The organism is Pseudomonas caspiana, from assembly GCF_002158995.1.
GTDB classification, from domain to species: Bacteria; Pseudomonadota; Gammaproteobacteria; order Pseudomonadales; family Pseudomonadaceae; genus Aquipseudomonas; species Aquipseudomonas caspiana.
In genome coordinates, this window is record NZ_LOHF01000002.1 from 321,231 (window position 1) to 521,080 (window position 199,850).

Annotated in this window: 184 protein-coding genes and 1 other RNA gene; 73 read left to right on the forward strand and 112 right to left on the reverse strand. The window is 56.7% G+C overall.

Translation table 11 applies throughout. The annotated features are described in order from the left end of the window. Window positions 1–157: 157 nt before the first annotated feature. Both AUC60_RS27960 and AUC60_RS03865 read left to right on the forward strand, forming a co-directional pair. Window positions 158–328 (forward strand): hypothetical protein, encoded by a 171-nt coding sequence (locus tag AUC60_RS27960; protein ID WP_167384306.1) that lies wholly within the window; start codon window positions 158–160, stop codon window positions 326–328. Between the two features lie 126 nt (window positions 329–454). Further along, on the forward strand, window positions 455–1,972 hold the full coding sequence (locus tag AUC60_RS03865; protein ID WP_087264769.1) for an MDR family MFS transporter: 1,518 nt from the start codon (window positions 455–457) through the stop codon (window positions 1,970–1,972). Between the two features lie 183 nt (window positions 1,973–2,155). On the opposite strand, the gene AUC60_RS03870 is transcribed toward AUC60_RS03865, so the two are convergent. The 3 genes from AUC60_RS03870 to AUC60_RS03880 all read right to left on the reverse strand — a co-directional run bounded on the left by AUC60_RS03870 (window position 2,156) and on the right by AUC60_RS03880 (window position 5,147). Then, the gene (locus AUC60_RS03870) at window positions 2,156–3,010 is read right to left on the reverse strand and encodes a cache domain-containing protein (RefSeq protein ID WP_238599513.1); all 855 of its coding nucleotides are present in this window, start codon (window positions 3,008–3,010) and stop codon (window positions 2,156–2,158) included. Window positions 3,011–3,105: 95 nt separating this feature from the next. Further along, window positions 3,106–4,239, reverse strand: a complete 1,134-nt coding sequence (locus AUC60_RS03875; protein ID WP_405623531.1) for a type VI immunity family protein — start codon at window positions 4,237–4,239, stop codon at window positions 3,106–3,108. Between the two features lie 275 nt (window positions 4,240–4,514). Beyond that, a complete protein-coding gene (locus AUC60_RS03880) occupies window positions 4,515–5,147 on the reverse strand; it encodes a TetR family transcriptional regulator (protein ID WP_087264771.1) in 633 nt (210 codons plus the stop codon). Window positions 5,148–5,396: 249 nt separating this feature from the next. Here AUC60_RS03880 and AUC60_RS03885 point away from each other — a divergent pair, with 249 nt between their 5' ends. Genes AUC60_RS03885 through adeC form a run of 3 tightly spaced genes read left to right on the forward strand, consistent with a single transcriptional unit; the run spans window position 5,397 to window position 11,173 of the window. Further along, window positions 5,397–6,551: an efflux RND transporter periplasmic adaptor subunit gene (locus AUC60_RS03885; RefSeq protein WP_087264772.1), complete on the forward strand. Its 1,155-nt coding sequence runs from the start codon at window positions 5,397–5,399 to the stop codon at window positions 6,549–6,551. A 3-nt stretch (window positions 6,552–6,554) separates the two neighbouring features. Then, complete coding sequence (locus AUC60_RS03890; RefSeq protein ID WP_087264773.1) at window positions 6,555–9,716, forward strand: efflux RND transporter permease subunit; 3,162 nt, start codon at window positions 6,555–6,557, stop codon at window positions 9,714–9,716. Beyond that, window positions 9,713–11,173 (forward strand): AdeC/AdeK/OprM family multidrug efflux complex outer membrane factor, encoded by a 1,461-nt coding sequence (gene adeC, locus AUC60_RS03895; RefSeq protein WP_087264774.1) that lies wholly within the window; start codon window positions 9,713–9,715, stop codon window positions 11,171–11,173. Before AUC60_RS03890 ends, adeC begins: the two co-directional genes overlap by 4 nt. Window positions 11,174–11,250: 77 nt before the next feature. On the opposite strand, the gene AUC60_RS03900 is transcribed toward adeC, so the two are convergent. From AUC60_RS03900 to pcaR, 5 genes are all read right to left on the reverse strand, one after another. Next, window positions 11,251–12,540 carry an MFS family transporter gene (locus AUC60_RS03900; RefSeq protein WP_087264775.1) on the reverse strand — a complete coding sequence of 430 codons (1,290 nt, stop codon included), beginning with the start codon at window positions 12,538–12,540 and terminating at the stop codon, window positions 11,251–11,253. A 191-nt stretch (window positions 12,541–12,731) separates the two neighbouring features. Then, entirely contained in the window at window positions 12,732–13,934 is a 1,203-nt protein-coding gene (gene pcaF / locus AUC60_RS03905) for a 3-oxoadipyl-CoA thiolase (RefSeq protein ID WP_193441839.1), read from the reverse strand. Beyond that, entirely contained in the window at window positions 13,931–14,710 is a 780-nt protein-coding gene (locus tag AUC60_RS03910) for a CoA-transferase subunit beta (RefSeq protein WP_087264777.1), read from the reverse strand. The genes pcaF and AUC60_RS03910 overlap by 4 nt, the downstream gene beginning before the upstream one ends. Beyond that, window positions 14,710–15,567, reverse strand: coding sequence for a CoA transferase subunit A (locus AUC60_RS03915; RefSeq protein ID WP_087264778.1), 858 nt, complete (start codon window positions 15,565–15,567; stop codon window positions 14,710–14,712). Before AUC60_RS03915 ends, AUC60_RS03910 begins: the two co-directional genes overlap by 1 nt. Window positions 15,568–15,710: 143 nt before the next feature. After that, the gene (pcaR, locus tag AUC60_RS03920; protein WP_087264779.1) at window positions 15,711–16,553 is read right to left on the reverse strand and encodes a pca regulon transcriptional regulator PcaR; all 843 of its coding nucleotides are present in this window, start codon (window positions 16,551–16,553) and stop codon (window positions 15,711–15,713) included. 879 nt (window positions 16,554–17,432) lie between these two features. On the opposite strand from pcaR, the gene AUC60_RS03925 reads away from it, so the two are divergent. Then, window positions 17,433–17,630 (forward strand): hypothetical protein, encoded by a 198-nt coding sequence (locus tag AUC60_RS03925; protein ID WP_087264780.1) that lies wholly within the window; start codon window positions 17,433–17,435, stop codon window positions 17,628–17,630. A gap of 238 nt (window positions 17,631–17,868) precedes the next feature. Then, window positions 17,869–19,341: an inorganic phosphate transporter gene (locus AUC60_RS03930; protein WP_087264781.1), complete on the forward strand. Its 1,473-nt coding sequence runs from the start codon at window positions 17,869–17,871 to the stop codon at window positions 19,339–19,341. A 103-nt stretch (window positions 19,342–19,444) separates the two neighbouring features. Here AUC60_RS03930 and AUC60_RS03935 read toward each other — a convergent pair whose 3' ends face one another. Next, entirely contained in the window at window positions 19,445–20,935 is a 1,491-nt protein-coding gene (locus AUC60_RS03935) for a helicase HerA-like domain-containing protein (protein WP_087264782.1), read from the reverse strand. Between the two features lie 359 nt (window positions 20,936–21,294). Here AUC60_RS03935 and AUC60_RS03940 point away from each other — a divergent pair, with 359 nt between their 5' ends. Next, on the forward strand, window positions 21,295–22,290 hold the full coding sequence (locus AUC60_RS03940; protein WP_087264783.1) for a glucosaminyl phosphatidylglycerol flippase: 996 nt from the start codon (window positions 21,295–21,297) through the stop codon (window positions 22,288–22,290). Between the two features lies 1 nt (window position 22,291). Here AUC60_RS03940 and AUC60_RS03945 read toward each other — a convergent pair whose 3' ends face one another. Both AUC60_RS03945 and purU read right to left on the reverse strand, forming a co-directional pair. Then, the gene (locus AUC60_RS03945) at window positions 22,292–22,477 is read right to left on the reverse strand and encodes a hypothetical protein (protein ID WP_087264961.1); all 186 of its coding nucleotides are present in this window, start codon (window positions 22,475–22,477) and stop codon (window positions 22,292–22,294) included. 155 nt (window positions 22,478–22,632) lie between these two features. Continuing rightward, window positions 22,633–23,484 (reverse strand): formyltetrahydrofolate deformylase, encoded by an 852-nt coding sequence (purU, locus tag AUC60_RS03950; protein ID WP_087264784.1) that lies wholly within the window; start codon window positions 23,482–23,484, stop codon window positions 22,633–22,635. Between the two features lie 356 nt (window positions 23,485–23,840). Between purU and mvaT the strand changes: the two genes are divergently transcribed. After that, a complete protein-coding gene (mvaT, locus tag AUC60_RS03955; RefSeq protein WP_087264785.1) occupies window positions 23,841–24,218 on the forward strand; it encodes a histone-like nucleoid-structuring protein MvaT in 378 nt (125 codons plus the stop codon). 93 nt (window positions 24,219–24,311) lie between these two features. Here the strand turns inward: mvaT and sbcB are convergent, their stop codons facing one another. Next, on the reverse strand, window positions 24,312–25,742 hold the full coding sequence (sbcB, locus tag AUC60_RS03960) for an exodeoxyribonuclease I (RefSeq protein WP_087264786.1): 1,431 nt from the start codon (window positions 25,740–25,742) through the stop codon (window positions 24,312–24,314). Window positions 25,743–25,923: 181 nt separating this feature from the next. On the opposite strand from sbcB, the gene AUC60_RS03965 reads away from it, so the two are divergent. From AUC60_RS03965 to AUC60_RS03990, 6 genes are read left to right on the forward strand one after another with little or no spacing between them, the layout of a single operon-like run. Continuing rightward, window positions 25,924–26,649 carry an RDD family protein gene (locus tag AUC60_RS03965; protein ID WP_087264787.1) on the forward strand — a complete coding sequence of 242 codons (726 nt, stop codon included), beginning with the start codon at window positions 25,924–25,926 and terminating at the stop codon, window positions 26,647–26,649. Then, the gene (locus tag AUC60_RS03970) at window positions 26,646–27,626 is read left to right on the forward strand and encodes a stage II sporulation protein M (protein WP_087264962.1); all 981 of its coding nucleotides are present in this window, start codon (window positions 26,646–26,648) and stop codon (window positions 27,624–27,626) included. The genes AUC60_RS03965 and AUC60_RS03970 overlap by 4 nt, the downstream gene beginning before the upstream one ends. Continuing rightward, on the forward strand, window positions 27,613–29,187 hold the full coding sequence (locus tag AUC60_RS03975; RefSeq protein ID WP_087264788.1) for a DUF4129 domain-containing protein: 1,575 nt from the start codon (window positions 27,613–27,615) through the stop codon (window positions 29,185–29,187). The genes AUC60_RS03970 and AUC60_RS03975 overlap by 14 nt, the downstream gene beginning before the upstream one ends. Beyond that, window positions 29,184–30,404 carry a DUF4350 domain-containing protein gene (locus tag AUC60_RS03980; RefSeq protein WP_087264789.1) on the forward strand — a complete coding sequence of 407 codons (1,221 nt, stop codon included), beginning with the start codon at window positions 29,184–29,186 and terminating at the stop codon, window positions 30,402–30,404. The genes AUC60_RS03975 and AUC60_RS03980 overlap by 4 nt, the downstream gene beginning before the upstream one ends. Further along, window positions 30,401–31,462 (forward strand): AAA family ATPase, encoded by a 1,062-nt coding sequence (locus AUC60_RS03985; protein WP_087264790.1) that lies wholly within the window; start codon window positions 30,401–30,403, stop codon window positions 31,460–31,462. The genes AUC60_RS03980 and AUC60_RS03985 overlap by 4 nt, the downstream gene beginning before the upstream one ends. After that, window positions 31,459–32,802, forward strand: coding sequence for a DUF58 domain-containing protein (locus AUC60_RS03990; protein ID WP_087264791.1), 1,344 nt, complete (start codon window positions 31,459–31,461; stop codon window positions 32,800–32,802). Before AUC60_RS03985 ends, AUC60_RS03990 begins: the two co-directional genes overlap by 4 nt. A 162-nt stretch (window positions 32,803–32,964) precedes the next feature. Here AUC60_RS03990 and AUC60_RS03995 read toward each other — a convergent pair whose 3' ends face one another. Next, the gene (locus tag AUC60_RS03995; RefSeq protein ID WP_087264792.1) at window positions 32,965–33,324 is read right to left on the reverse strand and encodes a PilZ domain-containing protein; all 360 of its coding nucleotides are present in this window, start codon (window positions 33,322–33,324) and stop codon (window positions 32,965–32,967) included. Window positions 33,325–33,558: 234 nt separating this feature from the next. Beyond that, window positions 33,559–33,933, reverse strand: coding sequence for a tetratricopeptide repeat protein (locus tag AUC60_RS04000; RefSeq protein WP_087264793.1), 375 nt, complete (start codon window positions 33,931–33,933; stop codon window positions 33,559–33,561). 175 nt (window positions 33,934–34,108) lie between these two features. On the opposite strand from AUC60_RS04000, the gene pyk reads away from it, so the two are divergent. After that, window positions 34,109–35,560: a pyruvate kinase gene (gene pyk, locus AUC60_RS04005; protein ID WP_087264794.1), complete on the forward strand. Its 1,452-nt coding sequence runs from the start codon at window positions 34,109–34,111 to the stop codon at window positions 35,558–35,560. Window positions 35,561–35,787: 227 nt separating this feature from the next. Here pyk and AUC60_RS04010 read toward each other — a convergent pair whose 3' ends face one another. Together AUC60_RS04010 and AUC60_RS04015 are read right to left on the reverse strand one after the other, a co-directional pair. Beyond that, on the reverse strand, window positions 35,788–36,726 hold the full coding sequence (locus AUC60_RS04010) for an iron-sulfur-binding ferredoxin reductase (RefSeq protein WP_087264795.1): 939 nt from the start codon (window positions 36,724–36,726) through the stop codon (window positions 35,788–35,790). Next, window positions 36,719–37,810, reverse strand: a complete 1,092-nt coding sequence (locus tag AUC60_RS04015) for a GGDEF domain-containing protein (protein WP_087264963.1) — start codon at window positions 37,808–37,810, stop codon at window positions 36,719–36,721. The genes AUC60_RS04010 and AUC60_RS04015 overlap by 8 nt, the downstream gene beginning before the upstream one ends. A gap of 413 nt (window positions 37,811–38,223) precedes the next feature. Here AUC60_RS04015 and AUC60_RS04020 point away from each other — a divergent pair, with 413 nt between their 5' ends. After that, the gene (locus tag AUC60_RS04020; protein ID WP_087264796.1) at window positions 38,224–39,747 is read left to right on the forward strand and encodes a fumarate hydratase; all 1,524 of its coding nucleotides are present in this window, start codon (window positions 38,224–38,226) and stop codon (window positions 39,745–39,747) included. A 178-nt stretch (window positions 39,748–39,925) separates the two neighbouring features. On the opposite strand, the gene AUC60_RS04025 is transcribed toward AUC60_RS04020, so the two are convergent. From AUC60_RS04025 to AUC60_RS04050, 6 genes are all read right to left on the reverse strand, one after another. Further along, a complete protein-coding gene (locus tag AUC60_RS04025) occupies window positions 39,926–40,612 on the reverse strand; it encodes an RES family NAD+ phosphorylase (RefSeq protein ID WP_087264797.1) in 687 nt (228 codons plus the stop codon). Beyond that, window positions 40,612–41,016 (reverse strand): antitoxin Xre-like helix-turn-helix domain-containing protein, encoded by a 405-nt coding sequence (locus AUC60_RS04030; protein ID WP_087264798.1) that lies wholly within the window; start codon window positions 41,014–41,016, stop codon window positions 40,612–40,614. The genes AUC60_RS04025 and AUC60_RS04030 overlap by 1 nt, the downstream gene beginning before the upstream one ends. Window positions 41,017–41,374: 358 nt before the next feature. Further along, entirely contained in the window at window positions 41,375–42,532 is a 1,158-nt protein-coding gene (locus AUC60_RS04035; RefSeq protein WP_087264799.1) for a phospholipase D-like domain-containing protein, read from the reverse strand. 1 nt (window position 42,533) lies between these two features. Next, complete coding sequence (locus AUC60_RS04040; protein WP_087264800.1) at window positions 42,534–43,115, reverse strand: YceI family protein; 582 nt, start codon at window positions 43,113–43,115, stop codon at window positions 42,534–42,536. Window positions 43,116–43,195: 80 nt separating this feature from the next. After that, window positions 43,196–43,528: an amidase gene (locus AUC60_RS04045; RefSeq protein WP_087264801.1), complete on the reverse strand. Its 333-nt coding sequence runs from the start codon at window positions 43,526–43,528 to the stop codon at window positions 43,196–43,198. Between the two features lie 31 nt (window positions 43,529–43,559). Beyond that, window positions 43,560–44,603 carry a serine hydrolase domain-containing protein gene (locus AUC60_RS04050; protein WP_087264802.1) on the reverse strand — a complete coding sequence of 348 codons (1,044 nt, stop codon included), beginning with the start codon at window positions 44,601–44,603 and terminating at the stop codon, window positions 43,560–43,562. Between the two features lie 297 nt (window positions 44,604–44,900). Between AUC60_RS04050 and olsB the strand changes: the two genes are divergently transcribed. Together olsB and AUC60_RS04060 are read left to right on the forward strand one after the other, a co-directional pair. Continuing rightward, window positions 44,901–45,656 carry an L-ornithine N(alpha)-acyltransferase gene (gene olsB, locus AUC60_RS04055; protein ID WP_087264803.1) on the forward strand — a complete coding sequence of 252 codons (756 nt, stop codon included), beginning with the start codon at window positions 44,901–44,903 and terminating at the stop codon, window positions 45,654–45,656. Next, window positions 45,656–46,495: a lysophospholipid acyltransferase family protein gene (locus AUC60_RS04060; RefSeq protein ID WP_087264804.1), complete on the forward strand. Its 840-nt coding sequence runs from the start codon at window positions 45,656–45,658 to the stop codon at window positions 46,493–46,495. Before olsB ends, AUC60_RS04060 begins: the two co-directional genes overlap by 1 nt. On the opposite strand, the gene AUC60_RS04065 is transcribed toward AUC60_RS04060, so the two are convergent. Then, on the reverse strand, window positions 46,456–47,052 hold the full coding sequence (locus AUC60_RS04065; RefSeq protein WP_087264805.1) for an acyl carrier protein phosphodiesterase: 597 nt from the start codon (window positions 47,050–47,052) through the stop codon (window positions 46,456–46,458). The genes AUC60_RS04060 and AUC60_RS04065 overlap by 40 nt on opposite strands. A 161-nt stretch (window positions 47,053–47,213) precedes the next feature. Between AUC60_RS04065 and AUC60_RS04070 the strand changes: the two genes are divergently transcribed. The 3 genes from AUC60_RS04070 to AUC60_RS04080 all read left to right on the forward strand — a co-directional run bounded on the left by AUC60_RS04070 (window position 47,214) and on the right by AUC60_RS04080 (window position 49,899). After that, window positions 47,214–47,528, forward strand: a complete 315-nt coding sequence (locus AUC60_RS04070; protein WP_087264806.1) for an ArsR/SmtB family transcription factor — start codon at window positions 47,214–47,216, stop codon at window positions 47,526–47,528. 133 nt (window positions 47,529–47,661) lie between these two features. Beyond that, window positions 47,662–48,828, forward strand: a complete 1,167-nt coding sequence (locus tag AUC60_RS04075; protein ID WP_087264807.1) for an MFS transporter — start codon at window positions 47,662–47,664, stop codon at window positions 48,826–48,828. Window positions 48,829–48,849: 21 nt separating this feature from the next. Next, the gene (locus tag AUC60_RS04080; RefSeq protein ID WP_087264808.1) at window positions 48,850–49,899 is read left to right on the forward strand and encodes an alkene reductase; all 1,050 of its coding nucleotides are present in this window, start codon (window positions 48,850–48,852) and stop codon (window positions 49,897–49,899) included. 98 nt (window positions 49,900–49,997) lie between these two features. Here the strand turns inward: AUC60_RS04080 and AUC60_RS04085 are convergent, their stop codons facing one another. From AUC60_RS04085 to AUC60_RS04095, 3 genes are all read right to left on the reverse strand, one after another. After that, window positions 49,998–50,852 carry an ATPase gene (locus AUC60_RS04085; RefSeq protein ID WP_087264809.1) on the reverse strand — a complete coding sequence of 285 codons (855 nt, stop codon included), beginning with the start codon at window positions 50,850–50,852 and terminating at the stop codon, window positions 49,998–50,000. 78 nt (window positions 50,853–50,930) lie between these two features. Beyond that, window positions 50,931–51,923 (reverse strand): NAD-dependent epimerase/dehydratase family protein, encoded by a 993-nt coding sequence (locus AUC60_RS04090; protein WP_087264810.1) that lies wholly within the window; start codon window positions 51,921–51,923, stop codon window positions 50,931–50,933. 161 nt (window positions 51,924–52,084) lie between these two features. After that, a complete protein-coding gene (locus AUC60_RS04095) occupies window positions 52,085–52,984 on the reverse strand; it encodes a LysR family transcriptional regulator ArgP (RefSeq protein ID WP_087264811.1) in 900 nt (299 codons plus the stop codon). A gap of 128 nt (window positions 52,985–53,112) precedes the next feature. On the opposite strand from AUC60_RS04095, the gene AUC60_RS04100 reads away from it, so the two are divergent. The 13 genes from AUC60_RS04100 (at window position 53,113) to AUC60_RS04155 (ending at window position 70,625) form a co-directional block, all read left to right on the forward strand. Then, window positions 53,113–53,715: a LysE/ArgO family amino acid transporter gene (locus tag AUC60_RS04100; RefSeq protein WP_087264812.1), complete on the forward strand. Its 603-nt coding sequence runs from the start codon at window positions 53,113–53,115 to the stop codon at window positions 53,713–53,715. A gap of 361 nt (window positions 53,716–54,076) precedes the next feature. After that, window positions 54,077–54,658, forward strand: coding sequence for a superoxide dismutase [Fe] (gene sodB, locus AUC60_RS04105; RefSeq protein ID WP_087264813.1), 582 nt, complete (start codon window positions 54,077–54,079; stop codon window positions 54,656–54,658). Between the two features lie 302 nt (window positions 54,659–54,960). Further along, window positions 54,961–57,012: a putative bifunctional diguanylate cyclase/phosphodiesterase gene (locus AUC60_RS04110; RefSeq protein WP_087264814.1), complete on the forward strand. Its 2,052-nt coding sequence runs from the start codon at window positions 54,961–54,963 to the stop codon at window positions 57,010–57,012. Window positions 57,013–57,334: 322 nt separating this feature from the next. Beyond that, a complete protein-coding gene (locus AUC60_RS04115; protein ID WP_087264815.1) occupies window positions 57,335–58,693 on the forward strand; it encodes an imelysin family protein in 1,359 nt (452 codons plus the stop codon). Between the two features lie 212 nt (window positions 58,694–58,905). After that, window positions 58,906–59,349: a thiol-disulfide oxidoreductase DCC family protein gene (locus AUC60_RS04120; RefSeq protein WP_087264816.1), complete on the forward strand. Its 444-nt coding sequence runs from the start codon at window positions 58,906–58,908 to the stop codon at window positions 59,347–59,349. Window positions 59,350–60,016: 667 nt separating this feature from the next. Further along, the gene (locus AUC60_RS28320) at window positions 60,017–60,475 is read left to right on the forward strand and encodes a hypothetical protein (RefSeq protein ID WP_338014011.1); all 459 of its coding nucleotides are present in this window, start codon (window positions 60,017–60,019) and stop codon (window positions 60,473–60,475) included. A 275-nt stretch (window positions 60,476–60,750) separates the two neighbouring features. After that, window positions 60,751–61,947: an S-type pyocin domain-containing protein gene (locus AUC60_RS28325; protein WP_338014012.1), complete on the forward strand. Its 1,197-nt coding sequence runs from the start codon at window positions 60,751–60,753 to the stop codon at window positions 61,945–61,947. Beyond that, window positions 61,947–62,216 (forward strand): immunity protein, encoded by a 270-nt coding sequence (locus tag AUC60_RS04130; RefSeq protein ID WP_087264817.1) that lies wholly within the window; start codon window positions 61,947–61,949, stop codon window positions 62,214–62,216. The genes AUC60_RS28325 and AUC60_RS04130 overlap by 1 nt, the downstream gene beginning before the upstream one ends. A gap of 300 nt (window positions 62,217–62,516) precedes the next feature. Continuing rightward, complete coding sequence (locus AUC60_RS04135) at window positions 62,517–63,944, forward strand: di-heme oxidoreductase family protein (protein ID WP_087264818.1); 1,428 nt, start codon at window positions 62,517–62,519, stop codon at window positions 63,942–63,944. Between the two features lie 33 nt (window positions 63,945–63,977). Continuing rightward, the gene (locus AUC60_RS04140) at window positions 63,978–65,042 is read left to right on the forward strand and encodes an imelysin family protein (protein ID WP_087264819.1); all 1,065 of its coding nucleotides are present in this window, start codon (window positions 63,978–63,980) and stop codon (window positions 65,040–65,042) included. A 15-nt stretch (window positions 65,043–65,057) separates the two neighbouring features. Beyond that, on the forward strand, window positions 65,058–66,155 hold the full coding sequence (locus AUC60_RS04145) for a DUF1513 domain-containing protein (protein WP_087264964.1): 1,098 nt from the start codon (window positions 65,058–65,060) through the stop codon (window positions 66,153–66,155). A 242-nt stretch (window positions 66,156–66,397) separates the two neighbouring features. Then, window positions 66,398–67,549 carry an efflux RND transporter periplasmic adaptor subunit gene (locus tag AUC60_RS04150; RefSeq protein WP_087264820.1) on the forward strand — a complete coding sequence of 384 codons (1,152 nt, stop codon included), beginning with the start codon at window positions 66,398–66,400 and terminating at the stop codon, window positions 67,547–67,549. A 13-nt stretch (window positions 67,550–67,562) separates the two neighbouring features. Beyond that, the gene (locus AUC60_RS04155) at window positions 67,563–70,625 is read left to right on the forward strand and encodes a multidrug efflux RND transporter permease subunit (RefSeq protein ID WP_087264821.1); all 3,063 of its coding nucleotides are present in this window, start codon (window positions 67,563–67,565) and stop codon (window positions 70,623–70,625) included. A gap of 64 nt (window positions 70,626–70,689) precedes the next feature. Here AUC60_RS04155 and AUC60_RS28090 read toward each other — a convergent pair whose 3' ends face one another. The 10 genes from AUC60_RS28090 to AUC60_RS04205 form a co-directional block, all read right to left on the reverse strand. Next, the gene (locus AUC60_RS28090) at window positions 70,690–70,917 is read right to left on the reverse strand and encodes a hypothetical protein (RefSeq protein WP_087264822.1); all 228 of its coding nucleotides are present in this window, start codon (window positions 70,915–70,917) and stop codon (window positions 70,690–70,692) included. Continuing rightward, window positions 70,917–71,633 carry a lipopolysaccharide kinase InaA family protein gene (locus AUC60_RS04165; protein WP_087264823.1) on the reverse strand — a complete coding sequence of 239 codons (717 nt, stop codon included), beginning with the start codon at window positions 71,631–71,633 and terminating at the stop codon, window positions 70,917–70,919. The genes AUC60_RS28090 and AUC60_RS04165 overlap by 1 nt, the downstream gene beginning before the upstream one ends. Window positions 71,634–71,637: 4 nt before the next feature. Then, on the reverse strand, window positions 71,638–72,318 hold the full coding sequence (locus AUC60_RS04170; protein ID WP_087264824.1) for a class I SAM-dependent methyltransferase: 681 nt from the start codon (window positions 72,316–72,318) through the stop codon (window positions 71,638–71,640). A gap of 212 nt (window positions 72,319–72,530) precedes the next feature. Continuing rightward, window positions 72,531–73,811 (reverse strand): sensor histidine kinase, encoded by a 1,281-nt coding sequence (locus AUC60_RS04175; protein WP_087264825.1) that lies wholly within the window; start codon window positions 73,809–73,811, stop codon window positions 72,531–72,533. Further along, window positions 73,801–74,484, reverse strand: coding sequence for a two-component system response regulator ColR (gene colR, locus AUC60_RS04180; protein ID WP_087264826.1), 684 nt, complete (start codon window positions 74,482–74,484; stop codon window positions 73,801–73,803). The genes AUC60_RS04175 and colR overlap by 11 nt, the downstream gene beginning before the upstream one ends. A gap of 485 nt (window positions 74,485–74,969) precedes the next feature. Next, window positions 74,970–76,616 (reverse strand): chaperonin GroEL, encoded by a 1,647-nt coding sequence (gene groL, locus AUC60_RS04185; RefSeq protein WP_087264827.1) that lies wholly within the window; start codon window positions 76,614–76,616, stop codon window positions 74,970–74,972. 51 nt (window positions 76,617–76,667) lie between these two features. Further along, on the reverse strand, window positions 76,668–76,961 hold the full coding sequence (locus AUC60_RS04190) for a co-chaperone GroES (RefSeq protein ID WP_087264828.1): 294 nt from the start codon (window positions 76,959–76,961) through the stop codon (window positions 76,668–76,670). Window positions 76,962–77,220: 259 nt separating this feature from the next. Continuing rightward, entirely contained in the window at window positions 77,221–77,703 is a 483-nt protein-coding gene (locus tag AUC60_RS04195) for an FxsA family protein (RefSeq protein ID WP_027900277.1), read from the reverse strand. A gap of 66 nt (window positions 77,704–77,769) precedes the next feature. After that, window positions 77,770–78,501 (reverse strand): HugZ family pyridoxamine 5'-phosphate oxidase, encoded by a 732-nt coding sequence (locus AUC60_RS04200; protein ID WP_087264829.1) that lies wholly within the window; start codon window positions 78,499–78,501, stop codon window positions 77,770–77,772. A 298-nt stretch (window positions 78,502–78,799) separates the two neighbouring features. Further along, entirely contained in the window at window positions 78,800–79,807 is a 1,008-nt protein-coding gene (locus AUC60_RS04205) for a DUF481 domain-containing protein (protein ID WP_087264830.1), read from the reverse strand. A gap of 210 nt (window positions 79,808–80,017) precedes the next feature. On the opposite strand from AUC60_RS04205, the gene AUC60_RS04210 reads away from it, so the two are divergent. After that, window positions 80,018–80,347, forward strand: a complete 330-nt coding sequence (locus tag AUC60_RS04210; protein WP_158099097.1) for an MGMT family protein — start codon at window positions 80,018–80,020, stop codon at window positions 80,345–80,347. A gap of 42 nt (window positions 80,348–80,389) precedes the next feature. Then, window positions 80,390–81,946, forward strand: a complete 1,557-nt coding sequence (locus AUC60_RS04215) for an AmpG family muropeptide MFS transporter (RefSeq protein WP_087264832.1) — start codon at window positions 80,390–80,392, stop codon at window positions 81,944–81,946. Window positions 81,947–82,178: 232 nt separating this feature from the next. On the opposite strand, the gene AUC60_RS04220 is transcribed toward AUC60_RS04215, so the two are convergent. Then, the gene (locus AUC60_RS04220) at window positions 82,179–83,024 is read right to left on the reverse strand and encodes a mechanosensitive ion channel family protein (protein WP_087264833.1); all 846 of its coding nucleotides are present in this window, start codon (window positions 83,022–83,024) and stop codon (window positions 82,179–82,181) included. Window positions 83,025–83,151: 127 nt separating this feature from the next. Then, complete coding sequence (locus AUC60_RS04225; RefSeq protein ID WP_087264834.1) at window positions 83,152–83,637, reverse strand: YajQ family cyclic di-GMP-binding protein; 486 nt, start codon at window positions 83,635–83,637, stop codon at window positions 83,152–83,154. A 158-nt stretch (window positions 83,638–83,795) separates the two neighbouring features. Between AUC60_RS04225 and AUC60_RS04230 the strand changes: the two genes are divergently transcribed. The 3 genes from AUC60_RS04230 to AUC60_RS04240 all read left to right on the forward strand — a co-directional run bounded on the left by AUC60_RS04230 (window position 83,796) and on the right by AUC60_RS04240 (window position 87,418). Then, window positions 83,796–84,716, forward strand: coding sequence for a putative 2-dehydropantoate 2-reductase (locus tag AUC60_RS04230; protein WP_087264835.1), 921 nt, complete (start codon window positions 83,796–83,798; stop codon window positions 84,714–84,716). Window positions 84,717–84,792: 76 nt separating this feature from the next. Further along, window positions 84,793–86,829 (forward strand): sensor histidine kinase, encoded by a 2,037-nt coding sequence (locus AUC60_RS04235; protein ID WP_087264836.1) that lies wholly within the window; start codon window positions 84,793–84,795, stop codon window positions 86,827–86,829. Window positions 86,830–86,842: 13 nt separating this feature from the next. Next, window positions 86,843–87,418, forward strand: coding sequence for a cob(I)yrinic acid a,c-diamide adenosyltransferase (locus AUC60_RS04240; protein ID WP_087264837.1), 576 nt, complete (start codon window positions 86,843–86,845; stop codon window positions 87,416–87,418). 230 nt (window positions 87,419–87,648) lie between these two features. Here the strand turns inward: AUC60_RS04240 and AUC60_RS04245 are convergent, their stop codons facing one another. The 4 genes from AUC60_RS04245 to secA all read right to left on the reverse strand — a co-directional run bounded on the left by AUC60_RS04245 (window position 87,649) and on the right by secA (window position 93,467). Continuing rightward, window positions 87,649–88,593, reverse strand: coding sequence for a Nudix family hydrolase (locus AUC60_RS04245; RefSeq protein WP_087264838.1), 945 nt, complete (start codon window positions 88,591–88,593; stop codon window positions 87,649–87,651). Continuing rightward, the gene (locus tag AUC60_RS04250; protein ID WP_087264839.1) at window positions 88,590–89,222 is read right to left on the reverse strand and encodes a glutathione S-transferase family protein; all 633 of its coding nucleotides are present in this window, start codon (window positions 89,220–89,222) and stop codon (window positions 88,590–88,592) included. Before AUC60_RS04250 ends, AUC60_RS04245 begins: the two co-directional genes overlap by 4 nt. Window positions 89,223–89,384: 162 nt before the next feature. After that, window positions 89,385–90,602 (reverse strand): bifunctional glutamate N-acetyltransferase/amino-acid acetyltransferase ArgJ, encoded by a 1,218-nt coding sequence (gene argJ, locus AUC60_RS04255; RefSeq protein ID WP_087264840.1) that lies wholly within the window; start codon window positions 90,600–90,602, stop codon window positions 89,385–89,387. Window positions 90,603–90,734: 132 nt separating this feature from the next. Then, on the reverse strand, window positions 90,735–93,467 hold the full coding sequence (gene secA / locus AUC60_RS04260) for a preprotein translocase subunit SecA (RefSeq protein WP_087264841.1): 2,733 nt from the start codon (window positions 93,465–93,467) through the stop codon (window positions 90,735–90,737). A gap of 307 nt (window positions 93,468–93,774) precedes the next feature. Here secA and AUC60_RS04265 point away from each other — a divergent pair, with 307 nt between their 5' ends. Next, the gene (locus AUC60_RS04265; RefSeq protein WP_087264842.1) at window positions 93,775–94,230 is read left to right on the forward strand and encodes a DUF721 domain-containing protein; all 456 of its coding nucleotides are present in this window, start codon (window positions 93,775–93,777) and stop codon (window positions 94,228–94,230) included. Window positions 94,231–94,436: 206 nt separating this feature from the next. Here the strand turns inward: AUC60_RS04265 and lpxC are convergent, their stop codons facing one another. From lpxC to rsmI, 18 genes are all read right to left on the reverse strand, one after another. Then, window positions 94,437–95,348 (reverse strand): UDP-3-O-acyl-N-acetylglucosamine deacetylase, encoded by a 912-nt coding sequence (gene lpxC / locus AUC60_RS04270; protein ID WP_027900249.1) that lies wholly within the window; start codon window positions 95,346–95,348, stop codon window positions 94,437–94,439. Between the two features lie 112 nt (window positions 95,349–95,460). Continuing rightward, window positions 95,461–96,648: a cell division protein FtsZ gene (gene ftsZ, locus AUC60_RS04275; RefSeq protein WP_027900248.1), complete on the reverse strand. Its 1,188-nt coding sequence runs from the start codon at window positions 96,646–96,648 to the stop codon at window positions 95,461–95,463. A gap of 67 nt (window positions 96,649–96,715) precedes the next feature. Beyond that, window positions 96,716–97,975 carry a cell division protein FtsA gene (gene ftsA / locus AUC60_RS04280; protein WP_087264843.1) on the reverse strand — a complete coding sequence of 420 codons (1,260 nt, stop codon included), beginning with the start codon at window positions 97,973–97,975 and terminating at the stop codon, window positions 96,716–96,718. 14 nt (window positions 97,976–97,989) lie between these two features. Beyond that, window positions 97,990–98,856, reverse strand: coding sequence for a cell division protein FtsQ/DivIB (locus AUC60_RS04285; protein WP_087264844.1), 867 nt, complete (start codon window positions 98,854–98,856; stop codon window positions 97,990–97,992). Window positions 98,857–98,859: 3 nt separating this feature from the next. Next, window positions 98,860–99,819, reverse strand: coding sequence for a D-alanine--D-alanine ligase (locus AUC60_RS04290; protein ID WP_087264845.1), 960 nt, complete (start codon window positions 99,817–99,819; stop codon window positions 98,860–98,862). After that, window positions 99,816–101,276 carry a UDP-N-acetylmuramate--L-alanine ligase gene (gene murC / locus AUC60_RS04295; RefSeq protein ID WP_087264846.1) on the reverse strand — a complete coding sequence of 487 codons (1,461 nt, stop codon included), beginning with the start codon at window positions 101,274–101,276 and terminating at the stop codon, window positions 99,816–99,818. Before murC ends, AUC60_RS04290 begins: the two co-directional genes overlap by 4 nt. Beyond that, window positions 101,269–102,339, reverse strand: a complete 1,071-nt coding sequence (gene murG / locus AUC60_RS04300; protein WP_087264847.1) for an undecaprenyldiphospho-muramoylpentapeptide beta-N-acetylglucosaminyltransferase — start codon at window positions 102,337–102,339, stop codon at window positions 101,269–101,271. Before murG ends, murC begins: the two co-directional genes overlap by 8 nt. Further along, the gene (ftsW, locus tag AUC60_RS04305) at window positions 102,329–103,543 is read right to left on the reverse strand and encodes a putative lipid II flippase FtsW (RefSeq protein WP_087264848.1); all 1,215 of its coding nucleotides are present in this window, start codon (window positions 103,541–103,543) and stop codon (window positions 102,329–102,331) included. Before ftsW ends, murG begins: the two co-directional genes overlap by 11 nt. Further along, window positions 103,540–104,886, reverse strand: a complete 1,347-nt coding sequence (murD, locus tag AUC60_RS04310; protein ID WP_087264849.1) for a UDP-N-acetylmuramoyl-L-alanine--D-glutamate ligase — start codon at window positions 104,884–104,886, stop codon at window positions 103,540–103,542. Before murD ends, ftsW begins: the two co-directional genes overlap by 4 nt. 5 nt (window positions 104,887–104,891) lie before the next feature. Further along, entirely contained in the window at window positions 104,892–105,974 is a 1,083-nt protein-coding gene (gene mraY / locus AUC60_RS04315) for a phospho-N-acetylmuramoyl-pentapeptide-transferase (protein WP_027900240.1), read from the reverse strand. After that, on the reverse strand, window positions 105,974–107,344 hold the full coding sequence (locus tag AUC60_RS04320) for a UDP-N-acetylmuramoyl-tripeptide--D-alanyl-D-alanine ligase (RefSeq protein WP_087264850.1): 1,371 nt from the start codon (window positions 107,342–107,344) through the stop codon (window positions 105,974–105,976). The genes mraY and AUC60_RS04320 overlap by 1 nt, the downstream gene beginning before the upstream one ends. Further along, window positions 107,337–108,800, reverse strand: coding sequence for a UDP-N-acetylmuramoyl-L-alanyl-D-glutamate--2,6-diaminopimelate ligase (locus tag AUC60_RS04325; protein WP_087264851.1), 1,464 nt, complete (start codon window positions 108,798–108,800; stop codon window positions 107,337–107,339). Before AUC60_RS04325 ends, AUC60_RS04320 begins: the two co-directional genes overlap by 8 nt. Then, the gene (locus tag AUC60_RS04330) at window positions 108,800–110,536 is read right to left on the reverse strand and encodes a peptidoglycan D,D-transpeptidase FtsI family protein (RefSeq protein WP_087264852.1); all 1,737 of its coding nucleotides are present in this window, start codon (window positions 110,534–110,536) and stop codon (window positions 108,800–108,802) included. Before AUC60_RS04330 ends, AUC60_RS04325 begins: the two co-directional genes overlap by 1 nt. Continuing rightward, on the reverse strand, window positions 110,533–110,826 hold the full coding sequence (gene ftsL, locus AUC60_RS04335) for a cell division protein FtsL (RefSeq protein WP_087264853.1): 294 nt from the start codon (window positions 110,824–110,826) through the stop codon (window positions 110,533–110,535). The genes AUC60_RS04330 and ftsL overlap by 4 nt, the downstream gene beginning before the upstream one ends. Then, window positions 110,823–111,764: a 16S rRNA (cytosine(1402)-N(4))-methyltransferase RsmH gene (gene rsmH, locus AUC60_RS04340; protein WP_087264854.1), complete on the reverse strand. Its 942-nt coding sequence runs from the start codon at window positions 111,762–111,764 to the stop codon at window positions 110,823–110,825. The genes ftsL and rsmH overlap by 4 nt, the downstream gene beginning before the upstream one ends. 2 nt (window positions 111,765–111,766) lie before the next feature. After that, window positions 111,767–112,222: a division/cell wall cluster transcriptional repressor MraZ gene (mraZ, locus tag AUC60_RS04345; RefSeq protein WP_025996300.1), complete on the reverse strand. Its 456-nt coding sequence runs from the start codon at window positions 112,220–112,222 to the stop codon at window positions 111,767–111,769. Window positions 112,223–112,529: 307 nt separating this feature from the next. Then, an RNA gene (gene rnpB / locus AUC60_RS04350) (RNase P RNA component class A) lies at window positions 112,530–112,888 on the reverse strand. 72 nt (window positions 112,889–112,960) lie between these two features. After that, window positions 112,961–113,833 carry a 16S rRNA (cytidine(1402)-2'-O)-methyltransferase gene (rsmI, locus tag AUC60_RS04355; RefSeq protein WP_087264855.1) on the reverse strand — a complete coding sequence of 291 codons (873 nt, stop codon included), beginning with the start codon at window positions 113,831–113,833 and terminating at the stop codon, window positions 112,961–112,963. A 286-nt stretch (window positions 113,834–114,119) separates the two neighbouring features. On the opposite strand from rsmI, the gene AUC60_RS04360 reads away from it, so the two are divergent. The 4 genes from AUC60_RS04360 to AUC60_RS04375 all read left to right on the forward strand — a co-directional run bounded on the left by AUC60_RS04360 (window position 114,120) and on the right by AUC60_RS04375 (window position 117,651). Next, the gene (locus AUC60_RS04360; protein ID WP_087264856.1) at window positions 114,120–115,934 is read left to right on the forward strand and encodes a penicillin-binding protein activator; all 1,815 of its coding nucleotides are present in this window, start codon (window positions 114,120–114,122) and stop codon (window positions 115,932–115,934) included. Next, window positions 115,935–116,306 carry a YraN family protein gene (locus AUC60_RS04365; RefSeq protein WP_087264857.1) on the forward strand — a complete coding sequence of 124 codons (372 nt, stop codon included), beginning with the start codon at window positions 115,935–115,937 and terminating at the stop codon, window positions 116,304–116,306. It abuts the gene before it with no gap. A gap of 176 nt (window positions 116,307–116,482) precedes the next feature. Further along, the gene (locus AUC60_RS04370) at window positions 116,483–117,076 is read left to right on the forward strand and encodes a phosphoheptose isomerase (RefSeq protein WP_087264858.1); all 594 of its coding nucleotides are present in this window, start codon (window positions 116,483–116,485) and stop codon (window positions 117,074–117,076) included. Then, complete coding sequence (locus AUC60_RS04375) at window positions 117,073–117,651, forward strand: BON domain-containing protein (RefSeq protein ID WP_087264859.1); 579 nt, start codon at window positions 117,073–117,075, stop codon at window positions 117,649–117,651. The genes AUC60_RS04370 and AUC60_RS04375 overlap by 4 nt, the downstream gene beginning before the upstream one ends. A gap of 63 nt (window positions 117,652–117,714) precedes the next feature. Here the strand turns inward: AUC60_RS04375 and AUC60_RS04380 are convergent, their stop codons facing one another. The 7 genes from AUC60_RS04380 to rplM form a co-directional block, all read right to left on the reverse strand. Further along, window positions 117,715–118,128, reverse strand: coding sequence for a ClpXP protease specificity-enhancing factor (locus AUC60_RS04380; RefSeq protein ID WP_087264860.1), 414 nt, complete (start codon window positions 118,126–118,128; stop codon window positions 117,715–117,717). A gap of 17 nt (window positions 118,129–118,145) precedes the next feature. Then, window positions 118,146–118,763 carry a glutathione S-transferase N-terminal domain-containing protein gene (locus AUC60_RS04385; RefSeq protein WP_087264861.1) on the reverse strand — a complete coding sequence of 206 codons (618 nt, stop codon included), beginning with the start codon at window positions 118,761–118,763 and terminating at the stop codon, window positions 118,146–118,148. Between the two features lie 227 nt (window positions 118,764–118,990). Next, window positions 118,991–119,773: a cytochrome c1 gene (locus AUC60_RS04390; protein ID WP_087264862.1), complete on the reverse strand. Its 783-nt coding sequence runs from the start codon at window positions 119,771–119,773 to the stop codon at window positions 118,991–118,993. Then, window positions 119,773–120,984 (reverse strand): cytochrome b, encoded by a 1,212-nt coding sequence (locus AUC60_RS04395; protein WP_087264863.1) that lies wholly within the window; start codon window positions 120,982–120,984, stop codon window positions 119,773–119,775. Before AUC60_RS04395 ends, AUC60_RS04390 begins: the two co-directional genes overlap by 1 nt. After that, window positions 120,984–121,577 (reverse strand): ubiquinol-cytochrome c reductase iron-sulfur subunit, encoded by a 594-nt coding sequence (gene petA, locus AUC60_RS04400; RefSeq protein ID WP_087264864.1) that lies wholly within the window; start codon window positions 121,575–121,577, stop codon window positions 120,984–120,986. The genes AUC60_RS04395 and petA overlap by 1 nt, the downstream gene beginning before the upstream one ends. A gap of 253 nt (window positions 121,578–121,830) precedes the next feature. After that, entirely contained in the window at window positions 121,831–122,223 is a 393-nt protein-coding gene (rpsI, locus tag AUC60_RS04405; RefSeq protein WP_002555064.1) for a 30S ribosomal protein S9, read from the reverse strand. 14 nt (window positions 122,224–122,237) lie between these two features. Continuing rightward, window positions 122,238–122,666, reverse strand: a complete 429-nt coding sequence (gene rplM / locus AUC60_RS04410) for a 50S ribosomal protein L13 (protein WP_027900224.1) — start codon at window positions 122,664–122,666, stop codon at window positions 122,238–122,240. Window positions 122,667–122,922: 256 nt separating this feature from the next. Between rplM and AUC60_RS04415 the strand changes: the two genes are divergently transcribed. Together AUC60_RS04415 and AUC60_RS04420 are read left to right on the forward strand one after the other, a co-directional pair. Continuing rightward, window positions 122,923–123,960 carry an NADP(H)-dependent aldo-keto reductase gene (locus tag AUC60_RS04415; protein ID WP_087264865.1) on the forward strand — a complete coding sequence of 346 codons (1,038 nt, stop codon included), beginning with the start codon at window positions 122,923–122,925 and terminating at the stop codon, window positions 123,958–123,960. 268 nt (window positions 123,961–124,228) lie between these two features. Further along, window positions 124,229–125,149 carry a GlxA family transcriptional regulator gene (locus tag AUC60_RS04420; protein ID WP_193441844.1) on the forward strand — a complete coding sequence of 307 codons (921 nt, stop codon included), beginning with the start codon at window positions 124,229–124,231 and terminating at the stop codon, window positions 125,147–125,149. A 121-nt stretch (window positions 125,150–125,270) separates the two neighbouring features. Here the strand turns inward: AUC60_RS04420 and zapE are convergent, their stop codons facing one another. From zapE to AUC60_RS04435, 3 genes are all read right to left on the reverse strand, one after another. After that, window positions 125,271–126,365 carry a cell division protein ZapE gene (zapE, locus tag AUC60_RS04425; protein ID WP_087264867.1) on the reverse strand — a complete coding sequence of 365 codons (1,095 nt, stop codon included), beginning with the start codon at window positions 126,363–126,365 and terminating at the stop codon, window positions 125,271–125,273. A gap of 61 nt (window positions 126,366–126,426) precedes the next feature. Continuing rightward, window positions 126,427–127,776, reverse strand: coding sequence for a tryptophan--tRNA ligase (locus AUC60_RS04430; protein ID WP_087264868.1), 1,350 nt, complete (start codon window positions 127,774–127,776; stop codon window positions 126,427–126,429). Window positions 127,777–127,800: 24 nt separating this feature from the next. Continuing rightward, the gene (locus AUC60_RS04435; RefSeq protein WP_087264869.1) at window positions 127,801–128,430 is read right to left on the reverse strand and encodes an alpha/beta hydrolase; all 630 of its coding nucleotides are present in this window, start codon (window positions 128,428–128,430) and stop codon (window positions 127,801–127,803) included. Window positions 128,431–128,575: 145 nt separating this feature from the next. Here AUC60_RS04435 and AUC60_RS04440 point away from each other — a divergent pair, with 145 nt between their 5' ends. Then, window positions 128,576–129,013 (forward strand): Z-ring associated ZapG family protein, encoded by a 438-nt coding sequence (locus AUC60_RS04440; RefSeq protein WP_087264870.1) that lies wholly within the window; start codon window positions 128,576–128,578, stop codon window positions 129,011–129,013. A gap of 339 nt (window positions 129,014–129,352) precedes the next feature. On the opposite strand, the gene AUC60_RS04445 is transcribed toward AUC60_RS04440, so the two are convergent. From AUC60_RS04445 to AUC60_RS04460, 4 genes are all read right to left on the reverse strand, one after another. Next, window positions 129,353–129,841 carry a hypothetical protein gene (locus AUC60_RS04445; protein WP_087264871.1) on the reverse strand — a complete coding sequence of 163 codons (489 nt, stop codon included), beginning with the start codon at window positions 129,839–129,841 and terminating at the stop codon, window positions 129,353–129,355. 289 nt (window positions 129,842–130,130) lie between these two features. Further along, complete coding sequence (gene cysN, locus AUC60_RS04450; RefSeq protein ID WP_087264872.1) at window positions 130,131–132,029, reverse strand: sulfate adenylyltransferase subunit CysN; 1,899 nt, start codon at window positions 132,027–132,029, stop codon at window positions 130,131–130,133. 9 nt (window positions 132,030–132,038) lie between these two features. Continuing rightward, complete coding sequence (cysD, locus tag AUC60_RS04455) at window positions 132,039–132,956, reverse strand: sulfate adenylyltransferase subunit CysD (RefSeq protein WP_087264873.1); 918 nt, start codon at window positions 132,954–132,956, stop codon at window positions 132,039–132,041. 152 nt (window positions 132,957–133,108) lie between these two features. Then, on the reverse strand, window positions 133,109–133,867 hold the full coding sequence (locus tag AUC60_RS04460; protein ID WP_087264874.1) for a Nif3-like dinuclear metal center hexameric protein: 759 nt from the start codon (window positions 133,865–133,867) through the stop codon (window positions 133,109–133,111). A gap of 170 nt (window positions 133,868–134,037) precedes the next feature. Here AUC60_RS04460 and algW point away from each other — a divergent pair, with 170 nt between their 5' ends. Next, window positions 134,038–135,201, forward strand: a complete 1,164-nt coding sequence (algW, locus tag AUC60_RS04465; protein ID WP_087264875.1) for a Do family serine endopeptidase AlgW — start codon at window positions 134,038–134,040, stop codon at window positions 135,199–135,201. Between the two features lie 242 nt (window positions 135,202–135,443). On the opposite strand, the gene hisC is transcribed toward algW, so the two are convergent. From hisC to AUC60_RS04515, 10 genes are all read right to left on the reverse strand, one after another. Then, entirely contained in the window at window positions 135,444–136,496 is a 1,053-nt protein-coding gene (gene hisC, locus AUC60_RS04470; RefSeq protein WP_087264876.1) for a histidinol-phosphate transaminase, read from the reverse strand. Window positions 136,497–136,498: 2 nt separating this feature from the next. Continuing rightward, window positions 136,499–137,827 carry a histidinol dehydrogenase gene (gene hisD / locus AUC60_RS04475; protein WP_087264877.1) on the reverse strand — a complete coding sequence of 443 codons (1,329 nt, stop codon included), beginning with the start codon at window positions 137,825–137,827 and terminating at the stop codon, window positions 136,499–136,501. Between the two features lie 125 nt (window positions 137,828–137,952). Beyond that, entirely contained in the window at window positions 137,953–138,588 is a 636-nt protein-coding gene (hisG, locus tag AUC60_RS04480) for an ATP phosphoribosyltransferase (RefSeq protein WP_087264878.1), read from the reverse strand. A gap of 174 nt (window positions 138,589–138,762) precedes the next feature. Then, window positions 138,763–140,028, reverse strand: coding sequence for a UDP-N-acetylglucosamine 1-carboxyvinyltransferase (gene murA, locus AUC60_RS04485; RefSeq protein ID WP_087264879.1), 1,266 nt, complete (start codon window positions 140,026–140,028; stop codon window positions 138,763–138,765). A 22-nt stretch (window positions 140,029–140,050) separates the two neighbouring features. Further along, entirely contained in the window at window positions 140,051–140,290 is a 240-nt protein-coding gene (locus tag AUC60_RS04490; RefSeq protein ID WP_027897830.1) for a BolA family protein, read from the reverse strand. A 112-nt stretch (window positions 140,291–140,402) separates the two neighbouring features. After that, the gene (locus AUC60_RS04495) at window positions 140,403–140,708 is read right to left on the reverse strand and encodes an STAS domain-containing protein (RefSeq protein ID WP_087264880.1); all 306 of its coding nucleotides are present in this window, start codon (window positions 140,706–140,708) and stop codon (window positions 140,403–140,405) included. After that, window positions 140,705–141,358 carry an MlaC/ttg2D family ABC transporter substrate-binding protein gene (locus AUC60_RS04500; RefSeq protein ID WP_087264881.1) on the reverse strand — a complete coding sequence of 218 codons (654 nt, stop codon included), beginning with the start codon at window positions 141,356–141,358 and terminating at the stop codon, window positions 140,705–140,707. Before AUC60_RS04500 ends, AUC60_RS04495 begins: the two co-directional genes overlap by 4 nt. An 11-nt stretch (window positions 141,359–141,369) precedes the next feature. Continuing rightward, window positions 141,370–141,837 carry an outer membrane lipid asymmetry maintenance protein MlaD gene (gene mlaD, locus AUC60_RS04505; protein ID WP_087264882.1) on the reverse strand — a complete coding sequence of 156 codons (468 nt, stop codon included), beginning with the start codon at window positions 141,835–141,837 and terminating at the stop codon, window positions 141,370–141,372. Next, a complete protein-coding gene (gene mlaE / locus AUC60_RS04510) occupies window positions 141,837–142,634 on the reverse strand; it encodes a lipid asymmetry maintenance ABC transporter permease subunit MlaE (protein WP_087264883.1) in 798 nt (265 codons plus the stop codon). Before mlaE ends, mlaD begins: the two co-directional genes overlap by 1 nt. Then, on the reverse strand, window positions 142,634–143,443 hold the full coding sequence (locus AUC60_RS04515) for an ATP-binding cassette domain-containing protein (RefSeq protein ID WP_087264884.1): 810 nt from the start codon (window positions 143,441–143,443) through the stop codon (window positions 142,634–142,636). The genes mlaE and AUC60_RS04515 overlap by 1 nt, the downstream gene beginning before the upstream one ends. Window positions 143,444–143,732: 289 nt before the next feature. On the opposite strand from AUC60_RS04515, the gene AUC60_RS04520 reads away from it, so the two are divergent. The 10 genes from AUC60_RS04520 to AUC60_RS04565 all read left to right on the forward strand — a co-directional run bounded on the left by AUC60_RS04520 (window position 143,733) and on the right by AUC60_RS04565 (window position 150,831). Next, a complete protein-coding gene (locus AUC60_RS04520) occupies window positions 143,733–144,707 on the forward strand; it encodes a KpsF/GutQ family sugar-phosphate isomerase (protein ID WP_087264885.1) in 975 nt (324 codons plus the stop codon). Between the two features lie 13 nt (window positions 144,708–144,720). Next, the gene (locus tag AUC60_RS04525; protein ID WP_087264886.1) at window positions 144,721–145,245 is read left to right on the forward strand and encodes a KdsC family phosphatase; all 525 of its coding nucleotides are present in this window, start codon (window positions 144,721–144,723) and stop codon (window positions 145,243–145,245) included. Between the two features lie 13 nt (window positions 145,246–145,258). Further along, window positions 145,259–145,831, forward strand: coding sequence for an LPS export ABC transporter periplasmic protein LptC (gene lptC, locus AUC60_RS04530; RefSeq protein WP_087264887.1), 573 nt, complete (start codon window positions 145,259–145,261; stop codon window positions 145,829–145,831). Then, window positions 145,818–146,363: a lipopolysaccharide transport periplasmic protein LptA gene (gene lptA / locus AUC60_RS04535; RefSeq protein WP_087264888.1), complete on the forward strand. Its 546-nt coding sequence runs from the start codon at window positions 145,818–145,820 to the stop codon at window positions 146,361–146,363. Before lptC ends, lptA begins: the two co-directional genes overlap by 14 nt. After that, window positions 146,363–147,088 (forward strand): LPS export ABC transporter ATP-binding protein, encoded by a 726-nt coding sequence (gene lptB, locus AUC60_RS04540; RefSeq protein WP_087264889.1) that lies wholly within the window; start codon window positions 146,363–146,365, stop codon window positions 147,086–147,088. Before lptA ends, lptB begins: the two co-directional genes overlap by 1 nt. Window positions 147,089–147,272: 184 nt before the next feature. Then, on the forward strand, window positions 147,273–148,766 hold the full coding sequence (locus tag AUC60_RS04545) for an RNA polymerase factor sigma-54 (RefSeq protein ID WP_087264890.1): 1,494 nt from the start codon (window positions 147,273–147,275) through the stop codon (window positions 148,764–148,766). Between the two features lie 129 nt (window positions 148,767–148,895). Beyond that, window positions 148,896–149,204, forward strand: a complete 309-nt coding sequence (gene hpf, locus AUC60_RS04550) for a ribosome hibernation-promoting factor, HPF/YfiA family (RefSeq protein WP_087264891.1) — start codon at window positions 148,896–148,898, stop codon at window positions 149,202–149,204. Between the two features lie 13 nt (window positions 149,205–149,217). Next, entirely contained in the window at window positions 149,218–149,682 is a 465-nt protein-coding gene (gene ptsN / locus AUC60_RS04555) for a PTS IIA-like nitrogen regulatory protein PtsN (protein WP_087264892.1), read from the forward strand. Between the two features lie 2 nt (window positions 149,683–149,684). After that, window positions 149,685–150,542, forward strand: coding sequence for an RNase adapter RapZ (gene rapZ, locus AUC60_RS04560; RefSeq protein WP_087264893.1), 858 nt, complete (start codon window positions 149,685–149,687; stop codon window positions 150,540–150,542). Between the two features lie 16 nt (window positions 150,543–150,558). Next, on the forward strand, window positions 150,559–150,831 hold the full coding sequence (locus AUC60_RS04565) for an HPr family phosphocarrier protein (RefSeq protein ID WP_087264894.1): 273 nt from the start codon (window positions 150,559–150,561) through the stop codon (window positions 150,829–150,831). A 23-nt stretch (window positions 150,832–150,854) separates the two neighbouring features. Here the strand turns inward: AUC60_RS04565 and AUC60_RS04570 are convergent, their stop codons facing one another. From AUC60_RS04570 to pmbA, 9 genes are all read right to left on the reverse strand, one after another. Further along, entirely contained in the window at window positions 150,855–151,160 is a 306-nt protein-coding gene (locus AUC60_RS04570) for an XRE family transcriptional regulator (RefSeq protein ID WP_087264895.1), read from the reverse strand. Next, window positions 151,153–151,518 carry a type II toxin-antitoxin system RelE/ParE family toxin gene (locus tag AUC60_RS04575; protein ID WP_087264896.1) on the reverse strand — a complete coding sequence of 122 codons (366 nt, stop codon included), beginning with the start codon at window positions 151,516–151,518 and terminating at the stop codon, window positions 151,153–151,155. The genes AUC60_RS04570 and AUC60_RS04575 overlap by 8 nt, the downstream gene beginning before the upstream one ends. A gap of 178 nt (window positions 151,519–151,696) precedes the next feature. Then, entirely contained in the window at window positions 151,697–152,041 is a 345-nt protein-coding gene (locus AUC60_RS04580; RefSeq protein WP_087264897.1) for a zinc ribbon domain-containing protein YjdM, read from the reverse strand. An 88-nt stretch (window positions 152,042–152,129) separates the two neighbouring features. After that, window positions 152,130–153,014, reverse strand: a complete 885-nt coding sequence (locus AUC60_RS04585) for a ZIP family metal transporter (RefSeq protein WP_087264898.1) — start codon at window positions 153,012–153,014, stop codon at window positions 152,130–152,132. A gap of 28 nt (window positions 153,015–153,042) precedes the next feature. Beyond that, entirely contained in the window at window positions 153,043–153,654 is a 612-nt protein-coding gene (locus AUC60_RS04590; RefSeq protein ID WP_087264899.1) for a superoxide dismutase, read from the reverse strand. Window position 153,655: 1 nt separating this feature from the next. Further along, complete coding sequence (locus AUC60_RS04595) at window positions 153,656–154,117, reverse strand: hypothetical protein (protein WP_087264900.1); 462 nt, start codon at window positions 154,115–154,117, stop codon at window positions 153,656–153,658. Between the two features lie 30 nt (window positions 154,118–154,147). Continuing rightward, window positions 154,148–155,524, reverse strand: a complete 1,377-nt coding sequence (locus AUC60_RS04600) for a class II fumarate hydratase (RefSeq protein WP_087264901.1) — start codon at window positions 155,522–155,524, stop codon at window positions 154,148–154,150. Further along, window positions 155,517–155,915 (reverse strand): FagA protein, encoded by a 399-nt coding sequence (locus AUC60_RS04605; RefSeq protein WP_087264902.1) that lies wholly within the window; start codon window positions 155,913–155,915, stop codon window positions 155,517–155,519. The genes AUC60_RS04600 and AUC60_RS04605 overlap by 8 nt, the downstream gene beginning before the upstream one ends. 224 nt (window positions 155,916–156,139) lie before the next feature. Then, a complete protein-coding gene (gene pmbA / locus AUC60_RS04610; protein ID WP_087264903.1) occupies window positions 156,140–157,486 on the reverse strand; it encodes a metalloprotease PmbA in 1,347 nt (448 codons plus the stop codon). A gap of 107 nt (window positions 157,487–157,593) precedes the next feature. On the opposite strand from pmbA, the gene yjgA reads away from it, so the two are divergent. Then, complete coding sequence (yjgA, locus tag AUC60_RS04615) at window positions 157,594–158,115, forward strand: ribosome biogenesis factor YjgA (protein WP_087264904.1); 522 nt, start codon at window positions 157,594–157,596, stop codon at window positions 158,113–158,115. Window positions 158,116–158,168: 53 nt separating this feature from the next. Here the strand turns inward: yjgA and tldD are convergent, their stop codons facing one another. From tldD to mreB, 8 genes are all read right to left on the reverse strand, one after another. Next, complete coding sequence (gene tldD / locus AUC60_RS04620; protein ID WP_087264905.1) at window positions 158,169–159,608, reverse strand: metalloprotease TldD; 1,440 nt, start codon at window positions 159,606–159,608, stop codon at window positions 158,169–158,171. Between the two features lie 2 nt (window positions 159,609–159,610). Beyond that, entirely contained in the window at window positions 159,611–160,462 is an 852-nt protein-coding gene (locus tag AUC60_RS04625; protein WP_087264906.1) for a carbon-nitrogen hydrolase family protein, read from the reverse strand. 201 nt (window positions 160,463–160,663) lie between these two features. After that, on the reverse strand, window positions 160,664–164,485 hold the full coding sequence (locus AUC60_RS04635; protein ID WP_087264908.1) for a YhdP family protein: 3,822 nt from the start codon (window positions 164,483–164,485) through the stop codon (window positions 160,664–160,666). 175 nt (window positions 164,486–164,660) lie between these two features. Further along, the gene (gene rng / locus AUC60_RS04640; RefSeq protein WP_087264909.1) at window positions 164,661–166,118 is read right to left on the reverse strand and encodes a ribonuclease G; all 1,458 of its coding nucleotides are present in this window, start codon (window positions 166,116–166,118) and stop codon (window positions 164,661–164,663) included. Next, window positions 166,115–166,714: a Maf family protein gene (locus AUC60_RS04645; RefSeq protein ID WP_087264910.1), complete on the reverse strand. Its 600-nt coding sequence runs from the start codon at window positions 166,712–166,714 to the stop codon at window positions 166,115–166,117. The genes rng and AUC60_RS04645 overlap by 4 nt, the downstream gene beginning before the upstream one ends. Before the next feature lie 72 nt (window positions 166,715–166,786). Further along, window positions 166,787–167,278: a rod shape-determining protein MreD gene (gene mreD / locus AUC60_RS04650; RefSeq protein ID WP_087264911.1), complete on the reverse strand. Its 492-nt coding sequence runs from the start codon at window positions 167,276–167,278 to the stop codon at window positions 166,787–166,789. Further along, window positions 167,271–168,353 (reverse strand): rod shape-determining protein MreC, encoded by a 1,083-nt coding sequence (gene mreC / locus AUC60_RS04655; RefSeq protein WP_238599518.1) that lies wholly within the window; start codon window positions 168,351–168,353, stop codon window positions 167,271–167,273. Before mreC ends, mreD begins: the two co-directional genes overlap by 8 nt. Window positions 168,354–168,572: 219 nt before the next feature. Beyond that, a complete protein-coding gene (gene mreB / locus AUC60_RS04660; RefSeq protein WP_020292894.1) occupies window positions 168,573–169,610 on the reverse strand; it encodes a rod shape-determining protein MreB in 1,038 nt (345 codons plus the stop codon). A gap of 208 nt (window positions 169,611–169,818) precedes the next feature. Between mreB and gatC the strand changes: the two genes are divergently transcribed. The 5 genes from gatC (at window position 169,819) to AUC60_RS04685 (ending at window position 174,663) form a co-directional block, all read left to right on the forward strand. Beyond that, a complete protein-coding gene (gatC, locus tag AUC60_RS04665) occupies window positions 169,819–170,106 on the forward strand; it encodes an Asp-tRNA(Asn)/Glu-tRNA(Gln) amidotransferase subunit GatC (RefSeq protein WP_087264913.1) in 288 nt (95 codons plus the stop codon). Between the two features lie 15 nt (window positions 170,107–170,121). Beyond that, window positions 170,122–171,573 carry an Asp-tRNA(Asn)/Glu-tRNA(Gln) amidotransferase subunit GatA gene (gatA, locus tag AUC60_RS04670; RefSeq protein ID WP_087264914.1) on the forward strand — a complete coding sequence of 484 codons (1,452 nt, stop codon included), beginning with the start codon at window positions 170,122–170,124 and terminating at the stop codon, window positions 171,571–171,573. An 11-nt stretch (window positions 171,574–171,584) separates the two neighbouring features. Then, entirely contained in the window at window positions 171,585–173,030 is a 1,446-nt protein-coding gene (gene gatB, locus AUC60_RS04675) for an Asp-tRNA(Asn)/Glu-tRNA(Gln) amidotransferase subunit GatB (protein ID WP_087264915.1), read from the forward strand. A 158-nt stretch (window positions 173,031–173,188) separates the two neighbouring features. Beyond that, window positions 173,189–173,566, forward strand: a complete 378-nt coding sequence (locus AUC60_RS04680; RefSeq protein WP_087264916.1) for a septal ring lytic transglycosylase RlpA family protein — start codon at window positions 173,189–173,191, stop codon at window positions 173,564–173,566. Between the two features lie 29 nt (window positions 173,567–173,595). Next, window positions 173,596–174,663 carry a calcium/sodium antiporter gene (locus AUC60_RS04685; RefSeq protein WP_087264917.1) on the forward strand — a complete coding sequence of 356 codons (1,068 nt, stop codon included), beginning with the start codon at window positions 173,596–173,598 and terminating at the stop codon, window positions 174,661–174,663. Here the strand turns inward: AUC60_RS04685 and AUC60_RS04690 are convergent. From AUC60_RS04690 to ptsP, 5 genes are all read right to left on the reverse strand, one after another. After that, entirely contained in the window at window positions 174,660–175,601 is a 942-nt protein-coding gene (locus AUC60_RS04690) for an AEC family transporter (protein WP_087264918.1), read from the reverse strand. The two genes, AUC60_RS04685 and AUC60_RS04690, sit on opposite strands and share 4 nt — an antisense overlap. A 355-nt stretch (window positions 175,602–175,956) precedes the next feature. Then, window positions 175,957–177,519, reverse strand: coding sequence for an alkaline phosphatase D family protein (locus AUC60_RS04695; RefSeq protein WP_087264919.1), 1,563 nt, complete (start codon window positions 177,517–177,519; stop codon window positions 175,957–175,959). Window positions 177,520–177,703: 184 nt separating this feature from the next. Further along, a complete protein-coding gene (locus AUC60_RS04700) occupies window positions 177,704–179,449 on the reverse strand; it encodes a PTS fructose-like transporter subunit IIB (RefSeq protein ID WP_087264920.1) in 1,746 nt (581 codons plus the stop codon). Window positions 179,450–179,598: 149 nt separating this feature from the next. Then, window positions 179,599–180,540 carry a 1-phosphofructokinase gene (gene pfkB / locus AUC60_RS04705; RefSeq protein WP_087264921.1) on the reverse strand — a complete coding sequence of 314 codons (942 nt, stop codon included), beginning with the start codon at window positions 180,538–180,540 and terminating at the stop codon, window positions 179,599–179,601. Beyond that, window positions 180,540–183,401: a phosphoenolpyruvate--protein phosphotransferase gene (gene ptsP / locus AUC60_RS04710; RefSeq protein WP_087264922.1), complete on the reverse strand. Its 2,862-nt coding sequence runs from the start codon at window positions 183,399–183,401 to the stop codon at window positions 180,540–180,542. Before ptsP ends, pfkB begins: the two co-directional genes overlap by 1 nt. A 328-nt stretch (window positions 183,402–183,729) precedes the next feature. Between ptsP and cra the strand changes: the two genes are divergently transcribed. Together cra and AUC60_RS04720 are read left to right on the forward strand one after the other, a co-directional pair. Further along, complete coding sequence (cra, locus tag AUC60_RS04715) at window positions 183,730–184,725, forward strand: catabolite repressor/activator (protein ID WP_087264923.1); 996 nt, start codon at window positions 183,730–183,732, stop codon at window positions 184,723–184,725. Then, the gene (locus AUC60_RS04720) at window positions 184,722–185,522 is read left to right on the forward strand and encodes a TatD family hydrolase (protein ID WP_158099096.1); all 801 of its coding nucleotides are present in this window, start codon (window positions 184,722–184,724) and stop codon (window positions 185,520–185,522) included. The genes cra and AUC60_RS04720 overlap by 4 nt, the downstream gene beginning before the upstream one ends. A 107-nt stretch (window positions 185,523–185,629) precedes the next feature. On the opposite strand, the gene ampE is transcribed toward AUC60_RS04720, so the two are convergent. The 3 genes from ampE to AUC60_RS04735 all read right to left on the reverse strand — a co-directional run bounded on the left by ampE (window position 185,630) and on the right by AUC60_RS04735 (window position 189,480). Continuing rightward, window positions 185,630–186,466, reverse strand: coding sequence for a regulatory signaling modulator protein AmpE (gene ampE, locus AUC60_RS04725; RefSeq protein ID WP_087264925.1), 837 nt, complete (start codon window positions 186,464–186,466; stop codon window positions 185,630–185,632). Window positions 186,467–186,482: 16 nt separating this feature from the next. Continuing rightward, window positions 186,483–187,031 carry a 1,6-anhydro-N-acetylmuramyl-L-alanine amidase AmpD gene (ampD, locus tag AUC60_RS04730; RefSeq protein WP_087264926.1) on the reverse strand — a complete coding sequence of 183 codons (549 nt, stop codon included), beginning with the start codon at window positions 187,029–187,031 and terminating at the stop codon, window positions 186,483–186,485. Between the two features lie 199 nt (window positions 187,032–187,230). Next, a complete protein-coding gene (locus AUC60_RS04735) occupies window positions 187,231–189,480 on the reverse strand; it encodes a DUF1631 domain-containing protein (RefSeq protein ID WP_087264927.1) in 2,250 nt (749 codons plus the stop codon). Window positions 189,481–189,841: 361 nt separating this feature from the next. On the opposite strand from AUC60_RS04735, the gene nadC reads away from it, so the two are divergent. After that, the gene (gene nadC, locus AUC60_RS04740) at window positions 189,842–190,690 is read left to right on the forward strand and encodes a carboxylating nicotinate-nucleotide diphosphorylase (RefSeq protein WP_087264928.1); all 849 of its coding nucleotides are present in this window, start codon (window positions 189,842–189,844) and stop codon (window positions 190,688–190,690) included. Between the two features lie 453 nt (window positions 190,691–191,143). Here the strand turns inward: nadC and AUC60_RS04745 are convergent, their stop codons facing one another. Both AUC60_RS04745 and AUC60_RS27565 read right to left on the reverse strand, forming a co-directional pair. Further along, window positions 191,144–191,323 carry a hypothetical protein gene (locus tag AUC60_RS04745; protein WP_087264929.1) on the reverse strand — a complete coding sequence of 60 codons (180 nt, stop codon included), beginning with the start codon at window positions 191,321–191,323 and terminating at the stop codon, window positions 191,144–191,146. A gap of 10 nt (window positions 191,324–191,333) precedes the next feature. Next, entirely contained in the window at window positions 191,334–191,612 is a 279-nt protein-coding gene (locus tag AUC60_RS27565; RefSeq protein ID WP_144443225.1) for a hypothetical protein, read from the reverse strand. Window positions 191,613–191,891: 279 nt separating this feature from the next. On the opposite strand from AUC60_RS27565, the gene AUC60_RS04750 reads away from it, so the two are divergent. From AUC60_RS04750 to AUC60_RS04770, 5 genes are all read left to right on the forward strand, one after another. Next, window positions 191,892–192,197, forward strand: coding sequence for a type II toxin-antitoxin system RelB/DinJ family antitoxin (locus AUC60_RS04750; protein ID WP_087264930.1), 306 nt, complete (start codon window positions 191,892–191,894; stop codon window positions 192,195–192,197). Continuing rightward, window positions 192,148–192,465 (forward strand): type II toxin-antitoxin system YafQ family toxin, encoded by a 318-nt coding sequence (locus AUC60_RS04755; protein ID WP_087264931.1) that lies wholly within the window; start codon window positions 192,148–192,150, stop codon window positions 192,463–192,465. Before AUC60_RS04750 ends, AUC60_RS04755 begins: the two co-directional genes overlap by 50 nt. 1,541 nt (window positions 192,466–194,006) lie before the next feature. Next, entirely contained in the window at window positions 194,007–195,776 is a 1,770-nt protein-coding gene (locus AUC60_RS04760; RefSeq protein ID WP_087264932.1) for a hypothetical protein, read from the forward strand. A gap of 187 nt (window positions 195,777–195,963) precedes the next feature. Beyond that, window positions 195,964–197,463 (forward strand): DUF3696 domain-containing protein, encoded by a 1,500-nt coding sequence (locus tag AUC60_RS04765; RefSeq protein WP_087264933.1) that lies wholly within the window; start codon window positions 195,964–195,966, stop codon window positions 197,461–197,463. A gap of 2 nt (window positions 197,464–197,465) precedes the next feature. Then, window positions 197,466–198,377 carry a hypothetical protein gene (locus AUC60_RS04770; protein WP_144443226.1) on the forward strand — a complete coding sequence of 304 codons (912 nt, stop codon included), beginning with the start codon at window positions 197,466–197,468 and terminating at the stop codon, window positions 198,375–198,377. 332 nt (window positions 198,378–198,709) lie between these two features. Here the strand turns inward: AUC60_RS04770 and AUC60_RS04775 are convergent. Continuing rightward, the coding region (locus AUC60_RS04775) for a Y-family DNA polymerase (RefSeq protein ID WP_087264935.1) at window positions 198,710–199,850 on the reverse strand (1,141 nt) is incomplete at its 5' end.

Genomic DNA, 199,850 nt, shown 5'->3' on the forward strand with positions numbered 1-199,850 from the left:
TCCTACGGCAGAAGTGGTTGGTACTTAAGACGCTATAACTTTTAAGGCAATACGCCATACCCCATAGATCAATTCTGTCCTACGTCCCCTGCACGCCTGCCCTACACTCGCTTTAATCCTTCCTGAACTGCCAAGTAGTTGGAATGAGGAAAGCGACATGAACATAAAAATAAAAAAATGCGTCACCGTTCTGAGTATCAGCGCCGTTATCGCGGTGTATGCAGCGGGTGTCTACCGCAACGAACTGGCTCGTCAGGCGCCACAAGTGGCGACATGCAGCTTCGGTCATTGCGTGCCCAGTAACGCGACATTCAGCGCATTGCGATAAGGCTTCGCTGAAGCGTTTAAGTGGCTGGAAATGCATAAGGCAGCTATCGATTAGGGAGCTATCGGCTTAGACTGATTGTGCTCCCCGTCGGCATTCGGCGGAAATCACTGTCGATCAGGTTCTGTCTTGACAAGTATTGCCCAGACCACGCCTTCAATCCGTAGCGTCCTGTACGCGTTGATGATGGCCGTATTTCTCAGCGCCCTTGATCAGACGATTGTTGCCGTCTCGATCCCCGCTATTTCTACCCAGTTCAATGATTTCGACCTGTTGGCCTGGGTGATTTCCGCCTACATGGTTGCACTGACCGTTGCCGTACCCATTTACGGCAAGCTCGGGGATCTTTACGGCCGACGCAAGTTGATGCTGTTTGGCCTGGGGCTGTTTACATTGGCCTCGCTGTTCTGCGGCATAGCGCAGAGCATGGAGCAACTGGTGCTGGCGCGAGTCATTCAAGGTATTGGCGCGGGCGGCATGGTTTCAGTCAGTCAGGCAATCATCGGCGATCTTGTTCCGCCGCGGGAACGCGGACGCTACCAAGGCTATTTCAGCGGCATGTACGCCTTGGCCAGTGTGTCAGGTCCGGTTTTGGGAGGCGTCATGACTCAATACCTTTCCTGGCGCTGGGTGTTCCTGATCAACCTGCCACTGGGCTTGATTGCGTGGTGGTTCGCCAAACGCACGTTACTCGGCCTGCCTGTCCCGCAACGCAAACCGATCATCGACTACCTGGGTACGGTGTTGATGATCGTCGGCCTGACGGCGCTGTTGCTGGGCATAACTGAAATTGGCCAGGGCCATAGCTGGCGGGATCAGCAGGTACTGACGCTGCTCGGTATTGCATTGCTGGCTCTGGTTTGTTTCGTCTGGTACGAACGGCGAGCATTGGAGCCTCTGTTGCCGATGCATTTGTTCACCAACCGCAGCGCAGTGCTCTGCTGGTGCACGATTTTCTTCACCAGCTTCCAGGCGATTTCGCTGATCGTGCTGGTGCCGCTACGATTCCAAACGGTCACCGGTGGCGGTGCCGACAGCGCTGCACTGCACCTTCTGCCACTGGCGATCGGCATGCCCATGGGCGCTTTTTTTGCGGGGCGTCGCACTTCATTGACCGGCCGCTACAAGCCAATGATTCTTACCGGCGCAATGTTGATGCCGATTGCGATTCTCGGCATGGCGTTCACCCCGCCGCAATCCTTGCTGATGACCAGCTTGTTTATGGTGCTGACAGGAATCGCCAGTGGCATGCAGTTCCCAACGTCGTTGGTGGGGACGCAAAACTCGGTGGCGAAACACGACATGGGCGTGGCGACCAGCACCACTAACCTGTTTCGCTCTTTGGGTGGCGCGGTGGGCGTGGCGTTGATGTCGGCATTGTTGCTGGCAATGCTGCAAGGCACTGAATTTGGTGATGCAGGGTTGGCTGGTGCAGGCTCGATCGGCGGTGAAGGTGCGTCCGGCAACGTGCTGATGGACAGCCTCAATGCCGCCAGCGGCCCGGCGCTGCAAATCTTGCGTGATGAGCTGTTACTGACCTTCCGCCACCTGATGATCGTCAGCGCAGCCATTTCACTGCTGGGTCTGGCTGCCGCACTGGCGATGCCCAACAACCTGTTGCGGGGGAGAGAGCATAAAGAGAGCTGATCAACGGGCAACGATCATTTAGCCTGAAATGTTTTCCCGTGGGGGCGAATTCATTCACGAAATAGGCGGCCCCGAAAACAGGGGCTGACACACCGTCTTCGCGAATGAATTCGCTCCCACAGAGCCCCATCTACAGCCCATCGCGCGGAGACAGAGCTATTTCCAGAGTTAACCCCCGCTTAGCTACTGGCTGTAATACCCCACCGCCACCAGATAATCGCCAACCTTGCGCGCATACGCATGCTTGTTTTCTACTTTGCCAGTTACGGGATTGCGCCAGCGGTACTCGTATTCAGCGGTGTCCTGCTTTCCAATCAGCGCCAACATCGGCTCGCCGACCGGTTTGCCTTCCGGGTCTTTGACCTTACGGAAGTCGGTGTTGATCAATCGCAGGTTGGTGCCATGGGCGACATAACGCTTGCTGTTCAGATCGACCACGAACACATAAAGGTCATCCTGCAAAAAACCGCCTCGCAGGCTGTTGATTGCACTGAGGGTCCCTTTCTGGTCGCGACTCAATTCCTTGACTGCTTTGTCCAATAAAGCTCTGGCTTGTTCAGGCGATGCACGAGGGACGTAGTAACCCACCGCCAGAATCCGCTCGCCAACACGCTGAAAGTAAACCCGCTTACGCTCGACTTTACCGTCGGCCCAGTTATGCCAGCGGTATTCAGCCTGCTGTACACCTTTGCTTTCCGGCGTCTGCAAAACATCCTTGAAGGCTTTTTGCAGGTCCGACTCCAGCACCTGAGAGACATCGCGACCAATCAACACAACCGAGGGTCCACCGCTGGCAAGCATGACGCCATGGGTGTCGACGACGAACACATAACGCTCCCCATCAACGAACTCACCCTGACGGCTGAATTCGGCAAACGACTTGTCCCCCGCCTGCTGATAACGGGCAACCGCTTTCTCCAGCAGAGCTCTGGCAGCAGGCCCCTGCTCCGGGCTTTCGACCCCAGCCCACACCTGACCAAGCCAGGCGGAGCATAGAACCCCCAGAACAACACCCATACGTCGTGGTGAAAATTGCATGAACGGCCCCTTTTTTTGTAAGTCTGCACAGAGCTTAGACAAACGCCGGATGATGAAGAATCATTCATGGAAAAGGGGTCGTCAGCGCCGTATCGCTATCCGCTGAAATCAGTCCAGAACCACTGCGTACGCTCGGCCTTAAGGTGCTCGAAAGCAGGCATGACCTCACCTTTGTTGAAGAAACGCCGGGAGCGCGCCATGGCGCTGCTGAACCAGTGGCCGGTCTGCGGGCAAGGCTGACCGGCACGCACCGAAGCCATGGGCTTTTCGTCGAAGCGTGCGTACCACTGCGCAGTGGATTGCTCGGTAAAACCGATGCCCCGCCCCGGGCAAGGATGCAGGCACCCGGTATCCTGCACCCGTATGGGTTTGAGCACTTTATTGACCGCCACGTAAGCACTCGATGGCGCCTCGCTCTTGCCGCCCAACGCGGGTAACACGCCAGCGCGGATCATCAGGCCATTCTCATAAGTATGAAAAACCACATCGCTATGGGTACTGAGCACGCTGCGCAAGCGGTCACTGCCGCCCAACTGATGCACGAACCGGTTCCCCAGAACGCTGTACCAACTGACGCCCTTGATTCGATCAAGTAAACGCAGGCTTTCCATATGAGGCCCGGCATCCACCATCAGACCGATATAGTTTCGCGCCAGCTCATATTCCAGCGGCAAATAACGCAGACCATCTCCTGGCAAGACACACACAAGACCGCCGTAGCCATGCTCGGCCTGAGTCTGATTACATAGATATTTGATCCATCCTTCATAAACCCTGGCGCCGTCTCTCTCCATCAAAAAGGACCAGGGCAGGAGCATTTTCAGACAGGAGTGATCCGTAGCCGCCTGAGATTGCGAGGGGGCCATCACCGACATGCAATGAGTGGCGGCTTCGACTGGCCTGGCGCTGGAAATTGACCACAGCAGCGGCTCGTCTGGCGAGCTTTCAAGCACTTGCCGTCGACAGATAGAGAAACTGCTCGGAGACAGCTTTCGAAGGCGCTGATAGGACTGCCAATCAAGGGCCGAGCGAAACGTGTCGTAAAAATGTGTAAAACATTCCTCGATACGCCGCCTGATCTGCTCAGTGTGACCGTGCTTGAAATACAAAGTGGTCATCAGGCCGAGTCTAGCGGCGGGTCGGCATTGTGCAGCATCAGCCAATAATTGATTGGCCTGGTCCTTGAGTCTTCCCGGAATTCCTACTGCTTCAGGTACGGTTTGCAACACGCTTTTATTCTCCCGGTCATCGAATGCCGCGGAAGAGTGAAGGGAGTTGCCGGAAGGGACAATACTGGAAAATCAATTTGGGAAATCAGCTACACACTTCAAGAAGTGTCCTACTCAATTCCTACAAAAATAGCCTCTGCCGAACGCTTTTGATCGCCGACAGTCATAGTGGCATTGCGCCAACAGCGTAAGGTGTGGGTAAAGTGACTGGGCAGTCACTTCATACTTCGATATAGATGCGGGCTGTGGGGAACGGGAATATTCTGACAAAAGTTTCAGGTGCGTAGCGCGGGGCTGAGGCGCAGCATATCCAAACCGGCGTCAACCCACTTCTCGGCTCTGTCGTTGAGCGAGTAGCTATCAGGAATCAGTAGCCATTGACCCAGCATGCCGTCGATGTAGGCATGAAGGGCGATAGAAGCGCGGACAGTGTCCAGATCTGCGGGCAGTTGACCTTTACGCACGGCGTTACTCAGTGCCAGGCCAATACGGTCGTTGCACTCCAGCGCGTTGGCTTGGCGCTGGAGGCGGAAATCGCACATTTCATCGGTGAATTCGCATTTATGAAACAAGATCTCATTAATGCGACGCGTTTTTGGGTCCAGTGTAATTTCATGAAACAAATGAATAAGCAATTTCTTCATGCAACCCAATGGGTCGACCTCGTCCTCGCTTTCGCTCGCCTTGGCCATCTCTTCCAGTGGCTCCTGAATGCTGTCGAGCATCGCCTGCACCAGATCTGCCTTGTTGCTGAAGTGCCAGTAAATCGCACCGCGAGTCACGCCTGCCAAGGATGCGATATCTGCCAGAGTCGTACGCGCAACCCCCCTTTCATAGAACGCTTTTTCGGCGGCTACAAGGATTTGGCTACGGGTAACCTGAGCTTCCTCTTTGGTACGACGAACCATGGCAGTAAAACCTCATTAAATATGCTACGCGCCACGAATTGCGTGGCCCTGAAGCAAAACCGGGCGGCATTTGTAGCACCTTGTCCCGAACCTTCGATCCCCAGTCAGCACGGCTTGGAGAAGCAATACTGGCTATTTACAAACAACCGTGAATGTAAGTATATTCGTTAGCCTACTACTTATCCAACCAGAATTTTTCACACCCTTTCACTTTTCTTGAGCACCCAGGCTCCTGACCCGAGGATCTTCATGCAATTCAAGCCAGCTGTTACCGTACTGGTCACTGCCGTCGCCCTGGCAACACTGCTCAGTGGATGCAGTAAAAAGGAAGAAGCCGCAGCCCCTGCAGCTGCACCTCCTCAGGTCGGCGTCGTCACCATCAAAGCCCAACCCTACACCCTGACTTCGGAACTGCCGGGCCGCACCACGGCTTATCGCATCGCCGAGGTTCGGCCACAGGTCAACGGCATCATTCTCAAGCGCATGTTTACAGAAGGCGCCGATGTGAAGGCCGGCCAACAGCTGTATCAAATTGATCCAGCGCTTTACGAAGCCACGGCCAACAGCGCGAAGGCGACTTTGCAGTCGGCCAAGTCGTTGGCTGATCGCTACAAGCAACTGGTCAACGAGCAAGCCGTAAGCCGTCAGGAATACGACACTGCCCTGTCTTCCAGCCAGGAAGCACAGGCCACGCTGCAGACCGCTCAGATCAACCTGCGTTACACCAAGGTCATGGCACCGATCTCTGGCCGTATCGGGCGCTCCGATGTGACTGAAGGCGCACTGGTCACCAGCGGTCAGACCAACGCGATGGCAACCATCCAGCAACTTGATCCGATCTACGTTGACGTGACCCAGTCTTCCGCCGAGATGCTCAAGCTGCGTCGCGATCTGGAGAGCGGCAAGCTGCAAAAAGCCGGGGACAACGCCGCGACGGTCAAGCTGACCCTGGAAGACGGCAGCGAGTACAGCAAGCCGGGCAAACTTGAGTTCTCCGAAGTGTCGGTAGACCAGGCGACTGGCTCCGTGACCTTGCGTGCAGTATTCCCGAACCCTGACCACACCCTGCTGCCTGGCATGTTCGTTCACGCCCAACTGCAAGCTGGTGTGAAAAGCGAAGCCATTCTTGCTCCACAGCAAGGCGTGACCCGTGACATGCGCGGCAAGCCATCAGCCCTGGTGGTCAATAAAGACAACAAGGTTGAGCAGCGCGAACTCATCGCCAACCGCACTTCAGGTGCTTACTGGCTGATCGAAAAAGGTCTGGAGCCGGGTGATCGCGTAATCACCGAAGGTCTGCAATTCGTCAAGCCAGGCGCGCAAGTGACGGTCAAGGAAGCGACCAACCTCACGCCAGCCCAGTCCGCTCAGTCCGCCCCTGCCGCCACTGGCAAAGGTGAGTAACCGATGTCTAAATTCTTTATTGACCGCCCCATTTTCGCCTGGGTATTAGCCCTGGTGATCATGTTGGTGGGTACGCTTTCGATCCTGAAACTACCGATCAACCAATACCCGGCCATTGCGCCGACAGCCATCGACATTCAGGTTACCTACCCGGGCGCTTCGGCGCAGACCGTGCAGGACACCGTGGTGCAGATCATTGAGCAACAGCTCAACGGTATTGATAATCTGCGTTATGTTTCCTCGGACAGTAACTCCGATGGCAGCATGACCATCACCGTGACCTTCAACCAGGGTACCAACCCGGATACCGCTCAGGTTCAGGTCCAGAACAAGCTCAACCTCGCCACGCCGCTGTTGCCACAAGAAGTACAGCAACAGGGTCTGCGCGTTACCAAATCGGTGAAGAACTTCCTGCTGGTAATCGGTCTGGTTGCCGAAGACGGCAGCGGTCTGACCCGTGAAGACTTGTCCAACTACATCGTTTCCAACATCCAGGACCCAATCTCCCGGACTTCCGGTGTGGGCGACTTCCAGGTGTTTGGTTCGCAGTACGCCATGCGCATCTGGCTGGATCCGGCCAAGCTCAACAACTTCCAGTTGACACCGGTTGATGTGAGCACAGCGATTTCTGCACAGAACGTACAGATCGCAACCGGCCAACTGGGTGGCCTGCCTGCCCTGCCCGGCACACAACTGAATGCCACGATTATCGGCAAGACGCGTCTGCAAACCCCTGAGCAGTTCGGCAACATTCTGCTCAAGGTCAATACCGACGGCTCGCAAGTACGTCTGCGTGACGTAGCCCGCATCGAGCTTGGTGGCCAGAACTACAGCATCGACGCACAGTTCAACGGTAAACCCGCTTCTGGTATGGCGATCAAACTGGCTTCCGGTGCCAACGCACTCGACACCGCCAAGGCCATTCGCGCCACCGTTGCCAACCTGGAGCCGTTCTTTCCGCCTGGCATGAAAGTGGTTTATCCATACGACACCACCCCGACCGTGACTGAATCGATCTCCGGTGTTGTGCACACCCTGATCGAAGCGATCGTGCTGGTGTTCCTGGTGATGTACCTGTTCCTGCAGAACTTCCGGGCTACCGTGATCACTACGATGACCGTACCGGTAGTATTGCTTGGTACATTCGGCATCCTCGCGGCGTTCGGTTTCACGATTAACACCCTGACCATGTTCGGCATGATTCTGGCCATCGGACTCTTGGTGGACGACGCCATCGTGGTGGTAGAGAACGTCGAGCGGGTGATGGCCGAAGAGCATTTATCGCCCAAAGAGGCGACCAAGAAATCCATGGAGCAGATCCAGGGCGCACTGGTGGGTATCGCCATGGTGCTCTCGGCGGTACTGCTGCCAATGGCGTTCTTCGGGGGGTCTACAGGGGTTATTTACAAACAGTTCTCGATCACCATTGTTTCGGCGATGGCCTTGTCGGTACTGGTCGCATTGATCTTCACCCCGGCGCTTTGCGCCACTATGCTCAAGCCGATCGATCCGGAAAAACACGGCCAACCTAAAAAAGGCTTCTTCGGCTGGTTCAACCGTACCTTTGATCGTGGCGTAGACAGCTACGAGCGCGGCGTGGGACGGATGGTGACTCACAAGCTGCCAGCATTCGGCGTGTACCTGCTCATCGTTGCGGGCATGATCTTCCTGTTCACCCGCATCCCGAGTGCGTTCCTGCCCGAAGAAGACCAGGGCGTGATCTTCGCCCAGGTGCAAACCCCGGCCGGTTCGTCTGCCGAGCGCACGCAGAAAGTCATCGACGAGATGCGTACCTTCCTGCTCGACAAAGAGAACGGCGAAGGCAACGGCGTAAACTCGGTATTCAGCGTCAACGGCTTCAACTTCGCCGGTCGCGGTCAGAGCTCGGGCCTTGCGTTTGTAATGCTGAAACCGTGGGACGAACGTGACTCCGAAAATACCGTTTTCAAAATTGCTGAACGGGCTCAGGCACACTTCGCCAGCTTCCGCGACGCGATGGTGTACGCCGTGGTCCCACCGTCGGTACTCGAACTGGGTAACGCAACCGGTTTCGACGTGTACCTGCAGGACCAGGGCGGTGTAGGCCACGAGAAGCTGCTCGAGGCGCGTAACCAGTTCCTCGGTATGGCGGCGCAGAGCAAGATTCTTGCCGGCGTACGTCCTAACGGCCTGGGCGATGAGCCGCAGTACGAACTCACCGTCGATGACGAGAAGGCCAGTGCCCTGGGCATCACCTTGTCGAACATCAACCAGACCCTGTCCATCGCACTGGGTGGTAGCTACGTCAACGACTTCATCGACCGCGGTCGGGTGAAGAAAGTGTACGTGCAGGGTGAAGCGGCAAGCCGCATGACCCCAGAGGATCTGGGCAAGTGGTATGTGCGCAATGACGCAGGAACCATGGTGCCATTGTCGGCTATCGCCACAGGCGAGTGGATCTACGGTTCGCCGAAGCTGTCGCGTTACAACGGCGTAGCAGCAATGGAAATTCTCGGTACACCGGCTCCGGGCTACAGTTCGGGTCAAGCCATGGCGGAAGTCGAGGCGATTGCCAAGAAGCTGCCATCGGGTATCGGCTATGCCTTCACCGGCCTGTCTTTCGAAGAACGTTTGTCCGGCTCCCAGGCACCTGCGCTATACGCCCTGTCGATGCTGGTGGTGTTCCTCTGTCTGGCAGCACTGTATGAAAGCTGGTCGATTCCGATTGCGGTCATGCTCGTTGTACCGCTGGGTATCATCGGTGCACTGATGGCAACCAGCCTGAGGGGCCTGTCCAACGACGTGTTCTTCCAGGTCGGCTTGTTGACGACGATCGGGCTGGCGGCGAAGAATGCGATCCTGATTGTCGAGTTCGCCAAAGAACTGCATGAACAGGGCAAGAGTCTGGTGGATGCGGCGATGGAAGCCTGCCGCATGCGTCTGCGCCCGATCATCATGACCTCCATGGCGTTTATCCTCGGCGTGGTACCGCTGGCGATCTCCACCGGTGCCGGTTCGGGTAGCCAGCACGCAATCGGTACGGGCGTAATCGGCGGTATGATCACCGCCACCGTCCTGGCAATTTTCTGGGTCCCAATGTTCTACGTTGCCGTGTCGTCGATGTTCAAGAGCAAGTACGACAAGGAACACGAGAAACAAACATCACATGATGAGGCTGGCCAATGAGCAAGTCCCTGATCTCCCTGGCAGTCACTGCGGTCATCCTCAGTGGTTGCTCGCTGATCCCTGAATACAAACAGCCTGCGGCTCCGGTCGCGGCGCAGTACCCGCAAGGTCCGGCCTATTCGCCGACTGAAGCGGCGAACGTCGCGGCGGCTGAGCAGGGCTGGCGTCAGTTTTTCCATGACCCTGCCCTGCAACAGCTGATTCAGACTGCGCTGGTCAATAACCGCGACCTGCGTGTCGCGGCGCTGAACATCGACGCTTACCGTGCGCAGTACCGCATTCAGCGTGCCGATCTGTTCCCGGCTGTTTCTGCTGATGGCAGCGGCAGCCGTCAACGGGTTCCGGCCAACCTGTCGACGACTGGCGAATCGGGCATTACCAGCCAGTACTCCGCCACGCTGGGCGTCAGCGCCTACGAACTGGACCTCTTCGGTCGGGTTCGCAGCTTGAGCGAGCAAGCCTTGCAGACCTACTTCTCCAGTGAAGAAGCCCGTCGCAGCACGCAGATCAGCCTGGTGGCAAACGTCGCCAATGCCTACATGACCTGGCAGGCTGATAAAGAGCTGCTCAAGCTGACCGAAGAAACCCTCAAGACCTACGAGGAAAGTCTGCGTCTGACTTCCCGCAGTAACGAAGTGGGCGTCTCGTCGGCGCTGGATCTGAGCCAGGCACGGACCTCGGTGGAAAGCGCCAAGGTTGCGCTGGCGCGCTACCAGCGTCAGGTCGCTCAGGATCAGAACAACCTGACCTTGCTGCTTGGCACGAACCTGCCGGACAACTTGCCGCCCGCTCAGCCTTTGAGTGCCGACCTGTTGAGCGCTCTGCCAGCAGGGCTGCCTTCGGACCTGCTGCAGCGTCGTCCGGACATTCTGCAAGCCGAGCATTCGTTGCAAGCTGCCAACGCCAATATCGGCGCGGCCCGTGCGGCGTTTTTCCCGAGCATCAGCCTGACAGCCAACGCCGGTACGATCAGCCCGGATCTTTCCGGCCTGTTCAATGGCGGTTCGGGTACCTGGTTGTTCCAGCCAAGCATCAACATTCCGATCTTTAACGCTGGCAGCCTTCGTGCCAGCCTGGATTACTCGAAAATCCAGAAAGAGATCAGCGTTGCCAATTACGAGAAGGCGATTCAAACCGCCTTCCAGGAAGTCTCTGACGGCCTGGCCTCGCGCAAGACTTACAACGAACAGTTGCAAGCCCAGCGTGATTTCGTCAATGCCAACCAGGACTACTACCGTCTGGCCGAACGTCGCTACCGGATCGGGATCGACAGCAACCTGACCTTCCTTGATGCTCAACGCTCGCTGTTCAGCGCACAACAATCGCTGATCACCGACCGCCTCTCCCAACTCACCAGCGAGGTCAACCTGTACAAGGCCCTCGGCGGTGGCTGGTACGAGCAAACCGGTCAGGCCAAACCGATTGATAAAGAGAAGCCATCAGTTCAACTGTTCTAACACTTGTCCTGATAAGCCGTTCAATAAAAAACCCACCTCATCGGTGGGTTTTTTATTGCTTCAGAGAAGACGATCTATCAGTGATCGTGATGCAAATAAGCCGGCTGCTTGGGCAGGCGCAGGCTGAACAGGAAAGCGACGGCCATCATGATCGTCACGTACCAGTAGAAATTGCTCTCCATGCCCTGATTCTTCAGGCTTAGCGCAACAAATTCTGCCGAACCACCAAACACCGCGTTAGCCACCGCATAAGCAAGACCGACACCCAGCGCACGTACTTGCGGAGGGAACATTTCAGCCTTCACCAGACCGCTGATGGAGGTATAGAAACTCACGATTGCCAGCGCAAAGGTGATGAGCAGAAAAGCCAGGAACGGGCTGGTCGTGGTCTTCAGGGTCATCAGGATCGGTACCGTGCAAAGCGTACCCAGTGCGCCGAACCACAGCATCGAGTTACGGCGACCGATCTTGTCCGCCAGCATGCCGAACAACGGCTGCATGCACATGTACAGGAACAACGCGCCGGTCATGATGTAGCTGGCTATTTTAGGGTCCATGCCGCCGGTGTTCACCAGGTACTTCTGCATGTACGTCGTGAAGGTATAGAAAATCAGCGAGCCGCCCGCGGTGTAACCCAGCACAGTGATAAACGCGGCCTTGTGATCGCGAAACAGTGCGCCGATGCTCCCGGCGTCCTTGTCCTGACGCATTTCGGCAGTGGTGGTTTCTTCGAGCGAGCGACGTAACAGCAGCGAGATCACCGCTGCGACGGCACCGATCACGAACGGAATTCGCCAGCCGTACGCACGCAGCTCTTCAGTGCTGAGAAACTGCTGCATGATCACAACAGTCAGTACCGCCAGCAGTTGCCCGCCGATCAACGTCACGTACTGGAACGACGCAAAGAAGCCGCGCTGGCCGCGTAACGCCACTTCGCTCATGTACGTCGCCGTGGTGCCATATTCGCCGCCTACCGACAAGCCCTGAATCAATCGCGCCAGCAACAGCAATGCTGGGGCCCAGACGCCAATCGTTGCGTAAGTCGGTAGACACGCAATCATCAATGAGCCACCGCACATCATCAGTACAGCGATCATCATTGAGTTCTTGCGACCATGCTTGTCGGCTACTCGGCCAAACAACCAACCGCCAATAGGCCGCATCAGAAATCCGGCGGCAAATACGCCTGCGGTATTGAGCAACTGAACGGTGGGATCATCGGAAGGAAAGAAGGCGGGAGCGAAGTAAATAGCGCAGAAGGCGTAGACGTAGAAATCGAACCATTCGACCAGATTGCCCGACGAGGCGCCCACAATCGCAAAGATCCTTTTGCTGCGTTCTTCACCCGTGTAATGCGTGGTTGTCATTATTTTTCCCCATTAAAGCTGAACAGTCATCCAGGACATAACCTGTAACATGTGACAACGCATAAGTCTCTGGAATTCCCATCCCTGCAGGAGCTCGAGGGTGCTCCTGAAAAACAATCACCCAGCCCTCAAATGACCTTTTCGTGGAGGCCATCAAAAAGCTGGGTGACTGTATTCAGTGATGTTCGGTATCAGCGCTCAATAGCCAACGCTAGCCCCTGCCCTACGCCGACGCACATCGTCGCCAGACCTCGACGACCGCCGCTTTTTTCCAACTGGTGCAGCGCGGTCAATACCAGTCGGGCGCCACTCATGCCCAATGGGTGCCCCAAGGCGATAGCGCCACCGTTGGGGTTCACTTGCGGCGCATCATCGGCCAGCCCCAACTCGCGCAGCACTGCAAGGCCTTGGCTGGCGAAGGCTTCATTGAGTTCGATCACATCAAAATCGCTGACCGCCAGGCCAAGGCGCTCCACCAGCTTACGCACCGCAGGCACCGGACCGATGCCCATGACGCGCGGCGCGACACCGGCGCTGGCCATGCCGAGAATTCGTGCACGGGGTGTCAAACCATGTTTCTTGACCGCTTCGGCCGATGCCAGAATCAACGCGGCTGCACCGTCATTGACCCCGGACGCATTACCGGCTGTGACGGTCTTTTCCGGACCATTGACCGGTTTCAATTTGGCCAGGGTTTCCAGGCTGGTATCGGCGCGCGGGTGCTCGTCTTGCTCCACGACCGTTTCGCCCTTTTTATGAACGACGCGCACGGGCGTGATTTCTTCTTTAAAAAAGCCCGCAGCCTGAGCAGCGGCGGTGCGCTGTTGACTGCGCAGGGCGAAAGCGTCCTGATCGGCCCGAGAAATCTTGAAATCATCGGCGACGTTGTCGCCGGTTTGCGGCATCGAGTCGACGCCGTACTGTTCTTTCATCAACGGGTTGATGAAGCGCCAACCAATGGTGGTGTCTTCCAGCTTCATGTTGCGTGAATACGCCGCGTCAGCTTTACCCATGACAAAGGGCGCGCGCGACATAGACTCGACACCACCAGCAATCGCCAGCTCCATTTCGCCAGCAGCAATCGCACGAAATGCCGTGCCAATAGCGTCCATGCCCGAGGCGCACAAACGGTTGAGGGTTACGCCCGGGATCGTCTCCGGGAGGCCAGCCAGCAAAGCAGCCATCCGCGCCACGTTGCGGTTGTCTTCACCGGCCTGGTTGGCGCAGCCGAAAAACACCTCGTCCACTTCGTTCCAATTGACCGAAGGGTTGCGCTCCATCAGAGCCTTGATCGGCACAGCCGCCAGATCATCGGCGCGGACGCTGGACAGACCGCCGCCAAAACGACCAATCGGGGTGCGAATCGCATCGCAGATAAAAACCTCGCGCATCATGCTTCTCCCGGCGCTTGACCATGAGCTTTAGCGGTCCGGGCTTCCAGGTCACGCAAAGCAGCCAGCTCAGTTTCTGTCGGCTCGGCGGAGTACTCGACATTCTCCGCAAAACGCAACTCCCACCCAGTAGCGGCGATCACCTGCTCACGGGTCACACCGGGATGCAGCGTAGTGACGACAAACTCGTTACTGCCCTCTTCCGGCTCCATGATGCACAGATCAGTGATAATCCCGACCGGTCCGGCACCGGGCAAGCCGAGGCGCTTGCGTGAATCGCCGCCTTCGCCATGGCCAACGGACGTGATGAAATCCAGCTTGTTCACGAAAGCGCGCGCCGACTGCTTGAGGATGATCAGGACCTGCTTGGCAGACCCGGCAATTTCCGGCGCACCGCCAGCCCCTGGCAGACGTACTTTCGGGTTGTTGTAATCGCCAACAACCGTGGTGTTGATGTTGCCGAAACGGTCGACTTGCGCAGCCCCGAGAAAGCCCACATCCACTCGTCCGCCCTGCAGCCAGTAGCGGAAGATCTCACTGGTGGATACCACTGTGTCGGCTGTTTCCGCCAGCTCGCCGTCGCCAATCGACAGCGGCAGCACAGTCGGTTTGGCCCCAATTGGACCTGATTCGTAAATCAGCACCACATCGGGCGAGGAAGTCAGGCGAGCCAGGTTCGCCGCCTTGGAAGGCAAGCCGATACCGACGAAGCAGACAGCGCCATTACGCAAGCGGCGAGCCGCCGCCACGGTCATCATTTCACTGGTGGTGTAAGTCATTATTTTGCCTCCGAAGCGCTGGCCAACTTGCTCTGGAATTCGCTGAAATCCGCAGTGCCATAAATGTAATCCTTGATCCAGGCATTGAAGCTCTCGCGATCACGGGCAATCGGGTCCCAGGCCTGATAGAAGCGGTTGTCGCGCTCGTAGTAACCGTGGGCGTATGAAGGATGAGCACCACCGGGTACAAGGCATACCGCGCTCAAAGCCCAGGTTGGCAATACGCAGGCGTTCATCGGAGCATTCAGGTCATCAACGATCTCTTCCACGGTAACGATGCAACGCTTGGCAGCCAGTGCGGCTTCCTTCTGCACACCAAGGATGCCCCACAGCAGCACGTTGCCTTTGCGGTCTGCTTTCTGCGCATGAATGACCGTTACATCCGGACGCACGGCAGGCACGGCTGCGAGCACCTCGCCGGTGAACGGGCAAGTGACCGTCTTGATCAGTGGATTGACCTTGGGCAAATCGGAACCGGCGTAAGCGCGCAATACAGCAAATGGAAGACCCGATGCGCCAGCAACATAGGCGTTAGCCAGGTCGGCATGGCTGTGTTCTTCGATTTCCATCGCGTGCGGCCATTGTTTTTCAACGGCGTCACGCAAACGATGCAGAGAGCCGACCCCAGGATTACCGCCCCACGAGAAAATCAGGCGCTTGGCACAGCCCGCGCCGATGAGCTGGTCGTAGATCAGGTCAGGCGTCATGCGCACCAGCGTCAGGTCTTTTTTACCCTGACGAATGATTTCATGGCCTGCGGCCGTGGGGATCAAATGGGTGAAGCCTTCCAGCGCAACGGTGTCGCCATCGTTGACCAATTGCTTCACGGCGTCGCGTAGAGAAAGAATTTCAGCCATGAGGTGCTCCCGAACTCAAATTGCATCCAATGAACAGCGCAGATGGACTACGCTGGAATGGAATTGAGGTTATGCCGGGGCCTGAGGCCAAACAATCCGATAATCGATTATTCGTTCGTTAATCGCACAAATTCAGTGAACGCTCAGGTGAATAACTGGGTGCTCAAATCCCTGCTCGCATCCAGCATGATAGGCAGGAAACGCTGCTCCAGCTCACTTCTGGCGACACGGCCTGCACTGGTACTCACATTCAACGCGGCAAGCACCTGACCGGATGCGTCATAGACCGGCACCGCGATAGAACGCAATCCTTGCTCCAGCTCCTGATCGACAATGCACCAGCCTTGCTGACGAACTTGCTGCAGACATTCGAGCAGGGCTTCAGGTGTGCGAATAGTCCGACTGGTCTTGGGTTGCAGATCGACGTGGTCCAGATATTCGCGTAACGAAACATCGTCCAGTGCCGAAAGCAGAATGCGCCCCATGGACGTGCAATAAGCAGGCAGACGGCCGCCAACAGAAAGATCTACCGAAATCAGGCGCTGGGTTGTCGCGGAGCGCGCAATGTACAGAATGTCTTCTCCCTCCAGAGTCGCCATGTTGCAGGCCTCATGCAACTGGTCACTCATCCGGTCCAGATAGGGCTGGGAAGAAACCGCCAGCGGCGTTGACGACAGGTACGCGTGGCCGAGGGTCAGCACCTTGGGCAACAGCGAGTAGGTTCGCCCGTCCGTCGTTGCATAACCCAGTTTGATCAACGTCAGCAGACAACGCCGCACCGCCGCCCGAGGTATTTCGGTGCGGTGACTGATCTGTGCAATGGTCAAATGCCGTTTGCGCTCCTGGAAGGCATGAATCACAGCTAACCCTCTGGCCAGAGAAGTCATGAAATCCGGGTCTCCAGTCAGCGCCTGAATCCGTTTGGCGGGCGACGCAACGATCGGCGGTGCCAACGAAGCAAAAGAATTTCGTAGTTCATCATTCATTGCCACTACCTCGGTAAACCCTGTCAGGCCATATGAATCGCAGCTTCCACGCTTTTCGAAGGAAAGCGCACAATCCGCTTCGTGCGATTATCGAACGACTGGCCGATAATCGCAATTGACCCACCACAAAGATACTTATACCTTTGCATAGCCTTAAGTGGCTTCTTGGAAATACTGGTCAGGTACCCACGAGAAGTCCAAGGTACGGCCTTGCCCATGAAGCGAGGCCGTTTTTATTCCCGCATGCCCCATTCGGGGAGTGATATCGAAACGCCATAAATCAGCATCTTACAATCGCGGTATGCGCGCCTCGGTCACAAATATCTGCTTCCTTGCACATACATCCCGTTTCGGCTCGAACTATGTCGCCAGAAATTTGTCTGTTGCTGTCAATATTTCGTACATGGAAGTTACGTCGTATGTCACTCACTGAAACTTCGGAACAGTCGTACAAGAAAAACTCCATTGCAGAAGTGTTTCGATAAACCACCTAACATATAGTTGACTGATTCGAAGTTCTTGGAGATAGTGTCTATCACTTGGCCGGGTAATAACGATTCGCAGTGGCTGCAGGACCGAGCGCCATGCTCGGGGCATACCACAGGATCCAGGCACTGTAGCAGTGCTGCAACACCGTTATCCTCGCGATTGAATATGCGGCCAAAGTAGCCATCGCACTTGCAACTCAAACGACTGTCGCTACGACAATTACGTTTTCTGGTGTCCGTAGCCGCGAGCCGCAAGATGTTCAGAACATGGCAATCCAGAGCACGCTGTTTGGCTTACGTCTTTCAGTACCTGCCTGGACGGTTTCATGTGTGGACGGTTAAGCAGCTTAGCGATATCACCAGATTAATTTTGACTTGATCAGGTAACAAAGTGACCAAAGATGAACTGCGCGCGGAACTTGAGCGCCAGGAACAACGCTACAAGGAAGTTTACGGTGGCGAAATCACCACTTACGCCGCTCAACCAGAGCCGGAACGCAAACCTTGGCGCAAGAAAGCCAGCATTCTCGACCAGGCTTTCAAGCAAGAATTGCAAAAAATGGAAAAAGACCTGAACGAAGAGCGGTAAATCTACCGCTCTTGCGAACCGGGCTAATGTGCACTGCCCGGTCGAATCCATTCGGGACAAGCAATCGTCTTATCTGACGGCCGTAAAAAATCGTGAATATCCCCCTTGACTCATGAGTGGGGAGGCTTCGTCGACGATAAAATTTCGACAATCGGTGATACCAGTCGGCAGCCGTTACATCGATCTGTATTTTTTCTGTCATAATCCCGCCCCCTTCAGACCGGGTCAGAAAACCTTCATGATCGATTTATTCAGCGGACTAGATGCCTGGGTGCTTGTGAGCCTGTTGCTCGCCCTCGCTTTCGTCCTCACCTTCGAGTTCATCAACGGCTTTCATGACACCGCAAACGCGGTGGCGACAGTCATTTACACCAAAGCCATGCCGCCTCATCTGGCCGTATTCTTCTCCGGGATCTTCAATTTCCTGGGTGTGCTGCTGGGCGGTGTCGGCGTTGCCTATGCCATTGTTCACCTGCTCCCGGTTGAACTGCTGATCAACGTCAACACTGGCCACGGCCTGGCTATGGTCTTCTCGCTACTCGCCGCCGCCATTACCTGGAACCTGGGCACTTGGTATTTCGGTATCCCGGCATCGAGTTCCCATACGCTGATTGGCTCGATCCTCGGCGTTGGTCTGGCTAACGCGCTGATCAACGATATTCCGTTGGCCGACGGCGTGAACTGGCAGAAAGCAATCGACATCGGCGCGTCGCTGGTCTTCTCGCCACTCGCTGGCTTCCTGGTCGCCGCATTGGTCCTCATCGGTCTTAAGTGGTGGCGACCGCTGTCGAAGATGCACAAGACGCCTGAACAGCGTCGCAAACTCGACGACAAGAAGCACCCGCCATTCTGGAACCGACTGGTCCTGGTGATTTCCGCCATGGCGGTGAGCTTTGTACACGGTTCCAACGATGGTCAGAAAGGCATCGGCCTGATCATGCTGGTGCTGATCGGTATCGTGCCAAGCCAGTTCGTACTGGACTTGAACAGCACTACCTACCAGATCGAACGGACGAAGGACGCAACCCTGCACCTGAGCCAGTTCTATCAGCGCAACAACAGCACACTGGGCGAATTCCTGGCGCTGGGCAAAGCCGAAAAAGGCGACCTGCCGGAAAGCTCCAGCTGCAACCCCGAACAAACCGAGCCAACCATTGCTGCACTGCTCGACAACCTCACGGGCGTTGCCGACTACCACTCTTTGACTCCTGAGCGCCGTATTGAAGTACGCCGCTACCTGCTGTGCCTGGATGACACCGCGCGCAAGGTTGCCAAGCTGCCGAACCTGGGCCCCCGTGAAAAATCAGACCTCGAAAAACTGCGCAAGGACCTGACCGCGACCACTGAATACGCCCCGTTCTGGGTAATTCTGGCGGTAGCGCTGGCGTTGGGTATCGGCACCATGGTTGGTTGGAAGCGCGTTGTTCTGACCATCGGTGAGAAGATCGGTAAGCAGGGCATGACTTACGCACAAGGCATGTCAGCACAGATCACCACCGCCTGCGCTATCGCTGCTGCTAACGTGTTCAGCCTGCCGGTCTCCACGACGCACATTCTGTCGTCCGGCGTGGCAGGCACCATGGTCGCCAACAAGAGCGGCCTGCAAGGTGGCACAGTGCGCACCATCCTCCTGGCATGGGTGCTGACTCTGCCAGCGACCGTTGCCCTCTCGGCTGGCCTGTTCTGGCTGGCGTCCAAAGCGTTGGCTTGATCAATAGCGCCATCGCAGGCATGACCCGCGATGGCGTTATGTAAACCCATTTGAAATACGGCCTAAGGCTGCGAATCAATGGCTGTCACTGACAGTGATGCAACTACCTGCGCTTCTTACCCCCGCCCAGCAACGACCCCAACAACCCTCGCACCAATTGACGCCCCAACTGATTCGCCGCCTGGCGCACAGCGCTTTTCATTGCCTGCCCCGCTACAACGCCCAAAAACTCGCCCGCCATATCACTGAAGGTCTCTTGCTCCTTGGCGCTCTTGGCGGGCGCCTCATCCGACTCTGGGGTCGAGACTTTTCGGGCAATGAGCATCTCATAGGCCGACTCACGATCAACAGGTTTGTCGTAGCGCCCGGCCAGTGGCGACTGGGCGATCAGGCTGGCGCGCTCGGTATCGCTCAAAGGCCCGATTCGCGACTGCGGCGGCGCAACCAACACCTGCTGGACCATTGCTGGCGTCCCCTTGTCCTGCAAAGTACCGACCAACGCTTCGCCGATGCCGAGTTGCGTAAGCAACGCCAGCGTGTCGATATCCGGATTGGGCCTGAACCCATCCGCCACGGCGCGTAGGGATTTCTGCTCTTTCGCAGTAAAGGCACGCAAACCATGCTGAATGCGCAAACCCAACTGCGCCAGTACCTGATCAGGTAAATCACCCGGTGACTGAGTAACGAAATACACCCCGACGCCTTTGGATCGAATCAGGCGTACCACTTGCTCAAGCCGCTCCTGCAGCGCCTTGGGTGTGTCGGCAAACAGCAAATGCGCCTCATCGAAAAACAGCGCCAATATCGGCTTATCTGCGTCCCCTCGCTCCGGCAGTTGCTCGAACAACTCAGCCAAAAGCCACAACAGAAAGGTTGCATAAACTTTGGGAGCCTCATGCACCAGACGACTGGCATCTAGCAAATGGATGCGCCCTCGCCCATCGGCGGTCGGGTGCAGAATGTCTTCCAGTTGCAGCGCAGGTTCGCCGAATAACGCTTCAGCGCCCTGCTGCTCCAGCACTGCCAGACGGCGCTGCAAGGCTTGGCTGGAACCGGTGGTCATCAGCGAGCTATCGTCCCCAAGCAACTGCGGATTGTCCCGCAAGTGATTGAGCAAGGCTTTGAGGTCCTTGATATCGAGCAGTAACAAACCTTCGCGATCAGCCACCTTGAAAGCCGCATATAACGCCGCCTGCTGACTGTCCGTCAGCTCCAGCAGACTGCCGAGCAGCAACGGCCCCATTTCGCTCAAGGTGGTCCGAAGCGGATGACCGGACTGCCCGTGAATGTCCCACAAGGTGACCGGATATCCTTTAGGGGAGTGATTGAGCCAAGGCATGCCAGCGATTCGCTCGGCAATCTTGCCTTGCGGCGCTCCCGGCGCGCCCAGTCCACACAAATCACCTTTGATATCCGCAGCGAAAACTGCGACGCCTGCATCACTGAAAGCTTCAGCCAAGCGTTGCAACGTCACCGTCTTGCCGGTCCCGGTGGCTCCCGCCACCAGACCATGGCGGTTGCCCAGACGCAAGGCCTGAACCACCGGCAGTCCGTCAGGACCCGCACCAATCACTATGTTCTGAGCGTCTGGCATTTCATCACCTGTCTTGATCGTTATCTCAGTGTGGTCCACAAGCTGGAAAACAGCCCGAAAACTTAACGCTTTCGCCGGGATATGGGGAGCACATCCTTGCATCTGTGGCGTTACACAAATTGCTCTCGCGCTTAAAGCCACGCCTGCGAATTAGGTGTCAGCGAACACGCTGCCGACTCCACTTGGCGAACATCCGTCCTGATCGGTGGTCAACGTTAGACTTTTCCGTGATCACCCAGAGCAGTTTCGGCCTGTATCATCAGGCGCGTCGTTACTCACTTGCTCGAACAAGGCCGATAACACCCCATGACCGCATTCATATGCTTGGCTCAACAGTCACAATATTCAGGGCGTCTGGCATGAAGCGTATCGCATGGTTGGCAGTCGGCTTGCTCGCAGCAGTGTTGATCCCGTTATTGCTGGGCGGCGGCGATATTTTTCAGCGCCTGCGCAGTTTCCCCTTTGCACTGCTGATGGGCATGTTCGGCATGATCATCCTGTGCTGGGGCCTGAACACCATGCGCTTGCGAATCTTGCTGGGGGATAGCGCACGACAGCTGACAGTGAACAGAAGCCTTGGCCTCATCATGGCCAGCGAATTCGCCTACTGCGCAACGCCGGGTGGTAGCGGTGGACCGCTGACATTAATGGCGGTGCTCTCGCGAAACGGCATTGGGCCCGCGAAAAGCAGCGCGGTGTTTGCCACAGATCAACTCAGTGATCTGGTGTTTTTCCTCGTCGCACTGGTGGGGATCATGTTTTATGCACTCTTCCACACCCTCAGCGAACGTATGGAATGGCTATTGGGGTTCAGCGCGGCGCTTGTCGTAGGGAGCCTGTGCCTGTTTCTAGGATTCGCACGCTTTCATCGGCAAGTCATCAAGTTCAATGGCCGAGTGTTAAAACGCTTCAACACCAAAGGCACTACCCGCCATCGTTGGGCGCGCAAACTTCTGCATTTTCGCAATGCACTGGCTGAAACCTGGAAGATGCCACGCCATAAACTGATCGCAGTCTTTTTGCTGACCTGCCTGCACTGGGGGCTGCGTTACAGCATCCTGTATCTGGCACTACTGGGTCTGGGCGTTAACGTGCAATGGGCCTGGACGTTTCTGATTCAGATGCTGTCGTTGACCGCTGGACAGTTCAGTCTGCTGCCGGGAGGTGCAGGTACAGCCGAGCTGACTTCGGCGGCGCTGCTGGCGCCGATGGTAGGCAAATCCACAGCCGCAGCGGCCATCCTGATCTGGCGAACAGTGACCTACTACTTCTATCTGGTGGTGGGCGGGCCGATTTTCCTGCTGATGGTCGGGCGACCACTGCTGAACAAACTGATGCGCTTCGATCAAGTCTGAATCACGTGTCGGACTTGTCGTTGAGCAACTTTTCTTTTTCCGCCTGAGTAACGCGCCAAAGCTCGGCTGCGCCCTCGAAATCAGCACCGTCTTCTGGCGTCAGCGCATCAGGGTCATACCGACTGAGACAGCCCTCACCAAGCGTTGGAGGCGCTGTTGAAGTGGCTTTGTCGAGGGGATTTACCATGGAGAGCACCTCATTCATCGAAGCACCATCGAACATCGGAAATGTATCTTCTGCAGCAGCTGCCAAAGGCTGCGAAAGCAATCCGCCTGACACTCAGTCATTCGCAGCCTTCGGCAGCTTCTACAGATTCATAAGATTCATACTTCGACTGGAGCTTAGTCGAACACTACGGTTTTGTTGTCGTGCACCAAAACACGATCTTCCAAGTGGTAGCGCAAGCCGCGGGCCAGTACCATTTTTTCCACGTCGCGACCGAAGCGCACCATGTTTTCAATACTGTCGCTGTGGCTGACGCGTACTACGTCCTGCTCAATGATCGGGCCCGCATCCAACTCTTCGGTTACATAGTGGCAAGTGGCGCCGATCAACTTGACCCCACGCAGAGAGGCCTGGTGATAAGGCTTGGCCCCTACAAATGAAGGCAGGAAGCTGTGGTGAATATTGATCACCTGATGAGCATATTCACGACACAGTTGCGGCGGCAGAATCTGCATGTAACGCGCCAGCACCACTACGTCAGCCTGGTGATGAGCGACCAGACGAGAAACCTCGGCAAATGCCGGCTCCTTGTCAGTCGGGTTTACCGGGACGTAGTAATAAGGAATGCCATGCCATTCCACCATGCTGCGCAAATCCTGGTGATTGGAAATCACGCAGGCGATTTCACAGTCCAGCTCATCGCTGTGCCAGCGATGCAGCAAGTCGGCCAGACAATGGGACTCACGACTGGCCATCAGCACAACGCGCTTCTTCTGCGCTGAGTCAGTGATACGCCAATCCATCGCAAATTCCTCAGCGATGGGGGTGAACGCCTCACGGAAAGCATCCAGATCAAAAGGCAGCGTATCCGCCCGAATTTCATGACGCATGAAGAACCAGCCACTCAGATTGTCAGAGTGATGGCTCGCTTCGGTAATCCAGCCGTTATAGGACGCCAGAAAGTTACTGACTTTGGCAACGATGCCGACACGGTCCGGGCAAGAAATCACCAGACGAAAAGTGCGCATTGGGGAAACTCCAGAACTTCGCAAAGGCCGCTATTCTAGCGACTGTGGGGGAAAACTGCAGTATTCCTGTTGAACTGATTGTTAAGCGCCAAAGGTGCGACGCAGCTAAGCAATCCCGACGCTCTCGTTCCCGGCACAGCTCCCTGCATGACAGCTTATGAGACCGTGACTTAAACGCCTTAAGAGCGACTATATTTGCCGCCCCTGCCAAGCCATCTAGTTATGAAACGTCTGTAGGTCGCAGTATATTTCTGAATAATTCAAATAAAACTTTTATTTAATGTTTACTTGGTCAAGGTGCGTGACTATTATTGCCTCACTGTCTCCCTGCCACCTCTCAACATAAGGTACGCATCATGTCTCTGATCAACGAATACCGCGCTACAGAAGAAGCCATCAAAGAACTGCAAGCCCGTTTGAAGAACCTGTCCCAAGACGACAAACTGCAAACCGAGCTGGAATTCGAAGGCAAACTGCGTACTCTGATGGGCGAATATCAGAAGTCGCTGCGCGACATCATTGCTCTGCTGGATCCAGAAGCTAAAGTTGGCAAGTCTGCACGTGGCGCAGTTAAACCGACCGGCACCAAGCGCGCGCGCAAGGTCAAGCAATATAAAAACCCGCACAATGGCGAAGTCATCGAAACCAAAGGTGGCAACCACAAAACTCTGAAAGAGTGGAAAGCCAAGTGGGGCGGTGATGAAGTTGAAGGCTGGGCTACCCTGCTGGGCTAAATCCCACGCAAGTCCGCTTCACTCGCGTCACCCATAAAAACGCCAGCCACGCTGGCGTTTTTTATTGCCTGAAAAACACCCGTCGCTACGGCCTCAAAGGCCTAACCTATGACGCAGAGCCTCCACATAGTCCTGCCACTCGCGCAGTATTTTGAGCTGTGCGGGGGTAGCACTAAGGGATAGTTCAACAAGGGAATGAGTGAAACTTTTCAGGGTATTAGGCGCGCCTAATTCAGGCGTTGTCAGACGCGCCCTACAAAAGGCAAGCCAACGCTGTTGCTCTTCTGCGCTCAGGGTTTCAGCGAAATTTCGTGCTCGATATCGAAACAACAATTCCGGCAAGCGTGCATCATCAAAAGGCCATGACTGATGGGCTAACTCCTCGGGCTCGGCATTGCGTACTTGCTCACAAAGCCTGCGGTCACGATCCCCGATAAACCCGTCATACAATTGTTGCTCGGGATCTTCGCTGGCAACAAAGTCATCACTGGCATAAATGGCGTCCAGCTTTTCCTGCCAGACTCCCTGACCTTCGGTGAGATTACGCACACGCTCGTCAAATACGGTCATGTCCAGGTTTAAGCGCTGTTGATCTTCAGCGCGTAGCACCTTCAGCGGCGCAATCACCGGACAACGATTTATATGCAAGAGTTTGAGTGGCACTGGCAGCTCGCCCTCCAACATTTCTTCGCGACGGGTATATAACCGTTGTCGCAATATTTGTGCATCTTGTTCCAGTAAGGGCAAATGATCCTGATGTAAATCGCACACAATCAGTGCGTTTCGATTCTGTGGGTGCCAGGCCAGCGGAAGCACTACCCCCAGATAATGGCGTGCCGCAGAAAAGCGCCCGGAAATATGAACCAGAGGCTCCATCAGACGTATCTTTTGCTGGACTTTCTGCTTACTGCGCAGTTCGAAGAGGTAATCGTAAAGACGAGGCTGTTTCTCACGGATCAAACGCGCCAAGGCAATCGTTGCCCGCACATCGGACAGCGCATCATGCGCCTGCCCGTGATCGATGCCATTTGCCGCTGTCAGGCGCTCAAGCTTAAGCGTGACCCGGCCATCTTCTTCAGGCCAGACAATGCCTTCCGGCCGCAGCGCATAGGCCGCGCGAACTACATCGATCAAATCCCAGCGGCTGTTGCCGCCCTGCCACTCACGGGCGTAAGGGTCAAAAAAGTTGCGATAAAGGCTGTAGCGCGTCATCTCATCATCGAAGCGCAACGTGTTATAGCCCGCTCCACAGGTACCCGGCGCTGCGAGTTGAGCATGCACTCGAGTCATGAAGTCGGCTTCGCATAGCCCTTTCTCTGCAAGTGTGGCCGGAGTGATTCCGGTGATCATGCAGGCAGCGGGATGCGGCAGGATGTCATCACTGTGCTGGCAGTGGATGTTGACTGCAGACTCGATTTCATTGAGTTCGGCATCGGTACGGATACCCGCCATTTGTAATGGGCGGTCATTGCGCGGATTGATACCGGTGGTTTCGTAGTCGTACCAAAAGATGGTGGAAGTCACGGACTGATCCTGAACAGAAGACCGGCAAAGTGTAGGGCTTGAGCAGGGCAAAAGGCGAATCAGGGAATATCGGCCTTATAAAGAAACCTTTTCTTACAACACATGTAGAAACAGTCCGGTTGCTTACCGCTGCAACAGTCCCTAGCATCAGGCTTTGCTCTCAGGTGTCACGCTCCCGACAATGCCATCCCCGCACGCTTTGCCAAGGAATGCACCACCCATCGCGCCGCTGGATACCCGCAGCCGAGTCGAGACCCCGGAAGGTATCGACCTGCTCTTGCGACCAGCAGGACTTGTCCCGCGTGGACTGGCCTTCGCCATCGATTTCAGCATTCGTGCCGCGATCATCGGTGCGCTCTTTCTGATTTTCAGCCTGTTCGAATCGTTTGGCGCAGGCTTGAGCGCTATCGCGATGTTCCTCGTGACCTGGTGGTACATGGTGTTGTTTGAAGTACTGAATCAGGGTCGCACACCCGGCAAACAGATCATGGGCCTGCGAGTGATTCACGATAATGGGACCCCGGTGGGCTGGACCGCTTCGCTGATCCGCAACCTGTTGCGCTTCGTCGACATGCTGCCATTCGGTTACAGCCTTGGGGCGCTCAGCTGTCTGCAGCATCCGCAATTCAAACGCCTGGGCGACCTGTCAGCCGGCACTCTGGTGGTCTATCAAGACAAGCCGCCCCGCCGCCCGGTACTGCCTCAAGCAACGCCAATCATCGCCCCGTTCGTACTAACCCTCGAAGAACAACGGGCGATTTTGAGCTTCGCAGAACGACAAGCCGAGCTCTCGTCCGAGCGCACACAGGAATTGGCATCCATTGTTGCCGAACCGTTGAACGTCAGCCCTGCTCTGGCAGTGCCACGACTCAACAGCGTGGCCAGCGGCCTGCTGGGGCCGACATGAAACAGAGCCTTTTCGAACTTCGACATCAGGCTGAGTGGCAGCGATTTGCAGAGCGCCTGGGCCGCCTTGAGAAAGGCCGGACGCCAGACGACTCGAACGAAACCTTCAGCCGCGACTATCGACGCATCTGTAATCAATTGGCCATGGCTCAGGAAAGGGGCTACAGCAGCCATGTGGTCGACCCGCTGCAACAGTTGGCCATGCGTGGGCATCAGCAGCTGTATCGCCACCGTCATCCGTTCGCAGCGCAGTTGCTGGGCTTCGTGCTGGCGGGTTTTCCACGGCTGGTACGTGCAGAATGGCGTCTGGTCACCATCGCCAGCCTGCTGTTTTTCGGCAGCCTGATCGGCATGGGTTTGCTGGTGCACGGTTTCCCCGACCTGATCTACAGCGTCATTGCCCCGGAACAAGTAGCGCAGATGGAGAGCATGTACGATCCGCAGTCCAGCCGTATCGGCCAGACACTGGAGCGCGCCGCCGACGCTGACTGGATGATGTTCGGCTACTACATCATGAACAACATCGGCATTGCCTTTCAGACTTACGCGACGGGCCTGCTGTTCGGGCTTGGCAGCCTGTTCTTCCTGTTCTTCAACGGGCTGACGATCGGGGCAGTCGCCGGACATCTGACCGGCATCGGCTCAGGCCAGACATTCTGGTCATTCGTTATTGGCCACGGTGCATTCGAACTCACCGGCATCGCCCTGGCAGGTGCCGCCGGGCTCAAGCTTGGCTGGGCACTGCTGGCTCCCGGGGCCCTGCGCCGTGGTGAAGCATTACGAGTGGCGGCAAAAGCCAGTGTGCAGCTTATTTATGGCGTCATCCTCTTACTGTTGATTGCAGCCTTTATAGAAGCCTATTGGTCATCCATGACCTGGCCGCGACCGACCATCAAATACGCCGTCGGTGCGGCCCTCTGGATACTGGTTATCGCCTATCTGGTTTTCGCGGGCAGGACACACCATGCGCCTGACTGATGCCAGCGTCGCAATCCACCCGCGAACGCCCTGGGAAGCCATAGACCTTGGCGTATTGTTGGCACAGGAGCATCGAGGCTTGTTGATGGCCAGTTGGGCCATTGTCACCTTGCCGATCTTCGCCCTGCTCAGCCTGTTGCTCTGGAATTATCCGAGCATTGCCTTCTTGCTGTTCTGGTGGCTCAAGCCCGTATATGAACGCTTGCCGCTGCTGATCCTGTCTCAGGCGCTGTTCGATCCCGCGCCAAGCCTGAAGGATTCGCTCAAGGGCTGGCTCAAAACATTACGCCCGAATCTTTTCGCGAGCCTGACCTGGCGCCGATTTAGCCTGAGCCGTAGCTTCATTTTGCCGGTGCAACAACTGGAGCAACTTCGCGCAGAAGCACTCAGCCTGCGCATTGACGTGCTCAGCCAGAAGGATCAATTCGCCGCCCGTTGGCTGATGGCTATGGGCTCCACTCTGGAGTTATGCCTGTGGACCGGTATGGTCGTGTTGTTTTACGCACTGATCCCCAAACAGGTGGAACTCGACTGGAACTGGTTGCTGCTGCTCAACCTGAACAACGAACTGAACTGGCTGAAGCACCTGAGCAATTTTTTCTATGCGCTGATTCTGGTGGTGTGGGGACCGATTTACGTGTCCTGCGGTTTCACTCTTTACCTGAACCGGCGCACGGTCCTGGAAGCCTGGGATATTGAACTGGTCCTGCGTCGACTGCGTCAGCGGCTTACGGGGAGTGCTTATCTATTGCTGGTCGGACTCGGCCTGACCCTGGTCAGTCCTGCGCAAACAGCGTGGTCCGAGCAGCAGGATTACAGCTGTCCGATTCCTTTACTGTCGCAAGAGGGAGAAGCAGGTCCGGACAGTCCGCGCCTGGCCAATCAGGAACTGACCAGCACGGCGGCGCGTCAAGAAATCAAAAATCTGCTGCAGCAACCACCATTCAAGAATCCCAAAACCGTTTCCGGTTGGCGACTGGCAGAAGATCAAAGCACTTCGCAGGAGAAAATCGCAGGCAAGGGCAGCACGTTGTTCGGCTGGCTCAAATGGCTGATGAAATTCGGCAATGTCGCCGCACAGGTCTTCAAGGTTTTGCTATGGGGCATCGTGATCGCGCTGATCGGCGTAGTGATCTGGCGCTACCGGAAATGGCTGGCAGCGTTCGTCAGTCGTCGCGCTCCTCGTGAGAACCAACAGCGCACCCAACCTGAACAATTGTTTGGCCTGCAAGTCAGCGCTGAAAGCCTGCCTGACGACATTGCGGGAAGCGCGGAGCAACTCTGGTCGAGCCAGCCACGTGAAGCGTTGGGGTTGCTGTATCGGGCATTGCTCAGCCGTATGCTCAGCGACTATAGCCTGCCGCTGAAAAACGCTGACACTGAAGGCGAGGTGCTGCAACGAATAGCCACACTTGATCGACCTGATCTTAACGCCTTCAGCCGCGCACTGACGCTGCACTGGCAAAACCTCGCGTACGGTCACCAACTGCCTGCAGCCCAGGTGCAGCAGGAACTTTGCGATGGTTGGCGGCGCCTGTTTGATCGGGAACTACGATCATGACTCGACGCAGCTGGTTACTGATCGCTCTGGCGGTACTGGTCGTGGGCGTCGGAGGAACCTACCTTCTGAAAAATCTCGAGCGCTACGAGGAAACGGTCGATCAAGGCCCGTCCCCCGAAGCCCGAACCAACCCTTGGCTGGCAGCGGAAAGCTTTCTGCGCAGTCGCTCCATCGAGGTAAAAATCGCCGACTCGACCAGCAAGTTGCCCGACGCGAGCCTGGGATCACAAACTTTGCTGCTGCTCGACCATCGCGAAAACATGACCCCATCCCAGGCAGATCAAGTATTGCGATGGGCGCGCTCCGGTGGGCACGTGCTATTCGTCGCAGAGCAACTCTGGGATGAAAAAAAGGGTCGTAGCGGCGACTTGTTGCTGGACCGGTTAAAAATTCATCAGTTGCTCACCAAAGACCTCAAGGCTCAGGATTCCTCGCCAGTCAGCCCGGTCAGCCCGGTCAGCCCAGTGATCCCGCTACGTACTCCGGCCCCCAAAGCACCCAAGTTGCCCTGGCCAGATTTGACCCGCCTGTATCTGGAAAATGAAGAAGCGCCGGCCTACATTGGCTTCGACCCCAGATTTCATCTGGAAGACCCTGAAGATCAAGCGCAGTCATGGGCAAACAGCGCTGGCGCAACACACATGTTGCAACTGATCTATGGCGACGGCTTGATCACGGTAGTGACTGATAGCAATCTGTGGAAATCCCGATCCATCGGTCATTACGACAATGCCTGGCTCCTGTGGTATCTGACCCAGGACAGCGAGGTCACGATGGTCATCAAGACACAGCACGACAATCTGTTCAGCCTGCTGCTGCGGCACTTCCCGCTGTTGTTGCTGATGCTGACGCTGCTCATCGGTGCCGCACTCTGGCGGGCAGGCATGCGCCAAGGGCCCGTAGCAGCACCGGTTGTCGGCGCTCGGCGACAACTGACAGAACACCTGCGCGCCAGTGCCGAGTTTTTGCGTCAACGTAGCGGCCAGCAAACTCTTTTGCGCACTCTGCAAGCGGAAATCCTGCGCCGGGCCCGCATTCGTCACCCAGGTTTTGAAACACTTATGGTCGCCGATCAATGGCAAGTTCTGGCACGCCTGACTCGCCAGCCTACCAGCATCATCAGCCAGGCCTTACGCCCTCGTCCGGCACAGCGCATGTCCGGCTCCGACTTCACTCGTCAGGTTGCCCACCTGCAAACCATCAGGAATGCCCTATGAGCGATCTTCCCATCGAACCCTCTACCGATTCCGAACCGGTCGTCGAGTTCAACATCGACCCTGCCGCAACGCCCGTGGCCCCCGTCAGCAATCAAGCGCAGCAACGCCAGCGAGCCAGTCAGTTGGCCCAGGCACTGCGCAAGGAACTGCAAAAAGCCGTGATTGGTCAGGCTGCGGTCATTGATGACGTACTGACGGCGTTGATCGGCGGCGGCCATGTCTTGCTCGAAGGGGTGCCGGGGCTCGGTAAGACCCTTTTGGTACGGGCGCTGGCCCGTTGCTTTGGCGGGGAACATGCACGTATCCAGTTCACCCCGGACCTGATGCCTAGCGACGTCACCGGCCATGCGGTCTATGACCTGCAAACCGAGCAATTCAAACTGCGCAAGGGTCCGGTTTTCACCAACCTGCTGCTGGCCGATGAGATCAACCGCGCTCCGGCCAAGACCCAGGCCGCGTTGCTTGAAGCCATGCAGGAACGGCAAGTGACCCTGGAAGGCAAGGCAATGCCAATCGCTCAGCCATTCATGGTGCTGGCGACACAAAACCCCATCGAGCAAGAAGGCACCTACCCTCTGCCCGAAGCAGAGCTGGACCGTTTCATGCTCAAACTGCGCATGGACTACCCCGATGCTGAAGAAGAGCTGAGCATGGTTCGTCAGGTCACGCGCTCGACACGCGCCGACATGCTTGATGTGCAACCGTTGCGCGTCGTGCTTCAGGCCCGTGAAGTTCAAGCGCTGCAACGCATCGCCAGTGAGCTGCCGCTGGACGATCAGGTTCTCGACTATGCGGTTCGGCTGGCGCGTGCAACCCGTACCTGGCCTGGCCTGACACTGGGTGCGGGTCCACGAGCCTCGATTGCGCTGGTCCGCGGTGGCCGGGCTCGGGCCTTGTTACGCGGGGGCGAATTTGTCATTCCCGACGACATCAAAGGCTGCGCGCTCGCCGTGCTGCGCCATCGGGTAAGGCTTGCACCGGAACTGGACATCGAAGGCCTGTCGGTTGATCAGGTCCTCGGGCAACTGCTCGATCAGGTCCCGGCCCCCCGCCTATGAAGCAAATGCCGAAACCATCGATTGCACTCCTTGGCTGGCTGGGAGGCCTGGCGGGGATTGCGCTGCTGCTTGGCGTTCTGTCCGCGCTGGCCATTCCTGTAGCCGATGAGGTCAGCACGGTGTTTTGCGGGTTTCTGCTGGCCGTGTTGATACTGGCGCTGGCAGATGCAATACGGCTGAGCCGTGCGCCATCCCCTCGCCTGCAGCGTCAGATTCGCGGCAGTCTGGCATTGGGTCGCTGGGCGGATGTGCAGCTGCAACTGAATCACGATTATCCGAACGAAATCACGGTGCAGGTGTTTGACCACTTGCCTGCGGGCTTTGAAGCAGGGCATCTGCCTCAGGCCGTGACGCTGCAGCCCGGAGAGCAAACCCAAATGGGCTACCGATTGCGTCCGCTGCAACGAGGTTTCTTTAAATTTACGCAGTGTGAAATCGAACTGCCCAGCCCGATGAAGCTATGGCGCACTCGCCGTTATCTGGAATTGCCCGGCAGCACTCGGGTCTATCCGGATTTCGCAAGGATCTATGGCGGCCAGTTGCAGGCTGTTGAGAACTGGCTCAGCCAAATGGGTGTTCGCCAGCGACAGCGCCGCGGTTTGGGGATGGAGTTCAATCAACTACGGGAATTTCGTGAAGGCGACAGTTTGCGGCAAATTGACTGGAAAGCCACTGCACGTCACAGGACGCCCATAGCCCGTGAATACCAGGAAGAAACTGACCAGCAAATCCTGTTCATGCTCGATTGCGGCCGGCGAATGCGCAGTCAGGACGGCGCACTTTCCCACTTTGATCATGCGCTCAATGCCCTGTTGCTACTTGGGCATGTAGCACTACGCCAAGGTGATGCGGTGGGGCTGTCGACCTTTGCCGGTGAGCAGGATCGCTACCTTGCGCCGGTCAAGGGGCAGCGCCAGTTGAATGTCCTGCTCAACAGCGTCTACGACCTGGACAGCACTCGCAAAAACGCGGATTACAGCACTGCCGCGCGTCAATTGCTGGCTCGTCAAAAGCGCCGGACGCTGGTAGTGCTGATCACCAATCTGCGAGATGAAGATGAGGATGAGCTGTTGTCGGCGGTCAAACTGCTCAGCCAGCAGCATCAGGTCCTAGTGGTCAGCTTGCGCGAGGAGGTACTGGACGCCCTGCGGCACACGTCCGTTCAGACCTACGAAGAAGCACTGATGTATTGCGGGACCATCGATTTTTTGAACGCCCGCGCCGGGCTGCATGATCGCTTGAACGCCCACGGCATTCCTGTTCTGGATTCACGCCCGGCAGAACTGGGGCCGGAGCTGATCAGTCGTTATCTGAACTGGAAAAAATCCGGATCATTGTGAAGGCTCCTTCCCGACATCCGCTATCGCGGAGCGAACACTGAGCTGTAGGAGCTGCCCAAGACCGCTATGGCAGTGTGTCAAAAAAATGCTTCGCAGCCTTCGGCAGCTCCTACGGGATTCGCGTGAGCGAGGTGGTTGCGACCACACCGCATCAAGAAATCCTCAGGCCGACGCCTCCATTGGATAAAAGCTGAAGTAGTGCCGCAGCGCACGTATCAACTCCGCGTACTCCGGCGGCGACTCGGTCAGTATGAAGCCCGAGTCGTAGCTACCCGGTGTTTCATCCTCATGACACCACACGCAGGTCGCCATCACTTCAAGCGTGACAGGCATTCCGCGCTCACAAGGGACCTGGAGACGCAGCTGGAAATCGGCACCCACCAACATCGGCAAATCGCTGATTAGCATCAAACCTGTTTCGGATACGTTCCCCAAACACCCTAACTGCTTATTGGTATAGCGGTTGAAAACCCGCAGATAGCCAGGCAATTGATGCCGTTCGATCCTTCGCTCTTTCAACATAGATCAGCCGCCATAGGTGACCATTGAGCATGGTCGCGCTAAAACTCCCTAGGTAACCAACACTGCGTGTCGGCACCGTAAATACGAGCAAATCTGAGTTTGTCGTCGCAGAAACGTGACTCTGACCCGTTACAGGCACCACAAGTCACGTACGTCCGTCTGCTTTTCGAAAGACTAGACCAGCTGTCGCAAATAGCCACTCAAAAACGTTACATAGAATCCAAACGGGTGTAATCAGCGCTTTACAGGGGTTACCTGAGCAGTCTGGACACGGGGATAGTGACCCAACTGCGCCAGGGTCTCCAGGCGGGCCCGCGCCCTGAACGCGTACTCGCTGTAAGGGTACTGAGTAATAATGAACTGATAAGTTTGAGCCGCATCGACGAACAGTTTTTGCCGCTCGAGGCATTGCCCGCGCAGCATTGACACTTCTGGCTGAACGTAACGACGTGATCGGCTTTGGCGATCGACCTTGGACAAGCTCAACATCACGGCCTCGCAGTCACCACGATCATACGACCGGTAGGCGCTGTTCAAATTTGAATTCATGGCCATTCGGGTGCAGCCACTGACGGCTGCCAGCAATACTAAAATCATCACGATTCGCATGGGACTCTCCTGTGCTCTGCAATGTATCGACCTGAAACAAGATTTCTTCAAGTGGTTTTGACACCAATCGTCTGACGTTTACCCGCTCGTAAAATATCGCGACAGTGCAAAGAAACATGACTACAGATCAAGACAGTAGTAGCCTCTCGCTGCGCTTCATATAAGGAGTTTATGCATGACCGTTCGCCGCACTAAAATCGTCGCCACTCTTGGCCCTGCCAGTAACTCGCCGGAAGTCATCGAACAGCTGATCCTCTCGGGTCTGGACGTTGCTCGTCTGAACTTCTCCCACGGCACCCCGGATGAGCACAAGGCACGCGCCAAACTCATTCGCGAAATCGCCGCGAAGCACGGGCGCTTCGTCGCACTGCTGGGTGACCTGCAAGGTCCGAAGATTCGTATTGCCAAGTTTGCCGGCAAGAAAATCGAACTCAAAGTCGGAGATAAATTCACCTTCTCCACCGTTCACCCGCTGACCGAAGGCAACCAGCAAATCGTGGGTATCGACTACCCGGATCTGGTCAAGGATTGCGGCGTAGGCGACGAGCTGTTGCTCGACGACGGTCGCGTGGTCATGCGCGTTGATACCCAGACTGCCGACGAACTGCACTGCACCGTGCTGATCGGTGGCCCATTGTCGGACCACAAAGGGATCAACCGTCGCGGCGGCGGCCTCACCGCTCCGGCTTTGACTGAAAAAGACAAGCTGGACATCAAGCTCGCTGCCGAAATGGAGCTGGACTATCTGGCCGTCTCCTTCCCGCGCGATGCCGCCGATATGGAATACGCCCGTAAACTGCGTGACGAGTCCGGCGGCACCGCCTGGCTGGTGGCGAAGATCGAACGCGCTGAAGCTGTGGCCAACGACGAAGTGCTGGACGCGCTGATCCGCGCCAGTGACGCCGTTATGGTTGCTCGTGGCGACCTGGGCGTTGAAATCGGTGACGCAGAGCTGGTAGGCGTTCAGAAACGCATCATCCTGCACGCACGTCGCCACAACAAAGCAGTGATCGTGGCAACGCAAATGATGGAGTCGATGATCTCCAGTCCGATGCCGACACGCGCTGAAGTATCGGACGTGGCCAACGCCGTGCTCGACTACACCGACGCCGTCATGCTGTCCGCTGAAAGTGCTGCGGGTTCTTACCCGATCGAGGCCGTTCAGGCCATGGCCCGTATCTGCATCGGCGCTGAAAAGCACCCGACAGGTAAGACCTCCAGCCACCGCATCGGTCACTCGTTCACCCGTTGTGACGAAAGCATCGCGCTGGCGGCCATGTACACCGCCAACCACTTCCCTGGCGTGAAAGCGATCATTGCCCTGACTGAAAGCGGCTACACCCCGCTGATCATGTCGCGCATTCGCTCCTCGGTGCCGATTTACGCGTTCTCCCCGCACCGCGAAACCCAGGCGCGCGCGGCAATGTTCCGTGGCGTTTACACCGTGCCGTTCGACCCAGCCAACCTGCCACCAGGCCAGGTCAGCCAGTCTGCGGTCGACGAACTGCTCAAGCGCGGTCTCGTTGAGCAAGGCGATTGGGTCATCCTCACCAAGGGTGACAGCTACCACACCATCGGTGGCACCAACGGCATGAAAATCCTGCACGTCGGCGATCCTCTGGTCTAAGACCGCCCGCGCAGTGAACAAAAGCCCCGACTCGCAAGAGCCGGGGCTTTTTTGTGTTCGGTGACCCAAGGTCCCCCCAGAGCGCACGAGCATTGCGAAGCCGCGATGGCGGTCTGTCTGATAAACCGCTGTCGCGGGCTCGCGATGCTCTTGCCCCCCTACAGTCCCGTGTGTCCTGCGCGACAGTGCAGTGTCAGGGACACCAGGCAATCTTGCGTTTGAATGCCTTACTCGCGCCCCACAAACACATCCGCGAGTACCTGATTGCGCGGGATACCCGCCAGATAAAGCCGCTTGGCAAAAGTCTCGACGCTTTGCGGGTTGCCACAGAGCAAAGCCATAGTCTTGCGCGACAGCATGCGCAGGTCGGCCAGCATTGCATCCAGTTCATCAGCCTTCACCAGCTGCACCTGAACACTGTCATGAGTACTCGCCAACTCCATCAGCTCGGCGCGCAAGTAATGCTCGCCACCATCACGCGCCAAATGAATGAGCCTGATTGGCCCTTCATGCTCCTGACGCAACGCTTCACGCAGCACGCCCCACAATGGGCCTAGCCCGGTACCGGCGGCCAGCAACAACAGCGGCCGCTCCTGCCAATCGGGGTCATATTGCAACGCACCGCCCCGCAACTCGCCAAGCCCGATGAGCTCATCTATGCGCAAATGCCGGGCTATGTCGGCAAAAGCACCGGATTGACGACAATCGATATGAAATTCCAGAAAGCGGTCTTCACCCGGCACACTCGCCAGCGAGTAAGGCCGGGCCACGCCGCTGTCAGTCCACAGCACCAGATGCTGACCAGCGCGATAACGCAGCGGGCGTTCCGGTTCAAGCCGTAAACGCAGCACTGTTGGACTGAGCCAGTCACATGCTGCGACCCGGGCGGGCGTCCCGTCACGCAATGGGTCAAAAGCCTGGACGCTCAAATCCTGCGTCACTCGACATTGGCAAGCCAGCCGCCAGCCCTGCTGACGCTTACCGGCATCAAGCGCCTGCGGAAGCGCATCCGCGGGCTCGCCCTCGATACAGCGCACCAGACAGGCGTGACAACTCCCCGCCCGGCAGCTGTAAGGAACGTTGACGCCAGCCTGATTAAGGCTATCGAGTAAATTACTTCCTGCTGCGACCGTCCAGTGACGCTCGCCTACATGCAGTTCAGGCATCCACGTTTTCCCAGCCAGCCACACAACAATTACGCCCTGCACGCTTGGCGCGATACAACGCCTGATCTGCTCGATGCAGGGCGTCATCAAGATTGTCACTTTGCTGCAACAGGGTCATACCCACCGAGAGACTCAGGTTCAAACCAGGCAACGCAGCCAGCTCAACCCGACTGAACGATTCGCGCACACGCTCGCAACAATCGATCAATTGTTGCTCGTTACATAGCGGTATGAACAACACAAACTCCTCTCCACCGTAGCGCGCCAGCACATCACTTTCACGCAGACACTCTTCAGCGTGGGAGGCAAACGCCTGCAGCACCTGATCGCCCGTTGAGTGACCATGGTTGTCATTAATGCGTTTGAAGTGATCAAGATCGATCAAAGCCAGCCCATGGGAAGCGTCACCGCTCAGTTGATTCACTTCCCGGGCCGCCATACGTAAAAAGTAGCGCCGATTGTACAGATTGGTGAGTTCATCGGTCGCGGCTAACTCCTCAAGCTGGGCCATCATCCCGCGCAACGTGTCTTGGTGAGCCTGCAAGGCGTAGCGGCGCTGACGCATCCGCTGACGCTGGGCATACACATAACCGGCAAACAGACTGAGCCACAGCAACATGACGAACAGGGCACTGATTTGCAGAAGCACAGTTCCGGGCTTGTGCATTGTCCCGTTGAAGAACTCCAACGCGTTAATACCAACAAAGCTCAAAAGCACCAACGCCGAACAGCGAGCAAAGACCATCGGCGTCAACTGGAATAGACCGAACAGCAGGATCGGCGCATACACGACCAAAAACACACCTCGGGCACCATCGAGGCAAGACAGCAGCCAGGCCAGCCAGCAAAGCGCTAGCACTACCTGGAGTTCAGTCAGGCTCGCATCCGTAAAACGCTGGTTGAATTTGCTCAGAAACATTGCCAGCACGACGAGTTGACTGAGCAACACAGATACGCTGCCAATCGCCGCCACATGAAGGGGCTGGTGAAGTTCACCAGCATAGATAGCCAGCCAGCTCAACAGCATGACGACCAGATACGTCGCGGCCGCCAAGCCAAAGCGCTTCAAAAAAAGAGATTGCATGACTGGGGATATTTCCCGCGGGCTGATCGTGCTCAAAAAGGATTCCTTCCCATAGTGGCACCAGGCCAACAACCTTAGACCCGCATCAAAAAGTTTCCAGCCGACAAAAGGATAAATACGTTCAAACTCGTTCAATTGCAACTGACACCAATAGCCCCCGCGTCCACGCAATACGAAGGCTGGAGGGCGTCTGCGTCAGCAATACCTATAAAATCCGGGGGGTAAACCAATCTGCGGGCAAACATGCCTAAAGCGCAAAACCGATGGATGGACCTGCGGGGATGCGGGTTATACTGCCGCGCCTTTTTGTCGCAGCCAGCCGCGCTGGTGCAGCCATCGGACATCATCTGATCAAACATGGCTCAGACTATAATTTTGAATGTTCCCGTCCTAAACAGAGGAGCGCGCCCCACATGACCGTGATCAAGCAAGACGACCTGATTCAGAGCGTAGCCGACGCCCTGCAATTTATCTCCTACTACCATCCGGTAGATTTCATTCAGGCCATGCACGAAGCCTATCTGCGCGAAGAGTCGCCTGCTGCCCGTGATTCGATGGCGCAAATTTTGATCAACTCGCGCATGTGCGCGACCGGTCATCGCCCAATCTGTCAGGACACCGGCATCGTCACGGTATTCGTGCGCGTCGGCATGGATGTGCGTTGGGACGGGGCCACCATGGGCCTGGACGACATGATCAACGAAGGTGTGCGCCGCGCATACAACCTGCCGGAAAACGTTCTGCGCGCTTCGATCCTGGCCGACCCGGCAGGTGCTCGCAAAAACACCAAGGACAACACCCCGGCTGTTATCCATTACTCCATCGTCCCGGGTAACACCGTGGAAGTGGACGTGGCTGCCAAAGGTGGTGGTTCGGAAAACAAATCGAAGATGGCGATGCTCAACCCGTCCGACTCGATCGTCGACTGGGTCCTGAAAACCGTGCCAACCATGGGTGCTGGCTGGTGCCCGCCGGGCATGCTTGGCATTGGTATCGGCGGTACTGCCGAGAAAGCCGCGGTCATGGCCAAGGAAGTGTTGATGGAATCCATCGACATCCACGAGCTGAAAAAGCGCGGCCCATCCAACCGTATCGAAGAGATGCGTCTGGAGCTATTCGAGAAGGTCAACCAACTGGGCATCGGCGCCCAGGGCCTGGGCGGTCTGACCACCGTGCTCGACGTGAAAATCATGGACTACCCGACTCACGCCGCGTCGCTGCCGGTGTGCATGATTCCTAACTGTGCCGCCACGCGTCACGCGCATTTCGTACTTGATGGTTCCGGCCCGGCCTCGCTGGAAGCGCCACCGCTGGACGCCTACCCGGAAATCGTCTGGGAAGCCGGCCCGTCAGCGCGCCGCGTGAACCTCGACACTTTGACCCCGGAAGAAGTGCAGAGCTGGAAGCCGGGCGAAACCGTCCTGCTCAACGGCAAAATGCTCACCGGTCGCGATGCTGCGCACAAGCGTATGGTCGAGATGCTCAACAAAGGTGAAACCCTGCCGGTTGATCTGAAAGGTCGCTTCATCTACTACGTCGGCCCGGTTGATCCGGTGCGCGAAGAAGTGGTTGGCCCGGCTGGCCCTACCACGGCGACGCGGATGGACAAGTTCACCCGGCAGATCCTCGATCAGACCGGCCTGCTGGGCATGATCGGCAAGTCCGAACGCGGCCCAACGGCCATCGAAGCGATCAAGGACTACAAGGCTGTTTACCTGATGGCCGTGGGTGGCGCTGCCTACCTGGTGGCGCAGGCGATCAAGAAATCGAAAGTCGTGGCCTTTGCCGAACTGGGCATGGAAGCGATCTACGAGTTCGAGGTCAAGGACATGCCTGTCACGGTAGCCGTGGACAGCAAGGGCGAATCCGTCCACGTCACCGGCCCGCAGATCTGGCAGAAAAAGATCAGCGACAGCCTGGCGGTGGAAGTGCAGTAAGCACGTCGGCGTCAATAAAAAACCCGCAGAGATGCGGGTTTTTTATTGGAGTTTGAGAGCTATTGCAGGAGCTGCCGAAGGCTGCGAAGCATTCATGCTGATGCACCGCCATCGCAGCCTTCGGCAGCTCCTACAAGTCCAATTTTTACTGCGCGACAGCGCGCTGCCATAAACACAATCAAGCCTTCGAAAGCCGACTCACACTCGTAATCTGCCCACTCCAGATCATTTCGTAATGCGCGGTCTGAACAATCGACTTCACGTGCCTGGGCGTCATCAGTGCCCAGCAATGATTGCCCGGCGAGCGAACGGAGTTGTAGCGAAGGCCTGGGTACCCTTCCCGCTTGGCGGCGTGACCCAACTGGCGAGCATGGGAATAATCATCAGGATCGTAGATCGGGTCTGAAAGTGACAGCCCGGTAGCGTCTCGATTTGCCCCCTCGTTGAAGGTGCAAGACAGGCCACGAAACAGGAAACGCTCATAGTTGAGCCCTGCCACTCTCGACCAATAGTGATTCTGGTGATGCCGCACCTCAGCGATGGCGGTTTCCATCACATCGGCCAGATACAACACTCCGAAATCCCCCGAACTGAAACGCGAGCCCGCCGGATTGACGTGGGTGAACGGCCCTACCGCGTACGAACAGCCAGGAATACCAAATGGAATCTCGGCAACCGGGATCAACGCGATGCGCCCGATTTCATTCTGCAACCGAGGATTGGTCAGCGCCTGTAGCTGGTACAGCCCCTCAAACTCGGCAGCGTCGGCAACGTCGTCAAACAGATCAATGGGCGGAAATCTGGAATTAACCAATCGATACGCCCGCTGCTCTTGCTCAGCAAGGAGTGGCAGGCTGTCGAGCATCACCACTGTGCACCCCGAAGTGCGTCGACGCGGCGGAAGGTTTCATACAAAGAGACAAAGTCGCCCTGAGCCATGATGTCCAGCGGCTTGCGACCATTGAAGAACTCATTGTCGTTATCCATCGACGGGAAGCCGTAGACGTTGTCCGGGTTATCGAAGACCGTGCGCAACGCCGCATGAATATTCAGCACAAAGCTGATTCGCTGCATCTGGTCCATGTCCAGCCCGACTGACCATTCGGAGCCGGTCTGCTTGGCACGCGTGTAGGTGCTGCGGGAGATACGCAGAATCCGACACGCCTGTTCACTGGACGCATCCCACTTATCAAGAATACGCAACGCAGTGCGCAGGCCGGACACGCAGTGTTCTTTAGAGAGCGGCTGGAGTTGTGGGACTGCGGACATGCGAAGCACCTATTGCATCTGTAGAATCAAACATTACCAATTAGAGTCTACAGATGCAAATCGGTTTCTACGCCGTGCATCGCTCCCACTGGATCGCATCCACCCAGACAGAGGTGTGGCGTAAGTGATTCCCAGAATGGCCACAGCCCTGTGGGAGCCGAGCTTGCTCGCGATGAACGATAACGCGGAATACCTGCCACTGCGCTCGGCTTATCGCGGGCAAGCCCTGCTCCCACAGAACCTGCACAATCCCGTAGGAGTGGCTTTAGCCGCGAGGTCGTCGATACATTCGCAACATCTGCATTGCGAGGCATACCGCTCTCCCGGCTAAAGCCAGTCCTACGGTATGAGCAACAGCTCAGCCACGCCGATCCAGCAAGTTCACCACCAACCGATCAACCCATCCCCACAGCCGCTGTTTGACCCTGCTCCACAGTGGCCGGGCTTTCCAGTCGGCCAAGGTGATTTGCTTGCTCACGGCAAAGTCTTTTTCGAAGCTGGCAACCACGTCCCGCGTCAGGCCGACGTCGAGGGCTTCCAGGTTGGCTTCCAGGTTGAAGCGCAGGTTCCAGTGATCGAAATTGCACGAACCAATGCTGACCCAGTCATCGATCAAGACCATCTTCAAATGCAGAAAGCACGGCTGGTATTCAAAGATTTTGACGCCCGCACGCAGCAACCGCGGGTAATAGCGATGCCCGGCGTAACGCACTGAAGGGTGATCGGTGCGCGGCCCGGTAAGGAGCAAACGCACATCAATGCCTTGGGACGCTGCCTTGCGCAATGAACGGCGGACTTTCCAGGTTGGCAAAAAATAAGGCGTCGCCAGCCAGATGCGTTTGTGGCCGCTGTTCAGCGCCCGCACCAAGGACTGCAGAATGTCACGGTGCTGGCGGGAATCCGCATAGGCAACACGGCCCAATCCGTGACCTGAAACAGGAACCTTGGGCAGCCGTGGCAAACCGAAATTCTCCGCAGGGCGCCATGCTGTGCGACGCGGGTTGGCGTGAAACTGGCGATCAAACAACGCCTGCCAGTCGATGACCAGCGGCCCGGTGATTTCCACCATCACTTCATGCCACTCGCTGACCTCCTCGGCAGGCTGCCAGAATTCATCGGTGACGCCCGTACCGCCAACCACTGCGAGCTTCTTATCCACCAGCAGCAATTTGCGATGGTCGCGGTAAAAGTTGCGCACACCGCGCCGCCAGTTAATGCGGTTGTAGAACCGCAGGATCACGCCCGCATCAGTCAGTCGCTTGCGCAGCCCCAAGGTAAAAGCCTGGGAGCCGAAGTCATCAAACAGGCAGCGCACGATCACGCCGCGTTGAGCCGCATCCACCAAGGCGCGCACGACCGCATCAGCACACGCGCCTGCCTCGACCAGATAAAGCTCCAGCTCGACTTGCTGCTGAGCGCCGTCAATGGCGGCGATCATGCGCGGGAAGAACGCTGGGCCGTCGATCAACAGTTGAAACTGGTTGTTTTCACGCCACGGAAAAATCGCCCCGGCCATATCAGCGCGCCGTGAAAATCAAAACAGCACCCACCGGCACCGCGAGGCTGACGGCCGACAAGCCAGCCGCATTGCGCAGGGTCGTGAAGCCGGGCACCAGATCGAAATCCTGCGCATTCACCACCAACGGCTCAAGGGTCACGACCTGAAAACGTCGTTCATCAAGACGCGTGGCGAGCAGTTCGGCTCGATAGCTGTGGGATTTGCCATGCAGTTGCACCACCAGCGGCAGGCGCAATTCCAGCTGCGCACCGGGAGCCAGATCATTGATCGGTCCCAAATCCAGCTGAGCATTGATTTTCGCTCTGGGGAATTTATCGATGTTGAAGACTTGCTCGCGAATGCGCTCATCACGCAGGGCGATGCCGGTGCTGACCGACTCCAGCTCGACTTCAAGCTCAGCCGCGCCTTTACGATCAACTTTCCCGTGCAAGGTCAAAAAGCGATGCACTTCAGCAATGTTGGCGTTTTTAGTCGAGGTGAACGACAGCCTCGAGGATTCGTTATCCAGATACCAGTTCGCCTGAGCGGGCAACGCTGTCAGCGCCAGCAAGGCCAGCAGCAGGCGGGTTGTGATGGGCATGCAAACTCCAGATGCGCATTAAGGGGCAACCGTACCGCCTGTCTGACCGCAGGCGAACTGCTACGTTCGCATCCGGTTTTTCATGGCGCTGACGGTAGCAAGCGACAGCCTTGTCGCTCGCCCTGCCAAGTGGCCACATTACTGCGGCCAAGACCTTCGGCAGTTACCCGTTTATTCGCCGCGTCGTCGAGCAAGCTGCTCGGTACGTACTGTTTGACGTAGCCACGGCAATACTCGGCGGAATTAAGCATGACGTAGCGACAGGAGCAATACTCTTTGGCGGTATAAGCGCTAATGATGCTCGGGAACGCTGCCAATGCGACTCGGTTTTGCCAAACCAGCACGCCCAGTGCCACCAGTATCAGTAGCAGCAGACTGCTGAATGGGCGACGGCGAATAAAACCTTTGGTCATGGGTTTCCCCTCATTGAAAGGCATTTTCTGTTTACTGCTTGACGACGGCTGGCTTCTCTTTACCAAACGCCGCCATGGCCAGTTTTAGAAGCTGATCGTGAGAGTAACTACCATCCCGATCATCGGCATAACGCACGATCACCAGCCCGGCACTGGGCACCACATACAACGCCTGCCCCCAATGGCCCAGCGCCGCAAAGGTGTCGGCGGGCGCATCGGGCCATGGGCCTTTGTTGCCGTTTGCGGTGCGATTGAGCCACCACTGGCCGCCAGAAACTTCGGCGTCGGGTTGTGAATTGGCAAAGGGCGTCAGAACAAAGTCGATCCAGGTTTCAGGCACTAACTGCTGGCCATTCCACAATCCTCGACGTTGCATCAGCAAGCCGATGCGGGCCAGATCCCGTGCGGTCATGTAGGCATAGGAAGAACCGACAAAAGTGCCACTGGCGTCGGCTTCCCAGGTAGCGCTGCTAATGCCCAGCGGCTCGAACAACGCCGACCACGGGTACTCCGTGTAGGCCTTTTCCCCGACCATGCCTTTCAACGCCGCAGACAGGACGTTGCTGTCGCCACTGGAATACAGGAACGACGTACCCGGTGGATGAGCGCCGCGATGCTCGGCCGTAAAGCGCGCCATGTCGTCCCGGCCACGGGTGTAAAGCATGGCGACCACCGAGGAATTGAGCGGGGCGTATTCGTAGTCTTCCTGCCAATCCAGCCCGGAGGTCCACTGCATCAGATGCTTGATCTTGATATCGGGATGAGAGCGCAACGGTGGATAGAATTTTGCGGCGGGATAATCCAGCGCAAAACGCCCCTCTCCGAATGCTACGCCCAGCACCGTTGCCATGATGCTTTTACTGATTGACCAGGTCAGATGCGGCGTCTGGGCCGTGGTCACTCCGCCATAGCGTTCGTAAAGCACCTGACCGTCGCGCATCACCAATAAGGCGTCAGTGCGAATGCCTTCTCGGGTTTCGTCGTTGCGGGTCGCGAAGGCGTAATTCTCAAAGTCCTGGAGCGCGTCGGCGTTCGCGTTGACAGCAAATAGCAGAAACAACCAGGCGAATCGCATGGGGTGTATCTCGAATGTGGACCGCCGGACTGTAGCAGTGAGTTGTGACGAATATTCAGACAGAGCAGATTTCCTGGTAGGAGCCAACTTGTTGGCGAGGGGGTTTTACCCGGTGAGTCAGGTCTGACGCCTCGCGAACAAGTTCGCTCCTACCGAGGCATCCTGCACCCCGTCACACAACCATCACCAAACCTTCATGGTCATGACATCGCCTCTCCTTAGCCTGAGTTTGTACAGCAGCGCCAGGCCATTACAGCCAACGCCCGCACTTGCAGGGCAGGCTAACGGAGACTTCGCATGACTCAGATCGCCCGCATTCGCGACACAGCATCCGACCGCCGCCTTCAGGCAGAACGTCTGACCGGCAGCAAAGCCTTGCAGGAAGCACAGGCCCTGCGTTTCAGTGTGTTCAGTGGTGAGTTCAACGCCAAACTCAAAGGCGCTGACCAAGGCCTGGATATGGACGATTACGATGTGCACTGCTCGCACATAGGCGTGCGTGACCTGAATACCGGCAAGCTGGTCGCGACCACGCGCCTGCTGGACCACAAGGCTGCCAACAGCATCGGCCGCTTCTACAGCGAAGAAGAGTTTGCCCTGCATGGCCTTGGCCATCTGCAAGGTCCGATCCTTGAATTGGGCCGTACCTGCGTTGACCCGGATTACCGCAACGGCGGCACCATCGCCGTGCTGTGGAGCGAGTTGGCCGAGATCCTCAATGAAGGTGCCTACAGCTACCTGATGGGTTGCGCGAGCATCCCGATGCAGGACGGCGGCATTCAGGCCCACGCCATCATGCAGCGCTTGCGCGAGCGTTATCTGTGCAACCAGAACCTGCGCGCCGAGCCGAAAAACCCGCTACCAGCCCTGGATCTGCCCAGCAACGTGATCTGCGAAATGCCGCCGCTGCTCAAAGCCTACATGCGCCTGGGTGCGAAGATTTGCGGCGAGCCATGCTGGGACGAAGATTTCCAGGTCGCTGACGTATTCATCCTGCTCAAACGTGACGAGCTGTGCCCGCGTTACGCCCGCCATTTCAAGGCAGCAGTGTAATGAGCCGGTTACGTGGCTACGCCCGAGTCGCACGGGTATTGCTGGTGATTGCGCTGGGGCTGACCATCGCCGGCACGTTCGCCTGCATGGAACGCATGAAGATCGGCAACTCAATGGCCCGTCGTCAGCGCTGGAGCCGTTGGTTCATGGCGCGTCTGACAGCTGCGCTGCCGTTTCGCGTGACCGTCAGCGGCGAGCTGCCACGTCAGCCGATGCTGTGGGTCAGCAATCACGTGTCCTGGACCGACATTCCGCTGCTGGGCATGTTGGCCCCGCTGTCGTTTCTGTCCAAGGCCGAAGTACGCACCTGGCCCGTCGCGGGTTGGCTGGCCCTGAAAGCCGGCACGCTGTTCATCCGTCGCGGTTCGGGTGACAGCAAGCTGATTCAGAAGCAGATGGGCAATCACCTGCAGCAAAACAACGCGCTGGTGATTTTCCCCGAAGGCACCACCACAGACGGCACCAGCTTGCGCACCTTTCATGGTCGCTTGATGTCGAGCGCGATTGATAGCGGCGTGTTGCTGCAACCAGTGGCGATCCACTATTCGCGCAATGGCAAACCGGACCCTATCGCGCCCTTCATTGGCGATGATGATCTGCTGTCGCACTTGCGCCGCCTGTTCGCCAACGAACAAGGCGATGTGCATATCCGGCTGCTGACGCCGATTGCGACCGAGGGCAAGGAACGCGCAGTGTTGGCGTATGAGGCACAACAGGCGGTGCAGATCGCGCTGTTTGGCGAGCCGCCCGTCGTTGCCGAGCCTTTGGTTACTAAAGAAGCCGAAGCAGTGCCAGACGCTCAGACCGCCGAGACCCCACGCTCAGCAAGAGCGGCCTGAGAGAAATCCTGCAAGATCGGATAGAACTCGGCGAAGTCCGCGCTCAAGGGTTGGTAGAGACCGTGCAATTCCTGCATGGCACCTCCTAACCCTTGCGGCCGTGACAAGCGACGCGAAATCCCCGCCAGCACCTGCTCCAGCACCGCAAACTCCTGATATGAACCCAGCCAGTCATGCGCAGCCATGTGCGGTGCGATCCGCGCCAGTCGCTCAGGCAACTCTGGCTCTGCGGCCAACACGCCATAGACCTTGCGCGTGAATACCGCCAGCGGCACATCGGCGTAATGCGTCCAGTCCCGGGCCAGGCAATGATCAAAAAACACGTCCAGCACAATGCCCGCGTAGCGTCGCCGCTCGGCAGGAAAGCGTGCAATGGCTTGTTTGATCAGCGGGTGACTGTCGGTGAATGCATCGATGCTGCGATGCAACTGGATCGCCTGCGCCAACTCGTCCGGAAAGCGCCCAGCGACAGGCCCTTTGACGAAATCGCCATACAGGCTACCGAGGAGTTGTGCCGGGCGTTGGCCGCCCAGATGCAGGTGTGCGAGATAGTTCATGGCGCCCAGCCTACGCCGAATTGCGCCTCCCGCCTATATCGATATAACCCGATATAGCGTTTTTCACTATTCTCAGCAGAAAATCATATTTGTATATCGCGAAATACAAATATAAAGTTCGCCCCATCGCGATATAGCGTTAAACCCATATTGAGAACGACATGCCTATCGACCTCGACGAAATAATAAAAGCCCTGGCCCACCCTGTTCGCCGGGAGATTCTTGTCTGGCTCAAGGACCCGCAAAGTTGTTTTCCGGACCAGACCCACTCGACGGAAAACGGCGTTTGCGCGGGCCAGATCGATCAGCGCGCCGGGCTTTCGCAATCCACGGTCTCTGCTCACCTGGCAACCCTGCAACGCGCTGGCCTGATCACCAGTAAGAAGGTCGGGCAATGGAGCTTCTTCAAGCGTAACGAAGAGGTAATTTCCGCCTTTGTCGATGCGCTGCTGCTGGAGCTACGTCCGCCGTCCTGAATCTATTTCGATCGAAAAATTCCCCGTAGGGGCTGCCGAAGGCTGCGAAAGCTTTCTGTCTGAAACACCGAGGATCGCAGCCTTCGGCAGCGCCTACAGGACCACTTACCCCTTTACTGACAGGAGACGCCCAGTGCCTCTTTCACTGTTTATTCTGGCGCTCAGCGCCTTCGCAATCGGGACGACCGAGTTCGTCATCATGGGCTTGCTGCCCGAAGTCGCCGCCGATCTAGGCGTATCGATCCCCGGCGCAGGCTGGCTGGTAACCGGCTATGCCTTGGGCGTCGCGATCGGTGCGCCGTTCATGGCCATGGCCACCGCTAAATTGCCGCGCAAGGCTGCTTTGGTCACGCTGATGGGCATCTTTATCGTCGGTAATCTGCTGTGCGCCATCGCCGCGGATTACAACGTGCTGATGTTCGCCCGAGTGGTCACCGCGCTGTGCCACGGTGCATTTTTCGGCATTGGTTCTGTGGTTGCTGCCGGTCTGGTGCCCGCCAACCGTCGCGCTTCCGCCGTTGCCCTGATGTTCACCGGTCTGACCCTCGCCAACGTGCTCGGCGTGCCACTGGGCACTGCATTGGGCCAATACGCGGGCTGGCGATCGACTTTCTGGGCCGTCACCGTCATCGGTGTGATCGCATTGATCGGCCTGATGCGCTTCCTGCCAACCAACCGCGAAGAGCTGAAGCTCGACATGCGCGCCGAACTTGCCTCGCTCAAAGGCGCAGGCATCTGGCTGTCGTTGAGCATGACCGCGTTGTTCTCGGCTTCGATGTTCACTCTGTTCACTTACGTCGCGCCACTGCTGGGCGAAGTGACCGGTGTATCACCAAACGGCATTACCTGGACGCTGCTGCTGATCGGCCTGGGCCTGACCGTGGGCAACGTAATCGGCGGCAAGCTGGCTGACCATCGTCTGGCCGCGACGCTGATTGGCGTCTTCGTTGCCATGGCCGTGATCTCCACCGCCTTGAGCTGGACCAGTGTCGCGCTGATCCCGACCGAGATCACCTTGTTCCTCTGGGCCACGGCCGCATTCGCCGCCGTGCCTGCCTTGCAGATCAACGTGGTGACCTTCGGCAAGGCTGCGCCGAATCTGGTATCGACCCTGAACATCGGTGCCTTCAACGTCGGCAACGCACTGGGTGCATGGGTCGGTGGCAGCGTTATCGCTCACGGCCTGGGCCTGACCAGCGTGCCATTGGCCGCTGGCGCACTGGCTGTACTCGCGCTGATCGTGACCTTGATTACTTTTCGCCAGGGCGGCAACGCCGATCTGGCCCCTGCTATCAACTGATCAATTCAAGAGGTTTCACGCATGACAACTATCTTTGACCCGATCACCCTGGGCGATCTGCAACTCGCCAACCGCATCGTCATGGCACCATTGACCCGCTGCCGTGCGGATGAAGGCCGTGTACCGAACGCGATGATGGCCGAGTATTACGTACAACGTGCATCGGCAGGCCTGATCATCAGCGAAGCCACTTCAGTCACGCCAATGGGCGTTGGCTATCCGGATACTCCAGGCATTTGGTCCAACGATCAGGTGCGTGGCTGGAGCAACATCACCAAGGCCGTTCACGGCGCAGGTGGCAAGATCGTTCTGCAACTGTGGCACGTCGGGCGCATTTCCCACCCTTCATATCTGAACGGTGAAACCCCGGTCGCGCCAAGCGCCATCAAGCCTGAAGGCCATGTCAGCCTGGTTCGTCCGCTGTCTGATTACGTCACACCACGTGCGCTGGAACTGGCAGAAATCGCTGACGTTGTAGAGGCCTATCGCACCGGGGCGGAAAACGCCAAGGCAGCTGGTTTTGATGGCGTGGAAATCCACGGAGCCAACGGTTACCTGCTGGATCAGTTCCTGCAAAGCAGCACCAACCAGCGTACCGATCAATATGGCGGCTCTCTGGAAAACCGTGCACGTCTGATGCTCGAAGTAGTCGATGCGGCGATTGACGTGTGGGGCGCAGGTCGTGTGGGCCTGCATCTGGCACCGCGCGCTGACTCCCATGACATGGGCGACGACAATCTGGCCGAGACTTTCGGCTACGTGGCAGCAGAAATGGGTAAACGTGGCATCGCATTCATCTGCTCACGCGAGCGCGAGGCTGGCGACAGCATTGGTCCGCAGCTGAAAAAGGCGTTCGGCGGCGCGTACATCGCCAACGAGAAATTCACCAAGGACAGCGCCAATGCCTGGCTGGCCAACGGTTCAGCCGATGCAGTGGCGTTCGGCGTGCCGTTCATTGCCAACCCGGATCTGCCAGCGCGTTTGAAGCAAGATGCGCCGTTGAACACTCCGCATCCAGAAACGTTCTACGGCAAAGGGCCAGTGGGTTATATCGATTACCCGGCGCTGTAATACATCTGTAGGAGGCAACCTGTTGGCGAGGCTTTGGACCTGAACACTCAGGAAGATCGCCTCGCGAACAAGTTCGCTCCTACCGGGGGATATGACTATTACCGGCGCGCATTCACCTGCTGCGACAAGTTCTGAATCTGGCTCTGCAAGGTGTTGATATTGCGGGTCATCTGCGCACGGAAAGCGTCGAACTCAGCGGTGTTACTACTGGCAGCGGCTGGCGCCGGACGGTTTTCCTGCTCGCTTTTAAGCACGATCAAATCCTGCTCAAGACGCTCAATGGCCGCTGTAGGATTGCCCTGTTTCTTCAGTGCAGCGACATCCGCATTGAGGCTTTTCAACTGAGTGTCGACTTTATCCAGATCGCCCTGAGCCGCTTTGTGATCCGCAATGGAAGCCTTCACTGCCGCCAACTCGGTAGTGACGGTTTTGAGCTGTTCCTGCAACTGTGTATTGCTCGTTTGGAGCTGCGTCGCCTGTGTCGTGATCTGCTCCAGACGCTGCTGCAACTGGGTCTGCTGTCCGGTTGCACCTTCCTGCTGTTTGTCCTGATCAGCCAACTGGTCTTCGATCAGCTTGATGCGTTGCTTGAGCGCCACCCCGTCGACTGCCACCGACTCAGTCGCAACCACTTTGCCGGAAATATCCTGCAAACGACCGGCTGCTTCTTCGCTAATGCGTGCGAAGCTTTCCTGGGTCGCCACCAATTGCTGCTCCATCAGCGATATCTGCTGAAAGCTCCACCAACCCAAGCCACAGAACGCAATGAACAACGCGCCCACCAGGGCCCAGAGAGGCCCGGTGCTTGGCCCTTTGACTTTCACCACAGGCGTATCGCGGGAGTACACCGTTGTGCGTTTGCGTGCCGCAGTCGTCGGCACGAAATCGTCGTCATCGTCCTTGGCGCTGAGATTCGGAACGTCATCGACGTCGTCGTAAGGATCGTTACGCATGAGTAACCCTGTGTAAAACCATGATGAAAACTGCTCGAAGTTCGCGAGTATAACCGCTGATACCGCAGGCTAAAGCGCTCACCTGCCTTGTTGCGTTTGCCACCAATCGCAAAACTCGTCCAATGCCGACCAAAGGCTGACTTGCGGGTCGTAGTCCAGATAATGCCGGGCACTGCTGATATCCAGCGTGAAATCCTTGCTCATGACCTGCATGCCTAACCGCGACAACGTCGGTTCCGGCCTGCCCGGCCAAAGCATGCACGCCGCCTCATTGATCGCGGCCACTGAATAAGCCAGCCCGTACGAACGATAACGCGTGACCTGCGGCAACTGCATGCGACGCATCACGTAATTCACCGCATCCCAAAGCGGCACCGGCGTTCCATTGCTGATGTTGTAGGCCCTGCCCAGTGCCGATCTGTCAGCAAGCAGACTGCTGATCAACGCCTGGTTGAGGTTATGCACGCTGGTGAAGTCCACCTTGTTCAAACCATTGCCGACAATCGACAGACGCTTCTTGCGCTGCATGTGCAGCAGCCGCGGAAAGAGGCTGCTGTCGCCCGCCCCGGTCACGAAACGCGGGCGCAAGGCGATGACTTCCAGACCAAACTCTTGCGCACCGAACACTTTCTGCTCAGCCAGATACTTGCTGGCTGCATAGTGACTCTTGAATCGCTTGGGAACGCGCTCTTCGTTGATGTCCAGGTGTGAAGCGCCATCAAAATAGATTGAAGGCGACGACAAATGGACCAGTCTTCTAACCCTTTGTTTCAGACAGGCCTCAACGACGTTCTCAGTGACCTGCACGTTACCCTGCAAGAAATCCTGCTTGCGCCCCCAGACACCCACTGAACCTGCGCAATGCACAACAGCGTCAACGTCGTCGCACAGCTCTCGAACCAGATCAGGGTCGATCAAGTCGCCCTGAATGAATTCAGCGCCACGCTTGACCAGATGCGCGACACCTTCGGCACGTCGGCCATTGACCCGCACGCTGAAACCCTGCTCCAGGGCGAACCGCGCAAAGCGCCCGCCAATAAAGCCGCTTGCGCCGGTGACCAGAATCTTCATTTACCGCTCCGTTAGAATTTCGTTTTGCGCTTGCTGAACAATGTATTGCCACCTGATTGATGGTGATACTTGTAGGAGCTGCCGAAGGCTGCGAAAGCATCTGTCCTGACACACTGCCATTTGTAGCCTTCGGCAACTCCTGCAAAAGCACTAATTGACGCTCACTTCGTCTGCAGCGGCACCAGCCACTGCCCCGCCTGCTGCGCCAAATGCTCTGTCAGTCGGGTCAACAATTGCCCGCCATTGCGCCAATGATGCCAGTACAGAGGCACGTCTACCGGTTTGTCTGCCGCCAGCTCGACCAGCGAACCGTTTTGCAATTGCTCGCGCACCTGTATTTCCGGAACCAGCCCCCAGGCAACTCCGGCCTCGGTCATGCGCAAGAAGCCTTCGGAGGATGGGCACACGTGATGCTCAAACCCACCTTCGATCCCCAGCGACGCCAGATAGCGATGCTGCAGAAAATCATCCGGGCCGAACACTAACGCCGGGACGCGGGAGAGTTTTTTTGCATCGAAACTTTCGGAAAAATGGCGCGCAATAAAGGCCGGGCTGGCGAGACCACGATAGCGCATCGCTCCCAACAACAGACTGCGCGCGCCGGCAACCGGCCGTTCACTGGCACACAAGCACGCGGCAACGTCGCCAGCGCGCATGCGCTTGAGGCCAACATCCTGATCTTCGACGACCAGGTCCAGCAACAAATTGTTCTGCGCGCAGAAGTCCCCAATCGCATCCGCCCACCATGTCGCCAGACTGTCGGCATTCAATGCGATACGCAGACGCTCAGGCATGCCCTCTTCGTCCAGCGCGGGCACCTGACTTTGCAGATCACGCTCCAGCAGCCGCACTTGCTGCACATGGTTGAGCAGACGACGACCAATGTCAGTAGGGCTCGGCGGCGTGGCGCGCACCAGGACCGGCTGACCTACGCGCGCCTCAAGCAGTTTGATCCGTTGAGATACCGCAGACTGGGACAAACCCAATACTTGCGCAGCGCGTTCAAAACCCGCCTGTTCTATCACCGCTGCCAGCGCTGAAAGCAGTTTGTAGTCGAACATCAGTTTTCCTAATGAGCGATCAGTAAGATTGGTTTTTCTTATACAGCGTCCCCGCCCACAATCGCCAGATAAACCTGTCGGCAGGCCTGTCGAACAGGCAGGTGGTTCAATGCGCGGAGCATATTTTCATGTGGCAAAGTTATCTCAACGGCCTGCTGGTGGCGGGCGGTCTGATCATGGCGATCGGTACTCAGAATGCGTTTGTTCTGGCGCAAAGTCTGCGTCGTGAACACCATTTGCCAGTGGCATTAGTGTGCATTGTCTGCGATGCGATTCTGATTGCAGCCGGTGTATTTGGTCTGGCCAATCTGCTGGCGCAAAACCCGACATTGCTGGCGGTTGCTCGCTGGGGCGGCGTAGTGTTTTTGCTCTGGTACGGCAGCCTTGCATTGCGCCGGGCCTGCTCCAGTCAGAGCCTGCAGAAAAGTGAATTGGTTGGTCTGCGCTCTCGCCGGGCGGTCCTGCTCAGCGCCTTGGCGGTCACGTTGCTCAACCCCCATGTTTATCTTGATACGGTATTGCTGGTCGGCTCTCTTGGTGCTCAGCAAAGTGTGCCGCAGGCTTATGTAGTGGGCGCAGCCAGCGCGTCACTGTTGTGGTTCAGCACCCTGGCACTCGGCGCGGCGTGGCTGGCCCCATGGCTGGCACGCCCGACCACCTGGCGGTTGCTGGACCTGATGGTCGCGGTGATGATGTTCAGCGTCGCGGTGCAGTTGATCAGAGCTGCGTAAATCAGAACACTTAATACAAAAATCTGTGGGAGCCGAGCTTGCTCGCGATAAACGACAACACGGTTTGCCTGCGAGCGGCGACACATGCATCGCGTGCAAGCACCGCTCCCACAAGGTCGTGTTTGCAGCGCAACAGCGCGGTGTCAAAGAAACAAAGCGATCTTACTCAGGAGATCGTTCCCATTAGTCAAAACCTCTGGAACCTCTATCCCACACAGTTGTTGCGTGGTTAACGTGCAGACCCGGTGCTATGATCCTGACCCTGCGCCGCAAAGAGTACAAACTCGCCGGTGCATGTTCTGTCTGGCCGCCCGTGATCGGCCTTGCGCTCACCGCAACTGACCTGATTAGGAGATAAACCATGGCTTTTGAATTGCCGCCGCTGCCGTACGCCAAAGATGCTCTGGTACCGCACATTTCCGCAGAGACACTGGAATATCACCACGACAAGCACCACAACACCTACGTGGTGAACCTGAACAACCTGGTGCCAGGCACCGAGTTCGAAGGCAAAACCCTGGAAGAAATCATCAAGACTTCTTCGGGTGGCATTTTCAATAACGCCGCTCAAGTCTGGAACCACACGTTCTACTGGAACTGCCTGGCACCAAACGCTGGCGGTGAACCTACTGGCGCACTGGCCGACGCTATCAACGCGGCTTTCGGCTCGTTCGACAAGTTTAAAGAAGAATTCAGCAAAACCTCTATCGGCACTTTCGGTTCCGGCTGGGGCTGGCTGGTGAAAAAATCTGACGGTTCCCTGGCTCTGGCCAGCACCATCGGCGCAGGCAACCCGATCACCAGCGGCGACATCCCGCTGCTGACCTGCGATGTATGGGAACACGCCTACTACATCGACTACCGCAACCTGCGTCCGAAGTACGTTGAAGCATTCTGGAACCTGGTCAACTGGGACTTCGTAGCGAAGCAATTCGCTGCCTGATTTCAGATCCAGTCAAAAAACCCGGCATTGCCGGGTTTTTTTTCGTCGATGAAATGTGCTTAATGTGTTGTCAGCAGACGATAGCGGACTAATATCATTCGCTGGAGTTTTTACGATTCCGTTCAAGTTTCAAAGGTTTTTGTCCGACACAGTGAGAATGCCTGACTTTACGATAAGTCAGGACGGAGCAAGGAAGCAGGTGACGAGGAGCAAAATCGCGGTGAGCGATCTCGTTCTGGTTTGACTGTTTTTTGATGGTTGCAAAGGCTTGACGCACCCAGCACGGATTAAGGAATAGCCATTTGAAGCTGGAACTCAAAAACAGCCTGTCTGTAAAACTGCTACGCGTAGTGCTGCTCTCGGCATTGGTCGTGGGCGTCGTGTTGAGTTGTGCGCAGATCGTCTACGACGCTTATAAGACTCGACAGGCCGTAGCCAGCGATGCTGAGCGAATTCTTGATATGTTTCGTGACCCGTCGACTCAGGCTGTGTATAGCCTGGACCGGGAAATGGGCATGCAGGTTATCGAGGGTCTGTTTCAGGACAACGCTGTGCGGCTGGCCTCTATCGGCCATCCGAATGAAACCTTGCTCGCCGAAAAAGAGCGCCCCTTGAAATCCACCTCGACGCGCTGGCTGACCGACCTGATCCTCGGCGAGCAGCGTAGCTTTACCACGCAACTGGTTGGCCGCAGCCCTTACAGCGAGTACTACGGTGACTTGCGCATTACGATGGATACAGCCACTTACGGCGAAGGATTCATCATTAATGCCGTGATTATTTTTATCTCCGGAGTACTGCGCGCACTGGCGATGGGACTGGTGTTGTACCTGGTCTATCACTGGCTGCTGACCAAGCCGCTGTCGCGCATCATCGAACACCTCACCAACATCAACCCCGATCGTCCCAGCGAACACCAGTTACCGCTGCTCAAAGGCCATGAGAAAAACGAGCTGGGCATCTGGGTCAACACTGCCAACCAGTTGCTGGCCTCCATAGAACGCAATACCCATTTGCGTCACGAAGCTGAAATCAGCCTGCTGCGCATGGCCCAGTACGATTTTCTGACCGGCCTGCCCAACCGCCAACAGTTGCAACAGCAACTGGACAAGATTCTGATCGACGCCGGCCGTCTTCAACGCCGGGTTGCGGTGCTGTGTGTCGGACTGGATGATTTCAAAGGCATCAACGAGCAATTCAGCTACCAGACCGGCGACCAATTATTGTTGGCACTGGCTGATCGCCTGCGCGGCCACAGTGGTCGGCTCGGCGCCTTGGCACGTTTGGGTGGCGACCAGTTCGCGCTGGTTCAAGCCGATATCGAACAACCTTACGAAGCTGCAGAGCTGGCGCAGAACATCCTTGATGATCTAGAGGCGCCATTTGCGCTTGGCGATCAGGAAATTCGCCTGCGCGCTACCATTGGCATCACGCTGTTCCCGGAAGACGGTGACAGCACTGAAAAGCTGCTGCAAAAAGCCGAGCAGACCATGACGCTGGCCAAGTCTCGCTCGCGCAACCGCTATCAGTTTTATATCGCCAGTGTGGACAGTGAAATGCGTCGCCGCCGGGAGCTGGAAAAAGACCTGCGCGAAGCCCTGCCCCGCAACCAGTTGTTTCTGGTTTACCAACCGCAGATCAGCTATCGCGAGAACCGCGTAGTGGGTGTTGAAGCCCTGATCCGCTGGCAGCATCCCGAACACGGCATGGTTCCCCCTGATCAGTTCATCCCCTTGGCAGAACAGAACGGCTCGATTATCGCCATTGGCGAGTGGGTGCTGGATCAGGCTTGCCGCCAGCTGCGCGAATGGCATGATCAGGGATTCACTGACTTGCGCATGGCGGTCAACCTGTCGACCGTCCAGTTGCACCACTCGGAATTGCCGAGGGTGGTCAATAACCTGATGCAGATTTACCGCCTGCCGCCCCGTAGCCTGGAGCTGGAAGTCACCGAAACCGGCTTGATGGAAGACATCACTACCGCAGCGCAGCATCTGCTCAGCTTGCGACGCTCCGGCGCGCTGATTGCCATTGACGACTTCGGCACCGGCTATTCGTCGCTCAGCTACCTGAAGAGCTTGCCTCTCGACAAGATCAAGATCGACAAGAGCTTCGTACAGGACCTGATTGATGATGACGACGACGCAACCATCGTACGCGCCATCATTCAATTGGGGAAAAGCCTGGGCATGCAGGTCATCGCCGAAGGCGTGGAAACCGTCGAGCAAGAGGCTTACATCATTTCGGAAGGCTGCCACGAAGGTCAGGGTTATCTTTACAGCAAACCGCTACCAGGCCGGGAGCTGCTGGCCTATCTGAAACAGGCACAGCGCAGTAACGCGGAGGTTTTATAAGTTAAGGCTGCATATGTTGCTGCCTGTGGGAGCCGGGCTCGCCCGCGATAAGAACAACCTGATTTATCTCTCGCACCGCATTGCCTGCATCGCGAGCAAGCTCTGCTCCCACAGAGCGCGAAGTAGCCGCCGTTATCAAGAAGCGCTGTCAAAGAATCCCCATGAATCAGCCTTGTGAATGACACGCTTTGTTACAACCCTTCCCCTGCTCATCTTTCCTCAAAGGCAATAGGCCTTTACACCGAATGCAAATCTTTCGCATTATGTTGCAGCTTTTTTTGGGCGCTTCGCGCCTTGAACCCTCTAGACGCAGGATTCCGTCATGATTCGTATGCCATTGGCAACCGCTAGTCTGCTGGCCATCGCAATTTCCCTCGCCGGTTGCGGCGACGAGAAAAAAGCCGCTGCACCAGCCCCCGCTTCTGCACCGGCTCCAGCACCTGCTGCTGCACCCGCACCTGAAGCGGCTGCTCCGGCACCGGCTGCGCAATCCAATGACGCTGCTGCCAAGGCGGTAGTCGCCAACTACGCGAACATGGTTTACGCCGTATTCAGTGACGCCGAATCCACCGCGAAAACTCTGCAGACTGCAATCAACGAATTTCTCGCTACCCCTAATGACAAAACCCTCAAAGCTGCTCGTGATGCCTGGGTCGCTGCGCGCGTGCCTTACATGCAAAGCGAAGTGTTCCGCTTCGGCAACACCATCATCGACGACTGGGAAGGACAGGTTAACGCCTGGCCCCTGGACGAAGGCCTGATCGACTACGTCGCCAAAGACTACCAGCACGCGCTGGGTAACCCGGGTGCAACCGCCAACATCATCGCCAACACCGAAGTACAGGTCGGCGAAGACAAAGTCGACGTCAAGGAAATCACTCCTGAGAAACTGGCCAGCCTGAACGAGCTGGGCGGTTCCGAAGCCAACGTTGCGACCGGCTACCACGCCATTGAATTCCTGCTCTGGGGTCAAGACCTGCACGGTAACGGTCCTGGCGCGGGTGAGCGTCCAGCCTCGGATTACATCGAAGGCGCAGGCGGCACTGGCGGCCACAACGACCGTCGTCGCGCTTACCTGACCGCCGTGACCGACTTGCTGGTCAGCGATCTGGAAGAAATGGTCAACAACTGGAAGCCAGGTGTTGCCGACAACTATCGCGCCAGCCTGGAAGCCGAAACCGGCGAAAGCGGCCTGCGCAAAATGCTCTTCGGCATGGGCAGCCTGTCTCTCGGTGAGCTGGCTGGCGAGCGCATGAAAGTGGCACTGGAAGCCAACTCCAGCGAAGACGAGCACGACTGCTTCAGCGACAACACCCACAACTCGCACTTCTACAACGGCAAAGGCATCCGCAACGTTTACCTGGGCGAATACACCCGCATAGACGGTACCAAAGTCAGCGGACCAAGCCTGTCGTCGCTGGTCGCCAAAGCCGACCCAGCCACCGACGCTACCCTGCGCGCCGACCTGGACGCCACTCAGGCCAAACTGCAAGCCCTCGTCGATCAAGCCAACAAAGGTCAGCATTTCGACCAGTTGATCGCCGCTGGTAACACCGAGGGCAACCAGATCGTTCGTGACGCCATCGCCGCCCTGGTCAAGCAAACCGGTGCCATCGAGCAAGCCGCTGGCAAGCTCGGCATCACCGACCTGAACCCGGACAACGCCGATCACGAATTCTGATCGACGAGGTTTGGGCGTTTGCTGATGAACGCCTCGAACGGATGAACTAAAAATGCCGGTCGGCTTTGCTGACCGGCATTTTTTTTATCGCTGTTGATTGTCTCTGAAAGCTAACGGGAGCGGGATACCAAGTCGTACCGGGCCGGAGTCCCCATTGTCGACCTGGACGTATGGGAATACTGTGTGGGAAACCGAAACGGGACACACCATCAATGTACGAGACAACAAAGTGGCCACTGACGCTCTATTTTGACGGCGAATGCCCACTCTGCGCTCGAGAAATCAAAATCCTGCGCGCACGCGCTAATCCTGATCGGCTTTGTTTTGTTGATATCAGTGATGATGCTTTCGATACCGGATCTGTGGGATTCACGCTTGCGCAAATGGAGTCATCGCTGCACGCAAGGTTTAACGATGGCACTTGGGTCACTGGCCTGGACGCTACGCTCTGGAGTTGGAGAGCGGCGGGCCTGGGTGTCTGGGCTGCGCCGTTATCATGGCGGTTGACCAGGCCGCTATTCAACATTGGCTATCGTCTCTTTTGCCGCTGGCGCCCGCATTTGGCGTGGCTGCCTCATCCTGATGGCGGAGCTCGCTGCCGGAACGACACCTGTGCAGTTCCAGAAACCGACCGGTCACCGCCTGATAAAAGTTAGGCGTTTCGCTCAATCTTCGAAGAGGCCCGGTCTGGCTCGAACTCAGAGAGCGACACCATCTGGATGGCGGCTCTCAGTTCACCTTTGACTACCGGCTCGCGATTGATCCAGTAGATGCGCACAAGCCCATCGTGCGTAAAAAGTATGAGAACTTACCCTGCGATTTTGTGACAAACACATCGTGTAGCAGCCTGGCTGTGCAGCACTACCGGTATGCTGTTGAAACGAATGAACTGAACATACCAGCTGGCTTCGCTGACTGGCAGTTTTCTATCGCTGTTGCTTGTCATTGAAGCCCGTTGGAGAGGGACAATTCTGCGTCTGTTGTAAGCCCTTGCCCAAACGCACTTTTCAATCTTGTGCCCCCTCTTCCCTCCCCAATATGCGTGCCTTTTTTTAAGCGGTTGAGCAAGAACTGGCTCGATGACATCTCTCGAATACGGCCCGGACGACCTGTCGTGGTCGCAAAATTGCTAGCGACTCTTACGTGACGAAGCTGCGGGCTTATTATTGATGCATTACAGCCTCGGGAGGGGTTTACAAGACAAGAACTGGTCGGGGCTATATTTTGCAAAATGATATACATATGTACCGCACAAACTTATCCGAGACGCTGTTAGCTGAAAAGAATGGAATCCAAAGTTAGCTAAATCTAAAGGATAAGCGCATGCCCCAGAACACCGTAACCTTACCACCTCTTATCATCACACCAGCCCCGCCACCGCCTAAGCCTGCAGCAACTTTCCCAGGAGTGATATCAGCCAGACCACTGCCATGGAATGGCAAGTTACCGTCTAATTCTGAGTTTGACTCATTTTTCAGCCAGAAAGGAATCAAGACGGAACGCTTTACCATGGCAGTTGTAATAACTATTGCCGTCATACAAAGGAATATCGAACAGTCTTACACAGCCTATCGATTGCAATTGCCGGGAGACATTAACTCAGAAATTGCTACCGCATTAGGCTCTGATTTTACTTCGACACTTGATAGGGCAAGGGCTGAAAAGGCGATTGTGGACAGCCTGATTACACACAACACCGCAGAACTGAAAAAAAGTACTGCCGCAGCTCATGCCTTTTTCGGAAGAAATGTGCTCGCAAGAGACATAAAAAAAGCGCGGTAGATTTCGTAAATATCTTTCAATCGAGATCTGGCCGACGTCCCGCGCTTGAAATTTACAAAAGCTGGGAAGCGTCAGCTACGGCAGCCTATCGGGAAAAAATTCTTGAGGAGAAGATTGGAATACTTACGCAAAAATCATCAGCGCTCCTCCAGGTAGTCGCGACAGCCCAAGCGGAGGAGGACGCACGAATCGCGATAGAAGCCGAAGCCCAGCGGGCGGCTGCCGACGCTGCCGAAAAAGCTCGCCGTGCAATAAAAGAAGATGCAGAGCGTCTGGTGCAGCAACAAGCCGCTCGACAAGCCATTTTCATTTCAGCAGGCACTTTCGCTATGCCTGCTAATGCCAACGTTGTCGCGATCGCAGGGCAAGGGCTTATTCAGGTTGCCGAAGGCGCAACTTCTTTAGCTACAGCTATTGCCAAGGCCGTTGCTGAGCTAGGCAAAATCGTCGCGGCTGGTGTAAGCGCACAAGCAGTGACTTTTCTGTCACTGGCGCTCTATTCCAGCTCCACGGCTGACGAATCGCAGGACCGAACGCCTGACCATATCCGCTATGGTTTTGGCACGAGCGCCGATTACTTGGGGCTCCCGCCAGATGCCGACTTGCAAAATATAGCTTTAGCCCAAGGCACAGTAGAAATGCCCATGCGCCTGGCCAGCGAATCTAGAGGTGATCGATCATCCATCTCGGTGATTAGTACAGATGGGGCGCGCGCTCCTAAGGAGGTTCCCGTACGGGCTGCGACGCTGAACCCGACATCAGGTCTGTATGAGGTAGTCATACTCAGCACCATCCCGGATCAACAACCTATCACTTTGACCTGGACGCCTGCGGACACACCGTTGAGCGAAAATCCATCTAGCACAACCCCCGCCATATCCCAGGAAATACCGCTGTACACCGGCGTCACTCTGCAACCCATTGTCATTGAGGCTGAGCCCTACCCTGCATTACTGCCCACGTTAAATGACTTCATCATCTGGTTTCCGGCAGCCTCCGGGATCAAGCCTGCCTATGTGATGCTGAACTCTCCATATGACGGGGCAACCACCAAAGGAAAATATAGTGGACGTATGTACAATCCCGACAAAGCTGGAGGCCCGATTCAGAAGCTGGACTGGACAACAGCGTCGGTTACCCAAGAGGGTATTGAGTTGGTGAAATTGCATACAGGGCGATTTGATCCATCGGACGGTAACAACATAATGATTGATCGCCTGGAAAAAATCCTGCGCGGTGAAATATCTATCAGCGACATTGATAAAAGGTTTTATACACACGAAATTAGAGAGTTGGAACGATATAGGGCTATTGGGTTGAGGGACAGTGAAGAAGGTTCTGTGTGGAACGATACCCACACTGCTACGCTTGAGGATTATGGAATCGACGAAATGCTCACCCCACTCTATACGGAAGACGCTATCAGCGCTGATGAAAAACAAGACTATGCTCGCGCACTTAAGGAAAAATAATGAACCACATCAAAGATATTATCATCAACGAATCCATAGCAGATGTACTAACGGCTTTAGCTCCTATTTCTTCACAGCCTAGAATAGACAGACTCTACACATCCTATAGATTTGAAGCTCTTGGAACAGGTGAGTTATGGAATACCTATGAAAAACTCATAATTGATGGCGTACTAGCCCGCGATGAACGGGGGCGGGCGACCAAAGGTCCAAACTGGAAAGAGCCGGACTTCATCACCCAAGAAAAATATTCGTTAACTGAAGAGTAGAGGAACGTCGAGAAGCCCCGCGTTGGCGGGGCTTTTCAATTAATATCCGATGTAGGTATTCACAAATCTCCCGCAGCCGCCGCAGTCCTTCCCAACCATGTTTTGTCTTGGATCGACTGCAGTAATCAGCGGACAGGCAGTAAAAAGGGGGACTCTAGAGTCGGACCGGGTAAAAAAGCCTAACCGATAATTCGTAACAACACGTTGCACCCACCAAGGCAAACGATAATCCCTCTTATTCAAAAAGGACGAGGCTGTTAAGCTTGCACCCCCTGATTTTGGGCTTGTTGCAGGATGGTTATGGCTACGCGGCTGCGTCCGTTTGTTGTGTTGCTCAGCGCTCTGATGATGGGTGCGTGCGATGACGCCCCGCGTTTCACCCAGGCTGAGCCGGGCGAGGCGCTGGCGGGTGGCAGGGCTACCGTGAACAAGCGGGACGTGAATGCGTTTTCGATGCCGTCGGCGAATCTGTCCCCGGTGCGACGTCTGGACTTCAGCGTGGGCAACAGTTTCTTCCGCAGCCCTTGGGTCATTGCCCCTTCGACCACGACGGCCCGTGACGGCCTTGGGCCTCTGTTCAATACCAACGCCTGCCAGAATTGCCACATCAAAGACGGGCGAGGCCATCCACCCGAGCCGAACGACGTCAACGCCGTTTCGATGCTGGTCCGCCTGTCGATCCCGGACGATCCGGCTCAGGCAGAGCTGATAAAGAAGAATGGCGTGTTGCCCGAGCCGACTTATGGCGGGCAATTGCAGGACATGTCGGTACCAGGTGTCGCACCCGAGGGTCGAGTGCGTATTGAGTACGAGCCCATGCCGGTCAGGTTCCGCGATGGCACGGTGGTCGAGTTGCGCAAGCCGACCTTGAGCATCACTCATCTGGGCTATGGCCCGATGCACCCTGAAACTCGCGCTTCAGTGCGCGTCGCACCTCCGATGATTGGCCTGGGACTGCTGGAAGCGATTCCTGATGCAGCGATTCTGGCCAACGCTGATCCCGATGATAAAGATGGCGATGGTATTTCCGGTCGGCCGAACTGGGTCTGGGACGATGAGCAGCAAACAGTCGTCGTGGGCCGTTTTGGCTGGAAGGCCGGACAACCCAGCCTGAATCAACAAAACGTGCACGCGTTTTCCGGTGACATGGGGTTGACCACCAGCCTGCGCAATTTCGATGATTGCACGCCCGCACAGACCGACTGCCTTGCAGCCCCCAATGGCAACGGGCCAGATGGCGAGCCAGAGGTCAGCGATACCATCCTGCGGCTGGTGTTGTTCTACAGCCGCAACCTGGGCGTACCGGCACGTCGCAATATCGAAAGCCCGCAAGTGCTGGCGGGGAAAAACCTGTTTTACAAGGCTGGCTGCCAGCAATGCCACACGCCTCAGTTCAAGACTCGCCATGACGCTGCCGAACCGGAACTGGCCAATCAGGTTATCCGCCCCTACAGCGACCTGTTATTGCATGACATGGGCGACGAGTTGGCTGACAATCGCACCGAATTTCAGGCGACGGGACGCGAATGGCGCACCCCGCCTCTGTGGGGCATAGGCTTGACGCAAACCGTCAGCGGCCACACCCAGTTTTTACACGATGGACGCGCTCGTAATCTGCTCGAAGCGGTGCTCTGGCATGGCGGCGAAGCACAGGCTGCACAGCGTCAGGTCTTGGCGTTCGACGCCGAGCAGCGCGCAGCATTGCTGGCGTTCCTGAATTCGTTATGACTTCTTTCATTTAAAAACTATAAGGAGCCGGACATGTTCCGTCCCAAGCTGCTCTTCACCAGCCTTGCTGCGCTCGCCCTGGGTGCCTGTGCGCCTTCGGACCCGCAAGCGGTCACTTCGGCGGCAATTGCCAAGCAAGTGATTCTGCCGACCTACAGCCGCTGGGTTGATGCTGATCGCAAGTTGGCGACTAGCGCCTTGGCGTTCTGCGAAGGCAAAACTGATCTGGCTACCGCCCGCGCCGACTTCCTCTACGCGCAAAAAACCTGGGCCGAGCTGCAGCCGTTGCTGATCGGGCCGCTGGCCGAGGGCAATCGTTCCTGGCAGGTGCAGTTCTGGCCAGACAAGAAAAATCTGGTCGGCCGTCAGGTAGAGCAACTGGTGACCGCCCAGCCGCAGATAACGCCCGACGCATTGGCCAAGTCCAGCGTGGTTGTTCAAGGTCTGTCCGCTTATGAATACATCCTGTTCGACGCTGCCATCGACATGGCCAACGCCGAGCAGAAAGCCCGTTATTGCCCGTTGCTGACGGCGATTGGTGAGCGCCAGAAAGCCCTCGCCGAAGAGATCCTCAACAGCTGGAACAGTAACGACGGCATGCTCGCGCAGTTGAGCAAATTCCCCAACCAGCGCTATGCAGATTCTCACGAAGCAATCGCCGAATTGCTGCGTGTACAAGTGACCGCACTGGACACGCTGAAGAAAAAGCTCGGCACACCGCTGGGTCGTCAGAGCAAAGGTCAGCCACAGCCGTTCCAGGCGGACGCGTGGCGTAGCCAGTCATCGCTGAGCAGCCTGGATGCGAGCCTGGCCAGCGCACAGACTGTCTGGGCAGGGGTCGACAACAAGGGCTTGCGTGGCCTGCTGCCCGCCGAGCAGAAACCGCTGGCAGACAAGATCGACGCTGCCTACGCTACCAGCCGTAAACTGCTATCGGACCTCAAACCGCCGCTCGCCGATTTGCTGGCCAGCGAAGAAGGTCGCCAACAGTTGAATGCCTTCTACGACAGCCTTAACGTCGTGCATCGCCTGCATGAAGGTGAGTTGGCCAAGGCACTGGGTATTCAGTTGGGCTTCAACGCCAACGACGGCGACTGATCGGAGGTAAAGATGATGTTGCGACGCCAGGCCCTGGCACTCGGAAGTCTGCTGCTCAGCGCCTGCACCCTGGGTGGCTGGACGCTGTTTCGACAAAAAGGCAAAAGCCCGCTGTTGCTGTCCGCTCGCGATGATGGCGACGGACGACACTACGCCGTGGGTTATCGTCTGGATGGCCAACAGGTGTTTGCAACGCAGGTCGGCCAGCGCTGCCACGACATCATCAATCATCCGACGCTGAATCTGGCGCTGTTCGTTGCCCGTCGACCGGGCACAGAGAGTTATCTGATCGACTTGAGCGACGGACGTCTATTGCAGACCGTTCGTTCGCAGCCTGATCGACACTTCTACGGTCATGCGGTGATCCACAACAGCGGCGAGTGGCTGTACACCACCGACAATGACACCACTGATCCAGGCCGTGGATTGCTTGGCGTGTATCGGTTTGTCGACGAGCGTCTGGTGCATACCGGGGAAATATCCACCCATGGCATTGGTCCGCATCAGGTGTCGTGGATGCCTGATGGCGAAACGTTGGTAGTGGCCAACGGCGGGATTCGGACCGAAGCAGAAAGTCGCGTCGAAATGAACCTCAATGCCATGCAGCCTAGCCTGGTGTTGATGCAGCGCGACGGCACGCTGTTAAGCAAAGAGACCCTGGCGCAGTCCATGAACAGCGTACGTCACTTGGGTATAGCCAGCGACGGTACCATTGTGTCCGGTCAGCAATTCATGGGGGACGCTCACGAGTCTTCTGAGCTGCTGGCCATCAAACGTCCGGGGCAGCCGTTTGTGGCTTTTCCGGTAGAGGAGCAACAACTTGCGTCGATGGGGCATTACACCGCCAGTGTTGCTGTTCACAGCGACCTGCGGCTGGTAGCGCTGACTGCGCCGAGGGGTAATCGGTTTTTCATCTGGGACCTGGACACCGGCGCCACACGCCTAGACACCGCCCTGCCCGACTGCGCCGGTGTCGGTGCAGTTGCAGATGGATTCGTAGTCACCTCAGGCCAGGGCCGTTGCCGTTTTTACGACTGCCGCCAAAACGAACTGCTCGCCAAGCCACTGGATCTGCCTGCCGGGCTTTGGGATAACCACCTGCACTTGGTCTGAGTGCTCCACGTATTTTCTCGCAGGAGCGCCGAAGGCTGCGAACGCTATCGCCAGACACACCGCCATCGCAGCTTTCGGCAGCGCCTACAGGCCCTCTGCTAACGCCAGAGATTTCTTGGCTGTAGGAAAATTCAGCACATACTGACAGCACCTCTTTTGCTGGTACGGTCCAGACCAATCTCGCTGTAATATCCAGCAATGTCGCTCGCCGGGCTCACCCGGTTCTCTCCAAGGAAATGGATATGCTGCGTCGCCGGATGCTGATAATGCTGGGTGTTGTGCTGTTTGTAGTGCTGCTGCTTGCGGCCTACAAGGCGTTTTCTGTCTATCAGCAGATTCAACAGTTCACCGCTCCCAAACCACCCATCAGCGTTGCAGTCGCTACAGCCAGCGAACGTCCATGGCAGAACCGCCTTCCGGCCATCGGATCGTTGAAGGCCCTGCAAGGCGTAGATCTGAGCCTTGAAATCGCTGGTACCGTCAAGGTCGTGCAGTTCGAGTCAGGACAAAAAATCCGCGTCGGCCAGCCCTTGCTGCAACTGGACAGCGATGTCGAAAAAGCCCTGTTGGGTACTGCTGAAGCCGATCTGGGGCTTGCTCAGGTTGAATACGGCCGCGGCAGTCGACTGGTAGGCGATCAGGCCATCTCAAAAGGCGATTTCGACAAGCTGGCAGCGCAGTTCAAAAAGGCCAGTGCCACCGTCGCGCAACTCAACGCCTCATTGGCAAAGAAACGCATCCTGGCGCCATTCAGCGGCACGATCGGTATTCGACAAGTGGATGTGGGCGACTACCTCGCCAGCGGTACCGTCATCGCCACGCTGCAAGACCTCACTAGCCTCTACGTAGACTTCAATGTGCCGGAACAGGCGCTGCCCAAAGTCACGGTTGGGCAGACTGCACTGGTGAGCGTTGCGGCTTATCCCGGTCAGAGCTTCGAAGCCACGATCAGCGCGATCAACCCCAAGGTCGATGAAGCAACCCGCAACGTGCTGATTCGCGCCACATTGCCTAATCCGCAAAGCACATTGCTGCCGGGCATGTTCGCTAATCTCCAGGTGCTGTTGCCGAGCCCGAAAACCCAAGTGGTTATCCCCGAAAGCGCCATCACCTACACGCTTTACGGCAATTCCGTGTACGTCGTCGTCCCAAGGAAAAACGCCGAGGGCGTGCCAGAGAAAGATGCCAAAGGCGAAATACAGCTAATCGTCGACCGTCGTTTCGTCGAAACCGGCGAGCGCCGCGACGGACTGGTCATTATTAGCAAGGGGCTCAAGGCGGGCGAACAAGTGGTCAGCGGCGGACAATTAAAGCTCGATGCTGGCGCTCACGTAGCCATCAGTACCGACCAGACACTGCAAGCCGAACAGAACAGCCAACCCCAGGTTGACTGATCAAGGAATACTCATGGCTTTTACAGATCCGTTCATTCGTCGTCCGGTGCTCGCCACGGTGATCAGCCTTCTGATCGTACTGTTGGGTTTTCAGGCCTTCAGCAAGCTGACTATTCGTCAGTATCCGCAGATGGAAAATGCCCTGATTACCGTCACCACAGCCTATCCTGGTGCCAATGCCGAAACCATTCAGGGCTACATCACTCAACCCTTGCAGCAAAGCCTGGCCAGCGCCGAAGGCATTGACTACATGACCTCGGTGAGTCGCCAGAATTTTTCAGTGATTTCAATCTATGCGCGTATTGGTGCGGACAGCGACCGGCTGTTCACCGAATTGCTGGCTAAAGCCAACGAGGTAAAAAACAAGCTACCGCAGGACTCCGAAGATCCGGTATTGAGCAAGGAAGCCGCCGATGCTTCTGCCCTGATGTATGTCAGCTTCTACAGCTCGGAACTGAGCAACCCGCAAATCACAGACTATCTGTCGCGCGTCATACAGCCCAAGCTGGCCACACTGCCTGGTATGGCGGAAGCGCAAATCCTCGGTAATCAGGTGTTCGCCATGCGCCTATGGCTGGACCCGGTACGCCTGGCCGGCTTTGGCCTGACCGCTGCAGACGTGACCAATGCCGTACGACGCTACAACTTTCTGGCCGCTGCCGGGGAAGTCAAAGGCGAATACGTGGTCACCAGCATCAACGCGACCACCGAGCTGAAATCCGCTGAAGCTTTCGCCGCCATTCCGCTCAAGACGGCGGGCGACAGCCGGGTTCTGCTGGGGGACGTAGCCCGAGTGGAAATGGGGGCGGAAAACTACGACACCGTCAGCTCATTCGATGGCACACCGTCGGTTTATATCGGTATCAAAGGCACGCCCAGCTCTAACCCTCTGGATGTGATCAAAGAGGTGCGGCGCATCATGCCTGAGCTGGAAAGCCAGCTCCCGCCCAACCTGAAAGTCTCCATTGCCTATGACGCAACACTCTTCATTCAGGCGTCAATCAATGAGGTCGTCAAAACCCTGATCGAAGCGGTATTGATCGTCATCGTGGTGGTTTTCCTGTTTTTGGGCGCGCTGCGCTCGGTGATGATTCCCGTCATCACCATTCCACTATCTATGATCGGCGTGCTGTTCTTCATGCAGCTGATGGGCTATTCCATCAACCTGCTGACTCTGCTGGCGATGGTATTGGCAATCGGATTGGTAGTGGACGATGCGATTGTCGTCGTAGAAAACATTCACCGGCACATCGAAGAAGGTAAAACGCCCTTTGACGCCGCGATTGAAGGCGCCAGAGAGATCGCCATGCCAGTCGTGTCGATGACCATTACCCTCGCGGCAGTTTATGCCCCTATTGGCTTTCTGGAAGGATTGACGGGGGCACTGTTCAAGGAGTTTGCGCTGACGCTGGCCGGAGCGGTGGTGATTTCTGGCGTGGTTGCCCTCACCCTGTCGCCGATGATGTGCGCCCTGTTATTAAGACATGACGCGAACCCCAGCGGTCTGGCGCACAAACTCGACCGCGCATTCGACGGACTCAAGCGACGCTACCAGCGCATGCTGCACGGCACACTGAATACCAGGCCGGTAGTGCTAGTGTTCGCAGTCACCGTGCTGTGCCTGATTCCAGTACTACTCAAGTTCACCAAATCGGAGCTGGCGCCAGACGAGGATCAGGGCATCATTTTCATGATGGCGACGTCGCCACAGCCGACCAACCTCAACTACATCAACCGGTATACCGACGAGTTCATCAAGATATTCAAGGAGTTCCCCGAGTATTACTCATCGTTTCAGATCAATGGATTCAATGGTGTTCAGACCGGTATCGGCGGTTTCCTGCTCAAACCCTGGGACGAACGCAGTCGCACTCAGATGGAAATACTCCCCGAGGTCCAGGCGCGGCTGGCGCAGATCAGCGGTTTGCAGATTTTCGGCTTCAACTTACCGTCGCTCCCTGGCACCGGTGAAGGCTTGCCCTTCCAGTTCGTGGTGAATACGGCCAACGACTATGCGTCGTTGTTGCAGGTAGCTGAACGGATCAAGGCGCGAGCCGCCGAGTCCGGCAAGTTTGCGTTCCTTGACATCGACCTGGCCTTTGACAAACCCGAAGTCGTCGTCGACATCGACCGCGCTAAAGCCGCGCAAATGGGCGTCTCCATGCAGGATCTGGGCGGCACGCTGGCCACGCTTCTGGGCGAACAGGAGATCAATCGGTTTACCATCGAAGGGCGCAGTTACAAGGTCATCGCTCAGGTCGAGCGCCCTTACCGGGATAACCCCGGCTGGCTCAATAACTATTACGTGAAGAACAGCGACGGCCAGCTACTGGCCCTTTCTACGCTCATTAAAGTGACCGACCGCGCGCGACCTCGCCAATTGAATCAATTCCAGCAACTGAACTCGGCGATTATTCAGGGATTCCCGATCGTCAGCATGGGAGAAGCCATCGAAACCGTGCGGCAGATCGCCAGTGAAGAAGCTCCGGCTGGCTATGCCTATGACTACGCAGGCGCCTCCCGGCAGTACGTTCAGGAAGGCAGTGCGCTGTGGGTGACTTTCGCCATGGCACTGGCGATTATTTTCCTGGTATTGGCCGCACAGTTTGAGAGCTTTCGCGACCCGCTGGTAATTCTGGTCACGGTTCCGCTGTCGATTTGCGGAGCGTTGGTTCCGTTGTTCCTGGGTTTGTCGAGCATGAATATCTACACCCAGGTGGGGCTGGTGACGCTGATAGGTCTCATCAGCAAGCACGGCATTCTGATTGTAGAGTTCGCCAACCAGCTACGACGAGAAAAGGGCCTGTCGGTGCGTGAGGCCGTAGAAGAAGCAGCGGCCATTCGTCTGCGTCCGGTATTGATGACGACAGCGGCAATGGTCTTTGGCATGGTGCCATTGATCCTCGCAACGGGCGCTGGCGCCGTTAGCCGCTTCGATATCGGTATGGTCATCGCTACCGGCATGTCGGTCGGGACGTTATTTACGTTATTCGTACTGCCCTGCGTCTACACCCTGCTCGCGGCACCTGATAAAAAACCTGCCGCAAGTCCGGATCCTGAACCGCACCCTGGCTGAGCTCCGCACACAACAAGGCCCCAATAAAGGGGCCTTAAAGTCGACACGTCACGAGCGGGGAACGCTATCGAGCCGTTCCCGAGCCTTGCGCTAATCCGAACATCAGCAGTAACAGATCATGACTGGGGCTGACCACCTCATGAGTTCTCGCTACTCGCGGTAATGGGCAATGTCCCTCGCCATGCAACGCGCTTAAAACCTTTGTTCCAGGTTCAACCCAAGCGGCCATGGCGGCGGAAGTAACCACCAGCGCACCTAGAATGAACAAACCTCGTGCCAGTTCTAGTTTCATTAGTCTAAACCCTTGATAGCGCTGCCAAACGCCGTCTGGTAAAAGTAGACCAACTTCTGCCAATCTGTTGATGTGAACGACGAGTGGCGACGCAATTGTCTGAGGTCATGACGAGCGGCAGCTACCGCGCTCAAACGGCGTCGACATTTTTCCAGATCAAGCAGCGCCACTTCAGCCTTGGCATCGGCACCGTCTCCAACGACGCGAATAAATACGTGTTTGATATAGAGACAGCCATGCTGCCAGCGTCCCAAGTGCATACGTGCCAGGTTGGCCGCCAGTTCCTGAAGCAATTGATCATGCAGCGCTTCACCATGGTGCTCGCGCCCACCGGCGGCGTACCAGGTTTGAATCTCCACAAATCCATCCAGAGCAGCAGTCACCAGTAGCGCGCGCCACTCATGGCTTGCATCGTATTGCGCGCCGCAGTAGATCAGCTCAGGCACATTGACATTGAGTCGGCTCAAACCCTCGATAGCGTCACGCTCGCGCAGCACTGTCGGCCGCCCAAGCGGGTGCAGCCAACTGCGATAGGTATGCCCAACCTGCCGTTTGATATAGGTCAGACGGCCATCTTCAGTTAATACCCGCTGCACGCCGCTCTCGCCGCCGCGACGCTGGTTGGGCTCTTCGACCCATTCTCCATGTTGCGCCCAGAAGTGATCAAAGCGCTCGTCCTTTGAAATTGTGGGCTCCACAGAAGCTTGCATGCCCATCTCGTTACCTCTTACGCAATAAATAAACCCGCCACATGGCATACATCGGTAAAAAATCCAGTCTCTCTTGAATACGAAAACCTGCCTGCTCAAACTCAGCCTCGACAGTAGCGGCCGGTAACACAAAGCGATTTTGGTAACTTTCCTGCCCATTTTTCGCTCGCCGCTGCTGATCAAGGCGCTTGCGTTTCCATGCCTTGAAATTGCCATCGACCCAAAGCGAAATGATCACACTGTCACGTGTAACACGCTGAAACTCCTTTAACAGAGCGCGGCGATGATCGGCCTGGCCGACGTGGTGCAGCAGTCGCATACAGAAAATGCTGTCCACGGCGTTATCGGGTAGATCTATGTCGAACGCAGATGTCTGCAAGGGTTGTACCCTTTTCACCACTTCTGCTGGCTGAGCAGCACAAGCGGTCTTGAGCATGTCTGCCGAGTTGTCCGCACCGATGATCATCCGGTTCGATTTTTCTGCCAGTAATGGCCAGAAACGACCTGCACCACAGGGCAGATCAAGCACTAACCCGGGGTCACCTGCACGATGCAAAGCGGTCCTTGCCATTTGTTCATCGCGCCAATGAGACAAGCGACGGGACAGATTGTCCTTATGTTTTTGCAAATATTGTTGGGCATGCTTCTGGTCGTACTTGCGTGAAAACTCAAGCTCGATTCGCTCGCTCATGGGGGGCACTCCTGATCTCGATGCCGGCCAAGATAGAGAGCACGCTGTGATCTTCAGGTCATGCTTATGTGAAAAAAGTGTTGACGGAATATTCAGATGTTTCCAGATGCGTCAATGACTTAGCCGCCTTGGTGATGCGTGATTATGGATGTGTCAGATTTGTCTCGGGACCGAAACAAAGAGAGGTACGACAGTGATGGCTTTATCTTTCGTTACTTCTTGAGCTTCACACTAAAACGACAACCGTTGGGCTCCATCGGGCTCAAACTGACGCTCCAGCCCTGGTTCTCGCAGATACGCTGAACCAGCGAAAGCCCCAGACCCAGACCTTCGCCACGCTGCTCGTTGCCTCTTACAAAGGGCTCGAACATCGCTTCGCGCTTTTCTTCCGGGATGCCGACACCGCTGTCCTCCACCAAAAAACCTTCTTGCTGCAACGTCAGGGTGATAAATCCCTGATCGGTGTAGTGCAAGGCATTGCGCAGCAGGTTGCCCATTACTGCGTGCAGAAAAGTGGAGTTGTAGAGGGTTCTCGAAGGTTCGTTCAAACCGACCGAGCGAACGGTCAGTTGCAGACCTTTGCTTTCAATGGGTGCGCGCCAAAGTGCGATCAGGTCTTCTGCAACGCTCTCCAAAGACACCTTGGGGACCATGTTGGCGTCTTCACGTTGCGTGCGGGCCAGCATGAGAAAGGTCTGTACAAGGTCACGCATTTCTTCACAGGCCCGGGCAATCCGCTCGACCTGCGCCCTGGCCCGGCTATCCAAAGCCGGGTTAGCCAGCAGCAACTCACAGGAACTGGCCAGCACCATCAGCGGGGTTCGCAGTTCATGGCTAACGTCGCTCGTAAACATGCGCTCGCGGGTCAATGCCTGACGCAGGCGCCCTAGCGTCGCATCGAATGCCACAGCCAGCTCACCCACTTCGTCAGCCGCGTAGTCAGGTGCCAATGGTGGCGCCAGCCCGAGTAATTGATCGCGGTGGCGTACTTGCCGGGCCAGTCGCACCACAGGCGCCATGACCCGCCGAGCCAGCACCCATCCCAGGAACACCGCCAGCCCCAAAGCAAGCACGAACCCCACCAGCACTACCGCAAACAAGACCCGCTCGCGCTCTTCAAAATCGCTCTGGTCCTGGAGTAATGCATAACGCCGACCGTCTACTACTTCAACCATGGCGTGATAGGACAGCGGGCCCCGAAAGACTTCATGGAAGCCTGGCTCGAGATGCCGGAGGTCGCTGGGCAGATCGAAGTCTCCCGGGCCGCCGCTGAAATAGAACAGCTGATCCGGCTCCGGACGGTGACTCCAGTCACTGACACTGTCGAGCAGCAGCAACCGGTTCAGATCACCACCCAAGCCGGCAGATATCAGTTTTTCTTCCACGAGGTGGACCGTCGCGACGATCCCCATGGCAAACGAGCCTGCCACCAGTGCGCTCATCAACGCGAAGGCGATGATGATGCGTTGGGCAAGACTCTGTTTAAACTCCATCCCGGCCCTCGGCCAGACGGTAACCGACACCATGTACGGTTTGCAGCAATGGTTTGTCGAAAGGCTTGTCAATCACCTGGCGCAGTTGGTGAACGTGGCTGCGCAGGCTGTCGCTATCAGGGCAGTCATCACCCCACAACGCCTCTTCCAGGACCTCGCGACGCAATACATGAGGGCTTTTCTGCATCAATACGGCAAGCAGTTTGAGACCGACCGGGTTGAGCTTGAGCATACGACCTTCACGGGTTACCTCCAGCGTGTCGAGGTCGTAAACCAGTTCGGCGACTTGCAAAGTGCGTCGGCCGCCACCCTGAGCGCGGCGCAATACTGCTTCAATACGAGCTGCCAGCTCGGACAGGGCGAAGGGTTTGAGCAGGTAGTCGTCAGCGCCGGAGCGGAAGCCTTGCAGGCGATCATCCAGTTGGTCACGGGCGGTCAGCATGATGACCGGTGTGTCGCGGCGGGCGTCTTCTCGTAGTCGCTTGCACAGCGTGTAGCCATCGATGCCGGGTAGCATGATGTCGAGCACGATGAGGTCGTAATGTTCGGTTGCCGCCAGATGCAATCCGGAGAGGCCATCCTGCGCACAATCGACGGTATAGCCTTTCATGCCCAGATAATCGGCAAGGTTGGCCAGGATGTCCCGGTTGTCTTCCACAAGAAGAATTCGCATGTGCACGCCCTCCATCAGCAATAGGCTGGCGCAGCTTAAGGCCAATAGGGGGCAAGAGCCAGAGGCAGATGAGCTTACTTGAGGTGAGCTTGATATTGAGTGAAGCCAACAACATTCTGGGGGCTGCTTATTTTTGGTTTCGCCCTTACGGTCGACCCCCTTTGTTTCGGCAAAGGGGGGAAACCATTTATCGCTGACGTACGGCCCCTGCTGCGCAGGGGTACCTTCGCTCCGGTGCCGTGGTGTGGGCACGCGCCGACGGGCCATCCTTGGCCCAACGGCGCTCGCTCGGCATCCCTGCCGAGCGACCCACACCACGACACCTGCGCTCAGCCTTCCGACGCTCGTTTGGCGTTGTTCTTGAGACTTGTATGGGGCGGTAGTCTGCTGAAGGAAAAGCAAAGCAAAGGCAGGGTCCTCCCCATAAAAAAACCCCGCACAAGGCGGGGTTCTTTTATGGGGTACAGCTAGAGGGTGAAGCTGGCTTACATCATGCCGCCCATACCACCCATGCCGCCCATGTCTGGCATGCCGCCGCCAGCTGGTGCTTTGTCGTCCGGCGAGTCAGCGATCATGGCTTCGGTAGTGATCATCAGGCTGGCGATAGAGGACGCAGCCTGCAGAGCAGAGCGAGTCACTTTAGCCGGGTCCAGGATGCCCATTTCGATCATGTCGCCGTATTCGCCGGTAGCAGCGTTGTAACCGAAGTTACCCGAACCCTGCTTGACCTTGTCGACTACAACGCTTGGCTCGTCACCGGAGTTGGCAACGATCTGGCGCAGTGGAGCTTCTACAGCGCGACGCAGCAGAGCAATACCAACGTTCTGATCGGCGTTGTCGCCTTTCAGTTCGGAGATTGCCTGCAGGGAGCGAACCAGAGCTACGCCACCGCCAGGTACCACGCCTTCTTCAACGGCTGCACGAGTAGCGTGCAGGGCGTCTTCAACGCGGGCTTTCTTCTCTTTCATTTCAACTTCGGAACCAGCGCCGACCTTGATTACCGCAACGCCGCCGGACAGCTTGGCCAGACGCTCTTGCAGTTTTTCTTTGTCGTAGTCCGAAGTGGTGTCACCGATCTGCTGACGAATCTGCGAGATGCGACCGTCGATGTCGGTGCGAACGCCAGCACCGTCGATGATGGTGGTGTTTTCTTTGTTCAGCACAACGCGCTTGGCATTACCCAGGTGTTCCAGGGTAGTGGTTTCCAGGCTCAGGCCGATTTCTTCGGAGATAACGGTACCGCCAGTCAGGACAGCGATGTCCTGCAGCATTGCCTTGCGACGGTCGCCGAAGCCTGGAGCCTTGACGGCTGCAACTTTGACGATGCCACGCATGTTGTTCACAACCAGAGTCGCCAGGGCTTCGCCTTCAACGTCTTCAGCAACGATCAACAGAGGACGGCCGGCTTTAGCCACTGCTTCCAGAACTGGCAGCATTTCGCGGATGTTCGAGATTTTCTTGTCGACCAGCAGGATCAGCGGGCTGTCCAGCTCGGCAACCATGGTGTCCGGCTTGTTGATGAAGTACGGAGACAGGTAGCCACGGTCGAACTGCATGCCTTCAACAACGGACAGTTCGTTTTCCAGGCCAGTGCCTTCTTCAACGGTGATAACGCCGTCTTTGGTCACTTTTTCCATGGCTTCAGCAATGATGTCGCCGATGGAATTGTCGGAGTTCGCGGAGATAGTACCTACCTGAGCGATTGCCTTGGTGTCGGTGCAAGGCTTGGACAGTTTCTTCAGCTCTGCAACGATGGCGATGGTCGCCTTATCGATGCCGCGCTTGAGGTCCATCGGGTTCATGCCGGCAGCGACGGCCTTCAGGCCTTCGTTGACGATAGCCTGAGCCAGAACGGTTGCAGTGGTAGTACCGTCACCAGCGTCATCGTTTGCACGGGAAGCAACGTCTTTGACCAGCTGCGCGCCCATGTTTTCGAAACGGTCTTTCAGTTCGATTTCTTTAGCAACCGAAACGCCGTCTTTGGTGATCAGAGGAGCGCCGAAGCTCTTCTCGATGATTACGTTACGGCCTTTTGGGCCCAGAGTTGCTTTTACTGCGTCAGCCAGGACGTTGACACCGGCGAGCATTTTTTTACGGCCAGAATCGCCGAATTTAACTTCTTTAGCAGCCATGATCGATCTTCCTTAAATACTTTGAGTAGTAACGGAAACTAGTGGGGTGACTCAGGCTTCGACGACCGCGAGAATTTCGTTCTCGCTCATCACCAGCAGGTCTTCGCCATCTACTTTCACAGTGTTGCTGCCGGAGTACGGGCCAAACACCACTTTGTCACCCACTTTCACGGCCAGCGCACGTACTTCGCCGTTGTCCAGCACGCGGCCGGTACCCACAGCAATGATCTCGCCACGGTTTGGCTTCTCAGCAGCCGAACCTGGCAGAACGATACCGCCAGCAGTTTTGGATTCTTCTTCGCTGCGACGGATTACGACGCGGTCATGCAGAGGACGAAGCTTCATTGTCGATCTCCTAATTATGGTTTTTGAACGGCCAGTGAATACACCGGCGGGTTAAAACATCCGGCGCTGCCGGTTACGGTTCGACGAGCGAACCGCAGAATACGGTCTGGCGAAATGGCCAGAAACCTTGCGGTGACCCATACATAAGGGCGGGCATGGTGATTACAAGGCCAGCAGTTGAATTTTTTTGTCGAGCGCTGCCACGTCATGAAACGCACGCGGCACCCTAAGGTGCCGCGCAGCGGAGCTATGGACGGAATTATTTGTCGCGATGCTCGAACTCGCCTTCGATCACATCGGGTTCGCGAGTCGGAGGATGAATCGCACCCGGACGACCCGGATCGTTACTCGCCGGCATGTCTTCTGCGAACGCACGCTGCCGAATAGCCTGCTCTTCAGCACGCTTGCGCATGGTATTGACCAATACCCGACGCGTAATCGGCAGGAGGCAGATCACGCCAAGGATGTCGCTGATGAAACCCGGCAACAAAAGAAGCCCGCCACCGACGGCAATCATCAGGCCTTCGAGCATCTGCTGGGCAGGCAACTCGCCACGCGACAAGCTTTCACGCGCGCGCATAGCGGTCGCAAACCCGGCGACCCGGATAACGAACAGGCCCAACAGCGAGGTCGCGACGACCATCAGGAATGTCGGAAAGAAGCCGATCGACATGCCCACCCGTACCAGAACAAACAGCTCCAATACCGGAAAAAGAAGGAACAGCAGTAGAAAAACACGCATCAATTGAATTCCTCAACGCAAGAATGCCTTGCAGTAGACCCTACGTGACGTCATCAAAGCGTGAATTCAAGCCTCTTGAGTGTCACGAGTGGGCCATTTTTCCGCGTGAGCCAGCTGAACCAAGGCTTCGCGGACTTGTTTCGGTGTGTTACAGGGCTCACTGAAAGGCAGCCAGTATAGGCTCTGACCAATGCGCAGGTGCATACCTTCGCTGTCGATACCAGCCAACTGTGCTGTTTCACGCTGCGGCAGCCCCGAGAGCTGTACGTAGTGGGCAATGGCTTTGGCGTGATCAGCATTCATGTGCTCGACCATGCTGGTCTCGGCAGCACCGGCAAACGGGTTTGCCAGCTCAACGTGATCCAACCAGTGAATGGCACCGAAGCCGCCGATGAAGCGATAGCGTACCGGCACCAGCACCCAGAAATCGAAATCATGGGCGGAATGATAGCTCTGCGATTCAGGGAAAAAACGGTAATAGCGCTGAGCAGCACTTTCGACAGCGTCCGGTTCAACAAGCTTTTGGGCTTCGGCCATGACCGTCACACGTCCCGTCGCCTGGACGTCGTCAGCTTCGCGCTCGCCCACCAATAGCGAACACTTCGCGTCCTTGCCCAAGTTATGGGTGTGCTGAGCGATGCGGCTGATCAGAATCAGAGGTCGCCCCTGATCATCAAGGCAATACGGTACCGAAGAACCAAAAGGGAAGCCCGGCATGGATTTGGAATGCGTGGACAAAACGCCTCTGTATTCCTTCAGCAGCAGCTCCCGCGCCTGCTTGATAGCCTTCACACTCATCCAGTGACTCCTTGTAACGAACTCGTCGACGATCGACGCACGTATAAATAAAGCTGAACAGTAATCAGCTGATTGGGCACGTGCACGGGTTTGAAAGACAAGTTAATAATTATTACGAGTGGGTGCCAAGGGGGCTGCAGGAAAGTGCTGGTGACTTTATCCGCGCAAGCTCTGGATTTGTGAGACAGGTGCAGCTGCAAGCAAGTGCGCCTGTAGGCGCTGCCAAAGGCAGCGGTAGCGGAGGATCAGAGATATCGCTTTCGCAGCCTTCGGCAGCGCCTACAGAAAAGTGTGGGATTTACCAGGTAACACCAAAACCTGCGGTGTAGCGGGTCTTGTCCAGATCGCCGTCGTCTGAACCGCTGATCACGTTCTTCTCGGCCTTGAGGTTCAACGAAGCCCAGTCAGTGACTTTGTAACGCAGCCCGACTTCAGCATCGAGCGCATAGTCAGCAACGTTGCTCAACGGCTTGCCCAGCTCACCATTGGTGAAGAACTCAACTTTTTTGCCGATCAGGAAGCGGTTGTAGTCCCAAGTACCTGCAACCGAATAGAAGTTTTCCTTGCCGCCGTTGGAGAACTCGTAATCCGTACGGTTAAGCAGCGCGCCAAGTTTGAAAGCGCCCAGTTCGTCATCCCAGAACTGGTAGCCAGGACCGGTACCCACAACACGCTGACGACTCAGGTCTTCAACTTTGTCGCGCTTGTAGCTGATCCGGCCATCCCAGAAAAATTTCTCGGTCAGGAAGCGGTCGATGGAATACTCGGCACTCCAGTTATCGGTGCTGACTACATCGTCCTGAGTTTCGCGGTTGTAATCGCCTTTGGCGTTATGCCGCCATTGACCATGCCGAGCCGAAGTCTTGAAGGCCAGGTTGTAGTCGTCGGTATCGTTCTCGGCCTTCTGAAAGTCCATTGCCAGATCGACGTTGCCTTTCCATACCAGATCAGTGATGACAGGTTTGGGCTTGAGAATCTGCTGAATGCTAGCCAACTCGACGGTTTTCGGCGCTTCGCCGTTGGTCAGCGTGACCTTGCCGTCATCCGAGGCTTTCAACGATTTCGCAATTTCACCCTGATACTGATCCTGCTTGACCATCAACTGCTGGTCACTCTCCAGGGTCTTGACCTGCTTCCAGTCTACGGGGATTGCTCCTCCGTAGGAGGTCTCGATCAGCAGCTTGCCGCCGTCGAATAGCTTGATGGTACCGGTGATCTTGTCGCCGTTCTTCAACCAGACGGTGTCGGCGAGCAAAGGCGTGGTGGTGATGGAGACAGCGAGGAACAGCAGAGTTCTGGTCAGCATAAGCAACTAGGGGGCTCAGTTAGCGGAAAATCGGGCATCATCCGGGAGGATGACGTCAAGGCAATCGAAGACCGCCGCAGACACAGAAAACACTGACAGTAGGAATTTTCTGTAGTTCAAAAACCGAACGGCCGCTCATCTATAAACATATCTATAAACAGGAGGGAAATGGTGACCAACGAGCAACAGCACTCTGCGGATCCGACCGGCATGGACCCGGCCCAGGCCAAGCGTACTGCGCTGTACCTTACGCTCAATCAGGTACCGGAAGGAAAAGTTGTCACTTACGGTCAGCTCGCCGAACTCGCAGGGCTTGGCCGCGCAGCGCGATGGGTCGGCCGGACACTGAGCCAACTGCCGGACGGCAGTTCATTGCCGTGGCACCGTGTGATCGGCGCAGGTGGCAAGGTCAGTTTGCTGGTCGGCACGGTTTCAGGCGACGAACAACGTGCCCGTTTACGCGCTGAAGGCATTCTTGTGGAGAACAATCGGGTAGATATCCGGCGTCATGGCTGGCGTCCGATAGAGCACTGCGGTTAGAGTGCGCCCTTTGTTTTCGTAACCTGAGGCAGACTCCAGCCCATGCCCCGTAAAACCTGGCGCGCCGCGCTCGCCGCATATGCCAGCCCTTCAACGTTAGTGCTGTTGTTGCTCGGATTCGCTGCGGGCATGCCCTACATGTTGGTGTTCTCTACTCTGTCGGTCTGGTTGCGTGAAGCCGGTGTCGCCCGGGAAACCATTGGCTATGCAAGCCTGATCGGGCTTGCCTATGCTTTTAAATGGGTATGGTCCCCTCTGCTCGACCAATGGCGCCTGCCGCTGCTGGGCAAGCTGGGTCGACGCCGCTCCTGGCTCGTGCTGTCGCAGAGCCTGGTAATCCTGGGCCTGATAGGGATGGGCTTTTGCGACCCGCAGCAGCATTTGTCCTGGCTTATCGCAATCGCTGTGGTTGTGGCGTTTTCATCCGCCACACAAGACATCGCCATTGATGCCTATCGTCTGGAAATCGCCAACGACACCCAGCAGGCTGCCCTCGCCGCCAGTTACATGTCTGGCTACCGCGTGGCCGCGCTACTCGCCACGGCTGGTGCGCTGTATTTTGCTGAAGGATTTGGATCAACCGGTTTCGCCTACAAGCACTCGGCATGGACCGGCACTTACGTGTTGTTCGGCTTGCTGATGCTGCCCGCCTTGATCACCACGCTGATCATGCGCGAACCTCCCGTTGCATTACGTACCCAGCTGTCGGCCGCTCGCTACGGCTTTGTGCACCAATTGGCGTCCGTGTTCGTACTGATAGTGCTGCTGGTGTCGGTACCGGCGATGTTCACTCAGCTCTACAACACCGACTTCGCCAGCGTCCTGTTTCAGAACGCCAGCTGGACTGACCTGCTGATGGAAGACCGCGCGTTTCTGCGCGCCATTCTCTACATCGTGCTGACGGTCGCCTGCCTGTCTTCAATGGGTCGACGCGGCCTGGCTCCGGTGCTGACACCGATCAACGACTTCATCCTGCGTTATCGCTGGCAGGCGTTCCTGTTGTTGGGCTTGATTGCGACTTACCGCATGTCAGACACGGTCATGGGTGTCATGGCCAACGTCTTCTACATCGATCAGGGCTTTACCAAGGACCAGATTGCCAGTGTCAGCAAGATCTTCGGTCTGATCATGACGCTGTTGGGCGCAGGCTTTGGCGGATTGCTGATCGTGCGTTTCGGCATCATGCCGATTCTGTTCATTGGCGGGCTGAGTTCAGCGGCCACCAACCTGCTGTTCCTGATGCTGGCCGATATGGGCCCGAACCTGAAGATGTTGGTACTGACCATCTCGCTGGATAACTTCAGTTCCGGATTGGCAACTTCAGCGTTCGTGGCGTACCTGTCGAGCCTGACCAACCTCAAATTCTCGGCGACACAGTACGCGCTGCTCAGCTCGATCATGCTGCTGCTGCCGCGTTTGCTGGGAGGCTATTCGGGGGTCGTGGTTGAGAAGTATGGCTATCACAACTTCTTCCTGATCACTGCGTTACTGGGTGTTCCGACGCTGATCATGATTATCTTGCAGTGGAGCAAGGAGGCGCGCCAGGACAAGGCGGCCGAGGCGCTTGAGGCGGAGAAGCCGTCAAGCGAGCAGCTCTGAGAGAGCAGCTCGCTTGAGACAAATGTGGGAGCCGAGCCTGCTGGCGATCATGCATACCAACGAATTGAAATACATTCTGTAGGAGTTCAAGAGCACCGCGAGGCAGCGATGGCGGCCTGTCTGATGTACCGCTATCGCGGCCTCGCCGTGCTCGTGCGCTCCTACTGGTCCACCGCCCACGCGGGACAACGCGGTGTCATGGACATTGTGGCAGTTCCCACAGGGGTAACGATTACTGCGGTGCTGCTGAATCCTGAACCACGCGAATCACTCGCTGTGGGAACGGAATATCGATATTGGCAGCACGCAGGCGGTCACGGGCTTCGGCATTGAAGCGGTTCGACACGTCGCCGAAATCACCGGTCTTGACCCACACTCGCAACGAAACAGTGATCGAGCTATCACCTAGCGCAGCTACCACGGCCTGTGGTGCAGGATCCTGCAAGACACGAGGATCGTCTGCCATGTCCATCAGGACTTGCAGCGCCTGCTTCAGATCAGCTTCGTAGTCCACGCCCACGTCGAACGTGATCTTGCGAGTCGGCTGGCGATTGGTGTTGGTGATGATCCCGTTGGACAGATTGCCGTTGGGCAGGATCACCGTCCTGTTGTCACCGGTACGCACGACTGTGTGGAAAATCTGGATGCTGTCGACAGTGCCCGCGATGCCTTGGGCTTCGATCCAGTCACCAATGCGGAACGGGCGAAACAGCAGAATCAGCACGCCGCCTGCGAAATTCGCCAGACTGCCTTGCAGCGCCAGACCGATTGCCAGACCCGCAGCACCGATAGCGGCCACAAACGAGGTGGTTTCTACGCCAATCATCGATGCAACGCTGACGATCAGCAGAATCTTCAGAATGATATTGGCCAGGCTGCTGATAAAACCCTGCAATGCCAAGTCTGCATTGCGCAGTGCGAGCAGCGCACCCACTTTGGTAGTCAACCGGTTGATCAACCACCAGCCGATGGTCAGGGTCACCAACGCCAACAGCACGCGGCTGCCGTACTCCATGATCATCGGGATCCAGGCCTGAGATGCCTTTACCAGATGGTCCATTTCGGCATTCAAATCCATCTTTCTCTCCTTACATTTCGCGAAACTGGCGATTGAAACCATCTGGTCGAGCCTGATGGTTTCAGTCGCTTGCACTGGCCTCGGACGCGCGAGGGGAGTGAAGATTCCCTGCGGTCAGGCCAGCCAATCAGTCGCGGAAGTTATTGAATTGCAGCGGCATGCCGAATTCGTGACCACGCAATACCGCCATTGCTTCTTGCAGGTCATCGCGTTTCTTGCCAGTCACACGCACTTGCTCACCTTGAATGGCGGCCTGGACCTTGAGCTTGGCTTCCTTGATGTGAGCGACGATTTTCTTCGCCAGCTCTTTGTCGATGCCTTCTTTGAGAACGGCGTCCTGCTTCATCAATTTACCGGAAGCAAAAGCATCTTTGACTTCAAGGCATTTGACGTCGATCTTGCGTTTTACCAGGCACAGCTTGAGGATTTCGATCATCGCTTCAAGCTGAAACTCCGCCTCGGCAGTCAGATTGACAGTCAGGTCTTTTTCCTTGAATTCGAACTCGCCTTTGCCTTTCAAGTCGTAGCGACGGTCCAGCTCTTTGATAGCGTTGTCGACGGCATTAGTGACTTCGTGTTTATCCAGTTCGGACACTACGTCGAACGAGGGCATGTCATTTCTCCAATGGATGGCGCATCAAACGCCTGTCTTTGATGTGAATAAAACCCGGTTATTATAACGAGACTTTTCCGCGTTCACTGCGAGCCATCCATGTCGACCGTCAATTTCTCGCTAGTGCACAATTTTCTTCGCCTTGCAGTGGCCCGCTGATGGCCGTCGTCTGGCATGTAGTGGGTGCCGGGAGCCTCGGCAGCCTTTGGGCGACGCGACTGGCGCGGGGTGGCTTGCCGGTAAAGTTGGTACTGCGTGATGCCAAGCGGCTGGCGGCCTACGAGGCCAATGGCGCGACACTGACACTGGTTGAGAACGGCGTTGAAAGTCGACTGGCGATAAGCGCCCAGACCGCTGACAGTGCAGAGCCGATCGAACGACTGTTACTGGCATGCAAGGCTTACGATGCCGAGCAAGCCGCGGCTGCCTTGGCGCAGCGGCTGACACCTGACGCGCAGATTATCCTGCTGCAAAACGGTTTGGGCAGTCAGGACGCGGTGGCCGCGAAAGTACCGAACGCTCGTTGTATCTGCGCCTCCAGCACCGAAGGAGCGTTTCGCCAACGCGATTGGTCTGTGGTGTTTGCCGGGCATGGCTACAACTGGCTGGGCGACCCTGCTGATCCCTCCCCGCCTGACTGGCTGAGCGACCTGCAGCTGGCAGGCATTCCCCATGAATGGACGCCGGACATCCTTACCCGACTTTGGCGCAAGCTTGCACTTAATTGTGCGATCAACCCGCTGACTGTACTTCACGATTGCCGCAATGGCGGCCTGATGCAGCACCACTGCGAAGTGGCCACCCTGTGTGCCGAACTTACCGAACTGCTCCAACAGTGCGGACAACCAGCAGCGGCCGAGGATCTGCACAGCGATGTGCAACGAGTCATTCAGGCAACAGCGGCCAATTACTCGTCGATGTATCAGGATGTCGCGCAAGGACGCCGTACAGAGATCAGCTATTTGTTGGAGTATGCCTGCGCAACGGCCGAGCGCCATCACTGCGTGGTTCCACACTTGCAGCAGCTCAAGGTCAGACTTATACAACACCTGACCGATAAAGGACTCCCCACCAACTAGGGCGCGCCAGCCCGTTTGCTCAATGGCCGGAGGGCGCGCTACCCTGAACATTCCTCATCCGTGTGTGATTCGCCCCATGCCATTGCGCCAACGCCTGGAAAACCTGCCGGTCGGCCAGAAGCTGCTGGCGGCCTTGCTGGTCTTGCTGACGACCGTCTTGCTGGTCGCTAATCTGACGTTCATCAGTGCCGCCTATTACATCTCTCAAGAGGCCATGGCCCCTCAAGCGCTGCAGACCATCGGCCGCTTGATCAGCAACCCGAACCTCGCCGAACAGGCACTCAGCTCACGTGAGGACGCCGAGTCGTTGCTCAAAGAGTTGAAAAACTACGGTCCGCTACGCGCAGCAGCCCTCTACGACACCAACGGCGAGCGGATTGGCCAAGTGCAGCAAGGCGATAAGCTCAAACTGCCTACGCGCTTCAAGGACATCGAAGGCTGGCGCATCACCGAGTTTCGTAACACTCAGTTAATCCCGGTACCCAAAGCAGGCCAGGCGCCAGGCCACCTGTTACTGGTGGCCAGTAGCGAATTACCCACGGCGTTCTACACCGGCACCCTGACGGCCAGCCTCGGTATTCTGGTCTTCAGCGTACTGCTTTGGCTGGTCATTGCCCGGCAGATACGTCGCCTGATCACCGAGCCCATCTATCAGCTTGAAGAGCTCTCACGCCAGGTCACCCACGAAGAAAGCTATGCGTTGCGCGCTGCGCCGGGCAACAAAGATGAGATCGGCAGCCTGGCCGAAGCCTTCAACACCATGCTATCGCGCATCGAGGCTCGGGAGCAGCAACTCAAGCGCGCGCGGGACGATTCTCAGGAAGCTTACGATCAAGCTCAAGGTCTGGCCGAAGAGACTCGTAATACCAACCGCAAGCTGGAGCTTGAGGTGAAGGTGCGCAGCAAGATCGAGAAAAAACTCACCGGTTTCCAGAACTATCTGAACAGCATCATCGACTCGATGCCTTCGGCGCTGATCGCGCTGGATGAACAGCTATATGTCACCCAGTGGAATCAGGAGGCCAGCGCACTGTCGGGTACACCGCTGGATGAAGCGCTCAACCAGCCGATCTTTCTGGCCTTCCCGCCAATGAAAACCTTCCTGCCGCAGCTCAAGCAAACGGTCGAGAAGCACAGTGTCACGAAGATTGAGCGGGTCACCTGGATCAAAGATGAAGAGCGCCGGCACTACGCCCTCACCTTCTACCCCCTGACCGGCGGTGCAGGCCAGGGCGTAGTGATTCGTGTCGATGACATCACCCAGCGGTTGTCGCTGGAAGAGATGATGGTGCAGTCCGAGAAGATGCTTTCTGTCGGCGGACTGGCGGCAGGCATGGCCCACGAGATCAACAATCCGCTGGGTGCAATCCTACATAACGTGCAAAACATTCGGCGACGACTATCGACCGACCTGCAGAAAAACATTGAGCAGGCCGAAGCCGAGGGCATCGAGCTGGAAACGGTCAATCGCTATCTGGTCAGCCGCGAAGTGCCAAAACTGCTCGACGGCATTCAGCAAGCCGGGGCGAGGGCCGCGAAAATCGTCAGCCACATGCTCAGCTTCAGTCGCCTCAGCACCCGGCAAATGGCCCCGTGCGACTTGCCGGCACTGATTGATCAGGCGGTAGAGATCGCCAGTAATGACTTTGACCTCACCATCGGTTTCGACTTCAAGGGCCAGGCGATCATTCGCCAGTTCGACCCCGAGCTGGGTCCAGTGCCGGGCACAGCCAACGAACTGGAGCAGGTTTTGTTGAATCTGCTGAAGAACGCTGCACAGGCTATTCATCAGCGCCCGGATGATGCCGAACCGGGACGTATCATTTTGCGCACAAAATTGAATCCGCCCTGGGCCGAGATTCAGGTTGAAGACAACGGCATTGGCATGACCGAACAAGTGCGTAAGCGCACATTCGAGCCGTTCTTCACCACCAAGGAGATTGGTCAGGGCACCGGGCTTGGGCTGTCGGTGTCGTACTTCATCATTACCAACAATCACAAAGGCCAGATGGAGGTGCACTCCTCCGTCGGCCAAGGCACCTGCTTCACCTTGCGCCTGCCCTTGGCGGGTAACCAGGTGAGCGTGCCTGAAGCGGTCATTTCGCCGCTATAACGGAGCATTGAGAATGGGCTTTCGCTTGTCGAAGATTTACACACGCACTGGCGACACTGGTGAAACCGGCCTGGGTGACGGCCGACGCGTGCCGAAAGATCATCCCCGGGTCGATGCAATCGGCGAAGTTGACACGCTGAACAGCCAGTTGGGATTACTCCTTGCCGGGCTGGCCGAGCAACTGTCGGCAAAGCCTGCCCTCGCTGAGGTGATCGACGTACTCGCGCCGTGTCAGCATCGATTGTTCGACCTGGGTGGCGAATTGGCGATGCCGGTTTATCAGGCGCTTGATCAGGCTGAAATTGATCGACTGGAAGCGGCCATCGACCTGTGGAATGAAGAGCTGGGGCCGCTAGAGAACTTCATTCTGCCCGGCGGTTCGGCGCTGATCGCCCAGGCTCACGTCTGCCGCAGCCTGGCCCGTAACGCAGAGCGGCGCTGTCAGCATCTGAACGCTGTAGAACCTTTGGCCGGGGTTGGGCTGGCGTATATCAACAGGTTGTCGGACTTGTTGTTCGTAGCCGCGCGATTGATTGCCAAGCGGCAGGGTATTGCGGAGATATTGTGGGAAGCGGCGAAGAAACCGTAATCGCCACCCCCGCTGGATGAACGAAAAACCTGTGGGAGCGTGGCTTGCCCGCAATAAAGCTGGACGCGGTTTACTTTAGATCGCGTCAGCTTTATCGCGGGCAAGCCTCGCTCCCACAAGTTCTGCGCAATCCCGTAGGACCGGTTTTAGCCGGTCCTACAAGGTCAATGGCGCACGAGCAAGCTTGTAGGCGAACATAGAATCTCCCACAGGGATTGGACATATTCCAATTATTCCCCCGGCCAGAACGCTCTGATCCCCGCCACGCCTTGCGCGCCACTTTCCCACGCTTGCTGCTGTTCAGCAGGGCCAACACCACCGAGCAGATAAACCGGTTTGCTGAATCCGGCAATCAACTCGCGAGCATGCTCCCAGCCCAACGGCTGAGCATCAGGGTGAGTCTGGGTTGGCTGCACCGGCGACAAGGTCACGAAGTCGACGTCCATCAGTTCAGCCAGAGCCAATTCCTCGGTGTTATGACAGGAAGCGGCCAGCCAGCGATCCTTTGGAAACGGACGCCCGTTCGGTGCCAGTTTGCGTAGCTGTGCCGACGTCAGGTGCCAACCCGCAGCGGGAAAGTCGCCCAGCCACTCCAGCGGCCCCTTGAGCATCAATTGCGCCTTACCGGCACACAAACCCACCGCATCCACCGCCAGATCGCGGTATTGCGGGTCATAGCCATTTGGTGCGCGCAACTGGATCAGTTTGATGCCACCGGCAATGGCCTTCTGCATACCACGCAGCAGCTGAGGGGTTTCCAGCTCACCGGGAGTAATCAGATATTCGCCGGGCAGACGCGCTGCTGCGACGATAGGCTGATTCGCCGCCGGGAACTCATAGTCTGCCAATTCGCGATTGGATACCCAGGCCAAAGGCTGCCCTTCGACGCCATGAGGTTCTCCGGTGAACGCCGACACTTCCCACACGTCCAGCAAAACCTGCTTGTCCGGATAGTCATGCTGAATCTTGATCAGAGGCCGGGCCTGGGTCACGACGATATTCAACTCTTCTTGTAGCTCACGGGCCAGCGCAGCTTCGACGGCCTCTCCCGGCTCGACCTTGCCACCGGGAAACTCCCACAAACCGCCCTGGTGCTGAGTATCGGCACGCCGTGCGATAAGAATTCTGCCGTCAATACCGCGAATGACCGCTGCTGCTACATGAATACGTTTCACCCTTCGACTTCCTCTAAAGCAGCCTTCTGCCAACGCTGGAAAAGCGGCCATTGGTAGATGGTTTCGATGTACGCCAACGCTTGTGCTGGCAGTTCGACCCGATAAGTGCGCATGCGGATCACCACGGGGGCGAAGAATGCGTCGGCAGCACTGGGCTTGCCGAACAAAAACGGACCGCTTTCAGCGGCAACTGCTCGGCATTCAGCCCACAGTTTGACGATGCGCTCGATATCGCCCTGGGCTTCCACGGAGATGACTTCCAGCGCCGCATCGCGATGCAAGTCCATCGGCATGTTGGAGCGCAGGCCCGTAAACCCACTGTGCATTTGTGCACAGGCTGAGCGCGCCTGAGCACGAGCAGCGGTGTCGCTTGGCCACAAGCCAGCTTCGGGGAATTGTTCGGCGAGGTATTCAATGATTGCCAGCGAGTCGGCAATCGCACCATGCGGCGTCTTCAACAGGGGCACTTTGCCGGACGGCGAGTGCTCGAGAATCAACTGGCGGGTGTTGCTCTGATTCAGGCGAATCAATTGTTCGGTATACGGAGCACCGGTCATGTACAGCGCCAGTGCCGGGCGCAGGGACCAGGAGGAGTAGCGTTTGTCGCCGATGATCAGATGCAGGGTCATTTCAGTGTCCTTGCTCAAATGAAAGGCTGTATGAGCGCGCTTGCCCGCGATGACGTCAGCACAGCACCAACATGATGCTGAGCCGGAAATCGAATCGCGGCAAGCGCGCTCCAGAAGCGACAGCGCAGCGTCAGAGACACTGCACCATCATCGGGAAGCAACTTACGTACGGTATTCCGCGTTGATCTTCACGTACTCATGGGACAGGTCAGTGGTCCAGATGGTCTCGCTGCAATCACCACGGCCCAGCTCGATACGGATGGTGATTTCGGCTTCGGCCATCACTGCCGAGCCTTGCTCTTCAGTGTAGGTGGTCGCGCGGCAGCCTTTGCTGGCGATGCAGACGGTGCCCAGGAACACGTCAATCTTGCTCACATCAAGATCAGGCACACCGGCACGACCTACGGCAGCCAGAATGCGGCCCCAGTTAGGATCGGACGCAAACAGTGCAGTCTTGATCAGAGGCGAGTGAGCCACAGCGTAACCTACGTCCAGGCATTCCTGATGATTGCCACCGCCGTTGACTTCGACCGTCACGAACTTGGTGGCACCCTCGCCGTCACGGACGATAGCCTGGGCCACTTCCATGCACACCTCGAATACGGCTGTTTTCAGCGCTTCGAACAGTGGGCCTTTGGCCTCAGTCACTTCTGGCAGATTGGCCTGCCCTGTCGCGATCAACATGCAGCAGTCATTGGTCGACGTGTCGCCATCAATGGTGATGCGGTTGAACGACTTGTTGGCGCCATCGCGGATCAGATCCTGCAGCACGCTCTGCGAAACCTTGGCGTCCGTGGCGATGTAACCCAGCATAGTCGCCATGTTCGGACGAATCATGCCCGCGCCTTTGCTGATCCCTGTCACAGTCACGGTCACGCCGTCGATCTGGAACTGACGGCTCGCACCTTTAGGCAGGGTGTCAGTGGTCATGATGCCGGTCGCCGCGGCAGCCCAGTTATCCACAGACAGGTCATCAAGGGCAGCTTGCAACGCGCCTTCGATCTTTTCCACAGGCAGCGGCTCGCCGATAACCCCAGTGGAGTACGGCAGTACGGCATTGGCATCCACGCCGGTCAGCTCAGCCAGTTTGGCGCATGTACGCGCAGCGTTGGCCAGACCCGGCTCACCGGTACCAGCGTTGGCGTTACCGGTGTTGGTCAGCAGGTAACGGACCGGGCCGTTCACACGTTGCTTTGCCAGTATCACTGGCGCCGCACAAAACGCATTCAGGGTGAAAACACCGGCGACACTGGAGCCTTCGGCACAGCGCATGACCACTACGTCCTTGCGACCCGGGCGTTTGATGCCAGCAGAGGAAATGCCCAGTTCAAAACCAGGAACCGGGTGCAATGTCGGCAAAGGACCAAGACCAACAGCCATGAGGTGCGCTCCTTGAAAAATATCAGCGCCGTCCGCGTCGGTACGGCAATCGATTGAAAAACGCCGCGACGGGTAAGCCGGTCGCGGCGTTAGTACTTTTTGTTCCAAACCCGCTACGGGTTCAAATCAGAATCAGCTGATTTGACCGTGGCAGTGTTTGTACTTCTTGCCCGAGCCACACCAGCACAACTCGTTACGGCCTTGCTTCTGGTCGTTACGGACCGGCAGAGTGGCGATATCAACACCCTCTTCGGCCAGAACTTCCGGCTGCTCAAGGCCAGGCGCTTCGGCATGTTCGAACTGCATGCGTTGCGCCAGCTCTTCGGCGTCGCGACGCAGGCGAGCTTCTTCCTCTTCCGGATCTTCGCGGCGAACCTGAACGTGTGACAGCACACGAATGGTGTCGCGCTTGATCGAATCCAGGAGTTCCTGGAACAGCGTGAACGACTCGCGCTTGTATTCCTGCTTCGGGTTCTTCTGAGCGTAGCCGCGCAGATGAATACCGTGACGCAGGTGATCCATGGTCGACAGGTGGTCTTTCCACAGGTCGTCCAGAACGCGAAGCAGAATCTGCTTCTCGAAAGTACGCAGCGCGTCGGCGCTGGCTTGCTCTTCTTTCTCGTTGTACGCAGCCAGCAACTCTTCAAGCAGCTTCACGCGCAGTGTGTCTTCGTGCAGGTGATCGTCTTCATCGAGCCACTGCTGAATCGGCAGCTTGACGCCGAAGTCGCTCTCGAGTGCCGCTTCCAGGCCAGGAACGTCCCACTGTTCCGGCATCGACTGCGGCGGAATGTGTTGGCTGATCAGGCTGTTGAGCACGTCTTCACGGAACTCGGCGATAGTGTCACCAATGTTGGTAGCGGCCAGCAGGCTGTTACGCATGTGGTAAATCACTTTACGCTGCTCGTTGGACACGTCGTCGAACTCGAGCAATTGCTTACGAATATCGAAGTTACGGCCTTCAACCTTGCGCTGCGCCTTCTCGATCGCGTTGGTCACCATCCGGTGTTCAATCGCTTCACCGGACTGCATGCCCAGTGCTTTCATGAAGTTCTTCACCCGATCAGAGGCGAAGATGCGCATCAGGCTGTCTTCCAGCGACAGATAGAAACGGCTTGAGCCGGTATCACCCTGACGGCCGGCACGACCACGCAGCTGGTTATCGATACGACGCGACTCGTGACGCTCGGAAGCAATAACGTGCAAGCCACCCGCTTCGATCACTTGCTGATGGCGCTTCTGCCAATCGGCTTTGATCTGTGCGATTTGCTCCGGGCTCGGGTTTTCCAGCGCAGCAACTTCAACTTCCCAGTTACCGCCCAACAGGATGTCGGTACCACGACCGGCCATGTTGGTGGCAATGGTCAGCGCACCCGGACGGCCCGCCTGAGCAATGATCTCGGCTTCTTTCTCGTGGAACTTGGCGTTCAGAACCTTGTGTTCGATGCCTTCCTGATTGAGCAGCTTGGACATGTGCTCGGAAGTTTCGATGGTTGCCGTACCCACCAGCACCGGACGATTCTCGGCCAGGCAGGCTTTGATGTCGGTGACGATGGCGGCGTACTTCTCTTCCGCCGTCAGGTACACGAGGTCGTTGAAGTCTTTACGCGCCAACGGTTTGTTAGGCGGAATGACCATGACCGACAAGGTGTAGATCTGGTGGAATTCGAACGCTTCGGTGTCGGCCGTACCGGTCATGCCGGACAGTTTATTGTACAGACGGAAGTAGTTCTGGAAAGTGGTCGATGCCAGGGTCTGGCTCTCGGCCTGAATATTCAGGTTTTCCTTCGCTTCGATCGCCTGGTGCAGGCCCTCGGACAGACGACGACCCGGCATGGTACGACCGGTGTGCTCGTCGACCAGCAGAATCTGGCCGTCCTGAACGATGTACTCGACGTTGCGATGGAACAGGGTGTGCGCACGAAGACCGGCGTAAACGTGAGTCAGCAGACCCAGGTTGTGGGCCGAATAGAGGCTCTCGCCTTCGGCCAGCATGCCGACTTCGGTGAGCATCTCTTCAATGAACTGGTGACCGGCTTCGTTCAGCTCAACCTGACGGGTCTTCTCGTCAACGGTGTAGTGACCGGCTTTGGTGACCTCGCCTTCCACTTCCTCGATGTGTTGCACGAGACGTGGGATCAGGCGGTTGATTTCGGTGTACAGCTTGGAGCTGTCTTCAGCCTGACCGGAGATGATCAGCGGCGTGCGCGCTTCGTCGATGAGGATCGAGTCCACTTCGTCGATCACGGCAAAATTGAGTTCGCGCTGGAACTTGTCGTCCATGCTGAACGCCATGTTGTCGCGCAAGTAGTCGAAACCGAACTCGTTGTTGGTGCCGTAGGTGATGTCCGCCGCGTAGGCTGCACGCTTTTCTTCAGGCGGCTGGAATGGCGTGACGATACCTACGCTCAAACCGAGGAATTCGTACAGCGGACGCATCCAGTTGGCATCACGACGAGCAAGGTAGTCGTTGACCGTTACCACGTGCACGCCCTTACCGGACAGCGCGTTGAGGTAAACCGCCAGTGTACCCACCAGGGTTTTACCTTCACCGGTACGCATTTCGGCAATCATGCCTTCGTGCAAAGTCATGCCGCCAATCAACTGAACGTCGAAGTGGCGCATACCCATGACGCGCTTGCCTGCTTCACGCGCTACCGCGAAAGCTTCAGGAAGCAGCTTATCGAGGGTCTCACCTTTGGCTAAGCGGGCCTTGAACTCTTCGGTCTTGGCACGTAGTTGCTCGTCCGAAAGGGCCACCATTTGCTCTTCGAAGGCATTGACGATCTGTACCGTCTTGAGCATGCGCTTCACTTCACGCTCGTTCTTGCTTCCAAAAAGTTTTTTTAACAAAGGCGCAAACATATCGACAGGATCTTCCAGACATAGGAATGGAGGGCGGCCCCGTGAGTCGCCCGTGCAGCCCTCATGGCCGCATGCGAACGAGTATTCTACCCGGAAACGATGGTGAGGAAAGTGGCGTTATTCCACGATGCTGGCACAGCGCTGTGACGGGGCTGTTTGTAGATAGGGGCATTTCTTGAGAGTTCAACCCATTCAGCACATAAGTTAACCATTGATTTTGCGGGTAAAACTGGCAAAACCGCGTGGGACAAGGGCTTGCGGGCGCTTTCTGATAACATGACAAACTTGTCATTCAGGGTTCTCGCACATGGCGTTTCGTCCACTCCCCGCTCGGGCACCCGCAGTATTGCTGCGTGAAGCGAAGCCGCTTAAAGGTATTTTTCACCATGCTCAGCGTTTGGGGCACTTGCAACGACTGCTTGAAAGCCAGTTGCAGCCTGCTGCGCGCGAACATTGTCATGTTGCTTCATGGCGCGAAGGCAGCTTGCTGCTGATTGTGACCGACGGTCATTGGGCAACGCGATTGCGCTATCAACAGAAACGCCTACAGCGGCAGCTCACCGCGTTTGATGAATTCGCCAACCTGACCCGCATCGTTTTCAAGGTTCAGCCACCCACAACCCCTCAAGGCGCGACAGGCCACACAATGGACTTGTCGACCGTGGCCGCCGAAAGCATTCAGGCAACGGCTGACGGGATCACTGATCCGAAACTGCGAGCAGCGCTGGAGCGGCTGGCGGCGCATGCGAAGCCGAAGGCTTGATTACGAATCGCTTATCCCTCTGCCTGTAGAAGCTCACCGAGGTTACGAGGCCAGCGATGGCGGTTCGTCTGACACGCCGTCATCGCTGGCCTCGTAACCTCGGTGAGTTCCTACAGGTCCGTGCAGTGCAGAAATCCCCCATAAAAAAAGGCCGCCCGAAGGCAGCCTTTAAAAACAGCAAAAAAGGAAGGAGAGTAAAGCTGACCTTACACGGCCGCTACAGGGCGCATGTAAGAAATCGGTGCAGTACTGGCATCTTCGAAGGTCACGACTTCCCAAGCGTCTGTCTCTGCAATCAATTTACGCAGAAGGCGATTGTTCAGTGCATGCCCCGACTTGAAGCCAATGAACTCACCTATCAGGCTGTTGCCCAGCAGGTAGAGGTCACCAATTGCATCAAGAATCTTGTGTTTAACGAATTCGTCCTCGTAACGCAGGCCGTCTTCGTTCAGTACGCCATCCTTATCAACCACGATGGCATTTTCCACGCTGCCGCCGAGTGCGAGGTTGTGCTTGCGCAGGTACTCGATGTCACTCATGAACCCGAAGGTCCGGGCACGGCTGACTTCCTTCACGAAGGAAGTGCTGGAAAAGTCCACGCTTGCACTTTGGGTGCGATCGCGGAAGACCGGGTGATCGAAATCGATCTCGAAACTGACTTTGAATCCTTCGAAAGGCACGAAAGTAGCGCGTTTACCGCCCTCCTCCAACGTAACTTCCCGAAGGATCCGGATGAATTTCTTCGGCGCGTCCTGTTCTTCCAGGCCAGCCGATTGAATCAGGAATACGAAGGGACCCGCGCTGCCATCCATGATCGGAACTTCGGAGGCAGAGAGTTCAACGTAAGCGTTATCGATGCCCAGACCAGCCATGGCCGAGAGCAAATGTTCTACGGTGTCGACTTTGACATCACCGCTGACCAGCGTGGTCGACAGAGTGGTGTCACCGACATTTTCCGCGCGGGCAGCAATATGCACGACGGGGTCGAGGTCAGCACGTACGAACACGATACCGGTATCCACAGGTGCAGGCTTGAGGGTCAGGTAAACCTTCTCCCCGGAGTGCAGACCGACACCTGTGGCACGGATAATATTTTTCAGGGTGCGTTGTTTAATCATGGCATTGGCCGCTTCAGCGCAAGTTGCGAACTGGTATCAACAAAGGCTGGCGATAATAGCAGACCCGGCCTTTGCTGAACACCAATCACCCTAATACCCCTGATACATTTCATCAATCAGCCTGACGACGCAGGAAAGCCGGGATGTCCAGGTAATCCAGATCGTCATTCGGGCTCATTTTTGCGGCTGTCGCGCCTGCGTGTGCCTGATTGCGCATCACAGTAGGACGATCCAGGTCGCGGTAGTTAACCGAAGGGGCTTCCTGACGAGCTGCAGCAGGCTGAGCCTGAGACGGCTGGGCAGTTTGCAGGGTGTTGTCGATAACCTTGACCGGCTTCTCGATTTTCGCGCCCAGGCCTGTGGCAACCACAGTTACGTGCAGCTCGTCGCGCATGTCCGGATCGATAACGGTACCGACCTTGACCATTGCGTGCTCGGAGGCGAACGCTTCGATGATGCTACCCACGTCCGAGTACTCACCCAGAGACAGGTCAGGACCGGCAGTTATGTTGACCAGGATGCCGCGAGCGCCCTGCAGGTTAACGTCTTCGAGCAGCGGGTTACGAATGGCTGCCTCAGTCGCTTCACGTGCACGGTTCGGACCGCTGGCGCAGCCAGTGCCCATCATCGCCATACCCATTTCGCTCATCACGGTACGTACGTCAGCGAAGTCGACGTTGATCATGCCCGGACGCTTGATGATGTCGGAGATACCGCGAACGGCACCGGCCAGAACATCGTCAGCCTTGGCGAAAGCCGACAGCAGGCTGGCGTCTTTACCGAGGATGGTCAGCAGCTTCTCGTTAGGAATGGTGATCAACGAGTCGACGCTTTCGGACAGCATGCGGATGCCTTCGTCGGCGATCTGCATACGCTTGCGACCTTCGAACGGGAACGGACGAGTCACCACCGCTACGGTGAGGATGCCCATTTCCTTGGCCACTTCAGCAATGATCGGAGCTGCACCGGTACCGGTACCGCCGCCCATGCCTGTGGTGATGAAGACCATGTTGGTGCCCTGCAGAACTTCTGCAATGCGCTCACGATCTTCCAGAGCAGCCTGACGGCCTACTTCAGGGTTGGCGCCAGCGCCAAGACCTTTGGTAACGCCAGTACCCAGTTGCAGGATGGTCCGCGCGCCGATGTTTTTCAGCGCCTGAGCATCGGTGTTGGCGCAGATGAATTCCACGCCTTCGATGTTGCTCTTGACCATGTGATTAACGGCGTTGCCGCCACCACCACCCACACCGATAACTTTGATTACCGGGCTTTGCGGGACGTTGTCTACGAGTTCGAACATTTTCCCTCTCCTTTCATTCTCTAGTTTTTTTGCCTGGTGCCCACTGCTGCCATTACTGCTTTGAGGCTTAGAAGTTGCCTTGCACCCAGCGCTTGAAGCGTTCAAGCACTGGAGCTTTAGGCTCATCTCCATAGCCGCTATTGCTACTACTGATCCCGGACAAAGAGAAACCGTCAGACTGCTTTTGCAGGCCGTACAGCAACAAGCCGACACCGGTCGAATAAATCGGGTTACGCACGACATCTGCGAGCCCTTTGACGCTATGCGGCACGCCCAGGCGCACCGGCATATGGAAGATTTCCTCGGCCAGTTCGACCGCGCCTTCCATTTTCGAGGTACCACCGGTCAGCACGATGCCGGCCGGGATAAGATCTTCGTAGCCACTGCGACGCAGTTCCGCCTGGATCAGGGTGAACAGCTCGTCGTAGCGTGGCTCGACCACTTCGGCCAGGGCCTGACGCGACAGCTCGCGCGGTGGACGGTCGCCAACGCTTGGCACTTTGATGGTTTCACCGGCACCGGCCAGCTTGGCCAGGGCGCAGGCGTAACGGATCTTGATTTCTTCGGCGTATTGCGTCGGTGTACGCAAGGCCATGGCGATGTCGTTGGTGACTTGGTCACCGGCAATCGGGATCACCGCCGTGTGGCGAATCGCGCCTTCGGTAAAGATCGCGATGTCGGTGGTACCGCCGCCGATGTCTACCAGGCACACGCCCAGCTCTTTTTCATCGTCGGTCAGGACCGAGTAAGCCGAAGCCAGTTGCTCCAGGATGATGTCGTCGATTTCCAGACCACAGCGACGCACGCACTTCTCGATGTTCTGTGCAGCATTCACCGCGCAAGTCACCACGTGGACCTTGGCTTCCAGTCTCACGCCCGACATACCCAGCGGCTCACGAACGCCTTCCTGGTTATCGATCACGTAATCCTGCGGCAAGGTGTGCAGCACGCGCTGATCAGCCGGGATCGCAACCGCCTGAGCAGCATCGAGTACGCGCTCCAGGTCCGCCGAGCTGACCTCACGATCACGGATCGCGACGATCCCGTGGGAGTTCAGGCTGCGAATATGGTTGCCCGCCACGCCGACGAACGCCGAGTGAATACGGCAACCCGCCATCAGCTGGGCTTCCTCCACTGCGCGCTGGATCGACTGAACGGTGGATTCGATATTCACCACCACGCCCTTCTTCAGGCCACGCGATGGATGGGTACCGATACCGACGATTTCCAGCGTGCCATCGGCCGCGACTTCGCCTACCAACGCTACCACCTTGGAGGTGCCGATATCCAAGCCAACGATCATTTTGCCGCTTTGCACGTTTGCCATGGTCCTGCCTCTTGTCAATTCTTCGCGACGGCGGGTTTGTCCGTCGGAGGCGCTGCCTGCTCGCGCCATCCCACGGCAAGGCCGTTGGAGTAACGCAGATCGACGCGCGCAATATTCGTGATCTGTTCTTTAAGCGTTTTGTCGTAAATGGCGATAAAACGGCGCATTTTTTCTACAAGGTGATCGCGTCCCAGCAACAACTCGATACCGGGTCCCGCACTGCCCGCGCCCGTGGTCAAAAACCAGCTGCCACGTTCACGTAATTCCAGCCGAGCGATGGAGAACCCCATTGGGCGCAACATCTGACTCAACACCTGATACTGCTGCATCACCTGCTGCTGAGCCCGCTGTGGGCCGAACAATTGCGGCAGGTGTTCATAATTGGCCAACTCGCGCGGTGTAAATGCTTCGCCCTGGTTGTTGAGCAAAGCTTCATCCCCCCAGCGCGCCACTGGCAGTTGCTCTTCCAGACGGATCACTACTTGATCCGGCCATACACGTCTTACTTCCGCGTGGGCAATCCACGGCATCTTTTCCAACTCGCTGCGCATGGCAGCGAGGTCGATGGTGAAGAAGCTCGCCGCGACATAAGGCGCGATCCGCTGCTGCACCGCCTGCTGGCTGATATAGCTCAGGTCGCCCTGAACGTTGATCTTGGTGATCGGCCGGTCGGCGTAAGGCAGCAACCGTTGTGCGCCCTCATAAACGCCGTAACCCAGCGCGACCATCAGTACCAACCAACCCAGCTTCTTAAAGAAGCCACCCACTTTGGCTTTCGGCATACGCGCCGAAAGCGGTTCTCTGGTCACCGTGCGACTGGCACCCCGCGGCACCGGCTTGCGGCCGGATCCTGGAGGCTGATGACGCGCCGTCGCGTTCATGACTTAACCTCGCGCCTGGACGCTGTCGGCCAGAATCGCCAACACCAGTTGCTGGAAATCCAGACCTGCCGCACGTGCCGCCATTGGCACCAGGCTGTGGTCAGTCATCCCTGGCACGGTATTCACTTCCAGCAGCCAGAACTTGCCATTGGCGTCTTGCATGACATCGGTACGCGCCCAGCCGGTAACGCCAACTGCTTCGCACGCGCGAGCGGTCAGTTGCTTGAGTTCCTGTTCCTTGGTGTCATCGAGCCCGCACGGAATCCGATACTGGGTATCGTCAGCCAGGTACTTGGCGTCGTAGTCGTAAAAACTGTGAGGAGTGCCCAGGCCGATGGGAGGCAAGACCTGGCCACGCAGCGATGCGATGGTGAACTCCGGACCTTGAATCCATTGCTCAACCAAAACTTGCGAATCGTAGGTACTGGCAGCTTTCCACGCGACGATCAATTCTTCGACGCTGGTCACCTTGGCCATACCGATACTGGAACCTTCATGAGCCGGTTTGACGATCAAAGGCAGGCCCAGTTCCGCAGTTGCAGAAATACAATCCGATTCGCTGCCAAGTACCGCGTGCAAAGGCGTTGGCAGGCCAAGACTCTGCCAGACCTGCTTGGTCCGCAGCTTGTCCATGGCCAGTGCTGAAGCCAGTACACCACTACCGGTGTAAGGAATTTCCAGGCACTCCAACAAGCCCTGCATCGTGCCGTCTTCGCCACCGCGTCCGTGCAGGACGATGAAGGCGCGATCAATCTTTTCGCTGACCAGACGCTGCAGAAAATCGTCGCCTACATCGATGCCGAATGCATCGACACCAGCGCTCTGCAATGCGTCCAGAACGGCTTGCCCGGACTTCAATGAAACCGGCCGCTCAGCGCTTTTGCCGCCAAACAGCACGGCAACGCGGCCGAACGATTTCGGCTCCAGCGTCGAGAGCAGGGACAATTGCAGTGGCGCAGTCATTTCAGCTTCCCTTCGGTAGGCGCGATGACGGCACCCGCGAACAACGGGCTTCTCAACAATTGCGGAGCGAGCCCACCAATGTCACCTGCCCCTTGGCAAAGCAGGATGTCGCCGGCTCGCAGCAAAGGTTTGACCAAAGGCGCCAGCTCGACGCCGCGCTCGATATAAATAGGGTCCAGCTGGCCACGCTGACGAATGCTGTGGCACAGGTTGCGGCTGTCCGCACCCGGGATTGGCTCTTCACCTGCCGGGTAAACTTCCATCAGCAACAGCACGTTGGCCTCGGCCAGCACTTGCACGAAATCGTCGTACAGATCGCGGGTACGGCTAAAACGGTGCGGCTGATAAACCATGACCAAGCGGCGCTCAGGCCAGCCGCCACGCACAGCGTTGATCACGGCAGCGACTTCGCGAGGGTGATGACCGTAGTCATCAACCAGCATGACATTGCCGCCTTCGACCGGCAGCTCGCCATAAACCTGGAAGCGTCGACCCACGCCCTGGAAACCCGAAAGCCCCTGAACGATGGCTTCATCGCTGACGCCCTCATCCGTCGCAATGGCGATAGTTGCCAGCGAGTTAAGTACGTTGTGATTGCCCGGCATGTTCACCGATACGTCCAGCGGCTCACGGTCGCGACGTAATACGGTGAAGAACGTCAGCATGCCTTCCTGACGCACATTAATAGCTCGTACGTCCGCCGTTTCGGTAAAGCCGTAGGTCACGGTTGGACGTTTGACTTGCGGCAGGATTTCCCGCACCACAGGATCATCGATGCACACCACCGCCAGGCCATAGAAAGGCAGGTTGTGCAGGAACTCGACGAAGGTTTTCTTCAGTTTGTTGAAGTCGCCTTCATAGGTCGCCATGTGATCGGCGTCGATGTTGGTGACGACAGCAACCAGCGGCTGCAAATGCAGGAAGCTGGCATCACTTTCATCGGCTTCAGCAATGAGGTAACGGCTGGTGCCCAACTGCGCGTTGGTACCGGCAGCGTTCAGACGACCACCGATCACGAAAGTCGGGTCCAGACCACCGGCCGCGAACACCGAAGCGATCAGGCTGGTCGTGGTGGTTTTACCGTGGGTACCGGCAACGGCGATACCGTGGCGATAACGCATCAGCTCGGCCAGCATCTCGGCACGTGGCACCACCGGGATACGACGCTCAAGGGCGGTCGCCACTTCCGGGTTGGAAGTGTTCACGGCACTGGAAACCACCAGCACGTCAGCGCCCACAGTGTTTTCCGCGCGGTGGCCGATGAAGATGTGAGCACCAAAGGATTCAAGACGCTCGGTAACCGGGGAAGCCTTCAGGTCTGAACCGGAAACTTCATAGCCCAGGTTCAACAACACCTCGGCAATCCCGCACATGCCCACACCGCCGATACCGACGAAGTGGATGCGACGGATACGGCGCATTTCCGGCTGTGGCATCGCGCGTTGATTCTCAACCATGAGCCACCTCCAGACAGATATCCACGACGGTGTTGGTTGCATCAGGCTTGGCCAGCCGGCGGGCGGTACGAGCCATGGTGTTGAGTTGTTCGGGTTGCATCAAAACCTCTTTCAGACGCGCCGCCATATCGGCTGCATCAGTTGTCGCTTGTGGCATCACGAAAGCAGCGCCTTCGTGGGCCAGATAGTCGGCATTACGGGACTGGTGATCGTCGATCGCATGGGGCAACGGCACCAACAGCGAGGGCAGTCCGGCCGCCGCCAGTTCACTGATGGTCAGCGCGCCTGCGCGACAGACCACCAGGTCGGCCCAGCCATATGCTTGGGCCATGTCTTTGATGAACGGGGCGACCTGCGCCTCCACACCGGCAGTGCGATAGCGCTCCGCAGTAACTTCATCGTGATTCTTGCCAGCCTGATGAAACACTTCAGGCCGAAACTCCGCAGGCACCTGCGAAAGTGCCTCCGGCAATAACTTGTTCAGCGGCTCGGCACCGAGGCTACCGCCCAGTACCAGCAAGCGCGCCTTGCGCCCGGCCAGTGCCTGGCGTGGTGTTTCCAGAAACAGCTCGGCACGTACCGGATTACCCGTGGTGCGGCGTTTTTCGGACGCTGCGAAGGTGTTCGGAAACGCCTCGCACACTCGGCTGGCGAACGAGGCCAGACTGCGATTGGCAGTACCGGCTACAGCGTTCTGCTCATGAATGATCAAAGGCACTTTGCTCAACTTCGCAGCAAGACCGCCCGGACCGGTGACATAACCACCAAAGCCCACCACGCAAACCGGCTTGAGATCACGCACGACTTTACGGGCCTGCATCAACGCCTTGAGCAGCATCAGCGGCGCCTTGAGCAAGGACAACCGGCCCTTGCCACGCAAACCGGTAACGTTGATCAGGTGCAAAGCGAACCCGGCCTGCGGCACCAGTTCGTTTTCAATACCGCGGGGCGTACCCAGCCAATGCACCTTGTAACCACGGGCCTGGAACTCGCGCGCGCATGCCAGCGCCGGGAACACGTGGCCACCGGTGCCGCCTGCCATGATCAGCACGTTAGCGTCCATGGTTAGGCTCCTCGGCGAAGTCGCTTTCATTGAATTCCGCTTCTTCGCTGCCCATGTTGTTGCGCGACTCCCACTCGATCCGCAGCAGCAGACCCAGGCTCGCGCAGCAGATCACCAATGAACTCCCGCCGTAGCTGAGGAACGGCAGGGTCAAACCTTTGGTTGGCAGCAAGCCGACGTTCACACCGATGTTGATCAGGAACTGACCGATCCACAGGAAAGCAAGGCCATAGGCAACGTATGCGCCAAAGAACTGCTTGGCGCGCTCGGCCCACATACCGATGTACATGGCGCGGATACTGACGAATACGAATAGCGCGACGGTCAGCAGCGAACCCACTACACCCAGCTCTTCGGCGAGTACCGAAAACACGAAGTCAGTGTGCGCTTCCGGCAGATAGAACTGCTTCTGTACGCTGTTGCCCAGACCAACACCGAGCCATTCACCGCGACCAAATGCAATCAATGCCTGAGTCAACTGGTAGCCGGAACCGAATTGATCGGACCACGGGTCGGTAAAGGTGATCAGACGTGCCATCCGATACGGTTGCGCCTGAACCAGCACGAACACCGCGCCGACCGCCAGGGCGACCATCAGACTGAACCGGAACAGGCCAACGCCACCCAGGAACAGCATCGCTGCCGCAGCGCCCATCATCACGACGGTGGCACCGAAGTCTGGCTCCATCAGCAGCAGGCCGGCCATTGGCAGCAAGACGATGAAAGGCTTGAAGAAACCCATCCAGCTTTCACGGACTTCCTGCTGGCGACGAATCAGGTAACCCGCGAGGAAAATCACCACGAATACCTTGGCAATTTCCGAAGGCTGGACGTTGAACATGCCGAAGCCGATCCAGCGCATCGAGCCGTTCACCTCACGACCGATACCCGGCACCAGCACCATGACCAGCAGGCCGAATGCACCCAACAGCATCATCCAGCCGAGGCGCTGCCAGGTCGCGACCGGAATCATCATGGTCAGACCGCAGGCGAAGATCCCAATGATCATGTAGATCAAATGGCGAGTCATCATATAAAGGGTGTTGCCGGAATTCACGGCCGCCACTTCCGAGGAAGCGGAGGTGATCATCACCAGACCCAGGCCCAGCAACGCCAGGCAACCAGCCAGCATCGGGAAGTCCAGGTCAATGCCACGACCACTGATTATCGGGGACGGGAAAGGCTTGATTACGCCGAAGATCATGACAAGTCCCCCACGGCTTGCGCGAACAGACGACCGCGCTCTTCGTAGTTCTTGAACATGTCAAAACTCGCGCATGCCGGGGACAGCAACACGGCGTCGCCCGCCTGCGCTATCTCGGCGCAACGCAACACAGCTTCTTCAAGCGTCGCAACCCGGACCAGTTCCACGCCATCGCCCAACGCCTGAGCGATCAATTCGGCGTCGCGGCCGATCAGCACCACAGCGCGGCAGTTGGCAGCAACCGGGGCACGCAGACCACTGAAGTCAGCACCCTTGCCATCACCACCGGCGATCAACACCAGTTTGCCTTCGATGTCTGAGCCCAGGCCCTCGATGGCGGCCAGTGCGGCGCCAACGTTGGTGGCCTTGGAGTCGTCGTAGTAGCTCACGCCGTTGCGCTCACGCAGCCATTGGCAGCGATGTTCCAGGCCGCCAAAGCTGCGCAGGCTGGAAAGCATCGCGTCCATCGGCAAACCGACAGCATGGCCCAGCGCAAGCGCCGCCAGAGCGTTGGCCTGATTATGAGCGCCACGGATTTTCAATTCGCGTACAGGCATCAGGTTGTCGAACTGGAAGGCGAGATATTTTTCGCCGTCTTCTTCGCGCAAACCAAAGCCATGGAAATCGGGTTTGTTCAGACCGAAGGTCCAGCACGGCAGACCCTCACCAATCAACGGCCGGGTCAGCACGTCCTGACGGTTGACCACCACCTGACGGGCACCACGGAATACCCGGTGCTTGGCGAGATGGTAAGCAGGCAAACCGCTGTAACGGTCCATGTGGTCTTCACTGATGTTCAACACGGTCGCCACTTCTGCGCCGAGCTGATCAGTGGTTTCCAGCTGGAAGCTGGAAAGCTCCATGACATAGAGTTCGACGTCATCGCCAAGCAGATCCAGCGCGGGCGTACCCAGATTGCCGCCGACCGCAACACGCTTGCCCGCCGCAGCAGCCATCTCGCCAACCAGCGTGGTCACGGTGCTTTTGGCGTTGGAGCCAGTGATCGCAATGATCGGAGCCTTGGCGTAACGGGCAAACAGCTCGATATCGCCGGACAGCTTCACGCCGCGCGCAGCCGCCTGCTGCAGCGCCGGGGTCGCCAGTGCAAGACCCGGGCTCACGTACAGCTCGTCGGCACGACACAGGAATTCAACGTCCAGTTCGCCACAACGCACATCCACCTGCGGATAGTCACGACGCAAAGTCGCCAGCTCCGGTGGATTTTCCCGCGTATCGGCCACGGCAAACGACACGCCCCGGCTCGCCAGAAAGCGAACCAGGGACATGCCGCTCTTGCCGAGGCCGACAATGATGCGGAAATGGTCTGAAGCGATAAGAGACACTCGTTCTACCTCAGTTTCAGCGTGGCAAGACCGATCAACACGAGAATCACGGTGATGATCCAGAAACGGACGATCACACGCGGCTCGGGCCAGCCCTTGAGTTCAAAGTGGTGGTGGATCGGCGCCATGCGGAAAACGCGGCGGCCGGTCAACTTAAAGGATGCAACCTGAATAACGACTGACAAGGTCTCCATCACGAACACGCCGCCCATGATGAACAGGACGATTTCCTGACGGACGATAACGGCGATGGTGCCCAGTGCTGCACCGAGTGCCAGTGCGCCAACGTCACCCATGAAGACCTGAGCCGGGTAGGTGTTGAACCACAGAAAACCAAGTCCCGCACCGATCAGCGCACCGCAGAACACGATCAGTTCGCCCGCGCCCGGCACATAGGGGATCAGCAGGTATTCAGCGAATTTCACGTTCCCAGACAGGTAGCAGAAGATGCCCAACGCGCCGCCTACAAGCACGGTTGGCAGGATCGCCAGACCGTCGAGGCCGTCGGTCAGGTTGACCGCGTTGCTGGAGCCAACAATCACGAAATAGGTCAGCACGATAAAGCCGATGCCCAGCGCGATGCTGGCGTCCTTGAACATCGGAATGATCAGCGTGGTTTCCACCGCCGAAGGGGCAGTTACATACAGGAAGATCGCCGCGCACAAGCCGAACACCGACTGCCAGAAATACTTCCAGCGGCTCGGCAAGCCTTTTGAGTTCTTCTCGATGACCTTGCGATAGTCGTCTACCCAGCCGATGCCACCGAACAGCAGGGTCACCAGTAACACCACCCAGACATAGCGGTTGCTCAGGTCAGCCCAGAGCAAGGTGCTGATACCGATGGAGGACAGAATCAACGCCCCGCCCATGGTCGGCGTACCGGATTTGGACAGGTGAGACTGTGGACCGTCGTTACGAACCGATTGGCCGATCTGGCGCATCTGCAATGCACGAATCATCCATGGGCCCAGGCACAGCGAGAGCGACAATGCCGTAAGCACGCCGAGGATCCCGCGCAGGGTCAGGTATTGGAAGACCGCGAAGCCTTTGTGGAACTGTTGCAGAAACTCGGCCAGCAGCAGCAGCATTAATGTGTCTCCAGGCTAGAACCGCACAGGGCAGCGACGACGTTTTCCATCGCAGCGCTCCGCGAGCCCTTGATCAAAATAGTGGTTTGAGGATCCTGCTCGGCGCCCAGTGCAGCGATCAGGTCGGTCTGATTGGCAAAATGGCGCGCATGCTCGCCGAAGGCATCGACGGCGTGGGCCATCAACGGACCAACGGCATACAGTGCAGAGACTTTGCCCGCGGCATAGGCACCGACTTCGCGGTGACCTTGTTCTGCCCAGTCGCCCAGCTCGCCGATGTCACCGAGGACCAGCACGGTGCGGCCAGTAAAACCGGTAAGAATATCTACGGCTGCGTTGATGGAGCTCGGATTGGCGTTGTAAGTGTCATCAATAACGCGCACACCATTGAGCGCCAACTGCGCGACAGTGCGGCCTTTGACCGGCTGCACAGCATTGAGGCCCGAAACGATACCGTCCAGATCAACACCCATCGCGTGGCCTGCAGCCGCCGCAGCCAACGCATTGGCCACGTTGTGCGTCCCCAGCAGATTGAGTTGCACCTCTGCCGAGCCCAGTGGACTGTTGAGAATGAAGCCAGGGCAACCCCGAGCATCAACGCTCAGTTCCTGAGCATGGAAATCGGCGCTTTGATCGGCAATCGCGAAACTCACGATGCGACGATCCCCTGCACGGGCAGTCCAGATCGGAAATGCCTTGTCTTCTTTATTAAGAACCGCGACGCCAAAGCTATCGAGTCCTTCCAGGATTTCGCCTTTGGCTTCGACAATTTTGTCTGGGCCGCCGAACTCGCCGACGTGAGCAGTACCCGCATTGGTAATCAATGCCACGTGCGGCTTGGTCAGACTCACAGTGAAAGCGATTTCGCCCACACGGGACGCGCCCATTTCGATGACGGCAGCCGAGTACTCAGGCGCCAGCTCAAGGAGGGTCAACGGCACACCCAGCTCGTTGTTCAGATTGCCGCGGGTGGCTAGAACAGGACCGCGGGTGCGCATGATGCTGGCAAGCATTTCTTTCACAGTGGTCTTGCCACTGGAACCGGTAATCGCAGCTACAGGCCTGTCGACGAAGGCATTACGATTCAGTGCACCCAACTGGGCGAGCGCCTTGCGGGTATCGAGGACAACCAGTTGCGGCAACACAACATTCGGAATTTCGCGCTCGACCAAGGCAGCTACAGCGCCTTTGGCTGCGACCTGACTCAGGTAATCATGGCCGTCAAAACGCGGACCTGTCAGTGCCACGAACAACTGGCCAAGCTTGATAGCGCGGCTGTCGATGCTCACACCATCGAAAGTGCGGTCATCGCCTACCAGGCGCGCGTCGAGCACGGTGGTCAATTCACTGAGGGATAACGGCTTAAGCATTCGCCACCTCCCATACAGCCAAAGCCTTGGCTGCTTCTTCCAGATCGGAGAATGGCTGACGCTGACCGTCGATTTCCTGATAGTCCTCGTGCCCTTTGCCTGCCAGAACGATTACGTCGGTCGCGGCAGCGCTGGCGATGATTTCTGCAATCGCCTGTCCACGCCCTTCAACGAAACGAACATTTTGCGCGGCGCTGAAACCCTGACGGATATCGTCGAAGATTTTCGTCGGCACTTCAGTACGCGGATTGTCATCGGTCACAAGGACACTGTCCGCAAGACGCTCAACAACTTCAGCCATTAACGGACGCTTGCCGCGATCACGATCACCGCCACAGCCAAACAGGCACAACAAACGACCTTTGGCATGAGGACGCAGCGCGGTCAGTACTTTTTCCAGCGCATCGGGGGTGTGGGCGTAATCAACCACAACCAGCGGTTTTTCACCGCCACCCAAGCGTTGCATGCGCCCTACCGGGCCTTCGAGCTTCGGCAGGACCTTAAGAATTTCGTCCAGCGCATAATCCAGGCCCAGCAAGGCACCGATCGCAGCCAGCACGTTACTCAGGTTGAAGCGGCCCAGCAGGCCGCTGCGCAACAGGTGCTGACCTTGCGGCGTGACCAGTGTGGCGCGAACACCTTCGTCATCGAATTTTGCATCGCGGCAATACAGATAAGCGCTGGAGTCTTCCAGGCTATAAGTGATGAGCCGGGACTCGCGCTTTTCAGCGGCCAGAGTGCGACCAAACTCATCGTCGATATTGATCACGCGGCAACGCAGGTCAGACCAGGCGAACAGCTTGGCTTTGGCGGCGCCGTAAGCCTCCATGGTGCCGTGATAGTCCAGGTGGTCACGGGACAGATTGGTCAGTACTGCGACATCGAATGCCAACGCAGTTGCGCGACCTTGATCAAGACCGTGGGAAGAAACTTCCATTGCCACTGCGCGTGCCCCGGCCTTCCTCAGATCAGACAGCGTTGCCTGTACCGCGATTGGGTCGGGGGTCGTGTGTCGACCGCTTTGCAATGAACCGTAAAAACCGGTCCCCAGAGTGCCGACGATGCCGCAATGCTGGCCTAGCAAGTCCATCGCTTGCGCGACCAACTGGGTAACGCTGGTTTTACCGTTGGTGCCGGTTACGCCAACCAGATTCAGGCTGCGACTAGGATCGCCATAGAAGCGCCCGGCGATATCCGACAACTGTGCAGCCAGGCCCTTGACCGGGATCAGCGGCACGTCGGTAATCGGCAACACTTTCGCGCCTTCAACTTCATAAGCAACGGCCGCAGCGCCGCGCTTCAAGGCATCGGCAATGTGATCGCGACCATCGAAGTTGCCACCGGGAACCGCAAGAAACAGGTCGCCACCGCGTACGTTGCGACTATCCAGCGTCAACTCGCGAATCATCAGATCGCTGGAGGCGTGGGCGAAAATCTTGTTCAGGCTGGACGACATCAACCACGCCCTCCTTTAACGACTGGAGCTGCATTGACCTGCTCTGGTGGAATCGGAGCGAGGTTGTCAGGCGTTACGTTCATCAGGCGCAAGGTGCCGGACATGACCTTACTGAAAACCGGTGCCGATACCAGACCGCCGTAGTAACCGCCCTTGCTTGGCTCATCGATGACCACAACCACGGCATAGCGTGGATTGCTCATCGGACCAAAGCCGGCGAAGAGCGAGCGATAAGAGTTTTCTGCGTAACCTTTGGTGCCGACCGACGTTTTACGTGCCGTACCACTCTTGCCTGCCACGTGGTACGAAGGAACCCGCGCACGATAGACGCCGCGAGAATCTTCGATTACGGCTTGCAACATGGTTTGCAGGGTCTTGGCGGTCTGCTCAGGAATAGCCTGAGTCGCTACCGGCGGGTTATCGCTTTTCAGAATGGTCAACGGCACGATCCGGCCGTTATTGGCGATGGCGGCATAGGCGTGTACCAGTTGCAGCGCCGTCACCGACAAGCCATAGCCGTATGACAAAGTCGCCGTCTCTGCTTTACGCCATTCACGGTAATTAGGCAGGTTGCCAACGCGCTCGCCGGGGAAGCCGAGACCGGTGTACTGCCCCAGGCCAACACGCTGCATGGCCTGGAAGATCGCTTCCCCGCCGACGTCGAAAGCCACTTTACTCATGCCGACGTTACTGGAATTGATCAGGATGCCGGTCAAATCGAGAACCGGCCCTTCAGTCTTGGTAACGTCGCGGATCGTGTATTTGCCGATCTGCAAGGTGCCGGGATAGACCTCTACCTTGTCAGTAGGCTTCCAGCGGCCACTGTCCAGCGCGGCAGTCATGGAAATCGGCTTCATGGTAGAACCAGGCTCGAACACGTCAATGATCGCCCGGTTACGCATCGCAGCTGGGACCATCGTGCGGCGATTGTTCGGGTTGTAAGTCGGGGAGTTGACCATCGCCAGCACTTCGCCGGTCTTGACGTCCATGATCACCATGCTGCCAGCCTTGGCTTCGTTCTCGACAATTGCGTTACGCAGTTCACGAGTGGCCAGGTATTGCAGGCGCAGATCAATAGACAAAGCCAAGGTCTTTCCAGCCTTGGCGTTTTTGGTGACCTGAACGTCTTTGATGAGTCGTCCGCGCCTGTCCTTGATGACCTGCCTTTTGCCGGGCACCCCAGCCAGCCAGTCGTCATAAGCCAGCTCGACACCTTCGCGGCCATGATCGTCCAGGTCGGTAAAGCCAACCATGTGAGCGGTTACGTCGCCAGCCGGATAAAAGCGGCGGAATTCTTCAATGCCGTAAACGCCGGGCACTTTCAGATCAAGCACGGCCTGACCATGCTCAGGCGTCAGACCACGAACCAGATAGATGAATTCTTTACCGGCCTGCGCGTCGAGCCGCTCAGTCAGCGCTTTGGGATCCTGCCCCAGTGCCGTGGCCAGAACTGCCCACTTGCTCTTGTCCATCTGCATTTCTTTAGGGTTGGCCCACAGCGTCGTCACCGGCGTACTGACAGCCAAAGGTTCGCCATTACGGTCAGTGATCAGACCGCGGTGCGCCGGAATAGGAATATGGCGAAGACTGCGCGCGTCGCCCTGTTCCTTGAGGAACGTGTGATCAACCACTTGCAGATCGATGATGCGCCAGCAGATCGCGCCGACCAATGCCAGCAGCAGGCCGACCACCACGCGGAACCGCCATGGATAAAGTGCGCCTTCGAGCTTCATCATGGCGCCACCATGCGAACTTCAGCGGCGCTCGGGATGCGCATTTTCAGCTGTTCAGTGGCCAGGGTTTCGATGCGGCTGTGGGCTGTCCAGGTACTTTGTTCGAGAATCAGACGACCCCATTCAGCTTGAGCCTTATCGCGAATGCTCAGTTCGGAGTACAGCGAGTTGAGCAACTGACGGTTCCAGTGAGCACTGTAGGAAACGCCGATAGCCGAAACGAGGACGGCGAGAAACAGCAGCAGCATGAAGAAGCTGCCGCCTGGCAAAGGCTTGAGGAACAAACGGCTCACCTGAGCTTCTCCGCTACACGCATGACAGCACTGCGTGAACGGGGATTGGCTTTGGTTTCTTCGTCTGAAGCAAATTGCGCCTTGCCGATGAGTTTGATCTTGGGTTCAAAAGCCTTGTACTGAATCGGCAGATTGCGCGGCATGTTGTCCGCCTCACCCTTGACGAGCTTGCGCATGAACAATTTGACGATGCGGTCTTCAAGCGAGTGGAAACTGATGACGACCAGGCGGCCACCCACTTCCAGCGCTTCAAGCGCTGCTTCCAGACCCGCCTCCAGGTCGCCCAACTCATTGTTGACGTGAATGCGCAGACCTTGAAAAGCACGGGTCGCCGGATTCTTGCCTTTTTCCCAGGCGGGATTGGCCACCTTGAGCACTTCAGCCAGATCAGCCGTACGCTCAAAGGGTTGAATTTCACGACGCGCAACTACAGCGCCTGCCATACGTTTGGCGAAACGTTCTTCGCCGTATTCCTTGAATACGCGGGCAATTTCTTCGACAGGTGCAGTGGCGATGAACTCGGCAGCGCTGACGCCGCGGGTCGGGTCCATGCGCATATCCAGCGGACCATCGTTCATAAAACTGAAGCCGCGCTCCGGGTCATCAAGCTGCGGCGACGAAACACCGAGGTCCAGCAGGATTCCGCTGACCTTGCCCGCAATGCCGCGTGCTTGAGCCTCCGAGCCCAATTCAGCGAAGCTGCGTTGCACAATGACAAAGCGGCCGTCTTCGGCCGCTAGCGCTTGCCCGGTGGCAATTGCTTGAGGATCTTTATCGAATCCCAGCAATCGGCCATCAGGCCCAAGCTTCTCTAATACAAGCCGACTATGCCCACCGCGCCCGAACGTGCCGTCCATATAGCAGCCATCAGCGCGCACCGCGAGAGCCTCTACGGCTTCGTCGAGCAGTACGGTGATGTGGGTAAAACCGCTATTCATAGTCACAGGATCAGATCACGTAATTCATCAGGCATAGCGCCCGGTTGTTGAATGGCCGCCAGATCCGCATCAGCAAGAGCGTTCCAGGCGTCCTCGTCCCACAATTGAAACTTATTGAGCTGGCCCACCAACATCACGCGCTTATCCAACCTGGCATATTCGCGAAGGCGTGGCGGAACCAGAAAACGCCCACTGCCATCCAGCTCCAGATCAACCGCGTTACCGATCAGCAAACGCTGAAGGCGACGGTTTTCTTCGCGGAAGGTAGCGAGCTCACGCAATTTCGCCTCGATCAGCTCCCATTCCGAGAGCGGATAAAGGCACAAGCAAGGGTCAACAGCGTCAATGGTCACGATCAATTGCCCGGCGCTACGCGAATCCAACTCGTCACGGTACCGGCTCGGCATAGCGAGACGACCCTTTGCATCGAGATTGATTGCGTTTGCACCACGAAACACAGGCGCTTTCTCCGAATTCTAGCTTTTTGCGTTAAAAAAACCCACTTCACGCCACTTTCTGCCACTTGCGCACACTATAGGAACCCGCCCACCACACAGTCAAGGCACGGTCTTAAGGAAAACCCTTACATAACTGGGATTTAGGAGCGATATCAGACTGTTGGCGCGAATTTCAGGAGGGGTCTTACGGAAAATTCCGACACAGCTCAGAAAGCTGCAGCGCGAACTTAAAGTGATTTGTGAGGTTTAAGATTTTTTTGGTATTACGAGGGGGTGTAATGCTGCTGAAACGAGAGGGGATAAAAAGGTGGAGAGTCGATCTGTAAGCCGGGTTCTGTCGAGGACAGTCATTCCTCTACGACGGCCATCACTGGACGTCTTTAGCAACCTACCCGGTTCCAGCGCGGGCCACGCCTAGGAACCCTATTTGGTCTTGCTCCGAGTGGGGTTTACCTTGACCACGAACTGTTGCCAGACGCGCGGTGCGCTCTTACCGCACCTTTTCACCCTTACCGGCGCCGAAACGCTTAGGCGGTTATTTTCTGTGGCACTTTCCGTAGGCTCACGCCTCCCAGGCGTTACCTGGCACTCCGCCCTATGGAGCCCGGACTTTCCTCCCCCCCTTAATTGCGAACAATAAGAGGCAGCGACTGTCCAATCGACTCTCCGCCGACAAGGTTAGCGGCACAACCCCCTCAGAACAAGCTTTAAAACGTCGCAGACTTGCGCCGCAGGGATTTATTCGTCTTTTTGCTTGTCTAGCGCCACCTGATAAAGCAGGTTTTTGCGTACCCCTGTAATTTCCGCAGCCAGAGCGGCGGCGCGCTTGAGTGGCATCTCCGCGAGCAGCAGATCCAGAATTCGTCGCGCTTCGCTACCGATGACGTCTTCACCTTCAGGTTCAGTCCAGCCCGCTACCAACACCACGCATTCGCCACGCTGCTGATTGCTGTCGCTTTCGACGAACTCACGCAGCTCGGCCAGCGGCAAACCTTTGAGGGTTTCGAAGGTCTTGGTCAGCTCGCGCGCCAACAACGCAGGACGTTGCGCTCCGAAAACCAGCTCCAGATCCTGTAAGCATTCAAGAATGCGATGCGGTGCCTCATAGAAGATCAGCGTGCGCGGTTCTTCCTTGAGTAACTCCAGCCGAGCACGGCGACCCACGGCCTTGGCGGGCAGAAAACCTTCAAAAATGAAACGGTCCGACGGCAAGCCAGCAGCCGACAGCGCTGCAATTAACGCGCAAGCACCCGGCACCGGGACGACTGCAATACCCGCAGCCCGTGCCTGACGTACGAGGTGATAACCAGGATCCGAAATAAGCGGCGTCCCGGCATCGGAGATCAGCGCAACGTTATCGCCCGCCAACAGACGAGTGATAAACCGACTGCCCTCCTCACGCTCGTTGTGCTCGTGGCAAGCAGCCAGTGGCGTGGAAATGCCGAAATGCTGCATCAATCGCGCCGAGTGACGCGTATCCTCAGCGGCAATCAACGCCACTTCTCGCAATACCTTCAACGCCCTCACGCTCATGTCATCCAGATTGCCGATTGGCGTGGCCACTACATAAAGCGAGCCCGCGGCGGAATTCAAAGCAACTGGAGCAGTCAAAGCGCAGACCTCATGATTTGTTACCCTTTAAGGGTGAAGGTCATCATTGTACAGATTACGACCGCAACCAATGACTCGCAGACTCATGGAAGACCGGAAAAAAGGGAGGAAAAGTCATGATTGGTGCCCGCCACCTGCCAGCGCAACACGCTCGTGACAGCCTTATTACCCAGCGTAATCAGGCACCACGACTTATATCACTGCTTTAAATGTTAACGACGTCGCACCCATGCCAGCGCTTGGGTACAATTCCCCGCTAATTTGCTCGAGTATCAGGAACATACACATGATCGCTTGCCTGCGGCTGTTCTCTGCCCTCTGCCTCGCTGCCCTGTTGGCGGCTTGCGCCAGCTCGCCTTCGTCCAGCCTTGGCGAACTTCCACGCACCCCCGACGCCAGCATCGAGCAATTACTCGATCAGGCAGCCGCCGCAAAAACGCCGGACCAGGCTGCCCTGCTCCGACTGAGCGCTGCGGATCTGGCCAATCGGCAAAACAATCCTGGCCGCGCTGCGCAAATCCTTGCGCAAGTGCAGATCGAACTGCTCAAACCCGGTCAGCAGGTCTTTGCAGCGACCCTCGACGCCGAGTTGGCCATGGGCCGCAACCAGCCTAAAGCAGCGCTTACTGCATTGAGCCATCCAAGCCTGCAACGCTTGGGCGAACTGTCCGTTGAACAACAGATTCGTACTCACACCGTTCGCGCTCGCGCCCTCGAAGCCGATGGCCAGATTCTTCCTGCGATCAACGAGCGAGTCTTTGTTGGCCCATTGCTGCAAGGCAATGACCTGAGCGCCAACAACGACGCCATCTGGAAACTCGTGGCTGCGCTGCCTCCAGAGCAGCTTCAAAGCACTGCCACCGACGATATGGGCGGCTGGCTGAGCCTGGCACGTAGCATCAAAGGCGCAGGCACACTGGAACAGCAACAAGCCGCTATCGACACCTGGAAAGCACAAAACCCAAAACACCCTGCCGCCATCCAGTTGCCTGCAACGCTGGCCCAACTGCGTGCACTGACCAGCGAACCGTTGACCAAAATCGCATTGCTGCTGCCACAGGAAGGCCCGCTCGCAGCGGTCGCCAAAGCACTGCGTGAAGGCTTCATGGCCGCGCACTATCAGGCACAACAAGCCGGCCAGAACCCACCTGCCATTCAGGTATTCGACAGTTCACGCCTGACCTCGATGGATGAGTTCTATCGCCAGGCCCAGGCTGCTGGCGTTCAACTGGTAGTCGGTCCGCTGGAAAAACCACTGGTCAAGCAACTCAGCACCCGCCCTCAACTGCCTATCACCACCTTGGCGCTCAACTACAGCGACGCGGGTCCTGAAGGCCCACAGCAGTTGTTCCAGTTTGGCCTTTCCGCAGAAGACGAAGCCCGCGAGGTTGCTCGCCGTGCGTGGGCCGATGGCAAGCGCAGCGCAGTTGCCATGGTGCCTAAAGGTGAATGGGGCGACCGCGTTCTGGACGCTTTCCGTCAAAGCTGGCAAGCCAAAGGCGGTACATTGATTGCCGCTGAGCACGTCGACCAGCCCGTAGCACTGGCGCAACAAGTTGCCGACCTGTTCCAGTTGCGCAACAGCGAAGGTCGCGCGCAACGCCTGCAGAGCACCGTAGGCACACAGGTTGCTGCCCAACCGACGCGCCGCCAGGACATCGATTTCATGTTCCTTGCTGCGACGCCGCAACAAGCCCAGCAGATTAAGCCAACCATGGTCTTCCAATACGCTGGTGACGTTCCGGTCTACGCCACATCGCACCTGTTTACCAACAGCAACGATCACGCGCAGTACATGGACCTCAATGGTGTGCGCTTCTGCGAAACCCCATGGTTGCTCAACGCCAACGACCCATTGCGCCAGCAGGTTGTCACCCAATGGCCACAAGCATCGGGCAGCCTGGGCCGCCTTTACGCCATGGGGGTTGACGCCTACCGTCTGGCTCCGCGCCTTGGCCAACTCAAAACCATGCCTGAAAGCCGTATCGACGGCCTGTCCGGAAGCCTGAGCATCAACCCGGCTCGCCGCGTGGAACGTCAGTTGCCTTGGGCTGAGTTTGTTGACGGCAAGATTCAACGCCTGCCGGATACCGCTCAGTAAATGCCCGGCAACACCCGCCAAAATGCAGGGCGCGAGGCTGAAACCCGCGCCCTGCAGCATTTACAGCAGCAGGGATTGCAGCTGATTGCACAAAACTGGTTATGCAAACGCGGCGAGCTTGATCTGGTCATGCTCGACGGGGATACAGTAGTATTCGTCGAAGTTCGCTACCGACGCCATTCAGCGTGGGGCGGAGCACTGGAAAGCGTTGATTTTCGCAAGCAGCAAAAGCTCGTTCTGGCAGCACAACTGTTTCTGCAGAACGAAACACGATGGGCAGATGCTGCATGCCGTTTCGATGTCGTCGCCATTGAGGGTGATCCGCTTGGCGGCCCATCCTTGAACTGGATCAAGCATGCATTCGAGAGCTGATCTGCCTGGCATACCCGCGATGCGGGCCGACCCCGGAACCGAAGCGACGACTCACGTAATACGCCACCCAACACAGATTTCGCTTTTCGCTTTGCGGGCTGTACAGCGTTGTGCCGAGAGCTTCTGCCTCTGCGCCAACCGGCAAGCCGCGATACGTTCTAATTAAGGTCACCCAGATGGACATGCAATCCCGAATTCGCCAGCTTTTTCAGGCCAGCATTGACACCAAGCAGCAAGCAATGGAAGTCCTTGCTCCTTACATCGAGCAAGCCAGCCAGGTCATGGTTAACGCGCTGCTCAACGAAGGTAAAATGCTCGCTTGCGGCAATGGCGGTTCGGCGGGCGATGCGCAGCACTTTTCCTCGGAGCTGCTCAACCGCTTCGAACGCGAACGCCCTAGCCTGCCAGCCATTGCGCTAACAACTGACAGCTCGACGATCACCTCGATAGCAAACGACTACAGCTTCAACGAAATCTTCTCCAAACAGATCCGCGCGCTGGGTCAGCCTGGCGATGTACTGCTGGCGATTTCCACCAGCGGAAACTCGGCCAATATAATTCAGGCGATCCAGGCCGCACATGATCGCGAAATGATTGTCGTAGCATTGACGGGACGCGACGGCGGCGGCATGGCCTCGCTGCTTTTACCGGAAGACGTGGAGATCCGCGTACCGGCTAAAGTCACCGCACGAATTCAAGAAGTCCACCTGCTGGCGATTCATTGCTTGTGCGATTTGATCGACAGCCAACTGTTCGGGAGTGAAGAATGACCGTTAATCGTCTCAGCCTGCTGGCCTTGACCCTGTGCGTAAGCATCAGCGGATGCAGCTCGGTGCTGACTGCTACCCGCGACAACCCGATTGAAGACGATCGTGGGACGCGCACGTTCGGCAGCAAGATCGATGACTCGCTGATCGAAACCAAGGCCGCCGTGAACATCGCCAAGGCTAGCCCTGATCTGGACCAGAACTCGCACATCGTCGTGACAAGCTACAACGGCATTGTGCTGCTGGCTGGCCAGACGCCACGTGCAGACCTTAAGGCTCTGGCCGAAAAAGAGGCCAGCGGCGTACAACGCGTGAAGAAGGTCAACAACGAGCTGCAGGTCATGGCTCCCTCTTCATTGCTGGCCCGAAACAACGACGCATGGCTGACCACCAAGATCAAAAGCCAGATGCTGACTGACAGCGCCATCCCTGGCTCGCGGATCAAGGTCGTGACCGAAAATGGCATTGTGTTCCTGCTTGGCCTGGTCACTCAGCAGGAAGCGACCCGCGCCACGAATCTGGTGCAGAGCGTTTCCGGCGTACAAAAGATCGTGAAGCTGTTCGAATACATCGACTGACTACGATCTGCGCACATGAAAAAGGCGACCCTCGGGTCGCCTTTTTTTATTGCATGAAGCGAGCTACTTCACCACTTTCAGACTCGGCCGACCGCTCGGACGCGGAGGCTCGGCATCTGGTGGCGGCAGATCATCATCAGGATCAACGCTGTCGTCATCCTCGAAAGGAGGCTCCAGGTCGAAAACCATACCCTGACCATTCTCCCGGGCATAAATACCCAGAATCGCCCCTACAGGGACGTACAGGGTATGCGGAACGCCGCCAAAGCGGCCTTCAAAACTGACCGCATCGTTGTCCATGTGCAAATGACGCACAGCAGACGGGGAAACGTTCAGGACAATCTGCCCATCGTTGGCAAACCCTTGCGGGACCTGCACCGATGGATACTCCGCATTGACCAGCATGTGCGGAGTGCAATCGTTATCGACGATCCACTCATAGAGAGCACGAATCAGATAAGGGCGACTGGAGTTCATTAACGGCTCCTTAGGCCTTAGCGCATGTCACGTTCGGCAGCAGACAGACTTGCCTGGAATGCCTCACGCGCAAACTGGCGCTCCATATAATCAAGCAACGGCTTGGCAGGCCGTGGCAATTCGATACCCAAGACAGGCAAACGCCAGAGTATGGGCAATAGACAGCAGTCGACCAGACTTTGCTCGTCACTGAGGAAAAAAGCTTTCTCGGCAAACAGTGGCGACACGCCGGTCAGGCTTTCACGCAATTCCTTGCGAGCGACCACACGAGCCGACTCTTTGCTGCGTGGATCCAGAATCAGATCCACCTGAGCGCACCAGTCGCGCTGAATCCGATGGATCAGCAGGCGGCTATTGGCGCGCGCTACCGGATAAACCGGCAGCAACGGCGGATGCGGATAGCGCTCATCCAGATATTCCATCACCACAGTCGACTCGTACAATGCCAGATCACGATCAACCAGCGTAGGTACGCTACCGTACGGGTTCACCTCGATCAATTTCGCCGGGTGGGTCCCCGTCACGACATCAATGATCTCGGCGCTGACACCTTTCTCGGCGAGCACAATGCGCACGCGGTGGGAATAGTGGTCGGCGGGGTCGGAGTAACAGGCCAACCGATTGGTCACGCCCATGGCGGTCCTCCTCGCTTGTTAAATTTATCGAATACACAAAAACGGATACGCCCTCGGACGCCTCCAACAACAACCGCATTGAGGCAGTGGTCATCGCGGGCGACAAGATAGCTCATTTACGCGAAGTAAATTCTGCAATCTTGTCGTCACAACCACATTTGCCCTGCATTTGTTGCCTAAAAGAGGCGCACGAAGGCGCAGGTGTTTCTTGAGCGTTACAAAACCGGTCAGTGCACGTCCTTCCAGTATTCGCGCTTGAGCAAGTACGCGAAGACAAAGAAGAAAGCCAGGTACAGCAACACATAAGTACCGATGCGTTGATGCCGGAGCTTGTCCGGGTTGGCCGAATAAGCGAGGAAGGTCACCAGATTCTTGATCTTCTCGTCAAACTGCTCTTCAGTGAGGCTGCCGGTATCGGGAACAATAGTCAGTTGGTCGCAGGCCTCGTGCGTCAGCGGCGCCCCCGTTAATGGGTCGTACTGCTTCTTGCCGTCCTCGACCACCTGAATCTGTTTGCAGCCAATGATCTGCTTCCCTTGGAGACCGGCCAGTACGTTGGGCATCCCCACGTTCGGAAATACCCGGTTGTTCACACCCCACGGACGCGCAGGATCCTCATAGAACGAGCGCAGATAGCCATACAACCAATCCGTACCGCGAACCCTCGCCACCAACGTCAGATCCGGCGGAGCAGCGCCAAACCAAGCCTTGGCGTCGGCTGACTGCATACCGATGTTCATGTGATCGCCAATCTTGGCCCCCGTGAAAACGAGTTTCTCCAGCATCAGTTCATGAGGGATGTCCAAATCATCGGCAACGCGCTCGTAACGCTGGAACTTGGCGCTGTGGCAACCCATGCAATAGTTGGCGAACGTCCGCGCCCCATCTTGCATGGCAGCCTTGTCTGACACATCAATGTCGATGCTTTCCAACTCAGGCCCGCCATGCTCGGCGGCAAACGACAGTACGGGCAGAGCAGCAAGCATCAATACAGCCAATAGCTTTTTCATCAGCCAGTCACCCTTTCTGGAACCGGTTTGGTCTTCTCAAGCCGGGTATAGAACGGCATCAGAATGAAGTAGGCGAAATACAGGAAGGTGCAGACCTGCGAGAGCAGCGTGCGCGCTGGCGTCGGAGCCAGAACCCCCAATACGCCGAGGATCACGAAGGACACGCAGAATACCAGCAGCCAGATTTTGCTCAGCCAGCCTTTGTAGCGCATCGATTTAACCGGGCTTCGATCAAGCCAGGGCAGCACGAACAGCACCGCGATTGCCGCCCCCATCGCAATCACACCCATGAGCTTGTCAGGGATGGCACGCAAGATTGCGTAGAACGGCGTGAAGTACCAGACAGGAGCAATATGCTCTGGTGTCTTAAAGGGGTTTGCCATCTCGAAGTTGGGTTTTTCGAGGAAGTAGCCACCCATTTCGGGGAAGAAGAACACAACGAAGCAAAACACAAAAAGGAACACGACGACGCCGACGATATCCTTGACTGTGTAGTACGGATGGAAGGGAATGCCGTCCAGCGGGATGCCATTTTCATCTTTGTGTTTTTTGATATCCACGCCATCCGGATTGTTCGAGCCCACCTCATGCAATGCCAGAATGTGCAGCACTACCAACCCAAGAACCACGATCGGCAATGCAACCACATGTAGCGCGAAGAATCGGTTAAGCGTGATTCCCGAGATCAGGTAGTCACCGCGAATCCATTGAGTCAGGTCATCGCCGATGACCGGAATAGCTCCGAACAGAGAGATGATCACCTGTGCGCCCCAGTAGGACATCTGCCCCCAAGGCAGCAAATACCCCATGAACGCCTCGGCCATCAGCGCCAGATAAATCAGCATGCCGAAGATCCACACCAGCTCACGAGGCTTTTGATAGGAGCCGTAAAGCAGACCGCGGAACATATGCATATAAACCACGATGAAGAACGCCGAAGCGCCGGTCGAATGCAGCAAACGCAAAATCGAACCATATGGGACATCGCGCATGATGCCTTCGACGGATGCAAACGCCTCTTCAGCTGACGGTGTGTAGCTCATCGTGAGCCATACACCGGTCAATATCTGATTGACCAGCACCAGCAAAGCCAGAGAGCCAAAGAAGTAGAAGAAGTTGAAGTTTTTTGGCGCGTAATACTTGCTGAGGTGGTCTTCCCACATTTTGGTTGCGGGGAAACGAGCATCGATCCAATTCATGAACTTGCTCATCACGCGTTCTCCTGATCGATGCCAATGACAATAATATTGTCCGACTCATAGGAATGCGGCGGCACTGGCAGATTCAATGGTGCAGGTTGCGATTTATAGACACGGCCAGCGAGGTCGTAATGTGAGCCGTGACAAGGGCAGAAATAACCACCCACCCAATCCTTGCCCAAGTCGGCTGGCGCTACTTCAGGACGGAAAGTCGGGGAGCATCCCAAGTGGGTGCAGATACCGATCAACAGCAGGATTTCAGGTTTGATCGATCGTACAACAGGGTCAACGTAGGTAGGCTGGACCGAACTCTTCGATTCGGGGTCCGACAACTGGCCTGTGATTTTGCCAAGGTTGCCCAATATCTCCTCGGTACGACGGACGATGAAAACAGGTTGACCGCGCCACTCAGCAATCATCTGCTGTCCTGCTTCGATCTTGCTGATATTCACCTTTACCGGTGCGCCTGCGGCTTTCGCCTTGGCACTGGGGAACCATGACCCTACGAACGGGACCGCAGCCCCCACCGCTCCTGCTGCACCAACCACAGATGTGGCTGCCACGAGGAAGCGACGCCGGCCTGCATTCACGCCGTCATTGCTCATTCCGTCCTCTCCCATCAGCTATGTGGCCTGTTCGATCAGGCGTCTAATTTAAAAATTTAAGTATCTAAATTTTGCCGGATGGTAAATAGAAACCCTTCAAACTACAAGGGAATTACTTTTCCCGAAAAGCCGAAGGCCTTGTAATCCGGGGCCTGCGCGGAATGAGTCATGTTGTCACATGTATAATAGACGCCCACAAAAAAACGCCCAGCTCCGCGAGGAGGCTGGGCGTTCTTTTTGAACGAAGTGCGAATTAACGCTTCGAGTACTGCGGACGCTTACGCGCTTTACGTAGACCGACTTTCTTACGTTCAACTTCACGGGCGTCGCGAGTAACGAAGCCAGCTTTGCGCAGAGCGCCGCGCAGGGTTTCGTCGTACTGCATCAGAGCGCGAGTGATACCGTGGCGGATTGCGCCAGCTTGACCACTTACACCACCGCCGATAACGGTAACGTAGATATCGAACTTCTCAACAGTCTCAGTCAGTTCCAGCGGCTGACGAACTACCATGCGGGCAGTTTCGCGACCGAAGAAATTGTCCAGCGAACGGTTGTTGATGGAGATGTTACCGGTACCTGGGCGCAGGAATACGCGAGCGGTAGCGGTCTTGCGACGGCCAGTGCCGTAATTTTGAGTCGCCGACATAATCAACTATTCCGTTAAAACTTCAGTTCTTGGGGCTGCTGAGCAGTATGAGGGTGTGCAGTGCCCGCATAGACTTTCAGCTTACGGTACATGTCGCGACCCAGCGGGTTTTTAGGCAGCATGCCTTTAACCGCGGTCTCGAGCACACGCTCAGGAGCTTTGGCGATCAGCTTTTCGAAGTTGATCGACTTGATCCCGCCCGGAAAACCGGAGTGAGAGTAGTAGATTTTGTCGGTGGTTTTAGCACCGGTAACACGGATTTGCTCAGCGTTGATAACAACGATGTAGTCACCAGTGTCAACGTGCGGAGTGTATTCCGCTTTGTGCTTGCCACGCAGACGGCTAGCGATTTCTGTAGCCAGACGACCGAGGGTCTGACCAGCAGCATCGACTACGAACCATTCGCGCTTAACTGTTTCCGGTTTAGCAGTATAAGTTTTCATTATTTAGCCTCAGGGGCCGCCCTGATAAATTGAGACGGCGGATCTTACTGAATAGATCGTACTTTGACAAGCAGCATGTCAAAGGCAGCCGAGATACAGACGCTGCCGAGGGCTCGGGTCGGCGCATCTGTGGTACGGCAAAGATGTCTCTCCGGCAGATGGAGCATCACTTCCACTGCAAAGAGGCGCGCGATTATGCGGATTGCGAAATAAATTTCAACCTGCTTTTATGGCTCCCCTACCTGAGGAGAAGCAAATGGACTATCGCCAACTTGGCAGAACCGACCTGAAAGTCAGTGCAATCTGCCTCGGCACCATGACCTGGGGCGAGCAAAACAGCGAACCTGAAGCCTTTGCCCAGATCCAGCGTGCCAAAGAAGCCGGCATCAACTTTCTTGATACCGCCGAAATGTATCCGGTGCCGCCAAAAGCAGAAACCTACTCCGCCACCGAGACAATCATCGGGAACTGGTTCAAGAAACAGGGCGACCGCGCCGACTGGATTCTGGCCAGCAAGATCGCCGGACCGGGCAATGCCATCGATCATATTCGCGGTGGCAGCCTCAAGCACAATCGCGAGCATATAGTGGCGGCGCTTGACGCTAGCCTGGCCCGCCTGCAAACCGACTATCTGGACCTGTATCAACTGCACTGGCCTGAGCGCAGCACCAATTTTTTCGGCAAATTGGGTTACACCCATAAAGATGAAGACTTCACCCCGCTAGAGGAAACCCTCGAAGCGCTGGACGAGCAGGTCAAGGCGGGCAAGATTCGCCACATCGGGCTTTCCAACGAAACGCCTTGGGGCACCATGAAGTTCCTGCAACTGGCCGAAAGCCGTGGCTGGCCACGAGCAGTATCTATCCAGAACCCCTACAACCTGCTTAACCGCAGCTTTGAAGTGGGCCTGGCCGAAGTGGCCATTCGCGAACAATGCGGTCTGCTGGCCTATTCGCCACTGGCGTTCGGCATGCTGTCAGGCAAATACGAGGGGGGTGCTCGCCCGGCCAAAGGTCGCCTGAGCCTCTACAGTCGCTTCACCCGCTACTTCAACCCGCAATCGGAAGCAGCCTGCAGCCGTTATGTAGCACTTGCTCGCGAGCACGGCCTGGAACCGACCCAAATGGCCTTGGCCTTTGTCACTCGCCAGCCGTTCGTGACCAGCAACATCATCGGCGCCACCACGCTTGAGCAACTGGACAGCAACATCGCCAGCTTCGGGCTGGAATTGTCCGAAGAGGTATTGGCCGGTATCGAGGCGATTCACAAGGATCATCCGAATCCTGCGCCTTAACTTGTCCATCTCAAATTGAAATGCGGCTCTGTGGGACTGACTTTAGCCAGGAGGTCCCCCCCGGCTAAAGCCGGTCCTACAGGATCAAAACCGCTCAATAGCCTGCTTAACATTCCAGAACTGGACACACCCGCCAAAAAATAAGACGATCCAGCCGTTACCTGACCACTCTCCCATATAAGAACAAAAGAATATGTCGACTCACGCCTCCGCGCCCTTGCGGCGCGTCAGCATCCTGGCTATTGACGGGGTGTTCGCTTCCACATTGATGCAAGCCAAGGATTTCTTTCACCTCGCCGCCCTGCGCTACAGCAAACAGCTGGGGCTGGGCAGAATCCCCGCGTTCGAAACACGGCTGGTCAGCCCGGACGGCAAGCCCGTTCGCAGCTTCAGCGATGTCGTGCTGCCCGTAGACGGCGATCTCGACCAGAGCGATGTGATTGTCATCCCGGCATTCTGGGATAACTTTGACGCCCTGCGTTTGCGCTACCCCCAGGTCATTCCCTGGTTACGCGAGCAACATGCCAATGGCGCGGTGCTCTGCGGCGAAGCCAGCGGCGTATTCTGGCTGGCGGAATCCGGGTTGCTGGACGGCAAAGAAGCTACAACCTACTGGCGATTTTTCAACGACTTCGGTGAGCGCTTTCCTAAGGTCCTGTTGAATCAGGAGAAACACCTGACAGATGCCGACAATCTGTACTGTGCAGGTGGTACGACTTCAGCCTGCGACTTGTACATTTATCTGATTGAGCGCTTCTGCGGCGCGAATGTCGCGCAAGCCGTGGCCCGGGACATTCTGTATGAAGTGCAGCGCAACTATGCGCCAGGCCGTATGGGCTTCGGTGGACAGAAGCTGCATCAAGACGTTGTGATCCTGCAAATCCAGCACTGGCTGGAGGAGCACTTCGCCGATAAATTCCGCTTCGAGGATGTTGCCCGTAATCACGGCATGAGTATCCGCAACTTCATGCGCCGCTTCCAGACTGCCACCGGCGATAAGCCGCTGCACTACCTGCAGCGGCTGCGCATCGAAACCGCCAAGGGCCTGCTGTCTGGTACGCGCAAGAGCATCAAGACCATCAGCTATGAAGTCGGGTACGACGACGCCAGCTTCTTCGCCCGACTGTTTCGTCAACACACCGAGCTGTCGCCGAATCAGTATCGGCAACAGTTTCAGCAGGCCGCTTGATCAACAGGCATAAGACGATCAACAGTAGGAGCGCGCCAGCACCGCTAGGCCGCGATAGCGTTCTGCCTGACTCACCACCATCGCGGCCTCGCGGTGCTGGTGCACTCCTACAGATCCCAACTTAAGGCTTATGCGCCCGCGACAGAAACTCGTGGGACTGCATCTCCAGCAAACGGCTCAGCGTCCGCTGAAACTCGAAATTCAGACGCCCACCGGTGTACAGGTCTTTCAACTCGACTTCAGCCGAGATGATCAGCTTGACGTTGCGGTCATAGAATTCGTCGACCATGTTGATGAAGCGTCGCGCGATGTCGTCAGTGGTGACGCTCATCTGCTCTACGCCGCTAAGCAACACCGCGTGGTAGATCTTGCCGAGTTCGATGTAATCGTTCTGGCTACGCGGGCCGTCGCACAGTTCGCGGAAGTCGAACCAGGCCACATCGTCACAGGTGCGCAGTGCACGGATTTCGCGATTCTCGACCATCAGTACGTCATTCTCGACAGTCTGAGCGCAATCCGGTGTCAACGCCTTGAAGCTCTTGCGCAGGCTTTCCTGCGCGGCTTCATTCAGCGGGAAATGGAACAGTTCAGCCTGCTCGAGGTGACGCAGGCGATAGTCCACGCCGCTGTCGACGTTGACGATGTCGGTGTTCTGCTTGATCAGCGCAATGGCTGGCAGGAAGCGCGCACGTTGCAGGCCGTCCTTGTACAAGCCGTCGGGCACGATGTTCGAGGTCGCAACCAGCGTAACGCCGTTCTTGAACAGTTCCTCCATCAAGGTGCCGAGGATCATGGCGTCAGTGATGTCGGACACGAAGAACTCATCGAAACAGATCACCCGAGCCTCATCGGAAAAACGCTTGGCGATGAGGGTCAGCGGGTTCTTCTCGCCCTTGAGGGTCTTCATCTCTTCGTGCACGCGCTTCATGAAGCGGTGGAAGTGAGTACGGACCTTCTGCTCGAACGGCAGGGCGTCGAAGAAGGTGTCGACCAGATAGGTCTTGCCCCGGCCAACCCCACCCCAGAAGTACAAGCCTTTGACTGGCGCCTGCTCCTTTTTGCCGAAGAGCTTGCCGAAGATGCCCGGCTTGCTCTGGTTGGCGGCGACCAGATCGTCATAGAGACGCTGCAAATGACGCACAGCCGTTTCCTGCGCCGCATCATGGAAGAAGTCAGGGCGTTTCAGATCAGCTTGGTATCGTTCTAGAGGGGTCATATTCGCTAACAAGGCAACAAAAACGGGCCGTCACTGTAGCGACGGCCCGGCAGATTGGCAATCAATCCTGTTGTGGTGCGAGGGCAAGCTTAAGGCTCTCGATGGCAGCATCGCGAGCAGCGGCGTCGCTGAATACCGGGCTGTCAGCCACACATTGGCCATCAAGCCAGAGGGTGAAGCTGTCGGCTTCGGCACGAAGGTCCAGCTCACCGCCCTGCTGCAACTGTTTACTGACTGCACCAGCAGCCTTGCCATCGGCGAAGTTGCGCGACAACAGCAACTGCTCGCCATCGGCCGCCAGCAGACGGAAGCGGAAGCTGCCATCGTCTTCACGGAAGCTGACAAAGCGTGCGCCCCTGGCGGCTTTCTTCTTGCCAGTTTCGGCCACTTGTACGTTGCTGCGGAATGAACGCAAGCCAACCGCTTCACGCAATTCGCCAAGGAACGGCGTGGCGACTTTGCGGGCTTTCTCTGCGCCAGCCAGCAGAATGTCTTCCAGATCCGCCGGACGCTCGATCAAGCGGTGGTAGTTTTCACGTGCCTCGCCCAGCTCACGGTCCAAGAGTGTGAACAGACGATTCTTGGCTTCGCCCCAGCCGAGGCCCTGCAGCAGCTCGGAACGGAACTCAGCGTTCTGCTCAGGGGTAGCAAATGCCTGATAGAGCGTGAACAAGTGGGAGTTATCAGGATCCTTGGCTTCGCCCGGCGCTTTGGAGTCGGTAACGATGCGCGAGATCGCGTCCTTCATGTCCTTGGCGCTGCTGAACAACGGAATCGTGTTGTCGTAGCTTTTCGACATTTTGCGCCCATCCAGACCTGGCAGCGTAGCGACGCTCTCCTCGATCAGGGCTTCAGGCATGACGAAGAATTCTTTGCCTTTGCCAAACAGGTGGTTGAAACGCTGGCCGATATCACGGGCCATTTCGACGTGCTGAATCTGGTCGCGACCAACCGGAACCTTATGCGCGTTGAACATCAGAATGTCCGCAGCCATCAACACCGGGTAGCTGTACAAACCCATGGTGACGCCAGCATCCGGGTCTTCACCGGTCTCGACGTTCTTGTCCACGGACGCCTTGTAGGCGTGAGCACGGTTGAGCAGGCCCTTGGCAGCAACACACGTCAGCAGCCAGGTCAGCTCAGTGATTTCCGGGATATCGGACTGGCGATAGAACGTCACGCGATCCACATCAAGGCCGGCAGCCAGCCAGGTCGCAGCGATTTCCAGACGCGAACGCTGAATGCGCAGCGGGTCATCGCATTTGATCAAGGCGTGATAGTCAGCCAGGAAGTAGAACGAATCAGCGTCGCTCTGGCGACTGGCAACAATGGCCGGGCGGATCGCGCCCGCGTAATTACCCAGGTGAGGCGTGCCGGTAGTGGTGATACCGGTCAGGATACGAGTGGTCATGGCAGGTCGCTTATGGGGCTGTCATCAGTTTGAAAGGCGTGGCGCAACCAGATCTTTGAGATCGGTCAGCTTGCCATGAAAAAAGTGTCCGCATTCTGCCACTTTCAGCAGCTGATGTGGGCGCGGCAATGCGGCTGACCAGTCATAGACCAGCTGCGGCTCGACAACTTCATCGGTCTCCGGCTGGATAACGGTCAGCGGACAGCTCTGAGGCAGCGGATACTGCTCGCTCAAGCGCATGACCGCAGGCGCGACCATGAACAAGTGGCTAAGCTTATGTCCAGACGCCTCCAGACGACCGCCAAGACTGGCAGCAACGAAACCGCCAAAGGAAAAGCCGAACAGCGTCAGAGGCAGACCGGGATGCTTTTCCAGCAGCCAGCGAGCGACAGCCTGGGCGTCTTCGACTTCCCCGGCCCCCGCTTCGGAGGTACCGGCGCTGGCACCCACGCCACGATAATTGAAACGCAAGGTAATCAAACCTGCATCACGGGCAGTACGCTGCAGGGTCGAGACGACCTTGTTGAGCATGGTGCCCCCCTGGATCGGGTTGGGATGGCAGATCAACGTCAGGCCCGTAGCATCGGGCAAATCCAGGTAAAGGGCTTCAAGCTGGCCCACCGGGCCATCGATCAATACGGGGGTTTCGCGCATGAGCAAAAAGGAACTCCGTGACCTCGCAATGGGTCGACTCGTCTAGCTGATTGTCTGCAAATAGCATATCCGTGAGCGTGTCGCGGTATACAGAGCAGGTTCGAGCCGTTAACGTAAAGCAAAGCCGTTTATAGAGGAAGGACTCGTGGAACTGTCGCTCTTAGTTTGGTTGTTGCCGACCATTGCCCTGGTTGTCGGTGTTGTCATCGGTTTTCTGGTCGCACGTCTGGTGCCCAACGCTGCTCCCAATGGAACCCAGCGCCAGCTGGATGATGTTCAGGAGCGTTTCGATATCTATCAGAACGAAGTGGTTACGCACTTCAACAGCACGGCCAATCTGGTCCAGAAGCTTTCGCAAAGCTATCAGGACGTACAGGAGCATCTCGCCGAGGGCGCCAACCGTCTGGCTACCGACGAGTTGACTCGCCAGCGCTTGTTGGCGGCCCTGCATCCTGAAGCCAACCAGGTCCAGCGCGATCGTCTGACGCCACCGCGCACAACTGAAGCGCCGAAAGATTACGCGCCGAAATCACCCAACGCTCCCGGCATGCTCGACGAGCATTACGGTTTGAAAAAGCCGTAAGCGAAAGCCGAATCAGAAAAGCCCGCCACTTGAGAAAATGGCGGGCTTTTCTGTAGATCAGTCAGGGATAAATCCTGGCGAAGAAACTTCCTACGCACTTTCAGGAATACAGCGGCTATATATATTTTGTTGCGACCTCTATGCTTTTTGGAAAACGGAGGAAGCATGAAAGCAATTAAAATATTCGTAGCATGTATTTTTTTATCAGGTTGCGTGCCGGGGGATTGTATAAATAACTGTTATTTATGGAGCAGAGGAGACCCAGAGCTTTTATACAAGTGTAATATCGACCCACTCAGACCTGACTGCCCAGTTCAACGCTAGGCAAAAAGCCAAACTTCAAAATCTCCAAATTTCTTGCGGCGAACTCATGAACCAAACTGTCTCCTTTTTCTTAGGCGGAAATCGTCCAGGTTTAAATCCAAAACGCGCCCAAAGGAGATTGCCAGTTCGCTGATCATAAATCACCAGATTGCCGTCATCTTGCATCGACATATGGCTGTGATACCAGTACGTCTTATCCTTCGTATCAGTGCTTTGCGCGGTCCACAGCCTTGATCTCGCGGGATCATAGAGGAATCCGCTGTTGCTTACGACAAACCACGGAGCACCTCGTTGCTTACGGGAGAGCGTACGACTGTAAGGCTGATTGCTATCGGCGACCCAGACAACACTGCCACTATCTTTAATAACCAGGTTGCCGTCGCTTTGCAGTTCCAGACGAAAACGTCCATTGGGTGATTGTAAAAACTGCCCGGGTGTCATTTTCTGATTGGGCGGCAATACGGGAGCGCCATTATTTTCAAAAAAACCATACTGAATACTCATACTTTCACCTTTGAAAGTTTTTGGTTGAGCATTCAACTAATCACCCACAGACTTACAAGATGCGATAAATATATACCGCACCTGAATTATCTTAACGCCTTGATTTTTTTGCAGTAGCCGGGCCAGCACCCATGATTCCCTAAGTTGTGCGGCAGATACAAAATCTGTGGCGCAGTCTTCAGGCAGACTGCGTCATCGTTCATCGCGAGCAAGCGCGCTCCTACAGGGCCGCCCTGAACAACAAAAAACCCGCCATCACTGGCGGGTTTCTTGTCGCAGCAAACGATCGTCAGATCGCGCCGCGGCTGCGCAGCAGGTCGAGGACTTGCTTGACGCTGTCTTCGAGGCTCAGGGACTGAGTATCGATGACCAGATCCGCATTGAGCGGTACGTCGTACGGGAAGGACTCGCCCGGGATGTTATCGCCGTCGGCTGCGTACAGGCCCTGTGGATCGCGTTCGCGGCAAACCGAAGGGGATGCCTGGACGTACACGGTCAGCAGGCGATCAGCACCGATCAGGGACTTGGCCTGTTCGCGACCTTCGCCATCCGGTGCAACGAACGCCGCCAGGGTGATCAGACCCGCCTGGTTGAACTGACGCGCCACGTGAGCAGCACGACGCCAGTTTTCAGTACGCCCGGCGCGATCCTGCGGCAGACCTTTGTTCAGGTCATGACGCAGATTCTGGCCATCCAGTACGTAAACCGCACGACCCATGTCGAACAGCTTGCGCTCGACTGCGTAAGCCAGGGTGCTTTTGCCTGCGCCGGACAGGCCGCTGAACAGCACGGTAGCCGGTTGCTGACCGAAACGCTGAGCACGCTCTTCGGTTGCGACGTGAGCCAGAGCACCGTGATGGTTGGCACCTGCGCCGCCGACGGGCTTGGCAATGATCATGCCCGCTGCCACGGTGCCGTTGGTCAAACGGTCAATCACGATAAACGAACCGGTGGTGCGGTTGCTGTCGTAGCCGTCCAGCGCGATGGCTGAGTCGAGGCTGATCTTGACGCGACCAATCTCGTTCAGGCCCAGCGAGCTGGCAGGTCCTTCGGCCAGCGTATTCACATCGACGCGATGAGTAATGCTGGCAATCGAGCCCGGCACATAGCTGGTAGCGCGCTTGATGTCGTATTTCTTGCCCGGCAGCATCGGCTCTTCAGCCATCCACACGAGCATGGCGTCGAACGCGTCAGCTACCTGCGGAACGTTATCGGCATGCACCAGCAGGTCACCACGGGAGATGTCGATCTCGTCTTCCATGGTCAGGGTCACGGCCTGACCCGGCCCTGCATTTTCCAGCTCACCTTCAAAGGTGACGATGGACTTGACGCGGCTGCTCTTGCCCGAAGGGAGCACGACGATTTCGTCACCCTTGTGCACGATACCGCTCGCCAATGTACCGGCGAAACCACGGAAATTCAGGTTTGGACGGTTGACGTACTGCACCGGGAATCGCATGTCGGTGTAGTTGCGGTCGTTGGCGATCTCGACGGTTTCGAGAATTTCCATCAGCGACTGACCGGTATACCAAGGCGAACGCTCGCTCTTGTTCACCACGTTGTCGCCTTTGAGAGCAGACATCGGCACAAAGGCCATGGTAGTAGGCTTGAAGGCAATACCTTCGGCGAACTTCAAGTAATCAGACTTGATTGACTCGAAGACGCTTTCGTCGAAACCATTGAGGTCCATCTTGTTGATGGCCACAACGATGTGTTTGATGCCCAACAGCGATGCGATGTAGCTGTGACGACGAGTCTGGGTTTGCACGCCATAACGGGCGTCTACCAGAATGATCGCCAGGTCGCAGGTTGATGCACCGGTAGCCATGTTGCGCGTGTACTGCTCATGGCCCGGAGTATCGGCGATGATGAACTTGCGCTTGGCAGTCGAGAAGTAGCGGTAGGCAACGTCAATCGTGATGCCCTGCTCACGCTCAGCCTGCAAACCATCAACCAGCAACGCCAGATCGACGTCCTCGCCAGTGGTGCCGGACTTCTTCGAATCGCGGGTAATGGCCTCCAGGTGATCTTCGTAGATCATTTTGGAGTCGTGCAGCAGACGCCCGATCAGCGTGCTCTTGCCGTCGTCGACGTTGCCACAGGTAAGAAAGCGCAGCATTTCCTTGCGTTCGTGCTGGCCCAGATAGGCGAGGATGTCCTCGCTGATCAAATCAGATGCGTGCGACATGACAACCCCTTAGAAATAACCCTGACGTTTCTTTTCTTCCATCGAACCAGCGCCATCGTGATCGATGACTCGGCCCTGACGTTCGGAAGTACGCGTCAGAAGCATTTCCTGAATGATGTCAGTGAGGCTGGTGGCCTCGGACTCGACTGCGCCCGTCAACGGGTAGTCGCCAAGTGTACGGAAGCGGACTTTCTTCTTGACGATGCGTGCCTTGTCCTCATCGCTGAGGTGATTCAGAAGACGCTCGTCGTCGATCATGATCCAGGTGCCATTCATCTCGATGACATCGCGCTCGGCGGCGAAGTACAACGGGACAATCGGAATGCTTTCCAGATAGATGTACTGCCAGATGTCCAGCTCGGTCCAGTTGGACAGCGGGAACACACGGATCGACTCGCCTTTGTTGACGTTGCCGTTGTAGACGTTCCACAGCTCGGGACGCTGGTTCTTCGGATCCCAGCGGTGCTTGCTGTCGCGGAACGAATACACGCGCTCTTTGGCACGGGATTTTTCTTCATCACGACGCGCCCCACCGAACGCGGCATCAAAGCCGTGCTTGTCCAGGGCCTGCTTGAGACCTTCGGTCTTCATGATGTCGGTATGCTTGGAGCTGCCGTGGGTCAGCGGGCTGATATTTTGAGCCACGCCGTCAGGGTTGATGTGGACGATCAGGTCCAGGCCCATTTCCTTAACCATCTGGTCGCGAAAACGATACATTTCCTGGAATTTCCAGCGGGTGTCCACGTGCATCACCGGGAATGGCAACTTGCCTGGAAAGAACGCCTTGCGCGCAAGGTGCAACATTACGGCAGAGTCTTTACCGACGGAGTACAGCATCACCGGGTTATCAAACTCGGCGGCGACCTCGCGGATGATGTGGATGCTTTCCGCCTCCAGTTGCTTCAGATGCGTCAGTTTATCGACCATGGTTACTCACGGGTTGCATTCATTATTGACCGGACAACGCCCGGGACGGCCAGCGGGCCGTGTTCGAGGCGGCACTCTAGCACAGCAACTAATTCTATTCAGGAGGCCCAATAGATCGAAACGTTCTATCTATATACCGTCTCGTTTGATACTCAAACCGGGTTCGGGCAGTCGATAAACAGGTGCTCCAACGCAAACCGCCGCGCCAGATAGTCGCCCAGTGCCTGAACCCCGTAACGCTCGGTGGCGTGGTGTCCAGCGGCTATGAAGCTGATGCCGTTTTCCCGGGCGCTGTGCACGGTCTGTTCGGATGCTTCGCCACTGATAAACAGATCGACTCCGGCCGCTATCGCCTGATCGATGTAGCCCTGCCCGCCTCCGGTACACCACCCCACGCGGCGAATCATTTCACTGCCTTCAATCAACAGCGGTTCACGCCCCAGCGCTTCCTGCACACGACGGGCAAAGTCGCGCGGCATCATGGGTTCATTCAGTGAGCCGACCAATCCGACGATGCGAGCGTTATCCGGATCCAGCGGGCCTTCGACAGTGATGTCCAACTGACGAGCCAGTTGCACGTTATTACCCACGTCCGGATGCACATCCAGTGGCAAGTGATAGGCCAGCAGACTGACGTCGTGTTTGAGCAGGGTTTTCAGTCGACGCTGCTTCATACCGACCACGCAGGGGTTTTCGCCTTTCCAGAAATAACCGTGATGCACGAGGATCAGATCAGCCTGTGCGTCCACCGCAGCATCCAGCAAAGCCTGGCTGGCAGTGACGCCGCTGACGATACGCATGACCTGCGGCCGCCCCTCGACCTGCAGGCCGTTGGGGCAATAATCCTGGATGCGGGCGCTACCGAGATAACGGTCGGCTTCTTCTACCAGAGTGCTGAGCGCAACAGCCATAAAAGACTCCTGAATCTATGATTTAAAGCTGATAGGGTCGTGTTGCTGAAATGGTTCACTTCTGAATATCTTATTTGCGAGACACGACCCCAAGTGCTCGTATAATGCCGCCCATTATGGCGCAGATGGGCGAAAAGCCGCAGCGTCGGATCACTTTCAGGATTTGCTCAATGTTCAAGGCACTGCGCTTTTTTGGTTGGCCGTTGCTGGCAGGCGTACTCATCGCACTACTGATTATTCAGCGTTTCCCGGAAATGGTTGGCCTGCCAAGCCTGGACGTCAATCTGCAACAAGCGCCACAAACCAGCTATGTCCAGCAAGGCCCGGTCTCTTACGCAGACGCGGTTGGCATGGCGGCACCTGCGGTAGTCAATCTCTACACCACCAAGATGGTCAACAAAGCGGCCAACCCGATGTTCGAGGACCCGCAGTTCAGGCGCTTCTTCGGCGACAACATGCCCAAACAGAAACGCATGGAGTCCAGTCTCGGCTCCGGCGTATTGATGAGCCCGGAAGGCTACATTCTGACCAACAACCACGTGACGACCGGTGCGGATCAAATCGTCGTCGCGCTCAAGGACGGTCGGGAAACTATCGCCCGAGTCATCGGCAACGATCCGGAAACCGACCTGGCCGTGCTGAAAATTGATCTCAAGAACATCCCGGCGATCACTATTGGCCGCTCTGACAGCATCCGTATCGGCGACGTCGCGCTGGCCATCGGCAACCCGTTCGGGGTCGGTCAAACCGTCACCATGGGCATCATCAGTGCCACTGGTCGAAACCAACTGGGCCTGAACACTTACGAAGACTTCATTCAGACCGACGCGGCGATCAACCCGGGCAACTCGGGCGGCGCACTGGTTGATGCCAACGGCAACCTGACCGGCATCAACACCGCGATCTTTTCCAAGTCTGGCGGTTCTCAAGGCATCGGTTTCGCGATTCCGACCAAGCTGGCAATGGAGGTCATGAAATCGATCATCGAGCATGGCCAGGTAATTCGTGGCTGGCTGGGCATTGAAGTACAGCCGCTCACTCAGGATCTGGCTGAATCGTTCGGTCTGAAGGACCGTCCAGGCATCGTCGTCGCGGGAATTTTCCGCGATGGCCCGGCACAGAAAGCCGGACTGCAGTTGGGTGATGTGATTTTGAGCATCAACGGTGAACCTGCCGGTGACGGCCGTCGCTCGATGAATCAGGTCGCGCGCACCAAGCCGAGCGACAAGATCGCCATCGAGGTCATGCGCAACGGGAAAGAGGTAAAACTCAACGCTGAAGTTGGCCTGCGCCCACCACCTCCGCCGTCAGCTACGCCGGTTGAGGAGCAGTGATCGCACCGCAAGGAATTGACGACGTGGGACCGGATTTATCCCGGAAGGCAATACTCCTGACGATACAAAGCGTCGGCTGTACCGGCCTGTACCCGAATGAATCCGTTCCCACCGAGTTGCGTAGATACCTGTGGGAGCGAGGCTCGGCTGCGATAAAAGCACTGAGGTCTATCTGATAAACCGCAGTGGCCTTATCGCGGGCAAGCCTCGCTCCCAACAGGTGTGATACTGCGATGGGGTTGTTACAACCCCACCAACCCATCCAGCAACGCTTGATTCTGCTCCGGCGTGCCAATGCTGATGCGCAGGAACTGGGCGATACGTTGCTGCTTGAAATGCCGAACGATGACGCCCTGCTCCCGCAGTTTTGCCGCAATGCCTGCCGCGTCATGTTGCGGGTGACGGGCAAAGATGAAGTTGGCCGCAGACGGCAGCACTTCAAAACCAAGGGCCTGTAGCTCAGCAGTCAATGCTTCCCGGCTGGCGATCACCGCATTACGGGTGAAATCAAAGTGCTCGCGATCCTCAAAGGCAGCAGCGGCACCGACGATTGCCAGACGATCCAGCGGATACGAGTTGAAGCTGTTCTTGACCCGCTCCAGCGCTTCGATCAGATCAGGATGCCCGACCGCCAGACCAACGCGCAGGCCCGCCAGTGATCGAGACTTGGACAATGTCTGGGTAACCAGCAGGTTCGGATAACGGTCCACCAGCGAGATCGCCGTCTCGCCACCAAAATCGATATAAGCCTCATCGACTACGACAACTGAATCAGGGCTCGCCTTGAGCATCTGCTCGACCGCCTCCAGCCCCACCACGCAACCGGTTGGCGCGTTAGGGTTCGGGAAAATGATCCCGCCATTAGGCTTGGCGTAGTCCGAGACACGAATCTGGAACTGCTCATCCAGTGCAATAGCGTCGAACTCAATGCCGTACAGGCCACAGTAAACCGGATAAAAGCTATAGCTGATGTCCGGAAACAGCAAAGGCTTGCCGTGCTGGAAGAACGCGTTGAACACGTGTGCAAGCACTTCATCGGAGCCATTTCCGAGAAACACATGGCTGGCCTGAACGCCGTAATAGCTCGCCACTGCGTGCTTGAGCAGGTCGCTATTAGGATCGGGATAAAGACGCAGGTCATCAGTCAGCTCTGCGCGCATTGCGGCCAGCGCTTTTGGCGAAGGGCCGTAAGGATTTTCATTGGTGTTGAGCTTGACCAGCTTGGTCAGCTTGGGCTGTTCACCCGGCACATACGGCACCAGGCTGTTGACGAACGGACTCCAGAATTTACTCATGCTCAGTTCCCCTGCCCTTCACTGTCGATGATGCGGTACTCGGCGCTGCGGGCGTGTGCAGTCAGTGATTCGCCACGGGCCAGTACCGATGCCGTCTTGCCAAGTTCGGATGCACCTTGCTGCGAGCAGTAGATGATCGACGAACGCTTCTGGAAGTCGTAAACACCCAGCGGCGATGAGAAACGAGCGGTGCCAGAGGTCGGCAACACGTGATTAGGGCCTGCGCAGTAATCACCCAGCGCCTCGGAAGTGTGACGCCCCATGAAGATCGCACCCGCGTGGCGAATCTGCGGCAACCAGGCTTCCGGGTCTGCCACCGATAACTCAAGGTGCTCCGGAGCAATGCGGTTGGCGACTTCGATGGCCTGCTGCATATCAGCGACCTTGATCAGCGCCCCACGGCCATTGATCGACTTGTCGATGATGTCTGCACGCTCCAGGGTCGGCATCAATTTGGCGATGCTCGCCGCCACTTGATCAAGGAAAGCTGCATCCGGACTCACCAGAATCGCCTGAGCGTCTTCGTCGTGTTCAGCCTGTGAAAACAGGTCCATGGCGATCCAGTCCGGATCGGTATGGCCGTCGCAAACCACAAGAATCTCGGAAGGACCGGCGATCATGTCGATCCCGACCTGACCAAAAACATGGCGCTTGGCAGTAGCAACGTAGATGTTGCCGGGACCTACGACCTTGTCGACGCGTGGCACGCTTTCAGTGCCGTAAGCCAAGGCAGCAACCGCCTGAGCACCACCGATGGTGAATACTCGGTCAACACCAGCGATACAGGCCGCAGCCAACACCAGCTCGTTGATTTCCCCACGTGGAGTCGGCACTACCATGACAACTTCAGCGACACCCGCAACCTTGGCAGGAATTGCGTTCATCAACACCGACGACGGATACGAAGCCTTGCCGCCCGGCACATAAAGACCGGCACGATCCAGCGGCGTAACTTTCTGGCCCAGCACCGTGCCGTCGGCCTCGGTGTAGGTCCAGGAGTCCTGCTTCTGCTTTTCGTGGTACATGCGTACACGATCTGCGGCTTTTTCCAGAGCTGCGCGCTGGGCCGGGGTGATGCGGGTCAATGCCAGCTCAAGACGCTCGCGAGGCAGGATCAGATCAGCCATGGAAGCAACTTGTAGACCATCGAAGCGTTCGGTGAACTCTACCAGTGCAGCATCGCCACGTTCGCGCACCGCCTTGATGATGTCGAGCACACGCTCATTGACCGAATCGTCAGACACACTTTCCCAGCTCAGCAGATGATCCAGATGATGCGCGAAATCCGGGTCAGCAGCGTTGAGTCGGCGAATTGCAGTCGGTGCGGTCATAGCGAGAGCCTCATAGGAATGGCAAAAACTCAGGCGCCCTAAACTAGCAGTCGTTCCGCTTGGGCACCTGAGAATTCTGGCTATGAGGCGGATAGACGGGCGCAACTTAACGTTGCGCGGGTAAGTCAGCCGCGGTGTCGTGACTCCACTGCATTGCGCAGGGTATCGATGAGCGACTGAATGCGGGCGTGCTGCATTTTCATGGAAGCCTTGTTGACCACCAGACGGGAACTGATCGTGGCGATCAACTCCTGAGGCTCCAGACCGTTAGCCCGCAGCGTGTTGCCGGTGTCAACAACGTCAATGATCTTGTCAGCCAGGCCAATCAGCGGTGCCAGCTCCATGGAGCCGTACAGCTTGATGATGTCGACCTGACGACCTTGCTCTGCGTAGTAACGCTTGGCGACATTGACGAACTTGGTTGCTACGCGCAGACGGCCTTTAGGCTCGGCGGCACCGATGGCTCCCGCTGTCATCAAACGGCACTTGGCTATTTGCAGGTCCAACGGCTCATACAAGCCCTGGCCGGTGTATTCCATCAGCACATCTTTACCGGCAACGCCCAGATCAGCAGCGCCATGCTCGACGTAGGTCGGCACATCGGTAGCACGCACGATCAACAAGCGCACATCGGCCTGAGTCGTGGGGATGATCAGCTTGCGGCTCTTGTCCGGATTCTCGGTCGGCACAATGCCTGCTTCGGCGAGAAGCGGCAGGGTGTCGTCGAGGATGCGGCCCTTGGACAGTGCGATGGTCAACATGGGAAACGTCAGTCCTTATCAGGAAACCTTTGCCCGGACGCAATCGGCGCCAGACAAACCCTCGTGTCACGTAAAAGCGGACACCAGGTGAAACGAATCAGAATTCACACACCCTTGAGCGTGCGAGACCGACGCCTTGCACCGCGTTGGGCTCAGGCGTCAGTCATACGGCTGCTAGCCCGGAACGCGACGGATCTTCGCGCCCAGCATCTGCAGTTTCTCTTCGATGCACTCGTACCCACGGTCTATGTGGTAGATGCGGTCGATCAGCGTATCGCCCTGCGCAACCAGTGCCGAGATGACCAGGCTGGCCGATGCACGCAGGTCGGTGGCCATGACTGGCGCGCCTTTGAGGACCTGGGTACCGGTAACAATGGCAGTGTTGCCTTCAACCTGAATCTGAGCACCCATGCGGTGCATTTCATACACATGCATGAAACGGTTTTCGAAGATCGTTTCGATTACCGCACCAGTGCCCTCAGCAATAGCATTGAGCGAGATGAACTGCGCCTGCATGTCGGTCGGGAACGCTGGGTAAGGAGCGGTACGCACGTTCACTGCTTTAGGACGCTTGCCGTGCATGTTCAGCTCGATCCAGTCGACACCGCTGGTGACTTCAGCACCGGCTTCCTGGAGCTTGAGCAACACCGCTTCGAGGATAGTCGGATCGGTATCCTTGACCTTGACGCGACCGCCGGTAGCAGCAGCAGCGACCAGATAAGTGCCGGTCTCGATGCGGTCAGGCATGACTTTATAAGTCGCCGAGTGCAGACGCTTCACGCCATCGATAGTGATGGTGTCAGTACCAGCGCCATGAATCTTCGCGCCCATGGCGATCAGGAAGTTTGCCAGATCCACGACTTCAGGTTCGCGGGCGGCGTTCTGCAGAACGCTGCGGCCGTTGGCCAGGCTCGCGGCCATCATAATGTTTTCGGTACCGGTCACGCTCACGGTATCAAAGAAGAAGTTGGCACCGCGCAGGCCACCCTCAGGCGCTTTGGCTTTGATGTAGCCGCCTTCGACGTCAATGATCGCGCCCATGGCTTCGAGGCCACGAATGTGCAGATCAACTGGACGCGAGCCAATGGCGCAACCGCCAGGCAACGCAACTTCAGCTTCGCCGAAACGGGCGACCATAGGGCCGAGCACCAGAATCGAGGCGCGCATGGTTTTCACCAGCTCATACGGTGCAATCAGCGTCTTGATCGTACGCGGGTCGATTTCCACGCTGAGTTTTTCGTCGATCACCGGCTCGATGCCCATACGACCGAACAGTTCGATCATGGTGGTGATGTCGTGCAAATGCGGCAGGTTCTGGACGGTTACCGGGCCATCGGCCAACAGGGTAGCGGCAAGAATCGGCAGGGCAGAGTTCTTCGCCCCGGAAATGCGGATTTCGCCATCAAGACGAACGCCGCCAGTAATAATCAATTTATCCATTAGAGTCTCGACGCCAAGTGGCTCAGGTGCGCTCGGCCCACGCAGCGCGGCTGAAAAATTTCATGGTGACCGCGTGGATGCTGCCATCGGCAATCCAGGGGTTCAAATGCGTGTAGATCTGTTGCTGACGCTTGACCGGGCTCAGCGTAGCCAACTCGTCATTGATCACGTTCAGCTGGAAGTTGCAGCCTTCGCCTTCAACTTCGACCTGTACCTCGGGCAGCTTCCCTTCAAGGAAGCTCTTAACTTCTACGGCGTGCATGCAAAACCTCGATTGGCGACCTACGCGCGCGGGTCGGCCATCATACAAAAAAGCCCACTCAATGCGAACCCCGCAACGCAGGACCCGGACGAGGGGCTTTCATAAAAGAAGATCAATGATCTTGAAGCAGTTCGGTCAGCTCTGACACCTGGGCAATCTTGCGCATGTCTTCAGGCATCGCACGAATACTCACGTTCTTGCCCGCATCCTGCGCATCACGCATGAACGCCAGCAGCAAGGCAAGGCCTACGCTGCTGGATTTCTCGACGCCAGCACAGTCCAGAACGACGGTCGACAATTCGCTCGACTTGATCAGCGCAGCGCCTTGCTTGCGCAAGGCCGGACCGGTCGAATAGTCGAGCGTGCCGATCAATTGCAGCTCACCCGGCGCGACGAGCCTTACGGCTGACTCAGTCATTGCGCGGCCGGACCGGCAGCTTCAGGGGCTTTTTCTTTAGCCTTGGCAACTTCACCTGCCCAGCTATTGATCGTCTCGTCCAGATTGTTGCCGTTGCGCTGCATCGCATCAGCGAACTGATCGCGGAACAGCTTACCGATATTGATGCCGTTGATGATGACGTTGCGCACCTTCCACTCACCACCAATCTTCACAAGCGTATAGGACACAGGATAAACCGCGCCGTTATTACCCTTGACCTGCATTTCAACGCTGGTGCGATCCGCGCCTTCAGCCTTTTCAGGCGAAACGGTGATGCCCTGATTGTTGTATTCCAGCAACGCGTTGCCGTAGAACTGCATCAGGCTACGCTTGAAGTTTTCCTGAAAGCGCTGCATCTGCTCAGGAGAAGCGTTGCGTGAATACTTGACGGTCATGATGCTTTTGGAGATGCCGTCGGCATCTACCACCGGACCAACAATGCGGTTCAACGCATCATAAAAAGCGCCCGGATTGCTTTTGTACTGTTCTTTGTTGGCTGCCAGATCGCTCAGCAATTCCTTGGTGGTGCGATCCACCAGATCATGAGCGGACGGTGTGGCGGCAGCATTACCCAACATTGGTAGCAATGCCAGCAACACCAACAGACCACGGCGCACGATTGAGATCATCTAGAAGCTCCTCATTTAGCGTCTTTACTCACGGTATTGAGCAGAAATTTTCCGATAAGGTCTTCCAGCACAAGCGACGACTGCGTGTCATGGATGGTACTGCCATCCTTCAGCAACCCGTCGTCGCCACCTACGCTGATACCCACATATTTCTCACCGAGCAAGCCAGCGGTCAAAATCGATGCGGTGGAATCGAGAGGCAGGTTATCAACCTTTTTCTGTACTTCCATCGTCACGCGGCCGGTGAAAGTATCGCGATCCAGATCGATCGCAGTGACCTTACCGATAGTGACCCCTGCCATGCTCACTTTGGCTCTGACAGTCAAACCGGCAATATTGTCGAAATTTGCATAAAGTTTATAAGTATCAGTGCTGGCACTGGAGCTCAGACCGCTGACGCGCAGGGCAAGCAGGAGCAAAGCCAGTATCCCGGCCAGCAGGAACAGGCCGACACCTGTTTCGATGGTGCGGTTTTGCATCAGAAATCTCCAAACATCAATGCGGTCAGAATAAAGTCCAGGCCTAACACGGCCAGGGAGGCATATACGACTGTTTTGGTCGTGGCACGACTGATCCCTTCTGAGGTGGGTTCGCAGTCGTAACCCTGGAACACGGCGATCCAGGTCACCACGAAGGCAAATACGACGCTCTTGATAACCCCGTTAATCACATCATCAACGAAAGAAACGCTGTTTTGCATATTTGACCAGAAGGAACCTTCGTAAACCCCCAGCCAGTCGATTGCTACCCAGGAACCTCCCCAGATACCCACTACGCTAAAGATCATGGCCAGCAACGGCAGGGAAATGAACCCCGCCCACAACCGTGGCGCGACGATGTACTTGAGAGGGTCCACGCCGATCATTTCCAGACTGGACAATTGCTCGGTGGACTTCATGTTGCCGATTTCGGCGGTCAATGCCGAACCGGCACGACCCGCGAACAGCAAAGCGGTGACTACCGGCCCCAACTCACGCAGCAGTGTCAGCGCAACCATTTGCCCGACAGCCTGCTCCGAACCGTATTTGGTCAGGATGCTGAACCCTTGCAGCGACAACACCATGCCGATGAACATGCCCGAGACGACAATAATCGCCAGCGACATGACACCCACCGAGTAAAGCTGCCTGACCAGCAACTGGAAACTGCCGCCGATTGAACTGCGCCCCAGCAACGCATGAACAAGAAAGATCGCCGAACGTCCGAGGACAGCCAGGATATCTATTGCGGCACGCCCCAGCAGGCGTATCCGCTCCATTAGTGACTTCTTGCGCATCAGCGCTTCCCCAAAAGATCTTCGCGATAATCCGGCGCCGGATAATGAAACGGCACCGGGCCGTCCGGATTACCGGTCATGAATTGACGAATACGTGGATTGTCCGAGCCCATCAGTTCCTCGGGCGTACCCTGCCCCAGCACCTGACCATCGCCAACCACGTAAAGGTAATCGGCGATACTCGCCGTTTCGTCCAGATCATGAGAAACCACGACACTGGTGATGCCGAGCGCGTCATTAAGCAACTTGATCAGACGAACCAGGACACCCATGGCAATCGGGTCCTGCCCAACAAACGGCTCGTCATACATAAGAATCTGCGGATCAAGGGCAATGGCCCTGGCCAGCGCCACGCGACGTTTCATGCCACCCGACAGCTCGTCGGGCATCAATTCGACAGCACCGCGCAGTCCAACCGCCTGCAATTTCAGCAGGACGATGTCGCGGATCATTTCTTCAGGCAGCTCGGTATGAACGCGCAGTGGAAAGGCGACGTTCTCGAATACATCCAGATCAGTGAACAACGCACCACTCTGAAACAGCACGCCCATGTGCTTGCGCGCATCGAACAGATCGCTGCGCGACAGCGTGGGCAGGTTCTGACCGTTTACCCACACTTCGCCCGCAGACGGCCGCAACTGGGCGCCCATCAGACGCAGCAACGTGGTTTTGCCGCTGCCCGAAGGTCCCATGATGCCGGTGACTTTGCCACGGGGAATGCGAATATCGATATTTTCGAAAATGCTGCGCGTACCGCGCTTGAAGGAAACGCCCTTCAGCTCGATCGCGTAGGCGTTATCGGCGCTCATCTAAACTCCTTGCGATGCAGCCTCACGTCCAGCTGCCGAGTCCCTGGCGGGAGACATGCTGTCTCGGTGGGCTGAACAGGCCGCGAACTATACCACCGCTATATGGCGCCACCCAAGAGGAAGGCTGATCAATCAATATCGGCACAAACATTTTGCGACACTTCCCACAAAGACCACTCGCTTATCGCCATGCCGAACGATTAAAAGTAAAGCTCAACGATCAGACGTGAGGGAATCGCGCATTACCGCTATAATCGCCGCCTTTTAGCTAACTGACCGATTTCTTGACATGAACCAAACCAGCGACCTGACCCAATCAGCACAACGCACCATCCGCCTCGAGATCGAAGCGGTGGAGGGCTTGTTAGCTCATATCGACGCGAATTTCGTCCAGGCTTGCGAGATGATTCTGGCAAGCAAGGGCCGCGTTGTCGTGGTTGGCATGGGCAAATCCGGCCATATCGGCAAGAAAATCGCTGCCACCCTGGCAAGCACCGGCACTACATCTTTTTTCGTCCACCCTGCCGAGGCCAGCCACGGCGACATGGGAATGATCACTTCCGGCGACATCATTCTGGCCTTGTCCAATTCGGGCACAACTGCCGAAATCGTGACACTGCTGCCACTGATCAAGCGCCTGGGCATCAAGATGATCAGCCTGACAGGCAATCCAGAGTCGACCCTGGCCGAAGCTGCCGACGTCAACCTCAACGCTCATGTCGAGCACGAAGCCTGTCCACTGAATCTGGCTCCAACCTCATCGACCACCGCCGCACTGGTCATGGGCGACGCCTTGGCAGTCGCGCTGCTGGAGGCCCGGGGCTTCACCGCTGAGGACTTCGCTTTTTCACATCCCGGTGGCGCACTGGGCCGCCGCCTGCTGCTCAAGGTCGAGCACGTCATGCACAGCGGCGACCAGTTGCCAAAAGTGCAACGCGGCACCCTTCTGCGCGACGCACTGATGGAAATGACGCGCAAGGGGCTGGGCATGACTGCCATCCTCGAAGCTGACGGGCGCCTCGCCGGGATATTCACCGACGGTGATCTGCGCCGCACTCTGGATCGCCCGATCGACATTCGCCTCGCGACCATAGATGACGTGATGACCCTGCATGGCAAAACGGCCCGTCCTGAAATGCTTGCCGCCGAAGCACTGAAAATAATGGAAGACAACCAGATCGGCTCACTCATCGTCGTCGATGAAAATGATAAGCCGGTAGGAGCTTTCAATCTGCAGGACCTGCTGCGCGCAGGCGTCATGTGAAGGAGATTTGCAAATGACCACAGATCTGCTGCAACGCGGCAAAAAAATCAAACTGGCGATTTTTGATGTCGACGGCGTACTGACCGACGGCCGCCTGTATTTCCTTGAAGACGGTAGCGAGTTCAAGACTTTCAACACGCTGGACGGCCAAGGCATTAAAATGCTGATCGGTTCAGGCGTGACAACGGCCATTATCAGTGGTCGCAAAACGCCCGTAGTCGAGCGCCGGGCAAAGAATCTGGGCATCGCACATCTTTACCAGGGCCGTGAAGACAAGCTGGTGGTTCTCGACGAACTACTCGGCCAACTCGGCCTGAGTTACGAACAGGTCGCTTATCTGGGCGATGATCTGCCAGACTTGCCAGTCATTCGGCGTGTAGGCCTGGGCATGGCAGTGGCCAATGCGGCCAATTTTGTCCGGCAACACGCCCATGGCATTACCCAGGCACGAGGTGGCGAAGGCGCGGCGCGAGAGTTCTGTGAATTGATCATGAGCGCTCAAGGCAGCCTTGAAGCTGCCCACGCAGCCTACTTATAGATAGAAGCCATTTATGCTTAGCAAAAGAATTCGAACGCTTCTGACCCTCGGCGTGCTGGCATTTCTGCTGGCAGCCGCAGGCTACTGGAATATCAGCCCGGAAAGCTTCATGGAGCAACCGGCTGCAGCTGTGGACGAAAGCGCCATCGATTTTTATGCGATCAATGCGCACAGCGTGCAATATCTGCCGGACGGCAAGTTGCAGTACGAAATGACCGCCGACAAGGTCGAGCATATCAAGGCCACTGACGTAACAATGCTGACCACGCCAGACCTGCAGATGTATCGTGGCACTCTTTACCCATGGCACATCCAGAGCAAAACGGGTGAAGTTTCACCTGGTGGCGAGCAGGTCGAGCTGATTGATTCGGTTCGCGTAGCACGAACCGACGACAAAAACCGTACGACCATTATCACCAGTAGTCGAATGACCGTATTCCCACAGAAGCAATATGCGCAGACCGAGCAAGCCGTTAGAATCGACGGCGCTGGCGGTGTGACGACGGCCAAGGGAATGAAAGCGTATTTGAACGACGGCAGGATGGACCTGCTATCTAAAGTAAGAGGACAGTATGAGGCTCGTTAAAACCCTTCCTTTTTTGCTCGGCCTGGGTGCAGCACTGGGAAGCGCGAGCGCCTGGTCCCTGCCGACTGATCGCGATCAGCCGATTCACATTCAGTCAGACGACGCACAACTCGATGACAAGAAAGGCGTTGCTACCTACAAGGGCAACGTAATCATCACCCAGGGTTCGATGAAGATCACAGGCAACACTGTGACCATCACACGTAATGCACAGGGCGAAGTCGACGTCTTCACATCGGTTGGCAACCTTGCCTACTACGAGCAAAAGCCGTCAGTGGACAAGCCAATCGTTCAAGCCTACGCGATCACTATCCAGTACTACGCTGCACAGGATCGTATTGTGCTGATCGACAAGGCCAAGGTCATCAACGATGGCAACACCTCCGAAGGCGAGAAGATCGTTTACGACACTGTGAAGCAGATCGTGAGCGCAGGTCGCGCCAATGGTGGCAGCAAAGTGACCACGCCACGACCGCGTATCGACATGGTTATCCAGCCGAAAAAGAAACCCGACCAGCAGAAGGCCCCGTAATGGCGACGCTGAAAGCCCAGCATCTGGCTAAAAGCTACAAGGGCCGTCAGGTCGTGCGTGATGTGAGCCTGTCCATCGACAGCGGTCAGATCGTAGGATTGCTGGGGCCTAACGGCGCTGGCAAGACCACATGCTTCTACATGATAGTCGGCTTGGTCCAGGCGGATCAGGGACGCGTGCTGATTGACGATCTGGATGTAAGCCACCAGCCCATGCACGGCCGCGCCCGAGCAGGTATCGGCTACCTGCCGCAGGAAGCCTCGATCTTTCGCAAGCTGTCCGTAGCGGACAACATCATGGCGATTCTCGAAACTCGCCAGGAACTGGACCGCGAAGGACGCCGCAAGGAGTTGGAAAGCCTGCTTCAGGAATTCCACATTACCCATATCCGCGACAACATGGGTATGAGCTTGTCCGGTGGTGAGCGCCGCCGGGTAGAAATCGCTCGTGCTCTAGCGACCTCGCCCAAGTTCATTCTGCTCGACGAACCTTTCGCTGGTGTAGACCCGATTTCGGTAGGCGATATCAAGCAGATCATCCACCATCTGAAAGCCAAGGGCATCGGCGTGCTGATCACCGATCACAACGTCCGTGAAACCCTGGACATCTGTGAAACCGCTTACATCGTCAATGACGGGCAGTTGATCGCCGAAGGCGATTCGGAAACCATTCTGGCAAATCAGCTGGTGAAAGAGGTTTACCTCGGCCACGAGTTCCGCCTGTAAATAAGCTGCGGTGCCCGCCGTTAAAGGCGGGCAGGCCTGAGTGTTTGTGCTGATGCTTATTAAATACCAGCACACCCTAGGCAAACACTTCGGTTTCAGGCATATAATTTGCTTATGTAGGCGCCCCGGCGCTCTGTAGTGGATGGCGCATGTGCGCCGGCGAATAAGGTGTTAAGCCCCAGCCATGAAACCATCGCTAGTCTTGAGAATGGGCCAGCAGCTGACGATGACGCCGCAGCTGCAACAGGCCATCCGCTTACTCCAACTATCGACGCTGGACCTCCAACAGGAGATTCAGGAGGCGCTGGAGTCAAACCCTATGCTGGAACGCCAGGAAGAAGGCGACGACTTCGACAACGCCGATCCGCTGGCTGACAACATCGAGCAGAAGCCCAACCCTGATGTTCAGGAGCCGACCTATCAGGAATCAGCTCCGACGGTGGACAATCTTGAGGAAGGCGACTGGAACGAGCGTATCCCCAACGAACTGCCTGTCGATACCGCCTGGGAAGACGTCTATCAGACCAGCGCCAGCAGCCTGCCCAGCAACGATGACGATGAGTGGGACTTCACTACCCGCACCTCAGCCGGTGAAAGCCTGCAAAGCCATTTGCTCTGGCAACTGAATCTGGCACCGATGTCCGACACCGATCGCTTGATCGCCGTGACACTGATCGACTGCATCAACAATCAAGGATATCTGGACGAGACGCTGGAAGAGATTCTCGACGCCTTTGATCCCGAGCTTGATATCGAGCTTGATGAGATCGAAGCCGTGCTGCACCGCATCCAGCAGTTTGAACCGGCCGGCATCGGCGCTCGCAATCTAAGCGAATGTCTGCTGCTGCAACTGCGCCAGCTTCCTGCAAAAACCCGTTGGCTCAGCGAAGCACAGCGCCTGGTCAGTGATTTCATTGACCTGCTCGGCAGCCGCGATTACTCGCAGTTGATGCGCCGCATGAAGCTCAAAGAGGATGAGCTGCGCCAGGTCATCGAACTGGTGCAAAGCCTCAACCCCCGGCCCGGTTCGCAAATCGAATCCACCGAAGCCGAATACGTGGTGCCGGATGTCATCGTCCGCAAAGACAATGAACGCTGGCTGGTTGAGCTCAATCAGGAATCAGTCCCGCGCCTGCGCGTGAACCCACAGTACGCCGGTTTTGTCCGCCGCGCCGATACCAGCGCCGACAACACGTTCATGCGCAATCAGCTGCAAGAGGCACGCTGGTTCATCAAAAGCCTGCAGAGCCGCAACGAAACGCTGATGAAGGTCGCCACGCAAATCGTCGAACACCAGCGCGGCTTCCTTGAGTACGGCGATGAGGCTATGAAGCCACTGGTCCTGCATGACATCGCTGAAGCGGTAGGCATGCACGAGTCGACCATCTCCCGTGTAACCACACAGAAATTCATGCATACCCCCCGCGGCATTTACGAGTTGAAATATTTCTTCTCCAGCCACGTAAGCACCTCCGAAGGCGGTGAATGTTCGTCGACAGCGATTCGGGCGATCATCAAAAAACTGGTTGCGGCGGAAAATCAGAAAAAGCCGTTGAGTGACAGCAAGATCGCTGGTTTACTGGAGGCACAAGGCATTCAAGTAGCCCGTCGCACAGTAGCCAAATACCGCGAATCACTTGGCATAGCGCCGTCAAGCGAACGCAAGCGACTGATGTGACGAGAGGTACAGTAGTAGCCGAGCGAGCATTGCCCGTGAAGGCTTTACGCAACCCGGTTGCTAGCCACAGCGTTCCAGTGGCAGGCAAAAGCCTGCCTCTTTATGCACTGGCAATAAGGAGAAAGCGGTATGCAAGTCAACATCAGTGGACATCAACTGGATGTGACCGACGCCCTACGCGACTACATCACCGAAAAACTCGGACGACTGGAGCGCCACTTCGACAAGATCACTAATGTGCAGGTCATCATGGAGGTCGAGAAGCTGAAACAGAAGATCGAAACCACCCTGCACGTCCCCGGAGGAAAGATCGTCGCCAATGCCGAACATGACGACATGTACGCGGCGATTGATCTTCTGACCGACAAGCTGGATAGACAACTGCTCAAGCATAAGGAAAAGCAGATCGGCCACCTTCAGGGTGCGACGGCTCGCTGATAACCCCCCAAACATGATCCGATTAGAAAATATCCTGACCCCCGGCCGTTCACTCGTGAACGTGCCGGGCGGCAGCAAGAAAAAAGTCCTCGAACAAATTGCCAACCTGATCGGCAGAGAAGTGCCTGATCTGGACTCGCAAGTCGTGTTCGAGAGCCTTGTCGCCCGCGAGAAACTTGGCTCTACCGGCTTTGGCAATGGCATCGCCATTCCGCACTGTCGCCTGAAGGGTTGTGCTTCGCCCATCAGTGCACTGCTGCACCTGAACGCCCCTGTAGATTTCGACGCCATCGACGGCGCGCCCGTGGACTTGCTGTTTGTCCTGCTGGTTCCGGAAGCCGCTACCGATGCACACCTGGAGTTGCTGCGCCAGATCGCCAGCATGCTCGACCGTAAAGAAGTGCGTGAACGCCTGCGCAGCGCCGCGAGCAATGAAGCGCTCTATCAGGTGGTACTGAACGAGCAGAACGGGCACTAATCATGCGCATGATCATCGTTAGTGGTCGCTCAGGCTCTGGCAAAAGCACGGCGCTTGATGTGCTGGAAGACAACGGCTTTTACTGCGTTGATAACCTTCCGGCCGGGCTTCTCCCGGAGCTTGCCGAACGCGCATTGATCAATACCGAACTCGCCGAACCGTTGTTAGCCGTATCTATCGATGCGCGCAATCTACCCAGCCACCTGACACGCTTCCCGCAGATGCTTGAAGAAGTTCGTTCACGCAATATCCAATGCGACGTGCTGTACCTGGACGCAGATGAATCAACCCTCTTCAAGCGCTTCTCTGAAACCCGCCGTCGCCACCCATTAAGTAACGCCAACCGCTCACTGGCAGAAGCCATTCGGGACGAGACCGCGTTGCTGGGGCCGATCATTGATCTTGCCGACCTGAAGATCAACACGACCCACCTGAACCTCTATCAACTGCGCGATACGCTGAAGCTTCGCTTGCTGAACAAGCCGGAGCCGGGTACGGCATTCCTGATCGAGTCCTTCGGGTTCAAGCGCGGCATGCCGGTGGATGCCGATCTGGTGTTCGACGTCCGCTGCTTGCCCAACCCCTACTGGAAGCCTGAACTGCGAGAGCAGTCGGGCAAGGACCAGGCGGTTGTCGACTACCTGGCTGCGCAGCCTGATGTCGAAGAGATGTTTCAGGACATATTCACTTATCTCAACAAGTGGTTGCCGCGCTTCGCTGCCAGTAACCGCTCGTACGTCACTATAGCCATAGGCTGTACCGGCGGCCATCACCGCTCGGTGTACCTGACCGAGCGTCTGGGTCAGGTCCTGCAACAATCCCTCAAAAACGTTCAGGTTCGCCACCGCGACTTAAGCTGAAAGGACTTCCTCTGCGATGCCCGCTCTTCAAATAACCATTATCAACAAGCTGGGTCTGCACGCCCGCGCAGCCGCCAAATTCGTTGGGGTCGCCGGCAAGTTTCCCTGTCAGATCCGCGTGGGGCGCTCACCGGAAAGCATGGTCGACGGCAAAAGCATCATGGCAGTTATGATGCTCGCCGCAGGCAAAGGCACAGAGATTCACCTTTCGACCGAAGGCGACCAGGAGCAGGCAGCGCTGGATGGTCTGGTTGAATTGATTAACAACAAGTTTGATGAGGGGGAGTAATTGTAGAGCTCGGAGGAAAGCCTTCAACTCGCGAAATTTTCGATCTTGACCTGTCCATCAGGAAAAGTAGCAACGATCTCCAACTCTCCACCCATTGCGCGGATGTAATTGCGCAATGTACTAATGTACATGTCCGTGCGACGCTCCATTTTTGAAATAGCTGCCTGATTTACGTGCAACGTCTTGGCCAGAGTCGCCTGGCTCAACGCTTTTGCTTGCCGCAATTCGTGAAGCGGCATTTGCTCCAGGTGCTCTTGATACAACCGATCAGCAGCAGCAAGGGAATCAGGCGACATACGCGCTTGCAGCTCGGAGAATTTTTTAGCCATCTGTAAGGCCCTCTGTACGCAATGTTTCCAGGTGCTCGCGGTATAGACGTTCAGCTAAAGGCACATATTCATCGTACCAGCGGTCCTGTCCGGTCTTGTCCCCGCCGATCAGTAATACTGCACAGCGCCTGGGATCGAAGGCGTAAAGGATTCGATAAGGCCGGCCGGCATGCTGCACACGAAGCTCTCTCAAGCTACCAATCCGCGCCCCATTGATACCGCTGCAGTGAGGGAACCGCAATGATGGGCCGAATTGCCCCAACAACCTGACGCTCGATTCGACGCTGGCCTGTTCGCCCTCAGTCAAACACTCCCACCAGCAACCAAACTCATCTGTGTATTCAATTTCCCAATTCATGGAAGAACTATGAATGGGCGGAAATATAACCTCAACGGAATATATCAGCGAACGACCGTAGAAGCCTCTTCAATTTGTGTAGGAATTGGCCACGCGCACTGCTAACCCCCAAAAAAAATCCGGCCCCTTTACAGAGGCCGGATCCCTTAACCGCTCACGTTACTAATCAGCTGAAACCTCATCCCTTCTTCACAAACTCCGATTTCAGCTTCATCGCACCGATGCCATCGATCTTGCAATCGATGTCGTGATCGCCATCCACCAGACGAATATTCTTCACCTTGGTGCCCACTTTGACCACCAGCGACGAGCCTTTGACTTTTAGGTCCTTGATGACGGTGACGGTATCGCCATCCTGGAGGGTATTGCCTACCGAGTCCTTGATGACTTTTACGTCGTCGGCCGCTTCGGCACTGCCATTGGCGGACCACTCATGAGCGCATTCCGGGCAGATCAGTTGATCACCGTCTTCGTAGGTGTATTCGGAATTGCATTTTGGGCAGGCAGGTAAGCTCACGGACATTCTCGCGTCGAAGGGTAAAAACCATGGATTATAAGTGGTTTTTCACCTGCGAAGGAGGCGAATATCATTTCGCCGCCCCGCTCGTTCCTCAAGCCAGCGCGGTATCCATCACCATCATCAAACAGAATCCGGTAATCAAGCCAAGACTGGCGACCTTATCGTGACCATTACGGCGCGATTCCGGGATGATTTCCTGAGTGACCACCAGCAACATGGCACCAGCAGCGAAGGCCAGACCCAACGGGAGCAACAACTCGGCAATTGCCACCAGCCACGCGCACAGCAAGGCGAAAACCGGCTCAACCAGCCCCGAGGCCGCACCAATCAGAAATGCCTTGAAGCGCGACATTCCTGCCCCTGCCAGCACCAAAGCTATGACCAACCCCTCGGGCACATCCTGAATCGCGATGCCCATGGCCAGGCTATCGGCATCGGGCAATCCGCCGCCAGCAGACACACCAATGGCCATGCCTTCCGGAATGTTGTGAGCAATGATCGCGATCACGAACAACCAGATCCGCGGCGCAATGGCTGGAAGCTCATCACCGCTCAAAGGCGAACCCTTTGAGACCGTGTGATCAACCACAAACAAACCCACTGCACCGAGGAAAATCCCAAGACTGACCAGACCACCCGCGCCCCACGGCGAGAACCCGAGGTTTTCAGCTGCGGCCAGCCCAGGCACGATCAAGGAAAACGCAGTCGCCGCCAGCATCACCCCGGCACCGAAGCCCAGTAAACCATCGGACACCGACGCAGGCATGCCTCTGATCACCAACACTGGAACAGCGCCCAGCGCAGTGCCCAAGGCGCATATTGCCCCGCCCTCCAGCGCCCGCATCAAGCGTGGTTCCAGATTCAGCCACTCAAGCGCATGTGCTACCAGAAGCGCCATACCTGCCAACAGCAGAACCGAACCCAATGCCAGGCGAAACAACCGCCCACTGCTGATGGTGAGTATTTCCGTGCGCATAAACTGCCTAGGATCTAATTATTGGAATTCAGGCCAAAGCAGCCTGATAACGCCGAGCGACTTCCGCCCAGTTGACGACGTTGTAGAACGCATTGATGTATTCCGGGCGACGGTTCTGGTAACGCAGGTAATATGCGTGTTCCCAGACGTCCAGGCCCAGAATTGGCGTGTTGCCAGTCATGAGAGGGCTGTCCTGGTTACCGCTACTCTCAACCACCAGCTTTTTCTCCGGAGTCACGCTCAGCCACGCCCAGCCACTGCCGAAACGGGTCAGCGCGGCCTTGGTGAAAGCATCCTTGAACTGCTCGAAGCCACCCAATTGCTCGTCAATGGCTTTCGCCAGTGCGCCATCGGGCAAGCCGCCACCGGTTGGCGTCATGACATCCCAGAACAACGAATGGTTGGCATGACCTCCGCCCTGGTTGATGACCGCAGGGCGCAGTTTCTCCGGAAGTTGAGCGACAGCTGACACCAGCTTCTCGATTGGCCACTCAGCCCACTCGGTGCCTTCAACCGCCGCGTTCAGGTTGTTGATGTAAGTCTGGTGGTGCTTGCTGTAGTGAATCTCCATGGTCTGCGCATCGATGTGCGGTTCCAGGGCGTCGTAAGCGTATGGCAAGGCAGGCAAAGTAAACGGCATATCAATGTACTCCGTAGAAAAGGCCGGAAGTGGCTGCGGCATTGCGTTGTAATGACGAGCGCGAATGCTCGCCGCCACTGTTCAACAGGCGATGGGTGCGCGGGTATTCACCGTGCTCACTGATAAAACTCAGCAACTCGGCGTAGGTTTTGCTGCTATGGCGCAACGCTGCCTGACGCAGTGCTGGCGGCAGACGTTGCTCTTGCATGACCCGCAACAGGTGCTGATGGATCGCGCACAGGTACTCCGCGCTCTCCTCCGGCTGGCCCAGACTCAAATGCAGGTCGGCAAGGTTGTGATGGGAAATGACGCAGGCTGCCACCGCTTCATCAGGGTTTGGCCAGCGCTCGAACAACACCTGAGCCAGCGCCAACGCCTGCAAATACAACTCGCGGGCGTCAACCAGCTCACCGAGATTGAAACAGCGATTGGCGTATTCGATTGTGCGTTTCCAATGCTCCATGGCGCGACTCCTCAAGCGATGGCCGACAGGTCAGATCCCGCCAGCAGTGAGTTTTTCCGGATCCAGCAATGCTTCCAGTTGGCTGCGTTGCAGGTCGGTGTGTTCAAGGGCGACATCAATAATCGGACGCCCTTGTTTGTAGGCCGTCTTGGCAATTTCGGCGGCCTTCTGGTAACCAATGATCGGATTCAACGCGGTCACCAGAATCGGGTTGCGCGACAAGGCTTCCTTGAGCTTCGCTTCATTGACCTTGAAGGTCGCGATGGCCTTGTTGGCCAGCAGTCGGCTGGAGTTGGCCAGCAGCTCGATGCTGCTCAACAGGTTTTGCGCAATGATCGGCAGCATCACGTTCAACTCAAAGTTGCCCGACTGCCCGGCGACCGTGATCGCCGCGTCATTGCCAATGACCTGCGCTGCGACCATGGCGGTGGCTTCCGGGATCACAGGATTGACCTTGCCCGGCATGATCGACGAGCCCGGCTGCAGCGCTTCCAGTTCGATTTCACCCAGGCCAGCGAGTGGACCGGAGTTCATCCAGCGCAGGTCATTGGCGATTTTCATCAGCGAAACGGCCGTGCCTTTGAGCTGCCCGGAGACGGCAACCGCGGTGTCCTGCGAGCCGATCAACGCGAACAAATCCTTGCCTGGTACAAAAGCCACGTTACTCAAACGGCTCAAGTGGCTGCTGAAACGCTTGGCAAACTCAGGATGCGCATTGATCCCGGTGCCAACGGCGGTACCGCCTTGGGCCAGCGCTTGAAGACTTGGCAGCAATGCCTGCAGATGTTCGATATTGGCGCGGATCTGCTGAGCCCAGCCATTGAGCACCTGACTCATACGCACCGGCATGGCGTCCATCAAATGCGTGCGACCGGTCTTGATGAACGGGTGTACCTCAACAGCCTTGCGCTCGATCACTTCAACCAGATGAGTCAACGCCGGCAACAATTGCTCATGCAGTGCCAGCGCGGCACTGACATGGATGGTGGTCGGGATGATGTCATTGCTGCTCTGACCGCAGTTCACGTGGTCATTGGCATTGACCTTGTCGCCCAGTACGCGGCTGGCGATGGTTGCAATGACCTCGTTGGCATTCATGTTGGTGCTGGTGCCCGAACCGGTCTGGAACACATCCACCGGGAAGTGCGCCATGTAATCACCGCTCAGCAATTGCTGACAGGCACTGACGATCGCTTCACTCTGTGCAGCGCTGATCTGCTCCAGCTCAAGGTTGGCGTGCGCAGCTGCGGCCTTGGCGAGCAAAAGCGCCCGGATGAACTGTGCGGGCATGCGCAGGTTACTGATGGGGAAGTTGTTCACCGCACGCTGGGTCTGAGCGCCATACAGGGCCTCGGCCGGGACCTGCAATTCGCCCATGCTGTCGCGTTCGATACGGGTATTACTCATCGGAATTTCCTTGCACCAGTTCAGTAAGAGAGATCGAGGGCTGCAACAGGCATGTCGCCAATTGCCAGGTACAGGCCTGCCAGCGTTGTTGGTCGGCCGGGGAGTTAATCAAGACTTTGAGATCACGTAAGGGACGCCACGCCTGATCGACGCACAGGCAGCGCCAGTGCCAAGGCAACATAGTGTCGCGCGCGGTATCGATGAGCAGACGAAAGGAAGTTTCAGCGATCATGCGCTGAGGGGTGGCGGTGAAACGCGCCAGATAACGGCCTTCGGCCAGATAGCGATCAATCAGTCGTGGTTCGTCAGGCTCAAGGGCGCAACGAATTCTGAAACTCATCCCGCGCCAGTTTTCGAGGTGTGCAGGGAGTGCGTGCAAAACAGGACCCATGACCACGGCTCATTCAGATAATGATATTCATTATTAAATGATATTGAGAATCAAAACAACCATAGAGGGTGAAAGGTTTTAGATAACGAGATGTGAAATAACTTGTGGGAGCGGTGCTTGCCCGCGATAGGCTGGATGCGGTTCACTCTAGATCGCATCCAGCCTTATCGCGGGCAAGCACCGCTCCCACAGGGTGTTAGCCATAGCATTGAAGATAGTTGGAATCAGCTACCGGCCACGGTCATCCGCTCGATTAATACCGACCCCGTGCGGATGTTGCTACGCAGCTCAAGATCGCTACCGACCGCGACGATCTGCTTGAACATGTCACGCATGTTCCCGGCAATGGTCACTTCCTGCACCGCGAACTGAATTTCGCCGTTCTCGATCCAGTAACCAGCAGCGCCACGCGAATAATCGCCGGTCACCATGTTCAGGCCACTGCCCATCAACTCGGTGACCAACAGCCCACGGCCCATGCGGCGGATCAGCGCTGCCTGGTCTTCCGTCCCGTGGGTGACGAACAGGTTATGCACGCCGCCCGCGTTGGCGGTGCTTGGCAAGCCCAGTTTGCGGCCCGAGTAAGTACTGAGAATGTACGAGACCAATTCGCCGTTTTCGACGAATGGCTTGGCGTAAGTCGCCAGACCATCGCCATCGAACGCAGAACTGCCCATGGCACGCATTAAATGCGGGCGCTCGTCGATGGTCAGCCACTCAGGGAAGAGGCGCTGGCCGATGGAGCCTTCAAGGAATGACGACTTGCGATACAGATTGCCGCCGGAAATCGCTCCCAGGAAACTGCCGAACAGTCCACCTGCCAGCTCGGCGGAAAACAACACCGGCACTTCACACGTAGGGACCGGGCGCGCACCAAGACGGCTGGCTGCACGTTCGGCAGCTTTACGACCGATGCTCTGCGGATCGGCCAGCAACTCACCCTGGCGACTGACGTCATACCAGTAATCACGCTGCATCTGGCCGTCGCCTTCTGCAATCATCACGCAACTCAAACTGTGACGAGTGGAGGCATAGCCGCCGATGAAACCGTGGCTGTTGCCGTACACCCGGCAGCCTTGGTGGGTATTAAGCGTCGTCCCATCGGCATTCTTGATCCGGCTATCGGCGTCAAAAGCTGCGGCTTCGCAGATCAACGCTTTCTCGATGGCCTGCTCGGGGGTGATATCCCAAGCGTGGAACAGGTCGAAATCCTGCTGTTCCCTGGCCATCAGCGCCGCATCAGCCAGGCCTGAGGCCTCATCTTCAGAAGTATGCTTGGCGATGGCAAGCGCGGCAGCGACGGTCTCACGAATCGCGTCAGCGCCGCTGGCCGAGGTACTGGCCGAGCCTTTGCGCTGGCCTACATACAAGGTAATGCCGAAACCCTGGTCACGATTGAATTCGACGGTTTCCACCTCACGCTGCCGTACCGAAGTGGACAAACCCTGCTCCAGAGACACTGCAACTTCACAGGCACTGGCTCCTTGGCGCCTGGCCTCGGCGATGATTTGCTCGACTTGTTCCTGCAGTGCGGGCAAGGCCTGTGGGCCGACGCTTTGTGATGCACTCATGACTTTCTCCATCAAATTCTGCTTTCGGCACGAGCCGAATACCGAGCGGGCCGGACAAGAGGCCCCTGACTGGTTATCATGGCGGCGTTTATTTGCGGACTGCCCCCATGGTTGATTCTTACGACGACTCCCTCGACGGGGAGAAAAGCAAAACCCAGGTCAAACGCGAGCTGCATGCTCTGGTTGAACTTGGCGAGCGTCTTGTGTCGCTCAAACCTGATTTGCTGAACAAACTGCCTTTGACCGATCCGCTGCGCAGAGCCCTGGCCGATGCGCCCAAGCACACGGCTCATATCGCACGCAAACGGCATATTCAGTTCATCGGCAAGCTGATGCGCGATCAGGATCTGGACGCCATTCTGGTGCTTCTCGATCAACTCGATGCCTCCACTCGCCAATACAACGAACGTTTTCACGGTCTGGAACGCTGGCGTGATCGCTTGATCGCGGGTGACGATGGCGTTCTCGAAACGTTTGTCACTGAGTATCCGGATGCGGATCGTCAGCAACTGCGTTCGCTGATCCGTCAGGCCCAACACGAATTGGCCCATAACAAGGCGCCTGCTTCGAGCCGGAAAATCTTCAAATACATCCGTGAGCTCGACGAGAAACAACGCGGTTTGCGTTGATTCGCGTCTGGTCCCGCAGGAGCGGCTGAAGCCGCTCCTGCGAGGATCATGTATCAACCGCCTGTGCCGCCTACCGTGATCGCATCGATCTTCAGGGTCGGCTGACCCACGCCCACCGGAACCGACTGCCCATCCTTGCCGCAAGTACCGACGCCGCTGTCTAGCGACAGATCGTTACCGACCATCGACACCTTGCTCATGGCTTCCGGCCCGTTACCAATCAACGTGGCACCTTTGACCGGCGCAGTAATTTTGCCGTCTTCGATCAAATACGCTTCGCTGGTGGAGAACACGAACTTGCCGCTGGTGATGTCCACTTGGCCGCCGCCGAGGTTGGCGCAATAAATACCGCGCTTCACCGAGGCGATGATTTCCTGTGGATCGCTTTGACCACCCAGCATGTAAGTGTTGGTCATGCGCGGCATCGGCAGGTGTGCATAGGATTCACGACGACCGTTACCGGTACGCGCAACGCCCATCAGACGCGCGTTGAGCTTGTCCTGCATGTAGCCTTTAAGCACACCGTTCTCGATCAGCGTCGTGCATTCGGTCGGCGTCCCTTCGTCATCAACGCTCAGCGAGCCGCGACGACCCGCAAGCGTACCGTCATCGACGATGGTGCAGAGCTTGGAGGCGACCATTTCACCCATGCGACCGCTGTAGGCTGAACTGCCTTTGCGGTTGAAGTCGCCTTCCAGACCATGGCCCACTGCTTCGTGCAGCAACACGCCAGACCAGCCGGAACCGAGTACCACGGGCAGCGTACCCGCCGGAGCAGGAATCGCTTCGAGATTGACCAGTGCCTGACGCAGTGCTTCACGGGCATAACCCATGGCGCGGTCTTCGTTGAGGAAATAGCGGTAATCAGTACGTCCGCCGCCACCATGGCCGCCCCGCTCGCGACGACCGTTCTGTTCGACGATGACGCTGACATTGAAGCGCACCAGCGGGCGCACATCGGCCGCCAGGCTGCCATCGGTGGAAGCCACCAGAATCCGCTCCCAAACGCCCGCCATGCTCACCGTGACCTGCTGAATGCGCGGGTCCAAAGCTCGGGTGGCAACGTCAACGCGCTTGAGCAGTTCGACCTTCTCTGCACGGGTCATGACTTCCAGCGGGTTGTCCGGCGCATACAGCTGGGCCACGTCCTGTGCAGTGAAAGCTTGCACAGTGCCGTTTTGACCGGCGCGGGAAATCGAGCGTGCAGCACGAGCCGCCGTGGTCAGAGCTTCATGGGTAATCGCATTGCTATACGCAAAGCCGGTTTTCTCGCCGGATTGGGCACGCACGCCAACGCCCTGATCGAGGTTGAAGCTACCCTCTTTGACGATGCCGTCTTCCAACGACCAGGATTCAGAAATCTGCCCCTGGAAATACAGGTCAGCGGCATCAATGCCCGGACCAGCCAGCTCGCCCAACACCGATTGCAGGCTGTCGAGGTTCAAGCCGCCGGGTGCCAGAAGGTGTTCGCTGACAGAGGACAAGTCGCTCATATTCACTCCGAGGTCTGCACAGGCCGCACTGCGTCCTGCGTAAAAAATCGCCGGTGACTGGACACCGGCATCCGCGCCCTGATGGACGCCTGTTCTTCATTGTCCCGCTCGGCCAGCAGTACCGCTTCGCCCTGCGCCTGTTCGGCCAGGACCCGACCCCAAGGGTCGACGATCGCTGCATGCCCGTATGTTTCCCGTGGTCCCGGATGGACCCCGCCCTGCGCGGCCGCCAGCAAGTAGCACTGGGTTTCGATGGCTCGCGCCCTAATCAGAATGTCCCAATGCGCTGCCCCCGTGACAGCGGTGAAGGCCGACGGGGCAGTAATCAATTCAGCACCTGCCTTTCGCAGGGCGGTGTACAGCTCAGGGAAGCGCAAGTCATAACACACGCTCAGACCCAGGCGACCTACTGGTGTATCGGCAACCACCACATTGCTGCCATGAGCATAGTCATCGGATTCCCGATAGCGTCCGCGGCTATCGGCGACGTCAACATCAAACAAATGCAGCTTGTCGTAACGGGCCACTTGCTCGCCCTGCTCATCAACCAACAATGAACATGCGGTGATCTTGCCGTCGGGCTTATCAGTCGGGGGTAACGGTATGGTGCCAGCAACTATCCATAACTTGAGGTCGCGAGCGGCGAGTTTCAACCATGGCAGGATCGGCCCTTGCCCCAAAGCCTCGGCCCGGCCGATATCCGCAGCATCGCGACGGCCCATGGCAGCGAAGTTTTCCGGCAATACGGCCAGGCGAGCGCCTGAAGCTGCGGCCTGCTCCAACAAGCGCCGGGCCTGAGCCAGATTACCCTGCACGTCGCTCTGGCTGATCATCTGGATCACGGCAAAAGACATGTCAGCTTCTCCTCAAACAACACGCGACCCTCTGAATCCGGAGACTTTTTTCTGTAGGAGCTGACGAGCACCGCGAGGCTGCGATAGCGGTGTATCAGATGGATCGCTATCGCGGCCTCGCGGTGCTTGTCAGCTCCTACAAAGTCTCCCGCCGTCTGGATGGTAGCTCTCGTAATGGCTCCCACTGTACTCCATGGCGAACTATTGAGGTTTTTCAAAAGGCTTGTCGAAAGTGATCTTCGGTTCTTTCCACGGGCCTTCGACCTTGTATTGAACACTGGCGAAGCGCGCGACCCGATCACCCAGCAATTTGTCGACCAGGAACAACGCCCCGCCAATCGCCGGCGCACCGACAATCAATGCCGCAATTGGCAGGTTGTTGGTGACCGGCAACGTTACCAACAGCTTGGCATCTACCCGATCCTTGACCATGTCCAGTGTGCCGTTCAGCTCCAGATTGCTGGAGGGGCCGGTCAGGGTAATCGGCGTGCGTGTGACATAGACACCGTCGCTGGCGACCAACAGCCCTTTAACCCTATCGTAGCTCAAGCCTTTGCCCAGCAAGTCGGAGAAGTCCAGGCGCAACCGGCGACCGATGGAATTGAAATTGAGCAGGCCAAAAACCCGCAGAGCCTGTGCGCCGCCTTCGACTTCGACAAACTGGCCTCTTTCGAGCTTGGCATCAAGGCTGCCAGAGAAACGCTTGAGCGACACCCAGGCCGGTGAACCCGGCCAGCGGCCGTCTACTTTCAGCTCGAACGTTTCGCTGGTGACTGTTGGGGCAAACCCCCAGGCTTTGAGCACGTCACCCAACTGCTTACCTTCGATATTGCCGCGGTACCAACTGCTTGTTGAGTCCGGTGTGCCTTCCCAGCCCCCCTCACCTTTTAGCTGCATGCCTTTGAGGCCAAGGTCCAAATCAGACAAGCGAAGACCTGTAGCCGTCGGACGAACCTTGAGCGACCAGGCCCCCAGTAATTGCTCACCCTGAAAGAGTTGTGTGACGCTGACATCCAGTGCCGGAATCTTGCCCGGATTGATATCAGCCAGCGGATCCGGAGCATTTTCCACAACCGCTGCCGCCGGATCAGGTGCCGGTAAGCGGACATAAAGCATATTGATGCCGATGGGCGCGTTCTTGGCATCTGGCAGCGTCGCGGTCCCTTTGGCAAGCTGGCTGTCCAGAGACAGCGCCCAGTTATCAGCATTGCGCTTGAGCTGAACGCTGGCCTTGTCCAGCGTTGTGCCCATGGCCGTCAACTTGCCTATCTGCAGGTCGACGCTATTGACCACTTGCTTGGCGCTGCCACCAGGATCACCACCCGCATAGCGATCAAGCATTGCCTGCCAGGGCGATACATCAAGCTCCGTCAGAGAACCGCGAACACGCAGACCTTTGGCATCCGGCACAATCGCGCCGCCGTCACCCAGAAACAGCTCACCCCGCCCGTCCGCCAGCTTGCCAGGTGCAGCGGCGTACGCCAGATTGGCCAGCTTGCCGTAGGCGAAACCAAAACGCTGCTCTGCCCCCTGCAGCGTCATGCGGAATTCGCTGTCCAGACCGGCATCAGCCGGTTTACCGAACGGCGCAGGCAGATCCACCGCCACCCCCTTGAGGCTGGAGTTGATCCGCAACAAACTATCGGCGCCCCCCAACGTCAGCTGCAACTGGTACGGGATGTCGCCAGAAACAGGCAACGGCTGTGTAATACCGAGCCATTCAGTCAGCCTGTTTACCGTGATCTGACCATTGGCGACCACGCGGGTCAGGTTCGCACCGGGTTTACCTTCCGCAGCAATTTCTGCGGTCACCGGGCGGTCAAACGCCTGCGCACGCACGCCTTTGCCACTTAACCCTTTGGCGTTGTCGAAACGGAACTCGCCTTTCAACTGGGTCAGGTCCAGCGCCGGATCAGCAAGCTTCAAGCGCGCCCCTTCGGTGCTGAAGTCTACGGCGATCTTCGGCTCCTGCCCTTTGATCAGCGGTATGTCCAGTTTCAGCTTGCCGTTCAGTGGCCCCTCGCCCTGCCAACCCGCAAAGGTACTGGCAGTACCGATAGGCGCTTCCTGCAAAATCTTCACACCGTCGGCCAGTTGTCCGGAAAATTTGCCGTCCACCAGCAAATGGCTGGGCTGTCCGACTGGCGCATGGGGAATATTGACCAGGACTTTGCTGACATCAGTATTGAGCAGCCGACCTTTGCTGGCTTTGACACGAACACCGCTGTTTTCAACGTAGACCTTGCCATCAACGCCGGTCAGTTGCGGCCAGCCAGGCTCGAAATCCAGCGTCGCATCACGCACTTTGAAGAACAGGCTGATAACCCGTGCCGTGTCCGCTGCGTTCTTGCTCAGCGAACCTTGATACTGGAAGAACCCCTGATCGACCTTGCCGCCAATGATTGCCGTACGCAGCCATTTGTCCAGATCCGGACTGAGGACAGCCGGCAGATACTTGCTGGTGTAACTGCCGTCGCCGTCGACCATGCCAACCCGCAGGTCCATATAGTCCTCATCGGCTCGCTCATGAGCCAGATGCAGGCGAATCAGGAAGTCAGCAGCGATCTTGCCCTCATCCCCCAGCACTTTGATGTACGGCGCGATCAGGGTGAATGTTTCGTCATCCAGTCGCCAGGTCAGGCGTGCATTGGCTTTCGGGTAGGTCCACTCATTCTTGAAGATCGGATACAGGTGCAACATGAAATTGTCGCTGTCGAGGCGCAGCTCTCCCTGGCCCAGATCGCCGCTGATTGCCCCGCTGACATTACCTGCCGCCGGAGCACCGTGATAAGCGTGAAATCCGATATTTTCCAGATTGGCGGCAAAGCTCAAGCGCTTGTCACCCACCGCTTTCGGTCGGTAATCAACCAGTGCATTACGCAGGGCACCTGTCACTTGAAGGTTATCGATAACCTCCATAAGCGTGTCCGGCAACGGAGCAAGGGATTTCAACAGCGGCGTCACCGGAGTCAGATCAAGCCGATCAGCCTGAACATGCCAGATTTCTTCCTGATCGCTGGTGGCCATTTTTTGCTCAAGCTGAACGCGGCTTTCCCAGCGCTTGCCGTTCAGGTCCATGGCCAGCGAGCTCAGGTTTACTTCAAAGCCGGTATCGTTCCGCTTGAGCCAGGCGTTTAGCGCCAGATTGTCGATCTTCGACGGTTTACGCTCGGCATAAGCCGCTTTCAGTGAAGGGGCATTGAGGCGTGCGACGGCACTCTGAACGGTGCCTTTACCCCAGCTTAGCCAGAATTCGCCACCCGCCTTGAGGGTCGACACTTTCCATTGTTTAGTCAGGGTTTTGGGCAGCCACTTCGCCCAGTCGCTTTGCGGCAGACTCAGGTAGATATCGGCCTCACCCTCTTTCCAGGCTCTGGCCTGAATCCGCGAGCGAACATTAAGAGCCAGCGGCTGACCATCCGGGAGCGTCAACCGCGCATCAATGCGCTGATGAGCGCTGCCCGTGGCCAGACTGATATTCACGTAAGTCAGGGTCAGCGGTGCTTGCTCAAAAGGTTGCAGAGTGACCTGACTGTTGAGCAGCGAGAGGCGCGATACCACCTGCATCTGATTCAGGATCCGCTCAGGGTCCAGCGGCTTGTCATTCTGAACCGGCAGCCCTTGCAGCGCCCAATGACCGTCCTGATCTTCCTTGAGGATCACTTGCAGGCCGTTGACCTCCACATGGGACAGACGCACATCCCACGCCAGCAGGCTGGCCCAGATGTCGGGCTCTGCACGCACTTCATCGAGACGTACAGCGCTTGCGCCTTCGCCGACCATCACATCGTTGGCAACGAAAACCGGTGAAAAACCCCGCCAGCTGCCTTCCAGGCTGCCGATCGCCAGTGGCATGCCGACCGCTGCCTGAGCCTTGCTCTGGACTTCAACGCGATACCCGGAAACCAAAGGCGTCAGCTCACGGCCCACGCTGACATACAACGCTGCCAGGACCAGAACCAGCGCACAGAGACTCAACCCCCAGCGAGTCAGAAGTGAGAAGAAACGTGTCAGATGGCTCATGTCAGCGAACCTCCACACGGAGATTCGCAATTGCTGGCTTGCGTGAAATGGCCCCACTCAATGGTGCAGGTGCTGTAGTGGGGGTTGCTCATTAACACACATATTCTCTTTATGACGGCTTCCATGCCGCTGGCCCTCAGGCACTGTTATCAATTCATTTTCATTTGGCGCAATGTCAGAGCAGCACGACGTCGTATTGTTCCTGGGAATACATGGTTTCTACCTGAAAACGGATAGTGCGGCCAATGAACGCTTCCAGCTCCGCCACATTACCCGACTCCTCGTCCAGAAGGCGGTCCACGACCCGCTGATTAGCCAATACACGGTAGCCCACCGCCTGATAGGCTCGTGCCTCACGCAGGATTTCCCGGAAAATCTCGTAACAGACCGTTTCCGGCGTCTTCAGCTTGCCGCGCCCCTGACACGCATGGCAAGGCTCGCATAGCACCTGCTCAAGGCTTTCACGGGTACGCTTGCGAGTCATCTGCACAAGACCCAACTCGGTGATACCGATGATGTTGGTCTTGGCGTGATCGCGCTCCAGTTGTTTCTCCAGAGTACGCAGCACCTGGCGCTGATGCTCACCGTCTTCCATGTCGATAAAATCAATAATGATGATGCCGCCCAGATTGCGCAGGCGCAGCTGCCGGGCAATGGCGGTTGCCGCTTCCAGATTGGTCTTGAAGATGGTTTCTTCGAGGTTTCGATGCCCGACGAATGCGCCGGTATTAACGTCGATGGTGCTCATCGCCTCGGCCGGATCGATTACCAGATAGCCACCTGACTTGAGCGGTACCTTGCGCTCCAGGGCTTTCTGAATTTCATCCTCAACACCGTAGAGGTCAAAAATCGGCCGTTCGCCAGGGTAGTGCTCCAGGCGGTCGGCGATCTCGGGCATCAGCTCAGCGACGAACTGAGTGGTTTTCTGGAAGGTTTCCCGGGAATCGATGCGAATCTTCTCGATACGCGGGCTGACCAGGTCGCGCAGAGTACGCAGCGCCAGACCAAGGTCTTCGTAGATCACATTAGGCGGGCTGACGGTCTTGATCTGATCGCCAATCTGATCCCAGAGGCGGCGCAGATAACGGATGTCCATGAGGATTTCGTCAGCCCCGGCACCTTCAGCAGCGGTGCGCAGAATGAAACCACCAGCCTCTTTGATGCCTTCGAGGGCGACGCAATCGCTGACCACTTTTTTCAGTCGCTCGCGCTCGCCTTCATCCTCGATCTTCAACGAAATCCCGACGTGCGCAGTCTTGGGCATGTACACCAGATAACGCGAAGGGATCGACAGCTGCGTCGTCAGGCGCGCGCCTTTGCTGCCTATCGGGTCCTTGGTGACTTGAACGACAAGGCTCTGACCTTCATGCACCAGCGAACTGATGGTTTCTACGGCCGAACCCTCACGCATGGATATCTCCGAGGCGTGAATGAACGCGGCACGGTCAAGACCAATATCAATGAACGCGGCCTGCATACCCGGCAGGACTCGTACAACCTTGCCTTTGTAGATGTTGCCAACGATACCGCGACGCTGGGTCCGCTCGACGTGAACCTCTTGCAGAACACCGTTTTCCACCACTGCCACGCGTGATTCCATCGGCGTGATGTTGATCAGAATCTCTTCACTCATGACTTTTCACCTTCCTGGCCTTGCCAACAGGGTATGCCGAAACGGCCCAGCAGTTCTGCGGTTTCGCATAGAGGCAACCCGACCACTGCGGAATAACTGCCCTGCAAGCTCTCGACGAAAATCGCCGCCAGCCCCTGAATAGCGTAGCTGCCCGCTTTATCCTGAGGCTCGCCACTGGCCCAGTAGGTCTGAATTTCGGCAGTGGAGATCGAACGAAAACGCACCCGACTGGCGACGACACGAGTCTCGTAACGCTGTTGATTGACCAGCGCAATCGCCGTCAACACCTCGTGTTCGCGCCCTGACAACGCCGTCAGCATGCTCAGGGCATCCGCCTCATCCAGCGGCTTGCCGAGAATCTGACCGTCAAGCACCACCGCAGTGTCAGCGCCCAACACGCAGCCATCAGCATCGGTCAGCAACGCCAGTCCAGCCTGTGCTTTGCCACGTGCGAGCCGCTCGACATAGGCCGTCGGGGTTTCTTCGTTGTAGGGAGTTTCATCGATCTGTGCACTGAGCACCGTGAAGCGAACACCAATCTGGGTCAGTAATTCCCGACGGCGCGGCGAGCCAGAGGCCAGAAAAAGCGGGGGCATTGGGACATCTCCGTGTCAAAGATCGTAATGCAGCCCCGAGCCAGAGATGCTCACCCGGGGCTACATGCCGCGTCAGTTGATTTTCAAACGCTTGCTCAAGCCTCGCAGGCCATAGCTGACCCAAGGCCATAACAAGGCACTGACCAGAGCAGGCAAGACCAACGCCAACGTTGGTTGTCGGTTACCGGTCAGGGCGCTGAGCCAGAGCTGTGCCAATTGGGCCAGCCCGAAAATAACCAACAGAATCAGACACTGCTGCCACATGGGGAACATGCGCAAGCGTTGCTGCAGGGACATCACCAGGAAGGTGATCAAACACAAGGTCAGGGCGTTCTGCCCCAGCAATGTGCCGTAAAGCACGTCCTCCATCAGGCCCAACAACCACGCAGTGGTCATCCCCACCTTATGGGGCAGATACAGCGCCCAGAAGGTCACAAGCAGCGCCAGCCAGAGCGGGCGAAAGATTTCCATGAACTGCGGCAGAGGCGAAACGCTCAACAGCAAACCCACGACAAAAGTGAACCAGACGACCCACCCGTTACGTTCCGGGGCATGACTAGCCATCAATTCTCTCCCGAGTGGCGGCAGGCGCGGCGGCCGGTGGCTTGGTCGCGGCAGGCTTCACAGGCGGCTTGCTGGCGGGTTTGGGTGCTGGTGTCGCAGGCGTCACGGCCGGAGCTGCAGCGGGCGCGGCAGCGGGCGCGGCAGCCGGAGCAGCAGCGCCGTGGGCAGCAGGCGCAGTATGTGTTCCCGCAGGCACGACGCCGTTAGCAGCAGGAGCCGTAGCGGGTGACACAGCTGGATCAGCACCTTTCTCGATGGACTCTTGAGCGCGAGCGGCATCGGCAGCACGTTCTTCCGGCGAACGGCCGTCGGAGAACACCAACAGCAGGTAGCGGCTGCGGTTCAGCGCAGCGGTCGGGACAGCCCGAACAATGGCAAACGGTTGTCCAGAGTCATGAATGACTTCTTTGACGGTGGCGACGGGATACCCGGCAGGAAAACGCTGACCCAGGCCGGAGCTGACCAGCAGGTCGCCTTCCTTGATGTCAGCGGTGTCCGCTACATGACGCAGCTCAAGACGCTCTGGGTTACCCGTACCGCTGGCAATTGCCCGCAGCCCGTTACGGTTGACCTGTACTGGAATGCTGTGGGTTGTGTCAGTCAGCAGCAACACGCGCGACGTGTAGGGCATCAACTCGACCACTTGCCCCATCAGGCCGCGTGCGTCGAGCACAGGCTGGCCGAGGACAACACCGTCGCGTTCGCCTTTGTTGATGATGATCCGGTGAGTGAACGGATTAGGATCCATGCCGATGAGTTCGGCCACTTCGACCTTCTCGTTGACCAGTGCCGACGAGTTAAGCAACTCGCGCAAGCGCACGTTTTGCTCGGTCAGGGCTGCCAGCTTCTGCAGGCGCCCTTGCAGGAGCAAGGCTTCGGTCTTGAGTTTTTCGTTTTCAGCGATCAGCTCGGTACGACTGCCGAACTGGCTGGCCACACCCTGCATCAGCCGTTGCGGAAGATCGACAATCCAGTACGACTGCATCAGCACCAGCGACATCTGGCTGCGCACAGGCTTGAGCACGGTGAAGCGCGCATCGACGACCATCAGCGCCACCGACAACACGACCAGCACCAACAGGCGCACGCCCAACGAAGGGCCTTTTGCGAAAAGCGGTTTAATAAGCCGCTCCTCCGAAGCAAGATTTCAATCGGCTGTTGTTATTCATGCGATATGCAACCGGCCTGAACGGGTGGAAAAAGTAACACCATATTTTGGCGTCAGCCTAACGCATACAGGTAGCCAAATCGCTACCTGTACACATAAGGATGCATGATAGGTCTTGCCAGCGAATTACTCGCTGGAGAGCAGATCCATCGTGTGCTTATCCATCATTTCCAGCGCACGGCCACCGCCACGCGCTACGCAGGTCAACGGATCTTCGGCAACGATCACCGGCAGACCAGTCTCCTGAGCCAGCAATTTGTCCAGGTCACGCAGCAAGGCACCACCACCGGTCAATACCAGACCGCGCTCAGCGATGTCCGATGCCAGTTCCGGAGGCGATTGCTCCAATGCGCTCTTCACAGCCTGAACGATGGTCGCCAGAGATTCCTGCAGCGCTTCAAGCACTTCGTTGGAATTCAGAGTGAAGGCACGTGGAACGCCTTCAGCCAGGTTACGGCCACGCACGTCAACTTCACGCACTTCGCCGCCTGGATAGGCAGTACCGATTTCCTGCTTGATGCGCTCGGCAGTGGATTCACCGATCAGGCTGCCGTAGTTACGACGCACGTAGGTGATGATCGCTTCGTCGAAACGGTCGCCGCCAACCCGTACGGATTCGGCATAAACCACACCATTGAGCGAGATCAGAGCGATTTCAGTGGTACCACCACCGATATCGACGACCATCGAACCGCGGGCCTCTTCGACCGGCAAGCCGGCACCGATGGCAGCAGCCATTGGCTCTTCGATCAGGAACACTTCACGTGCACCAGCACCCAGCGCTGATTCGCGAATCGCACGACGCTCTACCTGAGTCGATTTGCACGGCACGCAGATCAATACCCGAGGGCTTGGCTGCAGGAAGCTGTTTTCGTGAACCTTGTTGATGAAGTACTGCAGCATTTTTTCGCAAACGCTGAAGTCGGCGATAACGCCGTCTTTCATTGGGCGAATAGCGGCGATGTTGCCCGGGGTACGGCCGAGCATGCGCTTGGCTTCCATCCCGACAGCAACGACGCTCTTCTGGTTTCCGTGGGTCCGAATGGCCACAACTGATGGTTCATTCAGAACGATGCCGCGCTCACGCACGTAAATAAGGGTGTTGGCAGTGCCCAGGTCGATAGACAGATCGCTGGAAAACATGCCACGCAGTTTCTTGAACATGGGAAAGGGACCCTAGGGAACGCGTGGGTAAAAAAGTGCGGCAAACTCTAACAACGACAGGGATTTTGGGCAAGGAGCCAATATGTTAAATTAGCGGTTTTTCCGAGCACGACCCTCGACGTTCGCGGCCTTCTGACCGTAGAAATGCGATAGTGTTCCTCAATCTACCACACGGATCCAATCCGTAGTCATTCCACTGGAGAAACCCATGGCGCTTGATCGCTCCGACGTGGAAAAGATCGCTCATCTGGCACGAATTCGCCTGAATGACGCCGATATCCCGCGTACTACCGAAGCACTAAACAGCATTCTTGGCCTGGTTGATCAGATGCAAGCAGTCGATACCACCGGTATTGAACCACTTGCCCACCCCCTCGAAGCGTCCCAACGCCTGCGCGAAGACGTGGTTACCGAGCGAAATCGCCGGGAAACCTATCAAGCCATCGCACCAGCGGTCCAAGACGGCCTTTATCTGGTTCCAAAAGTCATCGACTAAGGGAATGTGCCTTCAATGCATCAAATGACTCTGGCAGAGATCGCCCGCGGACTCGCCGATAAAAAGTTTTCTTCCGAAGAATTGACCCGTGTCCTGCTCGCGCGCATTACGCAGCTCGACCCGCAGCTCAACAGCTTCATTACCCTTACCGAAGACCTGGCCATCACCCAGGCGCAAGCCGCTGATGCCCGTCGCGCTGCTGGTGAAAACAATCCGTTGCTGGGCGCACCGATCGCTCACAAGGACCTGTTCTGCACACAAGGCGTGCGCACCAGCTGCGCATCGAAAATGCTCGACAACTTCAAGGCGCCGTACGACGCCACTGTCGTTGCCAAGCTCGCGGCTGCGGGTACCGTCACCCTTGGCAAGACCAACATGGACGAATTCGCCATGGGTTCGGCCAACGAGTCCAGCCACTACGGCGCGGTGAAAAACCCATGGAGTCTTGAGCACGTACCGGGTGGTTCCTCGGGTGGTTCAGCTGCTGCGGTTGCCGCTCGCCTGCTGCCTGCCGCGACGGGCACCGACACCGGCGGCTCGATTCGCCAACCGGCCGCACTGACTAACCTGACCGGCCTGAAACCGACCTACGGTCGGGTTTCCCGCTGGGGCATGATCGCTTATGCGTCGAGCCTCGATCAGGGTGGTCCGCTGGCACGTACCGCTGAAGACTGCGCGTTGTTGCTGCAAGGCATGGCCGGTTTCGACCCGCTCGACTCCACCAGCATCGACGAGCCAGTGCCGGAGTACAGCGCCAGCCTCAACGGCTCGCTGCAAGGCCTGCGCATCGGTCTTCCAAAGGAATATTTCAGTGCCGGTCTCGATCCGCGCATTGCAGATATGGTCATGGCCAGCGTCGAAGAGCTGAAAAAGCTCGGTGCCGTGGTCAAGGAAATCAGCCTGCCAAACCTGCAACACGGCATCCCGGCTTATTACGTGATCGCTCCGGCAGAAGCCTCTTCAAACCTGTCGCGTTTTGACGGCGTGCGCTTTGGCCATCGCTGCGAAGAACCGAAAGACCTCACCGACCTGTACGAGCGCTCCCGCGCTGAGGGCTTTGGCCCTGAAGTACAACGCCGGATTCTGGTCGGTGCTTACGCGCTGTCCGCTGGCTACTACGACGCGTACTACCTGCAGGCGCAGAAAATCCGTCGCCTGATCAAGAACGATTTCATGAACGCTTTCGCTGAAGTCGATGTGATCCTCGGGCCGACCACGCCTAACCCGGCCTGGAAAATCGGCGCCAAGACCAACGACCCGATCGCCGAGTATCTGGAAGACTTCTACACCATCACCGCCAACCTCGCGGGTCTGCCGGGCTTGTCCATGCCAGCCGGCTTTGCCGATGGTCTGCCGGTAGGCGTGCAATTGCTCGCCCCGTATTTCCAGGAAGGCCGCTTGCTGAACGTTGCTCATCAGTATCAGCAAGTCACCGATTGGCATCTGCGCACGCCTGACGGCTTCTAAGGAGAAAACACATGCAATGGGAAGTCGTTATCGGGCTGGAGATTCACACCCAGCTTTCGACCCAATCAAAGATTTTCTCCGGCAGCGCTATCGCGTTCGGCTCCGAGCCCAACACGCAGGCCAGCCTGGTTGACCTAGGCATGCCCGGCGTTTTGCCGGTGCTCAATAAAGAAGCAGTACGCATGGCGGTCAAGTTCGGTCTGGCGGTAGACGCCGAGATCGGCCAGCACAACGTGTTTGCCCGCAAAAACTACTTCTACCCAGATCTGCCCAAGGGTTATCAGATCAGCCAGATGGAATTGCCGATTGTCGGCAAAGGCCACCTGGACATCACCCTTGAAGACGGCACCGTGAAACGCGTCGGCATCACCCGCGCCCACCTTGAAGAAGACGCCGGTAAAAGCCTGCACGAAGACTTCAGCGGCATGACCGGCATCGACCTGAACCGTGCGGGCACCCCGCTGCTGGAAATCGTTTCCGAGCCGGACATGCGCTCGGCCAAGGAAGCAGTGGCTTACGTTAAAGCCATGCACGCGCTGGTTCGCTACCTCGGTATCTGCGACGGCAACATGGCTGAAGGTTCGCTGCGCTGCGACTGTAACGTTTCGATCCGTCCGAAGGGTCAGGTCGAATTCGGTACCCGTTGCGAGATCAAGAACGTCAACTCGTTCCGCTTCATCGAAAAGGCGATCAACAGCGAAATCCAGCGTCAGATCGATCTGATCGAAGATGGCGGCAAGGTCGTGCAGCAGACCCGTCTTTACGATCCAAACAAAGACGAAACCCGCGCCATGCGCAGCAAAGAGGAAGCCAACGACTACCGTTACTTCCCCGATCCGGACCTGCTGCCAGTGGTGATCGAAGATTCATTCATCGAAGAAACCCGCGCAACCCTGCCGGAGTTGCCGCCGCAGAAACGCGAGCGCTTTCAGAGCCAGTTCAGCCTGTCGGCTTATGACGCGAGCGTGCTGGCCTCCAGTCGCGAGCAGGCGGACTACTTCGAACAAGTGGTCAGCATCAGTGGCGACGCCAAACTGGCCGCCAACTGGGTCATGGTCGAACTGGGCAGCCTGCTGAACAAGCAAGGCCTGGAAATCGAAGAGTCGCCGGTCAGCGCCGAGCAACTGGGCGGCATGCTCAAGCGCATCACCGACAACACCATTTCCGGCAAAATCGCGAAAATGGTCTTCGAAGCCATGGCCAATGGCGAAGGCAGCGCCGATGAAATCATCGACAAGCGCGGCCTGAAGCAAGTGACTGACAGCGGAGCCATCGAGTCGATGCTCGACGAAATGCTGGCAGCCAACGCTGAGCAGGTCGAACAGTACCGCGCCGCAGATGAAGCCAAACGCGGCAAGATGTTCGGCTTCTTCGTAGGTCAGGCGATGAAAGTATCGAAAGGCAAAGCGAACCCACAGCAGGTCAATGAACTGCTGAAGAAGAAGCTGGAAGGTTGATTTAAAAGCTCCTGCCGGACCTTACCTGTAGGAGCTCACCGGGGTTACGAGGCCAGCGATGGCGGAGTGTCAGACAGGCCGCCATCGCTGGCCTCGTAACCTCGGTGAGCCCCTACAGGGAGATGCGGTAGTCTAAAAAATCTTAAGGATCGCAACCCATGCTGCGGCTTCTCGGCACCACAGCCCTGTTCACCTTCCTGGTTGGCTGCGCCAGCCAGAATCAGATCATCGACGCTCGCGGCTACAATCAAACGGGCGATGCCTCCTATTACGGCGCCCGGCACCACGGCAAGCGCACTGCCAGCGGCGAACCCTTTGATCAAAATGCGCTCACGGCGGCCCACCGTCAGCTACCCTTTGGCACGCAAGTCAAAGTCACCAATCTTGATAACGACAAAAGCGTTATTGTCCGGATCAATGATCGCGGCCCTCACACACGTGGCCGACTGATTGATCTATCACGCGCGGCTGCCGAACAGATCGGCATGGTGCGCAGCGGAACCGCGCCTGTGCGCGTACAAAGTCTGAGCGACTAAGGACGCCCCGAATTCTCGAACTATCATCCCTGCCCTTTCCCGATGTACTTCAGTGGGTTTGCGGTTTGCTGTTGCTGCTTATCGGGGCCGAGCTTTCCGTGCGTGCCGCAGTGAGTCTGGCGACCACCCTTGGGGTACGGCCGCTGTTCATTGGCCTGACCTTTGTTGCGCTGGGCAGCAGCGCGCCGCAAATGGCGGTCGGCCTGCAAGCAGCGTTCACCTCCAGCGCGGATATCGCCGTGGGCAGCGTGGTAGGCAGCAACATCTTCAATGTATTGGTCACCTTGGGATTGTGCGCGCTGATCATTCCGCTAAGGGTTACCCGGCAGTTGGTACGCCTGGAAATCCCGCTGATGATTGCAGCGAGTGCATTGGTTTTGGCACTTTCCTGGAACGGCGTGCTCGGTGCGCTGGATGGCGCGATCCTGCTGCTGGGTTTGCTCGTCTACCTACTGGTTGTCTTGCGCCAATCCGGGCAACGCTTTGCCTATCGCCAATCCAGTGGCACGGAACACTCACGCAAAACAGGTCAGGTCGTGTTGCGCCTGAGCGCGTTGTTGGGTGGTATAGCTTGCGTGGTGCTGGGCAGTCATCTGCTGGTGGCAGCATCAGTGGTGATCGCGATGGATCTTGGTCTGTCTGAACGGGTGATTGGCCTCACCGTGATTGCCGTCAGTACCTCCCTGCCCGCCTTGACCACTTCATTGATCGCCGCATTGCGTGGCGAGCGTGACATTGCTGTGGGCAACGTTGTTGGCAGTAACCTGTTCAATCTGTTGGGCGTCTTGGGCATTACAGCCCTTATCGCCCCCATGCCACTGTCAGTCTCGCCCAATGCGCTGGATTTTGACCTGCCCGTGATGCTTGGCGTAGCAGCGCTGTGCATGCCTTTGTTCTACTCCGGCTACCGGATCACCCGAATCGAAGGGCTGATGCTGCTGGCGCTGTATGCCGCGTACGGACTGCACATCGTGTCGTTCACCACCGGCATGCCGCTGGCCGACAAGCTTGAGCGGCTGATGGTCCAGTTTGTACTGCCGGTGTTCGCGGTGATGATTACCTTCAGCACAATCAGAGCATGGCGACGTCAGCACTAGATCCAGCCGCCCCATTGCAGGATAAAGATCCCGATATTGGTGGTCACCGCTGCCGCCAATGTCGTGATCACAATGATTGCTGCAGCCAGCACATGATTGCCATTGGCCGCCCGGGCCATGACGTAACTAGACGCGGCGGTCGGGCTGGCGAAGTACAGAAACAGAATCCCCAACTCTGCCCCACGGAATCCACACAGCCAGGCTGCCAGCGTCGACAGCACCGGCAAAGTGACCATCTTCATGACACTGGCGCTGATTGCCAGCTTGCCGCTCTGATGCAGCGAACTCAGTGACAGCGTGCCGCCGATACAGATCAGGGCCAGCGGCAGGGTCATCTGCGCCAGATAATTGCCCGACGTTTCGATCCAGTGAGGCAGCGGAATCTTGAAATAGGCAAAGGGCGTAGCCGCGATGATGCTAATGATCAACGGATTGCCCAACACGCTTTTGAACAGGCTCCACGGGTCAGACTTGATCACCGGGCTGTACACCGCGAGCACGATGGTCGAGAGCGCGTTGTAGAACAGGATGACCAGGGCCGCGAGAATCGCTCCCAGAGAAATCCCGTAATCGCCGTACATGCTGGCGGCCAGCGCCAGACCGATCACACCGTTGTTACCGCGAAAGGCGCCCTGAACGAAAACCCCACGATCTACCAGCGGCACACGCCAGATCGCCCAGCCCCAAGCGAACGCGAAACCGGCCAGGGTGATGATGGTGAAAAAGATCAGCAGCGAGGGCTGCAAGGCTTCACGCAAATCGGCGTGGATGATGCCCAGAAACAGCAGCGCAGGCATGGTCACGTTAAACACCAGGCTCGACGCGGTCATGATGAAACCGTCATCAATCCAGTTGATGCGCTTGAGCAGCACCCCTAGGAACAGCATGGCGAAAACCGGCGCAGTGATGGCCAGGGTCTGATAGAAAATGTCCAGCATTCGTCGAACCCTGTCCCGTCGTTAGGTAGCTAATGATAAGCCAGCATAGACGATAGCGTTACAGGGAATTTCGGAAAGCCGCTGTAGGAGTGAACTTGTTCGCGAGGCGGCCTATCTGGCTAAGCAGAAGATCGCCTCGCCAACAGGTTGGCACTTATCAGACAAACTGCAATCTTCCAGATTGAACCCAATCCTGTAGGCGCTCACCGAGGTTACGAGGCCAGCCATAGCGTTTGCCTGACACTCCGCCATCGCTGGCCTCGTAACCTCGGTGAGCTCCTACAGGTCCATGTTTGCTGCGCAATAGTGCTGCGTCAGAAACAAGGGGCGAGTTCCTACAGGAATGCTCAGCGCTTCATGCCTCCCGCGCGGGCACCAGTTTCTTCTCGAACACCGAAACCCCGTCCAGATCCCGCAAGGTCACGGTCATCTCCGAACTTTGCCCGTCGATGTTCACTTCACCAAAAAACTGAAAACCGGCAAATGGCGATGTGTTCTGCGCAGGCGGCGCCTTCTGGAAGACCAGTTCAGGGCCGAAGGTTTTATCCAGCGGGTTAGGCCCGAAGCTACCCGCGTTCAACGGCCCGGCAACAAATTCCCAGAATGGATCGAAGTCCTGAAACACCGCCCGATCCGGTTGATAGTGATGCGCCGCGCAGTAATGCACATCGGCAGTCAGCCACACGCAGTCGCGGATTTTTTGCGCGCGCAGATAGGTCAGCAGTTCAGCGATTTCCAGTTCGCGACCGGCCGCCGGGCCGTCGTTGCCATTGGCGATGGCTTCCCAGCGCGCCACACCGGGGCTGACTTCGCCATCCGGCACACCCAGACCAATCGGCATGTCTGCAGCGATCACCTTCCATTGAGCAGTGGAATTCTTGAGTCCGCTTTTGAGCCAGTCCAGTTGCGTGCGCCCCAGAAACGCCGTGGTCGGGCCAGGTTTATCAGCCAGATTGGAGTCGTTACCGTCGCGATAACTGCGCATGTCCAGCACGAATACATCCAGCATCGGACCGTAGCTCATCTTGCGATAGATGCGCCCGCCCTTATCCGCCTCCTGCAAACGCATAGGCGCGTACTCCAGAAACGCCTGACGACCACGGGACGCCAGCAGTTGTATGTCCTTGACCTTGTAACGGTCGTCCAGCTGTTTGCTCGGCGACCAGTTGTTCGTCACTTCGTGGTCGTCCCACTGCCAGATCTGCGGCACCTCAGCATTGAAACGGCGCAGGTTGTCATCCATCAGGTTGTAGCGATAAGCACCACGGTATTCGTCGAGGGTTTCCGCGACTTTGCTCTTGGCTTCGGTGATGATGTTGCGCCAGATGCGCCCACCTTCGGTAACGATCTGCGCCGGGACAGGGCCATCGGCATAGATGGTGTCGCCGCTGTGGATAAAAAAATCCGGCAGACGCAGACGCATGGCTTCATAGATACGCATGCCGCCCACATCCGGGTTGATGCCGAAGCCTTGACCCACTGTGTCGCCACTCCAGACGAAACGCAGGTCTCGACGCTGTTGCGGCACACTGCGCAGATGGCCGAACCAGGGCTCACTGGTTACACCTGACTGAGCGTCTTCGAACTGCACGCGGTAAAAAATCGCCTGATCGGTGGGCAGTCCGGTCAATTCGACTCGCGCAGTGAAATCAGTGCGCTGATCAGCGAGGGCTGAAACCAGACGCCGCGGATTGGTGAACATGCTGCGGGTGTCCCACTCCACGACCATGCGCGACGGTCGATCACTGCGACTCCAGACCATCGCCCGATCACCGAGTACGTCACCGGACTGCACGCCATCAGTGATTTTCGGTCGGTCCTGAATCGAAGCGATAACGGCCGGAGCCAGTCCAGGCAAAAGCAAACCTGCACCAGCAGCCTGAATGATACGACGTCGTGTCGGGTCGAACTGAGTCATGGAGGGTCCCCCTGTTGAAGGTAAAGGGGAAAGCTAGCAGTGCAAGATGGGGGAAATATGACAATGGGGCAGACATTGAACCGGTAGGAGCCAACTTGTTGGCGAGAGGCGGTGTGTCTGTCAAATCGCCTCGCGAACACGTTCGCTCCTACCGGGGACATCGCATTACCAGGGCAGGGGTAATTCAAGCCTGCGCGGGCGCAACCTCCATCTCAACCACCTCAGGACGCTTGAGCAAGGCGTACGTCACGCCTGTGACCACGCTACCCGCAACAATCGCCAGCAGGTACAACAGCGCATGATTCATCGCATTCGGGATAAGCATCACGAAAAGACCACCGTGCGGTGCCATCAGCTTGCAACCGAAGTACATCGACAACGCACCGGTCAACGCCCCACCAGCGATGCTGGCCGGGATGACGCGCAACGGATCTTTCGCAGCAAACGGAATGGCGCCTTCGGAAATGAAACACAGGCCCAGGACGAACGCTGCCTTACCCGCCTCCCGCTCGCTCTGAGCGAATTTGCGGCGAGCGATGAAACTGGCGATGCCCATCCCGATCGGCGGCACCATGCCTGCCGCCATCGCAGCGGCCATGGGCGCGTAGCTCTGGGAGGCCAGCAAACCGACCGAGAACGCATAGGACGCTTTGTTGATCGGCCCACCCAAATCGACACACATCATCGCCCCGAGCAGCACGCCCAGCAGAATGGCGTTAGTGGTGCCCATGCTGTTGAGGAACACCGTCAGGCTTTCCAGCAGTCCAGCCACCGGTTTGCCTACGGCGTAAATCATCAGCAAGCCAGTGATGAGGCTGGCCAGCAACGGGATAATCAGAATCGGTTTGAGCGCTTCAACACTGGCTGGCAAACGCACATAGCGACTGATTGCCCAAGCGCTATAACCCGCAATGAAACCTGCCGCGATCCCGCCGATGAAACCTGCGCCAAGAGTGCTCGCCAACAAACCACCAATCATGCCTGGAGCCAGGCCCGGCCGATCAGCGATGGAATAGGCGATATAACCGGCCAGCAAAGGAACCATCAACGTAAACGCAGCATCGCCCACCTGTTTGAGCACCGCAGCCAGCGTGCCCGGCTCTTTGAAAGCCTCGATGCCGAAAACAAATGACAGCGCGATCAGCAAACCGCCCGCCACCACCATCGGCAGCATGTACGACACGCCGGTGAGCAAGTGTTTGTAGACGCCGGTTTTTTCCTGCTTGGCAGGCTCCTTCGAGGTGCTGCCAGAGGATTCCACCTGAGCTTCAGCCAAGGCCTTCTTCAAGGTTGCGTCGGATTGCTTGAGGGCAATACCGGTGCCGCAACGATAGATACGCTTACCCGCGAAGCGCTCGGTGGCGACTTCGATATCGGCTGCCAGCAATACCACGTCAGCGTCGGCAATCGCTTGAGCACTGAGGGGATTACGTGCGCCTACCGAGCCTTGAGTTTCAACCTGAAGCTCATAACCCAGACGCTTGGCGGCTTGCTGAATTGCCTCGGCTGCCATGAACGTGTGTGCAACGCCGGTCGGACACGCAGTGACTGCGACAATGCGCGGCACACTGCCGGTGCTCACAGCAGAAGGCGCTGCAGAGGCTGTCGCAACGGGAGCCTCGTAGACTTTGGCCTGCTCGGCCGCACGATGCAGAAAGCCGTCCACGTCTTGCAGCGCGTGAGCGGGAGAGTCTTGAAACAGGCGCTTGCCCACGAAACGCGACAGATCGACTTCGCCGGTGTTGACCACCAGAATCCAGTCTGCGTCGGCGACTTCCTGCGCGGACAAAACCTGTGTCGGGTTGCGCGGATCAAATACTTCGACGCTGGTGCTCCAGCCCATACGCTGGGCCGCGGCATCCAGCAGCCTCGCACTGAGAACGCTGCTGACCTTGCCATTTGGGCAGGCTGTCACAATGGCTAATTTCATTACCTGGCCTCTCTTATTAAACAGCGCATAACCAAGTTGATTGGAATGCATTCTGTAGGAGTTGCCAAAGGCTGCGATCGCGATGTATCTGGCACACCTGATCGCAGCCTTCGGGAGCTCCTGCACCGGCCATGCAGTGGCCGGCTCCCTTATTTTTCCGCCAGAGTGCGCACGTTCACGCCGCCTTCAAGCTTTTTAAGCTGTGCGTTATCGGTAATACCAAACCCGATCTGGGTCACCGCCATGGCCGCAATCGCCGTGGCAGTGCGCAAGGTTTGCTGAGCCGGATGACCGCTGAGCAACCCGTGCACCATGCCCGCCAGCAGCGAGTCTCCGGCACCCACCGTGCTCGCGACGGTGACTTTCGGCGGCAGCGACTGCAACGCAGTCTCAGCGCTGAACCAATGCACGCCTTCAGAACCCTGCGAGATCACCACGTGTTCAATGCCACGGGCGCGCAGGCTGGCGGCAGCTTCGGCCTGAGCAGCGATGGAAATGATCGGCGCATCCAGCGCATCGGCCAGCTCTTCAGTATTGGGCTTGATCAGCCACGGACCCGCCGCAAGCCCTGCACGCAAAGCCAGGCCGCTGCTGTCCAGCGCAACTTTCAGACCGAGATCTTTCAGGCGTACCAGCAACTTGTGCAGCCATTCCGGGCTGACACCACGCGGCAAGCTGCCTGCAACCACGACCGCGTCGAACTGCGTCGCGATCTGTTCGACACGGGCATACAACGCTTGCTGCGCATCCTCGCTGACCATCGGGCCAGGGCCATTCAGGTCCGTGATACGTCCGCTTTGTTCTGCCAGCTTGATGTTGCTGCGGGTTTCCCCCGGCACGCGAACGAACTCATCGACAAAGCCGCGACGCGTAAACAACGCCTCGAACGGTTGCTGGTTGTCGACGCCGAGAAAGCCAGCGACGGTCACTTGATGCCCCAGGTCAGCTAGCACCTGGGCAACGTTCAAACCTTTGCCTGCCGCATGGCTGAGCATGGCTTCGCTGCGGTTGACTTGCCCGAGCTGCAACGGCCCCAACTGCACAGTCAGGTCCAGTGCGGGGTTCATGGTCAGGGTCAGTATCTTGGCCATTACAAAGCCTCCACGAGAGCGCGAACTTCGGCGGCACTGCCCACCGTCAGCGCGTTTTGCGCCAGTTGCTTAGCGGTACTCAAATTCAGTTCACGTACACAGGCTTTGACTTCGCCAATGCTGCGCGCCGAAACACTCAACTCATCGACGCCCAGCCCTACCAGCACCGGAACCGCCAACGGATCAGCCGCCAGCTCACCGCAGATGCCGACCCACTTGCCGTTGGCATGGGCCGCACGCACGGTGATGTCGATCAATTGCAAGACCGCTGGATGCAAACCGTCAGCCTGAGCCGACAAGGTCGGGTGGCCGCGATCGATGGCCAGGGTGTATTGGGTCAGGTCGTTGGTGCCGACACTGAAAAAATCCACTTCTTTGGCGAGCACGGGTGCAAGCAAGGCGGCTGACGGGACTTCGATCATGATGCCGATCTGCAAGTCCGCCACCGGGATTTCTTCGCGCAGACGCAAGGTCATGTCCCGTGCCTGACGCCATTCCTCAACGGTGCCGACCATCGGGAACATGATGCGCAGAGGGCGGTTGTCAGCAGCACGCAGCAACGCGCGCAACTGGCTTTCCATGACTTGCGGTCGTTGCAGGGTCAGGCGAATGCCGCGCACACCGAGAAACGGGTTTTCTTCCTTGTCGATTGGCCAGTAAGGCAGCGGTTTGTCGCCACCTACGTCCAGCGTACGAACCACCAACGGGCGACCTTGCAGATCGTCCAGCACGCGGCGGTATTCCGCTTCCTGAGTTGCCTCATCCGGCGCCTGTGAGTGGGCCATGAACAGCAACTCGGTACGCAACAGGCCGATGCCTTCCGCGCCCTGCTCCACCGCAGCCGGTGTACCGGCGCTGTCGCCAATGTTGGCGAAGACTTCAACCGCATGACCATCGAGGGTCAGCGCGGGCTCCATACGTTTCGCGGCGGCGGCTTGCAGGCGTCGTTCGCGGTTATCGCGATCCTCTGCAGCGCGCTGCAACGTTTCGGCATCCGGGGCAACGGTCAGGCGACCTTTCTGGCCGTCGAGCAACAGCATCGTGCCCGGTTTGAGCAACAACACGCCATCACCGGCGCCAACCAGCGCGGGAATGCCCAGTGCGCGCGCAACAATTGCGCTGTGCGCCGTCGCGCCGCCACGCGCGGTCAGAATGCCGGCAACCTGCACAGGATCAAGCCGCGCCACATCGGACGGACCCACTTCATCCATCACCAGGATGTAGGGTTCGTCCGGCGCGACCAGGGTTTCGATGCCGCAAATCTGCGCCAGAACCCGACGGCCGACGTCACGTAAATCCGCTGCGCGTTCCGCCAGAAGCGCATCCTTCAACTGCTCCTGCTGGCGCGCGGCGCTGTCGATCACGTTGTTCCAGGCCGCTGCGGCGCTTTCGCCCTGCCTCAGGCGCAAGATAACTTCGTTGGTCAGCTCAGGGTCGTCGAGCATTTCGACGTGCGTGATGAAAATCTCGCGGATTGCCTTGGCCTTGCTGCGCTGGATCAGGCCCTGAATATCCTGACGCACCTCCGCCAGAGCTTTTTCCAGACGCTCGCGCTCGATCGCGGCAGATTCGCCCTGCAGCGGGTAATCAAAGGCTTGCAGCACTTGAATATGCGCAGGACCGATGGCGATACCCGGCGACGCCGGAACCGCAGTTATTTGAGCGCCATCCAGTGGAGCCGCTGTCTCTTTGGCGACGACCGCAGCAACCGGTGTCGGCGATGACGCTGTGGGTAGCGGCTCGACTTCCTCACCCAGCCCTTGCTCGACGGCAGCCAACAGAGCAGGCAACGCATCGGCGGCCACGCTCGGCTCGGCGATGAACTCAAGCACCTGACCACGACGCGCCCCCAGACTCAACAGCTTGCTCAAACTCTTGGCGGAGACAGCGCTCTCGCCAGTGTCCAGCACGCGAACGCGAACATCGCCGTCAAACTCCTTGGCCAGTTGCGCAAGGATTTTCGCCGGACGAGCATGCAAGCCATGTGCGTTGGCCAGCGTCACGTGCTGGGTCGGCCACTCGGAAGGCACTTCGCCGCCCAGGGCTTCGAGTACCGCACGATTACTGGTGGCGTGACCCAGCTCATGACCGCGGCCTTCAATCAGCAGAGAGCACAAACGCTCAAGCAACGTCTGGTGTGCTTCGCCCAGACTGGCGAGGCAGAACAACCCGGTGAGCGGCTGACCGAGGTAACGGATCGGTTTGTCCGGTGTAACGAACGCCAGGCCTGGACGCTTGACGGTCTGTTCGCTGTGCAGCCACCACAGGCCATCACCCAGAGAAAGGGCTTCGACCTGCTGGAGCACGGCAGCGAAGCCGTTATTGACGCAGTCGGCTTTACGCAACAAACGTGCACCGCGCCAGACCAGTTCTTCGAAATCGTCGGCAGAAACCCCAAGGCTGATCAACTGGCTATCAAGGGCCAGCTCTTGCGGTGCGCCTTGCAGCAGTTTGAGCAGGGCGTCAGGGCTGTCAGCTTTGCGCAGCTCTTCACCCAGATCGGTTTCGCCCAAGGCTCGCGTCAGCAGTTGCAGCAGGCGCAAATGCTCGTCGGACTTGGCCGCGATACCAATGGCCAAATACACCATGTGGCCGTCGCCCCAATCAACGCCTTCCGGGAACTGCAGCAGGCGTACGCCGGTGGCGAATACCTGATCGCGGGTCTCTGGTGTGCCATGAGGGATTGCGATGCCTTGACCGAGAAAGGTCGAGCCTTGCTTTTCGCGGTTCTGCAAACCGGTCAGGTAGCCTTCGGCGACAAGGCCATCGGCGACCAGAAAATCAGCAAGCAGTTGCAAAGCGGCGGACTTATCCACAGCCGTCTGGGCCATGGATATTTGCTCAACGGTGAGCTCGAGCATGCCTGTCTCCTGTACAGCGCGGGCAAGCGCCTGATTCTTGTTTTAAGAACGATCATGAACTGATCGACAGCTTAGGTGATGGAACAGATAAACGATCAGAGGTATCCCTAAGACAGCAGCAACAAATATAGTTGCTGAAACGTTTAATCTAATTGAGCGGCACGTTACTCGATTATCTCCATCGGTTGAAGTGCACCCGGTCCAATGTTGACCGGCAAAGCGTAAATAAACCTGAGAACATTGAGGTGGACCATGGTCTGCTGTGCAGATCAGCCACTTTCGGTGAGAATCTTCTCTGATGAGGCATCCATAACAAAAGGAATCACGAGTGAAACTCAGTGATATTGCACGTCTGGCGGGAGTGTCCGTCACCACGGCCAGTTACGTGATCAACGGAAAGGCCGAACAGCAGCGCATCAGCAACGCCACTGTCGAGCGCGTTCAAGCTGTGGTTGAAGAACATGGCTTTCGCCCAAACCCTCAGGCCGCGGGCTTGCGCAGCCGTCATACGCGAACCCTTGGATTTATCCTGCCCGACCTGGAAAACCCCAGTTATGCGCGGATCGCCAAGTTGCTGGAACAAGGTGCACGCGCGCACGGCTATCAGCTGCTGATCGCCAGCTCCGACGATGATCCCATCAGTGAGCTGCAACTGTTACAGCTGTTCCGGGCCCGGCGCTGCGATGCGCTGTTTGTTGCCAGCTGCCTGCCAGCCAGCGACGACAGCTATCGCGAGCTGCAGGATAAAGGCTTGCCGGTTATCGCTATCGACCGGGAAATGGACCCCAAACACTTCTGCTCAGTCGTCAGTGACGACCATGACGCCAGCCTGCAACTAACCCGCAGCCTGCTACAAACCCACCCCAAGCACATCGCGCTGATTGGCGCCCGACCGGAGCTGAGCATCAGCCGGGCCCGGGCCAGCGGTTTCGAGGATGCGCTGGCTGGCTTTGAAGGCGCGGTGATCATCGAGCACGGCGAGGCGTTCAGCAGGCAGTGCGGCCAACAGTTGATGCAGGGCATTTTTGACCGTCTTGGATATTTTCCGGACGCGTTGGTCACCACCTCTTACGTGCTGTTGCAGGGCGTTTTCGATGTACTGCAACGTCGCGCGGTGAATCCGGACCAGTTCCACCTGGGCACCTTTGGTGACACGCAGTTGCTGGACTTCCTGCCGCTGCCGGTCAACGCCATGGCGCAACAACATCAATTGATCGCCAGCGCTGCGCTGGATCTTGCGTTAGCCGCGATTGAAAAAAACCAGTACGAGCCGGGCGTACACGCCATCGTACGGACCTTCAAACAGCGCATTCACGAGGATTGAAGGTGAGGCTCATCGACACCCACACTCATCTGGACTTCGATGATTTCGACGCCGATCGCGCAGCGGTTCTCGACCACTGCCGAACCCTGAGCGTCGAACGCATGGTGGTGTTGGGTGTGTATGAGCGCAATTGGCAGCGCGTCTGGGACCTGACGCTGGAGAACCCGTCACTGCACGCCGCGTTCGGTCTGCATCCGGTGTATATCGACGAGCATCAGCCGGAACACCTCGATCAACTGGCCGACTGGTTGACTCGCCTGCAAGGCCACCCGCAATTATGTGCGGTGGGAGAAATTGGTCTGGATTACTACGTTGAAAGCCTCGATCGTCAACGTCAGCAGGATGTGTTCGAGGCGCAGCTTCAACTCGCGGCGGATTTTGATTTGCCCGCGCTGCTGCATGTTCGCCGCAGCCATGCGGATGTGATCGCCACGCTCAAGCGTTTCAAACTCAGGCGCAGCGGCATCATCCATGCGTTTGCCGGCAGTCGAGAAGAAGCGCGGGAGTACATCAAGCTGGGTTTCAAACTCGGCCTTGGCGGTGCCGCGACCTGGCCACAAGCGCTGCGCATGCACCGGGTGATCGCTGAGCTGCCACTGGACAGCATCGTGCTGGAAACCGACTCGCCCGACATGGCCCCGGCCATGTATCCCGGCCAACGCAACAGCCCGGAGCATTTGCCGGATATTTGTAAGGCGCTGGCTGGGTTGATGAATGTTGCGCCTGAGCGGTTGGCTGAGGTGAGTACACGGAATGCGTGTGAGTTGTTTGGGTGGAACGAACAGCAAAGTCACTGAATTGGAAAGCGTCGCTGTAGGAGCTGCCGCAGGCTGCGAAGGCAAACCATCGGACACGCCCTATTCGCAGCCTGCGGCAGCTCCTACAGATCGATAGCGTTGAAAGCTCAAACCAGCAACGTCCACAACGCAAACCCGGCGTACCAAACAATCGCGGCGCGGATTAGCAATTCCCACAGCACATCCAAGCTGTTTACGCCTTCGGCCCCCACCACCGGCGCAGGTACCTCACCTGCCACGCAGCCTACTTTCGCAATGAGTTGCGCAGCGCTGATGTCCCAGTTGAGCAGTTCGTGCAGCATGACTCGACTGACCGCAACGAAGTTACCCACCAAGGCGAAGCTCGCCGCCAGCAGACGAACCGGAATCCAGTCGAAAGCGTGGCGCAATTGGGCGGCGTTTTCCGCCACTCCGGGCGTCTTGGCGTGCTCGGCAGCCAGTGCCAGCAAACGGTAAGCCAGTGCGGCGACCGGCCCCAGCAGGAAGTACCAGAAAATCACCGCAAAGAAACTTTGATAGGCCTGCCACAACAAATGGCCCTGCACGCCTTTGAGCAACTCTTCGCTGTTGTCCGCCAGTACACCCATGTCGCGTTCAGCAACGTGCACCGCTGCCTGCGCATCACCGCGACGGCACGCATCGCGGAACGGCCCGAGAGCGGCGATCAGATCGCCCCGGCCCAGGCTGTAGATCAAGACCAGCAAATGCACCGGCAGTGCCAGCCAGCCGTTGGCGACCGAGCCCAGCACCACCAGAATCAATGCCAACAGCAATACTGGCAGCAGGACGCTCAGCCCGAGAATCAGCCAGGGATGTGAAGCCATACGCGGACTGGCTTCAAGCCTGGCCAGTTCGGCTCGCCACATACCGTCACGCTGGACTCGCTCACGCAGGGCAGAAAACTTCTCGATCAACACTGCCAGCAGTAACACCAGAAAACTCATTTACCTGTCCCTCACTTCAAGCCTGCAAGGCCGCTTTGAAACGCAACCAGTCAAAAAATGGGCCCGGATCAGTCTTTCGCCCTGGCGCAATGTCGCTGTGGCCACAGATCCGTGCACTGCTGATCGCCGGATACGCAGACTGTAACTGGCGAGTCAGATCTATCAAGGCCGAGTATTGCGCGTCGGTGAACGGCTGCTCATCGGTGCCTTCAAGCTCGATACCAATGGAGAAGTCATTGCACGTTTCCCGCCCTTCAAAATTCGACACGCCTGCATGCCACGCCCGATCAAGACAGGAAACGAACTGAGTCACCTCCCCGTCCCGCTCAATCAGAAAATGCGCCGACACGCGTAGATCTGCAATCCCTTCAAAATACGGATGCTCGGTGACATCCAGTTGGTTCTGAAAAAAAGCCTGCACCTTGCCGGTTTTGAACTGGGCAGGCGGCAGGCTGATGTTGTGAATCACCAACAATGAGACTTCACCCGCAGGGCGTGCATTGAAGTTGGGCGATGGGCAGTGATGGATGCCGTGGCACCAGCCGCTTGCACAATCGAGCTGCATGAAGGTTCCTTGCGCGGATAAATCGAAAGAGGGCAAGTATGCCCGCTATGAACAAAATAGGGAGGGTGTAAATGGATGAGGATTGGGTAGGAATGGTCTGGCGCGGCGTTCATGTGCGGGAGCCAACTTGCTGGCGAGGCGATGTCAGACGTAAAGCCTCGCCAACAAGTTGGCTCCTACAGGTTTGTGCGGTGCAACCTTATGCGCCCTTGAGCTTGCGCAGATTACCCAGCACTGACTCCAGCGCGCGATCAAACAGCAGCGCGTCGTCGAGCATGCGGATGGTGCCGCGACGGAATTCCATTGCCAGCCCCATACGGGTCTTCTCCAGAACCTTCATGCCGGTGCGGTTGACGAAGACATAACGCCCGCTCGGCTCAACGATGGCAGCCAGCTTGCAACGCAGCTTGTGCTCTTCGTCTTCCTGAATTTCCACCCAGCCGCCCAAACGCAGTTTATCGACCTGCGCCAGACCTGCGTCGTCTTCCGGCAAGCGTGGTGCAGGTTCGTTGAACGGTTGATCGCCAGCCGCGATCAAGACGATTTCCTCGACCACCTGAATCATCGCCGGGCCGTGCGCATCCTCGGCTTCAGCGGAATCCGGCACGCCAGGGGCTGCTTCATCCTGCTGACGCGAGAAATGCTGAAACGCTTGCACATGCAACGCTTCCAGCTGGCTAAAGAATTCGCTGGTGGCGAACGGATCGAACGCGGCGCTGGTCAGGCCTTCACGCAACGCCTTGAGCAAGCCAGGCACCAGATCCAGCAGACGCTGCCTGGCTTCCGGCTCTTCATGCAGCTCGACGCTCCAGATCAGATCGTCCATCGCGGCCAGGCCGGCCTGCCACTCAACAGAGTCGTCACCATGCTTGAGGCAGGTCAGCAGCAACACCTTGCTCCAGGCCTCTTGCAGCAAACGCACGACCACCTCGGGCAGGATTTTGCCCAGCAGGCGTTGATTCAATTCCTGCTGCACCCGCTGACGGGCCAGCTCGGCACGCGCCCGACCTTCTTCGGCATCACGGGTGCGCTGCTCAAGCAACTCACTGCGACGACGCTCATCGCTGGTAAAGGCGAGGAAATCCACCAATAGCTCGGAGAAGATTGCCGGGTCGTCTACAAAGTCGTTCAGCAGGCGTTGCACAATCTGCTCGACGCGGACATAGAGCGAGTCGCGTTGATAGTCATCACGCCCGCCCCAACCCAGTGCCGCCGAGGCAATTTCGTTAAGCAGTCGCCGCGCCGGGTGGCTGCCACGACTGAAAAAGCTCTTGTCGATCACGGCGATTTTGAGCATCGGAATTTGCAACCGACCGATCAGCGCACGCAGCGACGATGGCAGGTTACGGTCATCCAGGATGAACTCGAAAAGCATCGCAATCAGATTGATTACATCTTCATCACCGACACCCACCACCCGGACTTTGCCGCTCTTCATGCTGACGCGAGTGAGCAGTTGTTCGAGCTGATTGCGCAGGTCGAAATCGTCGGGCAGATCCGAAGAAGGGACGTACTGCTGCATATGTGACAACAGACGCAGCAAGTCATGGCTAGAGATAGGCCGTGATTCGGCGTTTGGCTCGTGACGCGGCGCAAGGTTGCCGCGCACCTGCAGCAGTAACTCCTGCAAAGCAGAAAAAACGTCCTGGACGCCTTTGTCCAGCTTGTCTGCCGTCTGGGCCAGCGCCGGATCGGCAAATGGCTCGACGCTACGGCTTGGCCGGGCGCTGCGATCAGTAGAGCGACGCGCAGGCACGGCTTTCAGCTCAGGCAGCACGCCGGTGGCTATCAGCAGTTGGTTGGCTTCGCCGTACAAGTCATCAGCGTCGGCCAGAACATACTTTTCAAACAACTTGAGCAAGATCAGTTTGACCTTGATGCCCACGCCGAGACTGCGCCCGGCCTGCAAGAAATAATCACACAACATCGCCGGCCCCATCGGGTTGGCTTCGTTGCTCAAGGGCTGGGTAACCAACTGGTTCAGGCGTGTGGTCAATTGGGCCAGCGCAGTGCCGTCACGGCTAAGGACCTTGGTGACCATCGCATCGACGGCCACGGTCTTTTCCAGATCGTCGTTATGCACCAGCGAAAGCTTGTCGAACGACAACGGCGCGGCGATGACCGGCTCGGTAACCTGATATTGGCCAAGGCGTAAAAAGGCGTCGTAAAACTTGTCGAGAAACGCGCGCTCGATGCTTTTACGCTTGAGGCGCAGGTCGCGCATGGCTTCAAAGAAGGTGTTTTGCTCAGAATTGTTGTGCGCGCGATCCGCCATCTCGAACAGCGTGTCATCCGCATTATCGAACAGCTCCTGCAAAGCATCCTTGAGTTGCTGAGCAGCCTTGTCGCGAACCTGCAACAAAACGACGGGCAACCGCGCGAGGGACGAATTAGCCGCCTGGTCAGTATTTGCTTTAGTTAACGGCACAACATTCTCGTCGTTTTGCATCAAGCCACCTGCCAGAAGGCATCCTCGATCTCATCGCATGCCGGGCATCTTCCCTTACCTGCGAGGCGATCCCCCAATTCATTTCGCTACACGTCAAAAGCGTGACGTCAATTACAAGTCGCATCATCTTTCAAAATATATCCAATTTGCCAGCGCTGCCCGCTTCTTTACATTTCGCCGCTCGCTGGCGGTTTGACGCGTGCAGGGGTAGACCGCGAAAAATGCAATCCATCGCAACGGAATGTAAAAAACCGACCAACTGTCATTCGTTTGAGAACCGCAGAGGCCCGTTATAGATGGGGTGCCGTGAGTTCCGGGGGCAACCTGCCTTATACTCGGCCCACCTGAAATGGAGTCCGCTATGCCGAATCTACAACTCGCCACCCTCACCGCCGAAATCGAAGCCAACGTGCGCCGTGCGTTGCTGGAAGATGTCGGCAGTGGCGATATCACCGCTCAGTTGATCCCCGCCGAACGTCTCGCCAAAGCCACGGTTATCTCCAGAGATGCCGCAGTGATTGCCGGAACGGCTTGGGTGGATGCGGTATTCCGCCAACTGGATCCGCGAGTTGCGGTGCACTGGCAGGTGGTGGATGGCGATCGTGTGCAGCCGAACCAGGCGCTGTTCCACCTGGAAGGTCCAGCGCGTTCGTTGCTGACGGGTGAGCGCAGCGCGCTTAACTTCTTGCAGATGCTCTCAGGCGTCGCGACCAAAGCGCGGCATTACGCAGACATGGTCGCCAATACCCAGGTCAAGCTGCTGGACACCCGTAAAACCTTGCCGGGCCTGCGCTTCGCGCAAAAATACGCGGTGACTTGCGGCGGCTGCCATAACCACCGCATCGGGTTGTTCGATGCATTCCTGATCAAGGAAAACCATATCGCTGCCTGTGGTGGGATCGCTCAGGCCATTAACGCTGCGCACAAGATCGCCCCAGGCAAACCGGTGGAGATCGAAGTGGAAAGTCTCGCCGAGCTGCGCGAAGCGCTGGATGCCGGAGCCGACATCGTTATGCTCGACGAACTCAGCCTCGACGACATGCGCGAAGCCGTTCGCCTCAATGCAGGCAAGGCAAAGCTGGAAGCCAGCGGCGGGATCAACGACGACACGCTGCTGGTAATTGCCGAAACAGGTGTGGACTACATCTCGATTGGCGCGATGACCAAGGATGTGAAGGCGGTGGATTTGTCGATGCGGTTGAGCCTTTGAGGTAAACCGGGACTCCCACAACGACACAAAACCTGTAACCCCCGTCGCGGAGCAAACACGGCCTCTGTAGGAGTGAGCTTGCTCGCGATGGCGGTGAATTATTCAGTAAGGGACTGCCAGACAGGACGCCATCGCGAGCAAGCTCACTCCTACAGGGGCTTGGGTTGGCCCCGCGACCGCGGCGTGTCAGGAACCTATGCTTGAGTTCAGCCGGCTCAAGGGCATCACTCATGAGCTATACCGCACAAACGCAAAAGCCCGATCCATCTGGATCGGGCTTTTTGGGTCTGCGGTGCCGAAAACAGGAATCTAACTTGTTGAAATTACCCCCTTATATACTGGGATAAATCGAAGCAGCTTAGATTTATGTACTATTAAATGTACTTTTAAGTAATGCAATCTTCAATCAGTGCACCACGGTTCCACGACGACTTGGTAAAACGAGCTACGCCGTCAGGCTGGCCAAGGTGCGCACGACTCTCGACGCCAGCGCTCCGACAGCCAGCGACTGCCTGCGCCGCCCAGGCGAATCGCCAAGCTCCACGTCTCTCCATGCCGGCTGACCAGCACCTCTCGCACCGCAACGGCCTCGAGCATGGCGCGCAAGGTTTCTTGGTGGATCCCGGTCTTCATCCTTCGACCCCTAGGTGGGCAATGCCTTCAAAACGTCAGCGAGTTCGCGCCAGGGAAAGTCTTGTGCCTCGATCAAGGCTCGGCAGTCCGGATGGTGGGGAAAAGGACGGGCGCCGTCGCTCGCTTTCTGTGAGTGACCACAGCTCACGCAGCGCATGAAAGTCCCCACGACCTGCCAGCGTCTGGAATGCGCCAGCACCCGGCTATCCAGACGGTCCGTCGGAGGGATCAACAATTCACAGGCATCAAGCGCCCGCAGGACACCGAACGGTGTTTGTGTGTCGGGCATGTCTGATCACTTCGAATGAGGTAACGACCCGGTAAAACCCTGCACCGTACCCTTGGTGTACCACACTCCACCCGATTGGGGTCCACCAGATGACCAAAGGTCTCCCAGCGAGGGTATCGCCGTGGGAGTCTATTTAACGAATGTCCCGTTATTCGAACGGCCAACGACAATCTTACTTAGGCGCACTTTAAGGCGTCAGTTTAGGCAGCGGGTTGACATAGTTATTATCCGAGACTAATGTAGGCACAATGTAGCTACAAACCTGTGGAAGGTGATATTATGGCAACACTACTGAAAAATACCGACGTACGGTGCCGGATTGATGCGGATCTAAAAGAGCGAGCCACCGCAGTTCTAGACGCTTGCGGTCTTAGCATTAGCGATGCGATGCGCTTGTTCTTTCGTCAAGTCGTCGAAGTCGAAGGGCTTCCGTTTGACGTTCGTGTGCCTTCAGCCAGAACGGCTAAAGCTCTTGAAGAAGCTCGTGAAATCCGCCGTCAGTACAACTCTATGGATGAGATGTTGAGTGACCTGAATGGCGAAACCTCCGAAAAAAGTAAACACAAAGCGCGCAGCGCGGCCTAAGCGCTGCACGTATACAAGCACTTTTAATAAATCTTGGGACCGGTACAAGCGAGCTGGTGTGCGTGACATGACCGCTGCGTCAGACGTAATGGCCATGATATTTCAAGGTAAGACCCTGCCAGCGGAATATGAAGATCACGAGCTGACGGGAGACTGGGATGGGTCCAGAGAATGCCATATAGGTGGAGATTTCTTGCTTGTGTACCAGCTATCCGGAGACCTGGTTACCTTCGTTGATCTTGGCAGCCATTCAGAACTATTTGGTTGAATACAGAAACGAAAAACCCGCTTAGGCTGGTCTTTTCTGCCTGAAAAGCACACGTAACAAGCAGCATCTTGCCTCAATATCACCTAGGCTTTATCGATGTGCCACGTAAGAAGAAAGTCTCTAACTGATTGATATTGTTGTTTAAAGCATCTTCCTTGTAATCAGTCGCCCCCAGAGCTCGCAACGTGGCCCCCTAACCGTTATCCGCCCCGCGCGCAGAGAATGGCTCACCACCAGAAGCACCTGACGGTTTCAGTCCGGACGGGGGCTATAATCGAACTCACGGGATTACACAGGCTCAAGCGTAAGCCCTTGCTTGAACAGCCCGATTACGCGGCCTACTACCGCTGCATTTGCCCCATGATGGACTGGAACTACTTTTAGCTCAGGCGTTGGTTTACTTGCGCTGTACGAGAGCCAGATATTCTTCGTACCACTTCTGTACCACCATCTTTTCATCTGCGCCTACCTCACATACCAAATCTTTCCAAGGAGAGCCAGAGTCAGCAGCTTTCAAACTTACAGATTTTTCATTTAAAAACAGTCACATACAGATTATAGCGCTCCTAAACTACAGCGTTGAAGGTGCCCTGCGCACCGCGCGCGCCCTAGGCCAATTCTTTCGGAACGTCATTTCCATGGTGCTACAAGCCGCAAACAACCAAAAACCGTACTTCACGTTGATTAGCCAACTATCAGAGTTCTGATTTCCAGAGGACCCAAAAAAAGTCCCGCAGAGGTGGTTTTCTTGTTGGGGGTGATTAACTAATGTCCAGCTAGTCGCCCCGAGCCAGAGCTTCTTCCTCGTCCTTGGTTCGCACCACTCACAGGTTTCGCCGTAGTCAGGCTGGTACTCATCATTCTCGAAAATATGCTGGCCTCCCTCTCTTTTTGCGTCGCTGGCCACGCATTCGTCACACAGGTTCCCGGTCGGATGTCGGATATTGTTCGGCAGCGCTCTTGGAAGACAGGTAACCACTGATCTCGCCAGTCTTCATAGGTCAGCTGCTTGATGTTGATAGCCCCAGAGCAGTGGAATACGCCTGAATGAAAGGCAAAGCCGGTTGAACTGGGTGGTGGCTCTTTAATACGGCCCAAAAATGACTCAATTCACAGGCCGCCGAGATAAGCTCATTAAGCCCGTTGAGATGTACTACGTGTGCATTTACGTCAAGCTCGTAAGCACGGGCCGCGTCCTTCTCCAAAAAGCACATTCACCAATCAAAGTTACGACTGTTTTGAACACCGACTTTTTCAACCGAATTGCTCAGAAGCGGTGACTGGTGTTGCGATTCCGTTTCCTCAATATCGACCGTAGACATTTGCTAAACGACTTCGTATTCTCTGGGTCTACAGCCGCAGCATCCCCGTCAGCGCCAACGCGCGTTTCAATTAATAAGGTCGTTGTTTCAAAGGCTTACAGGTAACCCAGTGAAATATGCGACGTTAGGGCTGAATTCATCACCTTACAACTATTTCATATGTATATGCTTGGCTGCACTAAATAAATATCGCAATCTACTAAAAATGGAAAATTAGCCATGAATCAAGAATGGATACTCTTAACAAAAGAAACTCGCAGAGCATTCTCTAGCGCAACTTGGATTCCATTGAGAGCATCCATAAATAGCGAGCAAGGCAATGTAAAAGACGTAGGTTACCTCAGTGAATATTTTGGTTGTGGATCTGCAGCATTTCCACCAGAGCATCGAGAATTTATTGAAGGCCGCTTGGGTTGGAGTGATATCGGAATAGGTCATACTGTTGCGCCCTATGCATACCCAGATGGCTATTACGCACCCATTGATCAGTTCCAGTACCATGATAAAGAGCCGCTAGGTGTGAACTTGGTTTTCGAGCATCCACAACCTGTTGTTGGTGGTAGACAGTGGATATTGAATCCGGATCTGATTGTGGCGCTGCGGCTGATTAAAGAAGGTTCGAACTGGGTCAGACCTGAAGAAAATTTCCTCGTTGTTGCACGCGAGAGTTTTGACGAAAGCGGTGAACATCGTCTGATCGAGATAAAGAGAGAATTCTTACTCGACTATTTGGCCGCGAGAAACCTCTCCCTACGCCTTTCTTATTACCGGCAGAGAGTGGAAAATGTGGCTTCACTTGAGGAAAGCAATTATTCAGATCTAGAAGACCACAAGTCGGAAAGAGATGATGGGCGATTTGAGCTCCTCATTCGTAAAATTAACGACGTCTTCGGGGGGAGCTGGGCGATGTTTCGTGCCTGGCGAACAGACGTCGACGAGGATGAAGATGCTCCTGTGATGAGTGCAGAAGATGAAACCAATACCGACTATGAAAGCTCAAAAGGGCACCGTGGAGGTTATGAAGGTGTCAGGGTCGAAGGAGAGTTTTGGCGAGATGAATGGGTAGATCATCAATCTAGAAGCATGCGAGTTCGTGGAGATAGGGATACAAATCTGCCTCAATTTATTGTCGAGACTGACGGTACCCGCATAACATCGTCAGAACTTAATAACGAAGACATAGGCCGCTGGTTATGGTTCCGTACAAGTGTAGTTACTGAGCTTCTTTACAATCGCGGATTCAAGCTTGTGTGGTACACCGCAGAAACAGGTGGAATTCACTCTACCTCAGGCTATAACACTCATTTTGGGGTTAACTCTGCCGACCTACTTACTGTATATGCTTATGATATCGCCCGCCTTGCTTCCTGGGAACAGCACATTTGGGCCGCGCATAATGTTGCCCCGGAAGGAAAAGTGTCCGGTGAACTGCTAGCTTCGCAGGTCAAAACCCAGCCAGCACCTACACAAGCCGTTGAGGACCTACTTTTCCAAAGCATGCGGCTACTAGAGGAGGAGTTTCGGAAGGAACACCATTTTTCGCTATTCACTCACGACATAGATGACTTGGAAACCAAGCAGCAAATCTCTCGATTTGCAAGTAAAGATCAAGCATCCCTACTGAGACTGGCAAAAGATCTTATACGAGTATTTTCGGACCGGCTAAACATCCGTGAACTACGTAAAATTTCAACGCATGTAGAAAAGGATAGACTTGGCTCAAACAAACTTTTGCAAGATATATTATCCAATAAAATTGGAGCCGATAAAGCTCGTCAAGTATTTGCTGAAATTGCTGGCACCTACGATATGCGTGTCGGCGATGCGCATCCGACAGGATCCAAGGTTACAAATGCGATCAAGCTCGCCGGAGTTGACCAGAGTCACTCATTCCTAAGGCAAGGAGAGCAACTGATTCATAACTTTGGAAGATGCATCTGGTATATAGGTAAGTATCTCTCTGAGAAAGCTGGGCGACGTGAGGACTAAAATACCAGCAAGGTAACCTAATTACGAAGTCGCCCACTTCTGACAGAATTTTGACCGTCCGCGAGATTCAACTAGCGACGGCAAGAGTAACTTCATGAGAGATCATAAACCAAGCCCAGTAGACAAGACTTAAATAAATATATAAATTATAGTATTTTGACATCGTACCCACAAAAGGAATTGCAGAGTGAGCTTACTAAAAATAGAACTCGAAAACTTTAAAAAGTTTTCCAAACTGACACTCGACTTAGGACAACCAATCACATTAATTTATGGCGAGAATAGCTCTGGAAAAACCTCAGCTATACGAGCTCTCTTAGCGCTGATGCAAACTTTCTCTTCACAGAACAAATATCATATGTGGAGCGCTCATGGTGAATACGTAGATTTAGGATTTTACAAGGACTACATCAAAGATCACAATATAAGAAACCGTCTAGGCATATCCATAACCAGTATCAACAATCACACTTTAAGTACAGGCAGAAAAACTAAAACCCCATGCATCGGCACAATGAAACTTTGTTACGACTTTGATAGCGAGACCAATCAAGCCAGGCTGTACTCGCTGACCGAACATGTTTACCACCCTAAGCTAAAAGAGTCGATCGGCGAAATTAACCCCGGATACAAAGTTCCTGCATTTTCAACCGAAGTTGAAGCAATAACAATCATCAGACTCAAAACACGGAGTTGGTACAATTTTTCGCTTCACCCACTATGTTATTTAGGGGTATATCAGCAATGGGATAAGCTCCACCCTAACCTTCTTCAAATTATAAGTAAAAAAAGCAAGAGCGTTCACCTCCATCAAAAATTCACTTTAGAAGCTACAAAAAAACAAACTTACGACGAAGCGGATAATTTAGGTAGATACATATTCAACCAGTCGATCGACCAGATTGAAAACACCCTTTCGTCAGTTCATTATCTTGGCCCTTTGAGGATGACACCGTTTCGTAGTTACAAGATATCAAACCAAGCTTCCAATGTCGGCATCAACGGAGAGAATACGCCATTCGCACTGTCCCGACTTCAGACTCTGCACACTAAAGATAAAACTAGCAAAAGACAAAACCAGCAAAAGTTTAATAACTTTACAAAATGGTTCGAGATGATATTTCCCGGTCAAAGTGTGGCAACCGAGCAAAGTGAGGACGTTGTCCGATTGAAGGTCGGAAATTCGGAACGAATAGACTCTATAGCAGACGTCGGGTTTGGATTTTCACAAGTGTTGCCAATACTGGTACAAGCAGCCGCAATGGATGCGGGAGAGACGCTTATCATCGAGCAACCTGAACTCCACCTCCACCCCAAGGCTCAAGTGGCATTTGCAAAGTTCCTCACTGCTGCTGCAAAAACTGGCGTGAAATTTATCATAGAGACGCACAGTGAGCACATCTTAAAAGGATTGCAACTTCACATATCCAATACAACCGTTAAAAAATCCGATCCAAAAATATTAGATAGCCTATCTCTGGCAAGTGAAGACCTGAAGATATATTACTTTAACAAAGATGATTCATTCGAGGTAATGAACCTCAATCAGTGGGGTGAGATAGATGGTGGTTGGCCAAGAGGATTTTTCGACGAAAGCTACAATATATCAAGTCAACTTGTAAGAAACAAAGTAATGAACTTTTCAGAAAACGCATCCCTCCCTAAGAAACCGGAGGACGTAAAATGAGGATGGCTATTGATGCTGAAAGCATAGTTGCTGCTTTCTCCGGATGTAACAGCGATCTTGAGGATGCGCTGAGACCATCAATCATCGCGATTACTGCTGGAATCATTGATGATTATGATTCTAAAATCTCTCGTGATGGTACTGGAATGGCACGCGACTGGCTTAAGCGGGTATATGACAGCCCCAGCCGATGGCGTATGGTGAATCATCAAGAACTTGAGTACTACGGAATAAACCCGGAGAATGGACTACATGAAGAATATGTTGGTGCCGCTTACGTTCACGGACACACCCTATTTAAGTTTGAAGAATTCGAAGAACTATTAAGACTAGCGAAAAAATATGGCCTTAAGTTGTGTACGCCATCATCCGAAATCGACTTTTCCTCTTTGAGTGGACATAGCATCATTGAATCATACCTACTGAATTCCACCACTAATTACAAGCACAACATAGTGCGAAAATACTTTAACCAAGAAAAACAAATCATAGTTTACGATCGCTTCTTTAAAGACTCAAGCTTGACTTTTCTTGAGAATGTAATATGCGATGCACATGACGATGTTTCAATAACCATTATTAGTGAATTTGAAAAACACTCTTTGCTAACCAAGCTTGAAACAGCAGATAGACTAAAAAGGATTAAACCTAAAGCATCCATTAATTGCTATTACCCCGACTTTAAAGAGCTTTCTGACAAGCATGATCGGCACATCCATCTTGGTAATAGACTTCAGTTGACTTTCTCAAGCGGGCTAGACTGTTTTGGAATGTCTCCAAACTGGAATAATAGTGAGTGTGATATTCAAGTTTATTATCTCGGCCCTGGATGCTCCACCCGCGTCTATGCAGTATCTGACAACTTGGTATCGTCGAAAAAACGTTATCAAATACAGGCCTTTTCAAAAATCTGACTTAGTCACTGCCATCGATATTTTTGAAAGTAAATCAGAAAGTTGTCATACTCCGCCCTTCCGGGCGGGGTATTAATCATGGCGACGCCGATCAGTCCTCATTTATGCCTCCGCGGGGGATTGGCGGAGTATCTCCCAAACTACCATATGGCTGCCACCATAACAAAAGACTAGTAGCGTTTTTATTCTCTTATATTCAATTCCTTATCTATTTATGATGCAATTTTTCTAAGCAACCAAACAGAAGATTTATTTAGCGCCCGCTACATAACGGTTTTCATCTTAAATGCTATCGAATAGTTCAATTCTCTGCACCCCAATCCAAACGACATCTAGTTGCATTTCACCGTCCAGAGCTGATCTAGCCTAGTTGTGAAACTCTGACTCATCATCTCCTGCCGCATTCCCCAATCAGGATCAGAGGGCACGCTCGCTGTGCGAAGCGTCCCTCGCCCCCACCGCTGATTGATTTCGTCCAATACCCCCATCACCTTTTCCGCCGCCTGCGGCTGGCACGGCGCGAAAAGGTCATCAGTAAATTCGCCAGGCTGTCGCAGATCCATCAGAAGAATTTCGGCCTTGCTGTAGTTGAATCCCGGCCGGAACAGCCGGTCGACTGCCTCGGTCGCGGCCTTAGTCATAAGGCGCACATCGTGAGTGGGGTAAGGCAGCTCAACAAGCGCGCTATTGGCATACTTCGCCTCGTTGGGGTTGAACATGCCGGTGCGGATGCTGACCCTGATCTTCTTGCACAGGGAGTTTTGTGCCCGGAGCTTTTCCGCCGCCCGCTGGACATAGGTGGCCACCGCCTCTTTTATAGGTTCGATAGTGGCCAGACGCTTGCCAAACATCCGGCTGGAGCAAATTTCCTGCTTTGGCGGCTCTTCCTCGCCCAGCTCAAGGCAACTGATCCCAGAGAGCTCGCGGACGGTCTTCTCGATCACGACACTGAATTTCTTTCCGAGCATTGTAGGATCGGCCTTGGCCAAATCCATTGCCGTCAGGATGTTCATTGCTTCAAGGTGGGCGTTCATTTTACGGCCGACGCCCCACACTTCTGATACGGCAGTGTTGCGAAGCACCCAGTCACGTTTGAATGGGTCGCAGATGTCCACTACCCCTCCCGTATTGGCCTGCAATCGTTTGGCTGTGTGGTTGGCCAGCTTGGCCAGAGTCTTGGTCGGGCCAATACCTACGCCGACCGGAATGCCGGTTGATTGATGCACCGCGGCGCGGATCGTTCGACCAAACGCCGTCAGGTCGCCGGGCATACCAGTGAGATCAGCAAATGCTTCGTCAATGCTGTAGACCTCGACGGCAGGCACCATCGATTCAATAACCGTCATGACCCTTTCACTCATGTCGCCATAAAGCGCGTAGTTGCTACTGAATGCCTGGACGCCGTGCTGGCGTAGTAAATCTTTTATTTGAAAATAAGGAGCGCCCATCTTCACGAACGGCTTGGCGTCATAG

Coding starts and splice junctions, on each gene's coding strand:
- AUC60_RS04760 (WP_087264932.1), top strand. CDS start 194,007: ATGAATCAAGAATGGATACTCTTAACAAAAGAAACTCGCAGAGCATTC.
- groL (WP_087264827.1), bottom strand. CDS start 76,616: ATGGCTGCTAAAGAAGTTAAATTCGGCGATTCTGGCCGTAAAAAAATG.
- AUC60_RS04495 (WP_087264880.1), bottom strand. CDS start 140,708: ATGACTGAGTCAGCCGTAAGGCTCGTCGCGCCGGGTGAGCTGCAATTG.
- AUC60_RS04735 (WP_087264927.1), bottom strand. CDS start 189,480: ATGCAAAACGACGAGAATGTTGTGCCGTTAACTAAAGCAAATACTGAC.
- adeC (WP_087264774.1), top strand. CDS start 9,713: ATGAGCAAGTCCCTGATCTCCCTGGCAGTCACTGCGGTCATCCTCAGT.
- AUC60_RS04025 (WP_087264797.1), bottom strand. CDS start 40,612: ATGCTCGACAGCCTGCCACTCCTTGCTGAGCAAGAGCAGCGGGCGTAT.
- AUC60_RS04175 (WP_087264825.1), bottom strand. CDS start 73,811: ATGGAGTTTAAACAGAGTCTTGCCCAACGCATCATCATCGCCTTCGCG.
- AUC60_RS04500 (WP_087264881.1), bottom strand. CDS start 141,358: ATGATCTCAATCGTGCGCCGTGGTCTGTTGGTGTTGCTGGCATTGCTA.
- AUC60_RS04095 (WP_087264811.1), bottom strand. CDS start 52,984: ATGTTCGACTACAAACTGCTTTCAGCGCTGGCAGCGGTGATAGAACAG.
- AUC60_RS03965 (WP_087264787.1), top strand. CDS start 25,924: ATGCCATCCCCGCACGCTTTGCCAAGGAATGCACCACCCATCGCGCCG.
- mvaT (WP_087264785.1), top strand. CDS start 23,841: ATGTCTCTGATCAACGAATACCGCGCTACAGAAGAAGCCATCAAAGAA.
- ptsN (WP_087264892.1), top strand. CDS start 149,218: ATGATCCGATTAGAAAATATCCTGACCCCCGGCCGTTCACTCGTGAAC.
- AUC60_RS04120 (WP_087264816.1), top strand. CDS start 58,906: ATGTACGAGACAACAAAGTGGCCACTGACGCTCTATTTTGACGGCGAA.
- AUC60_RS04590 (WP_087264899.1), bottom strand. CDS start 153,654: ATGCCGTTTACTTTGCCTGCCTTGCCATACGCTTACGACGCCCTGGAA.
- AUC60_RS04380 (WP_087264860.1), bottom strand. CDS start 118,128: ATGAACTCCAGTCGCCCTTATCTGATTCGTGCTCTCTATGAGTGGATC.
- AUC60_RS04090 (WP_087264810.1), bottom strand. CDS start 51,923: ATGAAGATTCTGGTCACCGGCGCAAGCGGCTTTATTGGCGGGCGCTTT.
- AUC60_RS04700 (WP_087264920.1), bottom strand. CDS start 179,449: ATGAAATTAGCCATTGTGACAGCCTGCCCAAATGGCAAGGTCAGCAGC.
- algW (WP_087264875.1), top strand. CDS start 134,038: ATGTTCAAGGCACTGCGCTTTTTTGGTTGGCCGTTGCTGGCAGGCGTA.
- ftsA (WP_087264843.1), bottom strand. CDS start 97,975: ATGGCAAACGTGCAAAGCGGCAAAATGATCGTTGGCTTGGATATCGGC.
- petA (WP_087264864.1), bottom strand. CDS start 121,577: ATGAGCAATGACGGCGTGAATGCAGGCCGGCGTCGCTTCCTCGTGGCA.
- AUC60_RS04520 (WP_087264885.1), top strand. CDS start 143,733: ATGAACCAAACCAGCGACCTGACCCAATCAGCACAACGCACCATCCGC.
- AUC60_RS04070 (WP_087264806.1), top strand. CDS start 47,214: ATGCCTATCGACCTCGACGAAATAATAAAAGCCCTGGCCCACCCTGTT.
- colR (WP_087264826.1), bottom strand. CDS start 74,484: ATGCGAATTCTTCTTGTGGAAGACAACCGGGACATCCTGGCCAACCTT.
- ftsZ (WP_027900248.1), bottom strand. CDS start 96,648: ATGTTCGAACTCGTAGACAACGTCCCGCAAAGCCCGGTAATCAAAGTT.
- hpf (WP_087264891.1), top strand. CDS start 148,896: ATGCAAGTCAACATCAGTGGACATCAACTGGATGTGACCGACGCCCTA.
- AUC60_RS04035 (WP_087264799.1), bottom strand. CDS start 42,532: ATGGCCGGGGCGATTTTTCCGTGGCGTGAAAACAACCAGTTTCAACTG.
- murA (WP_087264879.1), bottom strand. CDS start 140,028: ATGGATAAATTGATTATTACTGGCGGCGTTCGTCTTGATGGCGAAATC.
- AUC60_RS04385 (WP_087264861.1), bottom strand. CDS start 118,763: ATGGGCGTGACCAATCGGTTGGCCTGTTACTCCGACCCCGCCGACCAC.
- AUC60_RS04585 (WP_087264898.1), bottom strand. CDS start 153,014: ATGCGCACGGAAATACTCACCATCAGCAGTGGGCGGTTGTTTCGCCTG.
- AUC60_RS03980 (WP_087264789.1), top strand. CDS start 29,184: ATGACTCGACGCAGCTGGTTACTGATCGCTCTGGCGGTACTGGTCGTG.
- AUC60_RS28090 (WP_087264822.1), bottom strand. CDS start 70,917: ATGAAACTAGAACTGGCACGAGGTTTGTTCATTCTAGGTGCGCTGGTG.
- AUC60_RS04515 (WP_087264884.1), bottom strand. CDS start 143,443: ATGAGCGCCGATAACGCCTACGCGATCGAGCTGAAGGGCGTTTCCTTC.
- AUC60_RS04000 (WP_087264793.1), bottom strand. CDS start 33,933: ATGCGAATCGTGATGATTTTAGTATTGCTGGCAGCCGTCAGTGGCTGC.
- AUC60_RS03910 (WP_087264777.1), bottom strand. CDS start 14,710: ATGACTTACACCACCAGTGAAATGATGACCGTGGCGGCGGCTCGCCGC.
- cysN (WP_087264872.1), bottom strand. CDS start 132,029: ATGTCGCACGCATCTGATTTGATCAGCGAGGACATCCTCGCCTATCTG.
- AUC60_RS04145 (WP_087264964.1), top strand. CDS start 65,058: ATGTTGCGACGCCAGGCCCTGGCACTCGGAAGTCTGCTGCTCAGCGCC.
- AUC60_RS03970 (WP_087264962.1), top strand. CDS start 26,646: ATGAAACAGAGCCTTTTCGAACTTCGACATCAGGCTGAGTGGCAGCGA.
- sodB (WP_087264813.1), top strand. CDS start 54,077: ATGGCTTTTGAATTGCCGCCGCTGCCGTACGCCAAAGATGCTCTGGTA.
- AUC60_RS04360 (WP_087264856.1), top strand. CDS start 114,120: ATGATCGCTTGCCTGCGGCTGTTCTCTGCCCTCTGCCTCGCTGCCCTG.
- AUC60_RS04430 (WP_087264868.1), bottom strand. CDS start 127,776: ATGACCACTCGTATCCTGACCGGTATCACCACTACCGGCACGCCTCAC.
- AUC60_RS04210 (WP_158099097.1), top strand. CDS start 80,018: ATGGACCCGGCCCAGGCCAAGCGTACTGCGCTGTACCTTACGCTCAAT.
- AUC60_RS04100 (WP_087264812.1), top strand. CDS start 53,113: ATGTGGCAAAGTTATCTCAACGGCCTGCTGGTGGCGGGCGGTCTGATC.
- hisG (WP_087264878.1), bottom strand. CDS start 138,588: ATGTTGACCATCGCACTGTCCAAGGGCCGCATCCTCGACGACACCCTG.
- AUC60_RS04285 (WP_087264844.1), bottom strand. CDS start 98,856: ATGAACGCGACGGCGCGTCATCAGCCTCCAGGATCCGGCCGCAAGCCG.
- yjgA (WP_087264904.1), top strand. CDS start 157,594: ATGGTTGATTCTTACGACGACTCCCTCGACGGGGAGAAAAGCAAAACC.
- AUC60_RS04085 (WP_087264809.1), bottom strand. CDS start 50,852: ATGCGTAACGATCCTTACGACGACGTCGATGACGTTCCGAATCTCAGC.
- AUC60_RS04135 (WP_087264818.1), top strand. CDS start 62,517: ATGGCTACGCGGCTGCGTCCGTTTGTTGTGTTGCTCAGCGCTCTGATG.
- ampD (WP_087264926.1), bottom strand. CDS start 187,031: ATGCAGCTCGATTGTGCAAGCGGCTGGTGCCACGGCATCCATCACTGC.
- AUC60_RS04420 (WP_193441844.1), top strand. CDS start 124,229: ATGCAAGCCAAGGATTTCTTTCACCTCGCCGCCCTGCGCTACAGCAAA.
- AUC60_RS04290 (WP_087264845.1), bottom strand. CDS start 99,819: ATGACTGCGCCACTGCAATTGTCCCTGCTCTCGACGCTGGAGCCGAAA.
- AUC60_RS04020 (WP_087264796.1), top strand. CDS start 38,224: ATGACCGTGATCAAGCAAGACGACCTGATTCAGAGCGTAGCCGACGCC.
- zapE (WP_087264867.1), bottom strand. CDS start 126,365: ATGACCCCTCTAGAACGATACCAAGCTGATCTGAAACGCCCTGACTTC.
- AUC60_RS04390 (WP_087264862.1), bottom strand. CDS start 119,773: ATGAAAAAGCTATTGGCTGTATTGATGCTTGCTGCTCTGCCCGTACTG.
- AUC60_RS04045 (WP_087264801.1), bottom strand. CDS start 43,528: ATGACCAAAGGTTTTATTCGCCGTCGCCCATTCAGCAGTCTGCTGCTA.
- lptA (WP_087264888.1), top strand. CDS start 145,818: ATGAGGCTCGTTAAAACCCTTCCTTTTTTGCTCGGCCTGGGTGCAGCA.
- ampE (WP_087264925.1), bottom strand. CDS start 186,466: ATGAGTTTTCTGGTGTTACTGCTGGCAGTGTTGATCGAGAAGTTTTCT.
- AUC60_RS04195 (WP_027900277.1), bottom strand. CDS start 77,703: ATGCGTGTTTTTCTACTGCTGTTCCTTCTTTTTCCGGTATTGGAGCTG.
- AUC60_RS04060 (WP_087264804.1), top strand. CDS start 45,656: ATGAGCCGGTTACGTGGCTACGCCCGAGTCGCACGGGTATTGCTGGTG.
- mlaD (WP_087264882.1), bottom strand. CDS start 141,837: ATGCAAAACCGCACCATCGAAACAGGTGTCGGCCTGTTCCTGCTGGCC.
- AUC60_RS04605 (WP_087264902.1), bottom strand. CDS start 155,915: ATGGGTCCTGTTTTGCACGCACTCCCTGCACACCTCGAAAACTGGCGC.
- AUC60_RS03880 (WP_087264771.1), bottom strand. CDS start 5,147: ATGGTTCGTCGTACCAAAGAGGAAGCTCAGGTTACCCGTAGCCAAATC.
- AUC60_RS04030 (WP_087264798.1), bottom strand. CDS start 41,016: ATGTCCGCAGTCCCACAACTCCAGCCGCTCTCTAAAGAACACTGCGTG.
- AUC60_RS04040 (WP_087264800.1), bottom strand. CDS start 43,115: ATGCCCATCACAACCCGCCTGCTGCTGGCCTTGCTGGCGCTGACAGCG.
- AUC60_RS04155 (WP_087264821.1), top strand. CDS start 67,563: ATGGCTTTTACAGATCCGTTCATTCGTCGTCCGGTGCTCGCCACGGTG.
- pfkB (WP_087264921.1), bottom strand. CDS start 180,540: ATGGCCAAGATACTGACCCTGACCATGAACCCCGCACTGGACCTGACT.
- lptC (WP_087264887.1), top strand. CDS start 145,259: ATGCTTAGCAAAAGAATTCGAACGCTTCTGACCCTCGGCGTGCTGGCA.
- AUC60_RS04415 (WP_087264865.1), top strand. CDS start 122,923: ATGGACTATCGCCAACTTGGCAGAACCGACCTGAAAGTCAGTGCAATC.
- AUC60_RS04165 (WP_087264823.1), bottom strand. CDS start 71,633: ATGGGCATGCAAGCTTCTGTGGAGCCCACAATTTCAAAGGACGAGCGC.
- AUC60_RS04645 (WP_087264910.1), bottom strand. CDS start 166,714: ATGCCCCCGCTTTTTCTGGCCTCTGGCTCGCCGCGCCGTCGGGAATTA.
- AUC60_RS04240 (WP_087264837.1), top strand. CDS start 86,843: ATGGGCTTTCGCTTGTCGAAGATTTACACACGCACTGGCGACACTGGT.
- AUC60_RS04635 (WP_087264908.1), bottom strand. CDS start 164,485: ATGAGCCATCTGACACGTTTCTTCTCACTTCTGACTCGCTGGGGGTTG.
- AUC60_RS04015 (WP_087264963.1), bottom strand. CDS start 37,810: ATGCAATCTCTTTTTTTGAAGCGCTTTGGCTTGGCGGCCGCGACGTAT.
- pmbA (WP_087264903.1), bottom strand. CDS start 157,486: ATGAGTGCATCACAAAGCGTCGGCCCACAGGCCTTGCCCGCACTGCAG.
- AUC60_RS03985 (WP_087264790.1), top strand. CDS start 30,401: ATGAGCGATCTTCCCATCGAACCCTCTACCGATTCCGAACCGGTCGTC.
- AUC60_RS28320 (WP_338014011.1), top strand. CDS start 60,017: ATGCCCCAGAACACCGTAACCTTACCACCTCTTATCATCACACCAGCC.
- ftsW (WP_087264848.1), bottom strand. CDS start 103,543: ATGATCTTCGGCGTAATCAAGCCTTTCCCGTCCCCGATAATCAGTGGT.
- mraY (WP_027900240.1), bottom strand. CDS start 105,974: ATGCTGCTGCTGCTGGCCGAGTTTCTGCAACAGTTCCACAAAGGCTTC.
- mreB (WP_020292894.1), bottom strand. CDS start 169,610: ATGTTCAAGAAACTGCGTGGCATGTTTTCCAGCGATCTGTCTATCGAC.
- AUC60_RS04065 (WP_087264805.1), bottom strand. CDS start 47,052: ATGAACTATCTCGCACACCTGCATCTGGGCGGCCAACGCCCGGCACAA.
- gatA (WP_087264914.1), top strand. CDS start 170,122: ATGCATCAAATGACTCTGGCAGAGATCGCCCGCGGACTCGCCGATAAA.
- AUC60_RS03900 (WP_087264775.1), bottom strand. CDS start 12,540: ATGACAACCACGCATTACACGGGTGAAGAACGCAGCAAAAGGATCTTT.
- AUC60_RS04600 (WP_087264901.1), bottom strand. CDS start 155,524: ATGAGTAATACCCGTATCGAACGCGACAGCATGGGCGAATTGCAGGTC.
- nadC (WP_087264928.1), top strand. CDS start 189,842: ATGCCGAATCTACAACTCGCCACCCTCACCGCCGAAATCGAAGCCAAC.
- AUC60_RS04190 (WP_087264828.1), bottom strand. CDS start 76,961: ATGAAGCTTCGTCCTCTGCATGACCGCGTCGTAATCCGTCGCAGCGAA.
- AUC60_RS04225 (WP_087264834.1), bottom strand. CDS start 83,637: ATGCCCTCGTTCGACGTAGTGTCCGAACTGGATAAACACGAAGTCACT.
- AUC60_RS04230 (WP_087264835.1), top strand. CDS start 83,796: ATGGCCGTCGTCTGGCATGTAGTGGGTGCCGGGAGCCTCGGCAGCCTT.
- AUC60_RS04750 (WP_087264930.1), top strand. CDS start 191,892: ATGGCAACACTACTGAAAAATACCGACGTACGGTGCCGGATTGATGCG.
- AUC60_RS03870 (WP_238599513.1), bottom strand. CDS start 3,010: ATGCAATTTTCACCACGACGTATGGGTGTTGTTCTGGGGGTTCTATGC.
- AUC60_RS27960 (WP_167384306.1), top strand. CDS start 158: ATGAACATAAAAATAAAAAAATGCGTCACCGTTCTGAGTATCAGCGCC.
- gatB (WP_087264915.1), top strand. CDS start 171,585: ATGCAATGGGAAGTCGTTATCGGGCTGGAGATTCACACCCAGCTTTCG.
- cysD (WP_087264873.1), bottom strand. CDS start 132,956: ATGGTCGATAAACTGACGCATCTGAAGCAACTGGAGGCGGAAAGCATC.
- AUC60_RS04595 (WP_087264900.1), bottom strand. CDS start 154,117: ATGGAGCATTGGAAACGCACAATCGAATACGCCAATCGCTGTTTCAAT.
- tldD (WP_087264905.1), bottom strand. CDS start 159,608: ATGAGCGACTTGTCCTCTGTCAGCGAACACCTTCTGGCACCCGGCGGC.
- AUC60_RS04140 (WP_087264819.1), top strand. CDS start 63,978: ATGTTCCGTCCCAAGCTGCTCTTCACCAGCCTTGCTGCGCTCGCCCTG.
- AUC60_RS04395 (WP_087264863.1), bottom strand. CDS start 120,984: ATGAGCAAGTTCATGAATTGGATCGATGCTCGTTTCCCCGCAACCAAA.
- AUC60_RS04265 (WP_087264842.1), top strand. CDS start 93,775: ATGGCGTTTCGTCCACTCCCCGCTCGGGCACCCGCAGTATTGCTGCGT.
- AUC60_RS04010 (WP_087264795.1), bottom strand. CDS start 36,726: ATGCCTGAACTGCATGTAGGCGAGCGTCACTGGACGGTCGCAGCAGGA.
- AUC60_RS04580 (WP_087264897.1), bottom strand. CDS start 152,041: ATGTCCGTGAGCTTACCTGCCTGCCCAAAATGCAATTCCGAATACACC.
- rpsI (WP_002555064.1), bottom strand. CDS start 122,223: ATGTCGGCGACTCAAAATTACGGCACTGGCCGTCGCAAGACCGCTACC.
- rapZ (WP_087264893.1), top strand. CDS start 149,685: ATGCGCATGATCATCGTTAGTGGTCGCTCAGGCTCTGGCAAAAGCACG.
- lpxC (WP_027900249.1), bottom strand. CDS start 95,348: ATGATTAAACAACGCACCCTGAAAAATATTATCCGTGCCACAGGTGTC.
- AUC60_RS03890 (WP_087264773.1), top strand. CDS start 6,555: ATGTCTAAATTCTTTATTGACCGCCCCATTTTCGCCTGGGTATTAGCC.
- AUC60_RS04220 (WP_087264833.1), bottom strand. CDS start 83,024: ATGGATTTGAATGCCGAAATGGACCATCTGGTAAAGGCATCTCAGGCC.
- hisD (WP_087264877.1), bottom strand. CDS start 137,827: ATGACCGCACCGACTGCAATTCGCCGACTCAACGCTGCTGACCCGGAT.
- AUC60_RS04490 (WP_027897830.1), bottom strand. CDS start 140,290: ATGCACGCCGTAGAAGTTAAGAGCTTCCTTGAAGGGAAGCTGCCCGAG.
- AUC60_RS04205 (WP_087264830.1), bottom strand. CDS start 79,807: ATGCTGACCAGAACTCTGCTGTTCCTCGCTGTCTCCATCACCACCACG.
- AUC60_RS04745 (WP_087264929.1), bottom strand. CDS start 191,323: ATGAAGACCGGGATCCACCAAGAAACCTTGCGCGCCATGCTCGAGGCC.
- AUC60_RS03995 (WP_087264792.1), bottom strand. CDS start 33,324: ATGTTGAAAGAGCGAAGGATCGAACGGCATCAATTGCCTGGCTATCTG.
- murG (WP_087264847.1), bottom strand. CDS start 102,339: ATGGACGCTAACGTGCTGATCATGGCAGGCGGCACCGGTGGCCACGTG.
- olsB (WP_087264803.1), top strand. CDS start 44,901: ATGACTCAGATCGCCCGCATTCGCGACACAGCATCCGACCGCCGCCTT.
- AUC60_RS04200 (WP_087264829.1), bottom strand. CDS start 78,501: ATGAGTGTGAAGGCTATCAAGCAGGCGCGGGAGCTGCTGCTGAAGGAA.
- AUC60_RS04690 (WP_087264918.1), bottom strand. CDS start 175,601: ATGCTGGACATTTTCTATCAGACCCTGGCCATCACTGCGCCGGTTTTC.
- AUC60_RS04625 (WP_087264906.1), bottom strand. CDS start 160,462: ATGTCTTTTGCCGTGATCCAGATGATCAGCCAGAGCGACGTGCAGGGT.
- AUC60_RS03975 (WP_087264788.1), top strand. CDS start 27,613: ATGCGCCTGACTGATGCCAGCGTCGCAATCCACCCGCGAACGCCCTGG.
- AUC60_RS04325 (WP_087264851.1), bottom strand. CDS start 108,800: ATGTCGTCCAGCCTGAACAAGATTTTCGCCCACGCCTCCAGCGATCTG.
- pcaR (WP_087264779.1), bottom strand. CDS start 16,553: ATGAATGATGAACTACGAAATTCTTTTGCTTCGTTGGCACCGCCGATC.
- pyk (WP_087264794.1), top strand. CDS start 34,109: ATGACCGTTCGCCGCACTAAAATCGTCGCCACTCTTGGCCCTGCCAGT.
- gatC (WP_087264913.1), top strand. CDS start 169,819: ATGGCGCTTGATCGCTCCGACGTGGAAAAGATCGCTCATCTGGCACGA.
- AUC60_RS04130 (WP_087264817.1), top strand. CDS start 61,947: ATGAACCACATCAAAGATATTATCATCAACGAATCCATAGCAGATGTA.
- AUC60_RS04215 (WP_087264832.1), top strand. CDS start 80,390: ATGCCCCGTAAAACCTGGCGCGCCGCGCTCGCCGCATATGCCAGCCCT.
- AUC60_RS04170 (WP_087264824.1), bottom strand. CDS start 72,318: ATGAGCGAGCGAATCGAGCTTGAGTTTTCACGCAAGTACGACCAGAAG.
- pcaF (WP_193441839.1), bottom strand. CDS start 13,934: ATGATGCGCGAGGTTTTTATCTGCGATGCGATTCGCACCCCGATTGGT.
- AUC60_RS04375 (WP_087264859.1), top strand. CDS start 117,073: ATGACCGTTAATCGTCTCAGCCTGCTGGCCTTGACCCTGTGCGTAAGC.
- AUC60_RS04575 (WP_087264896.1), bottom strand. CDS start 151,518: ATGAATTGGGAAATTGAATACACAGATGAGTTTGGTTGCTGGTGGGAG.
- AUC60_RS04365 (WP_087264857.1), top strand. CDS start 115,935: ATGCCCGGCAACACCCGCCAAAATGCAGGGCGCGAGGCTGAAACCCGC.
- AUC60_RS04250 (WP_087264839.1), bottom strand. CDS start 89,222: ATGACCCTGCATCTGATCATCGGCGACAAACGCTACTCCTCCTGGTCC.
- AUC60_RS03915 (WP_087264778.1), bottom strand. CDS start 15,567: ATGGCTGAAATTCTTTCTCTACGCGACGCCGTGAAGCAATTGGTCAAC.
- AUC60_RS04545 (WP_087264890.1), top strand. CDS start 147,273: ATGAAACCATCGCTAGTCTTGAGAATGGGCCAGCAGCTGACGATGACG.
- AUC60_RS04570 (WP_087264895.1), bottom strand. CDS start 151,160: ATGGCTAAAAAATTCTCCGAGCTGCAAGCGCGTATGTCGCCTGATTCC.
- AUC60_RS04330 (WP_087264852.1), bottom strand. CDS start 110,536: ATGATGAAGCTCGAAGGCGCACTTTATCCATGGCGGTTCCGCGTGGTG.
- AUC60_RS04150 (WP_087264820.1), top strand. CDS start 66,398: ATGCTGCGTCGCCGGATGCTGATAATGCTGGGTGTTGTGCTGTTTGTA.
- AUC60_RS04445 (WP_087264871.1), bottom strand. CDS start 129,841: ATGAGTATTCAGTATGGTTTTTTTGAAAATAATGGCGCTCCCGTATTG.
- AUC60_RS04370 (WP_087264858.1), top strand. CDS start 116,483: ATGGACATGCAATCCCGAATTCGCCAGCTTTTTCAGGCCAGCATTGAC.
- rplM (WP_027900224.1), bottom strand. CDS start 122,666: ATGAAAACTTATACTGCTAAACCGGAAACAGTTAAGCGCGAATGGTTC.
- hisC (WP_087264876.1), bottom strand. CDS start 136,496: ATGAGTAAATTCTGGAGTCCGTTCGTCAACAGCCTGGTGCCGTATGTG.
- AUC60_RS03930 (WP_087264781.1), top strand. CDS start 17,869: ATGATCGATTTATTCAGCGGACTAGATGCCTGGGTGCTTGTGAGCCTG.
- lptB (WP_087264889.1), top strand. CDS start 146,363: ATGGCGACGCTGAAAGCCCAGCATCTGGCTAAAAGCTACAAGGGCCGT.
- AUC60_RS04050 (WP_087264802.1), bottom strand. CDS start 44,603: ATGCGATTCGCCTGGTTGTTTCTGCTATTTGCTGTCAACGCGAACGCC.
- AUC60_RS03945 (WP_087264961.1), bottom strand. CDS start 22,477: ATGGTAAATCCCCTCGACAAAGCCACTTCAACAGCGCCTCCAACGCTT.
- AUC60_RS04695 (WP_087264919.1), bottom strand. CDS start 177,519: ATGACTCAGTTCGACCCGACACGACGTCGTATCATTCAGGCTGCTGGT.
- AUC60_RS03990 (WP_087264791.1), top strand. CDS start 31,459: ATGAAGCAAATGCCGAAACCATCGATTGCACTCCTTGGCTGGCTGGGA.
- AUC60_RS03940 (WP_087264783.1), top strand. CDS start 21,295: ATGAAGCGTATCGCATGGTTGGCAGTCGGCTTGCTCGCAGCAGTGTTG.
- mlaE (WP_087264883.1), bottom strand. CDS start 142,634: ATGCGCAAGAAGTCACTAATGGAGCGGATACGCCTGCTGGGGCGTGCC.
- secA (WP_087264841.1), bottom strand. CDS start 93,467: ATGTTTGCGCCTTTGTTAAAAAAACTTTTTGGAAGCAAGAACGAGCGT.
- AUC60_RS04680 (WP_087264916.1), top strand. CDS start 173,189: ATGCTGCGGCTTCTCGGCACCACAGCCCTGTTCACCTTCCTGGTTGGC.
- rsmH (WP_087264854.1), bottom strand. CDS start 111,764: ATGAATAGCGGTTTTACCCACATCACCGTACTGCTCGACGAAGCCGTA.
- ptsP (WP_087264922.1), bottom strand. CDS start 183,401: ATGCTCGAGCTCACCGTTGAGCAAATATCCATGGCCCAGACGGCTGTG.
- AUC60_RS04435 (WP_087264869.1), bottom strand. CDS start 128,430: ATGCGCGAAACCCCCGTATTGATCGATGGCCCGGTGGGCCAGCTTGAA.
- AUC60_RS04235 (WP_087264836.1), top strand. CDS start 84,793: ATGCCATTGCGCCAACGCCTGGAAAACCTGCCGGTCGGCCAGAAGCTG.
- AUC60_RS04320 (WP_087264850.1), bottom strand. CDS start 107,344: ATGCTTAAGCCGTTATCCCTCAGTGAATTGACCACCGTGCTCGACGCG.
- AUC60_RS27565 (WP_144443225.1), bottom strand. CDS start 191,612: ATGCCCGACACACAAACACCGTTCGGTGTCCTGCGGGCGCTTGATGCC.
- purU (WP_087264784.1), bottom strand. CDS start 23,484: ATGCGCACTTTTCGTCTGGTGATTTCTTGCCCGGACCGTGTCGGCATC.
- rng (WP_087264909.1), bottom strand. CDS start 166,118: ATGAGTGAAGAGATTCTGATCAACATCACGCCGATGGAATCACGCGTG.
- AUC60_RS04080 (WP_087264808.1), top strand. CDS start 48,850: ATGACAACTATCTTTGACCCGATCACCCTGGGCGATCTGCAACTCGCC.
- AUC60_RS03935 (WP_087264782.1), bottom strand. CDS start 20,935: ATGCCAGACGCTCAGAACATAGTGATTGGTGCGGGTCCTGACGGACTG.
- AUC60_RS03885 (WP_087264772.1), top strand. CDS start 5,397: ATGCAATTCAAGCCAGCTGTTACCGTACTGGTCACTGCCGTCGCCCTG.
- AUC60_RS04525 (WP_087264886.1), top strand. CDS start 144,721: ATGACCACAGATCTGCTGCAACGCGGCAAAAAAATCAAACTGGCGATT.
- AUC60_RS04115 (WP_087264815.1), top strand. CDS start 57,335: ATGATTCGTATGCCATTGGCAACCGCTAGTCTGCTGGCCATCGCAATT.
- argJ (WP_087264840.1), bottom strand. CDS start 90,602: ATGGCTGTTGGTCTTGGTCCTTTGCCGACATTGCACCCGGTTCCTGGT.
- AUC60_RS04565 (WP_087264894.1), top strand. CDS start 150,559: ATGCCCGCTCTTCAAATAACCATTATCAACAAGCTGGGTCTGCACGCC.
- AUC60_RS04770 (WP_144443226.1), top strand. CDS start 197,466: ATGGCTATTGATGCTGAAAGCATAGTTGCTGCTTTCTCCGGATGTAAC.
- murC (WP_087264846.1), bottom strand. CDS start 101,276: ATGGTTGAGAATCAACGCGCGATGCCACAGCCGGAAATGCGCCGTATC.
- AUC60_RS04460 (WP_087264874.1), bottom strand. CDS start 133,867: ATGGCTGTTGCGCTCAGCACTCTGGTAGAAGAAGCCGACCGTTATCTC.
- mreD (WP_087264911.1), bottom strand. CDS start 167,278: ATGGCTAGTCATGCCCCGGAACGTAACGGGTGGGTCGTCTGGTTCACT.
- AUC60_RS04755 (WP_087264931.1), top strand. CDS start 192,148: ATGGCGAAACCTCCGAAAAAAGTAAACACAAAGCGCGCAGCGCGGCCT.